216 protein-coding genes, 3 pseudogenes and 1 riboswitch (1 of these 220 cut by a window edge) are annotated in these 230,686 nt (G+C 45.5%); of the genes and pseudogenes, 117 read left to right on the top strand and 102 right to left on the bottom strand.

Going from position 1 to position 230,686, the window contains the following annotated elements; all coding sequences use genetic code 11:
- On the bottom strand, positions 1–301 hold the 5' end (the start) of the coding sequence (locus tag C1S74_RS18310) for a zinc-dependent alcohol dehydrogenase family protein (protein ID WP_045396615.1). 713 nt of this gene lie to the left of the window's left edge; the window shows 301 of its 1,014 coding nt (coding positions 1–301); its start codon is at positions 299–301; its stop codon lies beyond the left edge, outside the window.
- 95 nt (positions 302–396) lie between these two features.
- Positions 397–996: a LysE family translocator gene (locus tag C1S74_RS18305; RefSeq protein WP_045396613.1), complete on the bottom strand. Its 600-nt coding sequence runs from the start codon at positions 994–996 to the stop codon at positions 397–399.
- 121 nt (positions 997–1,117) lie between these two features.
- Between C1S74_RS18305 and C1S74_RS18300 the strand changes: the two genes are divergently transcribed.
- Positions 1,118–1,600: an Lrp/AsnC family transcriptional regulator gene (locus C1S74_RS18300; RefSeq protein WP_045396611.1), complete on the top strand. Its 483-nt coding sequence runs from the start codon at positions 1,118–1,120 to the stop codon at positions 1,598–1,600.
- Positions 1,601–1,641: 41 nt separating this feature from the next.
- On the opposite strand, the gene C1S74_RS18295 is transcribed toward C1S74_RS18300, so the two are convergent.
- Positions 1,642–2,457, bottom strand: coding sequence for an AraC family transcriptional regulator (locus C1S74_RS18295; RefSeq protein ID WP_045396608.1), 816 nt, complete (start codon positions 2,455–2,457; stop codon positions 1,642–1,644).
- 84 nt (positions 2,458–2,541) lie between these two features.
- On the opposite strand from C1S74_RS18295, the gene C1S74_RS18290 reads away from it, so the two are divergent.
- The 4 genes from C1S74_RS18290 (at position 2,542) to C1S74_RS18275 (ending at position 5,155) form a co-directional block, all read left to right on the top strand.
- Positions 2,542–2,784: a hypothetical protein gene (locus C1S74_RS18290; protein WP_045396607.1), complete on the top strand. Its 243-nt coding sequence runs from the start codon at positions 2,542–2,544 to the stop codon at positions 2,782–2,784.
- A gap of 55 nt (positions 2,785–2,839) precedes the next feature.
- The gene (locus tag C1S74_RS18285; protein WP_045396604.1) at positions 2,840–3,532 is read left to right on the top strand and encodes an MOSC domain-containing protein; all 693 of its coding nucleotides are present in this window, start codon (positions 2,840–2,842) and stop codon (positions 3,530–3,532) included.
- 200 nt (positions 3,533–3,732) lie between these two features.
- Complete coding sequence (locus C1S74_RS18280) at positions 3,733–4,239, top strand: GNAT family N-acetyltransferase (RefSeq protein ID WP_045396601.1); 507 nt, start codon at positions 3,733–3,735, stop codon at positions 4,237–4,239.
- Positions 4,240–4,375: 136 nt separating this feature from the next.
- Positions 4,376–5,155: a hypothetical protein gene (locus C1S74_RS18275; protein ID WP_045396600.1), complete on the top strand. Its 780-nt coding sequence runs from the start codon at positions 4,376–4,378 to the stop codon at positions 5,153–5,155.
- 61 nt (positions 5,156–5,216) lie between these two features.
- On the opposite strand, the gene C1S74_RS18270 is transcribed toward C1S74_RS18275, so the two are convergent.
- The 4 genes from C1S74_RS18270 to C1S74_RS18250 form a co-directional block, all read right to left on the bottom strand.
- Positions 5,217–6,455 carry a DEAD/DEAH box helicase gene (locus C1S74_RS18270; RefSeq protein WP_045396597.1) on the bottom strand — a complete coding sequence of 413 codons (1,239 nt, stop codon included), beginning with the start codon at positions 6,453–6,455 and terminating at the stop codon, positions 5,217–5,219.
- Between the two features lie 489 nt (positions 6,456–6,944).
- Positions 6,945–7,505 carry an RNA polymerase sigma factor SigZ gene (sigZ, locus tag C1S74_RS18260; RefSeq protein ID WP_045396595.1) on the bottom strand — a complete coding sequence of 187 codons (561 nt, stop codon included), beginning with the start codon at positions 7,503–7,505 and terminating at the stop codon, positions 6,945–6,947.
- A gap of 87 nt (positions 7,506–7,592) precedes the next feature.
- Complete coding sequence (locus C1S74_RS18255; protein ID WP_045396593.1) at positions 7,593–7,991, bottom strand: rhodanese-like domain-containing protein; 399 nt, start codon at positions 7,989–7,991, stop codon at positions 7,593–7,595.
- Between the two features lie 14 nt (positions 7,992–8,005).
- A complete protein-coding gene (locus tag C1S74_RS18250; protein WP_045396591.1) occupies positions 8,006–9,190 on the bottom strand; it encodes a MalY/PatB family protein in 1,185 nt (394 codons plus the stop codon).
- Between the two features lie 215 nt (positions 9,191–9,405).
- Between C1S74_RS18250 and C1S74_RS27000 the strand changes: the two genes are divergently transcribed.
- The gene (locus C1S74_RS27000) at positions 9,406–9,540 is read left to right on the top strand and encodes a hypothetical protein (protein WP_269422838.1); all 135 of its coding nucleotides are present in this window, start codon (positions 9,406–9,408) and stop codon (positions 9,538–9,540) included.
- Between the two features lie 433 nt (positions 9,541–9,973).
- Here C1S74_RS27000 and C1S74_RS18245 read toward each other — a convergent pair whose 3' ends face one another.
- Together C1S74_RS18245 and C1S74_RS18240 are read right to left on the bottom strand one after the other, a co-directional pair.
- A complete protein-coding gene (locus tag C1S74_RS18245; protein ID WP_045396590.1) occupies positions 9,974–14,419 on the bottom strand; it encodes an Ig-like domain-containing protein in 4,446 nt (1,481 codons plus the stop codon).
- Between the two features lie 265 nt (positions 14,420–14,684).
- Positions 14,685–15,686 (bottom strand): arginine deiminase-related protein, encoded by a 1,002-nt coding sequence (locus C1S74_RS18240; RefSeq protein ID WP_045396588.1) that lies wholly within the window; start codon positions 15,684–15,686, stop codon positions 14,685–14,687.
- Between the two features lie 405 nt (positions 15,687–16,091).
- Between C1S74_RS18240 and C1S74_RS18235 the strand changes: the two genes are divergently transcribed.
- Both C1S74_RS18235 and C1S74_RS18230 read left to right on the top strand, forming a co-directional pair.
- Positions 16,092–17,930: an ABC transporter ATP-binding protein gene (locus C1S74_RS18235; RefSeq protein WP_045396587.1), complete on the top strand. Its 1,839-nt coding sequence runs from the start codon at positions 16,092–16,094 to the stop codon at positions 17,928–17,930.
- Between the two features lie 646 nt (positions 17,931–18,576).
- On the top strand, positions 18,577–19,284 hold the full coding sequence (locus tag C1S74_RS18230; RefSeq protein WP_045396585.1) for a DUF445 family protein: 708 nt from the start codon (positions 18,577–18,579) through the stop codon (positions 19,282–19,284).
- Between the two features lie 69 nt (positions 19,285–19,353).
- Here C1S74_RS18230 and C1S74_RS18225 read toward each other — a convergent pair whose 3' ends face one another.
- Positions 19,354–19,830 carry an Lrp/AsnC family transcriptional regulator gene (locus C1S74_RS18225; protein ID WP_045396583.1) on the bottom strand — a complete coding sequence of 159 codons (477 nt, stop codon included), beginning with the start codon at positions 19,828–19,830 and terminating at the stop codon, positions 19,354–19,356.
- Between the two features lie 322 nt (positions 19,831–20,152).
- Between C1S74_RS18225 and C1S74_RS18220 the strand changes: the two genes are divergently transcribed.
- Positions 20,153–20,320 (top strand): hypothetical protein, encoded by a 168-nt coding sequence (locus C1S74_RS18220; RefSeq protein ID WP_005428989.1) that lies wholly within the window; start codon positions 20,153–20,155, stop codon positions 20,318–20,320.
- Positions 20,321–20,327: 7 nt separating this feature from the next.
- Here C1S74_RS18220 and C1S74_RS18215 read toward each other — a convergent pair whose 3' ends face one another.
- Positions 20,328–20,576, bottom strand: coding sequence for a hypothetical protein (locus C1S74_RS18215; protein ID WP_038871541.1), 249 nt, complete (start codon positions 20,574–20,576; stop codon positions 20,328–20,330).
- A gap of 448 nt (positions 20,577–21,024) precedes the next feature.
- Between C1S74_RS18215 and C1S74_RS27135 the strand changes: the two are divergent.
- The 4 genes and pseudogenes from C1S74_RS27135 (at position 21,025) to C1S74_RS18195 (ending at position 22,970) form a co-directional block, all read left to right on the top strand.
- Positions 21,025–21,595: pseudogene (locus C1S74_RS27135) on the top strand (histidine phosphatase family protein).
- A gap of 40 nt (positions 21,596–21,635) precedes the next feature.
- Complete coding sequence (locus C1S74_RS18205; protein WP_045396581.1) at positions 21,636–22,160, top strand: GNAT family N-acetyltransferase; 525 nt, start codon at positions 21,636–21,638, stop codon at positions 22,158–22,160.
- Positions 22,161–22,336: 176 nt separating this feature from the next.
- A complete protein-coding gene (locus tag C1S74_RS18200) occupies positions 22,337–22,699 on the top strand; it encodes a hypothetical protein (RefSeq protein WP_045396579.1) in 363 nt (120 codons plus the stop codon).
- Between the two features lie 76 nt (positions 22,700–22,775).
- A complete protein-coding gene (locus C1S74_RS18195; RefSeq protein WP_052437279.1) occupies positions 22,776–22,970 on the top strand; it encodes a hypothetical protein in 195 nt (64 codons plus the stop codon).
- A 46-nt stretch (positions 22,971–23,016) separates the two neighbouring features.
- Here C1S74_RS18195 and C1S74_RS18190 read toward each other — a convergent pair whose 3' ends face one another.
- Positions 23,017–23,256 carry an RNA recognition motif domain-containing protein gene (locus tag C1S74_RS18190; RefSeq protein WP_045396576.1) on the bottom strand — a complete coding sequence of 80 codons (240 nt, stop codon included), beginning with the start codon at positions 23,254–23,256 and terminating at the stop codon, positions 23,017–23,019.
- Between the two features lie 148 nt (positions 23,257–23,404).
- Between C1S74_RS18190 and C1S74_RS18185 the strand changes: the two genes are divergently transcribed.
- Both C1S74_RS18185 and C1S74_RS27085 read left to right on the top strand, forming a co-directional pair.
- Positions 23,405–23,935, top strand: a complete 531-nt coding sequence (locus C1S74_RS18185; protein ID WP_045396574.1) for a GNAT family N-acetyltransferase — start codon at positions 23,405–23,407, stop codon at positions 23,933–23,935.
- 825 nt (positions 23,936–24,760) lie between these two features.
- Complete coding sequence (locus C1S74_RS27085) at positions 24,761–24,958, top strand: ComEA family DNA-binding protein (protein ID WP_308621770.1); 198 nt, start codon at positions 24,761–24,763, stop codon at positions 24,956–24,958.
- A gap of 76 nt (positions 24,959–25,034) precedes the next feature.
- Here C1S74_RS27085 and putP read toward each other — a convergent pair whose 3' ends face one another.
- The 4 genes from putP to C1S74_RS18155 all read right to left on the bottom strand — a co-directional run bounded on the left by putP (position 25,035) and on the right by C1S74_RS18155 (position 31,739).
- Complete coding sequence (gene putP, locus C1S74_RS18170; protein ID WP_038871553.1) at positions 25,035–26,528, bottom strand: sodium/proline symporter PutP; 1,494 nt, start codon at positions 26,526–26,528, stop codon at positions 25,035–25,037.
- 136 nt (positions 26,529–26,664) lie between these two features.
- Positions 26,665–27,372 (bottom strand): 1-pyrroline-5-carboxylate dehydrogenase, encoded by a 708-nt coding sequence (locus tag C1S74_RS18165; protein ID WP_045396568.1) that lies wholly within the window; start codon positions 27,370–27,372, stop codon positions 26,665–26,667.
- A gap of 11 nt (positions 27,373–27,383) precedes the next feature.
- Positions 27,384–30,515: a bifunctional proline dehydrogenase/L-glutamate gamma-semialdehyde dehydrogenase PutA gene (putA, locus tag C1S74_RS18160; RefSeq protein WP_045396566.1), complete on the bottom strand. Its 3,132-nt coding sequence runs from the start codon at positions 30,513–30,515 to the stop codon at positions 27,384–27,386.
- 414 nt (positions 30,516–30,929) lie between these two features.
- Positions 30,930–31,739 carry an AraC family transcriptional regulator gene (locus tag C1S74_RS18155; protein WP_045396564.1) on the bottom strand — a complete coding sequence of 270 codons (810 nt, stop codon included), beginning with the start codon at positions 31,737–31,739 and terminating at the stop codon, positions 30,930–30,932.
- Between the two features lie 1,044 nt (positions 31,740–32,783).
- Here C1S74_RS18155 and C1S74_RS18150 point away from each other — a divergent pair.
- Entirely contained in the window at positions 32,784–33,503 is a 720-nt protein-coding gene (locus C1S74_RS18150; protein WP_082038990.1) for a helix-turn-helix transcriptional regulator, read from the top strand.
- A gap of 70 nt (positions 33,504–33,573) precedes the next feature.
- Here C1S74_RS18150 and pdxH read toward each other — a convergent pair whose 3' ends face one another.
- Positions 33,574–34,209, bottom strand: coding sequence for a pyridoxamine 5'-phosphate oxidase (gene pdxH / locus C1S74_RS18145; RefSeq protein WP_045396560.1), 636 nt, complete (start codon positions 34,207–34,209; stop codon positions 33,574–33,576).
- Positions 34,210–34,676: 467 nt separating this feature from the next.
- On the opposite strand from pdxH, the gene C1S74_RS18140 reads away from it, so the two are divergent.
- The gene (locus C1S74_RS18140) at positions 34,677–35,354 is read left to right on the top strand and encodes a response regulator transcription factor (protein WP_045396558.1); all 678 of its coding nucleotides are present in this window, start codon (positions 34,677–34,679) and stop codon (positions 35,352–35,354) included.
- Between the two features lie 47 nt (positions 35,355–35,401).
- Here C1S74_RS18140 and C1S74_RS18135 read toward each other — a convergent pair whose 3' ends face one another.
- From C1S74_RS18135 to C1S74_RS18125, 3 genes are read right to left on the bottom strand one after another with little or no spacing between them, the layout of a single operon-like run.
- Positions 35,402–37,708 carry an efflux RND transporter permease subunit gene (locus tag C1S74_RS18135; RefSeq protein ID WP_045396555.1) on the bottom strand — a complete coding sequence of 769 codons (2,307 nt, stop codon included), beginning with the start codon at positions 37,706–37,708 and terminating at the stop codon, positions 35,402–35,404.
- 20 nt (positions 37,709–37,728) lie between these two features.
- Entirely contained in the window at positions 37,729–38,451 is a 723-nt protein-coding gene (locus C1S74_RS18130; RefSeq protein WP_052437278.1) for an ATP/GTP-binding protein, read from the bottom strand.
- Positions 38,448–39,437 carry an AvrD family protein gene (locus C1S74_RS18125; RefSeq protein WP_045396549.1) on the bottom strand — a complete coding sequence of 330 codons (990 nt, stop codon included), beginning with the start codon at positions 39,435–39,437 and terminating at the stop codon, positions 38,448–38,450. Before C1S74_RS18125 ends, C1S74_RS18130 begins: the two co-directional genes overlap by 4 nt.
- A gap of 177 nt (positions 39,438–39,614) precedes the next feature.
- Between C1S74_RS18125 and C1S74_RS18120 the strand changes: the two genes are divergently transcribed.
- The 8 genes from C1S74_RS18120 (at position 39,615) to C1S74_RS18085 (ending at position 51,069) form a co-directional block, all read left to right on the top strand.
- A complete protein-coding gene (locus C1S74_RS18120) occupies positions 39,615–40,394 on the top strand; it encodes an outer membrane lipoprotein-sorting protein (RefSeq protein WP_045396547.1) in 780 nt (259 codons plus the stop codon).
- Positions 40,394–41,566, top strand: a complete 1,173-nt coding sequence (locus tag C1S74_RS18115) for a hypothetical protein (protein WP_045396545.1) — start codon at positions 40,394–40,396, stop codon at positions 41,564–41,566. The genes C1S74_RS18120 and C1S74_RS18115 overlap by 1 nt, the downstream gene beginning before the upstream one ends.
- 47 nt (positions 41,567–41,613) lie before the next feature.
- Positions 41,614–43,497 carry a sensor histidine kinase gene (locus C1S74_RS18110; RefSeq protein WP_045396542.1) on the top strand — a complete coding sequence of 628 codons (1,884 nt, stop codon included), beginning with the start codon at positions 41,614–41,616 and terminating at the stop codon, positions 43,495–43,497.
- Entirely contained in the window at positions 43,490–44,716 is a 1,227-nt protein-coding gene (locus C1S74_RS18105) for a sigma-54-dependent transcriptional regulator (RefSeq protein WP_045396540.1), read from the top strand. Before C1S74_RS18110 ends, C1S74_RS18105 begins: the two co-directional genes overlap by 8 nt.
- A 112-nt stretch (positions 44,717–44,828) precedes the next feature.
- Positions 44,829–46,220 (top strand): HlyD family type I secretion periplasmic adaptor subunit, encoded by a 1,392-nt coding sequence (locus C1S74_RS18100; RefSeq protein ID WP_045396537.1) that lies wholly within the window; start codon positions 44,829–44,831, stop codon positions 46,218–46,220.
- Between the two features lie 113 nt (positions 46,221–46,333).
- Positions 46,334–47,017: a transglutaminase-like cysteine peptidase gene (locus C1S74_RS18095; RefSeq protein WP_038871574.1), complete on the top strand. Its 684-nt coding sequence runs from the start codon at positions 46,334–46,336 to the stop codon at positions 47,015–47,017.
- Positions 47,018–47,022: 5 nt separating this feature from the next.
- Positions 47,023–48,936 (top strand): bifunctional diguanylate cyclase/phosphodiesterase, encoded by a 1,914-nt coding sequence (locus C1S74_RS18090; protein ID WP_045397597.1) that lies wholly within the window; start codon positions 47,023–47,025, stop codon positions 48,934–48,936.
- A gap of 18 nt (positions 48,937–48,954) precedes the next feature.
- The gene (locus C1S74_RS18085; protein ID WP_045396534.1) at positions 48,955–51,069 is read left to right on the top strand and encodes a type I secretion system permease/ATPase; all 2,115 of its coding nucleotides are present in this window, start codon (positions 48,955–48,957) and stop codon (positions 51,067–51,069) included.
- Between the two features lie 57 nt (positions 51,070–51,126).
- On the opposite strand, the gene C1S74_RS26445 is transcribed toward C1S74_RS18085, so the two are convergent.
- A complete protein-coding gene (locus tag C1S74_RS26445; RefSeq protein WP_156145309.1) occupies positions 51,127–51,303 on the bottom strand; it encodes a hypothetical protein in 177 nt (58 codons plus the stop codon).
- Between the two features lie 166 nt (positions 51,304–51,469).
- Between C1S74_RS26445 and C1S74_RS18080 the strand changes: the two genes are divergently transcribed.
- A complete protein-coding gene (locus C1S74_RS18080) occupies positions 51,470–52,057 on the top strand; it encodes a mechanosensitive ion channel family protein (RefSeq protein ID WP_038871578.1) in 588 nt (195 codons plus the stop codon).
- A gap of 61 nt (positions 52,058–52,118) precedes the next feature.
- On the opposite strand, the gene C1S74_RS18075 is transcribed toward C1S74_RS18080, so the two are convergent.
- The 3 genes from C1S74_RS18075 to C1S74_RS18060 all read right to left on the bottom strand — a co-directional run bounded on the left by C1S74_RS18075 (position 52,119) and on the right by C1S74_RS18060 (position 60,758).
- Positions 52,119–52,478 carry a hypothetical protein gene (locus C1S74_RS18075; protein WP_156145308.1) on the bottom strand — a complete coding sequence of 120 codons (360 nt, stop codon included), beginning with the start codon at positions 52,476–52,478 and terminating at the stop codon, positions 52,119–52,121.
- 376 nt (positions 52,479–52,854) lie between these two features.
- Positions 52,855–60,363: an RHS repeat-associated core domain-containing protein gene (locus C1S74_RS18065; RefSeq protein WP_231578728.1), complete on the bottom strand. Its 7,509-nt coding sequence runs from the start codon at positions 60,361–60,363 to the stop codon at positions 52,855–52,857.
- Positions 60,364–60,392: 29 nt separating this feature from the next.
- Positions 60,393–60,758 carry a hypothetical protein gene (locus C1S74_RS18060; protein WP_045396525.1) on the bottom strand — a complete coding sequence of 122 codons (366 nt, stop codon included), beginning with the start codon at positions 60,756–60,758 and terminating at the stop codon, positions 60,393–60,395.
- Between the two features lie 951 nt (positions 60,759–61,709).
- Between C1S74_RS18060 and C1S74_RS18055 the strand changes: the two genes are divergently transcribed.
- Positions 61,710–62,039: a hypothetical protein gene (locus C1S74_RS18055; protein WP_156145307.1), complete on the top strand. Its 330-nt coding sequence runs from the start codon at positions 61,710–61,712 to the stop codon at positions 62,037–62,039.
- 40 nt (positions 62,040–62,079) lie between these two features.
- On the opposite strand, the gene C1S74_RS26440 is transcribed toward C1S74_RS18055, so the two are convergent.
- Positions 62,080–62,316 (bottom strand): hypothetical protein, encoded by a 237-nt coding sequence (locus C1S74_RS26440; RefSeq protein WP_156145306.1) that lies wholly within the window; start codon positions 62,314–62,316, stop codon positions 62,080–62,082.
- A gap of 105 nt (positions 62,317–62,421) precedes the next feature.
- Here C1S74_RS26440 and C1S74_RS18050 point away from each other — a divergent pair, with 105 nt between their 5' ends.
- The 9 genes from C1S74_RS18050 (at position 62,422) to C1S74_RS18015 (ending at position 65,705) form a co-directional block, all read left to right on the top strand.
- Complete coding sequence (locus tag C1S74_RS18050; RefSeq protein ID WP_045396517.1) at positions 62,422–62,799, top strand: hypothetical protein; 378 nt, start codon at positions 62,422–62,424, stop codon at positions 62,797–62,799.
- Between the two features lie 3 nt (positions 62,800–62,802).
- Positions 62,803–63,168, top strand: coding sequence for a hypothetical protein (locus C1S74_RS18045; RefSeq protein WP_082038989.1), 366 nt, complete (start codon positions 62,803–62,805; stop codon positions 63,166–63,168).
- A 125-nt stretch (positions 63,169–63,293) separates the two neighbouring features.
- Positions 63,294–63,647 (top strand): hypothetical protein, encoded by a 354-nt coding sequence (locus tag C1S74_RS18040; RefSeq protein WP_045396515.1) that lies wholly within the window; start codon positions 63,294–63,296, stop codon positions 63,645–63,647.
- 36 nt (positions 63,648–63,683) lie between these two features.
- A complete protein-coding gene (locus tag C1S74_RS18035) occupies positions 63,684–64,010 on the top strand; it encodes a hypothetical protein (protein WP_045396512.1) in 327 nt (108 codons plus the stop codon).
- A gap of 22 nt (positions 64,011–64,032) precedes the next feature.
- Positions 64,033–64,371 (top strand): hypothetical protein, encoded by a 339-nt coding sequence (locus C1S74_RS18030; RefSeq protein WP_045396509.1) that lies wholly within the window; start codon positions 64,033–64,035, stop codon positions 64,369–64,371.
- 4 nt (positions 64,372–64,375) lie between these two features.
- Entirely contained in the window at positions 64,376–64,690 is a 315-nt protein-coding gene (locus C1S74_RS18025; protein WP_045396508.1) for a hypothetical protein, read from the top strand.
- 19 nt (positions 64,691–64,709) lie between these two features.
- Positions 64,710–65,024, top strand: a complete 315-nt coding sequence (locus C1S74_RS26435; protein WP_156145305.1) for a hypothetical protein — start codon at positions 64,710–64,712, stop codon at positions 65,022–65,024.
- Between the two features lie 22 nt (positions 65,025–65,046).
- Positions 65,047–65,367 (top strand): hypothetical protein, encoded by a 321-nt coding sequence (locus tag C1S74_RS18020; protein WP_045396505.1) that lies wholly within the window; start codon positions 65,047–65,049, stop codon positions 65,365–65,367.
- Between the two features lie 17 nt (positions 65,368–65,384).
- A complete protein-coding gene (locus C1S74_RS18015; protein ID WP_045396502.1) occupies positions 65,385–65,705 on the top strand; it encodes a hypothetical protein in 321 nt (106 codons plus the stop codon).
- Positions 65,706–65,779: 74 nt separating this feature from the next.
- Here C1S74_RS18015 and C1S74_RS18010 read toward each other — a convergent pair whose 3' ends face one another.
- Both C1S74_RS18010 and C1S74_RS18005 read right to left on the bottom strand, forming a co-directional pair.
- Complete coding sequence (locus C1S74_RS18010) at positions 65,780–66,094, bottom strand: hypothetical protein (protein ID WP_031776286.1); 315 nt, start codon at positions 66,092–66,094, stop codon at positions 65,780–65,782.
- A gap of 13 nt (positions 66,095–66,107) precedes the next feature.
- Entirely contained in the window at positions 66,108–66,425 is a 318-nt protein-coding gene (locus tag C1S74_RS18005; RefSeq protein WP_045397590.1) for a hypothetical protein, read from the bottom strand.
- Between the two features lie 226 nt (positions 66,426–66,651).
- On the opposite strand from C1S74_RS18005, the pseudogene C1S74_RS18000 reads away from it, so the two are divergent.
- Positions 66,652–67,145 (top strand): annotated as a pseudogene (locus C1S74_RS18000) (flavodoxin family protein).
- A gap of 64 nt (positions 67,146–67,209) precedes the next feature.
- Here the strand turns inward: C1S74_RS18000 and C1S74_RS17995 are convergent.
- Complete coding sequence (locus C1S74_RS17995) at positions 67,210–68,835, bottom strand: ABC transporter substrate-binding protein (RefSeq protein ID WP_045396497.1); 1,626 nt, start codon at positions 68,833–68,835, stop codon at positions 67,210–67,212.
- A 187-nt stretch (positions 68,836–69,022) separates the two neighbouring features.
- Here C1S74_RS17995 and mpaA point away from each other — a divergent pair, with 187 nt between their 5' ends.
- Entirely contained in the window at positions 69,023–69,733 is a 711-nt protein-coding gene (gene mpaA, locus C1S74_RS17990) for a murein tripeptide amidase MpaA (RefSeq protein ID WP_082038988.1), read from the top strand.
- A 24-nt stretch (positions 69,734–69,757) separates the two neighbouring features.
- Here mpaA and C1S74_RS17985 read toward each other — a convergent pair whose 3' ends face one another.
- Complete coding sequence (locus tag C1S74_RS17985; RefSeq protein WP_045396494.1) at positions 69,758–70,609, bottom strand: SIS domain-containing protein; 852 nt, start codon at positions 70,607–70,609, stop codon at positions 69,758–69,760.
- Between the two features lie 241 nt (positions 70,610–70,850).
- On the opposite strand from C1S74_RS17985, the gene murQ reads away from it, so the two are divergent.
- The 4 genes from murQ (at position 70,851) to C1S74_RS17965 (ending at position 74,921) form a co-directional block, all read left to right on the top strand.
- Entirely contained in the window at positions 70,851–71,753 is a 903-nt protein-coding gene (gene murQ, locus C1S74_RS17980) for an N-acetylmuramic acid 6-phosphate etherase (RefSeq protein WP_045396492.1), read from the top strand.
- 28 nt (positions 71,754–71,781) lie between these two features.
- Positions 71,782–73,236, top strand: a complete 1,455-nt coding sequence (gene murP / locus C1S74_RS17975; RefSeq protein ID WP_045396489.1) for a PTS N-acetylmuramic acid transporter subunit IIBC — start codon at positions 71,782–71,784, stop codon at positions 73,234–73,236.
- A gap of 152 nt (positions 73,237–73,388) precedes the next feature.
- A complete protein-coding gene (locus C1S74_RS17970) occupies positions 73,389–74,447 on the top strand; it encodes a porin (protein ID WP_039973893.1) in 1,059 nt (352 codons plus the stop codon).
- A gap of 225 nt (positions 74,448–74,672) precedes the next feature.
- Positions 74,673–74,921, top strand: a complete 249-nt coding sequence (locus C1S74_RS17965) for a hypothetical protein (protein ID WP_045396486.1) — start codon at positions 74,673–74,675, stop codon at positions 74,919–74,921.
- Here C1S74_RS17965 and C1S74_RS17960 read toward each other — a convergent pair.
- The gene (locus C1S74_RS17960) at positions 74,918–75,820 is read right to left on the bottom strand and encodes a LysR family transcriptional regulator (protein WP_045396483.1); all 903 of its coding nucleotides are present in this window, start codon (positions 75,818–75,820) and stop codon (positions 74,918–74,920) included. The two genes, C1S74_RS17965 and C1S74_RS17960, sit on opposite strands and share 4 nt — an antisense overlap.
- 92 nt (positions 75,821–75,912) lie before the next feature.
- Between C1S74_RS17960 and C1S74_RS17955 the strand changes: the two genes are divergently transcribed.
- Entirely contained in the window at positions 75,913–76,566 is a 654-nt protein-coding gene (locus C1S74_RS17955) for a CatB-related O-acetyltransferase (RefSeq protein ID WP_045396480.1), read from the top strand.
- A gap of 65 nt (positions 76,567–76,631) precedes the next feature.
- Here C1S74_RS17955 and C1S74_RS17950 read toward each other — a convergent pair whose 3' ends face one another.
- The 4 genes from C1S74_RS17950 to C1S74_RS17935 all read right to left on the bottom strand — a co-directional run bounded on the left by C1S74_RS17950 (position 76,632) and on the right by C1S74_RS17935 (position 83,090).
- Entirely contained in the window at positions 76,632–78,311 is a 1,680-nt protein-coding gene (locus tag C1S74_RS17950) for a DUF342 domain-containing protein (RefSeq protein WP_045396478.1), read from the bottom strand.
- Positions 78,312–78,756: 445 nt separating this feature from the next.
- A complete protein-coding gene (locus C1S74_RS17945) occupies positions 78,757–80,775 on the bottom strand; it encodes a tRNA(Met) cytidine acetyltransferase TmcA (protein ID WP_045396476.1) in 2,019 nt (672 codons plus the stop codon).
- A 115-nt stretch (positions 80,776–80,890) separates the two neighbouring features.
- On the bottom strand, positions 80,891–81,865 hold the full coding sequence (locus tag C1S74_RS17940; protein ID WP_045396473.1) for a ParB/RepB/Spo0J family partition protein: 975 nt from the start codon (positions 81,863–81,865) through the stop codon (positions 80,891–80,893).
- 7 nt (positions 81,866–81,872) lie between these two features.
- The gene (locus C1S74_RS17935) at positions 81,873–83,090 is read right to left on the bottom strand and encodes an AAA family ATPase (RefSeq protein WP_045396471.1); all 1,218 of its coding nucleotides are present in this window, start codon (positions 83,088–83,090) and stop codon (positions 81,873–81,875) included.
- A 1,242-nt stretch (positions 83,091–84,332) separates the two neighbouring features.
- On the opposite strand from C1S74_RS17935, the gene C1S74_RS17930 reads away from it, so the two are divergent.
- Positions 84,333–86,303: a replication initiator protein RctB domain-containing protein gene (locus C1S74_RS17930; RefSeq protein WP_045396468.1), complete on the top strand. Its 1,971-nt coding sequence runs from the start codon at positions 84,333–84,335 to the stop codon at positions 86,301–86,303.
- A 310-nt stretch (positions 86,304–86,613) separates the two neighbouring features.
- On the opposite strand, the gene C1S74_RS17925 is transcribed toward C1S74_RS17930, so the two are convergent.
- Genes C1S74_RS17925 through C1S74_RS17915 form a run of 3 tightly spaced genes read right to left on the bottom strand, consistent with a single transcriptional unit; the run spans position 86,614 to position 88,864 of the window.
- The gene (locus C1S74_RS17925) at positions 86,614–87,081 is read right to left on the bottom strand and encodes a hypothetical protein (protein ID WP_045396466.1); all 468 of its coding nucleotides are present in this window, start codon (positions 87,079–87,081) and stop codon (positions 86,614–86,616) included.
- Complete coding sequence (locus C1S74_RS17920) at positions 87,081–88,013, bottom strand: ATP-binding cassette domain-containing protein (RefSeq protein ID WP_045396463.1); 933 nt, start codon at positions 88,011–88,013, stop codon at positions 87,081–87,083. Before C1S74_RS17920 ends, C1S74_RS17925 begins: the two co-directional genes overlap by 1 nt.
- Positions 88,010–88,864 (bottom strand): ABC transporter ATP-binding protein, encoded by an 855-nt coding sequence (locus tag C1S74_RS17915; RefSeq protein WP_038869895.1) that lies wholly within the window; start codon positions 88,862–88,864, stop codon positions 88,010–88,012. Before C1S74_RS17915 ends, C1S74_RS17920 begins: the two co-directional genes overlap by 4 nt.
- A 361-nt stretch (positions 88,865–89,225) precedes the next feature.
- Between C1S74_RS17915 and C1S74_RS17910 the strand changes: the two genes are divergently transcribed.
- Both C1S74_RS17910 and ribA read left to right on the top strand, forming a co-directional pair.
- The gene (locus tag C1S74_RS17910) at positions 89,226–89,423 is read left to right on the top strand and encodes a hypothetical protein (protein ID WP_038869893.1); all 198 of its coding nucleotides are present in this window, start codon (positions 89,226–89,228) and stop codon (positions 89,421–89,423) included.
- Positions 89,424–89,589: 166 nt separating this feature from the next.
- Complete coding sequence (ribA, locus tag C1S74_RS17905) at positions 89,590–90,648, top strand: GTP cyclohydrolase II (protein ID WP_082038987.1); 1,059 nt, start codon at positions 89,590–89,592, stop codon at positions 90,646–90,648.
- A gap of 77 nt (positions 90,649–90,725) precedes the next feature.
- Here ribA and C1S74_RS17900 read toward each other — a convergent pair whose 3' ends face one another.
- Positions 90,726–91,481 (bottom strand): substrate-binding periplasmic protein, encoded by a 756-nt coding sequence (locus C1S74_RS17900; protein ID WP_032802822.1) that lies wholly within the window; start codon positions 91,479–91,481, stop codon positions 90,726–90,728.
- 68 nt (positions 91,482–91,549) lie between these two features.
- Between C1S74_RS17900 and C1S74_RS17895 the strand changes: the two genes are divergently transcribed.
- The 3 genes from C1S74_RS17895 to C1S74_RS17885 all read left to right on the top strand — a co-directional run bounded on the left by C1S74_RS17895 (position 91,550) and on the right by C1S74_RS17885 (position 94,631).
- On the top strand, positions 91,550–93,478 hold the full coding sequence (locus tag C1S74_RS17895) for an ATP-binding protein (RefSeq protein ID WP_045396461.1): 1,929 nt from the start codon (positions 91,550–91,552) through the stop codon (positions 93,476–93,478).
- Positions 93,479–93,569: 91 nt separating this feature from the next.
- Positions 93,570–93,779 carry a DUF3283 family protein gene (locus tag C1S74_RS17890; protein ID WP_045385762.1) on the top strand — a complete coding sequence of 70 codons (210 nt, stop codon included), beginning with the start codon at positions 93,570–93,572 and terminating at the stop codon, positions 93,777–93,779.
- A gap of 135 nt (positions 93,780–93,914) precedes the next feature.
- Positions 93,915–94,631: a YebC/PmpR family DNA-binding transcriptional regulator gene (locus C1S74_RS17885; RefSeq protein WP_045396458.1), complete on the top strand. Its 717-nt coding sequence runs from the start codon at positions 93,915–93,917 to the stop codon at positions 94,629–94,631.
- A gap of 88 nt (positions 94,632–94,719) precedes the next feature.
- Here C1S74_RS17885 and rodA read toward each other — a convergent pair whose 3' ends face one another.
- The 3 genes from rodA to C1S74_RS17865 all read right to left on the bottom strand — a co-directional run bounded on the left by rodA (position 94,720) and on the right by C1S74_RS17865 (position 98,188).
- Positions 94,720–95,802 (bottom strand): rod shape-determining protein RodA, encoded by a 1,083-nt coding sequence (rodA, locus tag C1S74_RS17880; RefSeq protein ID WP_045396456.1) that lies wholly within the window; start codon positions 95,800–95,802, stop codon positions 94,720–94,722.
- Between the two features lie 315 nt (positions 95,803–96,117).
- Complete coding sequence (locus C1S74_RS17870) at positions 96,118–97,128, bottom strand: DUF2955 domain-containing protein (protein ID WP_045396454.1); 1,011 nt, start codon at positions 97,126–97,128, stop codon at positions 96,118–96,120.
- Between the two features lie 10 nt (positions 97,129–97,138).
- Complete coding sequence (locus C1S74_RS17865; protein ID WP_045396451.1) at positions 97,139–98,188, bottom strand: HlyD family secretion protein; 1,050 nt, start codon at positions 98,186–98,188, stop codon at positions 97,139–97,141.
- Between the two features lie 119 nt (positions 98,189–98,307).
- Here C1S74_RS17865 and C1S74_RS17860 point away from each other — a divergent pair, with 119 nt between their 5' ends.
- From C1S74_RS17860 to C1S74_RS17820, 9 genes are all read left to right on the top strand, one after another.
- Positions 98,308–99,228, top strand: a complete 921-nt coding sequence (locus C1S74_RS17860) for a LysR family transcriptional regulator (RefSeq protein ID WP_010453678.1) — start codon at positions 98,308–98,310, stop codon at positions 99,226–99,228.
- 84 nt (positions 99,229–99,312) lie between these two features.
- Positions 99,313–99,981, top strand: coding sequence for a hypothetical protein (locus C1S74_RS17855; protein WP_045396448.1), 669 nt, complete (start codon positions 99,313–99,315; stop codon positions 99,979–99,981).
- A gap of 9 nt (positions 99,982–99,990) precedes the next feature.
- On the top strand, positions 99,991–100,689 hold the full coding sequence (locus C1S74_RS17850) for an ABC transporter ATP-binding protein (protein ID WP_038883359.1): 699 nt from the start codon (positions 99,991–99,993) through the stop codon (positions 100,687–100,689).
- Positions 100,677–101,945, top strand: a complete 1,269-nt coding sequence (locus tag C1S74_RS17845) for an ABC transporter permease (protein ID WP_045396447.1) — start codon at positions 100,677–100,679, stop codon at positions 101,943–101,945. The genes C1S74_RS17850 and C1S74_RS17845 overlap by 13 nt, the downstream gene beginning before the upstream one ends.
- On the top strand, positions 101,938–102,723 hold the full coding sequence (locus C1S74_RS17840) for an outer membrane lipoprotein-sorting protein (RefSeq protein ID WP_045396444.1): 786 nt from the start codon (positions 101,938–101,940) through the stop codon (positions 102,721–102,723). Before C1S74_RS17845 ends, C1S74_RS17840 begins: the two co-directional genes overlap by 8 nt.
- Positions 102,724–102,768: 45 nt before the next feature.
- Positions 102,769–104,097, top strand: coding sequence for a DUF1302 domain-containing protein (locus tag C1S74_RS17835; RefSeq protein ID WP_045396442.1), 1,329 nt, complete (start codon positions 102,769–102,771; stop codon positions 104,095–104,097).
- A complete protein-coding gene (locus C1S74_RS17830; RefSeq protein WP_045396439.1) occupies positions 104,098–105,120 on the top strand; it encodes a sensor histidine kinase in 1,023 nt (340 codons plus the stop codon). It abuts the gene before it with no gap.
- Between the two features lie 15 nt (positions 105,121–105,135).
- Complete coding sequence (locus C1S74_RS17825; RefSeq protein WP_045396436.1) at positions 105,136–105,927, top strand: LytR/AlgR family response regulator transcription factor; 792 nt, start codon at positions 105,136–105,138, stop codon at positions 105,925–105,927.
- Positions 105,928–105,995: 68 nt separating this feature from the next.
- Positions 105,996–106,646, top strand: coding sequence for a DUF2268 domain-containing putative Zn-dependent protease (locus C1S74_RS17820; RefSeq protein ID WP_045396433.1), 651 nt, complete (start codon positions 105,996–105,998; stop codon positions 106,644–106,646).
- Positions 106,647–106,760: 114 nt separating this feature from the next.
- Here the strand turns inward: C1S74_RS17820 and C1S74_RS17815 are convergent, their stop codons facing one another.
- The 4 genes from C1S74_RS17815 to C1S74_RS17795 form a co-directional block, all read right to left on the bottom strand.
- Positions 106,761–107,255 (bottom strand): peptidylprolyl isomerase, encoded by a 495-nt coding sequence (locus C1S74_RS17815; protein ID WP_045396429.1) that lies wholly within the window; start codon positions 107,253–107,255, stop codon positions 106,761–106,763.
- A gap of 388 nt (positions 107,256–107,643) precedes the next feature.
- Complete coding sequence (locus C1S74_RS17805; protein WP_045396427.1) at positions 107,644–109,305, bottom strand: methyl-accepting chemotaxis protein; 1,662 nt, start codon at positions 109,303–109,305, stop codon at positions 107,644–107,646.
- 175 nt (positions 109,306–109,480) lie between these two features.
- Positions 109,481–109,867: a thiol-disulfide oxidoreductase DCC family protein gene (locus tag C1S74_RS17800; protein ID WP_045396424.1), complete on the bottom strand. Its 387-nt coding sequence runs from the start codon at positions 109,865–109,867 to the stop codon at positions 109,481–109,483.
- Between the two features lie 41 nt (positions 109,868–109,908).
- Positions 109,909–110,682, bottom strand: a complete 774-nt coding sequence (locus C1S74_RS17795; RefSeq protein WP_045397582.1) for a DUF4344 domain-containing metallopeptidase — start codon at positions 110,680–110,682, stop codon at positions 109,909–109,911.
- Positions 110,683–110,897: 215 nt separating this feature from the next.
- Between C1S74_RS17795 and C1S74_RS17790 the strand changes: the two genes are divergently transcribed.
- Positions 110,898–111,530: a CatB-related O-acetyltransferase gene (locus C1S74_RS17790; RefSeq protein WP_045396420.1), complete on the top strand. Its 633-nt coding sequence runs from the start codon at positions 110,898–110,900 to the stop codon at positions 111,528–111,530.
- A gap of 562 nt (positions 111,531–112,092) precedes the next feature.
- The gene (gene gltS / locus C1S74_RS17785; protein WP_038869865.1) at positions 112,093–113,328 is read left to right on the top strand and encodes a sodium/glutamate symporter; all 1,236 of its coding nucleotides are present in this window, start codon (positions 112,093–112,095) and stop codon (positions 113,326–113,328) included.
- Positions 113,329–113,418: 90 nt separating this feature from the next.
- On the opposite strand, the gene C1S74_RS17780 is transcribed toward gltS (C1S74_RS17785), so the two are convergent.
- From C1S74_RS17780 to C1S74_RS17765, 4 genes are all read right to left on the bottom strand, one after another.
- Positions 113,419–113,937, bottom strand: a complete 519-nt coding sequence (locus tag C1S74_RS17780) for an RNA methyltransferase (protein WP_045396417.1) — start codon at positions 113,935–113,937, stop codon at positions 113,419–113,421.
- 204 nt (positions 113,938–114,141) lie between these two features.
- Complete coding sequence (locus C1S74_RS17775; protein ID WP_045396415.1) at positions 114,142–114,972, bottom strand: membrane protein; 831 nt, start codon at positions 114,970–114,972, stop codon at positions 114,142–114,144.
- On the bottom strand, positions 114,972–115,829 hold the full coding sequence (locus C1S74_RS17770; RefSeq protein ID WP_045396413.1) for an ABC transporter ATP-binding protein: 858 nt from the start codon (positions 115,827–115,829) through the stop codon (positions 114,972–114,974). The genes C1S74_RS17775 and C1S74_RS17770 overlap by 1 nt, the downstream gene beginning before the upstream one ends.
- Positions 115,826–116,197, bottom strand: coding sequence for a GntR family transcriptional regulator (locus C1S74_RS17765; protein ID WP_005428840.1), 372 nt, complete (start codon positions 116,195–116,197; stop codon positions 115,826–115,828). Before C1S74_RS17765 ends, C1S74_RS17770 begins: the two co-directional genes overlap by 4 nt.
- Before the next feature lie 436 nt (positions 116,198–116,633).
- Between C1S74_RS17765 and gltS (C1S74_RS17760) the strand changes: the two genes are divergently transcribed.
- Both gltS (C1S74_RS17760) and C1S74_RS17755 read left to right on the top strand, forming a co-directional pair.
- The gene (gene gltS / locus C1S74_RS17760; protein WP_045396411.1) at positions 116,634–117,860 is read left to right on the top strand and encodes a sodium/glutamate symporter; all 1,227 of its coding nucleotides are present in this window, start codon (positions 116,634–116,636) and stop codon (positions 117,858–117,860) included.
- A 149-nt stretch (positions 117,861–118,009) separates the two neighbouring features.
- Positions 118,010–118,876, top strand: a complete 867-nt coding sequence (locus C1S74_RS17755; RefSeq protein ID WP_045396410.1) for a hypothetical protein — start codon at positions 118,010–118,012, stop codon at positions 118,874–118,876.
- A gap of 126 nt (positions 118,877–119,002) precedes the next feature.
- On the opposite strand, the gene nagB is transcribed toward C1S74_RS17755, so the two are convergent.
- A complete protein-coding gene (nagB, locus tag C1S74_RS17745) occupies positions 119,003–119,803 on the bottom strand; it encodes a glucosamine-6-phosphate deaminase (protein WP_038869802.1) in 801 nt (266 codons plus the stop codon).
- A 374-nt stretch (positions 119,804–120,177) separates the two neighbouring features.
- Between nagB and C1S74_RS17740 the strand changes: the two genes are divergently transcribed.
- Positions 120,178–120,429: a DUF3081 domain-containing protein gene (locus C1S74_RS17740; RefSeq protein WP_038880154.1), complete on the top strand. Its 252-nt coding sequence runs from the start codon at positions 120,178–120,180 to the stop codon at positions 120,427–120,429.
- Positions 120,430–120,559: 130 nt separating this feature from the next.
- On the opposite strand, the gene C1S74_RS17735 is transcribed toward C1S74_RS17740, so the two are convergent.
- Positions 120,560–120,913, bottom strand: coding sequence for a MaoP family protein (locus C1S74_RS17735; protein WP_005434702.1), 354 nt, complete (start codon positions 120,911–120,913; stop codon positions 120,560–120,562).
- A gap of 148 nt (positions 120,914–121,061) precedes the next feature.
- On the opposite strand from C1S74_RS17735, the gene C1S74_RS17730 reads away from it, so the two are divergent.
- Complete coding sequence (locus C1S74_RS17730; protein WP_045396407.1) at positions 121,062–121,955, top strand: LysR family transcriptional regulator; 894 nt, start codon at positions 121,062–121,064, stop codon at positions 121,953–121,955.
- A 160-nt stretch (positions 121,956–122,115) separates the two neighbouring features.
- On the opposite strand, the gene C1S74_RS17725 is transcribed toward C1S74_RS17730, so the two are convergent.
- Positions 122,116–122,592, bottom strand: coding sequence for a DoxX family protein (locus C1S74_RS17725; protein ID WP_045396404.1), 477 nt, complete (start codon positions 122,590–122,592; stop codon positions 122,116–122,118).
- A gap of 311 nt (positions 122,593–122,903) precedes the next feature.
- Positions 122,904–123,107: a hypothetical protein gene (locus C1S74_RS17720; RefSeq protein ID WP_045396401.1), complete on the bottom strand. Its 204-nt coding sequence runs from the start codon at positions 123,105–123,107 to the stop codon at positions 122,904–122,906.
- Positions 123,108–123,310: 203 nt separating this feature from the next.
- Here C1S74_RS17720 and C1S74_RS17715 point away from each other — a divergent pair, with 203 nt between their 5' ends.
- From C1S74_RS17715 to C1S74_RS17705, 3 genes are all read left to right on the top strand, one after another.
- A complete protein-coding gene (locus C1S74_RS17715; protein ID WP_045396399.1) occupies positions 123,311–124,678 on the top strand; it encodes a DNA-3-methyladenine glycosylase 2 family protein in 1,368 nt (455 codons plus the stop codon).
- On the top strand, positions 124,675–125,157 hold the full coding sequence (locus C1S74_RS17710) for a methylated-DNA--[protein]-cysteine S-methyltransferase (RefSeq protein WP_045396397.1): 483 nt from the start codon (positions 124,675–124,677) through the stop codon (positions 125,155–125,157). Before C1S74_RS17715 ends, C1S74_RS17710 begins: the two co-directional genes overlap by 4 nt.
- A 99-nt stretch (positions 125,158–125,256) precedes the next feature.
- Positions 125,257–126,078: a hypothetical protein gene (locus C1S74_RS17705; protein WP_045396394.1), complete on the top strand. Its 822-nt coding sequence runs from the start codon at positions 125,257–125,259 to the stop codon at positions 126,076–126,078.
- A 73-nt stretch (positions 126,079–126,151) separates the two neighbouring features.
- Here C1S74_RS17705 and C1S74_RS17700 read toward each other — a convergent pair whose 3' ends face one another.
- Positions 126,152–126,760 (bottom strand): DUF6198 family protein, encoded by a 609-nt coding sequence (locus C1S74_RS17700; RefSeq protein ID WP_045396391.1) that lies wholly within the window; start codon positions 126,758–126,760, stop codon positions 126,152–126,154.
- A gap of 218 nt (positions 126,761–126,978) precedes the next feature.
- On the opposite strand from C1S74_RS17700, the gene C1S74_RS17695 reads away from it, so the two are divergent.
- The gene (locus C1S74_RS17695) at positions 126,979–127,374 is read left to right on the top strand and encodes a GFA family protein (protein ID WP_045396390.1); all 396 of its coding nucleotides are present in this window, start codon (positions 126,979–126,981) and stop codon (positions 127,372–127,374) included.
- 26 nt (positions 127,375–127,400) lie between these two features.
- Here the strand turns inward: C1S74_RS17695 and nhaD are convergent, their stop codons facing one another.
- Together nhaD and C1S74_RS17685 are read right to left on the bottom strand one after the other, a co-directional pair.
- Positions 127,401–128,831, bottom strand: a complete 1,431-nt coding sequence (gene nhaD, locus C1S74_RS17690; protein WP_038869787.1) for a sodium:proton antiporter NhaD — start codon at positions 128,829–128,831, stop codon at positions 127,401–127,403.
- A 420-nt stretch (positions 128,832–129,251) separates the two neighbouring features.
- Complete coding sequence (locus tag C1S74_RS17685) at positions 129,252–130,277, bottom strand: acyltransferase (RefSeq protein ID WP_045396387.1); 1,026 nt, start codon at positions 130,275–130,277, stop codon at positions 129,252–129,254.
- Positions 130,278–130,530: 253 nt separating this feature from the next.
- Here C1S74_RS17685 and C1S74_RS17680 point away from each other — a divergent pair, with 253 nt between their 5' ends.
- Together C1S74_RS17680 and C1S74_RS17675 are read left to right on the top strand one after the other, a co-directional pair.
- The gene (locus C1S74_RS17680; RefSeq protein ID WP_045397580.1) at positions 130,531–131,121 is read left to right on the top strand and encodes a TetR/AcrR family transcriptional regulator; all 591 of its coding nucleotides are present in this window, start codon (positions 130,531–130,533) and stop codon (positions 131,119–131,121) included.
- Between the two features lie 122 nt (positions 131,122–131,243).
- The gene (locus C1S74_RS17675) at positions 131,244–132,098 is read left to right on the top strand and encodes an alpha/beta fold hydrolase (protein WP_045396385.1); all 855 of its coding nucleotides are present in this window, start codon (positions 131,244–131,246) and stop codon (positions 132,096–132,098) included.
- A gap of 116 nt (positions 132,099–132,214) precedes the next feature.
- Here C1S74_RS17675 and C1S74_RS17670 read toward each other — a convergent pair whose 3' ends face one another.
- Both C1S74_RS17670 and C1S74_RS17665 read right to left on the bottom strand, forming a co-directional pair.
- Positions 132,215–134,755: a glycosyl hydrolase family 18 protein gene (locus tag C1S74_RS17670; protein WP_045396383.1), complete on the bottom strand. Its 2,541-nt coding sequence runs from the start codon at positions 134,753–134,755 to the stop codon at positions 132,215–132,217.
- Positions 134,756–135,148: 393 nt separating this feature from the next.
- Entirely contained in the window at positions 135,149–135,652 is a 504-nt protein-coding gene (locus C1S74_RS17665) for a DUF2850 domain-containing protein (RefSeq protein WP_039975230.1), read from the bottom strand.
- A 221-nt stretch (positions 135,653–135,873) separates the two neighbouring features.
- Here C1S74_RS17665 and ppnP point away from each other — a divergent pair, with 221 nt between their 5' ends.
- Both ppnP and C1S74_RS17655 read left to right on the top strand, forming a co-directional pair.
- On the top strand, positions 135,874–136,158 hold the full coding sequence (gene ppnP / locus C1S74_RS17660) for a pyrimidine/purine nucleoside phosphorylase (protein ID WP_005448986.1): 285 nt from the start codon (positions 135,874–135,876) through the stop codon (positions 136,156–136,158).
- A gap of 163 nt (positions 136,159–136,321) precedes the next feature.
- Entirely contained in the window at positions 136,322–136,603 is a 282-nt protein-coding gene (locus C1S74_RS17655) for a hypothetical protein (RefSeq protein ID WP_038880181.1), read from the top strand.
- Between the two features lie 20 nt (positions 136,604–136,623).
- On the opposite strand, the gene C1S74_RS17650 is transcribed toward C1S74_RS17655, so the two are convergent.
- Positions 136,624–137,808 (bottom strand): GGDEF domain-containing protein, encoded by a 1,185-nt coding sequence (locus C1S74_RS17650; RefSeq protein ID WP_045396382.1) that lies wholly within the window; start codon positions 137,806–137,808, stop codon positions 136,624–136,626.
- Positions 137,809–138,255: 447 nt separating this feature from the next.
- Here C1S74_RS17650 and C1S74_RS17645 point away from each other — a divergent pair, with 447 nt between their 5' ends.
- The 9 genes from C1S74_RS17645 to C1S74_RS17605 all read left to right on the top strand — a co-directional run bounded on the left by C1S74_RS17645 (position 138,256) and on the right by C1S74_RS17605 (position 149,451).
- Positions 138,256–139,587, top strand: coding sequence for a carbohydrate porin (locus C1S74_RS17645; protein ID WP_038869775.1), 1,332 nt, complete (start codon positions 138,256–138,258; stop codon positions 139,585–139,587).
- Positions 139,588–140,068: 481 nt separating this feature from the next.
- Positions 140,069–141,073: a LacI family DNA-binding transcriptional regulator gene (locus C1S74_RS17640; protein ID WP_038880186.1), complete on the top strand. Its 1,005-nt coding sequence runs from the start codon at positions 140,069–140,071 to the stop codon at positions 141,071–141,073.
- A gap of 22 nt (positions 141,074–141,095) precedes the next feature.
- Positions 141,096–142,343: an ABC transporter substrate-binding protein gene (locus C1S74_RS17635; RefSeq protein ID WP_038880189.1), complete on the top strand. Its 1,248-nt coding sequence runs from the start codon at positions 141,096–141,098 to the stop codon at positions 142,341–142,343.
- Positions 142,344–142,403: 60 nt separating this feature from the next.
- On the top strand, positions 142,404–143,393 hold the full coding sequence (locus C1S74_RS17630; protein ID WP_038869770.1) for a carbohydrate ABC transporter permease: 990 nt from the start codon (positions 142,404–142,406) through the stop codon (positions 143,391–143,393).
- Position 143,394: 1 nt separating this feature from the next.
- Positions 143,395–144,279: a carbohydrate ABC transporter permease gene (locus C1S74_RS17625; RefSeq protein ID WP_038880193.1), complete on the top strand. Its 885-nt coding sequence runs from the start codon at positions 143,395–143,397 to the stop codon at positions 144,277–144,279.
- Between the two features lie 23 nt (positions 144,280–144,302).
- Positions 144,303–145,652 carry a GH1 family beta-glucosidase gene (locus C1S74_RS17620; protein WP_045396378.1) on the top strand — a complete coding sequence of 450 codons (1,350 nt, stop codon included), beginning with the start codon at positions 144,303–144,305 and terminating at the stop codon, positions 145,650–145,652.
- Positions 145,652–146,746, top strand: coding sequence for an ABC transporter ATP-binding protein (locus C1S74_RS17615; RefSeq protein WP_038869766.1), 1,095 nt, complete (start codon positions 145,652–145,654; stop codon positions 146,744–146,746). Before C1S74_RS17620 ends, C1S74_RS17615 begins: the two co-directional genes overlap by 1 nt.
- Positions 146,747–146,880: 134 nt before the next feature.
- Positions 146,881–147,894 carry a LacI family DNA-binding transcriptional regulator gene (locus C1S74_RS17610; RefSeq protein ID WP_045396375.1) on the top strand — a complete coding sequence of 338 codons (1,014 nt, stop codon included), beginning with the start codon at positions 146,881–146,883 and terminating at the stop codon, positions 147,892–147,894.
- Positions 147,895–148,110: 216 nt separating this feature from the next.
- Positions 148,111–149,451: an MATE family efflux transporter gene (locus C1S74_RS17605; protein ID WP_045396372.1), complete on the top strand. Its 1,341-nt coding sequence runs from the start codon at positions 148,111–148,113 to the stop codon at positions 149,449–149,451.
- 84 nt (positions 149,452–149,535) lie between these two features.
- Here C1S74_RS17605 and C1S74_RS17600 read toward each other — a convergent pair whose 3' ends face one another.
- Positions 149,536–151,215 carry an RluA family pseudouridine synthase gene (locus C1S74_RS17600; protein ID WP_045396369.1) on the bottom strand — a complete coding sequence of 560 codons (1,680 nt, stop codon included), beginning with the start codon at positions 151,213–151,215 and terminating at the stop codon, positions 149,536–149,538.
- A gap of 190 nt (positions 151,216–151,405) precedes the next feature.
- Here C1S74_RS17600 and C1S74_RS17595 point away from each other — a divergent pair, with 190 nt between their 5' ends.
- A complete protein-coding gene (locus C1S74_RS17595) occupies positions 151,406–152,203 on the top strand; it encodes a Cof-type HAD-IIB family hydrolase (protein WP_045396366.1) in 798 nt (265 codons plus the stop codon).
- Positions 152,204–152,290: 87 nt separating this feature from the next.
- Here C1S74_RS17595 and C1S74_RS17590 read toward each other — a convergent pair whose 3' ends face one another.
- The 3 genes from C1S74_RS17590 to C1S74_RS17580 are packed head-to-tail and all read right to left on the bottom strand — an operon-like array spanning position 152,291 to position 154,261.
- Entirely contained in the window at positions 152,291–152,695 is a 405-nt protein-coding gene (locus tag C1S74_RS17590) for a hypothetical protein (protein WP_045396364.1), read from the bottom strand.
- A 10-nt stretch (positions 152,696–152,705) separates the two neighbouring features.
- Positions 152,706–153,797 carry a GGDEF domain-containing protein gene (locus C1S74_RS17585; RefSeq protein WP_045396361.1) on the bottom strand — a complete coding sequence of 364 codons (1,092 nt, stop codon included), beginning with the start codon at positions 153,795–153,797 and terminating at the stop codon, positions 152,706–152,708.
- Entirely contained in the window at positions 153,797–154,261 is a 465-nt protein-coding gene (locus tag C1S74_RS17580) for a putative pterin-binding protein (RefSeq protein ID WP_045396359.1), read from the bottom strand. Before C1S74_RS17580 ends, C1S74_RS17585 begins: the two co-directional genes overlap by 1 nt.
- A gap of 277 nt (positions 154,262–154,538) precedes the next feature.
- On the opposite strand from C1S74_RS17580, the gene C1S74_RS17575 reads away from it, so the two are divergent.
- On the top strand, positions 154,539–154,919 hold the full coding sequence (locus C1S74_RS17575) for a DUF805 domain-containing protein (protein ID WP_045396356.1): 381 nt from the start codon (positions 154,539–154,541) through the stop codon (positions 154,917–154,919).
- Between the two features lie 26 nt (positions 154,920–154,945).
- On the opposite strand, the gene C1S74_RS17570 is transcribed toward C1S74_RS17575, so the two are convergent.
- The 3 genes from C1S74_RS17570 to C1S74_RS17560 form a co-directional block, all read right to left on the bottom strand.
- On the bottom strand, positions 154,946–156,136 hold the full coding sequence (locus tag C1S74_RS17570) for a BamA/TamA family outer membrane protein (RefSeq protein WP_045396354.1): 1,191 nt from the start codon (positions 156,134–156,136) through the stop codon (positions 154,946–154,948).
- A gap of 148 nt (positions 156,137–156,284) precedes the next feature.
- Positions 156,285–157,124: an S-formylglutathione hydrolase gene (gene fghA / locus C1S74_RS17565; RefSeq protein ID WP_045396351.1), complete on the bottom strand. Its 840-nt coding sequence runs from the start codon at positions 157,122–157,124 to the stop codon at positions 156,285–156,287.
- Between the two features lie 201 nt (positions 157,125–157,325).
- Entirely contained in the window at positions 157,326–158,474 is a 1,149-nt protein-coding gene (locus C1S74_RS17560) for an S-(hydroxymethyl)glutathione dehydrogenase/class III alcohol dehydrogenase (RefSeq protein ID WP_045396348.1), read from the bottom strand.
- Positions 158,475–158,788: 314 nt separating this feature from the next.
- Here C1S74_RS17560 and C1S74_RS17555 point away from each other — a divergent pair, with 314 nt between their 5' ends.
- The 4 genes from C1S74_RS17555 (at position 158,789) to C1S74_RS17540 (ending at position 163,574) form a co-directional block, all read left to right on the top strand.
- A complete protein-coding gene (locus C1S74_RS17555) occupies positions 158,789–159,595 on the top strand; it encodes an arylamine N-acetyltransferase family protein (protein WP_045396345.1) in 807 nt (268 codons plus the stop codon).
- Between the two features lie 242 nt (positions 159,596–159,837).
- The gene (locus tag C1S74_RS17550; protein WP_045396343.1) at positions 159,838–161,994 is read left to right on the top strand and encodes a metallophosphoesterase; all 2,157 of its coding nucleotides are present in this window, start codon (positions 159,838–159,840) and stop codon (positions 161,992–161,994) included.
- Between the two features lie 128 nt (positions 161,995–162,122).
- Positions 162,123–162,635 carry a GNAT family N-acetyltransferase gene (locus C1S74_RS17545; RefSeq protein WP_045396341.1) on the top strand — a complete coding sequence of 171 codons (513 nt, stop codon included), beginning with the start codon at positions 162,123–162,125 and terminating at the stop codon, positions 162,633–162,635.
- Positions 162,636–162,704: 69 nt separating this feature from the next.
- Positions 162,705–163,574 (top strand): LysR family transcriptional regulator, encoded by an 870-nt coding sequence (locus C1S74_RS17540; RefSeq protein WP_045396338.1) that lies wholly within the window; start codon positions 162,705–162,707, stop codon positions 163,572–163,574.
- Between the two features lie 77 nt (positions 163,575–163,651).
- Here the strand turns inward: C1S74_RS17540 and C1S74_RS17535 are convergent, their stop codons facing one another.
- From C1S74_RS17535 to C1S74_RS17525, 3 genes are all read right to left on the bottom strand, one after another.
- Positions 163,652–164,425 (bottom strand): siderophore-interacting protein, encoded by a 774-nt coding sequence (locus C1S74_RS17535; RefSeq protein ID WP_045396336.1) that lies wholly within the window; start codon positions 164,423–164,425, stop codon positions 163,652–163,654.
- A gap of 233 nt (positions 164,426–164,658) precedes the next feature.
- Entirely contained in the window at positions 164,659–166,581 is a 1,923-nt protein-coding gene (locus C1S74_RS17530) for a S9 family peptidase (protein ID WP_045396332.1), read from the bottom strand.
- Between the two features lie 268 nt (positions 166,582–166,849).
- On the bottom strand, positions 166,850–167,434 hold the full coding sequence (locus C1S74_RS17525) for a LysE family translocator (protein WP_045396329.1): 585 nt from the start codon (positions 167,432–167,434) through the stop codon (positions 166,850–166,852).
- A gap of 148 nt (positions 167,435–167,582) precedes the next feature.
- On the opposite strand from C1S74_RS17525, the gene C1S74_RS17520 reads away from it, so the two are divergent.
- Together C1S74_RS17520 and C1S74_RS17515 are read left to right on the top strand one after the other, a co-directional pair.
- Positions 167,583–168,023 carry an Lrp/AsnC family transcriptional regulator gene (locus C1S74_RS17520; RefSeq protein WP_045397577.1) on the top strand — a complete coding sequence of 147 codons (441 nt, stop codon included), beginning with the start codon at positions 167,583–167,585 and terminating at the stop codon, positions 168,021–168,023.
- A 215-nt stretch (positions 168,024–168,238) separates the two neighbouring features.
- Entirely contained in the window at positions 168,239–169,417 is a 1,179-nt protein-coding gene (locus tag C1S74_RS17515; protein ID WP_045396325.1) for a lytic polysaccharide monooxygenase, read from the top strand.
- Positions 169,418–169,472: 55 nt separating this feature from the next.
- On the opposite strand, the gene C1S74_RS17510 is transcribed toward C1S74_RS17515, so the two are convergent.
- Both C1S74_RS17510 and C1S74_RS17505 read right to left on the bottom strand, forming a co-directional pair.
- Positions 169,473–170,099 (bottom strand): HAD family hydrolase, encoded by a 627-nt coding sequence (locus C1S74_RS17510; protein WP_045396322.1) that lies wholly within the window; start codon positions 170,097–170,099, stop codon positions 169,473–169,475.
- Between the two features lie 16 nt (positions 170,100–170,115).
- Complete coding sequence (locus C1S74_RS17505; RefSeq protein WP_045396320.1) at positions 170,116–170,445, bottom strand: DMT family transporter; 330 nt, start codon at positions 170,443–170,445, stop codon at positions 170,116–170,118.
- 184 nt (positions 170,446–170,629) lie between these two features.
- Here C1S74_RS17505 and C1S74_RS17500 point away from each other — a divergent pair, with 184 nt between their 5' ends.
- Complete coding sequence (locus C1S74_RS17500; RefSeq protein WP_045396318.1) at positions 170,630–171,376, top strand: hypothetical protein; 747 nt, start codon at positions 170,630–170,632, stop codon at positions 171,374–171,376.
- Positions 171,377–171,581: 205 nt separating this feature from the next.
- Here the strand turns inward: C1S74_RS17500 and C1S74_RS17495 are convergent, their stop codons facing one another.
- Positions 171,582–171,893 (bottom strand): cupin domain-containing protein, encoded by a 312-nt coding sequence (locus C1S74_RS17495; protein WP_045396316.1) that lies wholly within the window; start codon positions 171,891–171,893, stop codon positions 171,582–171,584.
- An 8-nt stretch (positions 171,894–171,901) separates the two neighbouring features.
- Positions 171,902–172,552, bottom strand: a complete 651-nt coding sequence (locus tag C1S74_RS17490) for a Qnr family pentapeptide repeat protein (RefSeq protein ID WP_045396313.1) — start codon at positions 172,550–172,552, stop codon at positions 171,902–171,904.
- A 507-nt stretch (positions 172,553–173,059) separates the two neighbouring features.
- Between C1S74_RS17490 and ompW the strand changes: the two genes are divergently transcribed.
- The 5 genes from ompW (at position 173,060) to C1S74_RS17465 (ending at position 180,568) form a co-directional block, all read left to right on the top strand.
- Positions 173,060–173,704 (top strand): outer membrane protein OmpW, encoded by a 645-nt coding sequence (ompW, locus tag C1S74_RS17485; RefSeq protein ID WP_045396310.1) that lies wholly within the window; start codon positions 173,060–173,062, stop codon positions 173,702–173,704.
- A 430-nt stretch (positions 173,705–174,134) separates the two neighbouring features.
- The gene (locus C1S74_RS17480; RefSeq protein WP_020195112.1) at positions 174,135–175,106 is read left to right on the top strand and encodes a TAXI family TRAP transporter solute-binding subunit; all 972 of its coding nucleotides are present in this window, start codon (positions 174,135–174,137) and stop codon (positions 175,104–175,106) included.
- A gap of 81 nt (positions 175,107–175,187) precedes the next feature.
- The gene (locus C1S74_RS17475; protein ID WP_045396307.1) at positions 175,188–177,788 is read left to right on the top strand and encodes a TRAP transporter permease; all 2,601 of its coding nucleotides are present in this window, start codon (positions 175,188–175,190) and stop codon (positions 177,786–177,788) included.
- Between the two features lie 270 nt (positions 177,789–178,058).
- A complete protein-coding gene (locus C1S74_RS17470) occupies positions 178,059–179,084 on the top strand; it encodes an HlyD family secretion protein (RefSeq protein ID WP_045396304.1) in 1,026 nt (341 codons plus the stop codon).
- Positions 179,081–180,568 carry an MDR family MFS transporter gene (locus C1S74_RS17465; protein WP_005434843.1) on the top strand — a complete coding sequence of 496 codons (1,488 nt, stop codon included), beginning with the start codon at positions 179,081–179,083 and terminating at the stop codon, positions 180,566–180,568. The genes C1S74_RS17470 and C1S74_RS17465 overlap by 4 nt, the downstream gene beginning before the upstream one ends.
- An 86-nt stretch (positions 180,569–180,654) precedes the next feature.
- On the opposite strand, the gene C1S74_RS17460 is transcribed toward C1S74_RS17465, so the two are convergent.
- Positions 180,655–180,900 carry a Rho-binding antiterminator gene (locus C1S74_RS17460; protein WP_045396301.1) on the bottom strand — a complete coding sequence of 82 codons (246 nt, stop codon included), beginning with the start codon at positions 180,898–180,900 and terminating at the stop codon, positions 180,655–180,657.
- A 157-nt stretch (positions 180,901–181,057) separates the two neighbouring features.
- Between C1S74_RS17460 and C1S74_RS17455 the strand changes: the two genes are divergently transcribed.
- The 4 genes from C1S74_RS17455 to C1S74_RS17440 all read left to right on the top strand — a co-directional run bounded on the left by C1S74_RS17455 (position 181,058) and on the right by C1S74_RS17440 (position 187,606).
- Positions 181,058–182,191: an MBL fold metallo-hydrolase gene (locus C1S74_RS17455; protein WP_045396300.1), complete on the top strand. Its 1,134-nt coding sequence runs from the start codon at positions 181,058–181,060 to the stop codon at positions 182,189–182,191.
- A gap of 456 nt (positions 182,192–182,647) precedes the next feature.
- Entirely contained in the window at positions 182,648–183,415 is a 768-nt protein-coding gene (locus tag C1S74_RS17450; RefSeq protein ID WP_045396299.1) for a transcriptional regulator, read from the top strand.
- A gap of 260 nt (positions 183,416–183,675) precedes the next feature.
- Complete coding sequence (ygjK, locus tag C1S74_RS17445; RefSeq protein ID WP_045396297.1) at positions 183,676–186,366, top strand: alpha-glucosidase; 2,691 nt, start codon at positions 183,676–183,678, stop codon at positions 186,364–186,366.
- A gap of 520 nt (positions 186,367–186,886) precedes the next feature.
- Positions 186,887–187,606 (top strand): hypothetical protein, encoded by a 720-nt coding sequence (locus C1S74_RS17440; RefSeq protein WP_045396294.1) that lies wholly within the window; start codon positions 186,887–186,889, stop codon positions 187,604–187,606.
- Between the two features lie 37 nt (positions 187,607–187,643).
- On the opposite strand, the gene C1S74_RS17435 is transcribed toward C1S74_RS17440, so the two are convergent.
- From C1S74_RS17435 to C1S74_RS17425, 3 genes are all read right to left on the bottom strand, one after another.
- Positions 187,644–187,895 (bottom strand): TIGR03643 family protein, encoded by a 252-nt coding sequence (locus C1S74_RS17435; protein WP_045396291.1) that lies wholly within the window; start codon positions 187,893–187,895, stop codon positions 187,644–187,646.
- Between the two features lie 129 nt (positions 187,896–188,024).
- Entirely contained in the window at positions 188,025–188,444 is a 420-nt protein-coding gene (locus C1S74_RS17430; protein WP_045396288.1) for a VOC family protein, read from the bottom strand.
- 39 nt (positions 188,445–188,483) lie between these two features.
- Positions 188,484–189,080 carry a LysE/ArgO family amino acid transporter gene (locus C1S74_RS17425; RefSeq protein ID WP_045396286.1) on the bottom strand — a complete coding sequence of 199 codons (597 nt, stop codon included), beginning with the start codon at positions 189,078–189,080 and terminating at the stop codon, positions 188,484–188,486.
- A gap of 200 nt (positions 189,081–189,280) precedes the next feature.
- Here C1S74_RS17425 and C1S74_RS17420 point away from each other — a divergent pair, with 200 nt between their 5' ends.
- The 5 genes from C1S74_RS17420 (at position 189,281) to C1S74_RS17400 (ending at position 193,396) form a co-directional block, all read left to right on the top strand.
- Positions 189,281–189,742, top strand: a complete 462-nt coding sequence (locus C1S74_RS17420; RefSeq protein WP_045396283.1) for an ecotin family protein — start codon at positions 189,281–189,283, stop codon at positions 189,740–189,742.
- Entirely contained in the window at positions 189,739–190,047 is a 309-nt protein-coding gene (locus C1S74_RS17415) for an MliC family protein (RefSeq protein ID WP_045396279.1), read from the top strand. Before C1S74_RS17420 ends, C1S74_RS17415 begins: the two co-directional genes overlap by 4 nt.
- Before the next feature lie 579 nt (positions 190,048–190,626).
- Positions 190,627–191,031, top strand: coding sequence for a hypothetical protein (locus C1S74_RS17410; protein WP_045396276.1), 405 nt, complete (start codon positions 190,627–190,629; stop codon positions 191,029–191,031).
- 14 nt (positions 191,032–191,045) lie between these two features.
- On the top strand, positions 191,046–192,608 hold the full coding sequence (locus tag C1S74_RS17405; RefSeq protein ID WP_045396273.1) for an NAD(P)-binding protein: 1,563 nt from the start codon (positions 191,046–191,048) through the stop codon (positions 192,606–192,608).
- Positions 192,605–193,396 (top strand): hypothetical protein, encoded by a 792-nt coding sequence (locus tag C1S74_RS17400; RefSeq protein WP_045396270.1) that lies wholly within the window; start codon positions 192,605–192,607, stop codon positions 193,394–193,396. The genes C1S74_RS17405 and C1S74_RS17400 overlap by 4 nt, the downstream gene beginning before the upstream one ends.
- A gap of 287 nt (positions 193,397–193,683) precedes the next feature.
- On the opposite strand, the gene C1S74_RS17395 is transcribed toward C1S74_RS17400, so the two are convergent.
- Positions 193,684–195,177 carry an SNIPE associated domain-containing protein gene (locus C1S74_RS17395; RefSeq protein ID WP_082038985.1) on the bottom strand — a complete coding sequence of 498 codons (1,494 nt, stop codon included), beginning with the start codon at positions 195,175–195,177 and terminating at the stop codon, positions 193,684–193,686.
- A 149-nt stretch (positions 195,178–195,326) separates the two neighbouring features.
- Complete coding sequence (locus tag C1S74_RS17390) at positions 195,327–195,818, bottom strand: VOC family protein (protein WP_042601126.1); 492 nt, start codon at positions 195,816–195,818, stop codon at positions 195,327–195,329.
- A 363-nt stretch (positions 195,819–196,181) separates the two neighbouring features.
- Here C1S74_RS17390 and C1S74_RS17385 point away from each other — a divergent pair, with 363 nt between their 5' ends.
- Positions 196,182–196,628, top strand: a complete 447-nt coding sequence (locus tag C1S74_RS17385; protein ID WP_045396266.1) for a hypothetical protein — start codon at positions 196,182–196,184, stop codon at positions 196,626–196,628.
- Between the two features lie 35 nt (positions 196,629–196,663).
- Here the strand turns inward: C1S74_RS17385 and C1S74_RS17380 are convergent.
- The 5 genes and pseudogenes from C1S74_RS17380 to C1S74_RS17360 all read right to left on the bottom strand — a co-directional run bounded on the left by C1S74_RS17380 (position 196,664) and on the right by C1S74_RS17360 (position 202,232).
- Positions 196,664–197,601, bottom strand: a pseudogene (locus tag C1S74_RS17380) (LysR substrate-binding domain-containing protein).
- A 94-nt stretch (positions 197,602–197,695) separates the two neighbouring features.
- A complete protein-coding gene (locus C1S74_RS17375; RefSeq protein WP_045396264.1) occupies positions 197,696–198,952 on the bottom strand; it encodes a hypothetical protein in 1,257 nt (418 codons plus the stop codon).
- 92 nt (positions 198,953–199,044) lie between these two features.
- Positions 199,045–199,362 (bottom strand): DUF4144 family protein, encoded by a 318-nt coding sequence (locus C1S74_RS17370; protein ID WP_045396262.1) that lies wholly within the window; start codon positions 199,360–199,362, stop codon positions 199,045–199,047.
- 148 nt (positions 199,363–199,510) lie between these two features.
- Complete coding sequence (locus C1S74_RS17365) at positions 199,511–200,047, bottom strand: DUF924 family protein (RefSeq protein ID WP_045396259.1); 537 nt, start codon at positions 200,045–200,047, stop codon at positions 199,511–199,513.
- A 337-nt stretch (positions 200,048–200,384) separates the two neighbouring features.
- Positions 200,385–202,232, bottom strand: coding sequence for a M3 family metallopeptidase (locus C1S74_RS17360; protein ID WP_045396256.1), 1,848 nt, complete (start codon positions 202,230–202,232; stop codon positions 200,385–200,387).
- Positions 202,233–202,474: 242 nt separating this feature from the next.
- Between C1S74_RS17360 and C1S74_RS17355 the strand changes: the two genes are divergently transcribed.
- Positions 202,475–202,846 carry a hypothetical protein gene (locus C1S74_RS17355; protein ID WP_045396253.1) on the top strand — a complete coding sequence of 124 codons (372 nt, stop codon included), beginning with the start codon at positions 202,475–202,477 and terminating at the stop codon, positions 202,844–202,846.
- A 10-nt stretch (positions 202,847–202,856) separates the two neighbouring features.
- Here C1S74_RS17355 and C1S74_RS26990 read toward each other — a convergent pair whose 3' ends face one another.
- Positions 202,857–202,991 (bottom strand): hypothetical protein, encoded by a 135-nt coding sequence (locus tag C1S74_RS26990; protein WP_258075234.1) that lies wholly within the window; start codon positions 202,989–202,991, stop codon positions 202,857–202,859.
- Between the two features lie 131 nt (positions 202,992–203,122).
- Here C1S74_RS26990 and C1S74_RS17350 point away from each other — a divergent pair, with 131 nt between their 5' ends.
- Positions 203,123–204,811, top strand: a complete 1,689-nt coding sequence (locus tag C1S74_RS17350; RefSeq protein ID WP_045396251.1) for an amidohydrolase — start codon at positions 203,123–203,125, stop codon at positions 204,809–204,811.
- 219 nt (positions 204,812–205,030) lie between these two features.
- Positions 205,031–206,164 (top strand): glycerate kinase, encoded by a 1,134-nt coding sequence (locus C1S74_RS17345; RefSeq protein ID WP_045396248.1) that lies wholly within the window; start codon positions 205,031–205,033, stop codon positions 206,162–206,164.
- 102 nt (positions 206,165–206,266) lie between these two features.
- Here the strand turns inward: C1S74_RS17345 and C1S74_RS17340 are convergent, their stop codons facing one another.
- Positions 206,267–207,703 carry an aminotransferase-like domain-containing protein gene (locus C1S74_RS17340; protein ID WP_045396245.1) on the bottom strand — a complete coding sequence of 479 codons (1,437 nt, stop codon included), beginning with the start codon at positions 207,701–207,703 and terminating at the stop codon, positions 206,267–206,269.
- A gap of 94 nt (positions 207,704–207,797) precedes the next feature.
- Between C1S74_RS17340 and C1S74_RS17335 the strand changes: the two genes are divergently transcribed.
- The 4 genes from C1S74_RS17335 (at position 207,798) to C1S74_RS17320 (ending at position 210,328) form a co-directional block, all read left to right on the top strand.
- Positions 207,798–208,715, top strand: a complete 918-nt coding sequence (locus C1S74_RS17335) for a DMT family transporter (RefSeq protein WP_045396242.1) — start codon at positions 207,798–207,800, stop codon at positions 208,713–208,715.
- 62 nt (positions 208,716–208,777) lie between these two features.
- Positions 208,778–209,065, top strand: a complete 288-nt coding sequence (locus C1S74_RS17330) for a hypothetical protein (protein WP_045396239.1) — start codon at positions 208,778–208,780, stop codon at positions 209,063–209,065.
- Between the two features lie 75 nt (positions 209,066–209,140).
- Entirely contained in the window at positions 209,141–209,512 is a 372-nt protein-coding gene (locus C1S74_RS17325) for a c-type cytochrome (RefSeq protein ID WP_045396236.1), read from the top strand.
- 264 nt (positions 209,513–209,776) lie between these two features.
- A complete protein-coding gene (locus tag C1S74_RS17320) occupies positions 209,777–210,328 on the top strand; it encodes a type II secretion system protein (RefSeq protein WP_258075229.1) in 552 nt (183 codons plus the stop codon).
- A gap of 99 nt (positions 210,329–210,427) precedes the next feature.
- Here C1S74_RS17320 and C1S74_RS17315 read toward each other — a convergent pair whose 3' ends face one another.
- The 7 genes from C1S74_RS17315 to C1S74_RS17285 all read right to left on the bottom strand — a co-directional run bounded on the left by C1S74_RS17315 (position 210,428) and on the right by C1S74_RS17285 (position 214,738).
- Positions 210,428–210,856: a MarR family winged helix-turn-helix transcriptional regulator gene (locus tag C1S74_RS17315; RefSeq protein WP_045396230.1), complete on the bottom strand. Its 429-nt coding sequence runs from the start codon at positions 210,854–210,856 to the stop codon at positions 210,428–210,430.
- 208 nt (positions 210,857–211,064) lie between these two features.
- A complete protein-coding gene (locus C1S74_RS17310) occupies positions 211,065–211,520 on the bottom strand; it encodes a GNAT family N-acetyltransferase (RefSeq protein WP_045396228.1) in 456 nt (151 codons plus the stop codon).
- A gap of 74 nt (positions 211,521–211,594) precedes the next feature.
- A complete protein-coding gene (locus C1S74_RS17305) occupies positions 211,595–212,095 on the bottom strand; it encodes a GNAT family N-acetyltransferase (RefSeq protein WP_045396225.1) in 501 nt (166 codons plus the stop codon).
- A 35-nt stretch (positions 212,096–212,130) separates the two neighbouring features.
- Entirely contained in the window at positions 212,131–212,601 is a 471-nt protein-coding gene (locus C1S74_RS17300) for an HAD family hydrolase (protein WP_045396222.1), read from the bottom strand.
- A 412-nt stretch (positions 212,602–213,013) separates the two neighbouring features.
- Positions 213,014–213,478, bottom strand: a complete 465-nt coding sequence (locus C1S74_RS17295; RefSeq protein ID WP_045396220.1) for a GNAT family N-acetyltransferase — start codon at positions 213,476–213,478, stop codon at positions 213,014–213,016.
- Between the two features lie 9 nt (positions 213,479–213,487).
- The gene (locus tag C1S74_RS17290) at positions 213,488–214,219 is read right to left on the bottom strand and encodes an SDR family oxidoreductase (protein ID WP_045396218.1); all 732 of its coding nucleotides are present in this window, start codon (positions 214,217–214,219) and stop codon (positions 213,488–213,490) included.
- Between the two features lie 9 nt (positions 214,220–214,228).
- Complete coding sequence (locus C1S74_RS17285) at positions 214,229–214,738, bottom strand: GNAT family N-acetyltransferase (RefSeq protein ID WP_045396216.1); 510 nt, start codon at positions 214,736–214,738, stop codon at positions 214,229–214,231.
- 269 nt (positions 214,739–215,007) lie between these two features.
- On the opposite strand from C1S74_RS17285, the gene C1S74_RS17280 reads away from it, so the two are divergent.
- Together C1S74_RS17280 and C1S74_RS17275 are read left to right on the top strand one after the other, a co-directional pair.
- A complete protein-coding gene (locus C1S74_RS17280) occupies positions 215,008–216,108 on the top strand; it encodes a NapC/NirT family cytochrome c (protein ID WP_045396213.1) in 1,101 nt (366 codons plus the stop codon).
- 19 nt (positions 216,109–216,127) lie between these two features.
- The gene (locus C1S74_RS17275; protein WP_045396210.1) at positions 216,128–218,581 is read left to right on the top strand and encodes a molybdopterin guanine dinucleotide-containing S/N-oxide reductase; all 2,454 of its coding nucleotides are present in this window, start codon (positions 216,128–216,130) and stop codon (positions 218,579–218,581) included.
- A gap of 79 nt (positions 218,582–218,660) precedes the next feature.
- On the opposite strand, the gene C1S74_RS17270 is transcribed toward C1S74_RS17275, so the two are convergent.
- The 8 genes from C1S74_RS17270 to thiD all read right to left on the bottom strand — a co-directional run bounded on the left by C1S74_RS17270 (position 218,661) and on the right by thiD (position 225,203).
- Positions 218,661–219,386 carry a phosphatase PAP2 family protein gene (locus C1S74_RS17270; RefSeq protein ID WP_045396208.1) on the bottom strand — a complete coding sequence of 242 codons (726 nt, stop codon included), beginning with the start codon at positions 219,384–219,386 and terminating at the stop codon, positions 218,661–218,663.
- A 189-nt stretch (positions 219,387–219,575) separates the two neighbouring features.
- On the bottom strand, positions 219,576–220,190 hold the full coding sequence (gene thiE, locus C1S74_RS17265; protein WP_045396205.1) for a thiamine phosphate synthase: 615 nt from the start codon (positions 220,188–220,190) through the stop codon (positions 219,576–219,578).
- Between the two features lie 62 nt (positions 220,191–220,252).
- Positions 220,253–221,044: a hydroxyethylthiazole kinase gene (gene thiM, locus C1S74_RS17260; protein WP_045396203.1), complete on the bottom strand. Its 792-nt coding sequence runs from the start codon at positions 221,042–221,044 to the stop codon at positions 220,253–220,255.
- Positions 221,045–221,056: 12 nt separating this feature from the next.
- The gene (gene tenA / locus C1S74_RS17255; RefSeq protein WP_045396200.1) at positions 221,057–221,725 is read right to left on the bottom strand and encodes a thiaminase II; all 669 of its coding nucleotides are present in this window, start codon (positions 221,723–221,725) and stop codon (positions 221,057–221,059) included.
- A 54-nt stretch (positions 221,726–221,779) separates the two neighbouring features.
- The gene (locus C1S74_RS17250) at positions 221,780–222,730 is read right to left on the bottom strand and encodes an ABC transporter substrate-binding protein (protein ID WP_086047575.1); all 951 of its coding nucleotides are present in this window, start codon (positions 222,728–222,730) and stop codon (positions 221,780–221,782) included.
- 47 nt (positions 222,731–222,777) lie between these two features.
- The gene (locus tag C1S74_RS17245) at positions 222,778–223,578 is read right to left on the bottom strand and encodes an ABC transporter permease (RefSeq protein WP_045396199.1); all 801 of its coding nucleotides are present in this window, start codon (positions 223,576–223,578) and stop codon (positions 222,778–222,780) included.
- Complete coding sequence (locus C1S74_RS17240) at positions 223,571–224,326, bottom strand: ABC transporter ATP-binding protein (RefSeq protein ID WP_045396196.1); 756 nt, start codon at positions 224,324–224,326, stop codon at positions 223,571–223,573. The genes C1S74_RS17245 and C1S74_RS17240 overlap by 8 nt, the downstream gene beginning before the upstream one ends.
- Entirely contained in the window at positions 224,316–225,203 is an 888-nt protein-coding gene (thiD, locus tag C1S74_RS17235; RefSeq protein WP_045396194.1) for a bifunctional hydroxymethylpyrimidine kinase/phosphomethylpyrimidine kinase, read from the bottom strand. Before thiD ends, C1S74_RS17240 begins: the two co-directional genes overlap by 11 nt.
- A gap of 109 nt (positions 225,204–225,312) precedes the next feature.
- Positions 225,313–225,422: riboswitch (TPP riboswitch) on the bottom strand.
- A 356-nt stretch (positions 225,423–225,778) separates the two neighbouring features.
- On the opposite strand from thiD, the gene C1S74_RS17230 reads away from it, so the two are divergent.
- Together C1S74_RS17230 and C1S74_RS17225 are read left to right on the top strand one after the other, a co-directional pair.
- On the top strand, positions 225,779–227,164 hold the full coding sequence (locus C1S74_RS17230) for a TldD/PmbA family protein (protein WP_005435311.1): 1,386 nt from the start codon (positions 225,779–225,781) through the stop codon (positions 227,162–227,164).
- Positions 227,164–228,507: a TldD/PmbA family protein gene (locus C1S74_RS17225; RefSeq protein WP_045396191.1), complete on the top strand. Its 1,344-nt coding sequence runs from the start codon at positions 227,164–227,166 to the stop codon at positions 228,505–228,507. The genes C1S74_RS17230 and C1S74_RS17225 overlap by 1 nt, the downstream gene beginning before the upstream one ends.
- Positions 228,508–228,861: 354 nt before the next feature.
- On the opposite strand, the gene trmY is transcribed toward C1S74_RS17225, so the two are convergent.
- Complete coding sequence (gene trmY / locus C1S74_RS17220; RefSeq protein WP_045396188.1) at positions 228,862–229,461, bottom strand: tRNA (pseudouridine(54)-N(1))-methyltransferase TrmY; 600 nt, start codon at positions 229,459–229,461, stop codon at positions 228,862–228,864.
- A gap of 158 nt (positions 229,462–229,619) precedes the next feature.
- On the opposite strand from trmY, the gene C1S74_RS17215 reads away from it, so the two are divergent.
- Positions 229,620–230,144: a DUF3087 domain-containing protein gene (locus C1S74_RS17215; RefSeq protein WP_045396185.1), complete on the top strand. Its 525-nt coding sequence runs from the start codon at positions 229,620–229,622 to the stop codon at positions 230,142–230,144.
- The last annotated feature ends 542 nt before the right edge of the window (positions 230,145–230,686 follow it).

The following is a 230,686-nucleotide window of genomic DNA, read 5'->3' as shown; positions in this document are numbered from 1 at the left end:
GCACCTTCTGCCCAATGTGAAATTCGGTTTGATACGGATCGTTTATCTCAACCACACGCCCAACCGCTTCAAAGCCGGGGACTCGCGGCGGTACATGGGTACGACGATACTGCCCTACCCCCTGAATCGACAATCGGTCACTTGGGTTAATATTTGTGGCTTCGATTTGCACTCGCACTTTACCTAAAGCGAGTGGCTCTAGCTCAACATGCTCCAACACTAACGATGCACTTGGCGAACCAAAGCTCAGTTGATTAACGCGAGTGTTTGTCTTGGTCGAGTTGGACTTAGTTAAGCTCATCTTGATACCACTGAATTGCTAGAGAGAATATGGTTCGCCATAGCGAAACCGGTATATAACGTTTTCTCGGCGCGCGCGTCAAATTAGATAGGAGCCTAAACGGGTTGGCTCAGCATAAACACCACCACTAACGCTAGGCTGCTGCCCATGCATCGGTTTACCCACACTACCTTTTGTGGTGACTGAATAAAGCGGTTCAATACGGTGCCAAAGTACGCCCATGCAAACATCCCCAACACACCGGTTCCCACCATCACGCTAATGATGATTACCACCTGAGTTAGGTAATCATTGTTTGGCGAGATAAATTGGGAAAACACCGTCAGCGATGCAACCCAACTTTTCGGATTAAGAATTTGCACCCAAACGCCAGAGAAAAAACCGGACTTTTTCGCATTCGAATCATTGTCAATTTCCATCGTGGCAATCGACCATGCAAGATACAGCAAGTACGCCGCACCAATCCACTTTAGCGCTGTGTACAAATCTGGGTAAAGGGTAAACAAACTGACAAGCCCCACACTTGCACCAATCAACATGATGATCACTCCAACCGCATTGCCCAATACAAATGGCACGGTCGCAGAAAACCCATATCGACTCGAAATACCTAACAGCGCGACGTTACCAGCTCCCGGCGTTAAAGAAATAGAAACGGCAAACAACAAAAATGCCGCCAACAATTGAGCACTCATGCACTCTCTCCCAAAAAGTAATCAACGAATATGGGAAACAGTCTAACGATTTGGGTAGAAAGAAAATTGCTATCTGCGCTACGATAAAAGTCAATTTGAGCAGACTATTTCTAAAACAATTATGAAAAAGAAAGAATCCACCAACTATGAGTTGGATAGTACCGATTTCGCCATTCTTGACCATATTCAGAAAGATGGTCGCATGAGTAATTCCAAGCTCGCAGAGACCGTTAACCTGAGTGAAACGCCCTGCTGGCGACGCTGGAAAAAGATGGAAGAGGAAGGTTACATTGAGGGTTACGCGGCGAAGTTGAACCGCAAAAAGCTCGGCTTTCAAGTCTCTGGTTTTACGCTGGTGACACTAGGCAGTCACGAGGTAGAAAACACCACACCTTTTGAAGACTTCGTAGCTGAAACCGATTGGATCTTAATGTGTCACTGCATTGCAGGTAGCGCGGATTACATGGTGCAAGTGGTGGCGAGAGACTTAGACGAATACTTTGACCATATCAGTGCCATCCGCCGCGTGAAAGGCATTAGTGCTATTCAATCCAACGTCTCCGTTAAGGAAATCAAGAGCACCTTCCAATTGCCGCTAGAGTAGTGTGATGGACGAGACCGATGTTGTGGACAAGATTGTACTCGCTATCCCCGTCGACCATTAACGCGAAACTGCTGTGGGGTGACATCAAAATAGGCTTTAAACGCTTTGATGTAAGAAGAGTCGTTTTGATACCCCACTTGATCGGCAATGCTTTGGATAGAGAGCTCCTCGTCTAGCAAAGAGAGCGAATAAATCAGCCGAATTTGTTGCCGCCAAAGTTGAAACGAGGTGTTGAACTCTTTGGAGAACAGGCGCGACAAAGTTCGCTCGGATGCGCCTACTGTCTCGCCCCACTGTTTGAGTGACCAATCCAATGCTGGCGTATCGGTCAGCGCTTCGAATATCAGCTTTAAGCGCCTGTCTTCTGGCAGCAGTAACTGAAAGGTCTGCACGTTGTCTTTCATGATTTGATCGTGGAGTACGCCTAGCAAGCGCGATACTTCCTCATCACTTACGAACCCTTCGCATTGACGGCGTATTTCCTGTAGCAGCTCGTTCAAGAACGGCGTGAGAATGATGGTTCTAACTTGATGCTCGTACTCAGTACCGAAACTAGGGTTTAGATAGATTCCGACAAATGTCGTATGGCTTAGCGCGATGGATTCATGTTGAATACCCGCAGGCACAAACAGCGCAGAGGTATGGGGCACAAGGTGCTGGTAATGATCGGTTTTGGTTTGCAATAGCCCTTTTATCGGGAAAATGACTTGATGCCACGTGTGTTGGTGCATCGCGTCAATGTACCCTTTCGGCATATCGATGGTCTTAACAAGTGCCGGTGAGTGAGGATTGGCAGCCATCATCTCATTGGAGGTCATGACACCGGAGTGAGAATCGATTTGGCGGGTTGGCATCATTAACTGTCCTTACATCCCTACTCCGACACAAGTTCACTAGGCTATCATGCTCGGCAAAGTGAAAGAAGCAATGAGGTGCGACGTATGCGATATCAAGTTGAAATATCCAAAGAAAACCAACTCTTATTCAAAATCGATATTGATAACATCAACCAAGACAAGTGCGAAGAATCGCTTGAAACCGTGTTGACCAAGTTCCCTAAAACGGAAGGTTATCAACGTCATGTGTTGGTTTCAGATAGCGAAACGCGCTACTTAAAAAGCACAGAAAAGCGCATTGAAGTACTGGCAGCGATTCCGGTATTTAAGTCATTAGGCGAACGCTAGCGTGGTCTTGTCTCACACCGTTTGGCAAATCAGTTTCAGGCGATAAGGAGAGAATATGAAGAAGTTAGGCGTAGTTAACAGCGTATTAGCAGGTAAAACCGTTGCCTTTGCGCATGGTTCGAAAAGTGCGATTAACAAACAGGTTCTGCCGCAGCGTCAGCATGCAACAGAGCTGGGTTTTACCACTGATGAACAAGGCGATCCACGCTTTCATGGTGGGATTCAAAAAGCCCTTCATATTTACCCAAGCGAGCACTATCCAGTTTGGCAGAAAGAGTTAGGCGATAAAGCGATTTTCCAATCAGCTGGGGCGTTCGGTGAAAACCTAAGCTCAAGTGGCGTAACAGAAGCATCCATTTGCTTGAAAGATAAGATCCGCATCGGCTCAACCTTGTTAGAAGTGTCACAAGGGCGTATGCCTTGCTGGAAACTCAACGTTCGCTTCGAGCAAAACGACATGGCAAGAAGACTGCAAGACACGCTTCGAACAGGCTGGTACTTCCGAGTGTTGCAAGAAGGCGATATCGGTGCAGGTGACGAAATTATTCTGTGCGAAAGACCTTACCCAGACTGGTCATTGGCTCGCATCATGGGCGCTGTGTTTACTGGTTGCCTAGATAAAACAGAGCTAAGTCAGCTGGCGGAACTTCCATTGGTTGAATCTTGGGGCAAGCTTGTTGAACGCCGCCTAGAAACCGGTGAAGTCGAAGATTGGGAAATGCGCTTGGTTGGTCCGACTGCAGGTTAATTCCCGTTTTGACTCCCCGATAGATCGAAGCGTATCCCTTCCTATATCAGCCCCACGGCCAAGTCAGTGGGGCTTTTGCTTTTTAGCCGTTCAAAAAAGCAAACCTTTATTTAAGCTTGCTCTACGCACTTAACAAAGGTTAATGAATCCCGCACAAATACTCTTTATGTTGTACCCAAAATAATACAAGGGGAAGCATGATGCTCGAATGGAGAATTAAGAAATTCGCAGACCTGTCTGTTCAAGAGCTTTACGATTTTTTGCAGCAAAGAGTCAATATTTTCATCGTGAACATGAACACGCCATACAGCGATTTGGATGGTAAAGATAACCATCCCGACACCTACCACGTGATGGGATATGATAACGAACGTCTGGTGGCTTATAGTCGCATTATGCCTCCGAAACTCGGATACCCCGTTGACGTTTTACCCTTGCTGAACTCTGATGCCAATGACGTGCGTATTGGTCGCGTTATCGTCGCAGAGGATTACAGAGGGAAAAACATCGGCAACCAATTGATGCAAGTGAGCTTCGATGCCACAAGAAAGATCTACCCGAACGACAGCATTTTTATATCCGCACAAGCACACTTGAAAGACTACTACGGCAAGTTCGGCTTCGATGTTGTCACCGATAGCTACTTGGAGGATGGGTGCACTATGTTAGGTCTTAGACACATTCCGAAAGTTATCGGCTCAACATAAAAACAACATTAACTCGTTGTAAATATTAAAAAATAAAAGCAGACAGAGTTTCAATGTTTGGTATTTAGCATTTGCTCACCTTTGATGGATGGGGCAAAATCAGCGCTCAATAACGGAATATCAAAAGGGAGTAAAAGTGGAAGATTTCTATATCGATCACAAAGGGTTAGCAGCATATTTTGAGATTCAGTGGCTTGATAAACTTCGACAAAATGGCGTGAGCAAGCCGCTAGATAGCCAGTCTAAGTCAGTCCCAGATTGGTTTGTCTCTTCAAGCCACTCGAAAGACGTCGCGCAGTTTGTTATTGAAGCTCTCGGCAGTGAAAACCTTTCTCCTAAGAGCCTTTTAGAAGTGGGGCCAGCTCTCGGAAGAAACTGTTATGAATTGATAACCAACATACCAAGTATCAATTCGGCTACGCTCGTAGAACCTTCTCATCGTTTGTTATCAAACTTAAAACAGCTACTGGTAGATGGGGGAGAGTGTGACTTCCACTATATTAAGAGCTTAAAAGAGCAAAAGCATTTCACATTTGATGCATCGCCAATAGCCAGAGCTTGTGACCATGTGAATTTTTCTCTCATCGAAGCACCTTTTGAAAGTGGCGTGGTAGCTAAGCAGCATGATTTAAGCCTTTGCTTGAACGTACTGGATCAATGTGACTCCCCTAAAACTGTCGTGGAAGCATTAATGGACGCAACGGCTCCTAATGGTGTTTTGGTTTTAGCTTGTACCTATCAGTGGAGCAAAAAACATTTAAAAGATGAGACTGAAGCAGTTGACGATATAAACGATTATTTTGGCAATGGTTGGCTACCACTATCCGAAGCTGAACACGAGTACAAAATCAGATTCAACGAGAGATACTCGCTCCTTTTCTTGTCTCATATCGTCGCCTATAAAAAGATTGGCTAATAGATATAACAAAGCCACGCTTCTCGCATTGAAGCGTGGCTTTTTGTTTATTTGAGCTTGTCTATTTAGCTTTAGGAGCTTGGCGTTTCGGTTTGCCTTGGAACTGCTTAATGCTCTTTTTGGCATGGGTTCGACGGTTGGCTTTTTTATCGCGTGGGGCGCGTTTGCTTTCGCCTGTTGATGGCTTATCCGTTACTGGAAAACCTTCAAGATCTTGCGTTGGCAATTCACGTTGAGTCAGGTTACGAATCGCTGTAAGAGCTTCAGTTTCTCCATGGCAGACCAGTGACATTGCAACACCTTGCTCGCCTGCACGGGCTGTACGTCCAACTCGGTGAACGTAAGTCTCTGCGTGCATTGGCAACTCAAAGTTAATCACTACTGGTAGTTGCTCGATGTGAATACCGCGCGCCAATAGATCGGTGGCAATTAGCACCTGTGTTTGCCCAGATTTAAACTGCACCAGCGCTTCTTCTCGCTCTGCTTGGCTCTTATTACCGTGCAGCGCATTAGTTGCGATACCCGCTTTATTCAGCTTCTTCGCCAAACCATCTGCGTTCTCTTTCGCGCCAATAAATACCAATACCTGAGACCATGTATTTTGCTTGATCAGTTCAATCAACGCCTTGGTTTTGCTGCCTTTGTTGACTAGATACAGCGTTTCGGCAATATCTTGATTGGTGCTGTTTTCTTGATGCGCTGCGACTTGCTTTGGTGCGTGCATGAGCTGCTTGGCTTTGCCCTTCAACTCATCTGAAAACGTTGCTGAGAACATCGCGGTTTGACGCTGGTTTGAAATCTGCCCTGCAATATTTTGCACGTCAGGCCAAAAGCCCATATCCAACAAGCGATCCGCTTCATCCAACACTAGGTAATGGATATTACTCAGCTCCAACCCGTTATTTGCCAGATCAACTAAGCGACCTGTTGTCGCCACAAGAATGTGAGGGTTTGCCGCAAGTGCCTGTAGTTGCTGCTCTTTATCGACACCTCCACACAAACACACCGCGTTGAGACTAATAGCTTGACCAACTTGGTTAATCGCCTCGCTCACTTGTGTCGCTAGTTCGCGTGTTGGTACTAGAATCAGCGCTTTTTGCTCTGGATTTACACTTAGCTTTTCCAACAAAGGCAAACCATACGCAAGGGTTTTACCACTGCCTGTATTTGCCAATGCCAACACATCTTTACCACTGAGTAGTTCAGGAATTGCCAAAGCCTGAATATCGGTTGGCTTCTTGAAGTCTTTTGGCAGTGCATGAATCAGCTCAGAACTCAACGAGAGAGTAGAAAATAGCATTAGCTTAACCTTGTGCTTTTGGTTGAAGAGGCAGTAAAACAGTATAGATGCAGTAAATCGCAGGCGCGGACTTTACCACAATCCAGTAGACGAACAATCCCATTTTAGAAGAGGAAGTCTGCAAACGTCGTTGGTTTTTAATGCCTCAAACAAAATCAGTGATTAGATTGCCGCTTGGTAGGTACCACGAATAGGGTAATCATTTTCTGGGTTACGGATAAATGCCAAGCGACATTCTCTTAAGGCGTACCCAGTTCGATAGTATCGCCACTTCACGTCGCTTGAGATAAAACGGGCGCGACACAGGTTGGAGTGGAGGGCATCGCAGCCCTCACATGTCGCGCCCTAATCAAGAGACCGGAGTTATCGTTGAATGTATTCGTTACATTTGTCAGATTTTATACGAGCAATAACCACAACTTTTAAAAATGTGAATACCGAGCCAAAACTCTGCGCTTTTACATTGTAAATCGAACGGATATTTTAGCTTTATGCCACTTCAGCACTGTACACTTGAGCCATGTGAAGGCACTGCGGTTCTGGTGAGAAATCAACGATACCTCCTCGACCTGCTTCAACATTGCAGTACTCAACTAACAAGGCTTTGAGCTTGACTCGACCGCGCTGAATTCGGCTTTTCGTCGCAGAAAGCGAAAGTCCCAACTGGTCCGCGACCGTTTGTTGAGGCAAACCATCGAGTTCAGACAGAATCATAGCTTGGCGATATTTCTCTGGTAGGCACTCAAACATTGGGCGCAAACAATGCCCCATGGTTTGGAGGTTCTCCAGCTCTATCGGCATTTCCTCTTCAACCTGATTATCTATCAGTTCTTCATAACTTCGGTGCGATCGGTAATGATCCATGATCGCGTTATGGGTGATGCGATATAACCAGCTTTTGATTTTGCTTCGCGCTTCTAACTGATCGATCTTTTGACTCGCTTTGATGTACACCTCTTGCAAAATATCATCTGCCAAATCTGGATCACCGGTCTGTTTGACAATGTAGTTTTTGAGCTGCTCTTTGTGCGCTAACCACTCTGCTAACATGCGCTTGCCTCTAAGGATTAGAAAAGTATATTTCGATAATAATGGAAATATAACTCAAAAAGCAAGCCGCATATCCTATTGCAGAGATCACGAAGCCGCTTCTATCTCACCGTCAGCTTTCACCCACGCGGCAAAGCCACCTTCTAAATTAAACACAGGACCAAGCCCCATCTCAAAGGCTTGTTTTGCTGCATAAAGGGAACGAAGCCCATGAGCACAATAGAAAACATAGGTTTTATCTTGAGCGAAGACTTTGTTATGAGCAGGACATTCAGGATCAATAAGGAATTCCAACATGCCTCTCGGACACGTAAACGCACCAGGAATAACGCCGAGTTTGCGCCTCTCGTCGGCTTCTCGAACGTCAACGAATACGTAATCTTCGTTTTCGAACAAGGCTTTTGCATCCTTAATGGATAGGTCTGCAACGCTCAATCGAGCTTCTTCTGCTAGGGCTTTGATGCCTTTAATAATGGTTTGTGCCATCGTCTTATTCTCTACTACTTAGCCAATACACGTTTATCTAAAGCAGCTTTAAGCAGCTCAAACGAGGTTTTTATTTGCTCTAAAGCACAAGCGAAGTTCATTCGGTAATAATTTTCATCCGGTTCACCAAACCAGGTTCCGGGTGTCAACGCCATTTGCGCTTCTTCCGTTAGTAGTGATTTAAGAGCAGACGCCTCCAATTCTAAGCCAGAAAAATCGAACCAAATCTGGTTAGTACCTTGTGGCAAGAATGCTTTCACTTGAGGCAAGTTGCGCTCAATAAACTCGATAATCCAATTGCGGTTGTTTTGCGTGTAGGCATGAAAACCTTCAAACCATTCTTTACCGTGTTGGTAAGCTGCAATCGTCGCGTAGGTAGTAAACGCATTGCCATGATCGATAGAAAGCGAAGCCGACGCCGCTTTGATTTTGTCGCGGAGTGCTTGGTTATCGCTGTAAATGTAGCCGTTAGATATGCTGTTCAAACCGAAGTTTTTCGCCGGAGAACCAATAATCGTTAGGCTGTTTTCGTAACTCAATGAGGTCATACTGGTAAACGTCGCGTCATCGAAGACAATATCGGCATGTACTTCATCACTGATGATCATCACCTTGTATTTCTGAGCTAAAGTCACCATTCGCTCTAGTTCTGCCTTGGTCCAAACACGCCCCACTGGGTTATGCGGATTACACAGCAAAATCATTTGCACTTCGCCACTCTTTAGCTGAGTTTCAAGAAGCTCAAAGTCCATCACGTAGTGCTCGTTTTCGATCTTCATTGTATTGCCTACAACGGTTCGCCCCGCAGACTCAATCAAACGTCGGAATTGATGATAAACCGGAGTTTGAATCAGCACACCCTCGCCTTCTTTGGTGAACTCACGGATAAGCAGCGCAATAGCACTCAAAACACCCGGTACTTGAACAAAGTTGTCTGAGTTAAGCTCAAGACCATGCAACTCCTTGTTCCAATCAGAAATAGATTGAAAAACCGTCTTGCTATCAAACTCGTACGAGAAGGTTTCACGGCTCACGAGTTGCTGCATGACTTGCGAAATAGGCGATGCAATTGGAAAGCCCATGTCTGCAATCCAATACGGTACGACTTGGTCTGTCCCGTACACTTGGTTGAGCATTTGGCTATCATGTTTAATGAATTTGTCTTTGATATCTGAGCGCGTTGGCTGTGGCTTGAACATGGGATTCTCCGGTCGAAATCTTTTCATACTGATAAGACGACATCGACGAACAAAAGACGCAAATTATTTTCAATTCTTTATTCAAAAGAGTGATTCAAAAACCTTTTATTGCGCTTATTCATAATCTTAGACACGAAAACGCAGAACTTATACTCTGCGTTTTGTTAGATTAGTTTGCTGATTTCACGCTTATTTGGTGTAGAAGGTGCGCTTCAATGCCATTTCTAGACCACGAACGTCGACAAGACCTTTTAGACGGCCAATGGCTGAGTAGCGGCTTAAAAGTCGTCAAGAATATCGAGCCTGAAGTGCTCTCGCTTATCGTACCAATTATTGATGTAAAAGCATGAAGGCTATTAACATCACGATAACACGTTTTTAAATCGTGCATATCTTGTGAAATATAAGTGTCTGTTTCTGCCTCTTTAGCGTTTTGGTATTTGCTTGGAATGAGGATAATTTCTTTGTGATTTGGCTTCTAAAAGTAACTGCAAAATTAGGGCGTGATACAGCCAAGCATCAAGTAAAAAAGCACGTCTCAAACTGCTGCTTTTCTTTTGAAATCAGAGCTCTAACAAGCACATCGAAATATGCGCTTATGACGGTTACGAGGATCACCACAGCCACTGCTGTCATGAGAAGCACGAAACTACACAGGAAAGAGAATTAGTCACTTTAGACTGAGCAAACTCAGAAAAGACGATGTACAAAAATGCCACTCAGATTTGAGTGGCATTTTTATATTGAAACACAGCAAAAACGAGTCGTGCTTTGCTCGATAAACTATGGGCAAATCAACGAAATACTCGCGACTGCATCACTATAGTCATCAACCTTAACTGACACGTTATAACTGTCGCCTTCGGTTGATTTATCGCACGTTACCGACACACCATACGTGCCATCTGAACTATTGAGTTGAGCATCTCCAAATGTTGCAATACCCAATTGATTTATAATACTACTTGCAAAGCGAACGCTAATGTTATGCCCTCCATGCGTAATTACGGAGCCAGAACTATCTCGTAAGGTTACGGTTATATTTGTTGAATCCGTTATCGTGGCCGGCGTCGCACTACTCTGAACAGTATCGACTTGAGTAACAGTGAGCGGTAACGTATTTGTCAATGTTACGCCACCAAGGGTAGCACTGACTTCATAACTTCCTGCGGTAGTAGAAGTCACGGTTGCAGTGTAAGTGCCATCTCCGTTATCCACTGCCGTTCCAAAGCTCAACCCTGTATCAGAAGGGCTCAACTCTAACTCGCCATAACTTCGCGCGTAAGCACTGCCATCGTCTTTCTTTAAGGCAACCGTAATCGTTGCACTATGGTCCCCACCAACACCAAAGACAGAAACATCACTCACTATGCTGGACTGAGAGGCGCTTGGTGCAACCACTTCAAACGTTAGGTTTTGTGTCCCGATCGTCCCTGCATCATAGGTAGCGGTGGCGGTAACTTCTCCAGCAACAGTAGAGCTAATGCTACTTGTATACACGCCATTACCCGCACTCACTAAGTCAGTCTTGCTGGCAGAGCCCAAGGTAATATCAATCTCGGGGCTACCCGAAGCTGGTACAAACGCATTACCCGCATAGTCTTTCAGAGTGATGGTCAGTTGAGCGGTACTACTTCCATCTGCCGCTATGGTGGTGATATCGGCTTGAAGTGTCGACTGTGATAAATCAATCACCGCATCAAAAGTAAGATCTACGGTACCAGTCAACTGGGTACCACCAATGCTCGCACCGACGGTATAGCTACCTGCATTCGTTGTTGTAAGCTCAACAGTGTATGAGCCATCGCCGTTATCTACTTTTGATGATTCCGTTACCCCATTAGGAACAGAGAAGGATATATCCCCCGCCGACGATGTGTAATCAGCACCATTAGTGTCTTTCAACTGAACCGTTACAGTAATTTTTTCACTACCATTAGCATTCGCAGAACCTTTGTCACTACTAAATGTCGCAGCAGCTAAGTTGAGGACAGAAGAGAAGATAATGTCGATTGAATTGCTCAATCTGTCGCCACCTAAAGATGCACCAATAGTAAAGCTTCCTGAAGTCGTACTTGAGTACTTAACCGTATAGCTTCCATCACCGTTATCTGTCGGAGAGATCTGAGTCAACCCTGCAGGTTCATCAAACGACAAGGTACCCGCAGAGCTCGTGTAGTTTTGTCCTTCAGAATCTTTAAGTTGAACCGTCACCGTAATCACTTCGCTACCATCGGCATTCGCAGAGCTTTTATCACGTGTAAACTCGGTGTTGCTGAGAGCAAGGACAGGGTTAAATTCAAAGGTAATAGAATCTACAAATTTACTCCCGTCCAATGACGCTCCAATGGTGTAAGAGCCTGACGTCGAGCTTCTGTATTTCACGGTGTAAGAGCCATCGCCATTATCTTGGCTACCGAACTTGGTTAACCCATTTGGTGTATCGAAAATTAGCGTACCGCCAGAACGGGTGTAATCATTCCCTTCTTTATCTTTCAGCTGCAAGGTCACAGAGATCACCTCAACGCCATCGGCGCTTGCCGAACTCTTATCAACAGAGAAATCAGCACTGTTGGTATCTAAGACTGGAGTAAACTCAATACCTAAGCTACTAGATAAGGCGCTACCTGCAATAGATGCGCTGATATTGAAGGTTTCTGACGCTTGACTGATGAATACCGCGGTATAACTGCCATCCTCATTATCTTGAGAAGAGACCAATTTCAGCCCAGAGTGCTCTACGAAAGTGATGTCACCACCTGACGACGTGTAATCATTTCCATCCGCATCTTTTAGCTGCACGGTCACGGTAATTTGCTCGCTACCATCCGCACTGGCTGACGCTTTATCTCGGCTAAACACTGCATTTGATAAATCAAAGATTGGCACAAATTCTACTGTTGCTGAGCCTCCTAATGCATTGCCATCAATTTGTCCTGATATCACCACTTCTTGCGCTTTTGTTGAGGTCACTTTTGCGCTGTATGTACCATCCCCATTGGAAGTAATCCCAGAGATAACTACCTCTTCGGCGGGCTCAGCACTCAATGTCAGCTCACCTGAATTCGATTCACGAGCCGTACCAAACTCATCGCGTTCCTGAACGGAAATAATGATTTCTGCAACGCCATCAGCCAGAGCTTCTGTATTCTCTGCAAAAACGAACGTTTGAAGGTATTCAATCGGCAATTCAGCAAGACAGTATTCGTTGGAGCTCGGCAACTGAATATCAAAGCTTATTGCGTTATCAACGCTGGTCGTAACGGTTGTGCGTTCACCCCAGTAGTAGCGATTCTCGAAATACGAGTATGCGGAACCGATGTATTCAATCGAGTCCACGGCATCACTCTGTGTGCTGTTTCCGTCAGTGTCCGTTCTCCCCCACAAATAGTGAGAATAGTCTTGGTTGTACATCCAAAAGTAAGCGTCTGGTGCGGCTTTAAAGCGCGTAACGGCCATATCATCATCAGTACAAACCAAACGGGTCTGAACGGCTTGTTCAATCTTGTCACACAGTTGCAGCGACATAAGCGAGATATTAGTCGTGTCTGCTTTAGCGGTAAATTCTACTTGTGCCCAAGTTTGCCCACCGTAGTAATACAGGCGGTATAACCCATCTTCGACTAGATTCGAAAAAGTAATGGTATCCCCGTTCACTTCACCCGAGGTTTCATAGGAATAACCGGAATATAGGTAGTAATAACCTGAGCCGACTGTCTGAGTTTTCGTTTCATCGATTGGGCAAACTAGCGACAACCCCGTTTCCATATCAATGCGAGGAGGATTAACGATATTCAGGTTTACTTTTAATGACTTAGAAGAGTCGCCTGACACACCAAAACAAAAATCATCCAAATTGACACCCTCTGCTCCATCGGCAACCTCGATAACCTCGCCATCCACTTCTACCGAGGCGAGCAAACTATTACCTTGGCTATCGAGCAGATCAAAATTGCCCGCAAACGCAGGCACTCGATTTATGTTCAGTTTTTCTGGGTCGTCACCCCAACCAGAAGGTTTGTAAGCCCAACCACCGCCAGCTTTAGCAAAAGAGAGACGCAATTTTTGATTGTTAGGATCGCCGTTTGCGTCCACAACATCGACATCGAGTTTACAGCGGTCTTGGCCGTACCAATCCAGATTGTAGTAAGAAAGGTGGGTGATTGGTTTCGATACCGTAAAGGTGCCTTCGTTTTCTTGTTCAATAACGGCATCACCTTCGTAACGCCATTTACCCGTAGAGTCGGTATAACTCCAAATAGGGATCGTGCCATCGTCCAACGCCAGAGGGTCACCGGTTTGCGGATTCACCGTGGATTTTGGTACTTCAAACTCCAAAGTTACGCCTTCTCCATCAAACGATGACACTTTGTTACCACCCTCATCGCCAATCTCAATCGCGACAAAGCCAGCAGAAATAAAGGTCACACTATCTGGAGAGGTAATATCACTAGGTAGCTCGCCATCAAAGCCGTCTGGCGATAAACCCCCAGGGAAGAGATACAACGGATTATTCTCATCATCCGCTAACCCTTTGGGATCCGCAGAGAAAAGCATCATCGAGACAGAAACATCCCCAGCCGGAGTAAAAGGTTGTCCGTCTTCACCAATAAATCCAGTACCAGCAGGAATCGACAGCCTAGCGGTCGCGCCATCAAGTATTTTCCCTCCGTCCGTGCTGTCATCTTTGATAACGGTCGCCACATTCACAGAAGAGCTTGTCACGTGGCCATCTAACTCAACGTGTTCTTCAGCAAATGTGGTGGCCTCTTCCGCCTTTTCTGACTTAGGTACGATCTCAATCCAGTAATTATCAGACATGGTGGTTTGGGTAAGATCAAACACTTGAGAGTTAGAGAAAAACCCCTCACCTCTCACAATCACCGTCATCTTAGCCACGCCACCGTTCACATCACTGGCGCTATCGACGTCGAACGTGAATGGCACAATGCCAGATTCAGGCACTACAACGACGTTACTTTGGAATGCACCTCCTTCATGAAAACCAGCTACTTCTCTTCCAAGAACATCCTCGACGCTAACCGAAAATGTCTCATTCTGGTTTTCAACATCAAATACAAACAGCAGTTCAAGATTAGAAATTTCTGTCTCATCAACTCTATTGGAGACATTAAGTGATAAGCTTTGTTGGTGAGAAATTTGAGACGTTAATGACGTAGTTGTTTCAGTGGTAGAGTCATTACAGCCAAAAATAGTAAGTAAAGACATTATTCCTATCAGGCAATACAACCACGCCCTTTTGTACGAGTTGATGATAACCATAACCTAGCCTTTATATTTATATGAAACACAATACATATAAATAGCAGCTAACTAATACACCTGCATGATGTATGGATAAAATCATACTCAGAGCACATTTGGATGAAACGAATGCTTTGGCATTCATTGCCTACTTCCCATCGAGATAAACCTAATAAAAAAGCACCACATCTTTCGACATCGTGCTTTTGGGAGGAAATTCGGTTTTGGTTTACAGCACGGCTTTGCGACTTGGTAAGAACACTTCACCTAGCATGCAGCGTACAGAGCCGCCGCCAATAGATTCGATCGTCGAAACATCAAATGGCAGTAATTTACCGTGTGTTGCCAGTTGGTTTCTCTGTGCTGGTGAAAACGCATCATAGGCGGATTGAGACATCGCAATCACCTTGTCGCCTCGTACGGTTTCCAACTGCAGAATGTTGCCGCAAAACTGGTTCATCTGTTCAAGGGAAATTGAGATGACCTGTTTGTCTTTTGCTAGTGACTTAAGCACAAAACGACGTTCGAACTCCGGGATTACTTCATCACAAATTACGCAGAACTGCTCACCCACCGCCATCATTACGTTGGTATGGTAAATCGGTGCACCTGACGGCAAACGGGTTTGGAAAGAAATCACGCGGTCGTAACCGATACGTTTGGCGTAGTCTTCTAACACTAGTCGGTCACAACGTTGTGAAAGCGCGGCGTACACGGTTTTGTTGAAGTGATCGAACACCATCACGCCTGTGCTCTCTAAGTAGGCTTCTTCATTCAGGTATTCGGTTAGTGAGTCTTGTTGATGAACTTCGCGACCGGCTTGTACTAACGCCGCCACCAGCGCACCTGGACGAACTTCATGCTGACGGTTCTCACACGCCATTGGGAAAGTATACAAAGTGCCTTCTGGGGTCGTGCTGAACCAGTTATTTGGGAACACCGCATCTGGTGTGGTGATGTCAGATTGAGGGTAATCAAACTCTACTACTTGTACGCCTTCTTTACGCAATGTCTCAACCATCGCGGAAAATTCAGCCATGGTGTTATGTGAGACTTCTTCTTGAGTCAGAGAAACTTGGTGTTGAAACTCGTTGTCTTGCGCGGTTTCTTCATTAAAACGAAACTCTTTCGGCGGCACCATCACAACGCAATTTGCGGTATGACGCAGAGCACTTTGCGTGCTTTCTTCTTTTCCATGTGCATTCTGAGGCACTGATTCGTGTAGTAGCATCCAATTCATTCCTTTTGACTAGAATGATGAGATTGTAAAATTATTGTTAACTGTGGTTTTACTGTTTTTAATAATAACTTCATCAGCCAAAAGCAATATTTACTGGAAATATCCATATTAACCAGAATTTTTATTGTCACCTTGCAGGTTTACTGTTTTATGGCGTGTGAATGACATTCTCAAGAATAATGCACTAATGAATTCTTTATAACCAACTAGTTACATTTAAAAAGCAATCGGTTAGACTACTTTTTCGCCTCTCTCACATACGTAATTTGTCTGCTTTTCTGGCTAGCAGACCACAATATGTCTTATCCCATACTCGGTATTAACTGCTTCGTCCAAGGCAGGAAGAATTGATGGATTCAATTGCTGAGATGGTAACTATTAACTTTAGGAAGAGTTATGTTTAAACGATTTGAAGGCTTTACCGAGCCGTTCCCCAAATCACAGCCTGACCAGCCCCCTACTGGGATTTTTGCGTTTTTGCGCCACTACACTCGTGGTTTTGAAAAACCGCTGATCATCATGTCGATCATGTCGACGATTGTCGCGATCGTGGAAGTGTCTCTATTTGGTGCCATGGGGCAGTTGGTTGATTGGCTGTCCACCAGCAATCCAGAAACCTTCTTACAAGACAACAAAAGCGACCTTATTTTTTATGGCTCCTTATTGCTTGTTGTCATGCCTATTTTGGTGGTGGTTTACTCGCTATTGATTCATCAGACTCTGTTGGGTAACTACCCAATGTCGGTGCGTTGGTTAGCACACCGGTATTTGCTCAATCAAAGCTTGAACTTCTATCAAGATGATTTTGCCGGGCGTGTGGCAACTAAGGTGATGCAAACCTCTTTGGCGGTGCGAGAAACCGTAATGAAGACGATGGACGTGTTTGTCTACGTCTTGGTTTACTTCACCAGCATCATCGTTATGTTGGCTGCCGCTGACTGGCGCTTGATGATTCCTATGTTGGTTTGGCTATTGGCATATATCGCGATTCAGATTCATTTTGTACCGAAGCTGAAAGACGTCGCCACCGAGCAAGCGGACGCTCGTTCTACCATGACCGGGCGCATTGTCGACAGTTACACCAACATTCAAACCGTGAAGTTATTCTCCCACAGCAAACGGGAAACCGAGTATGCAAAAGAGGGCATGAAGGGTTTCTTGAATACTGTGTACCGCCAAATGCGCTTAGTTACGGGTTTCGATGTCGCGGTAGAGATCTCCAACTATCTATTGGTGTTCTCGGTTGCTGCGCTATCGATTTACTTGTGGCTTGATAGTGCTATTAGTGTGGGGGCGATTGCGATTGCGATCAGCTTGGCACTGCGGATCAACGGTATGTCGATGTGGATCATGTGGGAAGTCGGTGCCTTGTTTGAAAACTTAGGCACTGTGGTAGATGGTATGAAAACACTGTCTAAACCTATCGACATCAAAGACAAAGACGACGCGAAAGATCTACAAGTGTCTCAAGGTGGTATCCACTTTGACAATGTCAGCTTCCATTATGGAGGGAACAAGGGGGTGATCAGCAACCTCGATCTCAATATCAAACCAGGTGAAAAAGTTGGCTTGGTTGGTCGCTCTGGGGCAGGTAAATCCACCTTAGTGAACTTGTTACTGCGTTTCCACGATGTGGAAGAAGGCAGCATCAAGATTGATGGACAAGAGATCTCGAGTGTAACGCAAGATTCTCTGCGCTCGAAGATTGGCATGGTAACGCAAGACACATCATTGCTGCACCGTTCAATCCGCGACAACATCTTGTATGGCAACCCAAATGCGACCGAGGAAGATTTGATCAAAGCGACCAAACAAGCGCATGCGCACGAGTTTATCGAAACCCTAACCGACCCGTTTGGCAACGTTGGGTACGACGCGCAAGTGGGTGAGCGTGGTGTGAAACTGTCTGGTGGCCAACGTCAACGTATCGCCATTTCGCGAGTGCTACTGAAAGACGCTCCTTTGTTGGTTCTTGATGAAGCGACCTCAGCATTAGATTCAGAAGTTGAAGCGGCAATTCAAGAAAGCCTGAACGAGCTAATGCAAGGTAAAACGGTTATTGCTATTGCACACCGTTTATCGACCATTGCCCAAATGGATCGTCTGATTGTTCTCGATAAAGGCAACATCGTCGAACAAGGTACACACAAAGAGTTGATCGCCAACAACGGTATTTATGCTCAACTTTGGGCACACCAAACCGGCGGTTTTCTTGGGGAAGAAGCAAATAGATAAGCCTCTCTCATAAAACCTCAACCAACAGAAACGGCGCTTAAAGCGCCGTTTTTATACCTTGTATCTATACCTGACAAAATCTTAAAGTCACCACACCAAAAGTGAAATTGATCACATTAAATCCCACATATGAAACAAATTTATGGATGAACATCACATTTTTTTCTGTTAATATAGCGCCCCGTTGCGTAATCGTAAGTAGTGGACACAACGCAGAGTATTGAGCTGGATTCATTTGTTATTTCACTTTTTGAGAAACAGCTATACTCAATTGATAGCTTAGTTATTAATCTAATAATAAGGTAATTGGCTTATGTGTAAATGTGGTTCAATGCAGATCGTACAAGTAAAACAAAGTTGGGCGGATAAGCTATTCGGCTACTCAGAACGCTGGAAATGCCAACTTTGCTGTAAGATCTTCCGCCTCTAAAAAACCAAAAAAAAAGACGCTTAGATTTTCTAAGAAAAAGCAGTGGCCCGACAATGGTTGTCGGGTTTTGTCTTTTTGGCCTTTAGCCAATATTGCGCTTCTTTATCAAGACTCCCCCGATAGACTTATTATTTTCGCGACCTAGCATCTCGGTGTAACTTAGTTATAGAATCATGCCCACTTATTCCTTCTTCAATTCATACATAATCGCTCACTATGAACAAAAGTTTGCTGACTAATATCCTTGCAATCACCTTAATGGGTGCGGGATACAATATTCAAAATGATTACCTTTGGTATGCGGGGTTGTTTGCGTTTTCTGGCGCAATTACCAATTGGCTAGCCATTCACATGCTGTTTGAGAAAGTACCGGGGCTCTATGGCTCAGGTGTCATTCCAGCACGATTCGAAGAATTCAAACTCGCCATCAAAAACTTGATGATGGATCAGTTCTTTACCGAAGCAAACATAGACCGTTTCCTCAACAAAGAAATGGCCGGGGGTGTAAACATCAACCTTCAACCCGTCATCGAGAAAGTGGACTTAAACCCAGCGTTTGACTCACTGGTTGAAGTCATCGAAGGCTCTCAGTTTGGCGGTATGCTTGCCATGTTTGGCGGTGCTGAAGCTCTGCAACCAATGAGACAGCCGTTTGTTGAAAAGATGCAGGAATCGATTGTAGAACTGAGTCAAAGTGACACTATCAAAGAAGCGTTAAAAGAACAGTTAGAATCGCCAGCAATGATGGATGAAATCAAACAAAACATCGAAAGCATTATCGATCAACGCCTGAGCGAACTTACTCCAGCCCTTGTCAAAGAAATCGTGCAGAAGATGATTAAAGAGCACTTAGGCTGGCTTGTCGTTTGGGGCGGTGTTTTTGGTGGTTTAATTGGTGTTATAACCACATGCGTTAGCGCATAGACTATTGCATGAACAAAATACTAAAGGAGCCACTTGGCTCCTTTTTCGTAACTAAAGAAACGGTTTGGTTTAGCTTAGTAGCTCTGGGTTTACACCAAATCCTGTCTTATGTTCCTCAATTACAACTTCACTACGAGTCTGAATCACACCCGGAAGCGTCCCGAGTTTGCTCGACATAAACTCTTGGTAAGCTTTCATGTTTTTCACTCTTACCTTAATCATGGTGTCAAAATCACCAGACAGTGAATAACACTCTTCAATCTCCGGCATCAACTCCACTGCTTTAGCAAATTTTTCAAAAATCGAGAAACTGGTTTGGTCGAGACGAATATGGATAAATACTTGCACATCCAGCCCTAACTTTTCAGCATTAAGCTCGGCATGATAGCCATTTATATAGCCTTCTTTTTCTAATCGCTTCACCCGCTCGGAGCAGGGTGATGTGGTTAGGTTTACCTGTTTTGCCAGTTCTACGACTGGAATTCGACCACGAGAATGCAGCACTCTCAAAATTTGCAAATCAATTCTGTCTAATTGATAACTCATTAACCACATCCCTGTAACAACTTAGGAGTCACCAGATTAATAGTTACTATTCAGTTTGCAAATAGTGATATCAACAACGTGTGAAACCTGTATGTATTTAACGTTTGCTCAGAACAAAAATTCATCAAATATTCAAAAAAAGAAAACATTCATGCATCTAATTTATAAATCAATCAACCAATATTGGCGACTTTATTAATAAGATAATTTTGTTAACAAAAAAATGGAATGATGAACTTTGGAGAGAAAAATATGAGCTTTAAAGAAAAGAAATGAGCCAAATGGTAAGGCAATAATAGGTAAAAATAATGAGGATAAAGCAATGTTAACCCTACAACTCGCGTACAAGCCATTTGGTGTTGGAGAATGGACATACACGACCGTTTCACACGAAGTCGCAAAATCTCTGGCGTCTGAATATGCCTCTTACGGCTGGCCAGTTATGATCGACGGATTGCCGTTTGCTACCGAGAAAGAACTCGCTGCCTAAACGCCGATTACATGATCGCTGATGTCTGTCGCGCTGGATGTTGAACCAATTCACCAATAGCGCGATGGTTACAGCAACGACAATAATATTGAGGCTCCATTTCGTAATAGTGTTCACCTGTTACGAACTTGGCCATCAGTTGTGTAAAACTCACTACCTTGCCACTCAGTGTCGCAATTTGCTCTGGTTCACAACGCTTCATGATCACTTTATGCTGCGTTGATCTTCTACAAGCTGAGCAATAAATATCCGGCATTACATCTCTCCCTGCTTTTTTCCTGTGCTACTGACAATTGACATATTTTGTTCAAAATAATTCCCCAATAAAAAAGCCCCTTTGTTTTTTTGTGTCCCACCTCCAAAAAAAACCTTTTTAGTGAGTAAAATTTGTGACCTTGGTCAGACATCAACTTTTGTACCTAATCTATGAAAAATAACGCTTATGTATGTAATTCTACGAGACATAGCACATAAGTTATTGTTAGCGTTTATTTTTTTACTCAACCCCATTCTCCCCGACCAACATTTCTTAAACAAATACACTTTAATCGGTTCAAATTTAAACAATTTACAGTGTGAATTTGATCCAGAAATATTGGAAAATCATAAAGATAGGAAGAAATTCAATCACCCTTTTGTTTGGGAAACGGATGCCATTCATCAACACGTTTACCAAACGAACAGAACAGACAAGGAAGTCTTAGATGATCCACATTACTTTTGTTCGCCATGGACGCTCACAGGCGGATGATTTATACGTTCACGAAGGACGTTTTGATAGTCCATTGACAGAAGTGGGTATCCAACAAGCAGAGCAAAGAGCAAAACAGTTTGTTGAAGAAGGGTACCAATACGACGCCATCCTAAGCAGTTCCTTACAACGCGCGCCACGTTGCAGAGATATTCTCTGAACACCTTAATGTCAACATGACAACCCACGATGAATTGATGGAGCGCGACAACGGACCATTGCAAGGCTTACCGTTTAACAAATCTGCAAATTCATACCCTAAAGCCGACTTTGTGAACCCTTATCAACCTTGCGTGGTTTCAGCTAATGAAGGGGAAAGCGACGTTGAACTTTATGCCCGAGCGAGCCTTGCACTGCAATCCATAATAAGACGTGGAAGTGGTCGATATTTGGTGGTGTCACATGGCCGCTTTCTCAGCACCATGTTTAATGTCATTTGCGGCAACCAGCCCAGAGCCAACGAGGCTGGTGTGAGATTTGCGTTTGATGATTTAGGCTACGTCGATACCACTTATTCAACCTGAATCTGATGTTTGGGTCATCCGATCCGTGAGGTAAGCCAACATGTCAAAACAACCGATACTCACCACTAACCGATTGATTCTTAGGCCCTTTGATTTCGATGACTGCGAACAAGTGGCTTTATTAGCAGGTGAAAAAGTTATCTCCGATATGACTGCCAATATTCCTCATCCATATGAACTGCCGATGGCAAAAGTGTGGATAGCTACGCATGCACCATTGTTTCAAGAGCATCGAGGAGTCTCATACGCCATAACATTGCGCAGCTCTGGTGAATTGCTTGGCGCAGTAAGCTTACCGCGCATCGAAAAGGGCTACGGCACTTTGGGTTATTGGTTAGGGGTTCCTTATTGGGGAAACGGTTACGCTTTTGAAGCGTCTAAAGCACTGATTGAGTTTGCTCAATCACACTTCGCTCTCTCGGGAATAAGAGTGATGCATTTGGTCGAAAATCAACGTTCTAAATCAGTGATACAAAAACTGAATGTCACTTATGTAGCGAACAAAATACTTGGCATGCAAGGTGCCGAGCGCGAGGTTTGCGTTTACCAAAAGACATTCAAATGAGCAGATTAAACCCGAAGGCGTTCCGCAAACCAAGGTAAAACTTAGAGTAACGTTGAGACGCACCTCTTAGATTTGTGGTCACGCAAACTAAGAAGTACGCATTCCACAATTCGCGACATTATGATGGCCGAGAATCTTGTATAGATACACCCAAAATAACAAACGGAGTTGTTGGCATGGAAAGCCTAGCAAGAACACTCAATCAACATGGATTCCGCAGTCAGGCGCTAGACAGAAAAGTCAAAGTTGAACTGGGAAGTTTCGGTCAGTTCGCATATGTCGTTAAAGATCATCAAAGCGGCCACTATTTGGTTCAAAGCTACCTAACCGTACAAATGGCAACGTTAATATTAATGCTGAGTGTGGGCTTATACGGATTAGTCACCAAGGGCAGTAGCATCAGCGCCATAATCGCCGCCATTTCTATCGGCGGATTATTCAATCTCATCTTAATTGAAGTAAAGGTACAACCACTCAAACGAATCTTGCGTGAACTGTCGAATACGGGGCTGAAGGAGGCAGGGGGTGGTCATTCATGAAACCTCTCAAAACATGCCTAGGAATAGCCCTTACTTACTGATTATCTAACTATTATCCTTATCCTACTTTGCCTACATGACAGACAAGTTAATCGAGTTAGGGTTAGTTTTTCTTGTAGTATTTGCTGTAAAACGACTGTCGAAAAGCTTCGAGTACTGCTTGTTTACTCCCAAAACCATCGATATGGATTCAAACTCTAACACGATTAAGTACCGTCAAGATTCGACGGTTTATTTCCGCGCACCGCTAGATGAGACAACCAAAGCCTGAATTAAAGGCACAAAAAAGCCAGCGGGGATGCTGGCTTCTCTCTGTATTAGTCTTGAGCGACTTTCACGCGGATTTTGCTTTTTGCTACGCTAGATAGGTTTAGCGCTTCAAGAGCAGAAATCGCTTCTGCTTCATCCGGCATGATCACAAAGCCAAAGCCTTTTGACAAACCCGTCTCTTGGTCAAGCACCAACGTACAAAGTTCTACTTTGCCGTACGCTGAGAACAATGCGCGCATATCTTGCTCGGTTGTTTCACGAGCTAAGTTTCTTACTAAAAGTTTCATAGTGAACCTAGTTGGTTTGATAACGGTTCGATTCTCTCAGTTTCTCCCTAGCAAACCAAGTGAATAATGTTAGACACACGACTAGAACATTCTAAGTACATCTGTTTAAATGACTTTTCGTTCATTTTTCACCCAAAGGAGAATTGATATGGAAACGAAACGTCTTAAGCTAATCCCCGCTTGTTTGGAACGTGCAGAAGAAGCACATCAAGCGGTTGTTCGTAGCCAGAAGACACTCGAAGTGTATCTTCCTTGGGTACCACATGTGCTGACACTAGAAGCCATGATTGAAGGAACAGAAAAAGCCATCGCTAACTTTGAAAATTTCGAAGAGGAACTGCGTTACTTCATCATCGAAAAAGAGAGTCATCGCCTGATTGGCGCCATTGGCTTGATGATTCGTGATCAAGAGGTTCCATCGTTTGAAATTGGCTACTGGTTAGATGATGCAGTAGTCGGTCATGGCTACATCTCCGAAGCTGTCCTCGAATTAGAGCGCTACGCCTTTGAAGACCTCGGCGCGAGACGAATTGCCATAACCGCTGATTCGACCAACCTGAAAAGCCGCGCTGTTGCTGAGCGCTGTGGTTATGAATTTGAAGGTGAACTAAGACACGATCGCCTCTCCACTTCAGGAGAGCTCAGTAACACGGTGGTGTATTCTAAAATCCGCCATTAAAAAGTAAGCCTCACGAAGAGGCTTATTAGGGCCTGTTGATCTTTCGTGGTTAAATTTTGTTCGGGTGGGGACGCCTAGTCAAAATCGTTTTAGGTGAGGCAAGAAGTGTGTCGCCTAGTCATTCTAAGCAAATACTCCTTAACAAAGCATAAAACGATTTTTGCGGGAGCGCCTAGCTCGAACCCTTTGGGCTGCGTTTGTTGGTCATTTCTACTGCGTTATCGACTTTTTATGTAGGCTAACTACACATCAAAGCCTCTGCCTTATATAAATACCCAACAATTCGCTGCAAAAATCAGCTCGAAAGGTCAACAGGCCCTAGTGATTTAACGTTTTTACTATACCTCAGAAATTCTATTTCTGATTTCAGAAGCGCCTTTATAACTGCAACCTTGAGACAACAACGAAGAATTCCCTGTCTATACTGATCGGGACATTCATCACAAACAAGGACTGACTATGAAGAAGTGGATTCTGGCGCTACTGATGCTGTGCGTGTTACCAGGTTATACCTATGCCGCCACGACGAGCACCAAAGATGCAATAAAGAAATGTGAAACCAAATACAAAAGCGACAGCAGCAAGAAAGCCGACTGTATTAAAAAGGTGAAAGCCAACGCAAAGAAATCATCATCCACCAGCAGTAAGACAGTAAAAAAAGACGTCAATCAAGTCTGTAAAGATAAATATCCGAACGACAAAACCAAGCAAAATACTTGTCTATCAAACGCGAAAGACAAAGCCAAAAAAACCAAAGATAAGACAGCTTCAAGTTACGACAAGAATAAGTCGAAAACCACCAGTACGGCTTCAACCAAGAAAGACCTGAAAGCTGTGAATGTAAACAGGGCTTCTGCTTCTGAGTTAGCAGCCTCTTTGCCAGGTGTTGGCGAGAAAAAAGCACAAGCCATCATTGACTATCGCAAGAAGAACGGGAAATTTAAAAACGCGAGTGATTTAACCAATGTGCCTGGGCTCGGTGATGCATCTGTAGCTAAGATGAAGCCATACCTTAAGTTCTAGATCACACCGCTTTGTATAAAGTACTGAAGCAAAAAAGCCCGCGATGGTCGCGGGCTTTGCTTTAATTTGAGAAGCGTTAGTCTAATTCAACCAACTTCTTCTGGTACTCTTTGTGTTGCTCTAGTACGTCTTGCGCAGCACCGCCAGTCATTTTGCTCACAACCACGATAGCGATCGTAGAGAAGATGATGCCCGGTACGATTTCGTATACGTCGAACCAACCGCCTGTTAGTTGTTTCCAAACAACGATAGTCACGCCACCGATTAGGATACCTGCTAGTGCGCCGTTGCGGTTCATACCACTCCAATAAAGGCTAAGCACAACTGCCGGGCCAAATGCAGCACCAAAGCCTGCCCAAGCGTAAGATACAAGACCGAGAACAGAGCTATCTGGCGTCATTGCTAGGAATAGCGCGATAAGAGAAATCACGATAACACCTACACGACCAATCATTACCACTTCTTCAGATGTTGCATCTGGTTTAATCACTTGCTTGTAGAAGTCTTCTGCAAGAGCAGATGAAGATACTAGAAGTTGTGAATCCGCAGTACTCATTACCGCCGCAAGAATTGCCGCCAGTAGGATACCTGCAATCACTGGGTGGAATACCGTATTCACCAATAGCATGAAGATTTTCTCACCATCATCCAGTTGCGTACCAGGGTGACCTGTTACCCACACTAGACCAACAAGACCCACAAGCATTGCACCCGCCATAGACAGCGCAGTCCAACCCACAGCGATACGACGCGCTGTTGTTAGGTCTTTGTTTGAACGAGAAGCTTTAAAACGCGCTAGGATATGTGGCTGACCAAAGTAGCCCAGGCCCCAAGCCGCTAGCGAAATGATCGCGATAGCCGATAGAGGTTCACCTTTCACATCGTTCCATAGCGTTAATAGCTCTGGGTTGATGTTGTGCATGTCAGTCGCTAGTTGACCTAGACCGCCGTCCATTACAGCAACAGGCACAATCATCAGTGCCGCCGCCATCAATAGACCTTGCACTAAATCCGTCCAAGATACCGCCAGGAAGCCACCAAATAGCGTGTACGAAACCACACACACGGTGCCGATGATAACGGCAATGCTGTAATCTAAGCCGAATACGGTTTCAAACAGTTTACCCCCTGCAACCAAGCCTGAGCTGGTGTAGAAAAGGAAGAATAAAAGAATGAAGAACGCAGAGATTGTCTGAATCAGTTTCGACTTATCGTTGAAGCGACGCGACAGGAACTCAGGCAGCGTTAGTGAATCGGTTTGAATACTATACGTACGTAGACGCTTCGCATTGATCAACCAGTTTGCCCACGTACCCAGTAGCAGACCACCCGCTAGCCAGAACGCTTCGATACCTGCTGCATACGCATACCCCGGAAGACCCAGCAGCAACCAACCACTCATGTCTGATGCGCCCGCAGAGAGTGCCGCTGGCCATGGACCAAGGCTACGACCACCTAGGAAGTAGTCAGATGAATTGGAAGTCCTCTTATACGCGTAAACGCCAATGGCAACCATAATTAGTAAATACGCCACAAAAGTGGTCGTGATAGCAAAGCTATTTTCTATCATTTGATAGTCCTCGTTATAATTATTTCCTTCCTTGTTTCTTCGGGTATTTTGCCGTCTCAGCAATACACCAGAACAAGAGATACCAACCCGAGTAAGCTCTCAGGCTCTTTTATTCAGATTGGTATCACAAGTCAGGTTAGTGGGAGTCGCTTCCCAACTCGAGTAGAGTCGCGTTACCGCCCACTGCTGTAATATTTATCGTTCGAGTACGCTCGGTAATGAAGCGCAACGACAGATGAGGATCATGAGTCAATGTCGGTGACTCTAAATCCGTTTCAGAAACTAAACCGACGATGGCACCGTCACGCTTAGCCAGTTGTAGGTTAAGCGCATGCTCAACCTGTGAATGCCCAACATAACCAACACTACGTACGTCACTGTCTAACAGCGGGGAAGACGCGTCGTACGCAACCACTTCGATTAAGTTAGATGGGAAGTTTGCTGACGTTACAGCCTGCTTAACCATCTGATTAAGTTCTGTATTGTCACTACAAATCACCACACTGTTGCCTGCAATCAAAGCACAGGTGATCATTGCAAAAGTGCTGTACAGTGCGTTCTCAGTATTCGCTAGGTTGTTTTCACAAACGACCAAAGCCACACCACGCCCCGCCGCGTACAGCTCGTTAGTTTCGCCCGTAGGGCCCACTAACTGATGAGTTTCTGCTAACAGAGCTGACGCTTGTTGCAAGTGGTAAGACACCACTTTGCCAGCCACGCTATGCTGCTCTTCTATCGCAGATTTAAATGCCAGCAAATGCTCACATTTGTAATCAAAATCGGTCAGATTCCACTGCTCCCAAGCAGAGAATGCATCTTTAAAATACGTGATCTGATGAACCATAATGCGACTCCTTACGCCTTCTCTGCTTGAACAAGATGTTGTTTAGTAAAGCGGTATAGGTAGTGAGGACCACCTGCCTTCGGACCCGTACCCGACAAACCCTGGCCACCAAATGGCTGAACGCCAACCACCGCACCAACCTGATCGCGGTTGATGTAGCAGTTACCCACGCGAGCGTGTTTTTCAATCCAACGGTAAGTGGTTTCGTTACGGCTGTGGATGCCCATTGTGAGGCCAAAACCGGTTTGGTTGATTTGCTCAACCACGTTTGGCAACTCAGACGCTTTAAAGCGAACAATGTGCAAGATAGGGCCGAATTGCTCTTCTTTCAGAACATCAATGCCCGAGATTTCGAACGCACTTGGCGACACAAAATCACCGTGCTGGCACGTTTCATCCAATTGCAATTGAGCAACTTTGGTTTGTGTGCTTGTCATGTGCTCTAGGTGAGCAAGGAGTTTATTTTTTGCATTGCTGTCGATAACCGGCCCTACATCCGTTTTGTGTAGGTAAGGAATACCAACATGCAGCTCATTCATTGCACCTTGGATAAGGTTGATGATGCGATCCGCAACGTCTTCTTGAACGAACAGAACGCGCAGAGCAGAACAACGTTGACCTGCAGAAGCGAAAGCGGAACGAATCACGTCACGCACAACTTGTTCTGGCAGTGCGGTACTATCCACAATCATGGCGTTTTGACCGCCAGTTTCAGCGATAAACGGTACTGGCTTCGCGCTCCGCTCGGCAAGCGTTACGTTGATGCGCTGCGCCGTTGCTGTCGAACCAGTAAATGCCACGCCTGCAATCGCATCGTGAGATGTCAGTGCATGACCAATTTCACCACCACGACCTGGCAATAACTGAATCACACCCGCCGGGAAGCCGGCTTCTAGCATCAGTTCAATCGCACGTGCTGCAATCAAACTGGTTTGCTCAGCTGGCTTAGCCACAACTGTGTTACCTGCAACCAATGCCGCGGTGACTTGACCAAGGAAAATCGCCAGAGGGAAGTTCCATGGGCTGATACAAACGAATACGCCTAAACCTTCGCGGCTAGACATGCGCTTCACGCCATCAAAGCCTTCCAACTCAAATGATTGAAGGTTTTGCGCTTGTTTCGCGTAGTAACGACAGAAATCGACCGCTTCACGCACTTCATCAATGCTGTCATGAATCGTCTTACCCGCTTCTTGGTGACAAATCGCCACCAGCTCCGCAAGATTTTCTTCCATCAGATCCGCAAGCTTGTCTAGGCACGCCGCTTTTTGTTCAATAGCGGTGTCTTTCCATTCAGGGAATGCTGCGTCAGCCGCTTCGATTGCAGCGGAAACATGATCAAGGGTAGCGAAAGCTACCTGACCCACTTCGATACGGCGATCATAAGGGGCAGTAATGATCTCTGCGGAGTTTTCCTTGATCATGCTTTCGGCATGTTTTTCGCCGTTGATGATCGGGCCCGCAGTCCACTTCTGGGTTAGGAAGCTTTCAACCTGCGCTTCAAACGGCTTCGCTTCGCTGTCGATATCAACGTTCACACCGTATGAGTTTTTACGCTCAGGGAAGATGCCGGTTGGCATTGGAATTTGACCGTTGTGCAAGGTATCAAAAGAGGTCAACACATCAACAGGGTGGTGCGTCAGCTCTGAAATTGGGCAACGCGCGTCCACTAAACGGTGCACAAACGAACTGTTCGCGCCGTTTTCTAGTAAGCGGCGAACTAAGTAAGGCAGTAGATCCGCATGGCTACCGACTGGCGCGTAAATACGTACTGGCTGACCATAAGTGTCCATTACATGGTTATAAAGCGAATCGCCCATACCATGCAGACGTTGGAATTCGTAATCTTTGTGCTCTGCCATTACAGCAATCGCAGTAACAGTGTGTGCGTTGTGGCTAGCAAACTGCGGGAAGATATTGCCACGAACACCTTCACTCAATAGGAAACGCGCACACGCTAGGTAAGCAACATCCGTCGCTTCTTTGCGCGTGTAAACTGGGTAGTTCTCGTAGCCTGCTTGTTGTGACCACTTAATTTCGCTGTCCCAGTACGCGCCTTTTACGAGACGCAGTGGGATCAGATCGCCCTGCTCTTTCGCTAGACCGTTTAGCCATACGAGTACAGGCAGTGCACGTTTCGAGTAGGCTTGAACCACCAGACCAAACTTGCCCCAACCTTTCACTAGGTCGCTGCGGTACAGTTTTTCAAACAGTTTGAGTGACAGCTCTAAACGATCAGCTTCCTCTGCATCAATCGTAATGGCAACATCCACTTCGATAGCGCGCTTAAGCAGTTGCGTCAGAGTGTCGTAAAGCTCAGTCATCACGCGTTCTTCATTCGCCACTTCGTAACGTGGATGAAGTGCAGAAAGCTTGATAGAAACAGAAGGAGCCGGACTCGTGTCACTGCCATACGTTTCACGACCTACGGCTTCAATCGCCATTAGGTAGTCTTTGAAGTACTTGCTTGCGTCTGCCGTGGTCAGCGCCGCTTCACCCAACATATCGAATGAGTAAGTGAAACCTTTGTCGCGCATTGGGCGACCGTTCTTTTGTGCTTCTTCAATCGTACGACCACGTACAAACTGATGACCCATGATCTTCATTGCCTGATACATGGCTTTACGAATCACAGGTTCAGAGAATTTGTTCACCAGACGGTTTACAGCCTGACTTGGGCTCTGGGTTTCTTGGTCACCAATACCAATCACTTTACCTGTCAGCATCAAACCCCAAGTTGAGGCGTTAACGAATACCGAATCAGAACTCTTAAGGTGAGATTTCCAGTCAGCAACGCTTAACTTGTCTTTAATCAGTGCATCGGCCGTCGCTGAATCCGGAATACGCATCAACGCTTCTGCAAGACACATCAACAAGATGCCTTCTTGAGTATCTAGGCTGTATTCCAACAACAGCGCATCAATCATCTGAATTGACTTCTTATCGGCACGAATGGCTTCGATAAGCTGAGTTGTTTGGGTCGTGATTGCCGACTTTTCTTCCGCTGTCGGCGTTGCTAGTGGCAATAATTGCTCTAGCCATTGAGACTCGTCCACCATGTACAATGGCGAGATCAGTGACCACAACTTATCAAGCGGTTGCTCGATAAATTCCGGTGTTAACACGTTTGTTGCAGTAAACATGCGTTTTCCTCAATCTCTCTCCTCGAAAACCGCTTCGAGGATCATCAATGGCTGGCAGTGTATTTTGAGCCCGAGAAGAATACTTGTCAAAAACTCCGAGCTTTTTGCTAAAAACTCGCTTTTATAACAAAACATCTACATAGTCACACGCAATTAGATAATATATTGTGTTGTAAAAATTAATTTTTGCATGTCATTTACAACAAAAGCAGACAGGTTTTGGGCAATTTTTATTTGAAATAAGAAGGATTTAGATTGTGATTTTGTGAGGAATGGGCAAAACACTGAAAATTTAAAGGGGAATTACGCAAAAAAGTTCGACTTTCCTGTGCAAATGCAGACGTAAAAAAGCCGCGACCAATGCGCGGCGTTCTATCAATAAGCAACCAGACGAACAAAAAGAAAGATATTTTATTAACTCTGTCTCTTATACTGCGAAGGTGACAAACCTTGTAAACGAGTAAAGGTATGCGTGAAAGTACTTTGGCTAGAAAAACCTGTAAATTCGGCTATCTGACCGAGCGTAAGGTGGCCTTGCTCAATCAAATCACGTGCCATGTCGATACGCTTACCAAGTACATACTGATGCGGCGTTATACCCATTTGCTCTTTGAATAAGCTGTGGAACTGGCTCTCACCCAAAAACACACTACCCGCCAACTGCGCAACACTGATTTTATGACTCAAATGCTGCTCGATATAACGATCTATCGCATCCAAATCGAATCGTGAATCTTTCTTTGATGTTTCAAATGCGGAGATATGACGTTGCATCAACGCAATCACAGTGTCGTTACAAGCGCGACTAAGCAGCAAATCATCAGGATGATTACGCATCTCCTGTACCAGCATCTGAATCAGCTTTTGGATTTGACCATCCAGTTGGAAGTAAAGATGAGAGCGCTCTAGATTGTTGATTTTCTGCAGCATCTCGGGGTTATCATTGGCAGGCTTGGGCATATTGAGCACCAAAATGTCTGATTGATGAATCACCCCACCGAAAGCATGATCAGAGGAGGCCGTTACGATGCAACCTTGTCCCGGACCAACTAAATTGCCCTGTCCACGAACTTCAAATTCCGCTTGGCCTTTCAAACCGATCACGATCTGCGTGTAAGCATGATCATGGCAATCCATATAAGACGGAAGCGTGATCAACTCTGCTGGTTTAGGCAGCGTGATCTCTTTATACAGCGGGGCTTTCGGGTTATTTGAATCACTCATTTAAAACAGTCGTCTTTCACGGTCGGCTTACACCTTGGCATCATATACCTTCTCGGTGGGGTTGCAAATCTTCCCCAACTCAATCGCACAAGATCAAACCAGCACGATCAAGGCACTCTACATGATCATAGTTCCGGAACGATGATCATGTAAGAGTAACTTACGGTCAATGTGCAACCAATTTTTTTAACAAAAACGGATAGATAGTCAAAATTACTAAAGTTGAGACGGCTCGACTCAAAAGATCTTTACCGTCGAAATGCGCATCAATGTATACCCAAGTGACTTCAAGATGCAGGATTCAGAGCGTTGCCATTGATTCGAGAGCAAGGAAAACAACGCAGTGTAATAGCCAGCTCTTTCCAAGTTGTTAGACGCAGCAATCGGGGCAATGACACGCTCCCAAAAGGGCGAGTTGACTTGGCTTGTATACTTTGTTGCCGATTCTTGATTTAGAGTAACTAGATCTTTAAATCGCCGCCGCGTCTACAAACCAAGTCATTCTCGCTGAACCTAGCATCTCGAGGTTACTTGGGTATAAATACCATCATGAAAATTACGATCGAAAGCGCATGAATTAACCAGAAAACAGCAACATAGAGGGAATTCCCCCCTTACCAATATACGCTCAATTCAATACATTAGACCTCGAGCTCTAGGATGCATACGACCCTGAACTCACCGGTATCTACTTGATACCTCTAACTTACTTAGCAGACCCTCGCTATGTAATTTAGAACCTCTTCTACACGTCGACAAGATTATATCTTGTGTTGCCAGCCCGTCTTCAGGCTGGCTTTTTTTTGCTTTACGCCAATGAAAACAATGGCATAATCTGATATTATATGGGCCACCTCACCGTATCCTGAGCTTAATCATCACGCTGAGCTAACTTGATCTATCTTCTCTCTTTTCCAGTTTGTCTGGCGCAATTCCTGAAAGCATGATCAAGGAACGATTTCGTAAGAGAAATTTCAGGATAATCGAAGTGAGAACACTGACCTGCAATGAAGCAGGCGATACGTAGCAGTAGTGAGCCCTCTTGTGAATATTCCAGTCAATACCATAGAACAGTCGCTCCTCCGACAGCTACCGGGTTGTTGGGGATGCAAAGATAAAGCGTCAGTATTCCGATATGTGAATCAGGAATACGCAAAATTGATAGGCTACGATTCACCTGAAGCCTGTATTGGAAAGACAGACTTTGAAATGGCGAGCCCAACCATTGAGTGTGCAAAAGAGTTTCAAGAGCAAGATAAGCATGTTATTGAGACTGGCGAGTCACTGAAGATCCTCGATATCCACCCCTATCCTGATGGTCATTGGCGAGCGCATATCTTTACCAAAACGCCTTGGCGAGATGACGATGGCAACATAATTGGCACCATCTTTTATGGGCGTGAACTGACCGACACCGCGGTAATTGAAGTTGGCTACTGGGTTTGTCGAGCCATTGGTGGAAACCCGAGCAAAAAATCAATCTTCCGCTTTTCTAACCTGAAACCCGAGCCTGAAAAGCTGACCTGCCGTGAGCAAGAAACTTTATTCTTATTGCTGTATGGAAAAAAACCGCAATTCATCTCTCAGGTCATGGGCATTTCCACTAAAACAGTAGAAGGTCATGTAGCGCGTTTGCGCACCAAGTTTGAAGCCAACAGCAAGAATGAGTTGATCGACAAAGCGATGGAAGCAGGTTACGGATCCATTGTGCCAAAGACCTTGTTGAAACATCAGTTGTCCGTTGTACTCAATGGAGAACGCTGATTCTTGCTTTCGCAAAAACAAAAACACCGCCGAATTTGGCGGTGTTTCTCTATTCTTTGTGTTCGTGTGATTATGGCGCAAGGCGATCAATGTCCCACGTCCCTTCTTGATTCGAGAACAAAAAACGATCGTGCAAACGGTGCTCACCACCTTGCCAAAACTCAATACTTTGCGGTTTAACGCGGAAGCCCCCCCAGAAGGTCGGCATTGGGATTTCCCCTTTCGCAAACTTCTGTTTCAGTTCGAGGAATTTACCTTCCAACACACCACGAGCCGAAATACGGCTGCTCTGTTTGCTGGCAATAGCCGCAAGTTGGCTATCTTTCGGGCGAGAAGTGAAATACTTCATGTTCTCCATCGGCGTTAACTTTTCAACCACACCGGTGATGTGAACCTGACGCTCAAGCGGATGCCACGGGAAATGTAGGCTGATGTTACTATTGTGCCCAAGCTGCTGCGCTTTACGGCTGCCTAAGTTGGTGTAGAACACAAAGCCATCTTTATCGACACTTTTCAGCAGTACGATACGTTGAAATGGCATGCCATTCTCATCAACCGTGGCAACGGTCATTGCCGTAGGGTCAGTCAAGCCAGCTTCTACCGCTTGCGCTAACCACAGATTAAATTGATCGACAGGATCCGCTTTTAAATCTTTACGACGCAGTCCACCTTTCGTGTACTCACGACGAATATCAGCAAGTTCCATCTTCACTCCTTCACTCGTTTTTTCCGATTGTGCGCTCGATGATACTGAAATACAAGGATTGCACAGAGGGATACCAAAAGACTTAGTACGAGTCGTACACATGGAGTACTACAAACATCCACCATAAGGGGAACGAAGCATATTAATTGGAGGTAGATCTCACTGCAATTAGAGTCATCAGGTTGATGAAAGTTTGTGAAAATACATAATGTGAAGTCATTCCAAAATAATATTGCTCAGAGGCTTACAGCTCAACACAATAAAACACATCAAAGGCCACAAACAAATTAGGCATTACAATTGGTACAACAAGTTTTACCACTCGATTGCCTTACGCTTATCACGGTGACAGCAAAGCCCTTAATCCCATTTTTGAGGTCATTTCGTTATACTAAACAATACACATAATAAAAGTGGCATAACCACACAACCAACAAAAACAACGTTGCTAGGAAATATAATTGCTTATGGACAAGTTAAAACTGTTCGAACTCTCTAACCAATTGAGGTGCGCTGAAAATTCCGACGCCATTCACACATGGTTTGGTGAATTACAGAATGAAATCGATTTTGAGTTCAGTATTCTCGGTTTATTCGGTGATGATTACAGCCCTGATCCCGTTTGTTATGGATTTTCTCCAGACCAATTTGCTAACTGCTTTAGTAAGAAGACCGCAGAAAGCGACCCATTGATCGCAGCCCTACAACAATCGAATCACGGAATCATGGCGTTAATGGATTCTCATACCCACCCAGATTATGGTAAACGCTTACTGCTAGCCGGTTATCACGGAGATAAAAAAGCCATATACCTCACCTCATTTGGTAATCGTCAACCTTCAAGTGAAGAAGTTGATGCACTGTATCTACTCACACCTCATCTATATATGGCATCCGGTTATTTATCCGGCAAGGTAAAAGAAACCAATGCTCTTCCTCCCCCTACCAACGCACTCACTAACCGAGAGTGTGAGTTGCTACCTTGGCTTAAACTTGGAAAAAGTAATTGGGAGATCAGCCGACTATTAAATATCAGTGAACGTACTGTGAAATACCACCTTCAGAACATTTACCAGAAATTGGACGTTCACAATCGTACTCATGCAGTATCGAAAGCGATCGAATTGGGCTGGTATGAAGATTAAAAAAGGCTTAGGAACTAGTCTCCTAAGCCCAAGGTACAACCATTAAGCTAAGCGGTTTGTGGCTTGTGTTGCGCCACTTTAGACGATTTGCCTGTCACCTTTAATAAGGCAGGGATAAGCAATAAATCGAGCACCAGTGCGACAATAATGGTGATTGCGGTCATCAGGCCCATGTCCGCGTTCATCTTAAAGGAACTGCTTGCCAGCACAAAGAAGCCCGCGCTAAGCACGATGGTTGTACCAATAATCGCCACACCCGTTTCTCGAACTGCGGTAACAATCGATTCGTCTTCCGACTTACCTTCTTTACGAGATGTGTGGTAACGGTAAAGCAAGTGAATCGTATCATCGACCACGATACCCAGTGTCATACTTGCGATAACAGAAAGGCTCAAGCCAACCTCACCAATGCTCAGCCCCCACAAACCAAAGGCAATGGAAGCTGGCAAGATGTTTGGCAAGATACTGATCACCCCAAGACGAACGGAACGCAAAATCAAACCAATAAGGAAGGAAATAACCAACAGAGCAGCGGCAGATGCGGTCAACATGCTCACGTTATTGCGATAGCCGATGTGGGCGAACATGATGTCAGCACTGACACCCGGGCTAACACTGCTTTCAGGAAACAAGCCTAATAATTGGCTACGGAGTGTCGATTCCAATGCGATCAAATCGTTGGATGACATCTTCTTCGCTGTCACGATAACGCGCAGCTCTTTTTTATCCAACGCAACTTGGTTACTCAAGTTCAAGCCGTATGGCAATGACATGTCATACAACAACAGAGTTTGCGCAGAAAGTTCTGGATCTGACGTCAAACGATATTCACCTGCTTCGTCGTTATGCAGACTGCTGTTCAAACGCTTCATGACATCCGTGAGAGATTGAATGTGATAAACCCCTTCGGTTTGGCGCGCTTGCTGAACAAACTGATCCAGCTTTTGCAGAAAATCTGGTGACGTAACCAGCTCACCTTGCTCTGGTCGAATTGCATATTGAATACTCGCCACACCTGTCAGGTTGGCGTAAGTAAAGTCGTTAGCCTGACGCACTGCATATGAATCATCAAAATATTCAAATAAGGTGTCATCGATGTCATTACGAACTAGGTTTGCAGCAATCACACCACCACCGAGCACAACCACTGCGATCTTCAATCCAGGTTTCACCATCGACCAACGGGCAATTGCTTCTAGTGGTTTGGCTAATCCTTGGCGCTTTACTACTTTGCTCTTTCGCGCTGGTAACACTGCCAACAGAGCAGGCACGAAGAACAGCGTCAGGAACATCGCTGCGATCACACCCATCGCCGTAATGTTGCCCAAATCGTTAAACGGGGGAGAATCGCTGAAGTTCATCGATAAAAAACCAACCCCGGTGGTTAAGCTAGTCAAAATAATCGGCAGGCGATGCTTTTCCATCGATTGCTGCAGTGCCACCAACTTATCTTCACCTTTGTTTAAAGCGCGTTTGTAGCCTTGCAGATAGTGGATACAATCGGCGACCGCCATGGTTAGAATGATAAGTGGAGCAGAAGCAGACGGAGAAGTAATTGCCATACCAAGCCAGCCCGCAGCACCTAGAGCGATAAATATTGAAGAGATGATAGTTAATGTGACAACGACCGAGCTCCACAAACTACGTAAATAGATGCCCGTACCAATCACAATCAAAAGTAACGCCCCCGGAACCAGACTGCCCATATCACGCTGAGTCGCCTCACCGAATGCGTCGTTTTGCATCACCTGACCCGTGAGATAAAACTGCACATCCGGGTAACGAGCCTGAGTTTCAGCAATCTTGTCTTGCCAGAACTGAGCAATCTCTCGTACTTCTTCGGATTGACCTTCGGTCGTCAAACGTACCAACACATTGATCGCGGTTGAGTTCGCGTCTTGAGCTAAGTAACGATTTACCAGCTCAGGCTGTTTGAGCGCATAAGCTTTTTTCTCTGCAAGCAACTGACCATTGCTGAGTTGGTCTGCATTCACAAAGTCTTCAACGATCAAATCGTCATTTTGTGCATGAGTATATTGGTAGTTACTCAGTGAATCTACGCGGTATGAGTGCGGCGTCTGCCACGCGTACTCTGTTAACTCCATGACCGCTTTCAGAACATGTTCCTGAAAGACATCACCAGATTTTGGTTGCAGAACAACCAGCACACTGTCATTGCTATTGTACTTTTCTTCGATACTTTCAAACGCGATCAAATCTGGGTTATCGTCGCTGAAGAACACTTTATAATCGTTGTTTAAGCCGAGTTTCCCTAAGCCAACAAATGCTAGGGCCATGATGCAGAGCCACCCCACAAGGGCGAGCAAGGCTCTGGGTTTTGTCCATTTTTTCATTATTCGAGACTTCCTTTGAATTAAGCCTGCTGAGTCGCCAACACAGACAGGCGGTGGTTTTCTATTTCTATTGCCTCTGCTTTCACCTTGATCACCGCTTTCTCGATCGCTTCATCTGGCTCCACATACAAAGGCAGTTCGAAATGTTCCGCGATGGTAATCAGTCGACTACGCAAGTCGCCACCAACAGTGATATAGGGGATGTTGAGCTCTTTCACGGTAGAGAGCAGAAGATCATTGGAGAGCTTTCTAAAATTTTCAGACACAGGACGGTGGCCATCTTCAACCAAATCAAACTCAATAGGTAGGTGAACAAACTTGCTATACGTTTTCTTTGCATGACGTTTTGCCACACTACCGAATGCGTCGATATAACCACGATGGGTAGACAAATAAGGCTTACCGATTAGCCTCTTCATGGCGAGAACTAAGTCACTATCATTCGGGTTGATACCCGTTTCCAAGCGTGCGGCCCCATACACCCATTCGTGCAAACAAGACCCATCTGAGAAAAATTGATCACCACATCGTTCTTCGTTAACCACACGTTCACTCAGACGACTCAATCCCAAGTTAAGTAATTCCGCTTGATTACATTGCTCCAAAGTTTTACCTGGCACAGCATCAGGCAGAATTTCACGCATGGTGCGCGCTTGAGTTCGTGGTACCTGAGTCGCGATAGCCAACGCTTCTGTGAGTGTGGTTTTTCCGGTTGAGTAAGTTCCTGAGATGGCAATTTTCACGCTGGCTCTCCTTGTGGTAGTTGATGGCAAAGTTTGGCAGTGAGATTAAATTCTGGATGTCCAGATACCGAACCATTCACCGTAGCAAGTCGCCAAGAAGAGTCTTGCTTTTGTATAAGTGAGTTCTTCATGCTACGAAGTGTAAGGGTATGTTTTCGACGTGGGATGATCGGGTATGGTGTCGTAACAGAAACAGAACGCATCCATAGGTTATGGGTTTCTTTACGATCCAATTTATCCAAGCGATACATTACCAACTGTGAGAGTTGTGCGAAGCACGTTAACCAATCCACCATCATCAATGCGTTGGGGTATTGCCCCATGGCACCAGTAGATGGTTTTCCTGGGCATTGGAACAACAAGTCACTAGAAACCGCGTAAATTGAGTCACAAAAAGTATTGTTCGCGAGATGACAGTGGCGTAAACGGAAATCACTGGTGAAGTATTCATCATCATCAGAAATAGGCGTTGTCGGTTGCATGGAATCCGTGACAGATTCATGGTCGATCACGATTTCAATTTCCATGCTATCGAGCTTGGTTTTGACCCGTGTTAATGTGCCGAACATGCTGTCATTCGACGTTTCCGTATCTAATAACTGTGCGGAAAGGCTTACGGACTCAAGATCTTCTAACGCTTCAGCGCCCGCTTTGATCAACACGTGACGTATCCAAGCTTGCGAAGATTGATGGTTGGACAGTTGATAGTGACGCCTAATAATGCCGTAAGCAACACGGCCCGCAATCAAGAACGCGTCAATCGTGCTCAAATGAGGACGCCGAGATTGTGCTTTCTTTTGTGACCAATCATTGCGATAGGCCACACTCACTAAACCTTGGGCGGCATCTTTGTCATAGTTTATATTGCATTCATATTGTGTGCGCTTATAGCCCTCACCAAAATAGCGCTGGTCTGAAGGCCCCAATATGTCATCAATACTAGTGACCACCTCGTTAATTTCCTTACCTGAAAGATTAAGCTCCATAAAAACAAATACTCCTTGTGCGAATCACATTGGTTGCGGAGTTTTTATGCTACCTCCTGTACTTCTATTTTTATCCTGTCCGAATACCCACTGAAACTGTCCACTCGTACAGGTTCATCTCACAGCTAAACCTTGTAGCTTTCATAATCAAAGTCTTTCTTCTACAAGGAGTTAACTATGAAGATAGTTACTGCAGGATTACTCATGACACTCTCAGCCACGGCCGCCGCTGAGGGTGTCTCTGGGTTCGATATTGCCAATGAGATGATCACACGAGATTCCGGATATGTTTCTTATGCTTCAGACGTAGAAATGTCGATCGTCGCAGCAAATGGCGACACAGTGCATCGTCAGTTGACTATAAAGGGGATGGAGCAAGAGGATGATGGCGATAAGATCATTACCTACTTTCAAGCGCCGCGAGATATTGCAGGAACCGCCCTACTCACTTTTAGCCACGCTATCGAAGCGGATGATCAATGGCTGTTCTTGCCTTCCATTAAACGTGTCAAACGCATCTCGTCTAACAACCGCTCAGGGCCATTTATGGGCAGTGAGTTTGCTTATGAAGACATGAGCTCGTGGGAGCTAGATAAATATCGATATGAACTGTTGGAAGAAAAAACACGGGATGGTCAAACTTATTGGTTGTTAGCGTGCTTCCCACAATATGAAAACTCTGGTTATTCAAAGCTGATCGCTTGGATTGACCAAGACATCTACCAACCGCGAAAAATCGAATACTACGACCGAAAAGGCACGCTGTTTAAGCAACTCACGCTTTCCCAATATGAGCTTCACAACCAGCAATACTGGCGACCTAAGTTGGCTCAAATGGAGAACTTACAAAACCAGCGTTCTTCTTCATTGTCGTGGAAAAACATGACGCTAGGGGTGGATGTCCCGCAAACTCAGTTCGAGCCCAAACAATTACGAAACGCATACAGGCACAACTGATGACAAGAGCACTCACCTTATTACTCACAAGTTTGTCACTCAGTTTCACTCCAACTGTCTTTGCTTATTGGCAAGCAGAAGGTTTTGTCGGTTTGACGGCGGATCTCTACAAAGACGACGCGCAAGCAGGACAATGCTGCGACACGTTAGCTAATCGAGCACTCATTGCTCCTCGTTTTCTGTGGTGGAACGATTCGGGATGGGCAGCAACCTTCAGCCCTTACGTAGAGTATGAGTTTCAATCCGAGGAGGGCTTCATCAACCTCCGAGAAACTAACGTCACTTACGCAGGAGGAAACATTGAATGGCTGCTTGGTTATAGTGTGATTTACTGGGGAGTGACTGAGGTTTACCAACCCGTCAACGTCGTGAATCAATACGATGGGCGCATCGCTTTGGGGTATGAAGAGAAAATGGGACAACCTATGCTTCAAGCGCGCTGGTTGCCTGATTGGGGCGATGTGCAAATGCTGCTGTTGCCTTTCCACCAGCCTCGCCAATTTCGTAAGCCCAATCAACGCCGAACGCTCACTAAGCCAGTGAGCGATGATGTGATCTATTCTGATGGTGAGCATCACCTCGATAGCGCCATTCGCATTGGCTTTTGGCAAGATGCGTTGGATGTGGGCATCAGCGCTTTTTACGGCAACAGTAGAGAGCCCTTGTTGATCGAACGCTCTAATGACTGGCAAGCGTCGTATGCACAAATACTCCAACTAGGAAGTGAGTTGCAATGGACGCAAGATGACATATTGCTCAAATGGGAAGGCACGTATAAATCAGGTGAAGGCAAAGACTACCTTACCCTCGTGACTGGGTTTGAGTATTCGGTATATGGCTTTTCGTTTAGCCAAGGCACGCTCGGTTTAATTGCGGAATACGCTTGGGATAATCGCGATAGTCATGCACCACCAACAATCTACAACAACGATGTTTTTCTTGGGGTGCGCTGGCAAGCTAATGATATCCAAGATACTGAGTTTTTGTTGTCCGGATTATTCGACTTAGAGCAAACCTCCCCAATTTACAAACTTACAGCGTCTGGACGCGTGAATGAACATTGGAAATGGGTTGCAGAGGGCTACTACCTTTCCTCCATGTCCAGTTGCGAACCCATTACCTACCTAGAAAACGACACCTACCTTTCTATCGGCGCGGAATACTACTTCTAAAACACAGTTCGATTTCACGTTGGCGCAGCGGCTCACAACATTGTTATATGCCTTTTGATAACATAGCGTTAAAAACAAGTGAGCCAGTCGTGAATCTACTTAACCCCAAAGCACTGCGCCGTTTTTTGCTGGTCTTGCTCGCCATCGGTATGGTCGGGCTGATATTGACTCATAAGTACGCAACCCAGCATCAACATGAACAATGGCAGAGAAAACTTCAAACCCAAGCAACACAAGTTGCTCAAGAGATCGATTACGAACTGGCGAAGTTTGAGCAAATCCCAAACTTACTCAGCCATGATCCAAGATTGCTCGACGCTGTAAAAATCGGAAAACCGTCTGATGCACTTAACCGTTTGTTAGCGGAATGGCTCACACAAAGCTTGGCCGATACCATCTATGTCCACGACAAAACTGGCTTAGTAATCGCATCAAGTAATTACCAGCAAGACGACAGTTTTGTGGGCTCTAACTTTGCCTTTCGCCCTTATTTTCAGAACGCGCTCAATGGCGAGAAAGCCCAATACGTGGGGTTAGGCGTTCGCTCTAATAAGCGTGGCTATTTCTTCTCGTCTCCTCTTTGGGTTGATAACAAAGTCGCGGGAGTGATTACGGTTAAAGTAAACTTGGAACAACTTGAGCAAAGGTTGGTTCAAGACGATGGGGATATACTCGTGACTGGCGTACATGACGTCGTGTTTATGAGTAATCTACCTGACTGGCGCTATCGCGCGTTATTTCCTCTGTCAGAAATAGCAAAACAAGAGCTCAGTCAAACCCAGCAATACGGTCACGCTCTGCCTAAATATCTTGGCGAATTGACCGGACAAAGCGGCGCGTCACAGTTCGAAGATAACCAACTTCTACTCTCACCAAACTATCTAGCGTACGCAACGCAACTATTTGCAAAAGGCTTTCGCGTTGTGGCTTTGATCAGCCAACAAGAAGTGTTGACCGCCGTACTCCAAGCGGATGTCGTGTACCTACTTTTGTATACCTTGGTCGGTTTAATTGCATTGGCGTGGTTTCAAATGTTAGTCAACAAAGCGCGTCTTGCGAATATGAACACCGACTTGGAAGAAAAGGTAACGGAAAGAACTTTGGTCCTCAGCCAAGCCAACCACAAATTGCAGCAAACCGTGCATCAATATGAGAAGAGTCAGCAAGAACTCAAGCAAACTCAACAAGAGTTGACTCAAGCCGCCAAACTCGCACTGCTTGGGGAGCTGTCCGCCAGCATCAATCACGAAATTAACCAGCCGCTTGCCGCGCTGCGAACCTACACCGAAAACTCACAACGTTTGATGGCAAAGGAGCGTTACCCTATGGTGGCAAGCAATTTGGATAAGATGCTGTCACTCAACGACACGATTGCCGAAGTCATTGCTCGTTTAAAAGTCTTTACACGCAAAACCGACAGCAACCAACACAGCGAAGTCGCCATCCTGCATGATGCTGTACACAACGCCACGCGAATTTTGAGTAACAAGCTGATCAAGCAAGGCGTAACATTAAAAGTGCCAACTATCGAATATAACGTGAGGTTAGCGATTCACAGCGTTGAGCTTGAGCAAGTGCTGATTAACCTCTTTCATAATGCGGCGCAAGCCATGGATAGCTACTGCATTGATCCACAAATTTCGATTGCCGTGCAATGCGAAGAAACTCACTGCGATATTTTAGTTTCCGACAACGGCCCAGGCATGTCCGAGAGTGCCTTAGCAAAAGTCTTCGACCCATTCTTCACTACCAAGCCCGAGGGATTGGGCTTGGGGTTAACCATTTCAAAACGTATTTTAGAGAGCTACCAAGGTGCTTTGAGCGCTTACCAACATTTAGACGCTCAAACACAAAAAGTAAACGGTATGACTTTTGTTATCACGGTTCCATTAGCTACAACACCTTCCTTAGGGGAAAACACCTATGCATAACCCCGTTTTCTTTGTCGATGATGAACCGCACATTCGTGATGCTGTGTCACAGGCATTATTGATTGAAGGTATCGAGGTAACCTGTTTCCCCAATGCGGTCGAAGCATTACGCATTATCGACCCAAACACGCCAGCCTTGATCATTACCGATATCCACATGCCAGTAATGAATGGTTTGGAGTTTATGCGCATGCTGCTAAGCAAAAACAATCACTTTCAATTTATTGTCTTAACTGGTCATGGTGATGTAAAAACGGCGGTAGAGGCGATGAAAAGTGGTGCGTATGATTTTCTCGAAAAACCGTTCTCGACAGAACAATTGTTGAAGTCACTGAATAACGCCAGTGACAAACTGACGCTATTGCAAGAAAACGTCTGGCTGAAAAAAGAGCTCGATATGCAAACGCACGTCGGTCCTAAAATGATTGGTCATAGCCAAGCGATGGTCGATATTCGCCGAACGTTGATCAGCGCCTCACTCTACCAGCCACTGATATTTTTTGGTGAAGATGGCACAGGCAGAAGACTTGCTGCACAATTCGCCCACGATATTCATGCCAAGCCGGAAAGTGAATTAATTGTAGCCTCCGGTGAAGACTTGTATGAACTCTCACTCGACGCATTAGACAAAGCCATACATCATCTTACAGACGGTAAAAGTCATTGTAGTTTGTACTTACACAGTGCAGAGCACATCTCGATTCAGCAATGGCAATACTTGTTTGATCATTCCAAATTACAACGTGTGTTCGGCGCAGCAAATACAGTAGCGCAAGGAATCGAGACATTGGCTAAGTTGATTCGCATGCCGAGCTTGGATGAGCGCAAAGAAGACATCGGCCCACTGTACAAGCATTTTGTTCGTCATGCCGCTAGCCGTTATCAGTTGCAACCACCACAAATCAGTTTGGAAGAAGTGAAACGAATGACGGAACTGGCGTGGCCAGAAAACATCAAACAATTGAGACAGTTCGCTGAATTACGCGCCCTCAAACCGGATGCGTTTCGCATGGAAGATTGGAGCAGTGAAAAAAGCATTGAGATTCAAAGCATGACTCAACGCACAGAACACTTTGAATATTGCTTGTTGTTCGATGCACTACAACGACATAGAGGCAGACTCAAAGAGGTTCAACTAGAATTACAAGTGTCGCGAAAAACCTTATACGACAAACTAAAACGACATCAGTTGGATAAAACCAAGTTCAAGGCACTGTAAAAGAGGGAACATCTGACCCTTTCACACATTTTTATTAACCGAGCATGCTGACATGGTCGGTTAATAATAATAAGATCAAAAAGATATACGTCTTTATATAACAAGGAATGTGATGAGCCGAGACAACTACAACAAGCTAAGCAACGACGAGTTGGATTTTGTTGACGATAAAACCGCTGCTTTGCTTCTTAACACACCAAGTAGTGCCCGCCTTATGCTGTGGGTTATGGTGTTGTTTTTTGTTGCTGCTATTGGCTGGGCATCTTGGGCGCAAATCGACAAGGTGACGGTTGGTCAAGGCAAAGTCATTCCTTCTTCTCAAATCCAAGTGGTACAAAACCTTGAAGGTGGCTTGGTCAAAGAGATATTAGTAAAAGAAGGCCAACAAGTAGAGAAAGGCCAACAACTATTGTTGATTGACGACACTCGATTCCGCTCTGACTTTCGTGAACGTGAACAACAAGTTGCCAACTTAACGGCTTCGGTATTGCAACTTTCTGCCTCCATCAGCAGTGTGGAAGTAAATCGCGATTTTGAAAACAAAGACTGGGAACAAAGCGTCTTATTGGATTACGGAAAACTAACCTTCCCTCCAATACTTGAAGAGAACCAACCTCGTCTAACCCAACGTCAAAAAGCCGAATACCGCGAAGATCTCGATAACTTACGTAACCAACTGTCAGTTATCGATCAGCAAGTGAAGCAGAAGCAACAAGACTTAGTTGAGATTCAAGCTCGAGTGAGTAACTTGCGCCAAAGCTACCGATTCGCGAAGAAAGAACTAGACATCACCAAGCCACTTGCTGACGAAGGTGTAGTACCACGCATTGAGCTACTAAAACTTCAACGCCAAGTGAATGACACGCGCCGTGAGATGACGTCTAGTGAGCTGAAAATTCCAGTGCTTCGTTCGGCGATCCGAGAATCCATGCTAAATCGTATTGATGTGGCATTGAAATTCCGTTCTGAACAACAAGAAAAGCTCAACAGTACACAAGACCAACTGTCTGCGCTTGTAGAATCCGCCGTGGGTCTAGAAGACCGAGTGAATCGTACCGTGGTGGTTTCTCCGGTGACAGGCACCATCAAGACTTTAAATGTGAATACCGTTGGTGGTGTAATTCAGCCGGGCATGGACATTGTTGAAATCGTTCCAACCGAAGATACTTTATTGGTAGAAGCTAAGATCGCCCCGAAAGATATTGCTTTCTTGCGCCCAGACTTACACGCCATCGTTAAATTTACTGCGTATGATTTCACTAAATATGGTGGGTTAGAAGGCGAACTAGAACACATCAGTGCGGATACCACCCAAGATGAAGAAGGTAATAGCTTCTACATTGTTCGAGTCCGTACCGACAAAACCAATTTTGGACAAGATGCTGACTTGCCAATCATTCCCGGAATGACGGCATCGGTCGATATCATCACAGGAAAACGAACCGTTTTGGAATACTTGCTTAAACCAATTTTGAGCGCCAAAACCAACGCACTGAAGGAGTAAGTATCTGCAAGGTACAAATAATGTGTTCTTAAGTGACGACAAGTGGTTAAATAAAAAGCACTTTTCTCACCCACGAACGCATTTCAAAGGTACACTTGTGATGTGAGTCGAATATGCCACCCAAATTGAAGCGTAAAGTTACATTATTAATCAGCATCAGTTGTTTTTCGTTCCAAATTGGGGCGCTCAACAGCAAGGAACAGCGATGGGTCGATACGGTCACTTCAGTTTATGGTGAGCGAGCAGGAATGCGCGTGAAAACATGGCGGGAAAACATCGACTTTTTTAAAACACTGGAGACTCATGAGAAGCTTGCAGGCGTTAACGACTTTTTCAACCAACTTTACTTCGTTGACGACATCAAACTTTGGGGAAAGAAAGACTACTGGGCAACACCGCTCGAATTTTTGGGCAGTAATGCGGGCGATTGTGAAGATTTCACCATTGCTAAGTACTTCTCACTGCTGGAGCTAGGCATACCCGATTCTAAGATGCGCTTGATCTATGTTAAAGCCATCGAACTGGATCAATTCCACATGGTATTGGCTTACTACCCGACCCCAAGCTCTGAGCCGCTCATTCTCGACAATATCAACCCAGACATTGTTCGAGCCTCCAAACGTAGCGACTTGCTACCGATTTACAGTTTTAATGGTTCAAACCTATGGCTAATGAAGTCTTCTGCTGGCACTGGAGAGTTAGCAGGAAAAGCCTCACGTTTGAGTCTTTGGAATGACTTACGCTCGCGCGAACGTAAGTTGCAGTTAAAGAAACCTAAAATTAACTATGACGAGTGAAAAACATGACCCTATATAAGAAGCTTGTAGTGGGAATGGTTACGGTCTTTTTACTTTTGATGGCATCAGTATTCGTAATCCAGTTCAACACTACTCGAGACAGCTTAGAGCAGCAGCAACGTTCAGAGGTCAACAACACCATTAACACCGTTGGTTTAGCATTGGCACCGTATCTAAAAGATAAAGATAAGGTGGCAGTCGAGTCCGTGATTAATGCGTTGTTTGACGGCAGTACTTATTCTGTCGTACGTCTCACCGCGTTAGATTCGGATTACCAGATCGTGCGCTCGTACCCAGTAAAGCCAAGCCATGTCCCGCAGTGGTTTATCGACCTGAATCTATTTAAAGCGATTCACGACAAGCGTGTGGTTACCAGTGGCTGGATGCAACTGGCTGAGGTGGAAATCATCAGCCATCCTGGCGCGGCATACGAACAGCTATGGCAAGGGTTTATTCGCCTACTGACGGCATTTGGCGTGATCTTCCTAGCGGGTTTAGTCGCGATTTCTTACATCCTACGTCGCTCACTCAAACCTTTAGCAGCCATCGTGAAGAAAATGCACGAAATCGCCAACAACCAATTTGGTGACCCGCTTGCTCGTCCAAAGACCAAAGACCTCATTGCAGTCGTAGACGGTATCAATATGATGTCGGCTCAGATTGAACTGTCATTCAAAGAACAAGCGAAAGAAGCGCAGCGTCTGCGTGCACAAGCTTACCTAGATCCGATCTCCAAACTAGGTAACCGCTCGTTCTACATCAACCAAGTTGACCAATGGTTGGCAGAACAAACGCAAGGGGGTATCGCGCTACTCCATGCAGAGTACATTGGTGACATCTACGAAACGAAAGACTACCAACGCGCTGATGCCCACGTGAAAGAGTTGTCTCAACGTCTTAAAAACACCATCGATGTACCAGGAGCAACCATTGCTCGTCTATCAAGCGACGAATTCGGTCTGTTATTCCCACACATGGATGAAAGTGAACTGCGCATCCTAGCGGATAGCATCGTCAACTGTGTGAATGGTCTGAACACAGATCCAACCGGCCTTGCTAAACCAAAAGCTTCGCTCGGCGTGGCACACAGTAAAGATCAGAAAACACGCTCAGAAGTGCTTTCCATGGTGGATAACGCACTATCGAAAGCAAAAGCGCAACCAGACAGAGCTTACGGCTTCGTGGGTGGTGAAAACTCTTCTAACCTAATGGGTAAGCAGCAATGGAAAGCGCTGGTTGAAGAAGCGATTCACGGTGATTGGATTAAATTCCGTTTTCAATCTGCGAAAAACACATGGGGCAAGGTATTCCACAACGAGGTGTTCTCTAGTATCGAAAAAGATGGCGAGACCTTCCGTGCCAACCAATACCTGTTTGCTTTAGAGCAGCTTGATGCCACCAACATCTTCGACCAATACGTCATTGAGTCGATGATTAAAATGCTAGAAAGCGGTGAGTTGAACGAACCCGTTGCCATCAACATTGCACAAAGCAGCTTGTCGCAACCTTCGTTCATTCGTTGGACCACCAGCATGCTAGAGAAACACTCGAAAGTTGCGCCAATGCTGCACTTTGAGGTTCCAGAAGCGTGTTTCATCGACCATCCACACCATACGGCACTACTGTGTAATGCCATTCGTCAGTCAGGCGCAGAATTCGGTGTTGACAACTATGGTCGTAACTTCCAGTCACTTGAGTACATTCAGGAGTTCCGCCCGAATTACGTAAAACTGGATTACCTGTTCACGCACAACTTGCATGACGAAAAACAGAAATTCACGCTGACTTCGATCTCGCGAACCGCTCACAACTTGGGTATCACGACGATTGCATCACGTGTAGAAACGCAGATTCAGTTGGACTTCCTCACCGAGCACTTCGTCGAGGTCTTCCAAGGTTTCATCGTCGACAAGGAATAAAGAAAAGGTATACCAAGGATGAAAGACCCTTTACTGAACTCGCTGATTTACGTTAGCCGTTATTACGGTTTAGCCAACTCTCCGGAAGCGCTAATTAATGGGCTTCCACTCTCTGAGGGTAAGCTCACACCGTTTCTGCTACCGAGAGCGGCGGAAAGGGCCGGATTGGTTGCCAAGGAAAACCGTGCAGAATTAGACAAAATCTCTAGCCTAATTCTGCCGGCTATCTTACTTCTTAAAGGTGGTGATTCTTGCGTCCTCAATAGTATTAATTTGGAGACACAAGAAGCAGAGATCACCACCCTAGAAAGCGGTTTGGTGCCTATCTCCATCCCTCTAGAAGAACTACTTGCGCAGTACACTGGTCGCTACTTTTTAGTTAAAAAACAATTTCGATATGATGAGCGCTCTCCCGAAGTGCTCAAAACCAAAGAAGGTCACTGGTTTTGGTCAACCTTGTGGCAATCGAAACGCATCTACCGCGATGTGCTTATCGCTTCTATCCTCATCAATATCTTCGCTATTGCTGCACCAATGTTCACTCGCTTGGTGTACGACAAGGTAGTACCAAACCTCGCGTTTGAAACTTTGTGGGTGCTTGCAAGCGGTATCTTCGTGGTGTTCTTGTTTGATTTCTTGCTCAAATCACTGCGTAACTACTTTATTGATGTTGCGGGTAAGAAATCCGACATCCTGATTTCTTCAAAGCTGTTCAGCAAAGTGATGGGCATCCGAATGGAGTCCAAACCACCTTCAGTGGGTGCGTTTGCTCGCCACTTACAAGAGTTCGAATCGATTCGTGAATTCTTCACCTCTGCAACCGTGAGTGCTCTGATCGACTTACCTTTCGCGATTTTGTTCCTAGTCATCATCTGGCTGATGGCGGGCGATCTGGTTTACGTGCCAATGATTGGTGTGGTGATTCTGATGATTCACTCGGCGTTGATTCAAGGTCCACTGCGCCGCTCAATTGAAGAAGGTTCTCGCCTTGCTTCACAAAAGTACGCCAACTTGATTGAGAGCTTATCTGGCTTAGAAACGGTGAAAATGCTAAGTGCACAAAGCCAATTCCAATACCGTTGGGAAGAGGCGGTGGCGCACATGGCAAACTGGAACATTAAGAGCCGTCGTATTACCGACAGCATTCAAAATGCAGCGGGCTTTGTTCAACAAAGTAGTAACGTCGGCATGATCATTCTGGGTGTTTATCTCATCTCAAACGGCGATTTGACGATGGGTGGCTTGATTGCAGCAACCATGCTAAGTGGTCGTGCAATTGGTCCAATGGTTCAGCTTTCATTGTTGTCTACACGCTACAACCAAGCGAAGTCTTCGATGACCATCATTAATCAAGTGATGGAAATGCCAGACGAGCAAGAAGAAGGTAAACGCTACATTCACCGTCCTATCGTTCAAGGTAAGATTGAGATTGACCGAGTGACCTTCCATTACCCAGATGCGCCAGTGGCATCGATTCGTGATTTAAGCCTAACGATTAATCCAGGTGAAAAAGTCGCAATCATCGGCCGTATTGGTTCGGGTAAAACCACACTAGAACGCCTGATAATGGGTCTGTACAAGCCGACAGAAGGTCACGTGCGTATTGATGACACAGACATCGAACAGCTTCACCATGTGGACGTACGACGCAATATTGGCTGTGTACCGCAAGATTCGAATCTGTTCTTCGGTTCTATTCGCGACAATATTACCCTAGGTCGTCCGCTCACCGATGACCGCGACGTATTAGACGCCGCAAACCGTGCAGGTGTCACCGCCTTTACTCAATCAGATCCAGCGGGTCTAGAGCGTCAAGTGGGCGAAGGTGGCGGCATGTTATCTGGTGGTCAACGTCAAGCTGTGACAATTGCACGCGCGTTCTTGGGGCGTCCTCCCGTGCTCTTAATGGATGAACCAACCAGTGCAATGGATAACCGTTCAGAAATGCACATCAAACATCAGTTAGCACAGCTAAAACCGAGCGAAACGCTGATTTTGATTACTCACAAAACTTCAATGCTCGATATTGTTGATCGCGTAATAGTGATGGAAAAAGGCAGCGTGATTGCTGATGGTCCGAAAGCGCAAGTACTGAACGACTTGAAGCAAGGTAAAGTTCGCGCCGTCAGCTAGTGCTAAACCGCACAAAATGAAAATCAAAGCCCCGTTGAACCCAGTGTTTCGCGGGGCTTATTTATTGATAGTCAGTAATCCAAAGTATCCAAACTCTTCGAGAAATATCCAAAGTAATACAAAGCCAACAATAGCCACTAATCCCATGATTGCCCTTTCATCTTCTTCCATCGCATCCCTACCATTTTCCATAACGATCGTAAGCTCCGTTTCTAGATTAGCAGCAGCCAACACACCAGATATCAGAGTTCGTCTCTTCTCAATTCGGAACTGAGATATAGCTCAACATTTGTTCAAAACAAATCTCATGCGGAAGCGAAATTTATAATTACTTGAGAGACAAAATCGGCTATAACACGCGCCTTCTTAATATTCTCGAGTTGAAGAAATGAATCATTGGATGCATCTAGAGCAAATCAGCCAGTATTTCACGGCTGGCTCTATTGGCTATAAAGTGTTGATGGGCGTCATCATTCTGATTGCTTATCGTGTACTGAAGAAAATCGCTAACCGTGCCATTCTGAATTTAGCAGAATCCAAAGGGGTTAAAAAAGCGCGCCTGAGCTTTATACAGCGTTGCTTCAACGTCGCGTTTTTGTTCGTGTTTGTGTCGATTTTCGCGATCGTTACTGGTATTGGCTATGGCGATGTGTCGCTGTTCCTATCATCGATTTTCGCAGTATTAGGTGTGGCTTTCATCGCGCAATGGTCGATTCTTAGTAACATTACAGCAAGCTTTCTGATTTTCTTTGTCTTCCCATACCGTGTCGGTGACCGAATTAAAGTGGTAGATAAAGACGAAGACATCAGTGGTGAGATTCAGGAAATCCGCATGTTCCATGTGTTGATTAAGCACGACAATGGCAACCTAATCACTTACCCAAACAACTTGATGCTACAAAAAGCGGTCTTAAAACTGGCAAAAGAAAAAGCCAAGCCTGAGGAGCCAAAAACCACCTCACGCATTTATACCCGCAGAAAGAAATAACCCACTAAAAAGCCGATGTATCTACATCGGCTTTTTGTTTGTGATGAAAGGTTATCTGTCTTTAGGGTGCCTGTTTAATTTTGATTCGTCTTAAAACAGGCCAACCTTCAAAACACTTGTCATCATAAATATGAACATCTACTTTTGCTTTGGTAGTTTGTGCAGCTAAAGCAATCGACATGACATGACTAACGACACTGTTCGCGGGCACAACTGCAATAGTTTTCTTCGCGTTTTTATTATTAGGACAATCTGCAGGGTTGGGAATATCCTTTGACGACTCGAAAAACATCCCATCATGTCCATATCCTCCCATTACAGAAATCACTTCTATGTCATTGAGAGAGACGTATCCAGCAACTGAAGATAGCGGAAAGCAACACATCAATAGGTAGCTTAAAACTCTTGTATTCCTTGTCATATTCATTTCCAATAATAGTTTAAAAAACCAAAAGTAAAGAGAAGGCTTTGAGTTAAAAACATTAACACTTTTCACTATGTTTTTTATTAACAACTCAACAAACACCTACAGTCTTAGCTTCAATGTTGAGCACCAAAACTTTAAGCTTAACCATCAATAATCTCGATATTCAAAAGCTCCGCATTATTTGACAAGATAGAAAATAATAGAACTGACATAGAAAAAAGTAAGAAGGTCATCAACAAATTTCTCACAAACTTTCGATAATCGCGAAATAGATAGTAAACAGTTTTTATTGCACCAAAGATACACAGAAAAACCAAAATCATATTAAGAATAACTAATAAAACACTAACAATTGTCATCATATTAAAGCCTAACAAACAAATCCCGAACACCCGGAGCTATATAGTTTTACACCATCTTGTCCAACTGAAAGAACTTCAGTAGTAGATCTCCCAACAGAACTACCGACTCCAGCCCGTATTCCTACAGAACCATACCCCTTTCCAGAATCACTAATACCCATACTTGTACCAAATGCTCCAAATGAAAGATCCCCCCCGCTTGAGTTACCAGAGAAATCGTTAAAGTTTCCGCCGTGTCGGCCTAGATCAACATTTAGAAACTTTAGAGAACCTTTCCAAACATCTCCAGAGGTACCAGGAATAGACGCACCACCGAGAGCAGATTTTGTTAAAAAGATACCATACTCGTGCTTCGCCGAATTCAATTTCAATAAACCTATGTGCAATCCAATATCTGCTCCTCCGGTGTCTCCACCAAAAAACTCAATGACAGACGATGGAACATTTAGCCCTATTTGCAAAAATGACGTCGATTCATCGTTTAACCCAAGATTGTCCGCTAAATTTGAATCAATTAATTCAGAACCGCCCCCTCCCGCAACCTGATCATTCAACATCCTAGAAAATGCAGCGCTTACCGCACCATTCTTGAATTTACCTCCGGTTAGGACTGAAACGGTGCCTCCAATAGCTGCACTCATTGCAGCATTATATATTTGGTTATTTAATTCTACACTACTGAGCGCATCCATTGCTCCTCCAAGTGGGCTTAAGCTGATTCCTTGCATCACAGCAGCCGAAATAAAACCATCCCCAAAGGAACCACCTTGCATCACAGATGACATACCACCAGCCATTCCGTGAGCGACCATTTTACCCGCAGCTTCATATGCGCCGGAAGGAATAAAATTGTGAAGTGTGGCAAACATAGCACCCGACATTCCTCCAATCAGAGCGGACTTAAATGATCTTCCGGTTATAGCCCCAGACACAGCTCCGGCAGCAAAACCCGTAACAACAAGTTGCCCTGCAGTTAAGCTAGCGATAGCGGTTACTTCAAAAACAATTGCGGCAGCATAAGGGGCAACAACTGCAACTGCTACGGCAGCAAGCATACGCCAATTCTTCTTAAGAAATTTGCCAACCTTTTTGAACGCTCGTTTTATCTCTTTAAAAATCTTCTTAAAGAAATGACCAGAAGGGTCCGTATATTTCATCGGGTTATTCTGAACGTAACTATAACGGTTGAACGACTGACTATTGCTAGGGGCTTGAATAAAGCTATCAGCACTAATAAAACGCCCCAACGTCGCGTCATACATACGAGCATTCATATGAATAAGTCCGATTTCATCGACTTGCTCATGCCCGGTATAGCCACGATTTACCATTGGATCTTGTTCTAGATAGTTCGCTTCTTTATCCCACTCAAAATAACGCTCTTTACCCCAAGCATCGTAATTCTTGCGATCGACGACATTGCCCCATAGATCGGTGATCAGATCGTTTGAACCTAGAGCGTCACTATGTAAGTAGCGAACTTGACGGTCAAATGAAGCCGTTTGTCCGGAGGCGTTAGACTTTTTACGATCAATATTGACGGCAACCAGTTTGCCACCACCACTAATGAATTGTTTATGTTCAACCTCACCATTCGATCTTTCGATACGCTCATAAGCTTTACCGAGATACCACGTTTTATCGCCATCTTGATTCTGCTTGAAATATCGCTGACGATTATTGTCGTAGCTAAAGCTTACCCATTGGCTGCCTCTTGTTATCTTGCTTGGCTTATTGAAACCAGTCCAAGTAAAGGCTCGGTTGTCTCCCGAGAGCATATTGCCATTGGCATCATAGGTGTACTGCTTGTTTCCTGCTTTAGTTACAGCGTGAACATGGTCGGGATCATCATATTTGTAATGTCCGACATCTGATTTGTAATCAATGTTACCTGCGCTGTTATAGCTAACAGAATAAGTCTTGTAGAACTGAGCATTTTGACGGTGCTTCCCACTTAAACCATTGATAACATTAGATTCAAGACGATCAAGGTTATCGTAATCGTAGTATTCATCGATATTGTTGATTAAATCTGTACGACGTTTAACGTTATCCATTCGGTCGTACACATAATGCAGAGCGCGTATAGATTTCGTGCCATCTTGGGTGGTTATATTGAGAAGTTGCCCCGTACCTTCATGGTAGTCATAAAGGTTAGCCAACCCATTCCCGTATAACTCAGCTCGTACTCGACCTTCAGCATCTAGTCCGTTGAGGGTCCAGTAGTAAATACGACCTTTGTTCAGGTGCTCGCTCTCTAACCCCTCTAGTGCCTCAGACTCTAGCTTGCTATCCGCAGACATGGTTTGATAACGAGTCGCTATCAATTCTGTCTGCTTGGCCAGAGAAACAAGTTGCTGCGCTGCGGAAACATAATTGCTCGCTTTTTGGTGCAAGTCATTGCGCACATATTCAAGACGTTGAATTTCTGCAGCTAAATTGTGTAGGCGATTAAATTGCTGCCTAATCTCGCTGTCATACAATGGATGGTCTCGGCCAACAGGAACCTCAGTAATACCCGCTTGACCAGAGCCATCAAAATCACCATAGAAAACCGTCGTGTTACTTGGCGTCAACGACGATTCAATCGCTCGCCATTCATCAAGGCTTACTTTCGAAATTGAGTTACCTTCCAGTTTTAGATGGAAAGCAGGAGGCGCGTAAAGCGGGATCGCTATATCCTGTGCGATAAGGACAAAGTTGTCAGGAACTTGCAGGTATTGCGCTCCATTGGCAGCAGCAAATACATCAAGCGCCTTACCATAAACATGCTCGTAGATCTCACTCGTACCGCCAGCAACGTGCTGAATTTTATCACGTAAGATCTCATACTCAGCAACCCTAGCGTCATAGACATTGACTTGCTTAATTAACTCGTTCGCTTTAGACAGATACGAACGTGATTTCGACATAGCTTCATTGATCAGAGGCTGAATCACTTGTCGGTATTCAGCGTCACTAAATGTCAATTTAACTTGAGACTTGTCTCCCCAAACTCCAGTATTTATCCCAGTCTTAGAGTCGTAATCGTAGTGCAAACTAAATTGGTTAGGGCGTATTTCCTTCTCTAACTGGCCTAAGTTGTTGTACTCAAAACTACGAGAAAACGTATGTGAGGCGGTAATCACTTGCTCAGTGTCAACTTGGCCTAACGATGTATAAGTAAGGTTTTTGGTATAACCCAGTTTAGTTTCCCTTAAAAGGGCGCCCTTCCATAAATGTTTACCATACGTATCGTAGATCCAACTCGATGTTTCTACTTCAGTCTTCTTTTTACCGCTAACCTCAGTAATAGTTTGAGTCGCTCTGGATGTCATACGACCAAGAACATCGTAATCCATGGTGGTCGTTTGACCTTTGGCATCCGTTTGGGAAATTAACTCACCAAAGCCATTATGCTTGTAGGTCCAATTTCCTAGATCAGGATCGTCGGTATAGTACTTGTTGCCAAGTTTATCGTAGCGATTGACGATCGCCGCACCATCCGCTCCCGTCGCCGTTAACAATTTCCCGATAGGAGAGTAAGTTTTTTCAACCGTCGCCCCCTCGGGCTGAGCAACCTTGATCTCCCATCCCATCGCATTACTGTAAGTGGTCTTTGAACGAGTTAAAGCGTCGGTTTCTGTTACAGTTAATGGCCCGTATGAGAACTTAATCCATGAAGGTTTCTCTCCTGCTGGACCGGGCTCTGAGATCGATTGAACTCTGCCTAGTTTGTCGTAATGAGTGATTGAATACTGCGGAGTTTCCCCGACGAAATAAGGCCTTGTGACTTTATAGAGTTGCCCTTTTGAATTGTAAAAAGAGTCTTTAATAACCCACTTATTGTTAAGACCGAGAGAAGCTTTCCTGACTTCTCGTTCAAGCACATCCAAGTAAGTGATACTGGTACCAAGCCCATCAGTTTGTGTAACAACACAATACACAGCCTGCGATGGTACTGTGCCACTAGCTCTACATTGAGAATCAGAGGTTGGGTAGTACTTGGTGTATGTATTGTTAAATCCATTCTGGCTCTTAGTGCGTGTTTGAACTGTTCTTCCAAATCCATCAACAAACACCCGAGACTCAAGACCATTTATATCGAACGCTGTTGTAGAACCAGTTAAACGGTTTGTGTTGGAGCGAGTAGCAAAACCTTTGGCGTTGGTAGAAACAACTTCTACATTTAGGCCGTTATAGTTGATAACAGAACTTCCTGAGCGAGTTTCTGTACCTTTTTTATCACCTGCCCATGCACTAATACTTGTCGTCTCAACTTCACCTTCCGAATTAAGCGCATAATTCTTGGTGACGGAAAGCTTGTCCCCAGGTTCGATAATTTCTTTCGTTAAATAACCCGTGGATGTATCGTAACCAAATTTTGAAGTGCGTTTTTCTTGGTCACCATTCGGCGCGATGTGGGTGACAGTTGATTGGCTGAGTCGACCTAATATCCAAGAGGTTGGGTTGTTACTGTAAATGCTCTCTGTTCGCTGAGTGAACGTCTCCTCTTTTTGAGTTACAGGATTCTTTGCTGTCGTTTTTATTTCTAGCAGACCAACGTTACCATACTCATCGAGTCTACCTTGAGTAGTCTCAACTGTAGAAAGTAAACGGCCATTAAGATCGTAACTGCTTGACGTTTCTTTAGTTTGATAAACCGTGAGACGCTTTTTACTCAACTGTGCATAATTGGCGAGATCGAGAGAACCATCATGATTGGAATCATTAACATACCACTTTGAGGACGAGTGACTTAAGTGTGGTAGGATATGAGCGACTTGACTTTGGCTAAGCTTGACCAATTTCGCATCATATATTGTGTATGAACCATCGATGACTTCTGATGATGACTTGTCTTCCAAAACATAAACATCATTAGAAGGTAAAAAAATTGGCACTAATATCTCACCCGCAATTGGGACAAATGTATCAGGAACTTTTAAGTACGTTTTCCCTTGGTAGCTATATTGCTCATAGTAACCAAACTCATTATTGGGTAAGTAAGCACCACCTTGAGCAGCTTCAACGCGAATGATTTGCCCGCTCTTGCCCGAATTTTTATGAGCATATTCGGTCTTCGAGTAATTCAACAAAGTCCCAGATTCAGAGAAATTCCAATTCAATCCATTGGTTGAGAGAGTAGGTAAGATAAATTCTTTAGCCTCAGAGACCGATTGGGTATAAGGGAAGTCAGTACGGTATATTACCTCACGCCCCTTGATATGAAGATCATCAGCTCCAAACTGCGCTTGTTTGATCCAAGCAAAACCACTGTGTCCTTCTCCTTGGAGATGAAAACGCCCCGGACCGTAACGAAATTGCGTATGAACTTTTCCGCCAATCCCGTCGTCGGCAGACAATGTTGAGACGACAGGAGCATTCGGGTTTGATGGTACATAAGGATAAGTTAGCTTTGTCGGCCATGTTGCGGATCCCACATCCTGATGGCGTGCGTACTCAACACTAGATTTAAAACCTAAACCGTTGGTTACAGACTTAAGTCTCGGCTGTGCTGTGGTCCGCTGATCGAACTCGTCACATTGCAAGAAGCTCCCACTTCCGGAGGATGCTCCTACTTGTCGACAATAATCGAGATAACCATTTTGATTGAAGTCCAATATCCAAAAGCGGTGATTCGTTGTATCACTTCCGGAAAAGAATGAGAGGTTGTTCTCAGCAAAAATGTTCGTACAACGGAGAGCTTTCGACGACTTGCTCATACGGCAATAATCTGAACGACCATCTTGGTTGAGGTCTAACCACCAACGACGATTCTCCACTCCCCAATTACCGTTCCAATCACCATCAATATCCCCTTCAAGGTTAATATCATTATCAAACTTGTTAATATGACCTAACGACCCTAAAGAGCACGTCAGATTGCTACCGTTACCAGAAGATTTTCCTGTTGCCCTACAATAATCATCTGCGCCATCACCATTGACATCCACCCACCATCGACGATCGGAAAAGCCTAAATCATTCAAGGCTAGTTTTTGATTTTTAGCGATTATCCTACCTGCATTGAATCGAGTACAGGTTAGCTCTGCATCTTTTCCTGTTTTGGTCGCAGAGCAAAGATCTTGGAAACCGTTCCCATCAATATCAGCCCACCAAGTTTCTTCCGATTTCCCCCATGTAATATCAGTAATAGTATGAGTATTCGTAAAAGTGTTTAATCCGTTATTTTCACTACAGATCAACTCGTTCTTAGTTCCTCTCCGACAGAAGTCTGGACGACCATTTCCAGTAAAGTCGAACGCCCAAGTCCAATCTTTACCCATACCAGAATTGGTGATTGGGATTGAGTATTTCTCAATATCTCCACTCGGAAGAAACTCAGAACAATGTATCTTATCTTCAAACAACCCGCATAGGCTAGGAACTCCATTACCGTTGAAGTCTACCCATTGCTTCCACTTATCCATAAAAAGAACAGGATGTAACGCATAAGTGACGTCTGAACTACTCTTTGACTTTACATCAAATTGGCAGATTAAATTTTTAACGAAAATGTTTGATGAATATCGAGGTCTGCAATAATCTTGTTTTTGATCAGCATTTACATCAAAAAACCATTCAGTTTCACCGTCGGTTGCTCCTCCCCAGTGATTAATGCTCTTTTCAAATTGAAAATTTTCTGGTTTATTTTGGTACCATTCAAATGTAGTTTCTGGCAAACATTTTCCAGCACTATGACAATAACTAATACCTAGAATCTGTTGAGCTAAGACAGAATTACTGTCATCTTGAGAGACTCCTCGACGCCTTAGTTCATAGTAGTTTTTCAATTGATTATTAGCTTTTATTTCTATCTTGCTTAATTGCTTATTTCCCTTTCTTACTACTCCATTAACTTTATTAAAATATGTTTGTGTGGTATCTCTGGACTGCACTTTATCTGCTTCAATATAGACAAAGACAATATTAAAGATATCGTAGGTGATATTTTGAATCTGGCCTATCGTATTGTAGTGGTAATTGATTGGATTTTTTCCGGTTCTATCATCAACTCTCGTTAATAACCATGTAGCGTTATCGAGCTTTTTTCCGAATGTAAGAATATCGCCGGCTTTTGTATAAGCGGTAAATGAACTGTCGGCTAACGATGCGTCTTTACGCAGTACAACCTTGGAGTAATCTTCCATATAAGGTCGATAAACTGAACCTTTTTTGGCGTTTGCTCCTTCTGTAACAATCAGGCGACTACCATCTAAACAGAAATTATCGAGCTCATCGTATTGAACAGCTAGAACCTGACTGTCTATGGTTTTCTGAGAGCCGCAGCGTGAAATTGTTGGCATTCCTGTAAGCGAAAATCCGGAACCAATTACACCACTAGGTGTCCCACCACTAGAATAAACGAGAGAAAGTTGTGGAGTATTTCCACCGCGACCTTTAGGAACAGAAATTGGAAGCTGATATTGTGCCGTACCTGACTGAACAACAAGTTCACCTGGTAATGTTCCAATTTCTACGGCTTGAATTGAAAAAGCAAAAACGCTAAGGAACAGCATCGACAAACGAGACATTTTACTTTCCTTTTTAAATATAATCTGGATTATTTTTCTAGTTGTTCAATTTCGTTATAAAGGCGGGCGATACTTGCCTCTAATTCTGGACTAGAAAGTCGCTCAGAATCGGAAGAAACCAGAGGTAATTCGTCATTCCAAAGTGCTTTTCGAAGCTGTTTAACACTCACTTGTGAGTTCAGCTTATCAACCGAAAAGTCATCTTCATAAGCAGGCTCAAATAAAGACTCATCAGCTAGCATTTGAGCGTCTAATTTCCGTTGTTTGCTTTCGTCCTTCCAAAGATAAATATTCAGAGTCACGATCGCTATAACTAATAACAAAGTTAATAACAAGGCTCGTTTTATAAAACTCTTTCTTTCAGCTTCACGTATGCCTTCGTTAATAATTTCCAAGGCTTTTCCTCCTAATTCCCAGCACTAGGCAACCATGAACGACACACTTCAATACCGATAGTGATGGTTCAAGGCTGTAATACTTCCAACACGACATTTGCAGCTAAAATAGAGATAAAAGCGTCTTACTCACTGCTATTGATATGAAACGCTGTATATCTCGCAAACTGGCTTACTACTGCCTGTTTTGATGTCGTGCCATGTAAAACGATTGGAGTTTTAGCTTGATAAGCAGCAACTAACATACTGAGCATACTCTCGTCAATTGAGCTAGAGAGGAGCCCTCGAGCTCAGATGCAATAACAGGAAAACTAGTACTTAAAGTACAAACAAATATTAAAACTGAAGCTCGAAAAGGCATAACTATCCTGAACTTATAACAACTTGCGTTTATAACATGAGCCCTAAAGCTCCAACATCCACGCTCAGTCATTGACCACAAAAACAATTGCAAATCATAATTAACCAAAAGGTTACATTTCAATATACATTCACAAAAAACATGAACAACATTGAATAACTTTATGAATATCAAATCCATTTTATATAAGTTAGTCACATTTTTGATATTTGACTTTTTGCTTAGAAACAAAGTGCCTGTACGCTTGCGCCTTGATAACAAGTTAAGTTTGGCCAACGAAATGAAAACTAGACCTTATTTTGTCTCAGTCTTCTAGCCGTACTGGTAACGGTAATTTCGCTAGGTTTGCGAGCAGAGGTTTCTACTGGTTTGGTAACCAAAATGGAATATGGCCCTATTTACAGAGGACTAGTGTTTGTCGATATAGATATAGAAGGGGAAACGGATACAAAATGTGCAACTAACCGAAACATTATCGGGTAAACACATTTGTACCTTCGACACGACTATTGAGGATCTTCGTTGGATGCAAAGTAAATAAAACTTCCAGAAAGTAAAAATTAATCCCAACTCACCTTAGGAGAACTATTTTGAAACGAATTGTTTTAATCACTATGATTATCCCCCTGCTCTTTTCAAGCTTTGCTTTCTCTTCAAGTAAAGAGGCCAGTGGAAAAGTTAAGTTATCAGCATCTAGTGGCTACATAATCGTTCAATTACTGGGTGGAAGCGAAAATAGCTGTTCAAATAGATATTACTTTAAGCCAGATACAGACTATAACCGAGCACTTCTTTCAATGCTTCTCTCTTCACAGATGTCTGGGAAATCAGTTTGGGTAAATGGTAGTGGGGAATACCAGTCAGATTATCCATTCAATAAAGCGTACAAACTTGAAAATATGACTATATATGTGAACTAAGGGTTACTATGAGAACTATCGCTATTTTACTTGCTATATTTTATTCTGCATTTTCGTACTCTAGCTCTTCAATCCACTGCAAAGGAGATATTAATAACACTTGGGTAGACTCTAGCGGACTATTACTTATATCAGCAACTTGGGCAACTAAACCAATTGGATTATGTAAGGTTTCGACGAAACATAACAACATAGAACCGGACACTTGTAAAACATGGGTTTCCATTGCTCTATCGGCATTAACAAGCAAGAAGCCAACGACGATACAATACTTCAACGTGACTTCTTGCAGTGAAGTTTTGGGTTACTCTAGTTCCCAGCAACCTAATTATCTAATGATAAGAAATGAATAACTAATACCTCCTCACACAAGGATAGTGAAATGAAGAAAGTACTCTCGCTATTATCAATAATATGCGCAATATCCTTCCCAGCCTTGGCTGCAAAGCCTACTTGTTCACCAAATTACAATGGATACTGTAGTTACACTGGAACGGTAAACCGGATCTATATTAATAGTGTAAATCTCATTTTAATTTATTTTGATAAGCCAATTAACCTCTCAGAACCATCCAAAGCTGGTTTATCAATTACAGAAACAAGTGCAGCAATATATAGAGTTAATGATAACCCTGAGTTTGCTCGCTTGTTCTACTCAACAGCATTAGCGGCACAGGCATCCAAAAGAAAAGTAACAATTCAAATGCGTGACACGCTCAATGGTTATTTGAAGTTTGATCGTATTTGGCTAGCAGAATAGATTATGAAAAATAAATTATTAATGTTCCTTGTTTTACTTTTTCCAACAACGGTTACCGCTGGATCTTTGATTTGTTCAGGAAAAGTAGATCAAGTCGCTTACCATGGAAACAATAGATTAATGGTAAAACTGAGCTCCATGAATACACCAGTTTTCTTTTGTAATCCCGGCTCCGACTGGAAAGTATCTGGTGAGCCAAACCGTGTAATGAGCCCAGACACCTGCAAAGCTGTCTTTTCAATTTTTCTAAGCGCTCGCTCTACAGGGGAAACAATAAACCGTGTGCATTTTGATGGTGACAATGTACCAGAAAGTTGCAGTTCGTTTGAATCATGGCAAGAGATATTTATTCGATATGTCAATTATTAGTCGAAGCATCAGATACCGGCATAACCGTTTCATATTCTAACTCCGGAGGCTGTGAGCCTTGGGGTTCAAGTCCAAACGTATATAGAAAAATCGTCAGAATGACTAAATAAAAAATAGGTACGACTATGAATAAATTAATCGCTTTATGCTTAATACTATTATCATTTAGTGTTCATGCGTCTAGATATACATGTTCAGGAAAGGTAATTGGAGTTAGCATTGATGCAAAATCAGGAGATGTTTTGGTTGAAAGAATCGGTCCTTTATCTTGGCCTCGATTATGTAAAGTTGACAATGAGCACGACAATATTAGCGCAGAAGCATGTCGCACGGTTTACTCAACATTGTTAACTGCACAAACAACAAATAAAGAGGTGACACTTTGGTTTAACGATTCTAAAGATTGCTCTGAGTCAAGTCATCAACCATGGAAATGGTTAACTGGTTGGTATTTTGGTCCAAAGCTGGAAATTGATTAGAAGTTTATTTTCTCAAGTCATATAGCGGTAGGTTCAATGCGATTACTTATCTTAATTACATCTTTTATTATTAGCTTCTCTGCCTTTTCAAGTAATCAAGTGGGAAAAGTCACACATATTTTAGTGCGTGATGATGGCCTCCATTGGTTCTATATTGAAGGAGAAAGAACTGATAAGCCACAGTGTGCTAAGAACAATTACTGGATGATAAAAGACGAGCACAGTGTGTACGGTAAATCTCAATTCAGCTTATTGTTATCTGCGTACATGTCTGATTCAAAAGTAGTTATCACAGGAAAGTCCTCATGTGAAAGATGGGGAGATGGTGAAACCATCGGGACAGTTCAATTGACGAAAAAGTAATTTATGCTTTTGGGGAGTTTATATGAAAAGAATATTACTAATATGTGTCTGTTTATTGCCAGCCATCGTGCATGCAAGATATACAGCGAACTTTCAGGGTAAAGTAACAAGTGTACTTACCTACCCTGGCAGCACATTAATTTTAATAAGAGTAGAAGGAATGCCAACCAGTCATCAAAAATGTACTAATTTTGACCTAATGGCAATTGATCCTGCTATTTCATCTGAATCCCGCCAACTAGTAATGTCTAGATTATTAACAGCATACTCGATGAAGGAGGTGGTTAATATTGGTTATGATAAAGATAGTAACTCAGACCCATGTGTTGGTGAACGTTTAAGAGTTCATCGTGTAGGTTAGAATAATGAATAAGTACATCATATTATTTTTATTATTTTTTACTGCATCAGCAACGGCTGGGAAAGATGTTCTTGAAAGTAAAATAGATTATATTTATCAGCTTGATAGTGACTCAACTGTTTTTGAATTTAAATCTACTGTCAAGAACCAATGTGGGAGTAATTTATATCGAGTAAAAAGCCCAAATGAAGCTGTTGCAAATAGAAAGTTCTCACTTGTTTTAGCTGCTTTTACAACTGATAAAAACTTGGCATTCCATGATACCGAGTCATGTGAAGGACTAAGATCTATTGTAGCCTGGGTAAGGATCACTAAATAATAATCAACTGAGAGTTAAAATGAAAAGTAAACATATTATTTTATTTTTTTCAATCTTGTTATCTAGCAATACAACTCTAGCGAAGCGTTATTGGCCCACTGAAACATTGACAGACTGGAATCTTTACTTAAACAACAATGTCGCTTATATTTCTTCTCCCCAGTTTGCAAAGCATTGTTCATACTCTAGAGGACAGATCAACTTAGATGGTACTGAATTTAATAAAGCTCAATATTCTTACGCTTTATCAGCTAAATCTAGAGGAAAAAGTTTGAGATATGTTATAGATAGTGAACATTCAACTTGTATAATAACAGGACTTAGTGAAGTTTAATTCTCTAGAAAGAGAGATAAAAATGAAAAATATATTATTATTACTATTATTTTCGCTGTCATTTTGCTCACACGCGAATACATCAAAACAAATTATTAGTAAGATACAGGTAGAAAGTGGACATGTTTATATTTTTAGCTCCAAGTTTGCTAACACAAAAAACTGTGAACGTTCAGGCCTTGTGAAATTGGACAAGGACTTACCCGGCTTTAAAGAGATGTACAGCATGGCTTTGACTGCTTTTACCACTAAAACTCCTATAGGTTTTTGGGTTTTAAATTGCGGGCTTAGCCCTTGGAGAGTTACAGTACCAATTGCTTATGCCAGCTACCTGTCTGAATAATTCTAAAGGAACTAAACATGTTACGGATCATCATCTTATCCATCTCGCTGGCCACATTTTCTACTTTTGCTTCCGATATTACAGTATTTGGGAAAATAAAGTGGATAAACAACTGGCAAGGCCATTCAGGCTTCTTGGTTGCTCTAGAGAATATGACTGCCACAAAAGGAATATGTAAGCGTAATGACCAATATATACTTCCTCAAAATCATCAATTCGCTAAGGAAAACTTTTCTATGCTACTATCTTCGAGAATAGCTGATAAGCCCGTTACTTTAGTAATCCGCTCTGGTGAATGTTTAGAGGGATTCCCAAAAATAGCTCACATCCGTATTTAAATCCTTTAGAGGAGAGCTAGATTTAGCTCTCTTCCAGCTATACCTCACGTACTCCACAATAACGGCTTTAACAACTAATCTAAGTAAACTCCAATGATACTCCCTTGAGCATTACTACCATTCACACAACCATCATATCGCACTGAGACTGTTTTTTCTGCCAACTGAGCAGCCAAAAGCACTGAGAAAATAGCATCATACTTGGGATGATTGGGACTCAAGTGATACCTAGAACCAGAACATCCATGCGCTTTAAGATCCACAAAAGTATTACCTGTGAAGTCATACACATGAAGATTTCTTGGAACGACTTTAGATACAACCTCAATATCAGCAATAGCTTTTGCAGATATAAGTAAAAGAGTAATTGAAAGTAATATTTTTCTCATAGCATCTTCTCATTCAATTAGCAGGATCGAACTGATTGACAATGCAGTACCCAACGCCATTATGCCTGCCTGATGTATATACTGTTCCCGATTTTTTATTTGCAGCCCACACAGCTAAAACGACTGACGACATCGCTGTATATTCTTGTTTTATCAACATCCAGCCATAAGGAGTCCCTTCACAGTTTTCAGGTACCCCTGTATCCAGCATAATTAATATTCCATCTTGGACAGCTGTTAGATTTTTTATCTTGCCACTCAAATAATTGGGCCCTGAAGCTGCGAACGCAGGTAATGTAAAAATACACAGCAATAAAATAATTTTTCTCAAACTAAGCCTCTCAATATGCATAAATTGGTCATCAGTAATGATAACTAATCACTAATAAGGATAAAAACACCACTAACTAATAATGTGAAAGAATGTCATTCATAGCACTGAAATCAATCAGTAAACATTTAGTTCACTCATTTCAAACCTTCTCTTGACCTTAATCAAGCTTGAGGTTTTAGCCTTATTCGCACAGCTAAACATCAACAATGAAAAAGGAACCATTGTGTCCAAAATTGCGATTATTTATTTCTCTAAAACCGACGTTACTGGTCAGCTTGCTCGCGCGATTGCCGCAGGCGTTGAACAACAAGGGATTGAGCAGCAAGGTGAATATGAAATCCTCTCTCACCGAATTGAAGGCAGTGAGATTATTGAGGGACGTTTTGTGAACCCTAACCTAATGGATGAACTTGCTGAGTGCGATGCGATTATCTTTGACTCACCGACCTATATGGGCGGCGTAGCAGCGCAGTTTAAAGCATTTGCAGATGCAAGCAGTGAATCTTGGTATTACCAAAAATGGGCGGGCAAAATCGCGGCTGGCTTTACCAGTGGTGGGGCAATGAATGGCGATCAGTCAATGACGTTGCAGTATCTACAAACGCTCGCTAGTCAGCATGGCATGATGTGGGTCAGTTGCATGCCTCAGATGTTGCAACGGCGGAGTATCTTGGCAAACGAATCGCCATGCTCATAAACAAGCTCTCCACTCGCTAGCAATAAAAAGAAGCCCCGTAAGATACAATCTTCGGGGCTTCTTATTTATCGCTTGTTTTGAGCGCTACTTCTTAATGTAGAGGTCTTTCGAGTAGATACGACCCTCTACGTTGTTCTTGGCAAAACCGCCAACCGTAGGGCGAACCAAACGCGCTTGCATGTAGTAGTAAATCGGTGCGATTGGCATATCTGCCGCCAACAATTGCTCGGCTTGATCATAGAAATCTTGACGCGCTTTCTCATCGGTTGCGGCCAATGCACTGTTCATCGCGTTGTCGTAGGCTTCACTGCTGTAACGCGCAAAGTTACCTGATGAACCTGAGCGCAGTAGACTCAAGAAGGTGGATGCTTCGTTGTAATCTCCGCACCACGAGGCACGCATCACATCGAAATCCCCTTGCTTGCGAGCAACGAGATAAGACTTCCACTCTTGGTTTTCTAATTCGACCTTCGCACCTAAGTTCTTCTTCAACATGGAGGCAATGGCCACTGCTATGGCCTTGTTCGATTCACTGGTGTTGTACAGCAATTTGAAATCCAGAGACTTACCATCACCGTATCCCGCTTCTTTCAGCAATTCACGCGCCTTTTCATCACGCTGTTTTTGCGTCCATGTGCTGTATTCTGGCTGAGTCGCATCAAAGCCAGCCGTGTACTGGTGTGCGAACGTATAAGCAGGCAGATTACCTACTTGCGTGACACCATTCGTGATCACATCACGCATCATCGAATAAGACACGGCTTTTCGAACTCGTACATCATCGAACGGAGGGCGCGTAGTATTAAACGCGTAGTAGTAAGTACAAAGTAGCGGAACCGCGGTATACGCTTGCTCGTAATCCTTCTTCAGCTTTTGCGCCATGTGGGTTGGTACATCCGAGGTGATGTCCACTTCGCCCACCGCATAACGATTAATTGATGCGTTTTGGTTCTCAAACGGAATGTATGTCACTTCAGTGAGATGAGTATCCGCGCTATCCCAGTAATTTGGGTTCTTTTTCAGTTCAATGCGTTCATTCACCACCCATTTATCCAGAACAAATGCACCGTTGCCAACAAACTGCTGTGGGTCACTCCACGGCTTTTCGCTGTTCTCAACCGTTGCTTTGTGTACCGGCATCATCGAAGTGTGGCCTGTCATTGCGACAAAGTACGGCACCTTGCTATCAAGTTCGAAGCGTAGAGTATGTTTATCGACGGCGGTGATACCAAGAGCATCCAGTGGCTTTTTACCTTCTGCTACGTCGGCGATGTTTTTGATCTTAGTGAGTTTGAGATACCAAACATTGGGAGAAGCAGTTTTCGGATCCACCGCACGACGCAGTGAATAGACAAAATCATTCGCTGTTACAGGATCGCCGTTCGACCATTTGGCGTCTTTACGCAGCTGGAACACAAAGGTTTGGTTGTCTTCGGTTTGCCAAGATTCCGCAACACCAGGAACGATATTGCCATCGCGGTCTTGAATGACTAATCCCTCAAACAAATCACGAATTACGTGCATCTCTGGCAAGCCTTCAGCTTTTGCTGGGTCTAGCGTCGCCGCTTCTGCATCATTTGCTCGTACTAAATGTTGTTCTGGTGCGAGTTGCACACCATCAGGTAAAGAATCAGCTAAAGCTGAAGCGGATAAAAATGGGGTCAATAAAGAGGAAACCAGCAACGCTGTTGAATGCTTTTTAAAATCCATATCGTTTTTCGTTCTCCTAACACGTCTTTTGAAGCAAGTACCACAATTCATCATACAAGCATTGACGAACTTTAAGTGTTCAGTTTATATCCGAGTAATCTCAAGATGCTAAGTTCAACGGCTGTAACATGAGTTATATATAGCTTGAGTGATGAATAGATACTACTCGAACAATCAGGAGATTACGGTGAGTCTAATTCCAAGAACGGAAAGAGCGGCATTTTTAATTACGCCAACATCATATGGAAGATCGGTACTAGGTGCGCCGTTGTTGTACTTCCCAGCACAAGTAGAAAATGACTCGCGAGGCCTTATTCTCGCTGGGACACACGGTGACGAGACAGCCTCAATCGCCGGATTGTCGTGCGCGTTAAGAAGCTTGCCAACGGAGTGTCTGAAGCACGATGTAATTTTATCGATGAACCCAGACGCAAACCAACTGGGGACGCGAGCCAACGCCAATCAAGTCGATCTAAACCGTGCGTTTCCTACGCAGAATTGGACAGAGCACGGCACAGTCTATCGCTGGAGCTCACATACACCTGTTCGAGACGTGAAAGTAAAAACAGGCAGCAAAGAACAGCTAGAGCCAGAAGTTGAAGCACTAATTAGTTTGATTGAGCTGCGCAGACCAAAATTTGTGGTCTCGTTTCATGAACCATTAGCGTTTGTCGACGACCCTGCTCATTCTAATTTGGCCAAATGGCTCGGCAAGCAATTCAATCTACCTATCGTTGACGATGTTGATTACGAAACGCCAGGGTCTTTCGGAACGTGGTGTAATGAACGCCAGTTGCCTTGTATTACGGTGGAATTGCCCCCGATCTCGGCGGATCTGACGATTGAAGAACACTTAGATGCGTTTATTGCGCTGCTGCAACACGATCCTGCTATTTAAACATCCGGATCTTTTTAGAGGCTATCAAGTAAGGATCTGCTTGATATCGGTACTGATGTCACTGATCAACTGACGTGCGCTTTCGTCTCTTTGTTGTACCAAAATAATGAACAACAGATCCGTAATCACGTTTTGTGCTGTGCGCGAAGCAATGGAAGAGCTGCGATGCTCTGTTTCATTGGCGATGGTATCAAACGTGATATCGGCAACGTCTCTCAAGCGGCTTCTCCCCGGAGCTGACAAAGCAATCACCTTTGCTCCCTGCTCTTTCGCCGCTTCCGCAGCCACCAGAATCTCTTTTCGTTCTCCTGAAAAAGAAATCGCGATCTGCACATCCTCTGAAGAAAGCGTACGCGCAACTGCAATTTGTACGTGACTGTCTTGTTCTGATAGCGCGGTAATCCCAAGCTTAAGCAGCTTAAAACTCAAATCTTTTGCCGTAAGCGCAGAGCCGCCAATGCCCACCACTTGCACACGGCGCGCTTCACTTAACCACTTCACCGCTTGATGACACGCCTCATAAGAGAGCGCATTGGTCGTTTGAAACATAGCGTCGGTTTTCGCTTTAACCAGTTTTTGCGAAATCACCGCAATCGGGTCATCCGCCAAAATGTCACTGTGCAGCGGCGTGGATTGCATTGCTTGCTTACGACCAATCTCTTCGTTCAACGCCAATTTGAACTCACTATAGCCTTTATAACCAATTCTCTGGGTGAATTTAACGATGCTCGACTGGCTAACTTGCACTTGTTCAGCAAGCTCTTGACTGGTCAATTGCGCGGATTTCTCTGCATTTTCGACAATCCAATCGCCAACCAGACGACCACTTTGAGAGAGTTGTGTACGTCTTGCGACGATTTTATTGATAACGGACACGACAAAATTCCAAAAACTTTAAATAAATTATTCCAAAACAGAAATAATCGCACTTTTCTTTAACTGACTGATTAGTTTAACAACCATTGTATCTTAGCAGGATATCGCGTCAGTATTTCCAGCCATTATTCCAAACTTTCACTGAACAAAGAATAACCTCAAGTGTGATTTTTATCACCTAAACTGAATATTTTATTCCATAGAATCGCCCTCAGATTGAACATTTACAAGAGTACAGAACATGAAAATTGATTTAAGCCGATTGGTGACAGAAAGCCGCAATCCTGCGAGTGCTGAGATCGATACCCTTTCTACCATCGAGATGCTGCAAGTCATCAACCAAGAGGATCAGAAAGTCGCTATAGCAGTACAAGCAGTATTGCCACAAATCGCGCAAACCGTCGATGCAATTACCCAAGCGTTCGCCAATGGTGGCCGTCTGATTTACATGGGCGCAGGTACATCTGGCCGCCTTGGTATTCTTGATGCGAGTGAATGTCCTCCAACCTATGGCACACACCCAGATATGGTTATCGGTTTAATTGCTGGTGGTCATCAAGCGATTTTGAAAGCGGTAGAAAACGCAGAAGACAACGCTCAAATGGGCCAAGACGATTTAAAGACGCTGAATCTGACTCAGCATGATGTTGTGGTTGGCATCGCCGCCAGCGGCCGTACGCCTTATGTTTTAGGTGGTTTGGAGTACGCAAAATCTGTAGGAGCTACAACGGCATCAATCGCTTGTAACCCAGCATGCGCAATGGCAGAAGCCGCAGACATAGCGATTCTTCCGGTAGTGGGTGCAGAAGTAGTAACTGGCTCTTCACGCATGAAAGCGGGCACAGCACAAAAACTGGTGCTGAACATGCTGACTTCCGGCGCAATGATTCGCAGCGGTAAAGTGTTTGGTAATTTAATGGTGGATGTAGAAGCAACCAACGCCAAGTTGATTCAACGTCAAACCAACATCGTAGTTGAAGCAACCGGCGCAACAAAAGAAGAAGCAGAAAAAGCCCTTGAAGCGTGTGAGCGTCACTGTAAGACCGCGATTTTAATGATTCTGGCTGATTTGGATGCTGAGCATGCCAAGTCTCGCCTCGCCGAGCACAACGGTTTTATTCGTGCAGCACTAAATAATAACTAAATAGCCCTAGTCCTGAAGGATAGTCCCTATGGCCAAAATTACCTCAAACACAGTATCGCAATTGCTTGCCGCAGTGGGTGGCAGTAACAACGTAAGTAAATGCGGTAACTGTATGACGCGTTTGCGTTTATCTCTCACGAATAACAGCTTGGCGGACCAATCCGTCATTAAACAAATTCCCGGCGTAATGGGTGTGGTAGAAAGCGACGAGCAATTCCAGATCATTCTTGGTCCCGGTAAAGCTCAACAAGCTGCCGATATGATGAACGAGTTGATCGACAGCTTAATCTCTGGTGACAGCGAAGAGCCTGATGCACCACAACAGGATCTTTCTGCTGTCGCTGCAGAGCAGAAAAAACAGATGAAGAGTAAGCAAACCAGTGCGGTTCAACGTTTTCTGAGTAAGTTTGCCACCATCTTTACCCCGCTGATTCCCGGCTTTATCGCTGCGGGTTTGCTACTCGGTTTTGCCACGTTATTGGAACAAATCTTCGTGCTCGACCAAACGCCAAGCCAGTTTATGTTGGATTTGATTGCCTACATGAAAGTCTTTGGCAAAGGTCTGTTCGCTTTCTTAAGCATTCTAATTGGCTACAACGCTCAGCAAGCTTTCGGTGGCTCAGGCGTCAATGGTGCCATACTCGCTTCCCTATTTGTGTTGGGTTACAACCCCGATGCAACGTCAGGCATTTATTCAGGAATGAATGAGTTCTTCGGTTTTGCGATTGATCCTCGTGGCAACATTATTGGCGTTTTGATGGCAGCGATCGTTGGTGCTCAGGTCGAGAAAAAAGTGCGTCAGTATATGCCTGACGATCTGGACATGATCTTAACTTCTGTTGTGACTCTTTTGATCATGGGTGCAGTGACGTTTTTGATCATCATGCCAATCGGTGGTGAGCTATTCAAAGGCATGTCTTGGTTGTTCCTAAACTTGAATGACAACCCGATAGGCGCAGCGATTCTGGCAGGTTTGTTCTTAATTTCCGTGGTATTTGGTATCCACCAAGGTTTCGTCCCTGTGTATTTTGCACTGATGGAAACACAAGGGTTTAACTCGCTATTCCCTATCCTCGCGATGGCAGGTGGTGGTCAAGTGGGGGCATCAATGGCGCTGTACTTCAAAGCGAAGAAAGATGCTCTGTTACGAACACAAGTAAAAGGGGCCATTATTCCGGGTTTACTTGGCATCGGTGAACCACTGATTTACGGCGTGACGCTACCTCGCGTTAAACCGTTCGTAACGGCTTGTATTGGTGGTGCTTCGGGTGGTTTCTTTATCGGTTTAGTCTCTTACCTTGGTTTACCTGTTGGCCTTAATACCGTATTCGGTCCATCTGGTATCGTTGCAATCCCTCTGATGACCTCGGCTAGCGGCATCTTTGCCGGCATGATGGTGTTCATTGGTGGCCTACTTATCTCTTACATCGTTGGCTTCCTAGCTACCTACTTCTTTGGCTGCAAAGACGTTGATTTAAGCTAAATCATTCTAACCCCTATAGGAATGGACTAGCTCGCGTCCTTGAGCTTTCAAGGGCGCACCCTCTCTCTACTTCTCACGACATTGATTTTATTCCGTTATTCGGAAGGGGCTTTGTCGTGCTTAAAAACAATAGAAACGAAAAGGTCGTTCACATGAAAAAGCACATTTTAACTCTACTTCTCCCTACTTTAATGGCATCGAACGCAGCGATGGCCGCTCAACTTTATCAAGCAGAAGACGGTTCAGTTTTAAACCTTTACTCACGTCTTGGTTTTAACGTCACCAATAAGAATGACGAGCATGGCGACACAAACGGCGAGTTTGATGGTCGTATTGGTTTAAATGGCTCACAAACTATCAACGAACATGCCTCTGTGATTGGCCAAGCGCAATACCAAGTAGGCGCAGCAGAATACGCCAACCAAGTGAACGACAAGCCCTCTCTGACAGCGCGTTACGTTTGGGCAGGTATAGATGCGCAAGATTACGGTCGAATCACTGGGGGTCGTGTTGCATCAGGATTGATCATGTTTACCGACATTGGTGATGTGTTCGCGTCATCAGACGTATCTATGGCGCGCCAAGCAAATAAAGTTGATAAAACCGCAACACAAGTTTTCCGTCAAGACGGTACGCTGCAATACCAGAACCGCATTGGCAACTTTGATGCATCTGTGGCTTACATCCTAGGTAACAACACGTCTGAATTAGATTACGGCTACAACGCCGCATTACGCTACACCCTAGAAATGGGCGATTTGGGTACATTAGCCCCAGTAGTCGCAATGCAAAAAAGTAAAGGCGATGCACGTGAAAACAACGATACCGATTACACCTTTTGGGGTGCGGGTACACGCTATTACTTGGGTGATCTGATGCTAGGTGCGCTTTACTCAGAAGATGAGTTAGAAGGCTACTTCTCTGAAACCAGCACCGATAAAGTCATGGAGCTGACAGCAGTTTACAGTGTAAATGATAAATGGGCGCTCCGTGCGGGTTACCGCTCTCTGGAAAACAGCGATGGTGACGAGCTTGAACTGAAAGACACGACAGTTGAAGTGCAATACAAACTGACCCCTCGCTCTTCTATCTACACCAGTTACGTTGACCGTAATGGCTCTCGCGGTTACGACAACGCACAAGAAGTCTCGTTTGGTGGTGCTCATGCAGATGAAAGCTACTACCACTTCGGGCTACGTTACGAGCTGTAAATGTCCATACTCTCGTCTTAGTTAGCTAAAAGATTTCCTCCCCGATATTTTTTTGCCTTTAAAATATCGGGGAGTGAAATCCTTTCTCTTTTCAATAACTACACTGTATATAAATGCGCAAGTAGGCATTAGTATCGATTATCGTTCATAACTTGCTTACTTTTTACTCACCAAGCACAGTACTCTTTAATGCGATTCAATGTCACAAAACGAAATGAGAGACTTATGCCTGTAAAATTCTGCTCACTCTGCAACAAGCCCACCGAACATAAACGCGTGATGAAGCGCAATGACGCTACACTGGAAAACTTCAACGGTAAAACCGCGCGCTTGATGGTGTTGGTTTCACGCTGTTTTACCGGAAACCCCTATCACGAGTTAACACCACAGTTTTACTGCCGTACCTGTAATCAACACTTCCAAGGCACAGAAGACATTACAGAGCTTCATTCTCAGGAAAATCTGACGCTCTAAGATGATTGCTGTTTAAAGTGCTCAATAAACACGCGTGTACGCTTTGGTAAATGCTCACGCTTAGGGTAAAGAATGTAGAGCAGTAAGATCGCATCTGTCTGCCAATCAGGAAGCAGAGGCACAAGTTGCGTTCGCTCTTCACAATTAAGTTTCTCCAAGGCAAATTCATCTAGCATCGCCACACCACATCCCGCTAACGTTGCTTCAAGCATGGATTGTACAAGGTTAAAACTGAGTACACTTTGCAAAACTACTGACACTTCCTGTTTGGTTTGCAAATGATGAAAGCGCCATGTATCAAGGTTTAACACTTCATTGCGATACACAATATGGTCAAGCTGATAAAGATCTTCCGGCGTAGCTATGCGTGGTTTGTTAGACAAGTACGCTTTATGTGCGAACGGTTTACAGTGTAAAGAGCGCAGATGGTGACCGATATAACCCTCGGGTGGATTGTTCGTGAAGAAAAACGACACATCAAAGCCAGACTCAATAAGATCCAAAGGCGTTTCTGAAAAGATCACTTCGAACGTCACTTCAGGATATAACTGGCGAAACTCGATCAATGCTCGGTTCAATAACACGGCACCAAATGACGCCGATGCCGCGATGCGCAAATGCCCAGCTACTCGGTCACTTTCCATCACTTGTTCGTTAATCTGCTCCGCTCCTTCCATTAAACCCTTTACTTGCTGATAAAAGCGCAGCCCATCGTAAGTATGATTAAATTGCCTTGTTGTACGTTGAATCAACTGTACTAACAGAATCTCTTCCAACTGCTTCAATTGGCGGCTCGCGTGCGCGTTTGAGCAACGCAATTTTTTCGCCGCACCAGCAATACTCTTCTCTTCACATAGAGCGATGTACATCGGCACGTAGCTTAGCCACTTTATTTCCATATGGTAATCATGAATCTCTAAAAACAATCTACTGGAAATAATAGAAAGACTCTACACTGCATACAACTTAAAATTTGAATGGAGAATCACGAATGAAGGCATTCGATACTTGGTTAAAAGGGCAAGTGATTAAAGACCATGTCACTAACCCGAATATCGAGGTGGGAGATTACAGTTATTACTCGGGGTTTTATCACGGTAAAACATTTGAAGATCAATCAGTTCGTTATTTGATGGGCGACAGCGTTACCCAACAAGAGTGGCAAGATGGTGCTTATGGCGAAGTGGACAAACTGCTCATTGGCAAGTTCTGTTCAATCGCTTCTGGCGCTACCTTTATGATGGCTGGCAATCAAGGCCACCGTGTAGATTGGATTTCTACCTTTCCATTTTCTCCAGAAGAGTTTGGAGAAGATGTACAAAGCGGCTTTGAGCGCGCAGGTAATACCGTAGTAGGGAATGACGTATGGATTGGCAGCGAAGCGATGATCATGCCGGGCGTGAAGATTGGAGATGGTGCCGTGATTGGTGCGCGATCGGTCATCACTAAAGATGTTCCGCCCTACTCGATTGTTGTTGGTCACAATCATATTGTTCGCCAACGTTTCGATGACGAGTGTATCGCTATGCTGTTAGAGGTCAGGTGGTGGGATTGGCCCATTAACCAGATTAAACAAGCAATGAAGATCATGTGCAGCAGTGATATACGTGCACTTGGTACTTACTACCACGAACACATTGCCTAACGTTTAAAAACAAAAGCCGGTGTACCTCTCAATACACGGGCTTTTCAATTCTTTCAATTAAAGAGTTAGATCGCGACGACGTCTTCTTCCTCTAAATTCGCCGCCACTTTGATTTCGTATTGGTTAAAGCTAAACACACAGCCACCATGAGTACGTTTGGTTGTCACTTGTTCGTCCCCAAACTGCACTGTAACGCGAGTAAATACGCGATCTTTGGCTTCGACGATATTCTCTTCCAACGAGACCTCAAACTCGTGCTCAGTCTGTTCTAGCTTCTGTTTAACCTCTTCAAGACGAGCATTGTTTTGCGCTTTCATTACTTCGATTTGAGCTTGCTCTTCATCGGTACGCTCTGCTTTGGGGCGCTTCTTAAATTCAAGTTCCTTCCGAATTACATCCATCGTACCTTCTTGGGCCGATTTGTATTCTTCTTTTAAGCTGGCAATGCGTTCTCTGTATAAGGCGTAACGGGCAAACGCCTCGACTTTCGTTGCAGTATCGCCTTCTACCCCAAGTTGCGAACAAACTACCTTACTTCCTACTTTCGCATCACCACCACTTAAAGTGCCGTTTTTACCGCTAGCATCGAGTACCGTCAGGTTGCGTCCACACTCAATGTCGTTATTCATGCTGTGTACAGCCAGCTCTATATCCTCTCCTGACTGCAATTCACAATACTGGGCGTAACTGGCACGAATCGATGTTTTGGTTCGAACGTGGCAGCTTTTCGGCTGACCATCACTCACGGTGTGGCCAATAATGCCTTTCGCGACCTGAATGTCGCCCTCAGCTTGAACGTCCGCGGATTCAATAAACCCGCCAACGGTAATAGAGCCGGTCGCTTTTACGATCATACCTGATTCAATGTTACCGCCGATGATGACATTGCCTTTAAACTTCACATGTCCTGTGTTCACACCCACACTGTTTAAACACAGAGCGCTATCGACTTCGATTGTTTTATCTTTGATGAGTGGCGTACCAGATACAGAAGCGAGCAGAAGGTTAGGGTCGGCTTTGCTGATTTCTGTCCCCTTACCCGGTTTTATAGGACTGTCTTTACCGGCTTGAGGAGGAATCACTCGCCCTTGGACAGTAAAACCTGGAACGCCCTTGGTAGCAGGTGTTCGACGCATGACCTCATCACCCACGTCCACGGCAATGGTTTCACCTAAGTTTCGTAAATCAATTTTGTCGCTAGTGGTTTGGCCTTCTTTCGGTTTGAGGATACGTTTGGTGATGTCTTTAACGAGAGGCGTAAAGATGGCGTCTTTACCTTTGACTGGTTGTTTACCAACGGCGACTGGTTGAGTGAAGGTTTCTCCGGGTTTGAGTTGATTGCTGACGACCATGATTTTTTTAAGCGCCAACTTATTGATGCCTTTCGATACTCTCGCATGAGCAAGTGCTTGAACGATTTCAGGGCCACGCAAACCACGGCCACCATAAGCACCTACAATCTTCATGCTCGCGAGCATGTCGTTGTTCGACAGTTCAACTTCTACCAGAGCATTCTTAATCTGCGCAACGACAATACCTTCGTATGCCTCTGATTTACGCTCACGAGTACAGTTAATGAATCGAACCACTTCAGCTTCATCAACAAATGTCTGACAGGCATTCATTGCTTGAAGCTGCTCAGGTAACTCCTTCTGATTTAGCTCACCTCCGAGTTCAATATCTCCCGGTAGGCGAGCTAAAATCCTCGTTTTGTCTTCCGACCATTCAAGGCATATCTTCCACATAACCAATCCATCTACTACCCATCACCCAATTCAGTCTAACCAAATTCATTTTCTGAACAAACCTCTCACTTCTCAGAATCAGGCTCACATCACTAAAGGAAGCCCCGCTTTTTCTAAGGTTGAGGTAGACAGACACAGAATTTCTAAATCACGTTAGGATTCATTTTTGGGCGGAACTGTCCCTGCATAACCAAAGCATCACGATCTTTATTCGAATATATGGGAAAGCCTCCTCAATGAACAATCTAACTTTAATAACAATTTATTATTTAGCTCACTTTACACATAGGTTACTACACACGACTTGCGTTTACAGTGTAAATTGAGATTGGCTTTACATCTCAACCGAAAACCTTGGTTAAGGTGGCAAACAAAAAAGAGAGGATTTACAGTGTAAACCCTCCCCTCTTCTTAACAACTTTACAGTGTAAATTGCTTGCTCTGTTTACAATGTAAATTTAGCGAACAAAACTTGTAGCTCGTTTCTTATCTGCGCTTCAACTTGCTTACGCCCCGGTAAGCCGTATTGCTTAGCGCACTCACTCCAGTCTTTGTTTAAGAATAATTTGCTAATCATCAAATCAGACACATCAGCCAAACCACATCGTAGTAACCATTGCTGAATCCAAACAGAGACAGATTCAAAGTTGTTTCCACCTTGAGCGTAACACTCGACTAAAGTGCGTTTCGTCAAATGGGGTTGGCAAGTGGATACAGAGCCTGGCAGCAGTGCTCGAATCAAACTTGGTTCCAACTTAGGATACGTAGACGCCGCACTCAATGGCAACAGTTCTTCGAATAACGACTTAGCTTCGTAAATCCAAGCTTGTTGTGGGCCACACTGACGAACCATTAACAACGAGTAACACCCACTAGCTGCATCTCGCATACTTCCAAGACGAATGGATTCGAAACCAGAACGTTGCCAGAACGCAATCAGTTCTTCTGTCGCACCAAAGCTGGTGGACAAATAAGAGATATGAGGCGGGATAGTTTGTTCCAACTGCTTTAGCATTTGTTGGCCAATGCCTTGCCCTTGCAAGTCTGGATGAACCGCAATTCGCATGACTCTCAAAGTAGAAAGCGCACCCACTTCAGAATAACCAAGTTGATTGATGATAGTCACTGGCGCCAGATGCCCTTTCGGACGACGTTTCCCAATCTGAATATCTTTAACGAGATTCGAATCGAGGTTACCCTCCTCCACCGTTAACATCACCCCGACGACTTCATTCTTATTCTGAGCTACGTAGATCTGGCAATGTTCATCTTGCAGAAGATGCAGCAAATCATTTGGCGAGGTTTGATAATGCGCATTCACGAGTAACGCGAAGCACGTTTTCAATACGGAAAGATTAGAAATCAACTCTGATTTACGGAGGTTGATTAATGAAATATCGCCAAGCTCGACAGGCTGACTCGGTGTAAGTTCTGAATCCAGTAAAAATGCTTGGTACAACCAAGATTCCAAGTTGTCATTTACTGCCCATCGAATAGGTTGTTGAAGATGGCAAAGCTTCATTCCGGGTCTTTGCTTTTGTAGCCAATCAACAAACTTAAGCGTAAAGCCACGACCACAACCTTCATAGCCATGAATGGTGGTTGAGAAAACGAGACGATGATATTGCTCAGTAATCTGCTTAAGCATAGGAACTGGGACCGCTGCGGCTTCGTCAACCAACAATAAATCGCACTCAGGTAAAGTAGAGAGTAATTCATCCGGTGCTATAAACTGAATATAACCCTTCCCAACTTCCAATCTATCTTTCTTAACTCGTTGCGCGGTTGATAGCATTCTCAGCGCATGCTGATAAACAGGTTCAACCGCTTTGATGCTTGGCGCTGTGACGAGAATTCGTAATGACTTTTGCGATAGAAGCTGCGCGCATGCAATGCCTAACGCACTGGTTTTTCCTCGACCACGATCGGCGGTTAATACTAAAGGACGTTTACGATGCCCTGTCACCACTTTTTCGATAAAAGAAACCGCTTCAGTTTGCTCGCTATACTGATGCGCTTTTTCCGCTTGGATGAAATCTGGCAATGGAGGTAATGGCAAATTCTCCTCAATCACGGTGAGTTGTTGCCATTGCGTTTGCAACCACAATTCGGCTTCATCCGCATCTTGTTTTTTATTGGCAACCACAATCAATAATCCACCGCCGACGAGCGCGCCAAGAGCCGAAGTAAAACTGTTGGCGTCAAACTCTTTTCTCGCGTCAAACAGAAGCACGTCACACTCACGGCCGAGCAACATATTGCCTTGTTTTGCATTTACGCAGTGGGTATTTTCTAGTTGCCAATCCCCTACACAGAACCAAGTTTGATTGTGTTGCTTCTGATGGAAGTCGGTAATCAAGGCGTTTTGCCAATCGGCATCACCATAAATCACCACGCCATTGCGTTGAAAGGCTTTGGAAGATTGGAGCTGAAGCTGAGAAAGGAATTCAGATTGTGCGAGCATTACGTATATCCGAGCATTAAACTGACGCCATGTTATCACATCTCGATTCATGGAGACTTTGCCAAATTGCAAACATAAAAAAACCGCCCGAAGGCGGTTACAAACAAGAAGCGTTTTACTTCATTTTACTCTCAACGAAAGCAAGAATTTCTTCCATCAAGCTATCGTCAACTTTCTTCAAGTTAAGAGCAAGGTTGTTACCTTTACGGCTGTAGCTTGCACGACCTTTAACTAAATCGACTTTTTCTGCTTTCTTAGCTGGCTTCGCAGGCGCTAATTCTGCAATCCAGCTTTCGATGCTTTCTGTGACTTCTTTAGTAAGACGAGCCACACCTTGAGCTGTACTGCGCTGCCACAAATAACCTTCCGACGTACGACACTTATCCAACAAGTTTTGTTGTTGTTCGCCGTTCAACGTCGAGAACTGCTTATGCAGCTTAACAATCGTTGGACGACCTAAATCACCAACATTCGGATAAGCTTGCAGAAGTTCAAGTGGAAGTGCAGCGGCTTTTAATGCACCACTCACCAATGCTTCACTGCACTGGAAAATTTTCGCTAATGCTTTTTGGTCTTCCGCTTCGCCACTTTCAAGCTTCGCCTGCATCTCTTTACCTTTTTCGTATAGAGACAGCGGCTTGTGCGCGTTTGCAACATCAGAAAGGAATTTCGCGTGGTCCGTGTTGATGCCGTCACCAACGTAAACCAAGAAATCCTGCCCCGCTAAGATACAAGACATACGACGACGGCTACCGTCTAATACTTCAATCTTGCCATCTTCAGTGCGACGACCAACCGCTGGATATTGTTGACCACGTTCTTTCAACGTCACCAACACATCCGATAAAGCGTGTTCGTTTAGGAAAGATTGCTCGCGAGCGTTCTCTGCAAATACGCTTGTGTCAGTCGCCACTTTATCCGCAGGAATGCGCACCAATTCAAATTGAACAGTATTCTCACCTGCGACAGCAAGTTCGATAGTTTGTGCTTTGTCTTTTGCCGCCGTTTGCGCTTCTTGAGGTGTCGCAACACGACGCTTATTGGTTTTACCAAATAATTTCGCGTTTAATTCAGACGTTTTCAATGCCATTTATCCATTACCCCTGATTCAATGACGGCCAGTTAGAGTGCAGTACGCGCTCTAGTTCTAGTGCACTCTTATGTACCGCATCTTGTGCAGTAGCGAGCGTTTTCTTACCACCTTCGAAGTCGCCAACGGTCAAATCAAACACAGTGCTGTAGGTGTCAGCACAGGTTTCGAATGCACGGCTACGAGGAATAGTGGCCATCATAACTTGGTCACCTAGAAGATAGTTCATTTCAGTTAGAACAGAAACTTGCTTCTTGTTGTCGTCTTCGAACATGGTTGGCATCAGACGAACAAACTCAAGACCGTTCCAGTCTTCCGGAAACATCTCGTACACAGTTGGTAGATGTTGGAAGAAGTTTACTGTCGAAGCCCAGTCAAGACGTTTAGCCGCACAAGGGATCAGCAACGCATTCGACGCGTACATTGCGTTCCATACAAGTGGGTCTACGTGTGGGCCGGTATCAATCATAATCACGTCGAAATCATTCGCGATCTTATCAATCAACTGCTCTTTCAACAGACGAACGATGTCTAGCGATGGGTCTTCAGATAGTGTTTGCCATGCTTCGGCGTTAAACATTGCATCTTCTGGGAATGCTGAAATCGACTTCAAGTTCGGGTATTGCGTCGGTAGCAGTACGTTCTTATGTAGGAATTCTCGATCGATTTCCACACCATCAGGTACGTTACCCAGCATGATATCAACCGCAGAGTAAATGTTGTCATGTTCTGCCACACTGATTTGTGGATTTAAGAACAAACGTAATGAGCCTTGAGGGTCAAGGTCAATCAGACAAATGCGGTAACGATTATCTAAGTTTAGTGCTAGGCATGCAGCCAAATGAACCGCAGTCATTGATTTACCCGTACCACCCTTTTGGTTCTGTACGTTGATAATCCACGGTTTATTTTCTGAATTCTTTTTACGCTCATGGAATTTTGGCACTTCTGCCGCGTCCATTAGCATGTGCGCTTCATCTAAAGTGATTGAATAATGGTTAGCATTATTCTTAGTAAATTGATGGCCTTCTGCCTCCATTTTACCAATAGCTTCATCCAGCTTACGACGAGTTAAACCAGAGCGGGTTTCCATCATCGCTTTAGACATTGGTGGGAAGTAATTGTCACTTCGCTCTTCCAAAACAATCTCAATACGGTCAGCTTGAACCTGCTGCGTCAGTTCCGCTAACTCCTGGAGATTTTCAATCGTTTTTTCTCTTTTCATGCCAAATTCCGTTGGAAGGATATCTGATTTTAATTGTACAGCACTAGCATTCTAAAACAACAAAAAGGTGAACAAACATTTTGAATAACCATCACATAAAAAACACTCACAAACGCCACTTTTATGATTCTCCCATTAAAACATCACAAAATTTAATCAAATACTTGCCAATAAAGAGATGCAAACTCGATGAAATTAAAAATGTTACATCGTCACGTATTTACAATGTAAATCTAGCATTTATCTCGGAACGATTATAAAACAGCACTAAATTACGGGCAGTGTGAGATCAATCAGGTATTCGAGTGTTTATTTCGCTTTAAGTCAAAAGAGTTCTTCCCAACTAACCCTTGATCATGCGTCCAGTGTTATTTTTTATAGGGAATGAGGTTTCTACTGGAAGAATGATCAAGGACTGTACATGATCATTCTTCCGAGGTAAGCATCAAAACTGAAAGCATGATCAAGGAAACCATGCTTCTATTTACATATCGGGTTAATTTTTCAATCAGATCAATTTATCGGAAAAATGATCAAGAACGTTTTTAACACGGAAGCATGTATTTTTCCCTCTAATTTACGGATGAATGCAGATAGACCGGGGGATAGCGAGAAAACAAGAACAAAAAACACGGAACGATGAAACAGAGCACAATACAAATGTAATCTAGGTAATCATGATCATGCTTCCGTCTATTTCTCCGCAAGTCTTTTCGTGTGTCAGCATTCAAACAAAATGACCGAGTTTTCACCAATTGAATAAATTCCGTCCGATATTGAGAACAGAACGATGAAAAAGCTCCCTCTTGATCATCGATCCGGAGTTAAAATAAAGACAAACAAGTAATAACTCACGCAGAGTCGTCCAAGGTTACTTCAGGGTTCTGTGGATAAGTTGTATAAACATCATGATCATCGTTTCATGACTATTTTGATCATCTTTTCAGGAACTTAATGATCATGTTTACGGAGAGTTATGATCATGCTTTCTGACTTTCGATGATCATAGTTTCGATAGTCACATGATCATAGTTCCGAAGTGGACATTAAAAATACTCCTATTAAACAGAAACTTACGTCGCTAAAAATGTCCAGATCATTAGATCATATAATCAATTAAGATCAGATTAATCAAAAAGATCAGTTATTTAAAAAACAAAGATTTTTTCTTTATTTATGATCTGTTTTTCTTTATTCTTCGGAACCATAGCGAAACTACGGCTAGTGTGATCTGGATCTAAAATGACGGCTGATGAAAAAATTCTGATTAAAGCGCCAAGAAGCCATAAGGATGGACACCTTTTTGAGGTACACGAATCTTCTGCAGATTGGGTAGAACAATACCAACATTTCAAAGGGGTAACCAAAAGCATCTTAGAGCTGCTTAATCTCATTTCACTACGTGGATTCAGTAGCAAAGATGGACTGGTCTCAACAACAGAAATTGTCGAAGCAACTGATGGTCAACTGACACGAGCCGCATTACAGCAACGTTTACGAGCTGCGGTAAATATTGGTTTATTTACGCAAACACCTGTACGCTTTGAAGAAGGCCTTGCTGGTAAAACCATGCTGCATAAGTTCGTCAACCCGAGTCAGCTGATTTCAGCTTTAGGTGCCACCAGTCTAGTGACAGAAAAAGTCCGTCAAAGTGAGAAGCAAAAGCGTTCCAAAGCGTTAGCACAAACACAAGTGAACAAACGCCTGCTCAATGAGCACGGTCTCAACACGCCCCCAATGATGAAAGATGAAGCGGATCAATTTATCGTTTCACCAACCAATTGGGCGGGGATTATTGACCAAGCACTGGCGCCACCTCGCACTCGCAAAAGCTACCAAAAATCTATGGTGTCGATCTCTGGCACCAAAGCCGTGATTGAAACGCGATCTTCCAAAAACATCATGACGGTTGATGATCTGATGACCCTGTTTGCGTTGTTTACGCTCACTGTACAATACCATGATCATCACAAAGATCAGTACCATATGGATGCGGCGCATGTACCGAACAAAACGCCATTATACATCACGGATATCCTGTCCTTACGTGGCAAGAAAGACAGTGGACCTGCTCGTGATTCTATTCGTGACAGTATTGATCGTATCGAATTTACCGATTTCCAATTGCATGAGCTGACAGGCCGTTGGTTGAGTGAAAACATGCCAGAAGGTTTTAAGAGTGATCGTTTCAGATTTATTGCTCGGACCATCACCGCGTCGGAAGAAGCGCCCACCGAAGGACTGGATGGCGAGATCCGCATCAAACCAAATCTTTACATTTTGGTGTGGGAGCCTTCGTTCTACGAAGAGCTGCTAACCCGCGATTACTTCTTCCTGTTCCCGCCAGAAACTCTGAAGCAACATACTTTGGTGTTTCAGATGTACTCGTTCTTCCGTACCCGTATGGTGCGTAAACACACTGATTGCATGTTGCTGAGTGAGCTGAACCAAAAACTCGCGCGCAACATTGAATGGCGTCGATTCTCGATGGATCTGATCCGTGAGTTAAAACGCTTGTCAGATGGCAAAGGGACCGACGATCTTTTTGTGGTCAACCTTTGGGGGTACCACCTAACGATCGAAACGATGATCGAGAACGGCAAGGTGATAGATTACCAAATTGACATCAAATGTGATGTGGAAGAGGTGTTGCGCTACTCTCGAGCTCGTACAACCAACGCTGGTAAGCGCAACATGGCACCTACGCTGCCAAACCCACTTCGCAATGAGATGGTGACAAGGCAGCAGCTAGACGAGCTCTCAGGCATCATAGACGGCGAATTTGAGCCTATTCAGCGTAAAGCGCCATCCCCTCGCGGTAATTTAGGTCGCCGAGTGAAGCAGAAAAAGCACTTGGTTGAGATCAACGCTGACGAGATCACCATTACTCTATCCAAATATACCTCTCCAGAGGCTCTAGAACGCAGTATAACGGCTTTATCGGCAATGACAGGGCACTCGTATGCCTCAATCAAAGAAGAGTGTTCTGACTTCATTGAAAAGCTTGATTGGCTAAGAGTCGGAGATGCGCCACTGTCATACGAGACATTAAGCAAGACGGTGGAGCTGTTTAACAACCAAAATGATGTAAAACATTTGACCATTGAACGTTTGATTGCTGGTTTGGCTGTTCGTCGAAAGGTATGTCGTCAGATTTTTGATGGACACATGGACGAGATGGTATTCAGAGCACTTGATGAAATGGCTATTTAACATGTATATGGTCGATGCTTTTCAAGCAATAAGCATGACCAATTGATTCAGAATGTAACAATGAATTGCACTGATGGAAATCAGACTTAACTCTTACAAATCACTGACATTGATGATCGGATGGCGGACTAAGATTTATCCCGAATAGACAACCTTTTGTCCTTTCTGATGATTAATAGATTGGCTCATATTGTTACATTCATTCTGAATAGACTTCGCGAGTTTCTCCTCAAGAAACTCGCTTTTTTTTATCTAAAATTCCTCTCAAAACCTAATTTGTAGTCATCAACTCCTTGATCATTCTTCCGAATTAATGACGTAAGCCTTGATCATGTTTCCTTGATTCATTCCAATTCAACGATCGCATTAACGCTACATGCAACTCTATCAAGCTGTTCGCTTGTTGTTGCCACTCGCTTTGATCTTGCTGTTGATTGCAAAATTCCAACGCTAATACCGTTAAATGTTGTAAGCGTTTTAAGCTCCAATCTTTAATCAGAATGTCTGTCATTGGTTGACATGCAGCTTGTTCGAGCTTGGCACACGTGTATTGTAAGATCTGATAGGCTTTTTGATGGTTTTGATACCTGGCATATTGAAATACTCTTAAGCAGCCATCGAGCCAACAAGCGATAGCTTTGCTCTGCTCGTCAGTCAATTCAGGACCAAATACCGATTCCGGTGCCTGATATAAGATCGCTTCCAATCTTTCAACTTGATCATGCTTCCGGTTTTCGTACCAATCCGAAATAAGATCTTGCCAAGTATTCAAGTCCATTAAGCTGCCTTAGTCCGTTGTTTTACAAAGTGGTTTGGTCCAATTTGATCAAAGTCTTCTACCACAATACTGCTGCGGTTTCGGATCTCATCTGCATCTACTGAATAGTTTGGTTCACTTTCCACGAGGTTGCCAAATGGCAGATCAGGATCTGGTACCGCAGAGATCAATAGCTTAGTGTATGGATGCTGCGGATTTTTCAAGATCGCTTGTGTGTCACCCCATTCAACGATCTGACCCTTATACATCACGGCGGTTTCTTCGGCGATGTAATGGGCGGTTGCCAGATCGTGGGTGATGTACAAGAAACCGATGCCCAAGTCTTGTTTCATGCGCTGCATCAGGTTTAACACGCCCAGACGAATTGAAACGTCCAACATTGATGTTGGTTCATCGGCAAGAATGATTTGGGAGCCTACTGCCAATGCGCGCGCCAAGTTAACGCGCTGACGTTGTCCACCACTCAGTTCATGTGGGAACTTATTTAATGTTTCTTCTGGTAGTTCCACGAGCTCCAAGAGTTCGAGCAGTTTGTTCGGGATCTCTTTGTCGTTTTTAACTTGCTTATGAATCTTAAGCGGGCGAGTCAGGTGATGACGAATCGTGTGGGTTGGGTTCAAAGAGCCAAATGGGTCCTGGAACACCATTTGTACCTTACTGCGATAGTCCTGAATTTCTGCGCGAGCGGTAATATCGTTGATGTTTTTTCCATTAAAAAGGATTTCACCATCGCTGGCCGGATACACCTTGGTAATTAATCGTGCGCAGGTACTCTTGCCGCAACCAGATTCGCCTACCAGCGCGAGAGTTTTGCCTGCATAAAGGTCAAAGCTCACACCTTGAAGCGCACGGAAGGTTTCTTCTTTCGCGAAACCACCACCGACTTTAAATTCTTTGATCACGTTTTTCATTTGGATGATTGGTTCGCTCATGATAACGCTCCTTCAGTGGCCGACTCTTTATGCACGTCGTGGATATTCGGGAATGAAGCCCATAGTTTTTGAGTGTAAGAATGCTGAGGGTTATTGCGAATTTCGTATGAACTGTTTACTTCGACAATCTTACCGTGACGCATGATGGCTATGCGGTCGCACAACTGGCTCATGAGTGCCAAATCGTGAGTGATAAACAGCACAGAGAAACCGAACTCATCACGCAGTTGATAGATTTGCTGCAAGATTTCACGCTGTACCACGACATCAAGCGCTGTGGTTGGCTCATCCATGATGATCATCTTTGGGTTGAGAGAAAGGGCGATGGCAATCACCAAACGTTGGCGCATGCCTCCGGAGAACTGGTGTGGGTACTCGCCAAGTCGATCGCGGGGAATGTTGACCAAGTCGAGCAACTTTTCTGCGCGGTCCTTGGCTTGTTCATTGGTCATGCCTTTGTGATGGCGCAGTACGTCGGCAAATTGCTCCTGAATGGTTAATACTGGATTGAGGGAGTTCATGGCACTTTGGAACACCATCGCAATCTCGCTCCAACGCAGTGTGTTTAACTCACTGTCGGATAGACTCAGAATATCTTTGCCTTCAAATAGAATTTGGCCTCCTGAGATAAACGCTGGCGGCTTGTGTAAACGGTTGATAGAAAAAGCAATGGTACTTTTACCACAGCCAGACTCACCAGCGAGGCCAAATATCTCGCCTTTGCCAATATCGAAGCTTACCGATTTCACTGCGTTAAAGTCGCCGTGATCGGTGATGTAGTCCACACATAAGTCTCGGATCTGGATGACCGGATCAGAGTGGTATGCCTGAATCAGGTTTATGTCACTCATAAAAATACCTTACCAATACAAAAGATAATTATTATCATTATCAGGTGTGTGAGTTTTACGAAAGACAGAACCGTCTAATAAGTGAAGTGACTCGAAAGTTGAGTGTAATAAAAAGAATTTTTTCGGTTATAGAAGTGTGAAGAATCACGGGAAAAATGAGAGCTGGATCAGCTAACTTTTCGTAGGGGGAATTCTTCAAATTTAATCGCTAAAACTGTGGTTTGCAAAAGTTAAATGATGATTCTATTAACGAGTTGATGAAAGGTCGGGAGGGGTCACATTTCCCCACTGTTTTTCTTACCTCTGCATTGGGGGTTTGCTATAGATTACCCATCGAAAACATGGTGTGTTCGGAGGAAATATGTCCATTAATTCTATCGACCATGAAGAGATGAGCAACATCGCTCACAAATGGGAACTCCCAGAAGAAGAATCCGTTGTGAGACCTGAGAAAATCGTGAAGTCAGCAGAAGCAAGAAGACGCATTGAAGCACTTCGTGAAATCCGTGAAAGCGGTTTGAGCATCGAAGAAGCAAGGGAACTTGGCTTGATTCACTAATTCTCGCACTACGGTAATACCAATCATGGGGTAGTCATAAGACTGCCCTTTTCATTTTTGTTTTACAACCAATTGTTTGACTTTCTCCTACAGCGTTACTAAAGATTATATCAATAGCAATATGCTTTTTGTTGACTATTAAAACAGCAACGTCAGGAGTACGATTATGGTTGATCAGATCCTTTTCTATGAGCCCGATGAATCTCACGGCTTTCTTTCTAATTTCTGTCATGCTCCGATTCAAGTCTCAGCTCAATCTTGGCCCACCAGCGAACACTACTACCAAGCCCAAAAGTTCAACGACCTCAAACTACAAAGTAAAATCCAATCAGCGAAGACGCCAGATGAAGCTTTCGCCCTCAGTCGTCAATATCAGCACTTCGTGCGTGAAGACTGGGATGACGACAAACTCTCTGTGATGGCGTTTGTTGTGCGTGAGAAGTTTTTGCAAAACCCCCAATTAGCCAAGCAACTGATGAAAACGGGTAATGCCTGTCTAACAGAGCACTCACACAAAGATGGTTTTTGGGGAGATGGGGGAGATGGCTCTGGTCAAAATCATTTAGGGGAGATTCTGATGAACGTGCGTGCTGAATTAAAACATATCGAGCCCAGCAGCTTGGTGAGATTTATTGATAAAGCCAAGCTGCCAACCCAATGGGGCACGTTTATCATGCATGGTTTTATCGAGAACGCGACGGGAAAAGAGCATCTGGCTTTGGTGTATGGTGACCCTGCAAACAGTAAAGCGCCGCTGATTCGTCTGCATTCAGAATGTTTAACCGGTGATGCCTTGTTTAGTACTCGTTGTGATTGTGGTTTCCAGCTTAACCGTGCATTACAAAATATTGTCGAAGAAGGTTGTGGCGTGCTGCTCTATTTGCGCCAAGAGGGCAGGGGAATTGGCTTAATCAATAAGATTCGTGCGTATCACTTACAAGATGAAGGCGCAGACACTGTCGAAGCCAATGAGCGCCTGGGCTTTGCTGCTGATATGCGTGATTACGCGTTTTGTAAGGGGATGCTAGACCACCTGAATATTGATCAAGTACGTTTGATGACCAACAACCCACGCAAGCTTGCAGCACTGAAGAAGGTGGACATCAACGTGGTTGAGCGGGTGCCACTACAAGAAGGCAATAATCCAAATAACCAACACTACTTACAAACTAAAGCCAATAAGCTTGGTCACATGTTCGACCCCAAATTTGTCGAACAAGATTAGTTGCTGAAACGAGATAAAAATGAAACCGCCAGCTTCGACAAGCTGGCGGTTTTTCATGGTTGGTTAGGTATGAGCGGTTAGATGTATTTTTTGATGATGTTGTCGATTTGCCCAGAACTTTTGAGCTCCGCTAGGCGCTTATTGATGAAGCTCTGCACTTTCGGATTCATCTCCGGAGAGAAAGCCAGATAGATGGAGTAATCTGGAATGACTGAGCTGAAAGATTGAATCTGGAAGTCTCCCATTGGCAGCTCTAAACGTTTGATGTTGTACACCACACGCGACTCCATCTCGACAAAGGCGGTATCACCAGGAGTGCGTTGCAGAACGCGGTAAGCGGCGTCGTAGTCTTTCACGCGCATTTCATTGACCGTGCCGTTTTCAAAAAAGGGACTTAAGTTCGGATAATCAAAGCCAAGCAACAGTACGATAGAGCGACCTTGCATGTGCTGCATATCGCTAAATTTAAATGGCGCTTTACTGCTCGACACCAGTACGTGTTTTACAGTGTAAATAGGTTGTTCAGAGAGGTTTTCCGATTGCACCTTGCCCCAATTCGGGCTGCCATAAGTGACCCAATTCTCCTCGCCGCCTGCTTCAAGTACTGAAATCATGCGCTTAAATGGGTAAGTGTGGTATTTCACCTCATAATCGGATTCGGCAAAGATAGCGCTGACGATGTCAGTCACAATTCCGGAATGTTGTTCACCTTGTTGTTCTATTTGGAATGGTCGAGCTTGCTCTGAGATAACGTAGTAGTTCACTTCGCTCGCCATGGTGTGTGCGCTTAAGGCCATAAAACTAAAGCCTAATGTACGTAAGAGTCCTTTCATCCTAACCTCGATTATTGTCGTGACGTGACTATATTTATAGTAGCGCATGTTTAAGGGAGCGATTTCATATGGAGACAAAAGAGCGAGCTCAACGTCGGTTTAGTATCGGCAACCAGCTGATGCTGGCGATTTTTGCGTTGAGTTTAATCTTTACCGTGATCATTTCTTCCATCAGTTTGTATCGTGACTTCAACGATGATCTCGCTCGCTTGGATAAAGAACTGGAACAGGTGAAAACCAGCTACCTTTCCAGTTTTTCCGCCAGCCTGTGGGTGGAAGATAGAGAATTGCTGCACACCCAAGCTGAAGGAGCGATGCGCTTACCCTCAGTGGATTACCTAAGAATCGCGACTCCGGATGAAGTGATCTTCGAATTAGGTTCGGCCCTGACGGAAGATCGGATCGAGCGTCAATGGCCTTTGCAATACGACATGGGCACAAAAACCTTTGATCTTGCCGAAGTGACGGTGCAATCGGATCTCAGCCCGATCTATCAAGGATTATGGCAAACCTTCTTTTTTCTTGTGATCGCGGAAGCGATCAAGATCTTCTTGCTCATCATCGGCGTTCTTTGGGTGACGTTTCGTTTAATGGTCAAGCCACTTCAATTGCTCTCAGGTGCGGTGAGTGATTTCAGTGGCGGCCATGTACCGAGTAAAGTGCAGCTTCCCAAGCGTTGGTTTTTTGATGAAGTGAGTTTATTAGAACGCAAATACAACCGAAGCGTTGAGCGTGTCAGTGAGCACCAACTGGAAATCGAAGAAGCACGTGACAAAGCCGAAGTGGCAAATCGTAAGAAGAGTGAATTTCTTGCCACCATGAGCCATGAAATTCGTACGCCGATGAATGGAATCATTGGAGTGGCATCATTACTCGGTGATACTAAGTTAGATGATCAGCAGCACGAATATGTCGAGATCATCAACAGTTCATCCGGCTCACTAATGGTGATCATCGACGATATTCTTGATTTCTCCAAGATTGAAGCGGGTAAGATCGAACTCGAAGCGGCGACCTACAATCTGCTGCAGTTGCTTAATGAAGTAGGCAGCTTGCACACAGTAAAAGCGCAGCAAAAACATTTACAGTTGGTGTGCGATATTGATCCGCAACTGCCGTCTGAGGTGGAAGGGGATGTTGGCCGACTGAAGCAAGTCTTGAGTAACTTACTCAGCAATGCCGTGAAATTTACAGAACGAGGCCACGTGAAACTGATGGTTTCCCTCGTGAGCAAAGAAGATAAGCTTGCACAAGTGCACTTTCGAGTCGTGGACTCTGGGATCGGTATCGCCAAAGAAAACCAGCAAGCGGTGTTTGAGAAGTTTCAGCAAGCAGATGGGAGCACCACACGTAAATATGGCGGCACTGGATTAGGGTTAGCCATTTGTGCGAAGTTAGTTGAAGTTATGGGAGGGCAAATTCGCCTCACGAGTGAGCCCGGACTTGGCAGCTGTTTTGAGTTCACCATTCCTTTGATTGTCGTCAGTGACAAGCCTATCTCTCCGAGCACGTCCAACATTCCCAATATTCTCGATTTTCCGAATGGAGAAAGTAAAACGCAGAGCGTGCCCTCCTCACCAAGAGGTGAAAGTAAACCTTGGATATTAGTGGTCGAAGATACGGCAGTGAATCAGAAAGTTGTACGCATCATGTTGGAAAAATTGGGTATGCAAGTCAGTGTGGCTGAGCACGGTGAAGAAGCGTTAGAACTGTGCCAAGCAAACCATTTTGACCTCATTCTCATGGACTGTCAGATGCCCGTTATGGATGGCTTTATTGCCACAGAAAATATTAGACAGATGAGCGAGTGGGGCAAACAAGTGCCAATCATTGCTCTGAGTGCGAATGTTATCAAAGAAGACCAAAAACGTTGTTTTGATGTCGGAATGAATGAATTTGTCTCTAAGCCTGTGACGAAGGAGCGGTTGCAGCAAATTTTTGAGCAGCACTTACCACAAGAGCTGCAAACTCGGGATAAACCTAAAGAAGCAACTTGAAATTGATCAAGATAAGCGCGTTTCTATTCTTAAATGGTAATTCTGTATGTTATAGTGCGCGGCTAGTATTTAAAGTACCTTGAGGCTGTGAATGTCGTTCAATCTATCCTTGTTGCCGCCTGACGAGAAAAATAAAATCGAACTTGATAAACAAGCGTCGTTTTTAGTTTGGAAACTCAAAGAGGCCAAATCTGGTCCTGAGGCGATAGAAGAACAATTGTCTAAGATTAACGACGCTGACGAAAAAGTGTTTTTTCAACAGGCAGTCGATAAGTACAAACGAGTAATGGGTGTCGCGTAAAGCGAATCGTGGCGGTAAATGAAATTACCGCGGCGGAAGAGGTGACCTCCCCATTCCTTTGCAGGGCGAAATGGAAAAAGTTTCGCTTTTTGCTAAAATCCTTCGCATTAAATTTGAATTTAGAGAGACATCCCGATGGGAAGAAGTTTTGAAGTGCGCAAAGCCTCTATGGCGAAAACTGCAGGCGCAAAAATTAAAGTTTATTCCAAATACGGTAAAGAAATTTACATGTGCGCGAAAAACGGTGGCGGTGATCCAGACATGAACTTGTCTTTGAAGCACCTGATCAGTAAAGCGAAAAAAGACCAAGTACCTGCACACGTTATCGATAAAGCTATCGATAAAGCGAACGGCGGTGGCGGTGAAGATTACGCACCAGCACGTTACGAAGGTTTTGGCCCTGGCGGCACAAGTGTGATTGTTGACTGTCTAACAGACAACGGTAACCGTACTTTCCAAGACGTTCGCCAATGTTTCGTTAAAACAGGCGCGAAGATCGGTGTTGAAGGTTCAGTTTCTCACATGTTCGATCACCAAGCAGTATTCCAGTTCAAAGGCGAAGATGATGAAGTCATTCTTGAAACGCTAATGATGGACGACGTTGATGTTACTGACGTTGAACTAGAAGACGGCGTGATCACTGTATTTGCTCCTCATACAGAGTTCTTCAAAACGAAAACTGCACTTAACGCAGCATTCCCAGATCTCGTGATCGACGTTGAAGAAATCACATTCGTTCCGCAAACTCACACGCCAGTAGCGGGTGAAGATGCAGAGAAATTCCAGAAGTTCCTAGACCTTCTAGATGACTGTGACGACGTTCAACAGGTATACCACAACGGCGAACTGTAATTCGATTCTCCAGTTGTAAAAAAGGCTTCCCGAGGGAAGCCTTTTTTGATCGTCGTTGTGATGTTTGTAATTACATCGCTTTGATTGCTTAGGTATTACGATACTTGGAGTAACACAGCGACATGATTACGCCAAAACAGATACCTTGAGTCAGCATTGCCGTACCACCGTAACTAAAGAACGGCAGTGGGCTCCCCATTACTGGCAACAAGCCACTGACCATGCCTGTGTTGATGAAGGCGTAAAGGAAGAAGCTCATCGCCAATGCGCCGCTTACTAAGCGACTGAAGAAGTGCTCAGATTGGCACGCCAGCAGCATCACTCGCGCCGTAATGAACAAATACAACGCTAACAACACCACACAACCAATAAAGCCCCATTCTTCTGCGTAGGTCGAGAAGATAAAGTCAGTATGGCTTTCTGGAATAAAACCTAGCGTACCTTGAGTGGCATTCATCCAGCCTTTGCCTTTCATGCCGCCAGAACCAATCGCAATCAATGATTGGATGATTTGGTAGCCCGAACCCAATGGATCCGACTCAGGGTGCAAGAACTGCGTTACACGGCTTTTTTGATACGCTTCCATCACAAAGAACCAAAGAATTGGCGCCAGCGTCAGAATGCTCACCAAAAATCCGCCAATTATCTTCCAACTCATGCCAGCAAAGAACAGCACAAACAACGCGTAAATCACGGTGAAGATAGCGCCGTCCAAGTCTGGTTGTAAGGCTATCAATCCTGCAGGGACCAAGGTGATTAGCAAACAGAAAGCAATTTTGCGAACGTCAGGTCGGCCACCTTCTAGATGCAGCATCCACGCGATCATGATGGGGATTGAAAGCTTGATAAGTTCCGAAGGCTGGAAGCGAAAGAAGCCGATATCGAGCCAACGCTGCGAGCCATTGGTGCTATCGCCAAATAGGGCAACGGCCGCCAAGAGCGAAACCGCAACCAGATACAAATAAGGCGCTGAACGTTGATAGCTGGACGCAGGAATCGACGACATGACCAAAATACACACCAGCGTCAAACCGCATCGAGCGAGGTGCTTAAATAGCATAGCTTCATTGAATCCACTGGCACTCCAGAGAGTGAGCGAACTCAATAGCATGATCGGAATGATCGCCATCAGCAGTGGCAAATCAATCCTAGGGAAGAAACGCTTGTTCATCTTCTACAACCTAAAAACGCCCCAACGCGGGGCGAAAACAACCAGAACTCTGCGAGCTCAAACTATTCCGATGCTAAGAATCCAATTTGGAAATAACAGACACCACGCAAAGGTGTGCAAGAGAGGAGTGTGCGACGCCGCCTGTTATGGGTAAGCTGACTTGGAAAGTCGTGGGATGGATAAATACACCAGGCTGAGGTTTTGCGCTACATTTTTTATAAGATTGAAATGGAAATTGGTACAGACAGCGCAATGAAATAAGCAAATTTGGAAAGGAATCGCCTTAAGTATTGAGCACTTAAGGCGATGGCACGATTAGGCTTGGGCTTTTTCTGGTTTGTGCGTGAAATGGTACAGCGCCCAAAGCACAAACAAAGTCACGGTGAGCTCCCAAGCTCGGAGGAAGGTGCTTTCCAAGCCCAGTTCATTGCTGGTCATGTACAGCTGAATCGGCAACATGGTCGCCAATAACGCATCGGCATGGACGTCTTTGGCTGGGCCTTTCGCTTTTGCCATTGATGCGGTGATCATAAAAGCAAGCAGACCCAATACGATGGTGTAGTAACCGAACGTGGACTGATGCCCAGCCATCAACAAGGTGAACACTACAGCTAATGCACAGCCGCCCACCTGAGTTTGAAAACGGCGGTCAACCACGTCGATAAAGCTTTTGTGTGTGGTTTGTGTTGCGGCGGCAATCACAGGCACCAAACAAAACGTTGCTGAGATGATGTCGACAATCATTAAGAACGCCACACCAAGACCAATCAACGCGAGTGAAATCGCTCGGTTCTCGAACGTAACAGGCTCTTCTTCAAATGCTGGAGGCTTGCCGCCACGTTCAACAGGGAACAGAGTCACCATGGCTTTTGCGACGACCATAGTAATCAGCATCGATAGCAGGATTTCATGAATGCGCATTGGCATGTCCATGGTGGTGTGCTGAGCAAACACCACAATCAGAATCCAGTTGAAGGTTGGCATGAGCATCTGACCTTTCTTCGGCGGCGTGGTTGCTCTGCGGCGCATAAAATCGAAGAAGAACAAGCTAATGGTCCACACCACAAACGGATGTTGTGAAAACACTTCGGTCACCACCAACGCTGCACTTGCTGCTAATAGCGTAGGTAGCAAGGTGCGAAGCAGACCAAGCCAAGAATAGTCTTTGTTCTTGGTCATGATGATGGTTGGGTACAGCGCTAGATAAACCGGAGAATCAAGATTCAGCAGTTTGCCCAGCACCATACAAATTGTCACAGTAAGGGCGACACGCAGTGCTTCATTGCGCTCAGAACGACTTTGAAACAGGCTTTCGAAGGTCCACATGGTTCACCTCCTAGTAGATGTAGCGGAACATCGCTACCAAGTGAATCCAAGCCGAGCCGATGATATCCATGATTGGATTGCCGCTTTCAACGATCACACTCGCTCGTGAACCAGAAATCATCGAAGGATCTAGCTCGTTAACTGTAATGCGAGTACGCACTTTCTGTTGCTCACGGATCCAACGAGTATCATTGATCACGCTAGAAAGCTGTCCATTAGCATTGTTGGTATCGTAAATCGCACGCTCTTGGCTGCTGACTTCACCAGTAAATACTTTGCCCGGTAGCGCATCGAAGGACACCAACACTTCGCGACCATTAGTTAGCTTATCAATGCCTTTTTCGTTGAAGTCTGCACTGATCCACGCATGAGCTTCGTCCACCAGGAGCAACGAAGCTGTGCCTTGTGTGATGTAGCTGCCTGATTGCAGTTGCAAGTTCGTTACTACGCCTTCAGTTTGCGCCACGATTTGGGTATGGCTTAAATCCAGCTCTGCACTGGCAAGCTTTGCTTCTGCCAACTCGATAGCTGCCGTACGGTCTTGAGTAGAAAGCTCTGCTTCAATACGCTTCACTTCTGCGTTCGCTGCTTCCACCGCACTGCTGGCGACTTGTGTATTAGTGATCGCGTCATCAAGTTCTTGCTCGGTTGCCAGCCCTTTGTTGCGTAGTTTCTGGTTACGCGTCAGTTTTTGCTTTGCGTTGTGGTATTCGAACTCGCGTTGGCTTTGGGTTTGTTTCGCTGCTGCCAATTGTTGCCATTTCGCGGAATCTGATTCACGTGCTTGGCGCAGTTCGGCTTTGGCTTGTGCCACTTTCAATTGGTAGCTGCTGGCATCGATAGCAAACAGTGGCTGACCTTTTTCAACCAATTCACCGTTATTCACCATCACATCCGTAATCACGCCAGATACCTCCGGCGCAATGGTTGCGACATTACGATGCAGTGTCGCTTGGGTGGTGAAAGGGGAAACATTGTCTGAGGTGACTAAAAAAGCGGAGAACAAAGCTGCCGCTGAAAAAACAGTGTATATCGCGTATTTATAAAAATTTTCTTTCACGTCTGTACCTAGTATTCATTCGTTATTACGCGCCGCGTTCACGGCATATTCGGGTCTCTTTTCTACGCGGGCTAGGTTATACTCATCTAAAATTGGAAAAAATAACCAATGGAAGAAGTATGAATTCCATATTTGGAAACGTTGATGATCTGTACCTGTTTTGCTCAGTGGTTGAGCAAGGCTCTCTGCTCGCTGCAGCGAAAAAGCTCGAACTGCCGGTCTCTACTATGTCTCGTCGTTTATCGGCGCTGGAAGCGCGTCTAGGGCTGAGATTACTGGAGAAGAAGGGACGTGAGTTGGTGGCAACCGAGACAGGCTTACAGGCGTTTGATCAACTCAGCAGTGCGATGGCGCAGATTGAATCCGGCATCTTGCAGCTCAACCAGCAAAGCCAACAAGTCGAAGGGCGAATTCGATTGGTGATGCCAAGCCGCTTCTACAATGATTTGGTCGACAAGGTGGTTGAGGACTACATCAAAACCTACCCCAAAGTGACCATTGATCTGCTTCTTAGCCAAGTGAATTCGATTCCAGAAACCGACCGCGATCTGGTGGTGACATTCGAATTGGACGGGTTAGATGACATGATCGCTCGTCCGTTGTTTAAAGCGGAGCACGCCTTTTTTGTTAGCCCAGAGTACTTAGCGCAAGCGGGTGGTAGCATTGAAAGCTTGGAAGATTTAGCCAAGCAAGATTGGGTCGCCAGTACGCACACCACGCAAGTGCCTATCTACCAACAAGACAAGCTTGTGGACATGCTCAACTGCAAGCCGCGCTTAGTGGTCAATGACATAACTGCAGTGATCAAAGCGGTGGAAAACGGCTTGGGGATCGCCTCGATTCCCATTCGTCATGTGAAGCCAGAGCTGAATCTGGTGCAGGTCGCGCAGTCCTACAGTCGCGGGGATCGTCAAGCCTATTTGGTTTATCGTCAACGCAACTACCAGCCTAAGGCTCTCAGCTTAATGATTGAGGCGATATTGCAGGCTGCCGAAACGCAAAACCATTCATCCTCTCTCAATACCATTCACTCCGCATAACTGCCATTGGTCGCATGCAAAAGCAGCGTGCGATCTTCTCCCTTAACCTGAAACCATCAAATCACGTTCAACTAAGGACAGTACATGATGGTTTCTCAATCTCGCTCAATCAAAGTTCTTAAACTGGCAAGTACGTTTATCGCCGCATTTGCACTCAGCAGCAATTTGGCTCTGGCTAACCCAAGCGAGCGCACACTCAGTCAATTCAACCAAGCAGCGCAAGGTGACTCTGGCTTAGTTGATACCGTTTACGGCGAATTATCCAAACAATTCGAAGAGCAAGGCGCAACACCAGTGACCTTGGTGTATTTAGGCAGTGCTGAAACGTTGCAAGGTCGTGAGGCGTTTATGCCTTGGAACAAGATGAAGTTCACCGAGCGCGGTCTTGCCACTATCCAAAAAGGCTTGGATTTAATGGCGAATCAGCCATTACCACTGCAAGAACAACAACGCTTACAAGGCTTGCCGGAATACCAATTAGCCACCGCCATGGCAGCCACCACCTTTACCTCTCTGCCAAACATGTTCAATCACTTTGAGCGTGGCTACGAGCTGTACCTTTCTCTGCTCGATGAACCGAGTTTTAGCCAGCAACCTTTTGTAGCAACGTCTTGGATTTATCGCTACGCCATTGAAGCGGCACTGCGCGCTGAGGATGTTCAACAAGCCAAAACATGGTTAGCGCAAATGGAGCAGTTGGGTGACAGCAATTTAGAAACGCAAACCGCGAAAGCGCTGCTAGCGAAATATTAGGGAGGCGTCATGATCGTTTTTAATCAACTTAGTCGCGATTACGCCCTTGGCAGCCAAACCGTGCGTGCATTGCGAGACGTGTCTGGTGAAGTATTTGCCGGCGAAATGGTGGCATTGTGTGGACCGTCGGGCTCAGGCAAAAGCACCTTACTTAACGTGCTTGGCATGCTGGATACTCAATACCAAGGTCAGGTGACATTTGCAGGCAGCCCATACCCAACCGGACAAATGCAAGCTGCGAAAATGCGTCGTGAAAAGCTTGGCTTTGTATTTCAAAAATTCAATCTTGTGCCCGTGATGACGGCGTTAGAGAACGTGGCTTATCCGCTGCACCTCAACGGCTTTTCAAAAGCAGAACAAACTGAGTTCGCTACACAAATGCTAGAGCACGTTGGCTTAGGCGAGTTTATTCATCACATGCCAGACAACCTATCAGGCGGTCAGCAGCAGCGTGTGGCAATTGCGCGCGCTTTAGTGCACAAACCGGCGTTGGTGATTGCTGATGAGCCAACCGCAAGTCTTGATAGCCAAACTGCCAACAAGGTCATCGACATTATGAAAGGGCTCGGACACGAGCTTGGCACCACTTTTATCGTCGCCACGCACGACCCTCGTATGGCATCCCGCTGTGACCGCACCATTGAGTTGGTGGACGGCAAAATCACCCAAACGCACGCAAGTGTGGAGGAGGTTTCATGGGCAAGCTAATTCCTGTTTCGGTTCGCCTTGCTTGGTTGAATCTGCAACGCAATCGCCGTCGCAGTTTATTGTCGATGCTGATCATCGCCATTGCCGTGTTTGCCTTAACCAGTGCGGGCGGTTTTGGTCTGTACACCTATGACAGTTTGAAAGAATCGACAGCGCGTGACACGGGGCATCTGACGTTAACCACGCCGGGTTACTTCGCCAAAGAAGAAGAGATGCCGCTGAGTAATGGGTTAACTCATGCGGACGACATCACCAAGCAATTGATTGGGTTGAATGAAGTGCGAGGTGTGCAGCCACGAGTTGAGTTCAGCGGTTTGATTTCCAACGGCAACAAGTCATCGATCTTTATCGGCATTGGCGTGAACGAACGAGAATTCGATATGAAAGGCCCGTTTTTGGATGTGCGTGAAGGGCAAACACTGTCCAACATTCATGCATCGCGTTATGACCCTGCAGAGCCAGAGGTGATGCTCGGCGTTGATTTGGCGAACAACCTAAGCGTGCACGTTGGCGATTGGATTACCTTGCTGGCGACCACTACCGATGGCGCATTGAATGCGTATGACTTCAAAGTACGTGGCATCTATTCAACCGGCGTGCCTGAGCTTGATAAACGCCAGCTTTACGTGCACATCAACAGCGCGCAATCGCTGCTCGGTTCAGACAAAGTCAGCGCGTTATCGGTCTTCCTGTTCGATACCCGTTTAACTAACCAAGTCGAGCAACAAGTGGCTTCGGTGCTGAGTAAGCAAAAGCAGAACGTTGGTGACCAAGATATTGAGATTACGCCTTGGCAAGAGCGTGCGTTCTTCTATCTCAAAGTGAAAGATTTGTACGACCGTATCTTCGGCATCATGGGCGCAGTGATGGCGCTGGTAGTCTTCGTCGCGCTGTTCAACACCATGACCATGTCGGTGACTGAACGTACACGTGAAATTGGCACCTTGTCGGCTCTTGGTAGCTACCCTCGCGAAATTATTGCTGGGTTCTTGCGCGAAGCAGGGTTACTTGCGGTGATTGGCAGCTTAATCGGCGCTTTGTTCACTGCATTAGTCACCATTTTACTGATGGTCGTGGATGTGCAAATGCCGCCACCGCCAGGACGCACAGAAGGTTACCCATTGACGATTTACTTCTCTTGGGAGCTGGTGGCTGTCGCAGGATTCGCAGTATTGATGATTTGTTTGGTTGCGGCGTTTTTCTCGGCGCGCAAAGGGGTGAACAAGCCAATTACGGAGGCACTGATTTATGTTTAATTTCAAATCACTATTACCAATTGCACTGCTGACGGTAAGCGGCGTTGCAAGCATGAATGCCAGTGCGAATGAAACAGCGCTAGATGCACAGCAAGTTGCGCAATTGATTGAAAAAGCCGACAGCTACCGTTTGCAAGATGATTCTTCCAAAGTGGTGTCTCTGGTGCGCTTATATCAAGACCAAGAGTTAGATAAAACTCGCCTTTACCACGTGTACACGCGCCCAAATCGTGAATCGCTGGTGGTGTTCAAATCGGCGGTTGAAGCTGGGCAAAAGATGTTGATGATGGGCGACAACTATTGGCTACAAATGCCGAAGAGCCGCCGTCCGATTCGCATTACGCCAATGCAGAAGCTGCTTGGTGAAGCGTCTATCGGCGACATCTCAACCCTGACGTGGAGCCAAGATTATCAAGGTGAATGGAAAGCGACAGAAACCGTTTCGGTGAACGGAGAAAGTGTCGCGGCTTATCATCTTGCTCTAACCGCGAAGACCAAAGGGGCGAGCTATCAGAAGATCGACTTGTGGTTGTCTGAGCAAGATGCGTTTCCAATCAAAGCTGATCTTTACTTGCGCTCTGGCAAACTCGCCAAGCAAGCGCAATACGGACGTGCAAGTGACAACGGTGAAGACTACGTCAGTGAGATGACCTTGCTTGATAGCATTCAGCCGAGCAAAAAGACCGTTATTGAGTACCAAGAAATCGTGCCTTGGCAACTGGATAACAAGTTCTACAACCCAAGCTATTTGCCTAAAGCCAATACGACTCAGCTTTAGCGTGAATTCCGTAAATAGAACCAAGAAGACGAGCAAGGAAGTCACATGAAATCGCACCAGCCTAACCTTAACAAAAGCACCAGTTTGTTGATTGCTGCCTCATTGTGTGTGGGCGCGTCAGCCCCTGCTTTTGCCAATGATGAGCTGAGTTTTGAGTGGGATTGGGCTGTCAGTTACGAAACGGCCAAGCAGCGTGACAGCGCATTTGTACAAGAGCAGGGCAGTTCTCGTGATTCACTTAATGCACTCTTGGATGTGCAGGTGAATTATCAGAACTTCAGTGGTTTGTTCGCTCTGTATAGCCAAGGTTTGTACCTCAATCAACAAGGAAAGAGTGATTGGTGGAGTGAAGCTGATAACCAATTGCTGATTAGAGAGCTGGCTTGGCTAGGGGAGTGGCAAGTCGGTGACACCACTCTTGATGTCAGTTTGGGTAAGTTGCGCGTGGATTGGGGCGTGGGTTATGGCTACCGACCTTTGGATCTGTTTAAGCCTTATCGACAAAATCCTGTTGGCTTAGTCGCAGAAGAGGGCGCGGGCGTGTTTTCACTTTCACACTATGATATGGCTGGTGAGTGGACGGTGATTGCGACGGATTCAAGCTGGGGGCAACAAGACCAAAGTGCACTGGATCAAGCCGCAGAGCAGCAAGGTGTTGGTATTCGTCGTTATGCGCTGGTGGGTGACACCGAGTATCAACTTATTGGTTATTACGATGATGTGCGCCGAGGTTTACTCGGAGCCAGTGCCATAGCGGTGTGGGATGAATCCATCGCCATGCACGGTTCCATGCTGTGGCAAAAGCAAAGTGTCGGCTATCAGTTTCAGCAGGATGATCTTTACCGACCCGTTTCGGTTGAGGAGCAGGGCAGTGCATTCCAAGCCTTAATTGGATTGAACTGGGCAAACCAAGCCGGACACAACATGATTGCTGAATATTGGTACGACAGTCGAGCATGGTCGAAAAGCGAATGGCAACAAGCAATAGAGCGTGGCGAGTTTCTCTCTGAGATCCCTGATCCGAATGTATCTCTACTTGCGACAAGCTACGCCCAAGGGTTTCAGCATGCCAATATCGTTCAGCATAACGTAATGCTGCACTGGAGTTGGGATGTGGAAGCGTGGGCTGCATGGAACGGGAAAGCGGATATGGGCTGGCTAAGTGATGTAACCCCTACGTTGGATGTGATGCTGTCGCCACAAGATGGTGGTGTGATTGTCACGCAGTGGCTTAACTACCAATGGATTGATACTGGCGATCAAAGTGTAGAAGTGGAAGTTGCCGCACGCTTTTTAACCGGAGACGACCAATCTGCTTACGCACAAATCAATGATAAGCATATGATTGTATTTAACATCAAAGGGAAATTCTAAATGTGTTCAGCAAAATCAGTGGTGAAAAGTGGATGGCCGCGTAGCTTATTAGTGACCACGGCATTTTGTCTCTTTATCGCAGCAATGACGCTCTCTGTTTGGGGCGGTCCATTCTACATTCATGTGGCGGTTAGCTTTGGATTTGGCTATTCGGCTATCTTCTTCTCATGGCTTGTCGACCGCCTGTTTCCTACCATTCCTCGTTTGGCGGAGGTGGCTATCTCGCTGACGGCATGCCTATTGTTTGGTGTGGTGAACGCCCAGCTTTGGCTTGGGGAATACTTCGGTATCTCAAGTATGCTGTCGGTTGGTCTCATGGGATTGTTATTCAGTGCCATGTGCTTTTTCTATTTCTACTCACGCGAGCAACATGCGATCGCTCAAAGAGAGTTAGAGGCCATCAAACGCGAGAAAGCAGAGCAAGATCGTGCGCTGTTGCTGAGTCAGCTTAAGCAGATGCAAAGCCAGATTGAACCGCATTTCCTATTCAATACCTTGGCGAATATCAGCGCGCTCATGTCGCAAGATGTTGACAAAGCCAAGCTGATGTTAGAACAGTTAACCGCGCTGCTGCGAGCAACGCTCAAAAGCTCACGTGAAGAGCACACCACCATAGACAATGAAACGGCGTTACTTGAGGCTTACTTAGGCATCCAACAAACTCGTTTGGGTGATCGACTCAGTTACAAGATTGAGGTGGAAGAGGGACTAGGCAGAACCGAGTTACCGCCGATGATGCTCCAACCTTTAATCGAAAACGCCATCATCCATGGTATTGAACCGAAGCGAGAAGGCGGCCAAGTCAGTTTGCTCATTAAGCGCGAACAACAGAACTTGAAGATTGAAGTCAGAGACACGGGTGTTGGCTTGAATCACGTTAGTGGGCACATGGGGTCTGGCGTCGGTTTAAGTAATCTCAAGCAGCGAGTTGAAGCTTTGTTCGCAGGGCAAGGAGAGGTTTCTATCAGTGAGTCTGCTCAGGGTGGCGTTTGTGTTCGCTTGCGCTGGCCAATGGAATCGTAATCAAGGAAGAAAGGAATGAATACAGGGTTTACTGCCATTATTGCTGATGATGAACCGTTATTGAGGCGTCATCTTGATAAAAGCTTAGCTGAAGTGTGGCCTGAGCTAGAGGTAATTGCCAAAGTAGCAGATGGTGAACAAGCGTTGCAAGCCATTGAGCACAACCAACCTGACATTGCGTTTCTCGATATTCGTATGCCAGTTTTGGATGGCATGACATTAGCGCAAAAACTCAATCAACTCGCCAATCCACCTTTGATTGTGTTTGTCACCGCGTACGATGATTACGCCATCAAAGCTTTTGAGCAAAATGCCGCCGATTATTTGCTTAAGCCTATCTCGGATGAGCGCCTCCTGACGACGTGTGAAAGAGTGAAAGCACGCCTTGCTAAGCGAGAACAAGAAAGCAGCAATGTGCAGATGAGCAGCCTGTTAGAACAGTTACAACAATTATCCGCGCCACAAACTCCGCAATATCTTCAGTGGATCAAAGCGACGCAAGGGGAAGATATTCATCTGATCGCCACGTCTGATGTGTTGTATTTCAAAGCGGAAGAAAAATACGTTTCTGTGTATGCCCAGCAAGGACAACGCAAAGTGCAGGAGTATTTGATTCGCACCTCGTTGAAAGAGTTGATAGGGCAACTTAACCCAGAACAGTTCTGGCAAGTGCACCGCTCAAGCGTGGTGCAAGTGTGCAAGATTAACAAAGTAAACAAAGACTTTGCTGGCAGAATGTTTGTTCACGTTGGAGAAAGTAAGCTCCCTGTGAGCCGTGCATCTCAAAGTTTGTTCAAAGGGATGTAATCGCTAGAACTGCTCACTCTTTACACTGTAAACTCGCTGCTCTTAACCCACATTATCAAGGAAGATAAATGAGTTATCGCGTAACCCTGTTAAATGCGACGGGAGAGTTGTCTCCAATCTCTGAGTATTTGCATCAGAAACTTGATGATCTGAGCTCACAACTTTCTAGTTACTTTGATTTAAGTAACATCGATTTAAGTAACGTTGACCTGACCGTTAGCCCGTTTGATCGCAATGACGTACCTCAGACGGGGATTGGTGGCTATTGCTTAAGTGCCTATCGTGTAGAGATTCTGCTTGATACTCAACGTGCGGATATTAAAAACATTATTGAGAAAGAACTAGCTGCGGTGTTAGCGCATGAGTTGCATCACCTGTTCCGTATGCGAGCGGGAGAGAATGGCGTTGCACTTGGTGATGTGCTGATTATGGAAGGGTTAGCTTGTCATTTCGAACGTAAGGTGAATGGAGGCATCACTCCGAGCTTGTTTGAGAAAATCAAAGATCAAGATTGGCGCCCTTTCTATGCTGAGATGAAAGACAAGTTGACCAGCTTAGATTACAACTTCGACGCTTACTTTCTTGGCAGCGATGAAAGCCGCTGGCCGAAATACATGGGGTATTGGGTTGGGTACAACCTTGTTGCGGAATATCTGGCTGATTTTCAGGGCTCTGAGCTTGACTTAGTCGGAGCGAAAGCCGAGCTTTTCTATCAATAACTCCGTTACAAGCCAAACTAGTAGGCTGAGTCATAAAAAAAAGCGCCTAAGTCATATGACGTTAGGCGCTTTTATCGTTTTATAGCGACGATTTCTCCGAAGAGGCGAATGTGCTTATTCGCTGATCGTCACTTTCTCAATAATGATTGGATCGCATGGCACATCATTGTGACCAAGTTTAGAGGTCGTTTTCACTTTCGCGATGCGGTTTACGACATCCATACCCGCGGTCACTTTACCAAACACTGCGTAGCCCCAACCTAGATTGGTGGTTGCGGTGTGGTCTAGGAAATCATTGTCTTCCAAGTTAATGAAGAACTGTGCCGTTGCAGAGTGCGGAGCATCGGTACGCGCCATTGCGATAGTGCCAACAAGGTTCTTTAGACCACGGTTTGCTTCATTCGCGATCGGGGCACGCGTTGGCTTTTCTGCCATATCTTCTGTGTGACCGCCACCTTGGATCATAAAGCCGTCGATAACGCGGTGGAAAATGGTGCCGTTGTAGAAGCCATCTTCACAGTATTTTTTGAAGTTCTTTGAGCTAACTGGCGCTCGTTCTAGGTTCAGTTCAATTTCGATGTCACCGAAATTGGTGGTCATATTAATCATCTTGTTTTGCCCTTGTGGGTGCTAAGTTGGCGGCATTATAACTAGGGTCTGTTGACCTTTCGAGCTGATTTTTGCAGCGAATTGTTGGGTGTTTATACAAGGCAGAGGCTTTGCTGTGTAGCTAGCCTACATGAGAAGTCGATAACGCAGTAGAAAGAGCCAACAAATGCTGCCCAAAGGGTTCGGCTAAAATCGTTTTATGCTTTGTTAAGGAGTATTTGCTTAGAGTGACTAGGCGACATACTCCTTGCCTCGCCTAAAACGATTTTATCTCGAACAAAATTTAACCACGAAAGATCAACAGACCCTAAGATGTCTGAGGATAGCAGAAATAAAAACAGCGACGTTTTGGCGTCGCTGTTTGCATGGTGATTGGGTGAGGAAAGCTTTAAACCGTAAAGCGACCGACCAAGTCGTACAGCTCGTTAGCTTTGTGGTTGAGGTTGCCACTGCCTGCGCGGTTTTGGTTGGCAAGGTGCGCCGATTGGCTGCTTTGTTGAGAGATCACTTCAATGCGTTGTGAAATCTCCTGTCCAACTTGGCTCTGCTCTTCGGTTGCCGTTGCGATCAGCGTGTTCATGTCCATGATGTTAGCAATTGCGGCTTGGATTTCTTGCAGAGCGGCAGAGGCTGCTCGTGCTTCTTCAACCGTTGCTTCACCGCGCGCTTGGCTTGAGCCCATGGCTCTCACTGCCGCATCCGAACCAGACTTCAATTGCTCAATCATTTGGTGAATTTCACCTGTGCTGTCTTGAGTACGGCTCGCCAGTTTACGAACCTCATCGGCAACGACTGCGAAGCCGCGACCTTGTTCGCCTGCACGGGCTGCTTCAATGGCTGCGTTCAGTGCCAATAGGTTGGTTTGCTCGGCGATGTCTTGAATCACTTCTAACGAAGAAGAAATGTTTTGTACATCGCTCTCTAAACGAGAAATCACCGTGCTGGCTTCCGACACTTCTAAAGCAAGCGCTTCGACAGAGTTCGCTGCGGAATCAACAATGTGTTTCGCTTGCTGTGAGTTATCATCGGCGTCTTTAGCTGATTGCGCAGCTTGGTTAGCGTTGCTGGAAATCTCGTGCGCCGTTGCTGTCATCTCGGTCATTGCTGCAGCGACTTGTTCGGTCTCTTCACGCTGACCAGAAGCCAATTCGTCCACTTGCGATGCTCGCTGTGACATGTCGTTGGTCTCTGAAACCACTTCTTGTCCTAAGTGGCTAACGCTCTTGATGATGCCTTGCAGGCTTTCAACAAAGATATTGAAGTTTCGGCTCAGCTGGGTGAACTCCGGCACACTCGATTCTTCCATGCGCGCGGTTAAGTCTGCATCGCCTTGCGCAAAAGAGTGAATTGAAGCGTCAAACTGCTCAATAGGCTTCATAATACTGCGGTTAACAAACACAGCGAAGATCGCGACGATCGCCGCAATCGAGACACAGAACAGAGCAATTGCAGTCAGTGTGGTGTTGAGAGCTTGATGCGCTTCTTCTTCCATGTTTGCCACAATGGCGTCGATATCGTCAGTGTAGAAACCCGTTCCCAACATTAAATCCCATTCAGGAATAAAGACCGAGTAGCTCAGTTTTGGTAGCGCTTCGCTCTGACCGAGTTTCGGGAAGTAATAAGTCGTGAACTCGCCAGTTTTGGCGTTTTTGAGCAAATCCTGAATCAGGTAATTGCCTTTCTTGTCCTGCAAGTTGTAGAAGTTTTCCCCGATGCCTTTGGTGTTTTTACCCACCACGACACGCACGCCTTTTGAGTCGTAGCCAAAGATGTAACCGGACTGACCAAACTCCAGCTGTTTCAAAATAGGCAGTGCTTCTTCAAGTGGGGCATTCTGAGCGAGTAGTGGCTCGACAGCGGAACGCGCCATTTGGACGTAGTTTTTGAGCTCAGCTTTTTTCATCTCCATCATTTGACTTCGAGTCTGCTCAATCTCGTGTTCGTTATAGGCAGTGGTTTGTAGGTAGGTGAACCACATCATGCCTATTGCCATGGTTAGAATAGGAATTATTGAAAGGATATATAGTCGTTTTCTGATCGTCAGATTCATAGAGACGTCCTTCTCTCGGCGCAGCGTTACAAGTGACAAGCTGAGTAAGCCTGCCTGATAAAATTATTAATACTTATTGTTGTAATGCTTAGAGATTAACCGAGTTAATCAATCAGAAGTACTGGAAGTTTATAAATTTAGACTAAGGTCGTAGCATTTTTAAGCGGGATCACAATTAACGTGAACACGAACCGTTATTGCAGCGAGAAGTGCCCGTTAACCAGTAGGAGACGCGGTAGCGGTTTTTGGCAAATTTGAGGTAAAGCCAGTAGGCAACAGGTTTGATAATGCGCCAACGCAGTGGTGCATACAACCAACCGCGACCGACCAGTTGCCATGCACTATGAGTCACGTCCAACCCAAGCAGAAGTTCTCCCTTCTCGTTGAGGGCGTGCAAAATGGTGTTGGCTTGCTCAGGATCGATCTGTGGATAATCGGTGAACGCCTCGCTGTAGATGTCGACGGTTTTGATCTGCTGCTTGGCATCGCGTTGTTTTAGTGCATTCATCTCTTTGGCGCACAAGGGACAAGTACCATCGTAAAATACGGTCAGTTTGGTCATGATTGAACTCATTATTGGCTGTTCTTATCCCTTTTACGCGATTATTTTTCTTTTAGTTCATTGTCTTGCAAGTAATGTAGCCAATTATCGCGGATGTTGCCGTAATTGAATTGGCAGAACTCTTTGCGATCGCGTAAGTAGTCTTTTTCTACTTCATCAAGCAAGGCTTTGTATTGCTCAGGATCGCTTCCGTATACCAGACACAGGGTAGAGAAGTAACGCTGAAGATCGAAACTGTGCTCATCGATGTACTCGCCAAAATCGTAGTAGTCCGGCCTGTCGTCGGATTCGAATGCGAACATGTCCGCAGCACTGATCGCCACATCGGCACCATCATCAACGTAGTCAATCAGCAAAATGGTGGCGAAGTTATCGACCGCATCCTCTTCTTTGCCAAGTACAGGAATGTTTTGATCGGCAATGTAAGCGTGTCCGGCTTCATGTAACAAGGTATGCAGCAAAGTATCGAGTGCGCCTGTTTTCGGTGTTTTACCGTAACGTTCTTGGTACTTGTTGTTGGTGAAGTAGTTAAAGGATTCCAGATAAAAGGTGTAGGGAATATGGATGGTGTGGGTTTCTGGATCGTAAAGTGGACCGTCTTCGCCACCGTAGGTTAGTGTTAGTGGGTTATCAAACGGGAAATAATCATCAGAAAGCTGGACAAAGATGTCGTTCACTTCACTGCTTTCAATCACCTGCGCCGCAAAGAGGTCATTGGCAGTTTCCGTTGGAAGATATTCTATTTTAACGCTATCGCTTGCCGATGCAGTGGTAGCAAGCAATAACAGCGAAGCAAAGGCTGAGTAACTTTTCATTTTCGTAATCTTGTTATTTGTTTGGTTTGCTTGAAAATTATACATGGTTTTTATAGGGTGCACGCTGAACCCTGCATGTCGAGGATACTTAGGTATATGAACAATCCATTATTACTGCAGCCCCGCATCCAATAGGCGTCGTTGACTGAGAACGCAGCAACAACGCCACGAGAAATCGTTCCGTGGCATCCATTTACTCGACTGAGGCAATTGCCATGAAAAAACATTGGTCCAAATTTCAATACCTGCACCAAGTGGTGCAAAACCAAAACATCCACATCAAAGGTACACACAGTTATTACAGCGATTGTTGGGACAACGGCTTTGAAGATTCGGTCGTGCGTTATCTGCATGGCGATGAAATCAGTAAAGCGTGGCAGCCGAGGTGGGAAGTCGATCAGCTCTATATTGGTGATTACGTTTGTATCGCGGCTGAAGCGGTCATTTTGATGGGCGGCAACCATAATCACAAAACGGATTGGTTCTGTCTGTATCCGTTTCTTGATGACATTGAGCAATCTTACCAAGGCAAAGGCGATACCGTGATTGGTGACGCGGCTTGGATTGGTATGCGCGCGATGATCATGCCTGGTGTCAAAATTGGGGAAGGTGCAGTGATCGCGGCAAACAGTGTGGTTACTAGAGATATCCCGCCTTATACCGTGGTGGCAGGATCGCCCGCAAAACCCATCAAGCTTCGCTTTGAGCAAGACACCATCGATAAGCTGCTCGCGCTGCAAATTTACACGTGGGATGAAGATAAGTTTGAGGCGCTTCGCTCTTTCGTCTGTAACAATGATATAGAGCAGTTAATCATTGCAGAAGAAAAGTATAAAAGTGGCGAATAGCACTGAAATGAGGAAAATTTTCAGCGATATGTTATAATCTCGCTCCGTTGTAACGAGAACACTTGTTGCAAGCTTGAGAATTTCCTTGGATTCGGCTCGTTTTAATCATCATGAGTCAGAGTTATTGAACTACGATAGGATACAAGCAAACCAAGATGTTAGAGCGCCACCACGGCGCTCTATTCGTTATAACGGGAAGGAACTTTGCCCAATAGTGAGGATGACTTTCTGTTTAAGTAAGGGAGCTCGATAGCGGTTCAGAAAGTCTCTCTCGGACAATACTCACAACACTATGTCCATCCACATCAAGCAGTCATTTTTGCTTTGAATGTGAACCGGATAAGAAGGAGCTTAATCGGCTCCTTTTACATTTTAGGGCTTGCGAATAGCGCATAAATCAGAACATCGCTTAACGACCGTCCCTTAAACTAGCCTAAGGCGCATTTAACACAACCTTTTGAGTATTTTCGAAAAAATATAGCGAGAAAATTTGCTATTGAGCGAAGGTTAAACTAACACTCAATCATTACGGAGGATGAAGAGAACAATAATAAGAGGCGATATGAATCATTTGATATCTGTAGGTGCACTGGAGTCCTTTTTGGTTGCGATCAGTGTGCTTTTTTTGGGGCATTTCATTAATGCTAAACTACCGATCTTAAAGAAATTCAACATACCTGAGCCAATTGTAGGGGGCTTGATAGTCGCCTGCGCCATTACTGCTCTTCATTTCAACGGTATCGATCTGGAATTCGATTTGCCGTTGCAGAACACATTTATGCTGATGTTCTTTGCTACTGTTGGTTTAGCAGCAAACTACACTCAGTTGATGAAAGGGGGCGCGAAGGTCTTTATCTTCTTAGCGGTCGCGTCGTTCTACATCATCATACAAAACGGTGTCGGTGTTTCATTAGCGGCGGCATTGGGTTTAGATCCGCTGATGGGGCTTATCGCGGGTTCGATTACTCTTTCAGGTGGCCACGGCACAGGTGCTGCATGGTCACAAACGTTCCAAGACGTGTATGGATTAAATAACGTGTTGGAAATCGCGATGGCGTCAGCAACATTCGGTTTGATCATCGGTGGTATCATCGGTAGCCCGGTAGCACAGCGCTTGATCGAAAAGAACAAGATCGAATCTGAGTATGGTCCTGGGGGCAGAGATGCCAAAACCCACGAAAAATTCCCAGAATTGGTGACGTACAACGAGTACGAAGAAGACAAAGTAACCGCGAAAAAAGTGGTTGAGAAACTGTTCTTCCTATTGATCTGTGTAACAGGTGCGAAGTACGTAGAACAATGGGTGAGCACTTACGACATTCAATGGTTGATGATTCCAGACTTCGTTTACGCGTTGTTCATTGGTGTGATCATCACTAACTTCTTGGAAGTGACTAAAGTTCGTAAGTTAGATACAGAAACGGTCGATATGCTTGGTACGGTATCGTTGTCTCTGTTCTTGGCAATGGCATTGATGAGCCTGAAACTGTGGAACATTTTCGACCTAGCGATCCCATTCTTGGTGATTCTGGGCGTGCAGTCGGTGATTCTGGCTATCTTCACCTACTACGTAACGTTCAAGGTGATGGGTAGTAACTATGATGCAGCGGTTATCTCTGGTGGTCACTGTGGTTTTGGTTTGGGGGCAACCCCAACAGCGGTAATGAACATGGGTTCTATCGTTAACCGCTTTGGTCCGTCGCCACAAGCTTTCATGGTTGTGCCGATTGTTGGTGCCTTCTTCATCGACATCGTTAACTTGATCATTCTGCAAGGCTACATCTCGTTCCTTGGCTAGATAGATTAAGACGCTAAATAAAACAGAAGGTCACAGTGTTGCTGTGACCTTTTTTGTATCTGGTGTTCGCCAACGACGAGCTTCGTCTGTCTATACGCAAGCTTTCATTTTCAAGCGGTTTTTGTTGTCTCGATTAGCAAGGACTTGCTGGTGGTCATCAATCGTCCCCAGTGTTTTCGCCATGCGATCGTAAAGCACAACGTTCACCGTCGCGGCTAGGTTCATACAACCGTGAGTCGGTACGTACACCACATGATGCGCCTTATCGACCACCTCTTGCGGCAGTGAGCCGTCCTCTGGTCCAAACACATAAATCGCTTTCTCTGGGTGAGTGAAGTGCGGCAGTGCTGTTGCGCCGACCACTAACTCAACACAAACAATTTTCACATCGTCGGCAACATTAGCGGTGAGGTCTTCCACCTCCACTAATTGAATGCGTTCTTGTGAGTTCTGGGTGTCGGTCTGGAATTTTACTGCGCGGCTGTAGCGTGTGCCGTTGTAACGAACTTGCGCAGCGTCGTAGCAGCCTGCGGCTCGTAATACAGCGCCAACGTTGGTTGGACTCTTTGGGTTGTACAGTCCAATAATGGCTGTTGGCTTGGTGGTCATGGTTGGTGTTCTGCTTTTCAAAAATTCTAGATGACAGCGCTGGGCGCATTAAGCGGGGGATTATGAACTTAACCACGCAGAAGCGCTATTGCTATAGGCTGATTATTTTTGAGTTGAAGCAAACAGAGTGAAGATTGATGGTGCCGAAAATGAAAAAAGCGAGGACAGTACCTCGCTTTTGATGTGCGGTTTCGCTTGTGCTTGTTAGTTCACGGTGCGGCTGAACTTGATGCTAGCCGTCCAAGCAAGCACACCGATGAAAGCGTAAATACCGACATTCAACCAACCTGCATCTGGAATCGCGCTGAACGGGTTTGGTGCAAGAATCGCGTGCAGTGGTAGATAGAAAATCGCAGAGAAGAAATCATCCAGACCATAGAAGTTGAACATCGCAATCGGCATCCAGCGCAGTGCGTAAATACCAATCAAGATCACCAACAGGGGTGAGTTCACTTTCTGAGAGATTGCCATTGCTGTCAGTGCGAGCGGCAATAACAACACGCCAGCCACCACCATTCGAAGCAAGAATTCAATCCAGTTCAGCAGCACGAAGCCCAATGATGCTTGGCGATACAATAACGCCAGCTGGTGGTCGGTTGAAACATTCAACATCCACAGCATAAAGCCGGAAGCGAAAACCAATACCGAACACACCAATGGAATCACCAATAAACCAAACGTCAGCTTCACCAGATGGGTTTTCACGTCACTGACAGGCATACTGCGCCAAAACATGATACTGCCCTCTGAGCGCTCTTTACGCAGCGTTCTTGGGAAATATTGAGTGCCAAGCAGGATAGACAACAAACCAATGCCACCTGTGATCAGCATGTTGACGTCATCACCTAGCTCTTTGTGGATGTCACTGACATCACCGCCAAAGCTCATTTGGAAGAACATATTGTGTTGCAGTGTCGAGCTACTCATTAAGCTGACAAACAGCAGCACGCCACAGGCAAACATAAATAACGGCACGCGTGTAACCAACGGGTTCTCTAGCCATTCTTTACGCAACATCGCGACAATCGATTTCATTATGCTGCCTCCTTCTGCAATGCCAAGAACAGATCCGCAAGCTTGACGCCATACACATTACCCAGACCTGCAACTTGTTCTGCGTATTGTGACGACAGCAACCATTTAGTCGTGCCTAAGCCTTTTTGCGATGACAGTGGTTTCAGCGCTTCGATTTGTGCGCGATGCTCATCACTGGCATCAAGAATGAAGTAATCCTCGCTGATGCTGTCCATTGAGGTTTGCAGGACAGGTCGACCGTGTTTAAGGATCAGCACGTCCGTCAGTAGGTGTTCGATTTCCGATACTTCATGGCTCGCAATGATCAGCACACGCTCGCCATCGTGGAACCATTCCAGCAAATGACGGTAGAAGGTATCGCGATAAACCAAATCCAAACCAAGCGTTGGCTCGTCTAGAATCAGAATCTGCGTATTGGTCGCGATGACGACTGCCAAGTGCAATTGCACCTTCATGCCTTTCGAGAGGGATTTGATGCGCGCACGCGGCTTGATGTCGGTTTGGCGAAGCATGGCATCGGCTTTGCTGCGATTAAAACCTGGATGTACGCCCTCGGTGTAATCGAGCAGCTGAGCAACCGTCATCCAGTTTGGCAACACGTTCACATCCGAGATGTAAGACAAGCTCTGCATGATTTTGTCGCGTTGCATGATTGGCTCAAAGCCGTTGATGCGAATGGTGCCCTGATATTCGTGTGCACCGAGTAGGGCGTTAATGAGAGTCGATTTACCCGCACCGTTATGACCTAGCAAGCCAAGTACTTGGCCCGCTTGTAGATCAAAGCTCACGTCATGCAGCGCTTCACCCTGCTGACGATATTGCTTGGAGACGTGTTTTACACTGACTAATGCGCTCATTGGTCACCTTCAATATGTGTTTGGATTTGTTGGATAAATTCATCAAGAGACATATCCAGACGTTGTAGTGTGTCGGCGATCTGCGGAATTTGTTGTTCAAGGAAACGTGCTTTTTCATCAGCAAGCAGCTGTTTTTTTGCACCTTGGGCGACAAACATGCCTTGCCCACGTTTCTTCTCAACCAATCCTTCATCAACCAATAACTGATAGCCCTTCATGACCGTCAGGTGGTTGATCTTCATATCCGCAGAGACACTGCGTACCGAAGGCAAAGCTTCGCCCTCTTGCCAGATACCTTGCAATATTTGCTGGGTGATCTGGTCAGCCAACTGACGGAAAATCGGTTGGCGATCATGCCAATGCGTCATGATTGGTTTCCTTGGCTGAGTTGGTGTTATATATATGTATAACACCTAGGCGCCGGGATAGAAAGCGACAATCTTCATGCGCTGTTTTCTCAATCACTTTTGTCGATGAAAATTCGCCAAAGTTTGCACCAGAGTTTCACGCAAAATTTGCACGCAATCGCATACGTTTTTGCCCTTAAAAACTCGGCACTTCTCATAAGTTGAGAAGGGCGAAAAAAACGAGAAAATTGCGCCACAAACCTTGGTGAAAAAGTATGTTTTTTCATTGAGTGAGAATTGGGTAAATATCCGAGCTATTGCTTTCTTATTTAATGAGAATTGAAAGAGTTTCCATCCTAGAAAACCACACGTTCAGTAGGCACTCTGACCTGCCTAAATACCGCTCAACCTGCGAGTTGTTGCTCAAAGGATGAGAAAAAGGAGGCAAAGAGGTTTTATGAATCAGGTCATTTCTGTCGGTCCACAAGAGTCGTTTCTCGTCGCTATTTGTGTGTTGTTCTTGGGACAATTCGTTAACGCTAAATTACCGATCTTAAAGAAATTCAATATTCCCGAGCCAATCGTTGGTGGTTTGATTGTCGCTTGTGCGATCACCGCGATGCATTTCAATGGCGTGGATTTAGTTTTCGATTTACCGCTGCAAAACACTTTCATGTTGATGTTCTTCGCTACCGTTGGCTTAGCAGCGAACTACACCCAGTTGATTAAAGGTGGCGCTAAGGTGTTTATCTTCTTAGCCGTGGCATCGGTGTACATTCTTATCCAAAACGCGGTCGGTGTCTCTTTGGCAACGGCGCTCGGCTTAGACCCGCTAATGGGCTTGATTGCAGGTTCGATTACGCTGTCTGGCGGTCACGGTACGGGCGCAGCATGGTCACAAACCTTCCAAGACATGTATGACTTGCACAACGTACTAGAAGTCGCAATGGCATCTGCCACCTTTGGTTTGGTGATTGGTGGCATCATCGGCAGCCCTGTGGCGCAGCGTTTAATAGATAAGCACAACCTTGAATCTGAATACGGACGCACCAACCAGACTCATGAGCGTTTTCCTGAATTGGTGACCTACAACGAGCACGAAGAAGACCGCGTAACCGCGAAGAAAGTGGTCGAGAGCTTGTCGATCATTCTGCTGTGTGTCACTGGTGCTGGCTACTTAGAAGGTTGGGTGAGCAGCTTTGGCATCAAATGGTTGATGATTCCAGACTTCGTTTACGCGCTGTTTATCGGTGTCGTGATCACCAACATCATGGAAGTGACCAAAGTACGCAAAGTGGATGTTGAGACGGTCGATATTCTTGGTACGGTTTCTCTGTCTCTGTTCCTAGCGATGGCGCTAATGAGCCTAAAACTGTGGAACATTTTCGACTTAGCAATCCCGTTCCTCATCATTCTGGCGGTGCAATCGGTGATTTTGGCGGTTTTCGCTTACTACGTGACGTTCCGCGTGATGGGCAGCAACTACGATGCAGCGGTTATCGCAAGTGGTCACTGTGGCTTTGGTCTGGGCGCAACCCCAACCGCAGTGATGAACATGGGCTCTATCGTTAACCGCTTCGGTCCATCACCACAAGCTTTCATGGTGGTGCCTATCGTTGGTGCGTTCTTTATCGACATCGTCAACCTAGTGATTCTGCAAGGCTGTATTTCATTTATTAAGTAACCAGCCTCGCTCCACAAAACAAAAGCCAGTCCTGAGGGACAGGCTTTTTTATCAGCATATTCGATCTATTCTTACTTCAAGCAATGAAATCAATGCGTTAATATCCAAGTCATCACCTTACTTTCAAACAGTAGCAGGAGGCATGAATCGTGTCTGAAAAAATATCGACGTCGGCACTGGCAAAAATGCGTCAGATAGAAGCCAAGCTGCTGTTTGCCGATCTCAAACGCGCTGGCTACATCGTTCGCCAAGACGAGAAATGGATTTTGACCGAAGAGGGCGCCAAGTTTGGCGGTGAGTATGTCGATCACCCTAAATTTGGGCAGTTCATTGTTTGGCCGACCAACTTGCACATCGAGCTTGCCGCAACGTCTGGCAAAACCTACAGCGCAACCCTGTTGGGTGAGAAACTTAAGCTCAATGCCAAGCGTATGAACCAGCTGTTAAGTGAATTAGGCTGGATCAGCAAATCCGAAGAAGGATGGAGCTTAACCGAAGCCGGAATCCGCGCTGGAGGTCAGCAGAGAACCGATAAAGAGTCGCAGAATACCTTTGTGGTGTGGCACGACGTAGTACTGCGTCACAAGCGCCTCAAGCAGTCTGTGATTGAGTTCTTAGGGCAAGATGTCGAGTCCCACTCGACAGATAAGTCGCTTTCCAATTTCCGTCAGAAGTTTGAAGCCAAGCACCGCACTTTAGACGGGCATTATGTTCGTTCTAAAGGAGAACTGCTGATCGATAACTGGCTGTATTTGGCTGGTGTGGTGCACGCTTACGAGCGCCAACTGCCGATTGAACAAGACGTGACAAGCGATTTCTACCTACCGGGTGGCAAAGTCTATTTGCAGTTTTGGGGCAGTGACACTGGCGAGATGTTAGAGGCGGAGCGAGAGAAGATTCGTGCGGTGTATGAGCAGCATAACTTCAACCTCATTGAGGTCGAGCCGAGCGAATTAGATAAACTTGATGAGGTATTGCCAAAACGTCTGCGTCAGTTTGGTATTCAAGCTTATTAAACGCCTCGCTAGCGGTTCTTTAAATTCCTAAATCTTCAAACCTTTCAGTCTTTAAAAACGAAAAAACCCGTGATGACTCACGGGTTTTGTGTATTCAGCGTTTATCTTTGGTTGTTATCCGAAGGATTAGAAACCTTTGATGTTTTCCGCTTCTAGCTCAGAGAAGTACTTAACTGTCTTCACTTTAAGCTCTTGTTGTGAAGGCTCATCACAAACGATTACTGCTTTAGGGTGTAGTTGAAGTGCAGAAACCGTCCATAGGTGGTTTACGCTGCCTTCTACTGCTGCTTGTAGAGCAAGTGCTTTGTTGTGACCAGTTACTAGGATCATCACTTCTTGAGCGTCTAGTAGCGTACCAACACCGATAGTTAGTGCGTATTTAGGAACTTGGTTGATGTCGCCATCGAAGAAACGAGAGTTCGCGATACGAGTGTCTTCAGTTAGTGTCTTGATGCGAGTGCGAGAAGACAGAGAAGATGCTGGCTCGTTGAATGCGATGTGACCGTCGTTACCTACGCCGCCCATGAATAGGTTGATCTTGCCGTAAGACTTGATTTTGTCTTCGTAGCGTTGGCATTCCGCTTCGTGATCTTCCGCGTTACCGTTAAGAAGGTTGATGTTCGCTTCTTGGATGTTTACGTGGTTGAAGAAGTTGGTGTACATGAATGAACGGTATGATTCTGGGTGATCCGCAGGGATGCCGATGTATTCGTCCATGTTGAAAGTTACAACGTGTTCGAAGCTCACTTCACCAGCTTGGTAAAGTTCGATCAATGCTTTGTAAGTTGCTAGAGGAGTGCCACCTGTAGGTAGACCCAGAACGAACGGACGCTCAGCAGTTGGTTTGAAGTCGTTGATGCGCTTAGCGATGTGTGCTGCTGCCCACTTGCCTACTTGTGCTGCTTGAGCTAACGGGATAAGTCTCATTTTGTGCCCCTAGTTATTGGAATTTAAGATGTTCTGAAACATTAATTCGCATTATAAAATAAGTAATGTTGAACTGCTATTGTTTTAGGTCAAAAATTTGCTTTTTCTTTAACCAATGTTGCTTTTCTGGGCGATTTTTACGTTTGCTTCGAGTTGAATCTATGCAAAGCCGTGAAGCAAGCCTAGTTGATTAGCATGTAAAATTTATGACTGAAATTAAGTTTTTTGGCTGAACGAGCGAGCCGAATTGAATGGAGTTGCGTAGGAGAAAGGGAAGAAAAATGGCGAAGTTATGATCTCACGCAATCTATGGTGTGGCACGGCGTTTCTTCCTTATCCATACTTTAAGTGTGTTTATTGCTGAGGGAATCGCAATGAAAAACGAATTAGACGCAACCAAAGTGCTCCAAGCATACGAATGTGTGATGAACAACGGCACGCCTACTGAGTTTGGCAAGATGTATGAAGGGATAGAGGCCTATTCTGATTACGATGGCTATAACGTGTTTCTGAGAGGCAATGGTGTGGAGCTTACGGTGGGGTTCCACAACACCTATCATTTGGAATATGACCAAGAGCATCTGAAAGACAGCTTCTTGAAGAAGGTCGCTATGTTGGCGAAGTGAATGGTCGCCAGAAAATGAAAAAGCCCTTAGGCATGTCACCTTAGGGCTTTTGAAAAAGAAAAAGTTTTTGCAACACCACAGAATGAAATACTCTGAGGATTAACCAAGCATTAAGGCTTGGCAGAGTCGGTTAATCGTCTTCTGCTAGGCTCTCTTCTGCGTAGTCATCTGACGCCTCTGGTTTGTTACGACCATTTAGCGTGTGGAAGCGTTTGCGACCACGAGCTAATTGTGTGTATTTTAACCAAGTGCGCTCGATTTTAGTTTTCGCTTTGCCTGGGTTTTCCAGAACTTTTACGAAGTGTTTCTCTTCGCTGTTCTCAGGTGTCAACTCGCCTGACTCTAGGCCAAGCATAGTATCCCCATAAATTGTTAGGATTTCCTCTTCCGAAAGAGTAAAATCGCCAGACTTTGCAAAGCCGCGTGGGAATTTTACGTTGTCGTAAAAACGTTTTTTGCCATGACGAAATTCAGTGTCAGACATATCAACAGCCTCTGTAACCGTTATTGATGAATGTGATGAATTACGGCGAAAATTAGGCGCAAAGCTAACAAAAGAAAAACAAAACTTTTTTGTCGTCAAAATTTTAATTAGTTGTTAATCTGGTTTTATATTGACCAGGAGATGGTTTATGGATGTAAAGGTCTTTCGAACATTTTTAGAGCTGGCAAAGGTTCGTCACTTCGGACGAGCTGCTGAGAACTTGTATATTACGCAAGCAGCGGTGAGCGCACGCATCAAACAATTGGAAAGTTATTTCGATACGCAGTTGTTTATTCGTGATCGAAATAACATAAAGTTGACCTCCGCAGGTGAGCGTTTAATAGGCTATGCAGAGGTGATGGTGACCACTTTGCAGCAAGCCAAACTCGAATTATCCCTCGAAGATGGTAAAGCATTGCAGCTCACCATGGGTGGTACGCCAAACATTTGGGATGCTTATCTGCAAAACTGTTTGAGTGTGGTGACAGACTCATTTGGTGGTTACGGCTTTATGGCAGAAGTCATGGGTCGTGAAATGCTAAGCCGCAGTTTGCTAGAACGAACGCTGGATATGGCGTTTGCTTTCGACCAAATCAAAGCGGATGAGCTGAACTGTAAGAAAGTTGCTGACGTGGTACTTGTGTTGGTTTCAACCAAGCCAGATTCGTTAGAAACGGTATTTGAGCAGAAATACGTTTACGTAGATTGGGGCACGCGCTTTGCGTCTGAGCATGCAGAACGTCACCCTAAAATCCCTGCGCCCTACTTACGTACTTCGACGGCACGTATCGCTTTAGACTTCGTTTTGGAGAAGGGCGGCAGTGCGTATCTACCAGCTTCTTTGGTAGAACCGTTCATTGCGAGTGGGCAGCTTCACAAGGTGTCTGGCGTAGAAGATTGGTACCGTCCTATCTATCTGAGCTACCGCAAAGCTAGCACGTCTGTAGAAGCGATTAAGCAAGTGGAAGAAATCGTGAAAGAGATTGATCCGCTAACGGCTTACAGTTTGCAGCAAATTGCCGACATTCCTGCAGACGAGTAATTTCTTCTTTTGCGATCGAGTGCAAATTTAAACGAAAACCCCTTGGTGTGATGCCACGGGGTTTTTTGTTTTCAGTTCTAGCAAATCGATAGGGCTTTATAAAACTATCCCATGATTGAACCGAGAGTTATGGCAGAGCGAGGGTATGTCAAATCCTGTTTTACGCGAGCTTTTGATGCAGAGCTTCATCCAAAGCAACTCTACCAGCGCCAGAGAAAGCCAGTGAAACGCTTGCTGCTAGCAGTGCTAAACCAAACTCATAGCCGTTATTCGACATAAATAAACCGTTCTCGAAGTGTACTGAGAAAATTGCGATAACCATGGTAAACGCCAGTACAACTGAAGCAGGTCGAGTCAAAAGGCCAAGTAGGATGAACAAACCACCGAAGAATTCTGTGCTGCCTGCTAAAAATGCCATCAGCATGCCAGGGCCTAAACCAATCGATGCCATCCATTGACCCGTACCTAAACCAATCGATGCCATCCATTGACCCGTACCTTCAAGACCGTAACCGCCAAACCAACCAAAAAGTTTTTGCGCACCATGCGCCATAAAGATGATGCCAACTGGAATGCGAAGGGCGAGTGCGCTATAACCTGCATTTGAAGTCGTGATTTTGTGTAGCAGTGCTTTCATGATTTTATCCTTCCTCGGAAATTCTACTGATTTGGAGTGGTCGCTCCTTTGTTGTTAAAGCCAGTGTAGGTTGGGCGTGCAGAAGAAAAAATCGGAACTATTTGATGTTCTCGTTCGAGAAATTTGATGGAACGATTTTTTCTTTACTAATACAGTGCTTTATGTTGGATGGAGTACCCGTATTTTGGTCGGTAATGTGGCGTCTTTGATTATGAAAAGCGCAAAATTTTGAATAATGTTCCGAGCAAAAAAAAAGAGCACAGGGGTCTGTGCTCTTTTGCATTCACGATTAACAAGGGAGAAAGGAGTGTTTAAAGATTCATTAAGCTTTCAAGCGAGTCCTCTACGCTGTGGTAGTGGAAAGTGCGAATATTCACACCGTCCGACGCATTGATTTGAATTTCTGAGATCTCGTTATCAGAGTCGCGCTCAATAATCCCTATGGAGTGCTCAACTGATTTACTAGTAATAACTTTGTGATTTCTAAGTACAATCACGCACGTGTGTAAGTCCATGCCAATTCCCTTTAGCCGACGTTGTTGTGTTGTTCTGATTTAACTTTAGTGCACAAATTTACTAATGCCAAAATTTCTCAATATTGAGTTCCGAAAATGGCTAATTTAAAGTAACTCTCCGTTCTACAATGAAGTTATACCGTTTGAGTGATGATTTTATTTTCGGCTCATTGAACTCCCAATGCGAAAGCAAGGACAGCATTATGCTTATCCATCCTCACACATCGTTGACCTTCGAGCAGTGTCAGAAAGCGCGTATGGCACGAGACAGCCGTTTCGATGGTCGTTTCTACATTGCAGTCAAAACTACTGGGATTTTCTGTCGGCCAATTTGCCCTGCGAATTTGCCGAAAGAGGAAAATGTTGAGTATTTCACGGACAAGACGCAAGCACTGAAAGCCGGATATCGTCCTTGCCTACGCTGTCGTCCAGACAGTGCGCCAGGATCATGGGCGTGGAAAGGGGTTGAAACCACCTTTCAGCGAGCGATCAAAATGATCGATCGTGGTGAATTACATCATCAATCATTGGCGGATCTCTCTGATCGACTTGGGATCTCGGATCGTTACTTGCGTATGTTGTTCGAGCAATATTTGGGGATGTCACCTAAGCAATATGCGCAGTATCAGCAGTTGATGTTTGCCAAGCAGCTCTTGCATTCGAGTTCGATGTCAGTCACTGAAGTTGGCTTTGCTGCGGGCTTTAACAGCACTCGACGATTCAACGATGCGTTTCAAAAGATCCTCCAACTGACGCCTTCTCAAGTGCGCAGAAAGGAATTTGATGGCGTAGGGACGAATCGAATAGTGCTCCCTTATCGGGGCGCGTTGAACTGGCAACACATGCTCGATTTTTATCGTCTGCGTGCGATTGAGGGGATGGAGCAAGTTACGCAAAACACCTACCAGCGCAATGTTGTGCTGGATGATTGCCATGCACGATTCAAGGCTACTCAAGGGGAGGGCTACCTTGAGATAGAGTTTGATATTGAAGAGGTTACTAAGTTGCAAAACCTTGTGTCTGGCGTGCGTCGAATGTTCGATCTCGATGCGGATATTTGCACCGTCGAGCAGCATCTGGAATACATTGCGCCGGGATTGGTGAAAACCCACGGGATTCGCATTCCGGGTGTCTGGAGTGCGTGGGAAGCCGGTGTCCGTGCCGTGTTGGGTCAACAAGTGTCGGTCAAAGCCGCAATTGGGCAACTTAACTTGTTAGTGGAAACACTCAGCAGCGATCAGCAAGCGCGTCACTTTCCGACACCAGAAGCAATTGCGAACGCCGATGTCAGCTTTTTGCGCATGCCGCAAAGTCGTAAAGACACACTGGTGCGATTTGCTCAGTACATGCAGCAGAACCAAGAATCCGATCCGCAACAATGGCTGGAATTGAAAGGCATTGGTCCGTGGACGGTGAGCTATGCGCAACTGCGTGGTCAATCTCAGCCGGATTGCTTTTTAGACAAAGACTTGGTGGTGAAGAAAGCCATGCCAAGCTATCCGTCATTGAGTGCTCATACTGCGTCGCCTTGGGGCAGTTACGCGACTTTTCATTTATGGAATCAATTATGAAATCACTATATACGGTAATGCCAAGTCCGTTAGGCGCAGTGACCATTCAAGCCAACGATGAAGGCTTATTAGGGGTTTGGTTTGAAACTTGTACCACCAAACCGGACGATTTGGGTCAACGTGATGATCAGCACATCGTACTCAGCCAAGCCGTTACCCAATTAGAAGAGTACTTCGCCGGGCTGCGTAACGAATTTGACTTGCCACTTGCGGCGACAGGTACTGATTTTCAAACTCAAGTTTGGCATGCGCTGACGACCATTCCTTATGGTGAAACATGGAGTTATCAAGATTTGGCGGATGCCATCGGCAATCCGAAGGCGGTACGAGCGGTGGGGCTGGCGAACGGTAAGAATCCAATTTCGATTGTGGTGCCATGCCATCGTGTGATTGGTAAAAGTGGCAAGCTCACTGGTTATGCGGGCGGGGTAGAGCGCAAACAGCGCTTATTGGCCTTGGAGAAGGGTACACCACTTTAAGTGAGACTATTCTCAGAATCTGGCAAGGTTTACCTTATCTGCCTAAATCTTGTGTAGGGTTGTAAGCAATCCAGAGCAATGAAAAAGGATAATAAGGATATGTCTTTTAATACGGATTTTGATGCATTCATAAACCAAAGTTGGCAGCAGCATGAAGCGCAGCCACAGCAAATATACACCCAATTAGAACAAGCGCTCGGTGAGGCAGAAGACACTAACCATGTTGAGCGCATCTTACCCTTGATGCTGCACACTTCCATTGGTCATCTGCACGACCCGAAGCAGTTTCTCACCAGTTTAGATAAGCTCGAAAATGGCGTAGCGAATCAGTTTTTGGCAAGTCAGAGGACCAAAGCCGTCGCGCAGTATTTTGTGGACCAAACGACGGACTATATCGTTGACTTGGAAGATGTCGATCAGCGCCGCGTGTTTGCTCAGATTGCCAATGAGCTATCTGCGATGAACGAGCTAGAGCAAGCTAGCACATGGTTAGCAAAAGCAGCCAACGGGATAGATTCAGACCAAGCTGCCGAGCCGTTAGCACGTTCAATTGCCATTACGGGTAACAACCTTGCCTGCCAATATGAAGAGCTTGAAACGCGCTCTGAAGCACAGGTAGAGCGAATGCTAGAGGCTGCAACATTGGCGCTTGAGAATTGGAAGGTTGCTGGTGGTTGGATGCAAGAAGAGCGCGCAGAATATCGTTTAGCCATGAGCCTACTTAAAGCAGGAAACCCACTCCAAGCCAAAGTGCACGCTGATCGCTGTGAGGCAATCTGTCGACAAAATGGAGAAGATGCTTTTGAGCTCTTCTACGCGCATGATTTATTGATGCTGGTGCATTATCACTTAAGCCAACAAAACAAGCTCAAGCTGGCTGAAGGGGACCAACAATACTGTGAGAATTCGCCTCTAGTGTAGTCTTATGTTGCGGACAAAGAAAAGCCCCGAGAACTTGTCTCGGGGCTTTGGTTTTTGTCATGCAGTTAGAAGATTATGCCGATTGCGGCGTTGGCTGATAACGCCCTGGTTTGTGGTTCATTGCCAAGATTAAGTTGGTTGCCACCGCGCCAAGTATAGACAGGGCGATCAAATGAATATCGACGATAAACAGCGACATCACCACGATGGTGCAGTCGAGCGCCATTTGAACTTTGCCTGCACGAACACCAAAGCGTTCCTGAAGGTAAAGTGCCAAGATGTTGAAACCGCCTAAGCTCATCTTGTGGCGGAAAATTACCAGCATTCCCATACCAATCAAGCCACCACCGAGGAGGGCGGCGTAAACGGGTTCAATACGAGAAATTTCAATCACATGGTGCAGGTGGTCTACCGCAAAGGACACGATCGAAACCGCAATAAAAGTGTTGATGGTAAAACGCCAACCCATGCGCATCACAGACAAAATGTAGAAAGGCAGGTTCAGTGCAAAGAAGATCTGACCAAAGCTAAAATCACTCACTTTAGTGAGGAAGATAGCAAGGCCAGCAGTACCACCTGTCAGCAGTCCCACTTTGCTAAAAAAGATAACCCCAAGTGACACTAACGCACTACCGAGCGTCAGAGCCAATAGGTTCTCTCTAAGGCTATGATCTTTATCCATAAAAAATATTTCCTTGGTTTTAAAACCGTACTAGCTGTCAGTGCACAACCAAAACGGATGCGGTTGGCAAAACGCCAACCAAATAGTGATAAATCGCTGAATAAAATGTCGTGAAAAGTGATTGATGTCGAGTTTTTGACCTAGATTGCGCGGATGTTAACTGTTTAACAGACTTTACACATTAAGCTAGATGAACACTGAAGCAACAAGGAAAAGTCATGATTAAACAAGTGGGTAGTACCACAATTCAGCCTTTGCATAAGCTCTCTTGTCATTGCGGAAAAGTACAAATCGAACTGTCATTACCAAATGGAATCGAGAAGCCTAGACGTTGTGATTGTTCTATGTGCCGACGTCGTGGCGCGATTGTGGCATCAGTACCTTTGAATGGGATTCGCATCATCCAAGGTGAGGAGGCACTCAAGCTGTATCAGTTTAATACCAACACGGCTAGCCATTTCTTCTGTGGTGAATGCGGTATCTACACGCATCATCAGCGCCGTTCTGACCCGAGCGAATACGGTTATAACGTTGGTTGCCTAGAAGGTGTAAATCCTTATGAGCTGGGAGATATTGAGGTGATGGATGGCGTGAACCACCCATCAGACCGGTAATAATATTCAATATTGATGAAGGTAGGTTAAGTGAACAAACTGCCATTCATCCAAAGGTGCGCCGCAATACTTGCGGCATAACCTAGCGCAATCACTGGTGCCCATTTTAAATGGCCAAAGAAGGTGTATTGTCCCCTTGCTGCTCCCATTAATGCAACGCCAGCCGCTGAACCAATCGAAAGCAAGCTACCACCCACGCCTGCAGTCAGCGTTACTAACAGCCAGTTCCCCATCGACATGGTTGGCTCCATCGTTAACACAGCAAACATCACTGGAATGTTATCCACGATAGCAGAGAGAATCCCCACCATGACGTTAGCCCAGATTGGGCTCCATTCGGTGTACATCACGTTGGAAACTAACCCAAGATAACCGAGCAAACTCAAACCGCCAACACACATGACGACACCATAGAAGAACAGTAAAGTATCCCACTCCGCACGTGATACACGGTGGAATACATCAAACGGCACCACTGAACCTAAACGCTTTAAGGCATAATCATCGCCATTGGCAATCGCTTCGGCCGCTTTTTTGGCAAGTGAATGTTTTAGTGTTCGACGCAGGAAATAACCGAAAAACTGCAGGTACGCCAAGCCCATCATCATTCCGATTACTGGCGGGAAGTGCAGTACCGCGTGGAAAGATACCGCCGTCGCGATAGTGAGGATAAACAAGCCTACAATTCGTCTTGCTCCACGTTTCAATTCAATATGTTCATGGACCGTATCTGGCTTAGTGTTTGGTACAAACAACGACATGATGAACGCAGGAATGACGTAGTTGATCAATGACGGGACAAACAACGGCATAAATTCAGCAAAACTGACGTGTCCTGCCTGCCAAACCATCAGGGTCGTTATATCACCAAATGGACTGAATGCGCCGCCAGCGTTCGCCGCAATGACGATGTTAATACAGGCAAGGTTCACAAACCTTGGATTATCGCCAGAAACTTTCATCACCACCGCACACATTAACAGGGCCGTGGTTAAGTTATCCGCGATAGGTGAAATGACAAATGCCAAGCCACCTGTAAGCCAAAATAGCTGTTTGAAATCGAAACCTTTACCGACCATCCATGCTTGCAGAGCATCAAACAGCCTCCGCTCTTCCATTGCATTGATGTAAGTCATCGCTACCAGTAGGAACAGTAAAAGTTCGGCGTATTCCAGGAGGTTGTGTTCCAGTGCGGCTTTAGCGACGTCAGCTTGGTTGTGTTGGGCAAAGGTGTACCCAATCAAAATCCAGATTAATCCCGCGGCGAGCAGTACTGGTTTGGATTTTCGCATATGCAGGTATTCTTCCAGCATCACCAGAATGTAAGCAATGGTGAAGAGAATCAGTGCGGCATAGCCGACGGCAGAATTGACGAGGTTGAGGTCACTGGTGGACGCTGCAAAACTGGGGCTTGAAAAGAGTAAGCAGCAGAAAGCGACAATTGGATAGATTGACATAGACATTTCTCCTTGTCTGACTGGAGAAATTTTAGCCACAAATTAATAAGTTAAGTGTGAGAAAGCTCGAATTAACGGTAGGAGTTTTGAATTGATGTAGCTTGCGCCACTACTTTCTGAGTGACGCAATACTTGCAGCGCCAAATAGGAATACTGCAGCGTATAAACCGTAAGTTAGCCAATGGCTAATTTCTAAAAAAGGAACGAGTCCTTGACCTGCCCACATACAGCCTCCGTTTAATGAGCATTTTGTTGATGTCGAATAAATCTAAAGTAAATGAACAATGTTTTTTGTGAGTGAAAGCAAATTACGTAGCATTAGAAGTGATAATGTTGGCGAGTGAGAGAGAGCTCTCATTTTTGAGAGGCTTGCTTTAACCCCAAAGTGTTAGAGCAAGCCATACATAGTGCTGAATGGATTTAGCGCAGCAATAGTTTTTTCAGTGGAGTGGCTTCGATGCCTTTCACAAGCAGCAGAGTGACCACAATCGTTGCTGGATAAATAAAGGCGTCTTTAGCTAGGTTTTCTAGCCCCCACATACCTGCGATGTTCATCATGATGATGATCACCAATAGGTGGCTCACGTAGATGCCTAGAATGCTCGGTGACCATTTAAATACCCATGGCATATTGCCGAAGTTTGGGTGAGCAAGAAGCCACATGAATACACCCAACGACCAAATTACGGTACCAAACAAGAAGTCGTGTGAGTTAAATGCGATTTCATAATTCATAAGGTAATAGGCTTCGCCAAAATGTAGTGCCATACCGATCAGAATTAAGCGAATGGTGTTATTACGAGACCATTGCCACTGATGTTGTCTTGCTAAGTAACCAAGCACCACCAGTAAAGTACTGAAGAACGGCCCATTACGAGTAAAGAAGGGCGTTGGCAGTTCAGTGAGTGTGACGTAGCTGCCTGCAAACACACCGTAGACGTAAAGTAATAACGCCGCAGGAAGCAACAGTTGTACCATGCTAATGCGAACCAGCAACGCAATAATAGCCACGGCGATGACAAGTGCAGGAATGAACCACAAATGCACCAAGCCACCTTCTAAGAGCGAGTTCACTGGGTTCGACATCAGGTAACCCCAATAACCCTGTCGCTCGACGAGGTAACCTGCTTCTGCAACTACTTGCCAGCGAAACGGCATTAACAGACAAATCAGACTCCAAATCAGCCATATTTTGAGCAGAGGCTTGGCGTAGTTTTTCAGTGTCTCAACGGGATTTGTGCTGAGTTTAGGCTGGATTAGATATCCGGAGATGAGAAAAAACAGTGGTACAGCAAAGCGAGCCAATTGGTTAAGCATGTACCCAACCCAAGGTACTTCATCCCATTGCCAATACGTGAGAGCCATCTGACAGTGAAGCCCAATGATCGCAAACATTGCGATGATGCGGGCAAATTCTAAACTGGCAATTTTCTTTGTTGTTGCCATAAGTGCTTACCTAAAAAAGTTAAAAATCGCTGCGAAATTAGCAGTTAACGATTCAGTTCTCGCGGTAAAAAATCAACTCATGTGCAATTGACGGCGACCAGTTTGCGAAATTCAGACCCATCTCTAATTTCTAAAATCAAGATTCATTACTTCTTTCAATGTATTGAGATCAAGGCTGTGTCTGATCATGATGGTTGGTTTGACCAGTAAACTTAACATTGCAAAAAAGGACGGTCGTGCTAAAAATGCAGTCATGAAAAAAGGAAAAGTAACCAAAGAACTTATTCTGCAACGTGCATTCCAACTGGCGAGCGAAAATGGATTGGAAAGTCTTACCATTGGTGAGTTAGCGAAGCAGTGCGGGATGTCGAAAAGTGGTTTGTTTGCCCACTTTAACTCGAAGTTAAATCTTCAGCTGTCGGTATTGGAACACGCCAATCTAGTATTTGCTGAGCGCGTGATTGCGCCTGCACGTGAGTTAGGTGATAGCAATATTGAACGTAAAGTACGTGGCTTACTAGACACTTGGATGACGTGGAACCACTCTTTTCAAGGCAGTTGCATGTTCCTTGATGCCTGGAACGACACCGCAGAAGAAGGTTGTGCATTGCAAGCGGCATTGCGTAAGTCGATTGATACTTGGTTGAATTATCTCGAAATTCAGATCAAGAAAGGCAAAGAAAACCAAGAGTTTGTTGTGGATTTAGACACGCGACAAGCGACCTTTGATTTATACGGACATTACTTAAGTGCACACGTGTTTTATTCAATCAAAGGGGAAGAAGAGAGCCAGAGACTGTTTTGGCAAGGCATCGATAACTTGTTTACTCGATGGAAGCGCTAGCCCCGCGGTAACGGGCATAGTAAGAGATTCATAAGAAAGAGCGACACAGAGCGCTCTTTCTTATCCGCTTAAAAAGCACGACCGTTCTATTTTGTGCAAAGCTGATAGCTAAGGAAACGATCATGAGTGAGAAAATTTACTTCAATACTTCGCAGAAATTCAGTGTTAAGCGCAGTCTGATCAACATCAGTACGCGTTTACATCACACGCTAGCGCCCTCACACGCAAAAAAGACCGCGCGTAAATTGCTGCTTACTCCTGCGCGTACTCAGCCAAAAAACGCTGAGCCACAGGGACTGATCAAAAGTGAAATCCAAGGTCATGCCGGGGCAATTAAAATCTATCAGCTTGGAAGCGGTCCGGTATGGATTCTTACTCACGGTTGGTCTGGAACTGCCAGTCAGTTCTACCCGTTGATGGAGCACATTGCGGCATCTGGTTACACTGCGCTGGCTTATGATCATCCAGCGCATGGTGAGAGTGATGGACAATATGGGCATATCCCAGCGTTTGTTCGTGGCTTAGAGGAAGTGTTGGATTCTGTAGAAGACGTAGCAGGTTTAGTTGGGCACAGTATGGGCACTGCGTCGGCGCTGGAATGTCGCCATAGTAAACTAGAGAACAAACCTCTATTGTTGATTGCTCCGGTTCTGAATTATGTAGAAAACCTGTTTGGTAGCATTGCACGCTCAGGATACTCCATGAAGTTATTCAAAGCGGTGGTGTCTGAGGTTGAGGACCAGTTTGGCTATCCACTGCAGTCGATTGACCCAGAAAAGCGTCTAGCAGAGCGCGAAGCAAAAACCATCATTGTTCATGATGAGCAAGACAAGTTCACTAAGCACAGTGTCTCTGCGCAAGCAGCGAGTGAGATGGTACGGGTAGAATTAGTGACGACTCAAGGCCAAGGTCACGGTCGCGTGATGAAGTGTGAAGAGGTGTTCCAGAGTTTCGACCGTTTAATTGAAGCTAGCTGATTATTGAAAAGCACTTAATAGATTCTGTTAGAACAACAAAGGACAGCCGAAGCTGTCCTTTTTATTATTACAATATTCAGAGCGATTAGTGTTGAATCACAACACCTTAGCTGTGTTTAGTTACAGTTAGCTGGGCCAACTTCTTTCCAAACACCCCATTCGCCAGACTTACTAGGATCTTGTCCTTGTGTCCACCACTTCGCTTCCCAAGTTTTACCTGTGTAAGTCACTTGGTCACCGCCAGTGTAAACAGCTGTTGCATCCCATGCGTTAGTACAAGTGCCACCACCTGTGCTGTGCTTAGATACAACAACGGTTGCACTTGCTGAAGATGCTGCTTGGCCGTCGCTTACGCTTACTGTGAAGCTTAGGCTAGTGTCTTGCGGGTATTCTGCTGCTGTGAACGTTACTTTTGCACCGTTAACCGTTGCGTTTAGACCTTGAGGTAGCGTCCAATCGAACGTTAGCGTGTCGTTGTCTGCATCGCTTGAAGCCGAAGCGTCAATCACAACTACGTCACCTGCGTTTGCTGTTGCTGGCGCAGAAACCTGTGCAACTGGCGCAGTGTTTGGTGGATCAATCACGCCAGCAGGCTTAACCGTTACCACAACAAGATCAGAAGCGCTTGCGCCGTCATTGTCTGTCACGGTTAGCTTGAACGTTAGCTGTTCTTCTGCAGTCACTTCTGCTGCATCAAAGCTTGCTGTCGCTGTATTTGCGCCAGATAGAGCCACTGCTGTACCTGATACTTGCTCCCAAGCGTAGCTTGCGATTGTGCCATCAGAGTCTGTTGAGTTGCTGCCATCAAGCACAACACTTGCAGGGCCTGTTACTGCTTGGTCCGTACCTGCTGCTGCTGCTGGTTTACGGTTTGGTGGAACAACCACGCCACCCGCCATACCTTCGTGCATTGCATTTAGGATGTCGCCATTATCTGCATCAATTTCCCAAGAGAACAGACCTGCAAGACCTAACGATTTTGCGTAGTTGCCTTTCGCTAATATAGAACGGTGATCATCAAATGTGATTAGCTCACCTGTTGAACGGTTCCACACCCATGGTGCTTCTGCTTGCGCATCGTAGCCGTATTCAAAGCCGTTGATACCAGTATTGTTTGCACCAAGCATGAATGACTTAATGCCTTTGTAGTCAATGACGCCATCTTCCCAAACACCTTGAGCTGTGCTGCCTTTCAGTTTACCTGTAGCAGTACCTGTCATTGGATCATTTGGATCGGTTAGCGTATCCGGTGTTACACCTTCCCAACCACGGCCATACATTGCTGTACCTAGAACCAGTTTGTTCGCAGGAACGCCTTGCGCTAGTAGTAGTTGGATGCCGTTGTCAGCCGTGTAAGCTGGGCCTTTGTACGGTTCGCCGTTTTCATCAACGCCGCTGCCGTCACACTGACCAGGACGCATAAATGAACCACAGTAAAGTGCTGTTTGGTGACCAGGAACGTTGTTCCAACCGCCGTAGAAGTCGTATGTCATCGCGAAGATGTAGTCCATGTACTGAACTGCGTCTGCGTAATCAACGTCTTCAATTTTGTCGTAACCCACACCGATTGCTGAAGTTAGCTCGTAGGTACGGCCAGTTTCGGCTTCTAGCTCATCTAGCATTGCACGCAGCTCACGCATCAATGCGATGTATGCTGGGCCGTCGTTTACTGGGTCGCCCTTATCAGCTGCAGCGCCGCCGCCACCTGGGAATTCCCAGTCGATGTCCACACCGTCGTAGAACTTCCACGTTTTCAGGAACTTCTTAACTGACGCGACAAACGTGTCACGGTTGGCTTTATCAACGAAATCGAAGAATGGGTCAGACAGTGTCCAACCACCGATAGATGGGATGATTTTTAGATCAGGGTTACGTTGTTTCAATGCCATTAGCATGGCGTAGTTACCCTTGATCGGCGTGCTGTATTCGTGACCTGCTTGCGCGAAGCTCTTTTGGTACGCTGCCCATGGGTCATGGATAACCACTTCGTAGTCGTTCACACCGCGACACGCTGTTTGCAGTGCGTTGAAGCTGTTACCGCCAACCGATTTCACAGATTCGTTTGGACCACAAATTGGAATGAAGCCGTAAAGGATGTGCGTTAGGTTGTCGACTGGCATGTTGTCGACAGTGTAATCACGGCCGTAGATGCCCCATTCAACAAAGTACGTACCCATCACGACACTAGGGTCTGTGTTGTAGGTTTTGTTGTTCGGGTCAACATTCATGGTTAGCGGCGGTAAGTGAGAACCGTCTGTATCCGCAATCGTAATCTCTACTGGTGCGCTTTTCGCACAGCCTGTTGCGTCACACGCTTCGATTTCCATTTGGTACAAACCACCTTGGCCGTATTCAAACGACGCAGTAGTTTGGCTACCAGTGATAGGGCCTGTTGCGACTTGAACACCATCAAAGTAGATGTTGTAAGTGTCACCAGAAGTACCACTCCACTGGTTAAATTTCACGTTGATCTTAGCTAGCTCATGGTACTTAACCATGTCGTTGTAGCCAGATGTGGTTTCCATTGCCAGTTCAATTTTAGAAAATTGCAGGTTATTAGAACCATACATGTCGATACTTGGTGCTGTTGGAGCCGCATTTGCAGCGCCAGAAAGAGCTAGGGCAACCCCAGCGGCACATAGGTTAAATCGAATCATAACTTCTCTCTCAATCCTTGATTTTATGTTCATTCACGAACACAAGCTGCTCTTGCGACAGAAAAGACAACCGATTCACACACTGTGCAAAAGCATCACATTCAGCATTTCAGAAACTTTTTTTTTTTCAAAAAAAAATAAATCAAGATTCGACTCTGTTACACAAATCTCACTACAAGAAACATTGTTTTGCATAGAAAATACAATATTGAGCCAATAATTTATAAATATTTTGCATGCGTTTAATTAATTATCTACTCAGTCTGGCGGTGTTATTTTGCGAGTGAAATTAAATTTTTGTTATGTAACAGAGCAAGTTACGTTAGAAATTGCCAATAACGGCCCTGTTGAATTTGGGGAAAGATACGTATGATTGAGGGGCAGATAACAAGATTACTTGCGATTGAAGTGCTCGCTCAATGCAGCTCGGCGTTTGGACGCGGCACCAATTTCTGAACCTTGTACGGTGTGCTCGAATCCTTTAAGCACAAAACGTTGGTCAGGTAGCTTTGGTTCTACGCGACGTATTTGGGGAGAGAGGTGAGAACCAGACAGTTGGTAGGCTGTTTTACCTAGTCCGGTGTTTAGGGTGACAACTTTGCCATCGAACTCAAACTGGGTAGCGACGAGGCGATGGTTGCGAAAGACCCCGTCGGGCGTAAAGGAAAGTTGTTCGGTCTGATAAGGCGGCGCACCAATTTCAATCCATTCGCCATACACTTTATCTGGGTCGATATAGTCGAGATAAGAAGCGTAAAGTTGGTAGCCGAGAAAGCTCAACAGCGCGCAGCCAAACGTCGCAAATCCTCCTTTGATGATTCTGAACTGATGACGAGCCCAAAATGAAGGTTGCGGTTCTGGTTTCTTCTGGCGTTTTCGGCGCGGTGTGGTCGTCATGATCCCTGCTTGTTTTCCTTTTTTAATATGGTGAGAAGCTTACGCTGCAAAAACAAACAATCTCGCCTTTGCGACACCTAAACTATGATCTGATGTCCACTTTTACATTCCGAAACACAGTTATTGAGTATTCGATAGCTCAAAAAAGGTCAATTTAGAGACTTGAGTCGTAAACCGAAACAGGGTAAAAAAGAGCTGATTTTTGATAAGGAAACCAAAGAATGAGTATTAAGGAAAACAGTTATTTTGCTGGTGGCGTAAAGTCACTGGGTTTTAGCCAACAAGGACAGGATGTCAGTGTCGGTGTGATGTTGCCAGGTGAATACACGTTTGGTACCCAAGCTCCTGAACGTATGAGTGTCGTCAAAGGTGCACTGATCGTAAAGAAAGCTGGAGAGGTTGATTGGGTGACTTACAACAGCGGTGAGTTTTTTGAAGTCGAAGGTAACTCATCATTTGAGCTTCAAGTTAAAGACGCAACGGCTTACCTATGTGAGTACTTATAAGCACAGAGCCATCTCTGACAAGTGATTGAAGACTGAATTATATAGAAGCTACCTGCGGGTGGCTTTTTTTATGCATGTCATTCAGATGCAACGGTTTTTGGCAATATAGCGTTAATTATGTATATACTTAAAATAGGTGCACTCATCGACCAAGGAGGATGAGATGGCAGTACAACCTAAACACACCGATCTTCCTCCTCGCTATGAGGCAACGGATTTTACCAATGAGCAACGTCACCGCTTTACTAAGGTGGCTAACGCGGCTCAAAAACGACGTGCTTTCTATAAGCGAGCGATTGAGAAAAGCCTTGTCGGCAAAATGAAAGAGCGAGCGCTCAAGCCTGTTCTTGTCCCACGAGATGATAAACCAAGCAAAATCGGCCAAGTGATCTGGCTTGTCACGTTTTTACTTGTTGGCTTATGGGCCATGTATATGTACGCCTAACTTAGGCTCTGCGGTTCGGTTTATAAGCTGGCGTCACGCTGCAATGAAGTGATATTACCCATTCCGCCAACCAACGAGTGTCGTTGATTACGCAACTCTTCTGCATGTGAGCAATGTTCGTAATACGCATACTGGTTTTTGCCAGTGTGCTTCGCAGCGTACATAGCTTTGTCTGCGCAACGAGTCAGTTCAGATAAATCTGTTGCGTCTTGGCCGTAAATGGCCGCTCCTACACTCATGGTTAACTCATTGATGTTGTCGTCCGTCTGATAGCCTTTTTGGAAGAGGTTGACGATACGATCCAAAATATTGTCTAGGTCTTTCTTACCGCTCACATCGTAAAGCATCAACACAAATTCATCACCAGCGAAGCGAGCAATCGAGTAGTCATGCTTGTCCGTTTTTCTGTCTTTATTACGAATGTTGTTTTTTAAGCGAGTCGCAAAGTGCTTTAACACACGGTCGCCGACATCGTGGCCGTAGTTGTCGTTTATGTGCTTGAAGTTATCGATATCTAAAAAGACTAAAGCCGTGACACTTTTGGTCTCAACTTGTTCCAACTCTTCTAACTTGGCACGTGCCCAAGTCTCGAAGCTCCAGCGGTTAGCTAATCCTGTTAATTGGTCGAGGTAAGCCAGTTCTTCGATGCCTTCGCGATACAGGGTTTGAATGTAGTTCACGACTTTAGAGTAATAGTAAGAAAAGGTATGACAAACAAAGCAGATCGCCACCAGCGTAAACATAAATCGGCGCTCGGTCATGTCACTGGCGGTGGGTACACTCTCTAAAAAGGTTAAACCGAAAAAGATGATGAGGGAGTACGTCACGCTAAACAGCAGACCGACTTTGAATTCGTTAATCAAGATAATGGCAGCCACAATCGGGTAGAGCCAAAGCAGTCGACCTGAAGGGGCGTCGTTATAAAGCAGTAGCAACAGTCCATCAAACATCAATACGCCCGTGAGTAACAGATCGGCGTATTGGTGGTGACCACGGACTTTGATCAGATAACTGATGGTTAAACATGCCAGCGCGCATAAACCGATGAGTAAACTGAGCCCCCAATTCCCTTCAAGATAGTGCAGGACCGAGCCATAGGTTAGAAATGCAGTGGCGATGCTAGAACAGAGAAAAACGATCTTCTTCTTTCTTGTCGATCGGATATCCGCCATTTCCTCTAGGCGTGCTCCGGCCAATTTCGACATTGTATATCCCTACTTTAGACTTACTTAGTGCCTATTCTAGGTCGTAATTAAGTAGTGCATGGAATAGCAAAGCCCTTATTTGTGATATGAAGCATGTTTGCTATTTGTGTGAGTTGTTGAATTTGTAAGAAATTTACGAGCTGTGAAAACTTTCAAGATTATGAAACTTTTCATTATCTCATAAATGAATTGCGCTTATTTTGCACAAATTAACGTGATAGAAATTAAACAATCCTGTGAAATGAAAGCGATTTCAAAATGTAAAATCTAATAAGCGTTATTTTAACCATATGATTTTAAAGGCTAAGAGTTACCTTGAGTTTCATGCGTTGTTTCATGTCATTTTGAACGCTATTGCCATGTGAAGCGGTAGCGGCTTTTCAAACGTTTCATTCCTTAAGATCCCTATTGAAATAATTACACTTACAAAAAACTTAGGGAAATCACATGAAAAACTTAAAGGTTTTACCTCTCGCTCTTGCAGTGGCCGCTTCGCTTGCTTCTCTCTCTACTTTTGCTGCCGATTCTGATGTAGAAGCTTTGGAAAAACGCATTCAAGAACTGGAGAATCGCATCGATCCTAATTATGTTGATGATCAACAACCGGCCGTACTGACTCCGGATATTGAGATTCCTTATGGCGTTGTCTTCTCCGGCTATGCTCGCTACGGCGCACATTATCAAGCGGGCGATCAGAAATACGTGATGGTTGATGGTTCATTTAATGGGTCATCAGCAATTGGTCGATTAGGTAACGAAGGCAACGGCGGTGAATTCCAGTTAGCGAAAGCGTTCAAGAACGACAGCGGTGCGATTTGGGATGTGGTTGTGATGTTCGATCACTGGGGCGATGAAGTGAACCTGAAAAAGGCTTACGCAGGGGTAACGAATGTTTTCGAAAGCCAGCCGAATGCTTACATTTGGGCGGGTCGTGATTTCCATCAGCGTCCACAACAAGGCATCAATGACTACTTCTGGATGATGCATGATGGTCAAGGTGGTGGTATCAATAACCTTGAGCTTGGCTCTGTGAAACTGGATTTCGGTGTGGTTGCAGCGGTAGAAAATTGTAGCCCAGAAATTGTCGACCCAGGTTCGAACCCTTCTATCTCATGTACGGGTGGTGCAGGAACGGGTGACAGCGGCGCATACGCTTTCACTTCTAAATTGCATGGTATCGACATGGGTTTTGCAGATCTAGAGTTGTACGCAAACTACGGCTTTGATTCCGAAGCGATTGATAGCTCTGAGCACATAGACGCGTACCAATTAGGTGCGGTGATTTCTCGTGCACACGATAGTGGTTCAAACCGTTTAGTATTGCGTTATTCAGACAATGCCGATAACGGCGTATTCTGGAAAACAGAAGACCTCACTACGATTTATGCAAGTTTCGAAGGTAATGCCGATCTCGGTGAAAAAGCCGCGATTGAGTACCTATTGGCTTACCACGATTATTCCGTTGATGGTTCAAGTGCGGTGGAAGATGAGCGCACCAACTACAGTGCTATCGTACGTCCGATGTACTTTTGGAACGATGCACACTCTACGTGGTTAGAAGCAGGCTACCAGATGGTCGACTACGCACGTGCTGACGATGACAACACAGGTTGGAAAGTCACCCTATCACAAAACATCTCGTTTGATTGGGGCGCTGGTGCTCGACCAATGCTGCGCTTCTACGCAACAGTCGGTGAGGTGGACAACAAAGCGACAGGCATCAACGATCCTAAGCAAGATACGGTTAGCCTAGGTGCGATGTGGGAAGCTTGGTGGTAAGCCTAGCATAGTTAATTACTGTCCATGTAACAGTGGTAGGCACTGAAGGCAGATTTATTAGGTCTCTACCACTGATTTATTTCTTAACTCTCTCTATTTAGTCATGGCGTTCATTGCAGCCAGTGAACACCATACTGTCCATTCTTAACCCTATTTTGAGTCGCTTATGCGGCTCTTTTTTTGTTTCTAATTTGCTGTGTTTCTTTATTCAATCAAGTTTAAAAAGTTGTGAAATCAATGCCTTTAAAGGTTTCCATTTGAATGTGAAATGACCATTTCATGAAACAGTTTCATGAAATGAAAGCAAACTGCCACGCGCCTCATTCTTTCAAACATTGCCCGAATTTAAAGGGATTTCGGTGTGATTTCTCTCACGATAACACCTCAGTGAATCCGAAATACTAGCTGCCATGAAAGCGGTTTCGAGGAGCTTATCTCGAAGCAAGATTGAATCTTGAGGTTCAAGTGGAAGAGGTTTCTTGTGGCGACGATTAAAGATGTATCTGAATACGCTGGTGTTTCTCAGGCTACGGTTTCTCGTGTGATCAACGGCACCAGCCGAGTGAGTCATGATAAAAAGCTGAAAGTCGAAAAAGCGATTCAAACACTTGGCTATCGTCCTAATTCTATTGCGCAGGCATTGGCATCAAGCCGCACGGGCAGCATTGGCATCATAGTGCCGGAGCTTGGTGGCCCATTTTACTCTGGCATCTTACACAGCATGGAAGAGCGTCTACGTCGTTTTGGCTACCACGTGATTGTTACTGCGGGTTCTAACTCAGAACAAAGTCAGCGTGAATCGGTGGAGTTTCTTCTTGGTCGACGCGTTGATGCCATGATTTTGCACGCACAAAACCTAACAGATGATTATTTAATCGATCTTAAAGAAAAGGGTATGCCGGTGGTGTTAGTTAACCGCTTCATCCCTGAAATGGCACAAAGCTGTATTGAGATCGACAACGAATTTGGTGGCCAGTTGGCGACCGAATACTTGTTGCGTATGGGGCATCGCAACATAGCGTGTATCACCGGCCCTCTGGACAAGTCCGATGCACGGGGGCGTCTACAAGGTTACCGCAAGGCTCTTGAAGAAGCGGGAATTGAGTATGACGAAGCATTGGTCTCAGAGGCCGGTTTTACCGAAGAGTCTGGGGAAAGCGCAATGCGCAAGTTGTTGAAGCGCGATTGTCATTTTACTGCCGTATTTGCTTGTAATGATCACATGGCCTTTGGTGCTTATGAAGTGCTTAAAGCCCATGGCGTTGATGTTCCTGAGCAAGTATCTCTGGTTGGATTTGATGACATTTTGTTTGCGCGCTACCTCACGCCAGCCCTTACCACAGTTAACTTCCCTATTGAGCAAATGAGTGCTGAAGCTGTCCAGCTCGTGATTCAAATCCTCAATAAAAACAAACGAGATGTGAACTTCAAATTATCACCGGCCTTAGTGCCAAGAAGTTCGGTCAAGGAACTGCATACCCTATAAAACGATAATTAAGGACAACAACATGAAACTGAAAACTTTGACGCTTGCGATGACCGCTGCATTGGGTGTGGCTGCGACGGTAAACGCAGCTGATGAATCCAAAATTCGCTTTGATGGCTTCCCAGATTTCGACAGCAGTTTGAAAGTGCTGCTACCGGATTTCGAGAAAGAAACAGGGATTAAGGTTGATTACCTGATGAATAACCACGGTGATCACCATACAAAGCTAACAACCAACCTAGCAACGGGCTCTGGTGCGGGTGATGTGATTGTTGTTGATGTAGAAAAAATAGGCCCATTTGTGGCATCGGGTGGTTTGGTTAACCTGTCTGAAAAATACGGCGCTGACAAATACGCAGAGAGCTTCGCACCTTATGCATGGGCGCAAGGTAAAGGCGCAGACGGTGATGTGTACGGTATGCCTGTCGACCTTGGTCCGGGTGTGATGTACTACCGCACTGACATTTTCGAAAAAGCGGGTATTGATATCAACGAAGCGATCAAAGATTGGGATTCTTACATTGCAGCAGGTGAAAAACTTAAACAACAGAATGTTCAATTGATTGCCTCTGCAGCAGATGTGGCGCAAGCGATCATCTTCACCACAGTACCTGAGGGGGAGGGTCTTTACTTTGATAAAGACGGCAACCCAGTAGTGACGTCAGAGCGCTTTGTTCACGCTTTTGAAGTAGCAAAAGAGATCCGTGATAAAGGCTTGGACGGTCGCATTCTTGCGTGGTCAAACGAATGGTACGAAGGTTTCCGTAACGGCACATTTGCAACACAGCTTTCTGGTGCTTGGCTACTTGGTCACCTAAACAACTGGATTGCGCCAGAAACAGCCGGCAGCTGGGGCGTATCTAACCTTCCTGATGGTATTTACGGAAGCTGGGGTGGCTCATTCCTTTCTATTCCTACGCAATCTAAGCACCAAGATGACGCTTGGAAGCTGATCGAATACATGACAACTAAGCGTGAGATTCAACTTAAACACTTCGACACTATTGCAGCATTCCCTGCAAACACCACAACTTACGACGACCCTATGTTTGAAGAGAAAATTGAATTCTTAGGTGGTCAGCAGGCGCGCTTACTGTTTGCTGAAGTGGCACAAAACATCAAACCAGTGGCACCAGCGAAAGGCGACCACGTTGCTCGCTCTATCATCTTAGAAAATGCACTGATGGAAGTGTTGGATGAAGGCAAAGACATTGAAACGGCATTGAAAGATGCAGAGCGCATGATCAAGCGCCGTACTCGCAACATGTAAGCAATTTGCTATTTGGTAAGCAAGGAGGGCACCACGCCCTCCTGATGAGAGGTCGTTACTATGAATCAGGCAGCGAGCAAGGTTATGGAAACATCAGAGCGTGAGAGTATTTTTTCTCGTCTAAATTTGAAAGCGCTTACACCGTATGGATTCCTACTGCCGTTTTTGATTATTTTTTCCGTGTTTGGGATTTTCCCGTTACTGTTTTCTATTTTTCTTTCCTTCCATGAGTGGAACCCTGTTGAAGGTTTGGGGGCGATGGATTATGTGGGTTTTGAGAATTACCACATTGCACTGACCGACCCGTGGCTTTGGCGTTCATTAAAGAACACACTCTGGCTAGCTGTGACTTCTGGTGTCGCGCAACACTTGGTGGCATTGCCTGTTGCGTACATCTTGGTGTCGCTAGGAGACCGCTTCCGTCATTGGTTGACGTCGGCTTACTTCTTGCCGTTCATCACTTCAACGGTGGCTGCGTCGCTCATCTTCTTTAACATGTATTCGCCAAACTCAGGGATCATCAACCAAAGCTTGATGGCGTTGGCAGATAGCACGCTGTTCGGCTGGGCATTCTCTTGGGTGAACGACTTCCAACCAATCCGTTGGTTAGATGACGCCACTATGGTTAAACCTTCTATCGCCATCATGGTGTTCTGGAAGTACACCGGTTTCAACATTGTGCTTTACACCACTGGCTTGATGACGATTCCTAAAGACATCCTAGAAGCGGCACGCATGGACGGTGCAAACGCATGGCGTCGTTTCTGGAGCATTTCACTGCCAATGATTCGCCCATTCATCTTCTTTGCGGTCACCATGACCATCATCGGTAACTTGCAGTTGTTCGAAGAACCTTTTGTCCTAACGCGTGGTACGGGTGGTACAGGCCAATCAGGTTTAACCATCTCTATGTACCTCTACAAAGTGGGCTGGGAATGGTTAGAGATGGGGACTGCATCAGCGATTTCATGGTTACTGTTTACCTTGATTGCAGGCTGTACGGCGATTCAATTCTTCTTCTTCGGTAAGAAAGGTCTAGGGGAGCAATAAGATGACTACAACTACCTTACCTGCGGCGCAGCGTTGGCGTCCAAGCGATCGCAGCATCGAGATCTTTACCAAGATATTAATGGTGATGCTCGGCACTGTGTTGGTGGTGTCTGCCATCATGACCGTATTCCCGTTCATTTGGTCGGCGTTGCTATCGACGCGTGACCGCACTGAAATCTTCGGCACAGGCATCAGCTTTGCCATTGGTGACAGCCTCGCGGTGAACTACGCAAAGCTACTGGAAATCATGCCTTTCTGGCAGGCGATGTTTAACTCCATCTACATCGCGTTCCTAGGTACCACGATTTCACTGCTGTTTTGTAGCATGGGCGGTTACGCCTTTGCGGTGTACAAGTTCAAGGGCAAAAACTTGCTGTTTGGCATGCTGGTCGGGTCGATGATGATTCCACCGGTACTGAGCTTGATTCCGTACTTCATGATCGTGAAATTTCTTGGCTTGCTCGATAACCATCTTGCCGTTTGGTTACCGTTCACGACCACACCATTTGGTATTTTCTTGATGCGCCAACACGTGGTGGCATCGATTCCGAAAGAGCTGTTAGAAGCGGCGAAGCTCGATGGCGCGGGTGAATTTAGAACTTACTGGAGCGTGGTATTGCCACTGATGAAACCGGCGCTCGCAACCCTAGCAATCGTGCAGTTTGTCTTCTTCTGGAACATGTTCATGCAGCCACTTGTGGTACTGACAACGCCAGAAAACTACGTGATTACGCAGGCACTGCGAAGTGTGCAGGGCATTCCGAATACGCCGTGGGGAGCGGTGATGCTCGGAACCACCATCTCCATTTTACCGTTAGTGATTACTTACTTATTTGCCTCAAAACAGATGATCAGCGGCTTGACCTCTGGTGCCGTCAAGGGCTAAGCGAAACAAAAGGTTTTATAACAATGAATAAATTCCAACTACCACAAGATTCAAAATTACGTAGCCCAGAGTTCTTATTTGGTGTCGCAACCTCTTCTTATCAGATTGAGGGCGGTGCACAACTGGGTGGGCGTACGCCTTCAATTTGGGACACCTTTTGCGATAAGCCAGGAGCTGTCGATAATGCAGACAATGGTGACGTGGCGTGTGACCATTTCCATCTGTGGAAGCAAGATATTGAAATGATTCAAGGGTTAGGCGTGGGTGCATACCGCCTTTCAATGGCGTGGCCTCGCATCATTCCTGAAGATGGCAAGGTGAATGAAGAAGGCTTGAAGTTCTATGAGCAAATCATCGATGAGTGTCATGCTCGTGGTTTGAAAGTATTCGTGACTCTATACCACTGGGATCTACCGCAATACCTTGAAGACAAAGGCGGCTGGCTAAACCGAGAAACGGCTTACAAGTTTGAGCAATACGCAAAAGTAGTCAGTGCTTACTTCGGCGACAAGATTAATTCATACGCAACATTAAACGAACCGTTCTGCTCTGCTTACTTAGGTTACCGCTGGGGTGAACATGCTCCAGGTCTTAAGGGTGAACGTGAAGGCTTCTTGTCTGCGCACCACTTGATGTTGGCCCATGGTCTTGCTATTCCACACATGCGTAAGAACGCACCCAATGCGATGCACGGCTGTGTATTTAATGCGACGCCAGCTTACCCATACAGCGACGCAGACATTGGTGCGGCAGAATACAGTGATGCAGAAGGCTACCATTGGTTTATGGATCCAGTACTAAAGGGGGAATACCCTCAACTCGTGTTGGATCGTCAGGCGCATAACCTACCTATGATTCTGGAAGGTGACCTCGATATTATCCAAACCGACTTGGACTTTATTGGCATTAACTTCTATACCCGTTGTGTGGTGCGTTACAACGAGCACGGTGACATTGAAACGGTGCCTCAACCGGAGCAAGAGCACACATTCATTGGTTGGGAAATTCACCCACAAGCGCTGACAGATTTGCTCCTGCGTTTGAATGACCGTTACCCGAACCTGCCACCACTTTACATCACTGAAAACGGCGCAGCAGGCGATGACCACTGCATTGACGGCGAAGTGAATGATGAGCAGCGCGTGCGTTATTTCCAACAGCACTTAGAAGCGCTAGATGCAGCTATTAAGGCCGGTGTGAATGTGGATGGCTACTTCGCTTGGAGCCTAATGGACAACTTCGAGTGGGCTTACGGTTATAAGCAGCGCTTTGGCATTGTCCACGTGGATTACCAAACGCAAAAGCGCACCTTAAAAGCGAGCGCAATTGCTTATCGCAACATGCTGTTGGCTCGAGCTGAGGAGAATCAGTAATGGCAAAAGTCGAATTCAAAAACATCAAGAAATCCTACGATGATGTTGAGGTAGTGAAACACTTCGACTTCACGGTTCAAGATGGCGAGTTTGTGGTTTTTCTCGGCCCTTCGGGCTGTGGTAAGTCGACTACACTGCGTATGCTTGCGGGTTTGGAAAGCATCACTGGCGGTGAGATTTACGTCGGTGACAAGTTGATGAACAAGGTCGATGCCAAAGACCGTGACCTTGCGATGGTGTTTCAAAGTTATGCACTGTACCCACATATGACGGTTTACGAGAACATCGCTTTTGCCCTCAAGCTAAAAGGGATGCCAAAAGACCAAATCGATGTCGAAGTACGCAAAGCCGCGAAAATGCTTGAGCTTGACGCGTTATTAGAACGTAAGCCAAAAGAGCTGTCTGGTGGTCAACGTCAACGCGTTGCAATGGGCCGTGCAATGGTACGTACGCCAAAAGTATTCCTATTTGATGAGCCGCTATCGAACCTAGATGCCAAGTTACGTGGCGTCATGCGTGAAGAGATCAAACACCTTCACCGTGAACTGAAGACCACTACCATCTACGTGACACATGATCAGATTGAAGCCATGACATTGGCGGATCGCATCGTGATTCTAAAAGATGGTTATGTGGCTCAGGTCGGCACACCAACAGAAGTGTTCCAACGCCCGGCAAACAAATTTGTGGCTCAGTTTATTGGTAACCCATCAATGAACATGTTGGACGCGAAATTGGTGGGGGAAGAAGGTAACTGGGAAGTGGAATTAGGCGAGGTTCGTATTCCGTTGCCAGAACGTTTTAAAGCGCATGCGTCTAAGAACTTAGCCTTGCACTTTGGTGTTCGTCCAACAGATATCCATCTGCGTGCAGAACAGGTCGACCACGACCGCGTGTTGCCGTTCCCAGTCAAAATCAAAGACAAGGAGCTATTGGGCGCGAGTATCTTGCTGAAAACAGAAATCGCAGGTCAGCCTCTTATGGTTGAAACACAAGCGGCAGAAGTGGATGTGGATACGCTGACTCTGTACTTGGATTTGGATGCGATTCACCTATTTGATGCATTGAGTGAAAACTCGCTCGCGACATTCTAAACCTCCGATATGAAAGCCAGTGCGCGCTTGCGTACTGGCGACTTATCTAGTTCTCATTTCCCTTATCAAAACGTTGTCGCGCCCCCCGTCGCAACTTATATTTTTATTATTAGCTTGCTGGGAAAATTCCTACAATGAAAAAAAATAAAAAAGCGGCATCCATTTATGATGTGGCAAAGTTGGCGGGGGTTTCCCCGAGTACCGTTTCACGTTTCCTCAATCGCACGACGTATGTCTCTGACGATAAAAGCCAAAACATAGAAAAAGCGATCAAGTCACTGGGTTATAAGCCAAATTATCAAATGGGTCAGGGCACCAATACGCGTTCCATGACCATTGGTGTACTTATCCAACATCCAGAGAGCCCACACACCAGCCGTATCCTCAACGATATGGAGAAAGTGCTTAATGCACAGGGCTACTCTTTGGTGATTGCCACAGGGCATTGGCAGCGTTCACTGGAATCTCATGCTTTGGAGTATTTGGCAAAGAGTAATGTGGACGGAGTGATCATCGTGACGGGCAGTCTAACGGAAGAGCAGATTTTGGATTATGCCCAACGAATTCCGGTGGTTGCCGTTGGGTATGATGTGATTGGCGATAAGGTTCGATCGATAAATATAGATAATGTGTTGGGCGGATACATGGCTACCTTGCATTTAATGCAGCAAGGGCACGTGAATATTGCCCATATCAAAGGACTTTTGAATCAACCGGATGCCGTAGCTCGTTTTGTTGGCTACAAGAACGCTCTGCAAGAAGCTGGAATTAAAGTGCTTCCAAAATTGACCAAGCAAGGCGATTTCAGTAGTGAAACGGGCTACGATAAAACCGTTGAGTTGATTGAATCGAAAGTGCATTTCTCGGCGCTCTTTGCCGCCAATGACCAAACGGCCTATGGGGCGATAAAGGCATTGCATGATCATGGTATTCGTGTGCCAGAAGATGTGTCCGTCATTGGTTTTGATGACTTGCCAACTTCGCAATATTTCACCCCAGCACTTACCACAATGCGTCAGCCAATTGAAGAAGTTGGAGCGGTTTGTGCCGAGTCCATTCTCAATTTGTTGAGTGGTGATAGGCATGAGGTTCGTCTGCCGCCGATCGAGCTGATCGTTCGCCAATCGACGGTGTCTAAATTTCGTTAATTGAGTTGGAGTAAGTCTCTAACCCATTAGAAATTATTTTGCGAAACTCGTGAAATATTGCTGTATTTGTGACCAAAGTCCGTCTAAAATTCGCGCCTGAATTTTGTTGGTTAAATACACAATCACCAAAAATAGCCAAATCTTGAGAAATCTAATTTTTGAACTGCCTCACAGTTTTCTGTGGGGCAGTTTTTAGTTGTAGGAAAGGTCCAACACATGCCTAAAAGCCAGAATATCAACCAACGTATGTCCATCGTGGCATTGGCTTGGCCGATACTTGTCGAAATTTTGCTACGGACGGCTTTAGGAACCAGTGACGTATTCATGTTGAGTGGTTACTCAGACAAAGCCGTGTCTGCGGTCGGTGTTATCACTCAATTAACGTTTTTCTTGATCATCGTATCCACCTTTGTCAGCAGTGGCACGGGCATTTTGATTGCGCAATATAACGGTGCAGGACGTGAAAGAGAGTCGGTTGATGTCGGTGTTGCCAGCGTTGCGTTATCGGTCGTTGTTGGTGCGTTCTTAAGTGTGCTTGCCGTGATTGGTGCGGTGTTCTTCTTGCCGTATTACGGGTTAGAAGCGCAAGTTGAACAGTATGCGCGCGAGTACTTACTGATCAGCGGGGCGATGACGTTCAACGTCACCATCGGTATCGTCTTCACCACGATTTTGCGTAGCCACGGTTATTCACGCTCGCCAATGGTCGTTAACCTAATTTCTGGTGTGTTCAACATCATTGGTAACTACATTGCGCTCTATCAGCCGTTTGGTTTGCCTGTGTATGGCGTTGAAGGTGTTGCAGTGGCGACAGTAGTGAGCCAAGTCATTGGTACGTTATTGCTGGGGGTGATTTTGAAACGCAGCAGCATCGAACTGCCAATGTCCAAGGTAAAACAAGTGCCGAAAGACGTGTTCAAGAAGATCCTAAAAATCGGTGGCATGAACGCGGGCGAAGTGCTGTCTTACAACATGGCGCAGATCTGTATCGTGTACTTTGTGGTGCAAATGGGGACGTCATCACTTGCAGCGTTTACCTATGCACAAAACATCGCGCGTTTCTCGTTCGCGTTTGCGCTGGCGATTGGTCAGGCGGCACAGATCCAGACGGGTTACTACATTGGTAAAGGTTGGGTAACCAGTATTTTGAAGCGCGTGCAGATCTACTTCTTGGTCGGGTTTGCTGCATCAACGGCGGCAACGTGTTTGATTTACTTGTTCCACGAAGAGATTTTGAGTGTGTTTACCGATCAGCCTGAAATCTTAGCCTTGGCAGGCGCATTGGTAATGGGTTCCATCGTGCTAGAAGCTGGCCGTGTGTTTAACCTCATCTTCATCTCGGCACTGAAAGGCGCTGGTGACATCAAATTCCCTGTGCAAATGGGTATTTTAAGCATGTGGGGCTTAGGTGTGGTGTTTTCTTACCTCTTCGGTATTCACTTAGGCTACGGCGTCATTGGTGCTTGGATGGCGATTGCTCTGGATGAATGGGTACGGGGTATCATCATGGCAAGACGTTGGCGCTCACAAGTGTGGACTAAGTTTAAGGTAAGTTAACCTTATCTCTTACTCGCTCTAAACGTAAAAAAGGCACTGAAATTCAGTGCCTTTTTGCGATCTATTCTTCATGTATAAGTCGTTTTAAAACTCACACTCTGCTTGGAAATACATACGCTCTTTACTGTAAGGATGGTCTAACTCCAGCATCTCCGCGTGCAAATGTAGACGGTTGGCTTTTTCGCCGTATAAGCCGTCGCCAACCATTGCCATGTTCAATCCCATGTGATGTGCGCTGTGTACGCGCAGTTGGTGGGTTCGCCCTGTTTTCGGGTACATGTATACCTTGCTTCGCCCGTCTTTTACTTCAATCAGCTGCCAGTAAGTTTCCGCTGGCTTACCGTGTTCAAAGCACACAAGTTGTCTTGGACGGTCGTCTGGGTCTCCGCGCATCGGTAAATGAACGTCACCCTCAGGCTCGGTTAACACGCCTTCTAACAGCGCCATATAACGCTTTTGCACGCCACGTGTGATGAATTGCTTTTGCAGGCTCTTGTTTGCACGTTTGGTCAACGCAAACACGAGAATCCCCGATGTCGCCATATCTAGACGATGAATCACAAATGGACCTTCCACATCAGGGAACATCGCTTGTAGACGCGTATACGCTGAGTCTTTGATGGTCTTACCCGGAACAGAAAGTAACCCTGATGGCTTGTTAACGACGACCATAGCTTCGTCTTGGAACAGGATTTCCAGCTCTTTATCTTCTGCCCAGTTCTCTGCTAATGGGTTTGGCTCTACATCCAAGCCTTGCAGCATATGCCCCAAGATGGGGTGGCATTTGCTGTTGCAAGATGGGTAGAACTGTTTGTGCTGGCGCACTTCCGACTTTGGCGATACCCCCCACCAAAACTCTGCTAATGCTAGTGGTTGGTAGCTATGTTTGTATGCGAACTGAAGTAGTTTCGGCGCCGCACACTCACCAGCACCCGCAGGTGGCACTGGGTTGGTGGTATTCGCAAAAATATCCACCAAGTCACGCTTCGCACCTCGACGATCGAGAAAACGATATTGCTTATGTAGCTTGTGTTGCAGAGCATTCGACAAGTCTTTGCGCTGCTCTTTGAGTTCGGTCAGTTTATGTTCAAGTTCAGCGAGGCGCACTTCTTTAACTGCAAGCTTCTCGTCCCAAGCTTGCTTGAGATACTTGAGGACATTTTTCTCTGCCACACTCTGTTTGCCCAAATCATCCAGTAGCGCTTTTAAGTCTTCTGGATTCAGCGTTTGCTCGCCTTGTTGACGCTGCTGTTTGCGATCTGCTCGGCCTGCAATCATGACTTGGCGTTGGGCATTTTCTTCTTGCTGATAAGCGTCGCGGTCGGCTTGAATTTCTGCTTTCAGTTGTGCTAGTTCTGGTTTGGCAGTGAAGGCTTTGTATTGTGCATTCGCCGTGTTGATTGCATCTGTTTCGCCACGGAAAAAGCCTTCTTCCGTCAGCATATCAAACACAGGGGGAACAAAACCTGGAAGCAAGTTTTGATCGGCAATCTTGCCTGAGAAAGCACTAAAATAACCAAGCTCACCTTGCGGGTTACGCACTAGCAAAACACCGAACATCTTGCCACGTCCACTTTGCTCATCCTCAAGACCAAAATCGTGTTCGAAGTCAGTTTGTGTTGTGAGGTGCTGCTGTAATTGCTCGGCAGCCAACACACACAATGGGTGAGGTGTGTAGTAGAACGGAAACGTAAACTGCGCTGGCAATTCGTAGCCAGAAATGTCCGCAGTAAATCGAGTAAAGTATTGTTCAGGCGAGTGCATGTGTTGAGAGTCCGCGCTAGAGAAAATCGAGCGAAGATTGTACCTGTTTTGTGTGGGATTGCTATCTTGAACTCAGAGGTGATTTCAGCTTGAGATTCATCCAATATCCTGTACCTTACCAAGACTATTTTTTGCAGCTTGCTTTCATTCGCTGAGTGACTGGCGCTGCTTTATTTTTGAGTTTGAGTTCATGTCACAAGCTAGCATCAAATTTATCGCCACCGATATGGATGGCACCTTGCTTGACCAATATGGTCGCCTAGACCCTGAGTTCTTTGATCTGTTTTTGCAGTTGGAGGAAAAGGGCATTTTGTTCTCTGCGGCATCCGGTCGTCAGTACTACAGTCTGCGTGATACCTTTGCCCCTATCCAAGATCGTATGATTTACGTAGCGGAAAATGGTACCTTGGTGATGTACCAAGACAAAGAACTGTATAGTTGCACCATTCCAAAATCAGAAATTGATGCAATTATCCAAGCGGCGAGGGAGGTTGAAGGTACGCACCTTGTCTTGTGTGGTAAGCGTTCGGCTTACATTGAAACCAAAGATCCTAAAGCATTGGAAGAGTTCCAGAAGTACTATCATCGTTGCGAGTACGCGCCTGACTTATTGGCGGTAGAGGACGAATTTATCAAGGTGGCAATTTGTCATTTTGATGGCTCTGAAGAGTTGGTGTACCCGACCATGAAAGCGAAGTTTGATGATACGCATCAAGTTGTGGTGAGCGCGAAGATTTGGTTGGATGTCATGAACGCAGAAGCGTCAAAAGGCGCGGCGATCAAACACCTTCAAGACACCATGGGGTTTGGCCCAGAAGAGACCATGACGTTTGGTGATTACTTAAATGATCTAGAGATGCTGCAAGTGAGTGAACACTCCTACGCGATGGAAAACGCCCACGAAGCGGTGAAAAAAATCGCGCGTTTCTCTGCACCAAGCAATCGAGACTCTGGCGTAATGAAAGTGATCAAAGAGAAAGTGCTTTAATCTCTGTCTAGCGAGTTTCGAACATTAAAAAGCCCCGCTACTTAATGAGCGGGGCTTTTGTTTATTTGAAGCTTAGTGTGAATATGCTTAACGGACGTAATTAGCCGTTGCGCTAACAAGCCAGTGTTGTAACTTGCCATCTGGATTCTTCACCCACAGATCATTGTGGTAACGATAAATGCGACCATTGATGGTTAGCGCGAGAGTATTTTCGCCAGTCTGTTCCATGCGAATAAACTGATCTGAGGTCACCAAAAACGGCTCCATATCTTCGGTGCTTTCGTCTTTGTAAACGACAAAGTAACCGAACATGTTGCTGGCATCTGGGTCCGTCGAATGGATACGATGCCCAACCAGTGTGTAGTTGTCGTTGAGCGCTTCTTCGAGGGTTTGCGCCCCCATGGTCTCATGGGATGGGATAAATACCCAAGCTAGCACACCTATTGCGATCACCAGCAGTGATAGAATCGCTCGCATGAATTTTTTCATCATGGTTATCCGTTTAACGTTGGAATTTCATTTTGTACATGCGCTTATCCGCTAAATTGATTAGGAAGTCAATGTTGTCAGCGTCTCGTGGATAGCTAGCGACACCCAAACTGGTTGATAGTGAACTGGCTTGGTCAGACGCGAGAATCGGTTTTTCAAACACCACATTGATATGATGAGTGACTTCATCTATTTTCTTTTGTTCAATGGAATTGACGATCACGGCAAACTCATCGCCACCCATGCGATACACGGTAAAGTCGTCTAATGCCATTTGGTTCAGGCGCTCTGCAATCTCGATAAGCGCAATGTCACCGGCCTGATGACCCATGGTGTCATTAATGTTCTTAAAGCCATTTAAATCGAGCAGGAGCAACGAAAATGGGGTATCGGTTTCTTCTTTGCGGTGCAAATCAATAAACAGTGCGCTGCGGTTAGCAAGATTCGTCAGTGGGTCGCTTAATGCCAATTCTTTGTGGAACTTAGACTCGCGCTTGTAGAAGTACGTCATTAAAGCCACGGTCAGAACGAAAATACCCAGCAAGATGTATTGTGCTTGCAGCAAGTTGTACGCACGCTCTTGTTGCTGTCTATAGAGTGGGCTGGCCACTCGGAAGTTTTGAGTGACGTAATCAATCATCTCCATATATAGGTTTTGAGTTGCGCGATAAAACTGGTTGGCGGCGATGCTACTGCCTGTTTTGGCTTCGACTAAAATAGGCTCAAGTTGTTGGAATTTATCGAATAAAGCCACGAAGTACACCCGCACTTCCTCGCGGGAGAGGAAAGAGTCGGCTTCTTGGTTGTTGATCAGCAGATCGAAACGGCTCCATGCCAGTTCATATTGCAACTCAGTTCCGTCGATGTTTATCACGCTTTCATTCAAACGACGCGCCTCACCAACCAATTCGGATAGCTCTTTGGATAAATGGAACAAGAACCAAGTGGCTTGATTTTGTTGGTCAGAATAGGTTTTGGCCAGCGCGCGGGTTTCTTGCAGCAAAACGATGTTTGCAATCAGTAACGTCGATGCAAATATCAGTAGGAGTAGCTTACTCTTGGTTGAAAATGGCCCCTGTTTCGGGGTTTTGGGGTTTGCCTTCATTATTGTTCTTCTTTCGCACTTATCCTGTTGATCTGCCACACCATTTGAGAGTGGTACTGAGCGTTATCAAGCTCTGGGTATTCACTCATTGAATAAATTAGCCAGTACGGACCTTTGTTTCTGATTTTGATGTAATTATGGTTTTGTTTGTACGCCACAATAGGCTGGTAGCGAAGAATATCTTCGCGAGATAGATCAGAGTGGTAGTCGTTGAGTGCACGGACTTCAACATTTTGAGGAATGTCACCAAACGCATGTTGTAAGAGCGTACTCAGCTTAACGCCGTCAAACTCAGTAGGGGCTTCTAGCCAAGGTAACTCGGTGATGTAGGTAGTTTGCGGCAGTGACTCGAGGTCTTTTAGTGCCACAACGACATTGGATTTTTCAGGACTGCTAAACTGTATCGTGTTTGCAAAAAGTGCTGGTGCAAACAAAAGCAAAGCGAGTGCTAATGTTTTTCTCATCTTGTGCCCTTTGAATTTATTGCCCTCATTCCGGCTGTACCGCGTTATTGCGCCGATACACTGAAACTTCGGTTATTTATTAATAATAGAGCCAACTTGATGAATTTATATAATATCTTATGGGTGAAAAGTAACCGTTGGTTGAATATACGTCAAGGTTAATGACAAAGTTAAAAATACAACGATTGGATGACCATATCATTTAGCTTATTTTATGTGCAGTTTGCTTCACGTTGTCTAACTTTCGCGACACTTTCATCTAATTAGGAGAGACGATATGTTTGATTGGTACTACAGGGTTATTCTTAATTACACCAACTTTAGTGGTAGAGCGAGACGCCAAGAGTATTGGTACTTTACTTTGGTAAATGTGTTGGTCAATTTGGTGATGGGCATCATCGACCGGGTGATTGGTAACTTGATGCAAATCGATAATTTTGGCTTCTTCGGTGTGATTTATGCGCTTTTTATCATGATACCGTCGATAGCGGTGACCGTGCGTCGTTTGCATGATTCAGGACGCACAGGTTGGTGGGCATTGATCGCCTTTGTGCCAATCATCGGTATTTTGGTGTTGTTGTACTTCTTGATTCAAGACAGTGAAGAAGGTGCAAATCAATACGGTGAAAACCCGAAGCTTCAGTCTTTTCGTAAGTAGTCGTTTTCAAGTTTCAGCTAGTGGGCTTAAATGCCTGAGCCCACTTGGAAATACACTGCGCTGTCTTCGTCACTAAAAGCAAAGTCCATACCCGCTTGAAGCCCATAACGACGTGCGATGAGATAACGAAATCCGACGCCATAGGCATACTCGGCATCGTTTTCAGATAGAGACTCATTTGTTGATGCATAGCCAAAGCCACCAAATACGTTGGTGGACCAACGCGTGTTCCACTGATAAGTAAGTTGTGATTCTACCGATAACGTCTCATCACCTTGATAGCGATTCCTCGCCACGCCACGCAGCTCGATATCTGGGTAAGAGGCTGGTGGTAGAAAGCGTTCATCGGTGTAGAGCGCCTTGTATTGCCCGCGTAGTGCCAGCGACCAATCGTCCGCCAGTTCCCAGTAGTTTATCCCTTCTATATCCAGCTGTTCGTATTCGTAATCACTGCCAAACGCGTCGTTGTACCAAAGGTATTCGGCTTTGTAGTTGTAGCCTTGGGTTGGACTAAAGAAGTTGTTTCGGCTGTCCCATTCCAGTGTCAGACCCAATCCAGAGGTGGTGGGTGAGGTATTAGTCAGGGTTTGCAACAGCTTATCTGCAACAGGGGAGTTGGTGATTTTCTGGTCGGTGACGAAATAGAGCTGTTTCACACCGATAAACAGTGGGGCATCAATAATGCGGTATTGAAGATGGTTGAGCATGCCCCCGCCAGTAATCTCGAAATCCAACCCCTGCCCGTTGAATACGCCGTCTAATCCCGGCAGCGTGGATTGTGGGTAGAAGGTCATATTGAAGTCGCCATAACCGACGCCACCAAGGTAACGAACGGTATCTTGTGCCCAAGTTCGACGGTGACCAATAAAGCCCATCCAAGTGCCATTTTCGGTGGCAAAACCACCCACCGCGGTAATGGCAGGCGTCAGTAATTGAGCTCCGCCATCGAGTGAGGTTTCTGCGAGTTTGCGTCTTTCTTCACGTTGTTCATCGGATTCATGTAAGAACACGCCAGTAAAGCCCAAGCCATAACCTACGGCAGGCTCGGTGATCACTATAGGGACAGGTAGAAAACCGTAGGCGTTTTCAGCAAGGTATTCGCCCATATCCAATTGCCCATCTATGGGATCGAAAAAGCTTATCGCCTCGGCAATAGGAGAGATCGCTAACAACCCGAAGCAAGTCGAGGTTAGCAGGACTGACGTTGGTTTTTTCATAGCACCTAAGTTGTAATTGAATAATGTTCAATTGACAATTTAGTAGGCAAATCGAGTAAAAGCAATTGCGCTTGATGCTAGAGCTTTGGGTGTTTTAGGAAATGACAAAGCCACCTAATAAATAGGTGGCTTTGTATCGAGGGTGATATCATGCAAATAAGTACTTCGCGTGGAAGTTCAAGTGATCGGCAATAAAGCTCGAGATAAAGAAGTAGCTGTGGTCGTAACCCGGCTGCATACGCAGTTCTACATCAGACTCGTGGGCTTTTGCTGCCGCTAGTAACGCGTCAGGCTTTAACTGCTCAGCAAGGAAGTTATCGGCATCGCCTTGGTCTACCAAGATTGGCAAAGGCGATTTTGCTTGCTTAAGCAACTCGCTTGCGTCGTACTGTTTCCAGCTTTCGATATCAGTGCCTAGGTAAGCGGTAAACGCTTTCTGACCCCAAGGGCATTGCATTGGATTACTGATAGGGCTGAAGGCTGAAATCGAGCGGTATTGGTTCGCGTTTTTCAAACCAATCGTGATCGCACCGTGACCACCCATGCTGTGACCCGAAATCGACTTTACGTCAGAAACCGGGAAGTTGCTTTCAATGATTGCCGGCAGCTCTTTGGTGATGTAATCGTACATATGGTAATGACGTGACCACGGCTCTTGCGTTGCGTTTAGGTAGAAGCCTGCGCCTTTACCTAGGTCGTAATTTTCGTCATCTGCTACGTCGTCACCACGAGGGCTCGTATCTGGTGCCACAATCGCGATCCCCAACTCTGCTGCCATTTGAAATGCACCGGCTTTCTGCATGAAATTCTCGTCGGTACAAGTCAGGCCAGATAACCAGTAAACCACTGGAACTGGGTTTGATTTTGTTGCATTAGGTGGCAAGAAAATCGCAAAGCGCATGTTGCAATTGAGTGTGCGAGATTCGTGCGTGTACTGTTTATGCCAACCACCGAATACTTTGGCTTGGCTTAGGCTTTCAATGGTCATGGATAATCTCTCGATAAAACAATGTTTATTTAAAACAGTGAGTATTTAAAACCAGAATTTTTAACGGCGGACAAGACCGTTAAAGACAGCGGATGGCTCTCTTCCCCCGAACGAAAACGTGTCCAAGAGAGAAGAGAACCAATTTTAAGTACTTTCAATTCAATTAAGTACTATTCACATTCCGTGAGTCGTTATCTTGGATTACTTATCCATGTGAAGAACAGTACGGATAGATTCACCTTTGTGCATCAATTCGAACGCTTCGTTCACGTCTTGTAGACCCATAGTGTGAGTGATGAACTCTTGTAGACCGAATTCGCCCGCCATGTAACGGTTTACGATTTCTGGAAGCTCAGAGCGGCCTTTAACGCCACCGAATGCGCTACCACGCCATACACGACCCGTTACTAGTTGGAATGGACGAGTTGAGATCTCTTGACCTGCGCCAGCAACACCGATGATTACCGATTCGCCCCAGCCTTTGTGACAGCACTCAAGCGCTTGACGCATCACATTTACATTACCAATACACTCGAAAGAGTACTCAACACCACCGTCGGTCATCTCAACGATAACGTCTTGGATTGGCTTGTCGAATTTAGTTGGGTTGATGCAGTCAGTCGCACCAAGCTGTTTTGCTAGTTCGAATTTGCTTTCGTTGATGTCTACACCGATGATGCGATTCGCACCTGCCATGCGAGCACCAATGATTGCAGAAAGACCGATACCGCCTAGGCCAAATACTGCAACGTTGTCGCCTTTTTCAACTTTAGCTGTGTTTAGTACTGCACCCATGCCTGTTGTTACACCACAGCCTAGAAGGCAAACTTCTTCAAGTGGTGCTTCTTTGTTTACTTTCGCTAGTGAGATTTCTGGAAGTACTGTGTACTCAGAGAAAGTAGAACAACCCATGTAATGGAAAATAGGTTCGCCGTTGATAGAGAAGCGGCTTGTACCGTCTGGCATTAGACCTTTACCTTGCGTTTCACGAACTGCCTGACATAGGTTAGTTTTGCCAGATTTACAGAACTTACACTCACCACATTCAGCTGTGTAAAGTGGGATAACGTGGTCGCCAACTTCAACGCTTGTTACGCCTTCGCCAACCATTTCAACGATACCGCCACCTTCGTGACCAAGGATTGAAGGGAAGATACCTTCTGGATCGTCACCTGATAGTGTGAATGCGTCAGTGTGACAAACACCAGTTGCTACGATGCGTACTAGCACTTCACCAGCTTTTGGAAGTTGTACATCAACTTCTTCCATTTTAAGTGGCTCGCCAGCAGCCCATGCAACCATTGCTTTTGATTTAATGTGAGTTTGACCAGGTTTGATTTCAAGCGACATTGGATGTTTCCTTTATATTCTCAGTATATGGAGTGACGTCATAAGCGTAGTTGAGGTTTGTTCACTGCGCTGCGTCGTTTTGTTGGTGCCCATTTTAGGTGTTTCACGAAAAATGATAATCCGGTTAAATTGAAAATGATTTTTACGTATACGTAATAATCAACAAAAAGGCGCAATGATTTATGCGAGCGAAACAGGGTAAGTTGGAGAAAAACAAAGTAAGCACAAGAAAATTCGTTTTGGGTTTTGACCTCAAGCGTAGTTGAGGCTTTATTGTGTCGGCCATTGCGAAGAAACATCGATTTAGGATCAGAATGAACAACACAGATTTACAGGCTTACTTAAACAAGATTGGCGTAACGCAGCAATTGGACGTCAGCGTTGATACGCTCTTTGCGCTGCATAATGCGCAGCATCGTCGTTTGCCATTTGAGAACTTTGATATCGCATTGGGTAAAGGCATTTCGACGTCTGAACAAGACATCATCGACAAATTGGTTTACCACGAGCGCGGTGGTTACTGTTTTGAATTGAACGGTCTGCTGCTAAGAGTGCTACAACAGGTTGGCTTTGAAGCAAGACCACTTTTAGGCCGCGTACACTTATCTGGCACTCCTTCGGGCAGAACGCATCAGTTCACTTTGGTGACGCTTGGAGATGAAAAGTGGATTGTCGATGCAGGTTTTGGTTCTAATACGCCAAGATCGCCATTACCATTTGTACTCAACCAAGCTATTCATACCGACATACAAACGTTCCGCTTTGTTGAAGACGAGCGCGTTGGATATATGCTTCAAGTTCAATCTTATGATGATGAAAGCCAGTGGCTTGATATGTACAGCATGGACTTTGAACACGTGTTTGATGGCGATATTGTTTGCGGTAACCATTTTGCTTCCACCTCGCCAAGTTCACGCTTTACTTCCAGTAGGGTTGCAACACTGGTGATCGACTCTGGTGTCATCACACTCGCGAATTACACGTTAAAGTATCGAGAAAACGACAAAGCGGTCGTGATAGACCTCGCCGAAGGCCCCGAGTATCTATCAGCATTAAAAGAGCATTTTGGTATTGAGCTTGATGCCGAGTATCAAGACTTAAAACCACTGCCTCAGCTATAATGATTCTGAATGACTTAGCCATTGGTGTTTGGCTGGAAATATAGTGAATATCAATGGTTGTAAACTGGTCTACTCCACACTGTTTATTGGTTTAAGTTATTGATTAAAAAGAGTGTGAAGGAGTATCACAAATTCCATCTAGTTGCGATAAGTTGTAAGAAAGTCGCAACTTAATTGTCATTTTTCCCGCCTAAGCTCCCCGCCCGATTTCAAATTATTACTCTTTTATCGGGATGCGAAAAATGCAACGCAATACATTGACCGTACTTTCAGCTCTGATTACCGCCACATTGGTCGGTTGTAATTCAGACTCTTCAAGTATTGACACTCCAGAACTCGAAGCGCCAGTCCAAGTGGCGTTCATGCCAGACATCCACTTCCACGATGTGTATGGTGATTTCCAAGACGGATCTTTCCAAGGTTTGTACACCAACGCCAGCGGCAAATATGCGACGATTCGTACCATGCAATCGCAGATGGAATCGACGCGTTTGTTTAACGAAAACTACTTCGCGATGATCGCAGCATTGGACGATGTGGTTGAGCGTGGCATCAAGTACGTTGCGTTGCCAGGGGATTTTAGCGATGACGGCCAGCCTGTGCACATGCGTGGGTTAGTGAAAATCTTTGATCATTACCGCGAGACTTACGGTCTAGAATTCTTTGCTGCACCGGGCAACCATGATCCCAATAAACCTTTTACCGTGGCGGCGGGCAAATCTGATTACCTTGGTGAGGACGGCAAGAAACAACGCATCTTTAGCCGTGGTAAGGATGAGTGTGTCGATTACGAAGGCGAGTGGGGCATTATTCCCGGTGAAGGTGACCACTTAGACACCATCTGTACGGAAGAGGTGCAAGAGTGGGGCTACAAAGAGATCATGGATATCTTAGGGACGCACGGTTTTTATCCTCAAGAAGATTATTTGTATTTCGAAACGCCTTACAGCAGCGATGAAGCTCGAAACGACTATTCTTATGAACTTGCAACCGAAGAAGCGACTTACGATAAGCGTATGTTCGAGATTTGCCACCAAGGGACGGGCGGTGAGTACAAACAAGACGGCTACACCAACTGTGCGGTGGTGCCAGATACCAGCTACTTGGTAGAGCCAGTGAAAGGTCTGTGGTTATTGGCTATCGACGCGAACGTTTATAAACCCAAAGACACCTTGGCAGAAGGTTCAGTCAGCGGCGATGACTTCGATGGTTCCAGTAGCGCGGGTTACAACATGATGCTGACCCACAAACTGCACGTGATTGAATGGATCAGTGAGGTCGTAAAGGCGGCAAAAGAGCAGAACAAAACGCTGGTCTCATTCAGCCATTTTCCTATGACGGATTTTTATAATGGCGCATCCGAAGAGATTGAAGACTTGTTCGGTGAAGGCAGTCATCAGTTATCGCGTGAGCCAAATGACGACACCAGCAAAGCGCTAGCCGCTACGGGGTTGAGCATTCACGTTGGTGGTCACATGCATTTTAACGACACGGGTAAGAAGAGCTATATGATCGATGGCGTTCAACACACGCTATTCAACATTCAAGCGCCTTCTTTAGCGGGTTACATTCCAGCTTATAAGCTATTGAACATCCGTCCTGATCATCAAATCGAAGTGGAAACCGTCGTGATCGACAAAGTGGCAGGCTACAACGAGTTATTCGAGCATTATGCGAGAGAGCACGAACATCTCACAGAGCAAGCTGGCGATGACGAAACAGCAAAAGCAAACATTTGGAATAAAGAGATTCTAGAAGCTGAAAGCTATTATGCTCTGACCGATTGGCACATTCGTGAGCTGACGCGTTTACGCTTCCTGCCAAGTGATTGGCCACTAGAAATGCGTGAAATGCTCCTGCATATGGATGGCGATGACATGTTGATTATGTCTCAGCTTTCAACGCAGTTTACCGTGTGTCAGTTAGCAAAAGAGCTGGGGTACGACATCGTTAATTGTAATGAAAACGCCGTCGTGGACTACGAGCAGTTCCAAAAAGATTGGCAGACTGCAACGCAGCAAGCTCAAGCGATTGCTCAACAAGGAGGGTTTAACCTTGAGGAGTTTGCCGCGTGGAATGGTGAAGAGCTGGCAACTGACTTCTATCGCTTACGTAATGCCGACGAATTGGCTTTCCGAGACATTGAAGAAGCGCAACTGCTGCAATACGAGCTATTAAGTCGTGAACTTTCAGAATTTGCAGGAACGGTAGATTCTGAACTTGGTGACTTAGGTGAGTACTCGGTTGGTGAAGTATTCCGCTCCCGCTTTGGTAGCCTGTTTGTGATTCTAGAGAAGTTCGCAACCGGACAAGCCAGCGACCACTTCTTGATTGATACTGGGCAGCAAACACTGACGGATCTAAAAGGCGAAGTGAAGCGCGATATTCTCAAGAACTGATTTTGCTCTCACACGAAAAGAAAAATGGAAAGCGCAGCTCAGTCTGCGCTTTCTTTATTTGCGCTATACCTCAGTAAGTCACTTGCCAAAAGTTTACTTTTAATCATGAGGAATAGATGAGGTAAATCATGCGCTTTGAATACTTACTCGATGATGATGTGACCCAAGAGCTTGACGCAAAGCTTCGACGTTTGCTCTCTATTTGCTTCACTAAGGAGCAAGACCAACTCTTTCAAACTCAAAGATATTTCAAGGAAATCCCCCGCCACCGATATCTCATTTGGGATGGGGAACGGCTCGCAGCTCATATTGCCGTGCATGAAAAACAGGTGATGATTGACGACCAGTCTTTTCCAATTAGTGGCATCGCCGAAGTGTGTGTCCAACCTGAGTATCGTGGTAAAGGGTTAGTGAAAATATTGCTCAAAGCGATTCACCAAGATGCACTGGAAAGAGGAGACGCATTCTCTGTGTTGTTTGGGCGAACCCATATTTACAAGTCCAGTGGATACCTGCCTACCGACAATTTGAAGATGGAAGTAAAACCGAGCAAGTGGATCAGTACAGAAGACACCATGGTGCTGTCACTCAACATCATTTGGCCACAACAAGTGGTGCATTTAGTCGGCTATCCTTTTTAAACAGGTTTTCTCTGCATTTCAGTTTGTGTGAGAATACGCAATAAATAGAATTCCACAGGAACCACAACCATGGCGAATTGGGAAGGCGTGAGCGAGTTTGTCGCGGTTGCAGAAACTAACAGCTTCACTGGCGCAGCCAACAAGTTGAAAACGTCGGTCGCGCAAATCAGCCGTCGCGTCTCTGCACTTGAAGAACGTCTAGCCGTTAAACTGTTGCACCGAACCACGCGAAAAGTCTCGCTTTCAGAAGCGGGGCAACTCTACTATCAACAATGTAAGCACCTTGTCGAAGGTCTAGAGTTAGCAGAATTGGCAGTAACGCAAATGCAGGCAGAACCCAAAGGTTTGCTCAAAGTCACTGCGCCCGTGACCTACGGTGAAATGAACCTAGCGCCTTTGCTACATCAGTTTATTGAGAAATACCCGCAGGTGAATTTGGATTTAAACCTGACCAACCAAAAGTTAGATTTGATTGAGCAAGGCGTTGACGTCGCAATTCGTTTGGGGCGTTTACAAGACTCAAGCTTAATTGCCAAGCGTTTATCGTCTCGTCAGCTTTACGTGTGTGCTAGCCCTGCGTATCTGGATCGCTCAGGTGAGCCGCATACGTTGTCTGAGCTCAGTCACCACCAATGTTTGGTCGGCACTGCCGATTACTGGCATTTTAAAGAGCAAAAACGTGAGAAGTCTCTGCGTGTTTCTGGTCGAATTAAGTGTAACAGTGGTTTTGCGTTAGTCGATGCGGCGAAACGTGGCTTAGGCTTAGTGCAACTGCCAGACTATTATGTACAAGAAGCCTTGGATAACGGTGAGCTGGTGGAAGTATTAACCGACTACCGAGATGACCGCGAAGGTATTTGGGCGCTCTATCCACAAAACCGAAACCTGTCGCCAAAAGTGCGCTTACTGATTGATTTCTTGGCTGAGAACATGAGTTGAGCGACACAGAGTATATCAGTTGAATAAGCCAAGTTAGCTATAAGCTACTTGGCTTATATTTTTATAGTGAGTAGGAATTATTGCTCGTTTAGTTCCGCATCTTCGCGCTTGATTACCTTGTGGCCATCTTCTGATACGCCTTGTTTCCAGTAACTGCTGAGGTAAAGGTTTTCCCGCTCCACTTCTTTTTCGTTACGGAAGTATTGACGTAGCGCACGCATCGAGTCGAACTCACAAGCACTCCAAACAGCTGCATCACCTGTTTTCCACTCTAGAGCGCGAACTTTATCTTCGAGTGATTGTTCGGTGACCCAATGGATTTCCATACCTGCTGGCGCTTCTAGCGGCTGAATATCCGCTTCAGAAATCACGCTGATCACGGCGTAGCCTTTTGCTTCTTCTGGTAGCGTGCGGATTTTCGCCGACAGAGCAGGCAATGCCGTCATGTCTGCTGCCATAAAGAACCAGTCGGCTTCAGCATTCAGGTTCGAGATGCTACCTGGACCTGCAATGTTTATGGTGTCGCCTTCTTTCGCTGACATAGCCCAGCGCGCTGCAAAGCCGCACTGTAGATCTTTAGTGATATGACGGACAAAGTCGACTTCAATCGTGCAGGCTTGTGGATCAAAGCGACGAATGGTGTAAGTACGCATGACAGGACGGTTTTCTTCTGAGAAGCCTTGAATGTCCGTGCCACCAACTTCATTGAACAACAGCTTGATGTAGCTGCCTTCGCAATCTTGTGGGAAGTCGCCTAGCGCCTCACCTTGCAGGGTAATGCGCTGCATGTTGGGTGTCACGGTTTGTGTGTTGATGACAACGAGGCTTTTTGGTTGTGGTTTCTTTTTCATTTTAATTCACATTTCACTACGTTTGATAACTATTCTCTTTCTCATCTAAGATTAACAGCATCTCAATAAGGCAGATAGTGTCTTTATCTAAATTTACACTCTGATCTGAGAATCGGCGATTTAATTTCGGTACTCCTCGCTCAAATGAACACTTCGTCGTCCCGCTTTATAAGATAGTAGTGGGAGAATAAAAAAGGGCACCGAAGTGCCCTTGAGAGAAGAATGGAGCTTGTTTACTGCGCTTGCTCTAACAAATGTGTTTTCAGGAATCGATCCATCGCTTGGTAACCATCGAGACGGTTTTCTAGTGAACGGAAGCCGTGACCTTCGTTTTCCTTCACGATGTACTCCACTTCAACGCCGCGATCGCGTAGTGCATTAACGATTTGGTCAGATTCACTCTTCACCACTCGTGGGTCTTTCGCGCCTTGTAGAACTAACAGTGGTGCTTTGATTTGGTCTACGTGGAACACTGGTGAGTAGGCTTTCATCATCTTCGCGTCTTCTGGATCTTCTGGGTTACCTACTTGCTCATGCAGCATGGCTAGGAAGGGTGCCCAGTATGGCGGGATAGAATCCATGAAGGTGAACAGGTTTGACACACCAACGTAGTCGATACCACATTTATATAGGTCTGGCGTGAAGGTCACACCGGCCAACGTCGCGTAACCGCCGTAAGATGCGCCGTAGATACACACTTCGCCATCCTGTGCGTAACCTTGGTCAATCGCCCATTTCACGCCATCAGTGATGTCATCTTGCATCGACTGACCCCATTGCTTGAACGATTTTTCCCAAAATTCACGACCATAACCGGTTGAACCACGGAAGTTCATTTGCAGTACCGCAATGCCACGGTTAGCGAACAGTTGAACTTCTGGTTGGAAGCCCCAATAATCACGCGCCCAAGGACCACCATGTGGCAGCACGAGTAGCGGTAAATCTTTTGCTTCACGACCTTTTGGTAGAGTTAAGTAACCATGAATGGTCTCACCATCACGAGCGGTGTAAGTGATTGGCGTCATCTTCGCCATGTCTTCTGGTTTATGCCAAGGTGCGTTTGCCGCCAATTTCTCAAGCTGGTCAGCATCACGATCGTAGTAGTAATAATTTGGACGGTCAGTGTCGCTGTAGGTCACGACAATCATTTTTCTCTCGTCGCGAGTAGCATTGTTTACCGAGATTTCGACTCCTGGCAATTTCTCTTGCAGACGCTCAAAAGTCTCTTCATACCCTTTATCAAGGAAATGATACTGACGCTTATCTGTGACATAAGAGATGGTCGTTAGCTTATTGAGCGCATTGGAGTAACTAGCGTTGGTTACATCGACTTCTGGGTGAGAGAAGATTTCACGCACTTCTTTATTTGCCTTCACATCGTATTCGATGATGGCCGATTTATCGCGTGTGATACGAGAAGCAACGTACAGGTTCTTGTTATCTGGCGTAAACGAGATAGGCGAGAAGCTTTCTTTAAAAGTCAGATTCTTCAATGGACGAAATTCTTCCTCCACCGTATCACGATAGAGAACCGCTGTGTTTACGCCATCAGAGGTTGAAATGAATCGAATGTTGCCATCATGATCGGTGCCCCAGTCGCGGACGTTACCAGGGTTTTGGGCAACCAGCGTGTTCTTGCCGGTTTTCAAGTTATGACGATAAACATCAAACACTTGCGGATTCCGCTCGTTGGTCGAGAGAAGAATGTCATCTGGTTGACTTTCCAACGTATCGATCACGTACGCTACTACGCCTGATGTCGGTGTAATGGTTTTCTCTTCACCAGTTTTTACATTGACCGTGACGAGGTAAAAGTTTTCATCCCCACCGGTATCACGTGAATAAATGATGGTGTCATCCCCAACCCAGTAGTAATAAGCGATGTCGCGACCGGTAATCGAGGTAATGCGCTTGACATTTTCTGGCTCGCCAACGGGATGGACAAACACATTTTTACGGTCTTGCCATGGTTTCATCATTGAAATGTAATCGCCAGCTGGAGAGATTTGGTAGCTAGAGACTTCGGCATTTCGGAAGAAATAATCAACCGGATATTCTGGTGGAATCAATTCAACGGTAGTGGTGGTAGAGGTTTGGCTACAACCCGAGATGAGTAAGCCAAAAGCGGTAGCAAGAATGAGCTTGCGAATACGCATTGTATAACGCTCCTTGTGTGACGGACCTGTCAGCATCGTGCTTGTCGGTCAGAGTGAATGGATTGTCGCTGCTAAAAAGGCAGCGGCAAAGCAGTGAAAGGGGAACCTATATTGGTATCACTTATCGTTGAGGCTTTTAATGTTCTTATCACTGCTGTTGCTACTATGGCCCAGTCCACCCGTGGAAGTGGCGATTATTTGTACTTACCGAACAAAGGACTAGCCAAAACTTGGCATAAGTCACACTTATCTTTCATGGTTTTATCATTTATATCATTGGGATAGTCGACAAAAGCAGAAGCGCCGCCATGCCATAGTTGAAGCCTTTCACACGTTTAGAAGTCGTCAACCAACGTTGAAGTTGGATGCCTGCCGCCGTCCAAAAAGTCACAGATGGTAAGTTTGCCAAACAAAAAATGCCTGCGATAAAAGCTAACTCAAGCCAAGAACCTCCATTGCTATATACCGTGATAGCCGTGAGTGCCATTGACCACCCTTTTGGGTTTACCCATTGAAATGCCACTGCGCCTAGAAAGCTCATTGGACGATAATCATCTTTCACTTCCGCTTTGTTGCTGGTGGCAATTTTATAGGTGAGATACAACAAGTACGCGAGGCTCAATACTTTAAGAATGCTGTGCGTTATCGGGTAAGCGTGGAACAAACTCATCAAACCAATGCCAACGAGAATCAACATTGCGCCAAAGCCAAAGGTAATGCCCAACATATGAGGAATCGTGCGTTTAAAACCGACGTTCGCGCCGGACGTCATTAGCATGATGTTGTTTGGTCCCGGAGTGAAGGTCGAGACAAACGCAAACAGTGCGAGTGCACCAAGTTGAGAGTATTCCATAGTATGTTCCTGCAAATGTGTTTACCCACGAAGTGATGGGTAGAGAATGACGTTTTCTGACCGGTCAGCAACAATGATAGGTAGAACCGTCATCAATTTTGTGCTTTTATTTGATGAAAGTGCGCCGAACAAACAACAAAAGAGCATCATGGATAGATTTGACGAAAGAATATTGCAAGCGTTGAAATCAGACGGAAGAATCTCCAACGTGGAGCTGTCTGAACGTGTGGGGTTATCACCGTCTGCGACTTTACGTCGTGTGCAAGATTTGGAACGAAAAGGCGTGATTAAAGGTTATCGCGCGGTATTGGATAACCAACAAATGGGTGTCGGCTTTGTCGCTTATGTGTCGATAGGTTTAGCATCCCACTCAAAGCAGGCGCAACTCGGTTTTGAAGATCACGTCCGTTTTGTGGATGAGGTGGTGGAGTGCCATAATATCACTGGCGCGAACGAATATTTGCTACGAGTGGAGACTCAAGATCTGGCGTCTTATAAAGCTTTTCATGCAGATGTTCTAGGGGAGTGCGAACACGTCAAAGCGATCACGACCATGGTGGTGATGGACACACCAAAAGATGAACGATAGCTCGTATAGAGAACATTGTTTTGTGGCACATCAATTTGAAGTGACTCGAAAGAGTCAGTCGAGTATGAGTAAAGTCCACATAAAATGCTGGAAAGCAGTCTGCAATCTGACAATTCCAGTATTTATTCTCACCTTCTAAATAATCTCATCCTGCTAGTTTTTCTACGTCGCTGCCCGGTTCGAGTGCAGTGGATCTGAAAATTTAAGGATGAATGATGAAATCATACGTAACCCTTCCTCTTGCAAGCTTGGGCGCCGTTGCGGCTTTAAGCTCTTTTAATGTCAGTGCTCATGGCTGGGTCGAGTTTCCAAGTGCACGTCAAAATACTTGTTATTTAGATGGCGGCTTTTGGACCAATGAAATCCCAAACCAAGCTTGTCAGGCCGCTTATGACGAGTCGGGCGCATATCCCTTCGTACAACGTAGTGAGATCGCCGCAAACGTGCCGAACTACCGCGATATGGCGCATGTGAAAGCGATTGTTCGTGACGGCGAGCTTTGTTCTGCGGGTGATGCCGCGAAGAAAGGTTTGAATATCCCATCTCCAAATTGGCAACGTACTAACGTGACGCCAGATGCAAACAATCAAATCGAATTGGTGTTCTTTGGTAAAGCACCACATAACCCGTCTTACTGGGAGTTCTACCTTTCTAAGCCAACATATGATGATACGCAGCCACTGACCTGGGACGATTTAGACCTTATCGATACTGCTGGTGATGTGTATGTGGATGCAGAAAAACGCTACCGCATGCAGGTAACCTTCCCTGCCGATCGTTCGGGCGATGCGATTCTTTATACCCGTTGGCAGCGCATTGATGTTGCAGGTGAAGGCTTCTACAACTGTAGTGACATAACGTTGAACGGCAATGGTACAACACCTCCTACCGACCCGGTAGACCCAACAGATCCGGCAAACAACCTGACAGCTCTGGGTTACTTTGTCCCACAAGGGTTTGGTCCGGTAGAGTCAGGCGACACGGTACGATTCCGCACGTTTAATGCAACGGGTACCGAGATCGTCGATCTGTCACTACCAATCAGTGCAAACAACACCACAACGTGGGCTGCGGAGTTAGCTGATCAGTTTAACTCGCAGCAAACGGGCGATTGGTACGTGGGTATTTGGCACGAAGCAATGAACCACTACATGTTCGATACCAACAACATCTACGCAAACCAAGTGTTGGCTCCGAACGCTAACTTTAGCTACGCGTTGTCATTGATTAAAGGTGATACCACACCGCCGGTAGAGCCGACCAACCTTTGGAGTAAAGATGCGGTGTACAACCAAGGTGACGTCGTGACGCACAACGGCCGTGAATGGACAGCGCAGTGGTGGACGCGTGGTGAGGAGCCTGGAACTACAGGTGAATGGGGTGTTTGGCGTTAAGCTTCATTCTTTCCAAATACGCAAAACCCTTCTCAATTGAGAAGGGTTTCTTGTTTTAATTCAGGCCGTTTTCGCTTTGCCAAGGTTGCCAGTTCATCATCGCATGATCGGCTAACTTGAGCATCGGAATGTCTTCGTGGGTATCGCCGTAAGCATAAATTGTTTTGTACTGGCTGAAGTCGAAAGCACGTTGCACACGCTCGACCTTTCTTTCCAAACTGCAATCGCCACTCAGGTAGAGACCATTAATGCGTTTGCTGTCGCCAATTATTTCGCTACAAAGCAATTGGTAACCTTGGGTTTCACAGCAAGGGCTTAAGTAGGCATTAAGTGAAGCCGAGACAACGACAATGGTGTCTCCTCGCGCTTGGTGCCATTCCAGTTTCGCTTGCGCTTCTGGGCGAATGTGTTTTGTAATCACCTCTTTTGCAAACTGGGATCCTAACGCTTCGACCTCTTGCGTTCTCCTTCCTGCAAAGGCGATAAAACTGGCGATAGGACGCATTCGCTTTGCAGGAATAACTCCTGCTTTGTAGAGCGCATAAAACGGCATGATCACCACATTACCGAGCCACTTACGAGGGCCAGAAACTGCATAGTGGAGGAATGCACTAAACATGTCCTCATCCGTGATGGTGCCGTCAAAATCAAACAGTGCGAGAGAGGTTTTTTTATCTGACAATCCGCTGCCTTATGGTTTAATGTGCGTGTCCGTGAGACAAGTTTATCACCATCACGCCCGCTGCGATAAGTGCCATGCCAATCCAAAGGCTGGTGTCCATGTGTTGGCGGTAAACCAGTTGCGAGATTAAGGTCACCGATACAATCGCTAAACCTGCCCAAAGCGCGTGAACAATGCCAACTGGCATGCCGCCTTTCATCGCTTGCGCCAAACAGAAAAATGCAGCCAAGTGACCAACTAAGACAAGGGTTGCAGGTAGTGGTTTGCTAAAGCCATCAGTGGCTTTGAGTGCAACGTGTGAAAGGGCTTCGGCGCCCACACCTAAAAGTAAGAAAAACCAGCTCATTATTGTCGTTCGTCATCGGTTGTTGAGTGCGCTTAGTATATTGATGACAAATAAAATAATAATCCCATAAAAGATTAAATAACTTTTACCTAATTGTAATAATAAGCACATCTTACATACGCTTACATCAACTCGTTGCCGCAATCGTTACACTGCCGCCGTCTTTGAAAAGGAGCGTGTACAGATGCATAAAGCGATAGTGAGTATTGCGGTGATGTTTGCACTGAGTGGCTGTGGTGGCGAGGGAATGACGACAGACTCTGTGTCTAAGTTGAAAGATCCTAGAGCGAACTATGAGGTGGACGGTATTGATCTGCTGCATCGTTCGATTACCGACACCATCAGCGATGACTTACTGGGCTTTGAGGCCGAGAACTTGTCTCGCAAAGTGACTTACACGCTCGATCGACTCTCATTAAACATTTTGCGTGATTTTAATGTGAGTACCCTCGAGGAGTTGGAAGCACTGGTCCCGAATGTTGGTGACAACAAAACCTCTCTGATTTTTGAGTTTCACTTGATGCGACTGACACCTGAAATGGTGATGGTCAGCTCATCAAACGAGATTGAACACCTCTTTTATGAAGCGGACATCATCGAAACCCGTTTTGGTATCTCAACCTATAAATTCACCGAAGCACCAACGCGTGTTGACATGGTGGTGTATCCAGAAGGCATTGCCATTGAGGCATTCAACCAAGGTTATCAAGCTGAATATGATGCAAGCAAAGGCACGTACAAGGTGCGTTTGCAGTACGATGATAACGGCAAAAAAAGCCAATATGATGAGTTGATTGTGGACTTGAACAGTGATCAAGTTCGACTGGAGAAAGGCACAACGACGATGGAAGGGCTAGAAGTCAAAGACAGCGTCGAGCAAAGCCATCGATTCGAATACAACCGCAAGCAAAACACACTCTCTATCCAATAGCACGTTATCGAACATTTTATCTTATGAACATTGAAGTGATGGCTAGGTTCATTTCTGAGTAACGGTTGGGAGACTGGCTCGGAGTCATGACTTCAATTTCTTTTGCGCCTCACCTAGACCCTTTATTGCGCACATGGGGAAAGTTAGGGTTTCTTTCCCCCGTTTTTCTTTACCTGCTCGTCGGAATAGCAAGAAAGTCGAAAATCTAGCGGTAGAAAACCGCCAACCAAATCGTCTCTTGTTCTGGGGCTGTCCAACTGACGCGATGCTTTGTATGCGCCGGAATGTTGATATGGTCACCGGCTTCTAAACGTTTTACAGAACCATCTTCATAAGTCAGTTCGCCTGCGCCTTGCAGTACCAATACCCACTCATGTTCTTCTTGATCGTACCATTCGCCCTCTGGCATGGTTTGCCCTTTTGAGACGATACGCTCGATGCGCAGCTGTTTATGTGTGAGTAAATCTTCGAACACTTCTTCACTCAGATCACTGGGTAGGTCTTTAAACAGATTCATAATGCTTCCTAAATAACGATCAATCCAAATGGTGCGAGCAGTTGTTCTTGCTGCCAGTCGCAGATCTTAACACCGTATAAAGATACGCGGCGAATGTCCAAGCCTTCTAAATCGACGTGGGTAAGATCGCTCTCTTCTATATTAAAGCTGCCCCATTGTTCTTGACTGAATTCTCCTCTCGATAAGTCAGAGCCTTTAAAGCTCGCGCCCATCAAATTGGCGCCGTTCCATCGGTTTTCAAACAGGTCGCATTTCTCTAGCAGTGCGCGCTCAAAATTGGTGTAAGCCAAGTTGCAGCCCGTGATGTAGGCGATACAAAAGAACACAGTATTGCTGACGCGATTAGCGAAGTTGGCACTTTGAAAGTTTGCACCCTTCAAATCGCATTTGCGCAGTTCGATGCCGACGCAATCCGCGCCATTGAACTGAGACATAGCCAACATGCAGTTGCTAAAGCTGGCATCTTTGAGTTTGGCATAACGGAAACTGCAGCCTTCTATGTCGCTCGGCTGGATAAAACGGCAATCAATAAACTTTGCATCACTCAGATCGGCGTGGTCGAAATTGCACTGATAAAAGCGGCAGTTTTCAAAGGTGGTGTTTTGCAAATCGTGATGAGAAAAGTCCTCATGCTCGAAGGTTTGGTCGGTCTTAATCATGTCTTTTTATCTTTTCTTGTTCGGTTAGGAGCAGGTTAACACCCTAAATAACTGATTTTCCAGAAATATAACTCCTTGTGTTTCAGTGGTTTACACAGGCCGAAAATCGCCCAATTTAAGCGGTCAAACTGGCGTTTTGAAGTGGGTGTTTTTTGAAAATAATCCGAGCATATCGAGAAAAAAGTTTTGTTAAGTACAGAGGCTCACAGAGGAAGTGGAATGAGAACTGCGAGGTACTTTTCTCACACGCACAGTTTGCATTACAGGGTTGTGTCCTATTTGCATAATTTGTTGATCAATTTGGCGTTTTTGTATACGTGAAAGCTATATTTTTCACAAATTGATTTCCATCAAAATAGTAGGGTTTCTATATGCTAGATTGCGCGCAGCTCAAGAAAATAGTGATACTCGCGTGCTTCAAGGTTTTGGATTCATTAAGGAACTGCCCGAAAGGGAAGAGCGCAGCTGAGTACAAAAAGAAACAAAGCCCTACAAAAGGAAATAACAATGAAAAAAACAATCTGCAGTTTAGCAGTGGTTGCTGCGTTAGTGTCTCCAAGTGTTTTCGCTCACAGTGAAGGTGACTTCATTGTACGTGTTGGTGCGGCATCCGTTGTACCAAATGACAGCAGTGACAAAATCTTAGGTTCTCAAGAAGAGCTTAAAGTGGATTCCAACACGCAGCTGGGCTTGACGTTCGGTTATATGTTTACCGACAACATCAGTTTAGAAGTTCTGGCTGCAACACCATTTGGCCATGATATTTCAACAGACCTACTTGGCCTTGGTGACATCGGCGAGACCAAACACCTACCACCAACAGTTATGGTTCAGTACTACTTTGGTGACTCACAAAGCAAATTCCGCCCATACGTGGGTGCGGGTCTAAACTACACCATCTTCTTTGATGAAGGCTTTAATGGTACGGGTAAAGGCGCGGGACTTTCTGATCTGAAATTGGATGATTCATTCGGTCTAGCTGCAAACGTTGGTGTGGACTACATGATCAACGATAAATGGTTCCTAAACGCATCGGCGTGGTACGCAAACATTGAAACTGAAGCGACCTACAAAGCGGGTGGCGTAAAACAAAAAACTGACGTGAAGATCAACCCTTGGGTATTCATGATCAGCGGCGGTTACAAATTCTAAGAAAAAGCAGTAGCAAAAGAACAATAAGATTATTGGCATGACTTTTAGGGGCAGTTGCGGGGATTGCCCCTCTTTTTTATTTCATTTTCTTCTTCTATTCATCTCTCCTTTCTCTTCCTATTTCTATGAATTTTCTATTTGTAAACGCATCGATTAAAAAATGAATTTTCTGTTAATTCTCGATTGCTGAGAAAAGCGAAAATTTACCATAGCTAGGTTTGGAAATTGTTCTGATAAATTCGATTGCAAGTGTTCGGTTAATTATTGATCGAATGCCGAAATAAAAATTACAAAATGAAGCTAAGGATTAGCTGACTAAGGAAAATCGCTCGTGAAGCGTGGAATTTTTACACGAGTATTTTTCGGTTTTGCTGTCTTTAGCTGAGAAAAATATCTTTATTTTTCAATCGGTAGACAGGAAGAACTAAAAATGAAAGGAACCACACTCATTGCAGTATTTGCTTCGGCAGTTTCACTGTTCTCATACAGTGAGAAAATAAGTGCGGCAGAGAAATTTATTACTATCGGCACGGGCGGTCAAACTGGCGTTTATTACGTGGCAGGTCAATCGATTTGTCGTTTCGTAAACCGTGGTGCAGCAGACCACAGTATTAAATGTAATGCACCAGCCAGTGGTGGTGGCGTGGCAAACGTCAATGGTTTGCGCAGTGGCGAATACAACTTCGGCATCATGCAGTCAGATCACCAATACAAAGCCCTAGAAGGTGTGGCTCCTTTCCAAAATAACCAACCAATGACGGACATTCGTGCCGTTTTCTCACTACAAAGTGAAGTGTTCACAATTCTTGCGCGTAAAGACGCGGGCATCACCAATTTCGACGATTTGAAAGGCAAGCGCGTCAACATTGGTAACCCTGGTTCTGGTCAACGCGATACGTTTGAGCAAGTGATGCAAGCAAAAGGCTGGTCGCAAGATGTGTTCAGCTTGGTGTCAGATCTGAAACCAGCAGAACAAGCTTCTGCAATGAGCGACAACAACATCGATGCAATGAGCTACTTTGTTGGTCACCCAAATGGCGCGATTCAAGAAGCCTCAACTACAACGGATGCGGTGCTAGTACCAGTGACTGGTCCTGAAATCGACAAGTTACTTGCTGAGCGTGCGTACTTCACCAAAGCAACCATTCCGGGCGGAATGTACCGTGGCAACCCGAACGATACGCAATCTATCGGCGGTAAAGCGGTGCTCTCAACCACAGCAGAGACCGATCCTGAGTTGGTGTACCAACTGACGAAATCTGTGTTCGACAACCTAGACCGCTTCAAGCGTTTGCATCCAGCATTTAAAGACTTGAAAGAATCAGAAATGATTGAAGTGGGTTTGTCTGCACCACTGCATGAAGGTGCGGTGCGCTACTACAAAGAGCGCGGCTGGTTGTAAGTAACTCTTAGAACCTTCAATTTTTAGCAAGCGCTGTGATGGATTCGCAGCGCTTGCTTCTCTGTTGTTTGTGAGAAAATTATGGATAAGACGATCTCCACGTCCCATGCTGATACGCATCCGAGTGAGCTGTCGGCAGAAGAACTGATTGCCCAAGATGTGGGTGCTCGCCTGCCAACCGGAATCATGGAAAAGCTGATTGCGGGTTTGGCGTTACTTTGGTCTCTGTTTCAACTTTGGATAGCGTCTCCGCTGCCGTTTATTGTTGGCTTCGGTGTGATGAACGACACCGAAACGCGCGCCATTCACCTTGGCTTTGCCTTGTTGCTTGCCTTCCTTGTCTTCCCTGCTTTTAAGCGCTCTCCGCGCGATCGTGTTCCTGCCTTCGACATCATGTTGGGTTTGATTGCTTGCGCGTCTTCGCTTTACTTGTTTGTTATGTACGAAGCACTAGCACAACGTCCGGGCAGCTTAACCACTGAAGACTTTATTACCGCATTGATTGGCTTACCTCTGCTTTTAGAAGCGGCGCGCCGAGTGTTAGGCCCAGCATTGCCAGTGATTGCGTTGGTGTTTATCGGCTACAGCTTGGCAGGCCCATACATGCCGGGTTTGTTGTCCCATCGTGGCGTGCAGTTGGACGCGCTGGCTAACCACCAGTGGATCACCACAGAAGGTGTGTTTGGTATTGCACTTGGCGTATCGACCAGCTTTGTATTCTTGTTTGTTCTGTTTGGCGCGTTATTGGAACGCGCTGGAGCAGGGCACTACTTCATTCAATTAGCATTTAGCATGTTGGGGCACTTGCGTGGTGGTCCTGCAAAAGCGGCCGTCGTTGCCTCGGGCTTAACCGGTTTGATTTCGGGCTCGTCGATTGCCAACGTAGTGACCACGGGTACGTTCACTATTCCTATGATGCGCAAGGTTGGTTTCTCTCCAGAGAAAGCTGGTGCAGTGGAAGTGGCGTCATCGGTGAATGGGCAAATCATGCCTCCTGTTATGGGCGCCGCGGCATTTTTGATGGTGGAATACGTCGGCATTCCTTATGTTGAGATCATCAAACACGCCTTCTTACCTGCCGCTATTTCTTACATTGCCCTGCTTTATATTGTTCATTTAGAAGCGCTCAAGTTGGGCATGCAGCCAATTGATGCCGCACGTTCAAAACCTTGGCTAGCAAGACTCACGGGTTTTGCATTTGGTGCGGCGTTGATTTCTGGATTGTCGATGGCGGTCTACTACGGCTTAGGATGGTTGAAGCCAGTATTGGGTGACTTTGTCCTGCCGGGGATGGCATTGATTCTTGCGGTGGTGTACTTGGCGCTGCTAAAAGTGGCTGCAAGCAATGAGCCGCTACCAGAAGAAGATCCAGATGCCCCGCTAGAACAACTACCAAATACTCGCGCAGTCTTGTTGTCTGGCTTGCACTACCTCCTGCCCGTGGTGGTCTTGGTGTGGTGTTTGATGGTCGAGCGTTTGTCTCCAGGGTTGTCTGCTTTTTGGGGCAGCGTGATTCTGGTGGTGATCGTTTTGACTCAGCGTCCTCTGCTGACTTGGATGCGTAAAGATGGCAAGCACGATTACGGCAACTTCAAAGACGGTTGTATTGATTTGCGTGAAGGCTTGATTGCTGGTGCGCGTAACATGATCGGTATTGGTATCGCGACCGCCACCGCTGGCGTTATCGTTGGTGCCGTATCGCAAACCGGTGTCGGCTTAGTGCTGGCTGACTTGGTTGAGATCCTGTCGATGGGCAACTTGCTACTCATGCTGATGCTTACGGCGGTATTGAGCTTGATTCTAGGTATGGGCTTACCAACCACGGCGAACTACATCGTGGTATCAAGTTTGCTAGCACCTGTTATCGTCACGCTGGGTCAACAACACGGTTTGATTGTGCCGTTAATTGCGGTGCACTTGTTTGTGTTTTACTTCGGCATCATGGCGGATGTAACGCCGCCAGTGGGTCTGGCTTCGTTTGCTGCGGCGGCGGTGTCGAAAGGCGATCCAATCAAGACGGGCTTAACCGCGTTTTACTACAGTCTAAGAACCGCAGCTTTGCCGTTCCTATTTATCTTCAATACGGATTTGTTGTTGATTGATGTCGATTGGGCGCACGGCATTGCCATCTTTGTTATCTCTACTATCGCGATGTTGATATTCGCAGCGGCGACGCAAGGTTGGTTCCTGACTCGTAACCGTTGGTACGAAGGCGTTCTGCTTTTGCTGGTGGCCTTTACTCTGTTCCGTCCGGGATTCTGGATCGACATGGTGGTGGACCCGTACCAATCGAGTAATCCTGCCCAGTTGGCACAAACGCTTGAGCCGCTAGAAGAGGGCAGTGTGCTTAGAATGCGCATCAGCGGTGAAGATGCGGTCGGTAAGATGCGAGAATTCTCGGTGCTGTTGTCGGTTCCTGAAGGGGAAACTGGACAAGATAAGCTGGACGCATTGGGTATCGCTACTTATCAGCAAGGTGAACAAACCCTGATTGATATCGTTAGTTTTGCTAGCCCAGCAGAGGCGGCAGGATTGCAGTTCGACCAACAAATTGTCGATGTGCGTGTGCCTGTTGAGCGTTATCGCAAAGAGTGGATGTGGATTCCGGCAATGTTGCTGTTTGGTGTTGTGATTTGGCTACAACGTCGAAGAGTAACAGCGCAACTTGCTACAGCACATTGATAGTTAAAGATAAATAACCATAAATCCCCGTTAGAGCTGAGACTAACGGGGCTTTTTTCTGTCTGGAATATTCGCCAATGTGATTGCCTAAGTCGCGGATTGATTCGCGTCTTCTATACTTTATGCAAACCCAGTTTGTGAATACCTTTGCGCATCAATTGAACAATTTAGCAACGCTCAAAATTGGATCTTAACCTTGCAGATCATTTTATTGTTCGATTGCGGAAAATTCCTACACTGATCACATAATTGAACACTTGGACAATATAAATGAGCGACGATATCGCGAAGAAATCCTCTTCGAAATCCAAACTGACCAAAATCCTTTTCCTTCTCGTTTGTGCTATCGGCTTCGGTGCGATGTTCTGGTCTTGGCAATATTCTGATGGTCACCCAAGTACCGAAGATGCATACGTAAGAGCAAAAATCCTGTCTGTCGCTCCTCAGGTTCAAGGCCAAGTCATCTCAGTAGAAGCCAAAGATTTCCAAGTGGTGAACAAAGGTGATCTGTTATTAAAGATTGATTCTCGCCCTTATCTGCTCGCGGTCAAACAAGCGAAAGCGGCTTACCAATTGGCGGTTCAACAGCATGATGTGGCCGATAAACAGGTCACAGAAGCGGTCGCTGGTTTAGATGCTGCACGCTCGAACCTGACCGAAGCGCAGTTGGAGTACAAACGTACTGACTCGTTAGTGAAACGCAAATTAGCGTCTGACCAAGATTTGGATACTGCGAAGAACAAACTCGCTAATGCTCAAGCAAGCCTAGAACAAGCGCGTGCAACGGTTGAAAAAGCGATCGCAAATCGCGGTGAAGAAGGCGCAGAAGCCGCGGTTGTTCAACAAGCGGCGGCGCAACTTGCACAAGCTGAATTGAACCTTAGCTACACCGACATTACTTCTCCTGTCGATGGTATCGCGGGTGAAATCAACACACATACTGGTTCTGTTGTGGGAGTTGGCCAAACTCTGTTCCCTGTGATTGTAAAAGACAGCTACTGGGTACGCGCAAACTTTAAAGAAACTGACCTAACGCACATCAAAGCAGGCATGCACGCTGAAGTCGTGATCGACATGTACCCAGACGTAGTTTGGGATGCGAAAGTGGAAGAACTGTCGCCAGCAAGTGGTACCTCTTTCTCTTTGATGCCACCAGAAAACGCAACCGGTAACTGGGTGAAAATCAAACAACGTTTCCCTGTGCGTTTGACGCTTGAAGTACCTGAAGGTGCGCCACAATTACGTGTGGGTGCAAGTTCTGAAGTGACTGTTGATCTGAAAAGTAACGCACAATGAGTAACGAGATTACGGCCGACAAACGGGGAATAGCCACCGTCGCCGTGATGCTTTCGGCCATCATGGTGTTGATAGATATGACCGTTGCTAACGTGTCGCTTTCACACATGATGGGCGCGCTAGGCGCAACGGCAGACCAAATCACATGGGTGCTAACTGGCTATAGCATGGCTGAGGCGATCTTCATCCCGATGACCAGTTTCTGGGTATCGCGATTTGGTGAGCGCAAAGTCATGTTGGTGGCGGTCATCGGCTTTGTGATTGCCAGTGCTTTCTGTGGACAAGCGGGTTCACTCGAAGAGATGGTGGTGTTCCGTATTATCCAAGGTGCATTTGGTGCTTCAGTCATCCCATTGGCACAATCGACACTGGTTCAGATTTACCCTTCCGAGCAAAAAGGCAAGGCGATGGCGATCTTCTCCATCGGTATCTTGCTTGGTCCTATCTTAGGCCCAGTAGTGGGCGGTGTGATTACTGACAACATCAACTGGCGTTGGATCTTCTACGTCAACTTGCCATTTGGCTTGGTGTGTACTGCGCTGATTTATCGCTACATCCACATCAGCAACAAATCCAAACCGAACTTCGACTGGTGGATCATTGGTTATATGGCCCTCGGGGTCGGTGCGTTGCAGTTCGTGCTCGACAAAGGTAACGACGAAGACTGGTTCAACTCCCGCATTATCCAAACCGCAGTGCTGCTGGCGATCATGGGCTTAATCATGTGGATCTACCGCAGTTGGAAGACCAAGAGCCCTATCGCGCCTCTGTGGCTCCTCAAGGACAAAAACCTCATGGTCTCGTCCTTAATGATGGCGGTCGTGTCGATGGCCATGTTCGGCTTGACCACTCAACAACCGATGTTGCTCGAAAGCTTATTGAACTACCCAGTATCCACTACGGGTATGTTAATGGCACCACGGGGGCTGGCATCTGCCTGTATGCTGATATTGGTGATTGTGATTAACCCGCAATTCGATCCAAGGTTGAAGATTGTCTTTGGCCTAACCTGTATCGGTATTGGTAGCTACCTCATGACCTTGTACTCCATGGAAATCGATACCTTCTGGATCGTGATGCCAAGTATGATTCAAGGTATGGGCTTAGGCTTGACCTTCTCGACCCTATCGACACTGGCGTACATGACATTGCCAAAAGAGCAGTCGGTGGCAGGGGCGAGTATTTTTAACTTGTTCCGCACCATTGGTAGCTCGTTTGGTATCTCCATTGCGACTACGTACCAATACCGCGACAGCCAACAGCAATGGCACGCTTTGGGAGAAGGCTTTAACCCTTATAACCCAGTGTTGCATGACTGGGCTGCGAAACAGGGGTTATCGATCACCGATCCTGCGGCATTGGAGCAATATCAGAACATGCTCCATCAGCAATCGCAAATGGTGGCCTTTGTGCACACCTTCCAGTTGGTTGGGGTGATGTTCGTTATCATGATGCCGATGCTGATCTTTATCCGTTCAAGGTAAACCTCTAAAGCCAAACAAAAGCGCCCTTAACTCAGCCAGTTAAGGGCGCTTTTTTGTATCTGACATTTGTATCGGTTTTCGAGCAGTTAACCGAAGGTCACTTCACTGAAATGCGGGTTGTCTTTGAGTGCTTTCATCGCGATTAACTGCTCGGTTGGAAAGGGAGTTCGTTCGCCGTTTCTCTCCAAAAACAAGCACTCTTGGCGTTCCATGTCGTAACCTGTATCGAACGCCTTACCTTGGTGCTTCTCACCGTTCTTCAACGTAATTTCAACGGACAACTTAAACATACAGGCGATTTCAATAAAATCGTATTGGCTGCAGGTCACCATAACTTTTCTCCTTCTCTCTTCCTTATCAAGACCGATAAAGGACAGAAATACTTCTCTGAAACCTAATCTTCATCTTACGCCCTATTTTGGTCATGAAAAAGACATACAAGCAGGCTTAACTAAAACCATAGTTTAGTGAACAAGACGTAGATAGGACATGTCTGAAACGACACTTAAAAACACGTACTTGGCTCGTGAGCGCGCAACGCAATCACTGATTACTCCTCACACTTACTACGCGCAGTTGGCGCATCGCATCAACCACTCACCTCAATTTGAATATGGACGCGTCAAAGACAAGATGCCAAACGTGCCAAGCCCTCAGTCTTTTTGGCAAGTGTGTTGGGCCTACATGGGCGGACGTTCGCCGCTCAGTCCTGATAACCAATTGCCGCATTCACCAATAGAACTGACGCAATTCGAGCAACGTCAACAAGCGATGCGTGTGACATGGTTAGGTCATTCGACGTTATTTATTGAAGTAGATGGAATACGTATTCTCACTGACCCTGTATTCGACTACGCGTCGCCGTTGATTGCGAAGGCATGGTTTGAGCGCAATATCCCCAATACAGCCGTACGGGATAGCTTGCCGATTCCTGATATCATCGTGATCTCTCATGATCATTACGATCACCTCGAAGCGTCGACCATACGTTACTATTCTGATAAATCCGTAACATTTTACGTGCCACTCGGTGTCGGTAAGCATCTGATTCGTTGGGGCGTTCGACCTGATAACGTGGTGGAATTTGATTGGTGGGATAGCGTTCATTACGCCAACGTTGAGTTGATTTGCACGCCAGCCAATCACAACTCAGGGCGCACTTATCTGGATAAGAATTCTACCTTATGGGCATCTTGGGTTGTAAAAGGGAAGCAAGAGACGCTCTATTTCAGCGGAGACAGTGCGTACGATAGCCATTTTGCACAAATCGCTCAGCGTTGCGGTCCGATTGATCTCGCCTGTTTGGAAGTCGCGGCAGATGTGAAAGGCAACCAAGGTTATCCGGTTGAGAACTGGGGACACATGCAAGCGCATCACACCGTACGAGCATTCAAAGATCTGCAAGCGAAGAAGTTGCTACCTGTACACTGGGCAACGTATGAGTTGTTTACGCACAAATGGGATGAACCCATTGAGGACTTGATTGAACATTGCCAAGCCGATCATATTGAACTTATTACTCCGATGGCGGGAGAGAGTTTTTATGTGGCAAAAGAATATAAAAATAAACCTTGGTGGCAGGCCAATAAATTATGTGAGCAAGCTAGAAAAATACGGGTATAATATGACGGCGCTTCAATAATACCTCGGTTAATTTAACTAACTTTCTTGCTCCTTATAACAAGCTTTTTACTGGTCACTAACTCGATGAAATACCAGTCACTCGCGAATATTCTGTGATCTCAAGCGAGACTAAATTTTTAAGTACAGTTTTTTGATACTTCCCACCTAAGAAATTAATCTCTCGGTAGAAAACTTTTACTAAAAATCTAAGTGAACTTAATTTTACGCATCAAAACAATTATACTCGTCGCCATACTGATAAGGCTTAAAATAAATGGTCAAAGTGTGAACGCAATGAGTAAAACTTGATCAGTTAACAATAAGTAAAAGTCTCATCATTGAAATCGATTTAATTGATAAAGAATGCTGGTAATAATTGGAACCAGTATCACAAGAGTAGGATTCTCTTGAATATATCATCAGGGATGCTGAAGAAATTAAAACAGGCATTGTTAGATGAATAATTCTGCAACGTATTTACTTGCTGCTCTACGAGAAAAAATTAAAGAGAAAGGGATTTGTTATTCCGATCTCTCTGCTGGAATGGGGATTCCTCTATCAACCATTAAGAGACAGTTACACAATACGTCTTTAGGGTTGGACAAAATACTCTCGTATGCCACTCATTTAGATACTGACTTAGTCGAATTGTCCATGCGTGGTAAACAGCTGCAACAAGAAAACGAGCAATTTATCACCGACATTAACAGTGAAATATTTCACCAGTATCCGTACCTATTTGATTTCTTGTATTTATTACGTCGGAAGGAATGGTCTCCGCAAGATATTGCGAGTAAATACCAATTGACCCATACCTCGATCACCCTTTATTTCCGCGCATTGGAAATGATGGATTACATCGAGCTAAAAGGTGATGACCAATACCGCTTTAAAGACCAAGGTCGCTTTATTTTCGAAGAAGGCTCCAAGCTCGATACTTTGTTTGCTAAGCGCTTTCGAGATGAAGTGTTTAGCCATGATGTGCGACCACCGATTTGCATGGGACGCATTGCTATCACTGAAGAGCAGGAAGAGAAACTGGCGAATGAGGTGTACAACAAACTGATAGAGTTTGATGTGCAAAACAAGAGCGGAGAAGGCAGTAAGCGACTGAGAAACGTCTTAATGACTTACACGCCGGGCAATCAGATATTCCTTTCGGATACGATTCTGAATATTGACGGTGAATTATTAAAAGCCATCTCGATGGCGAATGAAAAATAGTGACTATTTAATCACAAAATAAAGAATTTATATTAAGTGGGTGTGTTTGATAATGAATGCATCAAAGACCCACTATTATCCAAAATTAATGACCTGTTATTTAAATAGGTCAAACGAAGAAGAGACAAATTAACCGATCTCTTCTCAAATCCAAAAGTGAAATAAATAAGGCTGAATCTTCATCATCGAAACTCGGCAGGGCACGTCTCGACCTTTTTTCGCCTGATCAGGACCAAAAGCCAATAAATGAGGGATATAACATGCACTTTAAGACTTCTTTATGTGCGATTGCTGTCGGGGTTGCTCTAACACTTAGTGGATGCAACAGTAGTGATAATGACTCGAATGTGGAAGCGCCACTGAAAGCGGCTGAATTCCACAACACCATTGACCGTGCAGGTGTGCCAGTGGCACTGCGCGATCTTCATGGTGGTCACCTTCGCTACATTCCTATGTTCGATAACGGTTCTTGGCATGGCCACACGCTAGACACTCAAGGTGGTGAAATCACCCTAGGTGGTACAGCGTTGCTAACTGAAGAATACGTGTCATTCATGGCTGCACGTTTCGACCGTCTAACACTGATGGTTGACGGTGAAGCGATGCCGCTTGAGCTAACAGACGCTTACTCGCAGCCAGGCGCGCTGATTCAAGAGTACACAGGCGATAACGGCATCACTGCCGAACTTGAAATGCGCTTTGTTACCGACCGTACGTCTCTTGTTAAAACCACCATCAAGAACCCGAACAAGCTGGCTCTTCAAGGCGAATGGGACGGTGAGTTGATGCAAGATTACCGCGCTGACGATGGTGAGCTATACAAAAACAGCGACAGCACAGTGCGCAGTGTTGAAGATGCATACCCTACTTACTCGCGTGAAATCGCAGCGACAGAAAACGGCGTAGAAGTGTCTTTTGGTGCGGTTCGCGCCTCTTGGTCTTTACTGACTTCAGGCGATTCTAAGTTTGAAGTAACACGCTCTATCAAGCCAGAAACGTCTACCATCGATGATGATAAGAAAGGCTTTGTCCAAACGGCTGAGCTTGGTAATGGCGAAGAAATCACGCTATACACGGCTTACACGCACGTGCAAAACACGGAAGAGCAAGCGTCTGAGTTTGCGAAGTTAGACGACGTGATGGCCGATCCGAAAGGCTACATGCACGATTCAGCAATGCGTTGGGAAGAGTACCTAGAAAACGGTCTAACCAACGATGCTGCTTCAAAAGAGCATGAATTCGTTGCAGTAAAAGCGATGGAAACACTGAGCGCGAACTGGCGTGGTGCAGCAGGTGCCATTGACCACGACACAGTAACACCATCAGTAACTGCGCCTTACTTCTCTGGCAACATGACTTGGCCGTGGGATACGTGGAAACAAGCGTACGCAATGGCTCACTTCAACCCAGATGTGGCGATGGAAAACATTCGTACTGTATTCCAATATCAAGTTCAGTCTGACGATCCTGTTCGCCCTTGGGACGAAGGTTACTTGCTTGACGTAGTCACTTACAACTTACCGGCAGAACGTTGGGAAGGCATGTCTGCGGAATACAAAAAAGTGTTCCCACTGGCGACAGACGGTTTGAACTGGAACGAACGTAACACCAAACCATCTCTAGCTGCATGGGCAGTATGGGAAGTGTACACCGCGCTGAAGGACGAGCATAACCGTCCGGAAGAAGCGAAGCAGTGGCTAGAAGAGATGTATCCGAAGTTGGTGGCATTCCACGATTGGTGGCTACGTGCTCGCGATACAAACAAAAACGGCATCCCTGAATACGGTGCAGCAAAAGACCCAATTCACACTGTATTTGAAGATGATGTGAATGATGGTTCTTGGGGAGCAGATGCGTCTGTAGACGACATGAAGTTCCAGTACAAAGACGAAGCGAATGGCGACAAGTGGATCAAAGAGACTGGCATCGAGAAATACAACCAGTTGCTAACGTCCGGTGATTACACCGCGATGAGCATCCCTGCAAAAGTAGCTGCGGGTTGGGAATCTGGTCGTGATAACGCGGGTGTATTTGGCTTTATCGACACCATCGACAACCTACAAGGTATGTCTGAACTGCCGACACAAGACGAAGCTAAAGTGATCGACCAAATGGGTCGTTACGCACACAATACCAACGGATTCGACAACACCTACGACATGGTCATGGGTGAAGATGGCTCAGTGGTGACTTACCGTGATGATTCGCCAGAGAACATGGACAAACTGGCTCTAGCGAAGAAAGACTGGGAAGTGAAGTTCAACGAGAACACCAACGACGCGAACAAGTTGTCTGGCTACTCGCTGATGCAAGAATCGGTAGACCAAGCTTCTTACTGGTACTCAGACAACCTGTTCCTATCGCAAATTGCAGAAGTGCTAGGCAAAGCAGATAAAGCGGCAGAGTTCGCAGCGAAAGCCGCTGACACCAAAGAGTACATCAACCGTTGTATGTACGACGACACAACGGGCTTCTACTACGACATCGAAGTGGTACCAAATGGCCTTAGCAACCAGTGTGCGGGTCCAATGTTGGTGAAACGTGGCATGGGTCCAGAGGGTTGGTCTCCACTGTTTAACAACGCAGCGACGCAAGAACACGCGGACAAAGTGGTGAAAAACATGCTTGATACCAGCAAGTTCAACTCACCGAAGATCCCATTGGGTACGGCATCAATGGACAACCCTGCTTACGGTCCAGACATTTACTGGCGTGGTCGTGTGTGGCTAGATCAGTTCTACTTCGGCGTTCGTGGTATGGACAACTACGGTTACGGCGTAGAAGCGCGCCAAATGGTTGATAAGCTGTTCCAAAACGCACAAGGTTTAACAGAAACCACCCCAATTCAGGAAAACTACAACCCTGAAACGGGCGCGGTACAAGGCGCGAACAACTTCTCTTGGAGTGCGGCGCACCTTTACATGTTGTACAACGGTTTCGTGGGCAAATAACACCTGTTGGTTAGTCACTAATACGTTAAGCGTTGCAGATGACCCCCTATCATCTGCAACCGCTTAATCCTCTTCAAATTAGGCTCAATAAGATCAAACCGGACAGTGAAAGCGCTCCGGTTTTTATAGAGTTAAAATACTATTTTCCTGGCATTTTATAAAAGTTGTATGCAAGAAAAACGGTGCTACAAAACCATTTTTCTTTAAAAAACTGCGGCTTATCTACCCGCACTTCATTCTGTCCATTTGCAATAGGTAACATTTACAAAATGATCATTTAACTATTTTGTAACAAATTGTATGATGCAAAAGTCAATGAGGCGGTTAAGTATTCATACGAAAGTATTAAGAGTTGTCCTAACCTCGCGCTGTTCAGCCGCTCCGAGCCGAAATTATTCTCAAACTCGACTTTGCCGTCTGGATCTGCCTCATTCAAAGGAGAGTATTGATAAATACTTCACTTTCTACGTTGTCAGTATGACGTGTTGCGGAGCAACACCATCAAGGAAGGTGACATGACATGAACTGTTTACAGACCAGCCTGTATAACTTGCTAGAGGATAATAACTTTGTGCCCTCTAAAGAGTACAAAGCCTCGATTGCAAGCTACCTGCATTCCGATTCTTCACTCACACCTAAAGCAATGGGTGAGCTCACTGGCGAAATATTCCAGAGCAAACAAACAACGGCTTACTATCTGTTGCACAATGCCATTAATGAAGAAGAGGGGGCAGAGCGACTTAAGATGATCGCCACTCGTTACGCGCAAGGTGAGATGAAGCAACAAATCATGCACCACTGCCAAAACGACAGAAACCACTCTGCTATGTACGCCAGTTTAATCCCACTGACGGGCTATCAAACCGAGGTGTATCAGGAGGAGAGTTTGAGCGACTTCAGTAATGTGAGCAACTTTTATGACGACATTAAAATCCACCTTTTCCGAGCTCATTCTGTCGAACTTCGTTCTTGGTGTTTACTGGTTTCTCAACTGAACTTTATCGATCAATCGGATATCCCCTATTTAAAAGAGATGCGGCCGACCATTCAGCAGATATTGGATGATGAAGTTAAGCAGGTTTCCTACACTGCGCAGCACGTCAGCCAGTGGTTGGAAGAAGATCCATCACTGTGCCAAGCCTTCACGCAATGCATGAACCACACCTACCGAGAAACGTGGGATTACCTCGCCTCTATGGCGGAATTCATGCGAGACAGTGCGCCTTACTTTATGGTTTAAGCGCATAGCGTTTGCAATTTAAAGCTCTATGAGGGGTTCAACGTTGTTTGTACTGCGTTGGGCAATAGCCTCTGTTCACGTCTGGTGAACGCAGTTTAAAGTGCTTGGTGTTGCGCCCAGATACACGTTGTCGCCAAAGCTTGAAACTGCGAGGTTTGAGGTGGCGACGCATCAAGCTGATAACGCCATTTTCGTTCAGACCGAATTGATGCTCAATCGCTTCAAACGGGGTTCGGTCTTCCCATGCCATTTCTATGATTCTGGATAGTGCGTCGTCGCTGAGGGTCATGGTGTGTTCCTAATCAGGGTTGCCTATTTAAGCTTAGGAACACACATACGTAATCTACGGCGAAACGGTTTAATTGGAAGCCGCTTTTAACCGATAAAATGAGGAAATAAAGTTAGGAATAGCAACGAGTTATTTCTGTGGTTTAAGCTCGACCACATTGCCTTCTGGATCTTCTAAATACACAGAGCGACCAAAGCCCTGTGCGCCATATCGCTCGGCGAATCCTTCAACGTGGACGTCATGTTGGCGAAGGTATTCGAGTAATTCAAACTCCTCAAAAGGGGCAATTTGCAGACAGAAATGGTCGACATTACGACCGTCTTGGCTTGGCGATTTGCCGCCCAGTTTACCGAGTTCGCTATCGACCGTAACCAAATCAATGATTGCTGTGCCAGCACGCAGTTGAGTTAAGCCTAAATCTGGTAATTCACGTTCAATAGGGCATCCCAATAGATCTCGATAGAAACGCAACATCGCGTCGAGATTATCCGTTCTCAGTACTACGTGGTCGATGGCTTTAATTTCAATTGGGTGGCTGTGGTGTGCCATGATGCGTTCCTCTTTCAAGCATTGAGAAAAGTATACGCGCTAAACCAGTAAACTGATCGCCAGTGCGAGCATGACAAAGCCAATGATGAACTCCAGAACCTGCCAAGAACGGGCATGCTTAAAAATAGGAATCAGTAATTTAGCGCCATAGCCCAGACTGAAAAAGAACACGAAGGAAGCCGACACTGCCCCCACTGCAAATTGCCATTTATATGGCTCATATTGAGTGGAGATCGACCCCAATAACACAACGGTATCAAGGTAAACGTGTGGGTTCAACCAAGTGAACGCCAAGCAAATCAGTGCGGTTTGCCATGCGCTTTTCGACGCGTCTCCTTCCGGATTCATCACGTGTTTTTGTGTGAATGCTGAGCGCAAACTACTGATGCCATACCAAGTTAGGAACGCCGCACCTGCATAACGTGCAATGGTTTCAATCAAAGGAAACTGTTTGACCAGGTAGCCAAAACCCGCCACACCAAGAGAAATCAAAATCGCGTCCGATAGTGCACAAATAAAGCACACCATAAATACATGATGTTGTTTAATGCTTTGCTTCAGTACAAAAGCGTTTTGCGCACCAATGGCAAGAATCAGCGATATGCCCAGCGTAAAGCCGGCGAGATAGGTGGTCATTCTCTCTTCCTTGGGCTGTGACCAAATAGGATTTCGAACCATAACTTTGTCAAAGAGAGTGTGCAAGGGACAAGTTGCTAGAATTGCTTGATGAGGCAGAGTCGTAATTGTGAGAGCAGCCTTCAATTTGCATTGCACTTTTACCATAAACCGGTGAACCCGATTACAATACGCACATCCATATCAAAAAGGAAAAAACGATGAAAGCAGTTTGGTTAGCCGCAGGTGCAATCGCATTGAGCGGGTGTTCGACAATGAACACCGCAAATGATGTTTCTCGCCCATCGGCAGAGATGTTTCCTGAAATGAAGAACATGACAAAGCATGTTTTCTATGTAGATCCAGCGAGTAATGAAGCAGATAAGCGTGTAGAACTTGTGGTTGGCAAAATGATGGAAACGGACTGTAACCGTGTTTCTCTGGGTGGCGCTGTGACTGAACATACATTGGAAGGTTGGGGTTACACATACTACCAAGTTGACTCTTCTGCGGCTGGTGGTATCTCAACGCTAATGGCATGTCCTGAAGACATGGAGAAGGTAGAGACATTCGTGCAAATGCCCACTCGAGACTTATACCGTTACAACAGTAAGCTACCTGTTGTTGTTTACGCGCCAGCAGACTTGGACGTAGATATCCGCGTTTGGGCACCTGAAGAATGATTGCTCGCCATACTAAAATCGCGCTGGCATTCGGTGGTTTGCTCGCACTAGGCGGCTGCGTTTCAACAGTGCCGCAGTACAAGTACCAATGTCATGATGGTCATCAATTCGCAGCCAGCTTTGAGCAGGAAAAAGCATTAATCATTGTTGATAACGGAAGAGAAATCGAACTACAACAAGTTCGTTCCGCTTCTGGCGCGAAATACTTATCTGACGACGATATGCTGGTACTGCACACAAAAGGCGACGAAGCGATTTTGATCGTTAACGAAATATCACAAAGTGCATGCCACATTGTGAAGTAATCGTCTAACTCAAAAGGCTTGGATGAAACCAAGTCTTTTTTGTTTTCAAGCTTTGAACGTTTTTTCGGTCAATAACTGTTTTGTTCCTCTTTTGGGGTAAATCCGCCTCGTACTAGTCGGCCCATATAACTCACTTTTGGCCACTTCTAAAATTACGCCGAAAGTTTAGGTCAAGCTACCTTATCGTAAGTTCAGGTGAGAGATTGGCCCGTTTTATAAAATTTTAATATTCAATGTGTTACTAAGTAAGGTTTTCGATTTATTATTTGGGTATTTTATAATTTAAAGTTGATGTAATTAGTTGTGTTTATCTATCTTTTCGTTTGATGTGTGAAAGGCTTCCCCATGTCAAAGAATCTTTCTCCTTTTTTCTTAGCCTACCTAGTTATCACCTTAATATCCTTTTTGTATTTTTAACTAATTGATAATTATTGTTTTTCATTTCTTATTGGTGTTTGCCCGCTATGGCGTATTTCCTACAAAATTAAAATCCTTAAGCCAATAGTTGTAAGTTCGAAGTTGATATACATTCTCGTTTGGGAACATTCCCGCTATAAATATAAAAATGGAGAAATTATAATGAAAAACGTTCTTGGCTTCGTGACCCTTCTTGCTGCTTCTTTTGTTCACGCTGAAGACGCTATTTCTTTCCCAACCCAACAAGCTGCAGGCGGAAATGACGCGATTGTCTTTCCTACCGTTCAGCATCCAATTGTGTTGGTTGGTGGGTACGAAGTAGACAATGGTATTTTGCGTTCTCGAACTTACGATTGTGGGATTAATATCAGTGACTTAAACCTCTCGGCTCAACTCGTGTGGGAAGGGGCGACACCTAAAGTGATGATCGTTGGTGATGATCTGATTATGTGTCGTTCACTCGCGAATAGCCCGTTTGAGCTCGACATCAGTTCAGTGTTGAATCAACTTCCGAACCACGATCTATATCGTTTGGAAATCGCGAATCATGTCAATTTTCGTCGATAATTCGAGGAGAGAACATGACTTTTCACTCTTTGAATAAAGGGGAGGAGGAGGCCTGTGCTTGCACAGGCTCTTCGCGCCCAAAAGTTGCCATTTTTGGTGCTGGCATTTCTGGCTTAGCAGTGGCCCATAACTGTGTAAAACAAGGCTTTGATGTTTCTGTTTACGACAAAGAGCTTTATACCGGGGGAAAGTGTATCGGAACGGTAGATGAAGGGGGTAGGGTTCATGAACTCACTCATCGGCAGTTTTTCGCAAAAAACCATAACTTGATTAACTTCCTTAAAGAGATCCCCTCGGGGTCAGGCTCCTGTTTAGGCTCGCTTTATCCTCAGAATATTGTTCAATTTTCTTGGGCACAAAGTAACAAGACCATACAGTTTCAACGCGGCTATTTTACTCGCTTAGAAAAGCTATGGGATGATGCAAAGTCAGCCTACTCCATGCGTTATGCGCAAGTCCCTTTAAAGGATACTTTCTGGTTTAAGCAACGATTGCAGAAACCATATTCTACAGAAGAATTACTCGGTGTTTCCGTCAGGGATTTTTTCTCCTATGACTCTCGACCGCAGCTTGCTGCTTTCCTTCGTTCTGTTTTGTTAGGTTGGATTGGAGCGACCGATGAGACACCGGCATTGGCGATTTTAGACCTGCTTAATAATAAAGATGGTGAGTTGCATAACTCGGCGCCAGACGCATACAGCTTGGGAATGAGCAAACCTATTAGCGACGCACTTATTAACCCGTTGACTCACCATCTACAAAAGCAGGGCGTTCAGTTTCATTTAGGCTCTAAAGCGAAAGCCATTTATCCCAACAAAGCGCGAACTCGAATTGATGGTGTGCGACTGCATGATGAGCATACCGTTCTCGCTGATTATTACGTATTTGCACTCCCAGCTCATGTCACCAAATCCTTACTCACAGAGACCAGTTCCGCATTAAGTTATGATTACGTGTTGAGTCATGGCTTTCAGTTTTACTTTTCTCGCCTCCCTGCCGAACTGAAAAACAGAACGGTTGGCTTAGTTCTTGATTCTCCTTGGGGGTTGAGTTATCACGTGACCACGAGAAGTACGCCTCGAGGAGAGATGACATGTTTGTCGGTGACGGCGACTGAACTTGATAATGCACTCGGTCCCCTTTACCAGAAACCGATGTTGTTATGCACTGAAGAACAGGTAAAAGATGAATTGTTGTTCCAACTTTTCGGGCAATTAGACTTACTAGAACACGCAGCCTACCAAGGTTTTAGGGTCGGTCTTGGTGCGAAAATGGTGACGCCTCAAGAGCTGGAAACGTTGTATTCCGATTGCTTTCATGGCGATATTGTTATCAATGAACGTGGGCAGCCCCGCCATTGGGTTCTGCAACACGCGTTAACTCAACCAACCGCTCAGAATGTGCTCACTACTACAGTGAAAAACTTTTCTAACGTCTTCTTAAGCGGTGAGTATTTATCTGATCCCCGCCAAACTTGGCGAGTTCCGGTTACGTTGGAGCGATGTATTGAAACCGCCAATTTATGTGCAGCGGATTTGGCAGAGCGCGCCCACTCTGAATGTGAGGAGCGTCGATGAAATCACTAGTCTATTCACCCTTATCATCGGGGCTGTTTCTGATACTTTGTTTGGTGTACAGCAGTGGTTTTTATCTGCTAGTGCAAAGTTCGATTTGGCTCGCGTTAGCATTGACTGTGTTGTTACCTGTGGTGTTCTGGCCGTTAACGCAACCGGTCGAAAATTCAGGAGAGATAAAGCGAATCCTCTGTTTAGAAACTGGTTTTAACGTGTTGTGTTTTTTAGCGCTGAGCCAATGGATCAGCATCGAACATGTCGATAAGGGTTTGGTCGTATTTTTCGTCCTCCAGTCAGCTGGGTTTTTATTGGTGCAGTTGAAAAAGCGGGCTTATTTGTCGATGTTTATATCGATGGTACTGGCTGCGGCGATCGCCTACTGGGTACATTCAGGGATGCAAACCACACTGCAAGGAGAGGGGAGGATCGTCTTATTTGGAGAGCCTGTGCCTTGGCAATTAAAAGTGATTTACGGTTTGTGGCTGGCGCAATTACTGCTTGTCGAATATCGCTCTGTGTTACCAAAACTGACGTTGGCTATCTGCCACATTGCTTCTTTTGTTATTGCGATTGGTGCGGAGGATTTCTTCCACGCCCGCATCGTGACAGCCAGTCACCTTCTTTTCCTCAGCCTGTGTTTTAACTTAAAGAGTTTAGATTGGGGCGGAAGTGAATTCGCAATATCGAATCGATTGAGCCGTTTCATTCAATTGCCAATCGTTAGAGAGCCATTTTCTGAGTTTTTACTTGGCGTTGTTGCTATCACTTATCTTGGGATTTTTCTGATGTAGTGCTCTTGGGGTTATGTGTTTCTCACTAGCAACCCCCTCCAACTCCCCCTTGTATTGACATGGTTTGCTCAGCATTTGCATTTCTTGTCCAAGGGGGAGGGCTGTCCTTTGGTGCATTATCCTATTTCGTTCCAAGCTTTTGGTGTCATTTCGACGAGCCTAGGCTACATCAAGAATCTCGTTTTAACACGCTCCGACAGTTCCTCCCCTTTGCTCTCGATGTATTTTGATCGCCGAAGCTGAGACCAAGGGGAGGTTAGGTGGGGTTGATGTTATAGAGTGCTTACTTAAATAGCATCGGCGAAACTTGGTAAGTTATTTGCGCTTTCTGCTTCTTCTGAAGCACCGTGCTCCTTCATTTGTTCCTGTTTCTTCATTGCTTGAGTTTCATAATACTCTTGAGCAACGGCAGTCTTTACGAACTCTATCTCATGGTTTGAGAAGGACTGCGCAGCTTCATGTATTTCGTTGAGTGTGACATTGAAGAACTCTTTTCGTCTGTTAATCATGTTTAATCGGCGAGAATCGAAGACTTCATGTAGCTTCTTCTCTAATGTCGGAGCATCATCAGTATGAATCATTGCGTGTACATCAAACGTGAATGGAACAGAAGCATCCCCGAGTTCTTTGACGCGATCCATTGGTTCAAGTCGACGTGTCATACCGATTTTATATATGTCTTCGCCAAAAGAGCCGATATTTGAAATAACGTAAACATGCCCTTGTTTTGTCTGCTCTGCCATTGATTGAGCACGTTGGTGCTTGAGCTCTGCTTCCTTCAGGTTGGCTTGTAGTTCTGCTATCTGTTGTTCAAGCTCTAGCTTTAGCTCGTCACTGGCTTGCTCTAGTTCTTTTCTCGCGGTATCGAGAGCTTTTTGAAAGCGCTTTTCTTCCTTTATAGCTTCTGCTTCAGCTTTTTTAATTTCGGCTTCAACCTTAGCCTCTTCTCGCATTTGTGCCTTTATCTCTGCTTGTTCAACTTTCTCTTGTTGTTTTTTCTCGCGATATTCATAGGTCAGTTGAAGTTCTTTGAGCTTTTCTTTTAAGTACTTGTCTGTGATGGAAATGGCATTCGGCTCGTTAAGTTGGTTGATTGCAGTAAAAGCCTTTCTAATACGCTCTTGCATTTTGACGACGTTCTTCCATGTACAGTTAGCAATTGCTGCTTCACATTCGTTGTTAAAGGCTCTAGCAGTAAGTCGAATGCTCTTGTCCGTCATCTTCTTGCCTTCAGAACGTGAACCGTCGACGGTCCATTCTCGATAGCAAAAAATAGCACCGCTAGATGATTTTTCTCTCATCAAAGCTTTTTGTCGGTCTTTGCACTTTTTGATTTCTTCTTTAAATTTCTCTGAGGCATCGAAGTCAAATTTTGGTTCATAGAAGCCAAGTTCTATTAGTTCAATATCATCTCTAAAAACAGCAATTTGCTTCGTTAAAGCGTCATACGTAAGCTTCTTGTTTCTATAGTCGGTTCTCAATTCTTCTATTTTCACTTCAGCATCACGCTGCTCAATCAAGACTAAGTCTTTTTGGCGCTCTATAGACTTTTTATCGGCTTCAAGAGCATCTTTGATTTTTGCACATTCAGCCTCGGTATCGAAAACATCTGAAAAGCGTTCTTTGTATTGTCCAATAGTGTCTTCTGCTTTCAGCAATTGGTTTTTGTTATCTTCTAATTGTCTGCTCAGTTTTGTGGCTCTCTTTACTAGTAGAATACCGATGAGAAGAAATAATCCTAGAGCACCCAGAAGTATGTGAACTTGTGAAAAGTTGTCCAATGTTTAAGCCTCAATGTATTAATGATAAATAGGAAAAACCAATAATATATTGGGTTGTCATTCTGTATATCGATTGAGATCATAAGAGATGAGTTTAATAAAAAAAGGGTTGGCACTAGGCCAACCCTTTCTGATTCTTAAGCATTCAATTATTCGTAATCAGACGCGTAAGTTTCTTCGTAAGTGTGTGAGTAAAGCTCGAATAGGTTACCAAACGGGTCTTCCATGTAGATCATTTGAGCTTGTTTGTTGTCGTCTTCTGGGTGGTAGCGCATGATGTCCATGCGAGCTTTACCGCCAAACTCTTCAATACGTTTGATAGTTTGTGGGAACTGCTCTTTCGCTACTTGTAGACAGAAGTGGAAGATGCCTAGGCGAGAGAAGTCTACTTCGTGACGCTCTTGACGCTCTTTCATTTCAAATAGCTCAACGCCGATGCCGTCAGATGTCACTAGGTGAGCGATATTGAAGCCTTTGAAGCCTTCACCGAATACGGCGATACACATACGACCGATTGCTGATTCGCGCTCTTCGATAACTTTTGTGTTGTTCATTACGATGCGAAGACCAAGCGCTTTAGTGTAGAACTCTACTGCTTTGTCCATATCGCCAACCATGATGCCTACGTGATTCATTTTCATAATTCTGCTCCAAAAAACTGTGATGTTTAATTCGTGTTTCGTTTCGATGGAGGTGAGTATATGGAGAAATTTTGATTACATGAAATTATCAATAATTTTTAAGATAATAATTTTTTGTTATTAAATGGCAGAGAGAAGGGTAAACAAGCGTATCCTGCATGCTTATTAAATGGCTATCTTATAAATTTCTTTGTGTTTTGGGTTGTTTTATATCGATCGTGAATGGTTTGGTGAGGTAAAATTCTGGCCGAAGTTACTGCTAGTTATCTGTTTTTATTGATATTAACTAGTTGTGTTTTAACGTTGGTAGTTAGGGTTTTAGGCGAGCCTTTAATCTGAGCTCACATAAAAAGGAATAATAATTTGTACATTTGGAAAACATCAAAGCTGTCTGAGGAACTAAAAGACAACAAAGTGCCAGACAGTGATTGGATTAAATACGCTTTAATATTCTTAATCTTTTATACGGTGACACCGTACTTGATGTTCTTGGCGCCGTATGTAAGCAATGAAGTTATGATAACCGAGGCTATTGGTATCTTAGTCGTGTCAATTTTGGGTGTAGTTGTCACGTATAGAACGAATAATAGAGATGGTAAAACCTACATTCTTCGCTCTATCGCTTTATCTATCCCTTTGTCGTTTAGGTTTGTCGCTTTATCTGTGCTTGTTGGGATGGCTATCGTCTCTCTCGACTTTGGCGCTCAACATTATTTTATTGTTGAATTACTTTCGACATTCTCTGTTATCGCTTTGCAAGCACTCTACTTTTGGCGTTTGAATGTTCATTTAAAGTACATCAACTCATAGCTTTGTACTTTCTACTTTGATTAAAGGCTTTGTGATTAGGCATAAGACTGACTGACGATGAGCTCTCTTAGCCATTTATGGCTTGGGTCATTGTCGAGTTGCTTGTTCCAAAGTAGAAAGAACCCACCTGGTTCCATTTTTATTGGGAGCGGTTTGATCACAATGTCCGATTTACCTTCGAACTCGCGGATGCTTTTGTAAGGGTAAGTCAGTATCAAGTCGCTCTTCTCACACAGTTTCACCGCGCTGGAAATGTCGGACATGTTGACGGCGTTGTCGATGCGCAAGCGTTGAGTGTCGAGCACCTCATGTAATAGCCAGCTAGACACACCGCCAGTGATGACTTGGATATGGCGGTACTTCAGGAATGCGTCGAGATTCCATTCTTCCTCTAATGCTGGGTGTCCTTTTCTCAAGATACACGCCGAGGTGTCACGCATCAGTTCCGCGTAATTTAGAGTGTCAGGGATGGTATCGACATGGGTTTTAGAACGATCATCAAACTCAAAGATACCCACACCAAAATCGATCTCTCTTCTCTGTAATCGAGTAATGCTGCTGTTACTCCAATCTGCACTTTTGATGGTTATCTTTGGCGCACTAGACAACGCTTGAGGCAGAAAACGTGGGTAAATCGTGGAGTAGGCGGTTTCAATAAGATCGATACTGAAAACGCGAGTCGAGCATTCTGGGTCAAATTCTTCTGGTTCACGAAGCTGATCAATTTGCATCAGGATTTGTTGCAGCTTGCTTTCTAATGCCAGCGCTTTTGGGGTCGGCAATAAACCTTTGGATTCTCGCTCGAATAAGGGTCATCAAACTCTTGGCGCAATTTAGTAAGCTGTTTACTGACGGCCGATTGAGATAAGAACAGTTTCTCTGCGGTTCTGCTCACGCTGCGTTCTTGAAGTAAAACGTACAGACAAATCAGCAGGTTCATATCATTTTTGATTAAGTGGGATAGATTTATCATGATATTCCTATCATTCAACTTACAAATTGAAGGGTATGAATAGAAACTATATCACTTAATTGAATTGAGCCAGAAATAGTGACTCGTTGCCTACTTAAACAATCAAACTGTTGAGGTATCGGCTAAGCTCTGCCCGAATCTCTAGCTCTGCTTCTGACAGGTATTTGGGTGTGTGTGCATCAACCTCGGCAATGTTTTGTTCGCGAACTTGATGGGTATCGCCGATGGCGTTAAATACGCTGCGCAGCAAGTTCATGGAGTGTGACATCAAAGCTTCGCTTTCTTGTTGTGAGAGTAAAGGCTCTGCATCAAAACCAAGCGCGTAGAGGATATCGTTAAAGTGCATCGCATAACCTGAGCCAAAGACATCAAATGTGGTGCTCTTGATGCCATCGGGGCTTCTCTCCCACAGATAGGGAGGATGCTTGAGTGTGCCAAAACCAATCGCAATGACGCGCTCTGGATAGTGCAGTTCTAATCTTCTGTCCCAGATATCACCGGCTTTTCCTGCCTCAATCACTATCTCAATATTGCCTTCGGTCGACGTGAGTTCGCCTTCGACATAGAGATGAGTTTCAGCGCCCTGTGTGTACTCCAATTGCGACTCGTTAATACGTTCGGCACGGACGTGTTTTAGTTCAACCTGTGAGTCTTCTAAGCCGAATTTATGCAGGTAGCGAACTAGCCCAGCAATCGCGTGGATGCCCATATCAAAGCCATAACCTCCGCCGCCGCTGGTGGCTAAGTTAAGTAGCTTTCTGGTGTTGAGTAACTCAATTCGGTTTTCAAAACGGAAGTCTTGGATTGCTTCATGACTGTCGATGGGGTTGTCGGCAGCAATCGCGATGATCTTGCGCGGGGCAGAATCAGGTAGTGCGATAGATGAATCAGTGAAGAGCGCTTCCAATGAAGGAGAAACCAAAGCGGTATCGATAAAGTAAAATTGCGCTCCGCGACGTTTTAGTTCGGGGATGACTTGGTTAAAGCCTTTGTTGATTTCAGCCAAGGAGAAGGACGGTTTCTCAACCACAAACAACAGGTTTTGAATGTCGAGCGCGCCACTGACTTGCTCAATGATGGAGAGATGTGTGCCTGCAGGTGTTAGAACGAAGACAGCAGCAACTTGAGATTGCCTATGAGCTTGTAAAAACGCATCAAGATCTGCGTAGCGAGCGGAATAAGGGAATTGAAACTGTGAAGCTAATTTTGACTCGCATGGTTCGTGAACGGCTGGGTCAATGGCGACCACATCAAAGCGAGAACTTAAGGTGTGCAGAAGGTTCTCATACAAACCGACCACAGACGACTTAGCGTTCCCCAATCCACCAAATACCAATACGATGTTGTTCATTACTTCCCCTTTCGTTAAGCACACCCAACAACAGGCTAGCAAAAATTGGGGGAGGGATAATGATGTATAGCAGCAAACTGAGTTTTACAGCCTCATTCAACCAACGCTGCAATCGCTTGCTGGACAGACAAAAATTGGATTTTGATGATGCAACGTTGTGCCTTGCTGAACTCGTGTTTTTGAATCAGCTCTGTCACTTGCTGCACGTTCAATGTCTGTGGCAAAAGGCTTAATTCCACTGTGCTGTTAGCGCCCGCTTGTAATGCATAGCAATGACCTTGCGTATCAATCACCATGTCATCTTGACCCCAAATCAACGCTTGGCATTCGGCATTTAACTGCTCTGGCGAATCTAAATACACCAGTTCGTCGTCGCCATCGAGTTTGAGCAAACAAGGCCATGTGATCATTGCGTTACCTTAATATTTAGAGTGGGTCATTTGAAGTCGTGCACTAGCTAAATAAGCTGCGTAAGGCAAGTACGATACACAAAGCCTTAAAAGAGCAAAAGGCTTTGTGCATTTTAGGGTGGCCTGCTATGCACAGAACTATGTACGCCTAGAAACTAGAACCCGGCTGCTGTAAGAATTCCACTTCTTCTGCGGTGCTATCGCGGCCTAAAATCGCATTGCGGTGTGGGTAGCGACCGAAGCGATCAATGATCACTTTATGCTTTAGTTCGAACTCGTGGTTCGATTCTCTACCCAGTGCTTTGAACAGCTTCTCTGCCTCTTCATGAATCCGCTTAGACTCACTGTGCATAAATGGCATGTACAAGAAGCTGCGTTCAACGTCCGTCAATTCTTGGTCCAATCCTAAACGAATCGTCTCTTGTGCCAAGGCAAGTGCGAGAGCATCTTGAGCGAACGCTTTTGGCGTATTGCGGTAAACGTTGCGAGAGAATTGGTCGAGCACGATGATCTCTGCCAGACGGCCTTGCGCTGTGTCTCGCCAGCCAAACAACTCAGATTGAGCGGCTTGTTCTAAGGTGGTGAGAAAGCGAGTTTCGATTTGTTTATCGACGTAGGCATTACTCACAAACCAGTCTTTTGGTTCCAGTTCTTCAAACCAGAAAGTCAGGATATCTTGGTACATGGTTGCTTCCCTGATAGAAAAAGAGCTAGGAGTATATACCCAAGTGACTTCAAGATGCAGGATTCAGAGCGTTGTCATTGATTCGAGAATAAGGAAAACAACGCAGTGTAATAGCCACCTCTTTCCAAGTTGTTTGACGCAGCAATCGGGTCAATGACACGCTCCCAAAGGGCACTCTTTGCAAATAGTAAGGGTCTTGGCTTGTATACTTTGTTGCCGATTCTTGATTTAGGCCCACTAAACCTTTAAATCGCCGCCGCGTCTACAAACCAAGTCATTCTCGCTGAACCTAGCATCTCGAGGTTACTTGGGTATCCCCCCCAGCGCTTGGTTTCGCTTATCGACCGTAAGTCTCTTGGATGTAGCGCTCAAACTGATCGCACATCTGCTCGTCTGAGACCGAGTTGCTTGCAAGCTCTTTGCTGCCATCGACCACTTTGATGCTGGCATTTAAAGACGCCACTGGGGCACGTTCACGAGTTTGCAGCGAGGCAATTTTCTTCTGTTGTACGTCCCATGCTTGTTCTGGCGATAGGTTACACACGTCTGCCAGATACTTAGCGTTAAAGCCTTCACCTGTTAGGCTAACGATAGTCTCGTTGTGCGATAGGTGGTTACCCGCATGCCAGTAATGTTTCGCCAGTAGCGGACCAATCTCTGGGTTGTCAGTTAGGTAGCCAAACTTGTCGAGGAAGTAAGCTCGAGTCTGGTAAACCGCCATGTGCGCTAGCAAGTAACCGTGGTAGGCACACGCTGCTTCATCAGACAGAAGGTGTGGAATTGCCATCAATGGGCGTGGGCTGCACTCCAAACCAAGGATTTGCTTTTCACAATCGCGCGCGAGCTTAGTGATGCGCTCTGGCGTCAGTTCTTCATCGCTTAATTGGTAAAGCGCACGTTCAAAATACGGCACGACCAAAATGCTACGCTCTTCGTACGCTTTGAATGGCTGGCGACTGTTGATCATCGCTTGGATGATCTCATCCGGTACTGGATTACCTTCTGCGTCCAACGCGTATTGTTTTAGCCAATCGGCATCGGTCAACAGGCTGTCACAGAACATGGATTGTGTTTCTGCATATGCCATGGAAGTTGGTGCGAACTCTTGAGAGAAACACGGCGCGTTCATCTTCACGTTAGCGAAGTGCGCAGCGTGACCACCTTCGTGGAATAGAGTATTGATGCCATCGTAGCCGCTACCAACTTGGTCTGGTTTCGCGTTACTGGTGAAGTTCACCTGCGCCGCAACCCATTCGCCTTGGTTGTAGAACGATGGGATAGGACCATGGCAGAAACCGTTCGGGTATTTGCCTTTGCGGTCAAGCAGGTCTAGCGTCAGTTCTGCGCCTGAGTATTCGATGTTTAGGCGACCGAATGATGCTACCCAGCGACGCAGCGATTTTGAGAACGGTACGTACGGGTCAAGGTCACGCATGACATCACCCGCGAACGAGTACACAAAGTTGTAGCCAGTCAGTGCGCTTTGACCTTTCTGCTCAGCAAGATTTGCCAAGCTGCTTAGGTGCGCATCGCGCGTGCGTTGTTCAAAGTCATCCAAGATGCTGAACAGTTGCTCTGAGCTCATCTTTTCCGTCTTCTTCACTGAGTAGTCAAAGAAGGTTTCGTAGCCCAAAGAACGTGCGAATTGATTACGCAGTTTGATCAGCTCAATAAAGCCGTTTTGCAGCAACCATTGCTCAAGGTCGAGCAGCGTTTGATGTGCTGATTGACGCACTTCTTCGTGATTATTGGCGCGGATGGTCGACGACAATACTGGCAAAGAGCCCTCGGTTTGTTCACCGTTTTCATTGGTAAACGTCAGGACGTGATTTTGCTTTTTCTCGAACAACTCGGCTTCAAATGCAATCAGAGCATTCTTTTGTGCTTGAGCTTGTTCGCCTTCAATCGCATGCGATTCAAACGTTGCCAACCAGCCTTGCAGACCAATTTGCGTTTGCTGTTTCTCTTGTGGATCAGCGATTGCTTCAGCTGCTTCAAGTTGCGCTTTGATGGCTGAGATTTGTTCGGCGTTGCTTAAGAAATTTGTCCAAGCGGTTTGTGCTTTTGTCGAACCATCGTGGTCGTCGCTGATGCCCATGTAGGTTTCCCAAAAGAAGTCTTCTTTGGTGCGATGGATAGTGAGGTAACGTTGGTTGAGGTCGTTTAGGTATTCCGTTGCAGTCATTTTGATCCTTCAAATGTTTGCTTTATTGAGGTTTTTATCGTCATTGATTATGGCACGCATGAGTAGCAGAAAGGAATGCGAAATCCATTTGCCATGTTTATGGCTTGTAAACAGGAATTTACCGCACTTTTTACATGTGCAGACGTCAGTCACAAAATTTTTCCGTTTTTGATTAGTAATGGCCGTTCTCTATTTATAAAATTCGGTCTTTCGCAGTGGTGCTGAAAGTAAGGAAAACAATAATGAAAACAAGAATCGTAGCTCTAACAATGGGGCTAACCTTGGTGGGATGTTCAGCAACAACACCAACCAATGACCAAGTCTTTAATATCGAGGAAAACTGCGCCGTCATTATGAGTGAAGGAGTGACGCCAGAAGAACGTTGGAGCGCCTACAACAAGCTTATCGAAAGCTACGGCGACCATTATGTGTCCAACAAGAGCCGCTTGGAATTGGCTCGATGGAACTCATTTCGTCAAAAACTGATTCGCGATGAGAGTCATCAGTTGCTAAAAGAATTTATTGAAGTAAGCGACTGGGGCTGCGCAAATGGCAATTACCTAGAAGAGATGTACTTATTTGTGAAGGAAACACAAGTGAGCAAATCAGAGTAAGACCTGCTCCTTACTCATCTTCATCTGATTCTTGAGGCTGATTAATCTCTTTACCACACCCTAAACATTGGTTAGAGAGGTCGGTCGGCATCATCATGATCAAACCACAATGAGGACATAAATCGCCTTGGTCGTATCGTCGCATTGTTCACTCTTTGATTATACGGCCTTCCATTCTGTAATATTGAACCAACCCCACAGAAATTACGACACCGACAGCAAAAAAAAACCAATTTGCATATACTCAATGTGTTAGCGAATACAACGGAAGGTGTCATGTTAACTCCTCATAGATTGATTCTTGGCGCTGCGTTGTTGTCTGCGTTTAGCGCTTGGGCGAATGCTGCTGAGCAAACCGTAGACGTGGTGTACATCAATGCTGGCATTTATGGTCATCCAAAAGCAGACGCTGTCGCCGTGCATGACGGACGGATTGCTTTTGTTGGCGATAAAGCCAAGGCACAAACATGGGTTGGTGATGGCACGGAAGTGGTGGATTTGAGTGATACCTACTTGTTGCCGGGCTTTGTCGATAACCATAATCATGTGTTTGAGGCGGCTTCCGAAGCAGGCGGTACGTGCTTGTTGCAAGCTGGCACCTTGTTGGATGAGCAAATCCCACAACTGCAAGACTGTAAAGAGTTTGTCCAAGATGGCGAATGGTTGATGGGTTACGGTTTTACGCTTGATGCAACCTTGTCAGAAGAAAACCAGCGCACTCCTCTCGAAGTGATCGATGAGGTTTTTCCTGATACGCCTGTGGTGTTAATGGAGCAAACCTCTCACTCGATGTGGGTTAGCTCGGCTGCGCTGAAAGCGGCGAACATTGATAAAAGCACGTCCGATCCTCAAGGTGGTCGCATTCTCAAAGATCCGGATACAGGCGAGTTGAATGGCATCTTGCTAGATAACGCCGGTGATTTAGTGATGGAACTGGCTTGGAACAGCATGAGTGCGCAATTTGCGGTGAGTTACCAAGGCTTGTTGACCGGATTAGAAGAAGCGGCGCTCTATGGCATCACTACGATTGGTGATGGGCGAATGTACTGGAAGCGAGGTTGGTATGAAGTGTGGAAAGAGAGCGAAAAGCGGGGTGATCTGACCGCTCGCGTCTCTTTGCGACCATGGATCTATCCGACTGACAGCATGAACTCTCAACTGTCGTATTTGAAAGGCATTCAGTCCGACGACACCTCTCGCTTGTTACTGGTAAACCAAGTCAAAATGTACAACGATGGCATCTTCATCAATGGTACCGCCAAAACCCTTGCACCTTATCTTGATACTTACCTGCCTGATTCACCGTATGGGTTGAATTACATCTCGCCACAAGCAATGTCTGAATGGCTAAACAAGCTCGATAAACTTGGTTATAGCGCGCACATTCATGCTATCGGTGACGGTGGTATTCGTGAATCACTCGATGCGATTGAGAAGGTGCGCAGTCAGGGCAATCAGCGACGTTACACTTTGACTCATGTGGAACTGGTGAACAGCAAAGACGTGCCAAGGTTCGCCAAGTTAGGTGTTACGGCAGACTTTCAAGTCGGCTCAGACTATGTGGCGTATCACGATCACCAATGGGCGGAAGCCTTCTTAGGGGCTAAGCGAGCCAGAGCATTGATGAACCTGCGTACGCTTTACGATACCAAGGCTAACGTTACACTAAGCAGTGATTGGAATGTGCATGATTTGAATCCTCTCCTAGGTATCTCCAACAGTTTGCTAATGGGGGATACAGGGTTGCCAAATGTGGAAGCGGCGATTGATGCTTATACGATTCATCCTGCTTACAGCTTGGGCTTAGAAAAGGAAATTGGCTCAATCGATATCGGGAAATCGGCGGATTTTGCGGTGTTGGACCAAGACATCACCCAATTGAAAGCGGAAGAAATAGCCCAAGCTCGAATATTGATGACGGTGCTGCGCGGGGAAGTCGTTTACGAACAATTGGATGATGAATAAGCCGAGTGATGACTTACTCGGTTATAGGTATAAGCAGTGATAGTGCACTTTATTGGTTAGTAACCATAAATAGCATAATGTAAATAGGGAGGTATAACACTTTGGCGTAGATTCCTTTTCAATATCATGGCGATAGAAGACAAAGTGTGATTTATTGACGCCTCAATCGGCGAGATTTTAGGAAAGGTAATGGGAGCTTAGTGCTTTCAGGAGAATGAAATGAAAGTTGTGATTGCCCCAGATTCGTTTAAAGAGAGTTTGACCGCCAAACAAGTAAGTGACGCGATCAAGACCGGTTTGTCTCGTGTTTGGCAAGACGCAGAATTTGTGACTGTGCCTGTTGCCGACGGTGGCGAAGGGACGGTTCAATCTTTGATTGATGCGACTGAGGGTGAGCAGGTTTTCGTGACGGTAAAAGGCCCACTCGGCAATGATGTCGAGGCGTTTTACGGCATTCTAGGTGATGGCGAAACGGCTGTGATTGAAATGGCAGAGGCTAGCGGCCTGCACCGTGTGCCAAGTGAACAACGTGACGCGAAAAACACCAGCAGCTTTGGTACCGGTCAGCTGATTCTGAATGCGCTTGATCGTGGTATTCAGCGATTGATCATTGGCTTGGGTGGCAGCGCTACTAATGACGGCGGTGTGGGCATGTTGGCTGCGTTGGGCGTTAAATTCCTAGACAGAGCTGGCAACGAAATTACGCCAAATGGCGGCGGCTTAATTGAACTAGCAAGCATCGATGTGTCTGGTCTTGATTCTCGCTTAGCTGATTGCGAAGTGCTGGTGGCATGCGATGTTGATAACCCATTATGTGGCGAGGAAGGCGCGTCGGCGATTTTTGGCCCACAGAAAGGCGCGACTTCGGCGGATGTTGAGTTGTTAGATTCTGCTCTAAGCAAATACGGAGAGCTGACAGAGCAAGTGACAGGCAAGCATGTGTTGACTCAAAAAGGCGCAGGTGCAGCAGGTGGTATGGGCGCGGCATTGCTCGGTTACCTATCAGCACGCCTTAAGCCGGGCATTGAAATTGTGCTGGACACTGTGAAGCTAGCAGAGCACGTTGCAGACGCTGATATCGTGTTTACCGGTGAAGGTCGTATCGACCATCAAACCGTACATGGTAAGACACCAATGGGGGTTGCCAAAGTTGCGAAGCAGTTTGATTTGCCAGTTGTCGCACTTGCGGGTTGTAAGGGTGATAACTTCCAAGCGGTGTACGAGTGCGGCATTGATGCTGTGTTCGTGTGTGTTCCGTGCGCAATGAGCTTGCCAGAAGCATTGAAAGAAGCCGATGTGAATCTCGCGAACTTGGCCGAAAACGTCGCGAGACTATGGCAGTTGCCTCGATAGTTTTTCCTTTGTCTAGGCTTTTCGAATAACCAAGTATTCTAAATAACAGAGCCTCCCAATTGTGGAGGTTCTGTTGTATTTGTGAGTGTGTATTTTGGGGTGTTACTTAGCGTGTTGAGCAATCAGCTTAGCGAGCGTTTCCATTGCTGGTAGCCAGTGTTTCTCTGCTCCAAAGTTAGCTACGCTGAGACGAATGCAGTTTTGGTACTGTCCCTGAGTGCCAAATACCGAGCCGGGCAGAATACTGATTTTGTGTTCGTTACAGGCTTGATAAAGCGCATAGCTGTCAGTCTTTGGTGGCAAGCGTAGCCAAAGTAAGAATGAACCTTGTACTGCATTGATTTGGTAACGGTTTTTCAGTTCAAAATGCGCATCTAAACATTGGTGTAGCATCTGCAAATATCGTCGAACGTTAGCTTGGTAGATTCGGCACATACGCGCGGTATGTGTTCGGTATTTTCCTGAGGTTAGAAAGGTTGCTACCGCCGATTGCATCAAGTTCAAGCTGCCCATGTTTTCACACAACAGATATTGCTCAACTTGAGCGCGATAACGCCCCACCAGCATCCAGCCAATTCGAAGTCGTGAGTCGAGTGTTTTCGAAAGTGAATTAACGTAAATGACGCGCTGCTTCTCGTCCAGTTTACGCAAGCTCGGTAGTGTTTTGTCATAACTCAATGCGCCAAACACGTCATCTTCGATGATGGGAATATCTCCGGAGACGGCGAGCAGCTGTTTACGCCTTTCGGGCGGCATCATTGAGCCTGTTGGATTGGTGAAGTTTGGTGTGACAATAATGACTTTGATCTCCCACGTCGCCATGGCTTTTTCTAGTGCGTCTGGATCCATACCATCACGAGGACAACTAGGGACCTCGACCACTTGCAAACCGAGGGATTCTAGTATCAGTAAGTTACCGAAATAGCACGGCGATTCGACCGCAACAATGTCCCCTGTATTCGTTGTTGCTCGGAGAGCAAGGCTGATCGCTTGCTGTGCGCCATGAGTAACCAGAAGGTCTTCCACGTTCGCCGGCGTTCCCAGATCTTGAGTGATCTTAGCTAGTTGTTTGATCAACAAGTCATCGCCTGGAGGCAATTGATAATGGCTGGATATATGGCTTTGTTGGCGGCTATGACGGCCAATTTCGGCATACAAACTTTTGATCGCAGGCGCATCTATATTTGGGTGTGCAGAGCCAGTTGGCAGCAACTCTTGGTATTCAGGATGAGTCAGGATGGCCTTACAGATTGAGAGCAAATCGACGCGTGTAGGGTGAGAGATTTTGGCGTCAGGTTGCTGTGTGATTTTGACTCGATACCCCGATTTTGGCACTGAATAAACCATGCTTTGTGCTTCCAATTCTTGATATGCACGAATCACGGTATTCTTGCTCACCCCAAGCTCGACACTTAATTGTCGAATGGAAGGTAGCTTATCATTCGTTTGGTACACGCCATTAAAGATCGCTTGTTTGAGATGCTTCTCCACCACTAAGTATTTATTTGTATCTAGGCTACTGGTTAAATCTGTACCCATAAAAACACTTCCATCTGTCACTTTGTGAAAACACTGTACCTTACTAAATTAACCGTATCTAAAATCAAAACACAAGTGAGAGTGAGGGAAAATCATGTTGATCAGAGCCATCCCTTTTGTTTTCGTTGTTCTTTGGGCTTCTGGATTTGTCGGTGCACGATTTGGTTTGCAATACGCTGAGCCCGCGACGTTACTGTCGATTCGTATGGGATTTAACGTGTTGCTGTTTTTGGTCATTGTGGCGTTTTTACGTCGCCGAATTCCAACGGGAAAAGACTTTTGGCACAGCTGCGTTGTTGGCGTCTTGATTCACGGCTTTTATCTCGGTGGTACCTATTTTGCCATTAGCTTAGGTATGCCTGCGGGGTTGAGTTCGTTGTTAGTGGGGATTCAACCTATTTTGACTGCTGTGCTGCTTGTCGTGTTTGCCTCAGAGCGATTTAAGTCTTCTCAATGGTTTGGATTGTTGTTTGGCTTTGTTGGCATCGCCATGGTGCTGATGGGCAACATGGAATGGCAATCTGACCAGCATAAGACGTTAGCGATTATGGTGTGTTTATCGTCTTTGTTAGGCATTACGTTAGGGACTTTGTATCAGAAAAAGTACTGCCAACAAGTGGATATGGTCGGCGGTGCAGCGGTGCAGTATTTGGCGGCATTAGCGATGTTTTTACCTATCGCCATGCAGTTTGAAACCATGCAGGTACAGTGGACAACCGAGTTCATTTTGACCCTAGTGTGGTTGGTTGTCGTGTTGTCTTGCGTGGCGATTCTATTGTTGTTGTACATGGTGAAAAATGGCGCAGCATCGAGTGTGGCGTCTGTGTTTTACCTTGTGCCACCAACTACGGCTATTCAAGCTTGGTTGGTTTTTGGAGAGTCGTTCGATTGGATGGGCATTGTTGGTTTTGTTCTCGCAGCAACGGCGGTGTATTTGGTGGCAAAGAAGCCTGATTTACCAATGTTTAAATCAAAGGTTGCAAAGCAAAAGCGCAAAATATACCTAAATTAGGTAGGGACATTAGCGTGCCAGAGAGTACAATCCGGCTCCTTACATGTTTGTGGAGCCGGATGATGACCGTCAAGCCAGATCGAATGAGTGCGATGCGCAATATCATTGAACAAGTTAAAGCAGAATTGCCTCTTTATGAGTCGGAAACTTTTGTTTGTGGCCCCGAGGGGAAATGCATCGGTTGTCCTAAAAAACTATTAGAAATGGTAGATTCTGAGCTGAGCTATTGGGAATCTGCAATGGATCGCGGTATCACGCCTCAATTCGATGAAATCCGCCGCTTTGGGAAAATGTGTACCAGTGTACGCCGAGGCTTAATCCGCAATAACGTGCCGTTGCTCAACGCCTAATCAACACTTTTTCGACATCCCCCTCGTTACCTTGTCGTCTTTATTGATTTGATTAAATGAAGACAAGGGGCTCCCATGCGCAAATTCTTTTTCTCTGCTGCTTTGTTATTACTTGCTTCCGGTTCTGGTTTTGCGGGTTACAAATGGTTCACTGACAACCAATATGGCGAAGCCGATGTTGTTGCAGGTAAGCAGTATTTTGAATCCTACTGTATCTCTTGTCATGGCGATAAAGGGCATGGTGATGGATTGGTGGCTAGGGCGACGAACATCAAACCCGACAATATCTTTGATGAATTGACTAACCCATTCGGGACAAAAGTGGAGTTGATTGGGACGGTATTGGAGGGGGAGAGCAGCAAAACGGGTGCCATGCCACCATTCAAATCTGTGCTGAGTGAAAATCAAGTAAACGACATTTTTGAATACATCAAAAGTATTAACTAGGGGTGAATCTTATTTTAGAAACAGTCGCTTATTCGCTTTTGGTGTGCTTCAAGGTTTTGAATTCAGTCGAATTTTTACGCCGCTTAAGTCGCCTGTTTCAGTGCAATTTGGCGGTGACTCTCAAGTTCTCGATTCCCTGGTTTTTTCTCATCATTTGCGCGTTTCTCTGCGTAATTTCAGCGATATATTAGCTCCGCTCTCACACGGAAGTGGGGGTGAACTTACCGCTCTATATGTTCCGACCCATGCGCTGAGATAGAAAAAGTGAAATCAAAAGGATTTACGTTAATGGAGATTACCATTGTGCTTGCCACGTTGGGGTCCATTGCACTCGCGGCGCTACCCATTCTGCTGGATATACACCGCCAAGCTTACGCTTCCATGCTGCACAGTTCTCAATCTTCACTTGGAACCGCACTCAAGTTTTTCCATGCTAAAGTCGTGATTGATGATGCGGAAGAAAGTCGTCACATCACGTACGTGGACCGCAAAGTAAAAATGCTTAGTGGGATGCCAGAAGCGAGTGCAGACAGTATTCGAGCGTTGTTAGAAATTGGTTTGCCAGTCAAAGGAAACTCTCAGATTGATACACCATGCACAGGAAGTGATTTTTGCATTATGGGTCAGCAATACCCAAACAGTGCCCACTTTGTTGAGATCCCTAAATATCAATTTGCGGATCAGTCTGGCTTAGACCGCGTTGTATACATCTGGCCGCAAGGCTATACCTTGACGGAGGAAGCGTGTTATTTCTATTACGTGAATCAGGTTTCGACAGAGTCGATTGTCCGAGGGCATGTTACTGACGGCTGCTAAAGACCAAAACACTCGTTGAGACGTTAGAAAAACACAAAGCCCCAAGCGTAGGACTTGGGGCTTTGTCTATTCTTTGACTCGGCATCATCTAATTAAGTGCTAAATCTCGGCGACCAACTTTTTTAACAGGCGAAGCATCTCTTTTTGTTCTGCTGAATCAAGCGGGCTCATCAGTTCCTTATTTACCGCAAGAGGGATCGGCAGTAGCGTTTCTTTCAGGCGTCGTCCTTCTTCTGTTAGGTAGATACGAAAAGAACGGCGACTGTTAGGATCAGGCTGGCGTTCAACCAAACCAAGCTTTTCTAGCTTGTCTAAAGTGCGAGTCGTTGTTGAGTTCTCTACTTTCGACTTCTCTGCGATGTCGCGTTGCGTGACGCCTTCCTCTTCCCACAAGCACATCATGGTTGGCCAAAGCGCGACGGTTAAGCCATGCTTCTTCAGCTCGGTTTCAAATCGTTTCGCTGCATCGTTGGCAACCACATTGATCATCCAGCCGAAGCTTTCTTGTCTATCAAACTGTTCGCTCATTTTCTTTCTCTAATGATAAAGCAACGATTGCTATGGTAACCAATGTCGCAGCAACTAGCACGCTCAACGCACGGCTTTGCGGCGCGAGATAAACATTTTTTTGTGCATCAGAGTCGCTTTTGCTCGTGATCTGTTTTTAAGTTTGTCGATCATTACTTGGATCAAGCGGAGCATAGAGAACTACCTCCTACTGTCTGTTTGAGGAGAGCTATAACTCTAGGTACAGACGCAACATGTCTTTGTGTTGAATGCCATTTTCCCAAATTGGGTCTGGGTAGTGGAGTAGGAAGTGATTTTTTTCTACCCCTTCTACCCTAAAGCCCAAGCGTTGATAGTAAGTCAGTTGGTAGCCAAATGTTCCTGTACCAAGCACCAACTTTTCGTATGATTGCGCTTTCAACTCTTCAATGACAGTGCGCAATAAATGCGTGCCAATCCCTCGCTTTTGGTGCTCGGGAGCAACGGATACATTCATGATTTCTGCTTGATTGGATGAGCCAGATAATGGCAGTGCGACACAAGCTCCAATGATCTGCTTTCCTTCTAGCGCGACAAATCCCAGCGATTCTTCTAGATAATGCTTAACATTATCTTGGTCTGGATCGGCTTCTAACAATAATGCCATTGGAATTTTGGTCGGTGCTAAAGCTTGGTATTCAATCATCATTGGCTCAAGTTAAATTAATCAATTTATTAAGTATAGCGAACGGTTAGACTAAAAATAATTTTCTAATCACGCTATGATCGCTTCAGCACCATTTTTTGGCTCATCAGGTGCTTACCATTGGGCAGCAATACTTCACCAAGTTCGCCGCGATGCTCGAAGCCAAATTGTTCATACAGTGTAATGGCAGGAAGGTTGTTCTTATAAACATTAAGCACAATGGTGTCGTAGCCATATTGCCAGCCGTGCTGAATCGCAAGCGTGAGCAGTTGTTTGCCTAATCCTTTACCTCGATACTTGCGATCAATATGAATCCCCAAAATTCCTGTTTTAGCGAATTCCCCCCCTTCATAGCCACACATTTCTGCAGGAAAGACTTCAACGCTGCCTACTACGTGTTTGTCGTTCAATGCGATAAATTGAGGAATGGATTCTTTTTCTACCCGTGTGAGCACTTCCGTTAGCATTTCTCGGCCTGGGGCAGGGGAGCGTAAATATTCTCCTTCTTCATAGACGCGATTCCATAGTGCGATGAAGTGGTCAATATCGTTTACGGTGATGGGTCTAATTTGCATTCATCTTCCTTGATTAGTGCATAACGTATCGTTGATTATGAGTCAGTCAATTGAGACAAACAGTGGATTTGATGGGGAATAGGTTGATTGGGTGCAGGCACACCTTGAGCATTGAACCAGATGACGTTTAATCCTGCTTCCAATGCGGGGTAAATGTCTTTCTCTGGTACATCGCCCACCATGGTGAGTTGGTTTGGTTCAACGTTTAATTGTTCTGCGACTGCGAGATAGAAGTCGGGTTGGTTCTTTGCAATACCAAGGTTGGCAAAACAGAAATAACCGGAGATATATTGGTCGAGCTCGACCCGCTGAAAGGCTTCTTGCACATCTTCCATGGCAGAATCCGATGCACTGGTGGCAATATAAATGGGGTGATGCTGCGAGAGTGTCGCTAGGGTTTCTCTTGCATGTGGAATGGTTTCCACGTGTTCCCAATCGCACATTTTTCCTTGTGCGTGAGGAAAATCGACCATCAAGGTGTTTCCCCAATCGAAAAGATAAATCATGTTCGAATCTCCATTATACCCAAGTAACCTCGAGATGCTTGGTTCAGCGAGAATGACTTGGTTTGTAGACGCGGCGGCGATTTAAAGGTTTAGTGGGTCTAAATCAAGAATCGACAACAAAGTATACAAGCCAAGCCCCTTACTATTTGCAAAGAGTGCCCTTCGGGAGCGTGTACTTGACCCGATTGCTGCGTCAAACAACTTGGAAAGAGCTGGCTATTCCGCTTCGTTGTTTTCCTTGCTTACTTTCGGTAAACAGAGAATCAATGACAACGCTCTGAATCCTGCATCTTGAAGTCACTTGGGTATATCCGTACATCATATCGTCTTTTCGAAAAGGGAAGAAAAGCAAGAAAGATAAATGCGATTCACGTTAGCTTTAACAGTGAAATTCGCTCAAATGTCGTGATCGTTACAAACATTTCATCATCAGGCGTGAATTGGTGGCAAAGCCGAGTTTGTCGTAAAACTGTTGTGCGGCTTGGTTGAATTCCATGACTTCTAATCGGATCTGAACGGCTCCAAATGCGCGGGCCCACTGCTCAACTTCGGTCATAAGTAAACGGCCTATGCCTTTTGTTTTTTGGTTTTCATCCACGACGATGGTACCTATTCGGCAAATCGGGTCTTTGATGAGGAAGCTGATGGTTTCGTTTTGAGTGATGTGCGCGGTAATAAAACCAAGAACCTGTTGGCCTTCTTCTGCTATCAGAATCAATCGTTTTTCATCGGCTAATGCATTAGCGAGAAACGTTTTGTCCTCTTCTGAAGGCGCGACAAAGGATTGTGGTGCGTTGATGTAGTGAAGCGCACTTATTTGGTTATTTAATTCAAAGAGTGATTCTAAATCATTGGGTGTTGCTTGTCTTACTCTCATTGTTCTTCCTTAATTTCCACCGGCAAGATCGATAAACGATCCCGTGACATAAGAGGCTTCATCACTCAGTAACCAAGCGATGGCGTTAGCGACCTCTTCGACCGTCCCACCTCGCTTGAGCGGGATTTTTGAGCGAAGTCTTTCGACGCGATCTGGTTCGCCGCCGTCAGCATGAATATCGGTATAGATGCAACCGGGACGAACACCGTTAACACGAATATTTTGTTCGGCCAGCTCCAAAGATAACCCTTTGGTGAGTGAGTCCATGGCTCCTTTTGATGCGGCGTAATCGACGTACTCGAAGGGGGCGCCAGAACGCGAGGCAGCAGAAGACACATTCACGATGGCGTTGCCAGATTCAAATCGCTTTGCAGCTTCACGGCAGCATAAAAAACAGCTCGTCACGTTGGCATTCATGACGTTTTGAAAACGTTCAAGGCTCATGTCGGCAAGGCGAGATTGAGTGAATAAGATGCCCACGTTATTGACTAAATGCGTGATTTTTCCGAGCGCTTGTTCTGTTTGTTCAAAGAGCGCTATTACTTGTTGCTCATGAGAAACATCGGCTTGGATAGCAATGGCTTTACCACCACTACCTTTGATCTCTGCAACAACTTGATTTGCGGCATCGCTGTGGCTGAGGTAGTTTACGCATACTGCATAACCGTGTCTGGCCAATAGCTTTGCGGTTGCTGCACCTATGCCTCGGCTTGCGCCAGTAATGATGACTACTTTCTGCAAAATACGTCCTTATTTTTGTCGTGAATAGATTTTATCGGCGTACTTTTTACCACCGATTTCATACGCTTCTGGGATCACTTGTTCGAGAGTGAATCCGCATTTTTCTAACACCCGTTCAGAACCAATATTCCCTTCCGTTACGGTGGCGGAGAAGTGCGAAATTTGATGTTCGTTTTGCGCCCAACCTAGAACGGCAGTCAGAGACTCTGTGCCGTATTGCTGACCATAGAATTCAGGCAGCAATAAATACCCAACTTCGGCTTTACCGTCTTGCAGCACAAACCCTGTAACACCAATGGGTTGGGCACTTTTCTTTTCATAAATCACCAAGCACAACCAATGATCACTTTGTGGTGTCCATATTGGTAGTCGAGATTCAAAGTTTTGCTCAAGTTCAGCCTCCGAGGGAGGGTCAAAACAAAGGGCGATAATTTGTGGGTCAGTGCAAAGTCGCTGGTAAAGAGACCAATGTTCATGAGTGATTGGCGCAAGAGAGAGTCTTGTTGTCGTTAACTGCATCAGTGAGCTTCCTTATTGCGCGGACTTTCAACAGTTTGTCATTCATTCTGTAGCGTAATCAAGTCATTGCATTTATTTGAATTATTTGTCGAGTGAATGATAAGTGAGAAAAATAAAATTCTGACAATATCGCTGTGTGAATGAAAGTTGCAGAATTTCATTCGCAAGGCATAAGTTGTAATACGCTTATGATGTGGATCAATAACTCGTACTACTAAAGAGGTAAATTACGATGATAAATTACTAAATGTGAGAGTTTGTTTCTAATTATGTCGATTAAAAAAAGATATGTCGCTTTACTGGTCGCTGCCGGTGTTGGTGTTGGTGTAGGTTGGTTAACATTGGGCGGTTCTGCTGCTGTTATGCATTACACGTCCGATACTGAGTTTTGTGTCTCTTGCCACTCTATGGAAATGCCTTATAAGGAGTATCAAGGCTCAGTTCACTTTAGTAATGCCAAAGGTATTCGCGCAGAATGTTCAGACTGTCATATCCCTCAAGAACCAATGGATTACTTGATCACCAAAATCCGTGCTTCGAAAGACATTTACCATGAGTTCGTTACTGGCAAGATTGATACGTCAGAAAAATACGAAGCACACCGTAAAGAAATGGCTGAAACAGTATGGGAGCAATTCCGAGAGAATGATTCCGCTACATGTCGTTCTTGTCATGATTTCGATGCAATGGAGCAGTACGAGCAATCTCGTGATGCTGCCAAAATGCATGAGTATGCGAAAGCGAACGATCAAACCTGTATCGACTGCCATAAGGGTGTTGCGCACTTCGCTCCTGAAGCTCAGTTAGACAGCAAAGCTTTTGATGCTTTGATGGCGTTCACTAAACAAACGACGGCAGATGCAAAAGTAGTTTATCCAGTAACGGCTATCTCTATGGGGGATTACGGTACGCTGAATCCAACTGCAAAACTAGAGGTTGTGAAAGCGAATGGTGACGACCGCACTGTAACTCTAAACGCATTTCAGATGAAAGGCGCGGAACAAGTGCTTTACATGGGTGAAGGTCAACGTGCAATCGTTGCGACATTAGCAGAACAAGGTCAGAATGCGCTTAAAACAGGCGAATACGAAGCAGACGTATACGGTAACGAATGGCGTTCAGTAGCGCTAACTGGTGACATCGACTCCCCTGTAGTGGATACACTTAAACCAGTATGGTCTTATGCCGAAGAACTAGACAACGTTTACTGCGCTACCTGTCACGCAAAAATCCCTGGTGAACACTTCACCGTTAACGCATGGGGTCCAGTTGCGAAAGGTATGGGTGCTCGTACAGATATCTCTCCTGAGAACTTAGAGCTACTTACTAAATACTTCCAAAACCACGCGAAAGACGTTGTTGGTCACTAAGCATTAAAAGGGTAAAACAATGACAGAAATTACACGTCGCGGATTTTTAAAAGGCACAGGCATGGCTGCAGGTGCTATGGCGTTTACTTCATTATCACCAATGTCAGTGGCGGCATCGAATGAGCGTGGTAAAGGCGTATTAACTGCGGGTCGTATGGGACCAATGCTGTGTGAAGTGAAAGATGGCAAACTGATTTCGACTACCAATGCTGTTCCACAAACGGTCTTCAACAGTCTACAAACAACAGGGCCAGACCAAGTTCATACTAAAGCTCGTATCAAATGCCCAATGGTACGTAAGGGTTTTCTAGCAAATCCATCTGCACCTGAAGGTGTTCGTGGTGGTGATGAGTTTGTGCGTGTATCTTGGGAAGAGGCTTACAAGCTGCTTCATGAACAACATATGCGTATTCGCGCCAATAACACGCCTGACGCTATTTTTGCTGGCTCTTACGGCTGGCGTTCAAGTGGTGTTTTACACAAAGCGCAAACATTGTTGCAACGTTATATGGGCATGGCTGGTGGCTATTCTGGTCACATGGGTGACTACTCAACAGGTGCTGCTCAAGTCATCATGCCTCACGTAGTGGGTTCTATCGAAGTTTATGAACAGCAAACTACTTACCCAATGGTGTTAGAGCATAGTGATGTCGTTGTACTTTGGGGGCTGAACCCAATGAACACGCTAAAAATTGCTTGGAGCTCAACAGACTGCTCTGGTTTAGAATTTTTCCATCAATTGAAAAAGTCGGGCAAGACAGTTATTGCTATCGACCCTATGCGTTCTGAAACGATCGAGTTCTTTGGCGATAACGCTCAGTGGATTGCACCTCACCCAATGACTGACGTAGCGATGCTAATGGGTATTGCGCATACACTTGTGAAACAAGGTAAGCACGATAAAGCATTTATCGAGAAGTACACTACGGGCTATGACGTTTTCGAAGCTTATCTGATGGGTAAAGAAGACGGCGTAGAAAAGTCGGCAGAATGGGCATCTAAGATCTGTGGCGTGCCAGCAAAACAGTTAGAGCTATTGGCTGATATCTTCAGTAAAAACCGCACTATGTTAATGGCGGGCTGGGGTATTCAGCGTCAGCAGTTTGGTGAGCAACGCCACTGGATGATCGTGACGTTGGCAGCAATGCTTGGTCAGATCGGTCTACCAGGCGGTGGTTTTGGTTTCTCTTACCATTACTCAAATGGTGGTAACCCTTCGCGTGATGCTGGCGTACTTCCAGCGATGTCAGCTTCGTTAGGGGCTGTAGCCGGTAGTGATGAGCGTGGCTGGTCTGCGACGGGTAAAGTGATGAACTCATTCCCTGTTGCGCGTATTGTTGAAGCTTTGGAAAACCCAGGTCAAGTGTACAAACACAACGGTCATGAGCGTGTGTTCCCTGATATCAAGATGATTTGGTGGGCCGGCGGCGGCAACTTTACTCACCACCAAGATACAAACCGTCTGATCAAAGCTTGGCAAAAACCAGAATTGGTCGTTATCTCGGAAATTTACTGGACCGCTGCGGCGAAACATGCGGATATCGTACTGCCTATTACCACGTCGTTTGAACGCAATGACTTAACGATGACTGGCGACTACAGTAACCAACACTTAGTACCAATGAAACAGGTTATTGAACCTCAAGGTGAAGCGCGTAACGACTTCGATGTATTTGCGGATATGGCAGAGTTGCTTGCTCCGGGTGGTCGCGAAGTTTACACCGAAGGCAAAACTGAAATGGAATGGCTGTATCAATTCTACAAAGCAGCACAACAAGGTGGTCGAGCACAACGCATCGCAATGCCAAACTTCAGTAAGTTCTGGGAAGATAACCAACTGATCGAAATGAAATGGAATGAGAAGAACGCACAATTTGTTCGTTACGCTGATTTCCGTGAAAATCCGATTATGAACCCATTAGGTACGCCAAGTGGTAAGATTGAGATCTTCTCTAAGACAATCGAAGGCTACCAGCTTGAAGACTGTCCTCCACACCCAACTTGGATGGAGCCAACGGAGTACACTGGCAACGCAAAACAAGATGAACTTCAGCTAATGACAGCGCACGCGGCGCATCGTCTACACAGCCAGTTCAACTATGCGAAGATTCGTGAAGAGTACGCGATTGCAGACCGTGAGCCGATTTCTATCCACCCAGAAGATGCGAAAGCGCGTGGCATTAAGACAGGTGACTTGGTCCGTGCTTACAATGGTCGTGGTCAAGTGTTGGTAGGCGCTTTGGTTACTGACGGCATCAAGCAAGGTTCTGTTTGTATTCACGAAGGTGGCTGGCCAGATCTAGATAAGAAAACGGGGATTTGTAAAAACGGTGGTTGTAACGTCCTAACACTTGACATCCCAACCTCGCGCCTTGCGAACGGCTGTGCTGCAAACTCTGCATTAGTGCGTATCGAGAAGTACGAAGGTCCAGTGTTAGAATTAACGGCATTCACACCGCCTAAGAACGCTTAATATTGGTTTAAACCGAACGCTAAATACCAAAGAAGCCAGTAATTTGCTGGCTTCTTTTTTTATCTATTTTTTAAGACTTTTACTTGGTCGCTAAGGCAACGAAAGGCGCTTTTTGGGTAATTTGAAATGTGGGTAGCAACGTAAATACCACAGCGACAAACACCACTGAACCAATCAAATCTTCAATACGATGCATGCCAAGCCACAAACGGCTGTACGCTACGCCCATTGCCCATACCCACAAAGTTGCAGCAGAGAGATAGCACTTATTCTGCAAAAACAACCCACCGAAGAAGGCTAAGCAGATAGAAACGAAAATCGTATGACCGGATGGGAAAGAGTAATCCTTTTCACCTTGCCAGTGACGAGTACGCCATTCACTGACTTTTTCTGAAATCTCTCCAATCACACTCGCTTGTTGAGCTGTCTCTAACTGATAAAACGCTTCTGGATGTTCAATCAGTTGTTCTGCGGCAAGCAGTTCTGTGTATGGACGTGGGCTTTCTGTCATCAGCTTTAACCCTGTTTTGCTGGCAAAACCAATCACCAACAGCAAGCCCAGCATGGAGAGTTTTTGCATCCATTCTGTGTTAGTTGGCTTAAATCGGTACAGCGATAACGCCAACAAAGTTAGGGTAATCAAAAAGCCTTTGCTGCCCGCTGAGTCTGTTAGCAGAGTAAAGATAATGCCTGTGCCATCAGAAACGTGAGAAGTGAGATCGTGATATGAGGCAAACAGTGAGATCGTGACGATACCAAGGATGAACAAGGCGAGCATCATCAAACCGTATTTTTTAGTTTTCATGAAAAGTCATACAGCAGTCGAAAATAGGCGGCTATCTTACGACAATCGATGTGAAAAACTTATCAACGCTCTGTCAATTCGAGCGTGAAAGTGACATTGCAGGTCTTCGTTGTGAAAGGAGGGGCTGTTGAAAGTATTAAGAGGCAAACGCGCTCATCCATAAGCGCTTTGTTCTTGGAGTGAACAAGGTTAGCTCATCAACCCTAATAAATATTCCGATGCCGCTTTGGGATCTTCTGCGTGGCAAATTGCTGAAACCAAAGCCAAGCCGTGGACACCAGTGGCGCTGAGCTGCGGAATGTTATTTTCGTTAATGCCGCCAATGGCAACAATCGGCAGTGAAGTCGTCTCTAACGCCATCTTCAAACCATCAATACCCCAATGTTTTTTGGTGTTGGTTTTGGTCGGCGTCGCGAAGATTGCGCTCAAACCGATGTAATCAATCGGCAGAGAGTCTGCTTCTCCAAGCTGCTCTTCATTTTCGATAGATAAGCCGAGAATTTTGTTTGGTCCAATCAACTCACGAGCGATAGTTGCGGGCATGTCTGATTGCCCGAGATGGACACCATCAGCATCGACAGCCAGTGCGACATCAACGCGGTCATTGATGATCAAAGGCACATCGGTATCTTTAAGGATGTCTTTAACGGCTTGAGCACGTTCGATAAACGCACGCACATCGCCGTGTTTTTCGCGGACTTGTACCATGGTTACGCCACCTTCCACGGCTTTTCTCACAACACGCTTTAGTGTTGCTAAATCTTGTTGGTCATCGGTGACCAAATATAAACGATAGGCGTTCATTTTATTTCCTTTGGGCCTCTCATCCAGATGCAGTGAGAGGCTGGTATTTGATGGAGAAAAACTTAGCTCACTTGCAGTTTTAGATGCTTTGCCAGCGTTTCTTCATCCAACTGGTAAAGCTCATCTAACAGGTTCATTTGCAGACTGCCTGGACCACGAGCTTGTTCCGCTGCAATCCCGCCAACAATGCCCAGTACCGCCGCTGCAGCAAGTCCGGTGTTATCACCAACAGCAGCAAAAGCGCCCGTCAGTGCCGTTAGCGTACAACCCATTCCGGTTACGTATGGCATCATCTCGTGACCGTTGTTTAGTTGCACGGTTTGCTCTTTCGTGACGATGTAATCAGTCTCGCCAGAAATCACCACGCTTGCACCGTACTCTGCGACTAAGAAGTTGGCTGCCCCAAGTGCTGTGTCACTGCTGTCTAACGCATCGACGCCTTTGCTTTGTGCTTGCTCGCCAGCGAGTGCAATGATTTCTGAGGCGTTACCACGGATGATGAGTTTGTCTGCAAGGCGTGCGATTTCACGTGATGTCTCGGTACGTAGCGAACTTGCTCCGCAACCAACGGGATCGAGCACAACGATTTTGCCATTGGCATTGGCTTGCTCTACGGCATAGCTCATACGCGGCGTCCAAACGCTGTCTAGGGTACCGATGTTTATAACCAGCGAGCCGGCGAACGACATCATCTCTGCCATTTCCTGCTTGGAGTGCGCCATGATTGGAGAAGCACCGATAGCCAATAGGGCGTTTGCCGTGTTATTCATCACCACGTAGTTAGTGATGTTGACGACTAATGGCTTTTGCTGGCGTACGGCGGTTAATGCTTGGGTGATTTGTTCAATTAACATGAGACTCTCCGATTAATCTTGCTGAGCGTTCAGACCTTGTTGCCAGAATGCTACTTCCATACGCGTTGCGGTTTTGAATACCTGAATCAGGTTTTGACCGCGCTGGCTATTGATATCGATTTCCGCCAATAACTGATTAAAGTGCTCTGCACCTTTTGCGACACCTGATTGAAACTCCTCACCACCGTAGAGGTTGATCCAGCTTGCGTATGGATTGCCTTCGATTACCGTGCTCTCATCTTCAATCAGCATCTTACCGATTACGGCATAACCGATAGAGCATGGCGCTAGTGCCGCGTATAGATCAACAAGATCGCCGGTCATGCCAGCATCTAATACGTAACGGGTATAAGCTACCGTACCGAAATCTTCTGGCTCGTTTTCTAAGTCGGATTCTGTCAGTCCCCATTGCTCGCAGTAAGTCACGTGGTGGGCGATTTCAGAATCTAGCAATGCATGTACGCTTGGTAGGGCACGGCGCATGTCATCCAAAGTACGTGCTTTGTAGATCGCTAATGCGTAAGCTCGTGCGTACTGTTTTAGGAAAAGAAAATCCTGCTTTAGATAGTGCAGAAAACAAGGTTGAGCCAGAGTGCCTTTCGCCAATTGCTGCACGAAAGCATGCTCGGTGTATTCTTGCCAATCTTGTTGGCAAGCGTCGATCAAATCTTGGTATTTCATTATGGGTATCTCGTTATCAAAAGACCCTAGGCTTAGCTCCTAAGATCAGTAGAATTAGTCAAAGTTCGGTACGTAATCTTTCGCTTTTGGCAGTGTTTCGATGATTTTTTGTGAATACATGAATTCGGCATAGTCATCGTAGCGTTTCAGATCTACTGCAGATGGACGAAGAGCGAAACGAGTTAGCGTGTCGTTCCAAGCGCGTTGGTTAAGCTCGTTGTTGAGGGTGTCTGGTGAATAAGCCACAAACTCTTTCCATGACTCTTTTGGATGGTTAACGATGTAAGTGGTCGCTTGCTCTAGTGCTTTGTTGAATGCCTTGATGGCTTCTTTGTCGTAGGTTTTTGCATTGGCTACGAAGACTAACTCGTCATACGCTGGCACGCCGTGTTCTTCAGGGAAAAAGGCCTTAGCTTTATAACCTTCTAGTGCAAGTTGGTTGGTTTCGAAGTTACGTAGACCGCCCCAAATCGCATCCACTTTGCCAGACGCAAGAGACGAAGACAGCGCCCAACCTACGTTGATGATTTGTACGTCAGAAAACTTCACGTTCTCTTGTGCAAGCATAGTGCCGATTGTTGCTTCTTCGTTGCCCGCGATAGCAATACCGATCTTCTTACCTTTCAAGTCACCAAGGTTTTCATTCTTACCGTTATCCAACACCATCAGCGTGTTGAGTGGCGTAGCAATCAAAGTCGCAGAGCGGATTAGTGGCAAACCAGCCGCGACATCGATGGTCAGGCTTGGTTGGTAAGAAATCGCCATGTCGACTTTACCCGCCGCGACCAACTTAGGTGGTGTGCTTGGATCTGCAGGCTCTTGAATGTTGACCTTCAAGCCTTGTTCTTTGAAGTAACCGCGTTCTTTGGCAATCACGATAGGGCCATGGTTTGGGTTGACGAACCAATCCAACATCAGCGTCATCTCTTTTTCAGCAGCAAGCACGTTGGTTGATACCACTGAAGCGAGTAGAGCAGCAGCGCTCATAAGTTTGTTTTTATTCACGGGGTTCTTCCTTTTCTTTCCCTATTTCCTTTGGTTATTTTCTGCAATTACTTGCTTTCCCAAGGGATGGCTTTTTTCAATAATTTATCGGTGATGAAGTAGAGTGAGATAGACAGCACGGCGAGGATAAACAGCGTCGCAAACATCTCATCAATGATCATGCGAGCGTTGGCTTGGAGCATCAGATACCCCAAGCCTTCACTTGAACCTACCCACTCACCGACCACTGCTCCAATTGGCGCAATAACGACGGCAACACGAATACCTGAGGCTAAAGTTGGTAGGGCGGCTGGCAATTGAATATGACGAAGTAACTGCCATTTAGACGCGCCCATGGTCTTGGCAAGGTCGAGGTAACCTGTTGGTGTATTGCGCAAACCGTCGTAGCAACATGTCGTGACGGGGAAAAAGATGATGATCGCCGCCATGACGACTTTCGATGCAATGCCGTAACCGAGCCAAAGCATGAGTACTGGCGCGATAGCGAACACAGGGATCGCTTGGCTAGCAATCAGAATTGGCAGTAACCAACGCTTCAGCGGTTCGAACATCAGCATTTGCAATGCGAACAGCAAACCCATCGATAATCCAAGCGCCAAGCCAAGTAGAATCTCTTGCGCGGTAACCCAAGTATGTTTGAGCAGGACATCGTAACGAGTGACCAATCTATCCAGCACTTCAATTGGTGAAGGTAAGATGAAGCTTGGCATGTCGAATACCACAACAACCAACTGCCACAATCCCAAGATCACCGCTGTGCTAATGACCAAGCGCAGAGCCGGATGGGTCACGCGTTCTTTTTTACTAATACGTGCCGAAACGGAGTTGTACTGAGTCATATCACTCATAGTCTTTCTCCAATTGATCCAAAATCGCCTGTTGTAGTGCCGCGCACCCTCCATCGAGAACTCGCGGCGGCTTGGAGTCTGGAACGACCAAGTGCTGAGCTTGCGCAGGCGTGCCTTGCAACACATAGAGTTGGTGAGCTAATCGCACCGCTTCTTGTGGGTCGTGGGTAATCAGAACAACCGTCTTATCTTTCAGTAATTCGGCAGACAAGGTTTGCAACTTATGGCGAGTAACCGCATCCAACGCAGAGAAAGGCTCATCCATCAGAACTAGAGGCTTGTCTTGCATCAGAGTGCGAGCAAGGGCAACACGTTGTCTCATGCCGCCAGAGAGCTGAGCTGGCTTAGCATCCGCGTAATCTGTGAGTCCCACTTGGTTGAGTAAAGTCAGTGCACGTTGTTTATCTTGTTCTGGTGCTTGGTCTTGAGAAAATCGAGAACTGAGGCAGACGTTGTCTAACACATTTAGCCATGGTAGCAACAAGTCTTGTTGTGCCATGTAGGCAATACGTTCGTGTAGGGCGATGCCATCCGTGGTGGTTAATTCACCATGCCATTCGACTTTGTCGTCTAACAACCCCGCGAGATAACGAAGGATCGTCGTTTTTCCGCAACCACTGCGGCCAAGTAACACAGTCCATTGATTAGCAGGGATAGTCATACTCAACCCTGCTAATGTTGGTGTTTGGCTGTCTTTGTATTGCAGACTTGCTTCGGTAAGCTGAATGCCGAGTGCATTAGCGCACATCTTTACTTTTCCCAAAATTAGGACCTGCAAAAAAATGGTTCACAGGGCCGTGACCTTTACCGACATCCAATTCATCAGCGTGTGCGATAGCTTGGCTGATGTACTGCTTACCTAGGTGCACCGCTTTGTGCAGGTTGTTGCCTTGGCCAAGGTAAGACGCGATAGCAGAAGACAGCGTGCAGCCTGTGCCATGGGTGTTTTTGGTTGGAAAGCGTTTAGCGCTGATTAACTCGGCGCTATCTTGCATGATCAGCAGATCGTTGCTGTTTTCGTCTTTTTCTAAGTGGCCGCCTTTTAACAGCACCGCTTTTGCACCGAGCGCGCGTAGATCAGCAATCATATCGTTCATTTCAGATTCTGATTGAGGCACTGGCTTACCCGTCAATGCTGCGCCTTCGGGTAGGTTAGGGGTAATGATGTCTGCGAGCGGAATCAATTCTTCTTTTAAAGTGCTGATTGCCGACTGTTCCAGTAATAGATCGCCGCTGGTGGCCACCATTACAGGGTCAATCACGAGGTGTTTTGGCTGGTATTGTTTAATTTTGTTGGCAACAACCTTGATGATGTTGGAGTCGGCCAGCATGCCCACTTTGACTGCAACGATGTTGAGGTCGGTAAATACCGCATCGAGTTGGCTCTCTACATGGTCGAGAGGAATGGGAAAAATCGCAGAAACGCCTTGGGTATTTTGCGAAGTAATCGCCGTGATTACCGAGCAAGCAAAACTGCCGGTTGCGGACATCGCTTTGATGTCGGCTTGAATGCCTGCGCCGCCGCCACTATCAGAACCTGCAATCGTCAACACAATCGGTGTGTCTATTGAAGTTGCTGCTTGTGGCTGTGTTGATGGTTTTTCTTGGCTTGACTGCTGCGCCATGGTCGCTCCTATTACAGACGTATAGGAACTGACTTGGCCATCGCAAGGGAAGATCGGTGATCGGATCCGTTGAGACTAGCTGTACTAATAGAGACTCAAGCAGGCTAGTGGCAAAGTGATGATAGTTCCCTACGTCAGTGCTAACTGAATCAGGTTCAACGGGTCTCGATTTCGATCTCAGCCGACGCATTCAATGCATGGGCCCCCCGACTATTTCGTCAAGATAATAGCAGTTCACTCAGTTACGGTGCACGTGTTTTTTCCGGCCAAGAGGGGGCAATCGATTAAATATGAGACTTGAGAGCGGTAACGAGAGAACAGAATTTAGCGTAAATAACGTGCTGCATTGAAACTGGCAGTTCAAGACACTATCTAATAGTGAGATGTCGACATAATACGTAACGAATCGTTCTTTGATTTAGCAAGGATTAGCATAAAACAAGGTTAAAAAAGTGTTAATATTTAACGCGTTGCCAATATGCTTTTGAGTCATCCAATTTAGGTTGTGACTGTTATAAACAGAGTCTAACTCAAAGGTGGGGAAGGCTAGGACGATCAACGAGCAAGGAGATTTCATGCTTAATTCTGTAACAGCGAAAGCGGTGATCGATCATGCCCTCTTTTTAGGGGCTGATTTCGCTGAGCTATTCGTTGAACACCATCAAACCAACACTGTCCAGATCGCATCTGGTGAGGTGGATAAGGTGAACTCGGGTATCGATTTTGGTATCGGTATTCGTCTCTTCTTCGGTCATAAAGTGCTTTACGGTTACACCAACAGCACCGATGAAGCCGAACTTAAACGCGTAACCTCACTACTTGCTGCAAAAGATAAGCGTGAGCAAATCGCGTCAGCAGGTTCTCTCAATCTGAACCGCTACCCAATTCAACATGGTTGTCGTATGCCACTTGGCAAAGACGCTAACCTAGATTCTAAAATCGCTTTCCTATTGCAAGTTGACCAAGCTGCACGTGCAGAGAGTGAACATATCAGCCAGTTCATTGGCAGTGTGCTTCAGCGTGAACAGCAAGTGTCTATCTTCAATTCAGAAGGTCTACACGTTGACGATACTCGTCACTACATCCGAGTTGCTGGTAATACTGTCGCTCAAAAAGGTAATGAGCAGTCTTCTGGTATGGAAGGTCCTGGCGCTCTTGCTGGTTGGGAGTTCAGTGAACAGCTGGATGCGAAAGAGCTAGGTCAAACTATCGCGCAGCAAGCGTTAGTAAAACTTGGTGCGGATGCGTGTCCATCGGGTGAAATGCCAGTGGTAATTGGTAACGGCTTTGGCGGTGTTATCTTCCATGAAGCATGTGGTCACTTGCTAGAAACCACTTCGGTTGCGAAGAAAGCGTCAGTATTCCACGACAAGATGGGCGAAATGGTTGCTCACACCGCAGTGAATGCAGTCGATGATGGCACCATGACCAATGAATGGGGCTCGATTCATGTTGATGACGAAGGTATGAAGACTCAGCGCACCCAATTGATCAAAGACGGTAAGCTAACCAGCTTTATGGTCGATAAAATGGGTGGCATGAAGACAGGTTATGAGCCTACGGGTTCTGGTCGTCGTCAAAACTACAAGTTCGCACCAACCTCGCGTATGCGTAACACCTTTATCGAAGAAGGCGAGCATTCACTTGATGACATGCTGGCTGGCATCGAACGCGGTATCTATGCGAAGAAGATGGGCGGCGGCTCGGTTCAGCCGGGTACGGGTGAGTTCAACTTTGCCGTTCGTGAAGCTTACCTCATTGAAAATGGCAAAATCACCAAACCTCTGAAAACAGCAACGCTGATCAGCACGGGTCCAAAAGTGTTGAAAGAAATCAGCATGGTCGGCAAAGACATGGCGCTTGCGCCGGGCATGTGTGGTTCCGTGAGTGGTTCAGTACCAACAACAGTCGGTCAGCCAACGCTGAAAGTAGATAACATTCTGGTAGGAGGCGGTAACTAATGAGCCAAGAACAACAACTTCTTAATGCGGTTGATTACGTCCTATCAGAAGCAAAACGCCAAGGTGCAGAAGCGGACGTCATTGTAAACCGTAACAGTAGCTTTTCTCTGAAAGCGAACCAAGGAAAGCTGGATGAGTACAAAGTAAGCTCAAGCCAAGTTCTGGGCGTTCGTGTTGTGAAAGATGCGCGCGTTGCAACAAGCTATTCTGAGTCGTTAGAGCAACCAAGCTTAGATTTGATGCTGACCAACGCACTGCAAAGCGCTCGCTTTTCCAAGCAAGATGAACATCAGACTATTAGTTGCGTGAACAGCCAAATCGCGACTGATGTTGCCGAAATTTCACAAGAAGATACCACTTCTGTTGACGAAAAAATCGAACTGTCTCTCGCACTTGAGCAAGGCGTAGTAGCTCTGCCTCACGCTTCTAGCGCACCTTACAATGGTTACAGCGATGGCGAAACACAACTGATCATTGCCAATACTCAAGGCACATTGTGTCAACACTTCGAGCGCTCGTTCACTTGTTACGCGTATACCTTGTTTGAAAAAGACGGCAAACAGTCAATGGCGGGTAGAATGTCGCTTGGTCGTCGTTTTGATGAGTTGAATCCAGCTTACTGTATAGAAGGTGGCTACAACCTTGCTCGCGATCTTCTTGAAGGCGCTCCGGTTGCGACAGGTAACTACCCTGCTATCTTCCACATCAATGCGCTAGCAAGTTTATTCGGTGCTTTCGGCAGTGCTTTCTCTGGTGTAAGCGCGATGAAAGGCATTACGCCACTAGGTGACAAGCTTGGTCAACGTGTTGCGAGTGATTTGATTACCTTTACTGATACGGCTTACATGCCAAATGGTATGGCAATCGCGAGTTTTGATAGTGAAGGCTTTGCTACTCAAGACAATGCGATGATTGCTAATGGTGAGTTGAAAACCTTGCTACACAACAGCCAGACCGCAAGTTACTTGGGCGCAGTCTCGACAGCAAGTGCCGCTCGCGGTGCAAAATCGAGCCTAGACGTATCAGCGAATCACAAAGTGATTGCGACAGGCAACAGCAGTGCTTCAGAAGTAAAAGCGGGTGAGTACCTAGAGTTAGTCGAACTTCAAGGAGTCCATTCTGGGGCGGATGCAGTGAGTGGTGATTTCTCGTTTGGTGCGAGTGGCTTCTTGTGCCGTGATGGAGAGCGCCTTCAACCAGTACGTGGTATTACAGTAGCGGGTAACTTCTACAAGATGCTGCAAGAAGTTGAGGCTGTGGGTGATACTCAGCTAATTAACGATAGCCGAACTTTCTTCTCGCCTGACGTTCGCTTTGCTCGTTTGAGCATTGGTGGTAAATAACCCCAGCATTCCTATAGAAACAAAAAGAGGACTCAATGGAGTCCTCTTTTTTATATACCCAAGTGACTTCAAGATGCAGGATTCAGAGCGTTGTCACTGATTCCCTATTTACCGAAAGCAAGCAAGGAAAACAACGCAGTGTAATAGCAAGCTCTTTCCAAGTTGTTTGACGATGAAATTGCGTCAGTGACACGCTCCCAAAGGGCGATTTGCCTTGGTTCGTATGCTTCGTTAACAATTTTTGATTTAGAACCACTAGATCTTCAAATTGTTGCCTCGCCTTCAAACTAAGTCATTCTCGCTGAACCTAGCACCTTGAGGTTACTTGGGTATAGAATGGTTAACTCGCGAGAATTAAAATTCGCGGATGTCCAACTCATTGTGGATCAATACCACACACTGAGAAGCGAAAAGCATCTTAGGACCTAAGCTGATCTTCTCTGTGCCAAGGCGCTTTAAGCTATTAAAAGACTTCTTCGGCATCGGAATATGGTCAGTTAGCAAGAAACATGGGTTTCCACCGATTTCTGCATTACGAACAAATTCGCCTTTTTTGTCCAACATATATAGTTGGTGATCTTCTGCCAGTTCTTGCACTAGGCGTTCAAAGCTGACGGTACGAACGGTGATACCAGGTTCGACTTCACGAAGCTGCTCTTTACCCATACCAACCGAAGCGTCTAAAGCGCGAGCCACTGCTGCAATCAAGGTTGACTCATGAAAGCCGCCAATGTTGGTGATGTCGTTGGAGCGAATAGTAATGGTGCGTGAGAAGTCTTTTGTGCTTTCTAAAACCAAGTGCACAACCACGTCTTCACGGTGTGATTGAGCAACGAACATAGTGTTCATCATGGTATGAGCAAGAATCTCTGTATGCGCTTCATTACCAACACCTTCTAACAATGCTTTGCTGGTGGTTGGTGCCGCGCGAGCTCGTAAAACAAAAGAGCGCATGAATTTAGCCTCTATATAGGAAGAGTGAATGCGCGGAAGTATATACCCAAGCAGGGAAGGGATGCGAGTTTAATAGCAAATGTGAACTTACTTACAAAGCTTCGATTGTCGTGCGGAGTGTGCTGGTTAGAATAGAGGCAACCTGTTAGGAGCGGTATATGGAAATCAAAAAAATAAACAAACAAGTCTATAGAAAGAAAGTCAACCTAGTGATTGGTGGCTTTGTTGCCTTGCTTGCTATCTCTTCTCTTGCTTTTAGTACGCTATTAATCGTCTTATTCGGTAATACAGATGTACTACCTGAACAATCGACGGGGAACTTTCATTGGAACTTAATTGGTGTTGTGCTCGCTTTAGCCACTTCACTGTCTTTGTTGAACCAATTCAAAACACGCCCTTATATGGAAGAAGTGTTGTATGTCTGGAGACTCAAGCAGCTGCACAACAAGATCTTTCGCAAACTGAAAAGCGTTAAAGCCGCTTCTGCTGAGCACGATGTAAAAGCGCTTACGATACTTAAGTTCTACTATACGACCCAAAGTCAGGTGTTTGAGCTAGACAACAACACATTAACGATGAGCAGTGTAAATAAAGAATTAGAGGCAATTGAGCAAATCGAAGCGGAGCAATCATTGGGTCTTGATATCACGAGCTTTGAAGAGTCTTGGATAGACACATATTGATTGCCTATTTGCTACTTGAAGTTAACAACTAAGTACTAAAAATAAGCGTTTGAGTGAGATTTCGTCACTCGACGCTTTTTTTTAAGTTTTTTTCTAAAAAAGGGTTGCCAAGAAAAATCATCTCCCTATAATGCGCCTCCGTTGTCAGGGCAAAGCGGAAACGCAAAAGCGGTTGGCAATGAGGCGAAAGAAAAGCTTCTAAAAATTAATTTTAAAAAGTGTTTGACACTAAGAATTAATTCCTTAGAATACGCCTCCGCTTCGATAGCAAAGCTTACGAAGCAAGCTCTTTAACAATATAGACCTATCAATCTGTGTGGGCACTCGTTGATGATAATCCAATTAGATACCTCGGTATCAAATTAGGTTTCAATGAACTGAGTGACCAATCAAGACTTCTTTTGGCAACATTAGGGGACTTGGCACAGTCAATTCATTATCGTTCTGTTGGAACGATAATAGCTTTAAAATTACTTCTTACTTTCGAGTAAGGATGAGTTTTGAAGTCAGTATTCGTTGAGCCGAACAAAATCTTAAATTGA

The organism is Vibrio hyugaensis (assembly GCF_002906655.1).
Lineage (GTDB): Bacteria > Pseudomonadota > Gammaproteobacteria > Enterobacterales > Vibrionaceae > Vibrio > Vibrio hyugaensis.
Note: the sequence above shows the minus strand (reverse complement) of the source record. Positions and strands in the feature narration are given on the sequence as shown.

Bases quoted from the DNA above. Each gene is read 5' to 3' on its own strand.
- C1S74_RS18305 (WP_045396613.1), bottom strand. From the start codon at position 996: ATGAGTGCTCAATTGTTGGCGGCATTTTTGTTGTTTGCCGTTTCTATT.
- C1S74_RS18300 (WP_045396611.1), top strand. From the start codon at position 1,118: ATGAAAAAGAAAGAATCCACCAACTATGAGTTGGATAGTACCGATTTC.
- C1S74_RS18295 (WP_045396608.1), bottom strand. From the start codon at position 2,457: ATGATGCCAACCCGCCAAATCGATTCTCACTCCGGTGTCATGACCTCC.
- C1S74_RS18290 (WP_045396607.1), top strand. From the start codon at position 2,542: ATGCGATATCAAGTTGAAATATCCAAAGAAAACCAACTCTTATTCAAA.
- C1S74_RS18285 (WP_045396604.1), top strand. From the start codon at position 2,840: ATGAAGAAGTTAGGCGTAGTTAACAGCGTATTAGCAGGTAAAACCGTT.
- C1S74_RS18280 (WP_045396601.1), top strand. From the start codon at position 3,733: ATGCTCGAATGGAGAATTAAGAAATTCGCAGACCTGTCTGTTCAAGAG.
- C1S74_RS18270 (WP_045396597.1), bottom strand. From the start codon at position 6,455: ATGCTATTTTCTACTCTCTCGTTGAGTTCTGAGCTGATTCATGCACTG.
- sigZ (WP_045396595.1), bottom strand. From the start codon at position 7,505: ATGTTAGCAGAGTGGTTAGCGCACAAAGAGCAGCTCAAAAACTACATT.
- C1S74_RS18255 (WP_045396593.1), bottom strand. From the start codon at position 7,991: ATGGCACAAACCATTATTAAAGGCATCAAAGCCCTAGCAGAAGAAGCT.
- C1S74_RS18250 (WP_045396591.1), bottom strand. From the start codon at position 9,190: ATGTTCAAGCCACAGCCAACGCGCTCAGATATCAAAGACAAATTCATT.
- C1S74_RS27000 (WP_269422838.1), top strand. From the start codon at position 9,406: ATGCCATTTCTAGACCACGAACGTCGACAAGACCTTTTAGACGGCCAA.
- C1S74_RS18245 (WP_045396590.1), bottom strand. From the start codon at position 14,419: ATGTCTTTACTTACTATTTTTGGCTGTAATGACTCTACCACTGAAACA.
- C1S74_RS18240 (WP_045396588.1), bottom strand. From the start codon at position 15,686: ATGCTACTACACGAATCAGTGCCTCAGAATGCACATGGAAAAGAAGAA.
- C1S74_RS18235 (WP_045396587.1), top strand. From the start codon at position 16,092: ATGTTTAAACGATTTGAAGGCTTTACCGAGCCGTTCCCCAAATCACAG.
- C1S74_RS18230 (WP_045396585.1), top strand. From the start codon at position 18,577: ATGAACAAAAGTTTGCTGACTAATATCCTTGCAATCACCTTAATGGGT.
- C1S74_RS18225 (WP_045396583.1), bottom strand. From the start codon at position 19,830: ATGAGTTATCAATTAGACAGAATTGATTTGCAAATTTTGAGAGTGCTG.
- C1S74_RS18220 (WP_005428989.1), top strand. From the start codon at position 20,153: ATGTTAACCCTACAACTCGCGTACAAGCCATTTGGTGTTGGAGAATGG.
- C1S74_RS18215 (WP_038871541.1), bottom strand. From the start codon at position 20,576: ATGCCGGATATTTATTGCTCAGCTTGTAGAAGATCAACGCAGCATAAA.
- C1S74_RS18205 (WP_045396581.1), top strand. From the start codon at position 21,636: ATGTCAAAACAACCGATACTCACCACTAACCGATTGATTCTTAGGCCC.
- C1S74_RS18200 (WP_045396579.1), top strand. From the start codon at position 22,337: ATGGAAAGCCTAGCAAGAACACTCAATCAACATGGATTCCGCAGTCAG.
- C1S74_RS18195 (WP_052437279.1), top strand. From the start codon at position 22,776: ATGACAGACAAGTTAATCGAGTTAGGGTTAGTTTTTCTTGTAGTATTT.
- C1S74_RS18190 (WP_045396576.1), bottom strand. From the start codon at position 23,256: ATGAAACTTTTAGTAAGAAACTTAGCTCGTGAAACAACCGAGCAAGAT.
- C1S74_RS18185 (WP_045396574.1), top strand. From the start codon at position 23,405: ATGGAAACGAAACGTCTTAAGCTAATCCCCGCTTGTTTGGAACGTGCA.
- putP (WP_038871553.1), bottom strand. From the start codon at position 26,528: ATGATAGAAAATAGCTTTGCTATCACGACCACTTTTGTGGCGTATTTA.
- C1S74_RS18165 (WP_045396568.1), bottom strand. From the start codon at position 27,372: ATGGTTCATCAGATCACGTATTTTAAAGATGCATTCTCTGCTTGGGAG.
- putA (WP_045396566.1), bottom strand. From the start codon at position 30,515: ATGTTTACTGCAACAAACGTGTTAACACCGGAATTTATCGAGCAACCG.
- C1S74_RS18155 (WP_045396564.1), bottom strand. From the start codon at position 31,739: ATGAGTGATTCAAATAACCCGAAAGCCCCGCTGTATAAAGAGATCACG.
- pdxH (WP_045396560.1), bottom strand. From the start codon at position 34,209: ATGGAACTTGCTGATATTCGTCGTGAGTACACGAAAGGTGGACTGCGT.
- C1S74_RS18140 (WP_045396558.1), top strand. From the start codon at position 34,677: ATGGACAAGTTAAAACTGTTCGAACTCTCTAACCAATTGAGGTGCGCT.
- C1S74_RS18135 (WP_045396555.1), bottom strand. From the start codon at position 37,708: ATGAAAAAATGGACAAAACCCAGAGCCTTGCTCGCCCTTGTGGGGTGG.
- C1S74_RS18125 (WP_045396549.1), bottom strand. From the start codon at position 39,437: ATGGAGCTTAATCTTTCAGGTAAGGAAATTAACGAGGTGGTCACTAGT.
- C1S74_RS18120 (WP_045396547.1), top strand. From the start codon at position 39,615: ATGAAGATAGTTACTGCAGGATTACTCATGACACTCTCAGCCACGGCC.
- C1S74_RS18115 (WP_045396545.1), top strand. From the start codon at position 40,394: ATGACAAGAGCACTCACCTTATTACTCACAAGTTTGTCACTCAGTTTC.
- C1S74_RS18110 (WP_045396542.1), top strand. From the start codon at position 41,614: ATGCCTTTTGATAACATAGCGTTAAAAACAAGTGAGCCAGTCGTGAAT.
- C1S74_RS18105 (WP_045396540.1), top strand. From the start codon at position 43,490: ATGCATAACCCCGTTTTCTTTGTCGATGATGAACCGCACATTCGTGAT.
- C1S74_RS18100 (WP_045396537.1), top strand. From the start codon at position 44,829: ATGAGCCGAGACAACTACAACAAGCTAAGCAACGACGAGTTGGATTTT.
- C1S74_RS18095 (WP_038871574.1), top strand. From the start codon at position 46,334: ATGCCACCCAAATTGAAGCGTAAAGTTACATTATTAATCAGCATCAGT.
- C1S74_RS18090 (WP_045397597.1), top strand. From the start codon at position 47,023: ATGACCCTATATAAGAAGCTTGTAGTGGGAATGGTTACGGTCTTTTTA.
- C1S74_RS18085 (WP_045396534.1), top strand. From the start codon at position 48,955: ATGAAAGACCCTTTACTGAACTCGCTGATTTACGTTAGCCGTTATTAC.
- C1S74_RS18080 (WP_038871578.1), top strand. From the start codon at position 51,470: ATGCATCTAGAGCAAATCAGCCAGTATTTCACGGCTGGCTCTATTGGC.
- C1S74_RS18075 (WP_156145308.1), bottom strand. From the start codon at position 52,478: ATGACAAGGAATACAAGAGTTTTAAGCTACCTATTGATGTGTTGCTTT.
- C1S74_RS18065 (WP_231578728.1), bottom strand. From the start codon at position 60,363: ATGTCTCGTTTGTCGATGCTGTTCCTTAGCGTTTTTGCTTTTTCAATT.
- C1S74_RS18050 (WP_045396517.1), top strand. From the start codon at position 62,422: ATGAAGAAAGTACTCTCGCTATTATCAATAATATGCGCAATATCCTTC.
- C1S74_RS18045 (WP_082038989.1), top strand. From the start codon at position 62,803: ATGAAAAATAAATTATTAATGTTCCTTGTTTTACTTTTTCCAACAACG.
- C1S74_RS18040 (WP_045396515.1), top strand. From the start codon at position 63,294: ATGAATAAATTAATCGCTTTATGCTTAATACTATTATCATTTAGTGTT.
- C1S74_RS18035 (WP_045396512.1), top strand. From the start codon at position 63,684: ATGCGATTACTTATCTTAATTACATCTTTTATTATTAGCTTCTCTGCC.
- C1S74_RS18030 (WP_045396509.1), top strand. From the start codon at position 64,033: ATGAAAAGAATATTACTAATATGTGTCTGTTTATTGCCAGCCATCGTG.
- C1S74_RS18025 (WP_045396508.1), top strand. From the start codon at position 64,376: ATGAATAAGTACATCATATTATTTTTATTATTTTTTACTGCATCAGCA.
- C1S74_RS26435 (WP_156145305.1), top strand. From the start codon at position 64,710: ATGAAAAGTAAACATATTATTTTATTTTTTTCAATCTTGTTATCTAGC.
- C1S74_RS18020 (WP_045396505.1), top strand. From the start codon at position 65,047: ATGAAAAATATATTATTATTACTATTATTTTCGCTGTCATTTTGCTCA.
- C1S74_RS18015 (WP_045396502.1), top strand. From the start codon at position 65,385: ATGTTACGGATCATCATCTTATCCATCTCGCTGGCCACATTTTCTACT.
- C1S74_RS18010 (WP_031776286.1), bottom strand. From the start codon at position 66,094: ATGAGAAAAATATTACTTTCAATTACTCTTTTACTTATATCTGCAAAA.
- C1S74_RS17995 (WP_045396497.1), bottom strand. From the start codon at position 68,835: ATGGATTTTAAAAAGCATTCAACAGCGTTGCTGGTTTCCTCTTTATTG.
- murQ (WP_045396492.1), top strand. From the start codon at position 70,851: ATGAAAATTGATTTAAGCCGATTGGTGACAGAAAGCCGCAATCCTGCG.
- murP (WP_045396489.1), top strand. From the start codon at position 71,782: ATGGCCAAAATTACCTCAAACACAGTATCGCAATTGCTTGCCGCAGTG.
- C1S74_RS17970 (WP_039973893.1), top strand. From the start codon at position 73,389: ATGAAAAAGCACATTTTAACTCTACTTCTCCCTACTTTAATGGCATCG.
- C1S74_RS17965 (WP_045396486.1), top strand. From the start codon at position 74,673: ATGCCTGTAAAATTCTGCTCACTCTGCAACAAGCCCACCGAACATAAA.
- C1S74_RS17960 (WP_045396483.1), bottom strand. From the start codon at position 75,820: ATGGAAATAAAGTGGCTAAGCTACGTGCCGATGTACATCGCTCTATGT.
- C1S74_RS17955 (WP_045396480.1), top strand. From the start codon at position 75,913: ATGAAGGCATTCGATACTTGGTTAAAAGGGCAAGTGATTAAAGACCAT.
- C1S74_RS17950 (WP_045396478.1), bottom strand. From the start codon at position 78,311: ATGTGGAAGATATGCCTTGAATGGTCGGAAGACAAAACGAGGATTTTA.
- C1S74_RS17945 (WP_045396476.1), bottom strand. From the start codon at position 80,775: ATGCTCGCACAATCTGAATTCCTTTCTCAGCTTCAGCTCCAATCTTCC.
- C1S74_RS17940 (WP_045396473.1), bottom strand. From the start codon at position 81,865: ATGGCATTGAAAACGTCTGAATTAAACGCGAAATTATTTGGTAAAACC.
- C1S74_RS17935 (WP_045396471.1), bottom strand. From the start codon at position 83,090: ATGAAAAGAGAAAAAACGATTGAAAATCTCCAGGAGTTAGCGGAACTG.
- C1S74_RS17930 (WP_045396468.1), top strand. From the start codon at position 84,333: ATGACGGCTGATGAAAAAATTCTGATTAAAGCGCCAAGAAGCCATAAG.
- C1S74_RS17925 (WP_045396466.1), bottom strand. From the start codon at position 87,081: ATGGACTTGAATACTTGGCAAGATCTTATTTCGGATTGGTACGAAAAC.
- C1S74_RS17920 (WP_045396463.1), bottom strand. From the start codon at position 88,013: ATGAGCGAACCAATCATCCAAATGAAAAACGTGATCAAAGAATTTAAA.
- C1S74_RS17915 (WP_038869895.1), bottom strand. From the start codon at position 88,864: ATGAGTGACATAAACCTGATTCAGGCATACCACTCTGATCCGGTCATC.
- C1S74_RS17910 (WP_038869893.1), top strand. From the start codon at position 89,226: ATGTCCATTAATTCTATCGACCATGAAGAGATGAGCAACATCGCTCAC.
- ribA (WP_082038987.1), top strand. From the start codon at position 89,590: ATGGTTGATCAGATCCTTTTCTATGAGCCCGATGAATCTCACGGCTTT.
- C1S74_RS17900 (WP_032802822.1), bottom strand. From the start codon at position 91,481: ATGAAAGGACTCTTACGTACATTAGGCTTTAGTTTTATGGCCTTAAGC.
- C1S74_RS17895 (WP_045396461.1), top strand. From the start codon at position 91,550: ATGGAGACAAAAGAGCGAGCTCAACGTCGGTTTAGTATCGGCAACCAG.
- C1S74_RS17890 (WP_045385762.1), top strand. From the start codon at position 93,570: ATGTCGTTCAATCTATCCTTGTTGCCGCCTGACGAGAAAAATAAAATC.
- C1S74_RS17885 (WP_045396458.1), top strand. From the start codon at position 93,915: ATGGGAAGAAGTTTTGAAGTGCGCAAAGCCTCTATGGCGAAAACTGCA.
- rodA (WP_045396456.1), bottom strand. From the start codon at position 95,802: ATGAACAAGCGTTTCTTCCCTAGGATTGATTTGCCACTGCTGATGGCG.
- C1S74_RS17870 (WP_045396454.1), bottom strand. From the start codon at position 97,128: ATGTGGACCTTCGAAAGCCTGTTTCAAAGTCGTTCTGAGCGCAATGAA.
- C1S74_RS17860 (WP_010453678.1), top strand. From the start codon at position 98,308: ATGAATTCCATATTTGGAAACGTTGATGATCTGTACCTGTTTTGCTCA.
- C1S74_RS17855 (WP_045396448.1), top strand. From the start codon at position 99,313: ATGATGGTTTCTCAATCTCGCTCAATCAAAGTTCTTAAACTGGCAAGT.
- C1S74_RS17850 (WP_038883359.1), top strand. From the start codon at position 99,991: ATGATCGTTTTTAATCAACTTAGTCGCGATTACGCCCTTGGCAGCCAA.
- C1S74_RS17845 (WP_045396447.1), top strand. From the start codon at position 100,677: ATGGGCAAGCTAATTCCTGTTTCGGTTCGCCTTGCTTGGTTGAATCTG.
- C1S74_RS17840 (WP_045396444.1), top strand. From the start codon at position 101,938: ATGTTTAATTTCAAATCACTATTACCAATTGCACTGCTGACGGTAAGC.
- C1S74_RS17835 (WP_045396442.1), top strand. From the start codon at position 102,769: ATGAAATCGCACCAGCCTAACCTTAACAAAAGCACCAGTTTGTTGATT.
- C1S74_RS17830 (WP_045396439.1), top strand. From the start codon at position 104,098: ATGTGTTCAGCAAAATCAGTGGTGAAAAGTGGATGGCCGCGTAGCTTA.
- C1S74_RS17825 (WP_045396436.1), top strand. From the start codon at position 105,136: ATGAATACAGGGTTTACTGCCATTATTGCTGATGATGAACCGTTATTG.
- C1S74_RS17820 (WP_045396433.1), top strand. From the start codon at position 105,996: ATGAGTTATCGCGTAACCCTGTTAAATGCGACGGGAGAGTTGTCTCCA.
- C1S74_RS17815 (WP_045396429.1), bottom strand. From the start codon at position 107,255: ATGATTAATATGACCACCAATTTCGGTGACATCGAAATTGAACTGAAC.
- C1S74_RS17805 (WP_045396427.1), bottom strand. From the start codon at position 109,305: ATGAATCTGACGATCAGAAAACGACTATATATCCTTTCAATAATTCCT.
- C1S74_RS17800 (WP_045396424.1), bottom strand. From the start codon at position 109,867: ATGACCAAACTGACCGTATTTTACGATGGTACTTGTCCCTTGTGCGCC.
- C1S74_RS17795 (WP_045397582.1), bottom strand. From the start codon at position 110,682: ATGAAAAGTTACTCAGCCTTTGCTTCGCTGTTATTGCTTGCTACCACT.
- C1S74_RS17790 (WP_045396420.1), top strand. From the start codon at position 110,898: ATGAAAAAACATTGGTCCAAATTTCAATACCTGCACCAAGTGGTGCAA.
- gltS (WP_038869865.1), top strand. From the start codon at position 112,093: ATGAATCATTTGATATCTGTAGGTGCACTGGAGTCCTTTTTGGTTGCG.
- C1S74_RS17780 (WP_045396417.1), bottom strand. From the start codon at position 113,937: ATGACCACCAAGCCAACAGCCATTATTGGACTGTACAACCCAAAGAGT.
- C1S74_RS17775 (WP_045396415.1), bottom strand. From the start codon at position 114,972: ATGAAATCGATTGTCGCGATGTTGCGTAAAGAATGGCTAGAGAACCCG.
- C1S74_RS17770 (WP_045396413.1), bottom strand. From the start codon at position 115,829: ATGAGCGCATTAGTCAGTGTAAAACACGTCTCCAAGCAATATCGTCAG.
- C1S74_RS17765 (WP_005428840.1), bottom strand. From the start codon at position 116,197: ATGACGCATTGGCATGATCGCCAACCGATTTTCCGTCAGTTGGCTGAC.
- gltS (WP_045396411.1), top strand. From the start codon at position 116,634: ATGAATCAGGTCATTTCTGTCGGTCCACAAGAGTCGTTTCTCGTCGCT.
- nagB (WP_038869802.1), bottom strand. From the start codon at position 119,803: ATGAGACTTATCCCGTTAGCTCAAGCAGCACAAGTAGGCAAGTGGGCA.
- C1S74_RS17740 (WP_038880154.1), top strand. From the start codon at position 120,178: ATGAAAAACGAATTAGACGCAACCAAAGTGCTCCAAGCATACGAATGT.
- C1S74_RS17735 (WP_005434702.1), bottom strand. From the start codon at position 120,913: ATGTCTGACACTGAATTTCGTCATGGCAAAAAACGTTTTTACGACAAC.
- C1S74_RS17730 (WP_045396407.1), top strand. From the start codon at position 121,062: ATGGATGTAAAGGTCTTTCGAACATTTTTAGAGCTGGCAAAGGTTCGT.
- C1S74_RS17725 (WP_045396404.1), bottom strand. From the start codon at position 122,592: ATGAAAGCACTGCTACACAAAATCACGACTTCAAATGCAGGTTATAGC.
- C1S74_RS17720 (WP_045396401.1), bottom strand. From the start codon at position 123,107: ATGGACTTACACACGTGCGTGATTGTACTTAGAAATCACAAAGTTATT.
- C1S74_RS17715 (WP_045396399.1), top strand. From the start codon at position 123,311: ATGCTTATCCATCCTCACACATCGTTGACCTTCGAGCAGTGTCAGAAA.
- C1S74_RS17710 (WP_045396397.1), top strand. From the start codon at position 124,675: ATGAAATCACTATATACGGTAATGCCAAGTCCGTTAGGCGCAGTGACC.
- C1S74_RS17705 (WP_045396394.1), top strand. From the start codon at position 125,257: ATGTCTTTTAATACGGATTTTGATGCATTCATAAACCAAAGTTGGCAG.
- C1S74_RS17700 (WP_045396391.1), bottom strand. From the start codon at position 126,760: ATGGATAAAGATCATAGCCTTAGAGAGAACCTATTGGCTCTGACGCTC.
- C1S74_RS17695 (WP_045396390.1), top strand. From the start codon at position 126,979: ATGATTAAACAAGTGGGTAGTACCACAATTCAGCCTTTGCATAAGCTC.
- nhaD (WP_038869787.1), bottom strand. From the start codon at position 128,831: ATGTCAATCTATCCAATTGTCGCTTTCTGCTGCTTACTCTTTTCAAGC.
- C1S74_RS17685 (WP_045396387.1), bottom strand. From the start codon at position 130,277: ATGGCAACAACAAAGAAAATTGCCAGTTTAGAATTTGCCCGCATCATC.
- C1S74_RS17680 (WP_045397580.1), top strand. From the start codon at position 130,531: ATGAAAAAAGGAAAAGTAACCAAAGAACTTATTCTGCAACGTGCATTC.
- C1S74_RS17675 (WP_045396385.1), top strand. From the start codon at position 131,244: ATGAGTGAGAAAATTTACTTCAATACTTCGCAGAAATTCAGTGTTAAG.
- C1S74_RS17670 (WP_045396383.1), bottom strand. From the start codon at position 134,755: ATGATTCGATTTAACCTATGTGCCGCTGGGGTTGCCCTAGCTCTTTCT.
- C1S74_RS17665 (WP_039975230.1), bottom strand. From the start codon at position 135,652: ATGACGACCACACCGCGCCGAAAACGCCAGAAGAAACCAGAACCGCAA.
- ppnP (WP_005448986.1), top strand. From the start codon at position 135,874: ATGAGTATTAAGGAAAACAGTTATTTTGCTGGTGGCGTAAAGTCACTG.
- C1S74_RS17655 (WP_038880181.1), top strand. From the start codon at position 136,322: ATGGCAGTACAACCTAAACACACCGATCTTCCTCCTCGCTATGAGGCA.
- C1S74_RS17650 (WP_045396382.1), bottom strand. From the start codon at position 137,808: ATGTCGAAATTGGCCGGAGCACGCCTAGAGGAAATGGCGGATATCCGA.
- C1S74_RS17645 (WP_038869775.1), top strand. From the start codon at position 138,256: ATGAAAAACTTAAAGGTTTTACCTCTCGCTCTTGCAGTGGCCGCTTCG.
- C1S74_RS17635 (WP_038880189.1), top strand. From the start codon at position 141,096: ATGAAACTGAAAACTTTGACGCTTGCGATGACCGCTGCATTGGGTGTG.
- C1S74_RS17630 (WP_038869770.1), top strand. From the start codon at position 142,404: ATGAATCAGGCAGCGAGCAAGGTTATGGAAACATCAGAGCGTGAGAGT.
- C1S74_RS17625 (WP_038880193.1), top strand. From the start codon at position 143,395: ATGACTACAACTACCTTACCTGCGGCGCAGCGTTGGCGTCCAAGCGAT.
- C1S74_RS17620 (WP_045396378.1), top strand. From the start codon at position 144,303: ATGAATAAATTCCAACTACCACAAGATTCAAAATTACGTAGCCCAGAG.
- C1S74_RS17615 (WP_038869766.1), top strand. From the start codon at position 145,652: ATGGCAAAAGTCGAATTCAAAAACATCAAGAAATCCTACGATGATGTT.
- C1S74_RS17610 (WP_045396375.1), top strand. From the start codon at position 146,881: ATGAAAAAAAATAAAAAAGCGGCATCCATTTATGATGTGGCAAAGTTG.
- C1S74_RS17605 (WP_045396372.1), top strand. From the start codon at position 148,111: ATGCCTAAAAGCCAGAATATCAACCAACGTATGTCCATCGTGGCATTG.
- C1S74_RS17600 (WP_045396369.1), bottom strand. From the start codon at position 151,215: ATGCACTCGCCTGAACAATACTTTACTCGATTTACTGCGGACATTTCT.
- C1S74_RS17595 (WP_045396366.1), top strand. From the start codon at position 151,406: ATGTCACAAGCTAGCATCAAATTTATCGCCACCGATATGGATGGCACC.
- C1S74_RS17590 (WP_045396364.1), bottom strand. From the start codon at position 152,695: ATGATGAAAAAATTCATGCGAGCGATTCTATCACTGCTGGTGATCGCA.
- C1S74_RS17585 (WP_045396361.1), bottom strand. From the start codon at position 153,797: ATGAAGGCAAACCCCAAAACCCCGAAACAGGGGCCATTTTCAACCAAG.
- C1S74_RS17580 (WP_045396359.1), bottom strand. From the start codon at position 154,261: ATGAGAAAAACATTAGCACTCGCTTTGCTTTTGTTTGCACCAGCACTT.
- C1S74_RS17575 (WP_045396356.1), top strand. From the start codon at position 154,539: ATGTTTGATTGGTACTACAGGGTTATTCTTAATTACACCAACTTTAGT.
- C1S74_RS17570 (WP_045396354.1), bottom strand. From the start codon at position 156,136: ATGAAAAAACCAACGTCAGTCCTGCTAACCTCGACTTGCTTCGGGTTG.
- fghA (WP_045396351.1), bottom strand. From the start codon at position 157,124: ATGACCATTGAAAGCCTAAGCCAAGCCAAAGTATTCGGTGGTTGGCAT.
- C1S74_RS17560 (WP_045396348.1), bottom strand. From the start codon at position 158,474: ATGTCGCTTGAAATCAAACCTGGTCAAACTCACATTAAATCAAAAGCA.
- C1S74_RS17555 (WP_045396345.1), top strand. From the start codon at position 158,789: ATGAACAACACAGATTTACAGGCTTACTTAAACAAGATTGGCGTAACG.
- C1S74_RS17550 (WP_045396343.1), top strand. From the start codon at position 159,838: ATGCAACGCAATACATTGACCGTACTTTCAGCTCTGATTACCGCCACA.
- C1S74_RS17545 (WP_045396341.1), top strand. From the start codon at position 162,123: ATGCGCTTTGAATACTTACTCGATGATGATGTGACCCAAGAGCTTGAC.
- C1S74_RS17540 (WP_045396338.1), top strand. From the start codon at position 162,705: ATGGCGAATTGGGAAGGCGTGAGCGAGTTTGTCGCGGTTGCAGAAACT.
- C1S74_RS17535 (WP_045396336.1), bottom strand. From the start codon at position 164,425: ATGAAAAAGAAACCACAACCAAAAAGCCTCGTTGTCATCAACACACAA.
- C1S74_RS17530 (WP_045396332.1), bottom strand. From the start codon at position 166,581: ATGCGTATTCGCAAGCTCATTCTTGCTACCGCTTTTGGCTTACTCATC.
- C1S74_RS17525 (WP_045396329.1), bottom strand. From the start codon at position 167,434: ATGGAATACTCTCAACTTGGTGCACTCGCACTGTTTGCGTTTGTCTCG.
- C1S74_RS17520 (WP_045397577.1), top strand. From the start codon at position 167,583: ATGGATAGATTTGACGAAAGAATATTGCAAGCGTTGAAATCAGACGGA.
- C1S74_RS17515 (WP_045396325.1), top strand. From the start codon at position 168,239: ATGAAATCATACGTAACCCTTCCTCTTGCAAGCTTGGGCGCCGTTGCG.
- C1S74_RS17505 (WP_045396320.1), bottom strand. From the start codon at position 170,445: ATGAGCTGGTTTTTCTTACTTTTAGGTGTGGGCGCCGAAGCCCTTTCA.
- C1S74_RS17500 (WP_045396318.1), top strand. From the start codon at position 170,630: ATGCATAAAGCGATAGTGAGTATTGCGGTGATGTTTGCACTGAGTGGC.
- C1S74_RS17495 (WP_045396316.1), bottom strand. From the start codon at position 171,893: ATGAATCTGTTTAAAGACCTACCCAGTGATCTGAGTGAAGAAGTGTTC.
- C1S74_RS17490 (WP_045396313.1), bottom strand. From the start codon at position 172,552: ATGATTAAGACCGACCAAACCTTCGAGCATGAGGACTTTTCTCATCAC.
- ompW (WP_045396310.1), top strand. From the start codon at position 173,060: ATGAAAAAAACAATCTGCAGTTTAGCAGTGGTTGCTGCGTTAGTGTCT.
- C1S74_RS17480 (WP_020195112.1), top strand. From the start codon at position 174,135: ATGAAAGGAACCACACTCATTGCAGTATTTGCTTCGGCAGTTTCACTG.
- C1S74_RS17475 (WP_045396307.1), top strand. From the start codon at position 175,188: ATGGATAAGACGATCTCCACGTCCCATGCTGATACGCATCCGAGTGAG.
- C1S74_RS17470 (WP_045396304.1), top strand. From the start codon at position 178,059: ATGAGCGACGATATCGCGAAGAAATCCTCTTCGAAATCCAAACTGACC.
- C1S74_RS17465 (WP_005434843.1), top strand. From the start codon at position 179,081: ATGAGTAACGAGATTACGGCCGACAAACGGGGAATAGCCACCGTCGCC.
- C1S74_RS17460 (WP_045396301.1), bottom strand. From the start codon at position 180,900: ATGGTGACCTGCAGCCAATACGATTTTATTGAAATCGCCTGTATGTTT.
- C1S74_RS17455 (WP_045396300.1), top strand. From the start codon at position 181,058: ATGTCTGAAACGACACTTAAAAACACGTACTTGGCTCGTGAGCGCGCA.
- C1S74_RS17450 (WP_045396299.1), top strand. From the start codon at position 182,648: ATGAATAATTCTGCAACGTATTTACTTGCTGCTCTACGAGAAAAAATT.
- ygjK (WP_045396297.1), top strand. From the start codon at position 183,676: ATGCACTTTAAGACTTCTTTATGTGCGATTGCTGTCGGGGTTGCTCTA.
- C1S74_RS17440 (WP_045396294.1), top strand. From the start codon at position 186,887: ATGAACTGTTTACAGACCAGCCTGTATAACTTGCTAGAGGATAATAAC.
- C1S74_RS17435 (WP_045396291.1), bottom strand. From the start codon at position 187,895: ATGACCCTCAGCGACGACGCACTATCCAGAATCATAGAAATGGCATGG.
- C1S74_RS17430 (WP_045396288.1), bottom strand. From the start codon at position 188,444: ATGGCACACCACAGCCACCCAATTGAAATTAAAGCCATCGACCACGTA.
- C1S74_RS17425 (WP_045396286.1), bottom strand. From the start codon at position 189,080: ATGACCACCTATCTCGCCGGCTTTACGCTGGGCATATCGCTGATTCTT.
- C1S74_RS17420 (WP_045396283.1), top strand. From the start codon at position 189,281: ATGAAAGCAGTTTGGTTAGCCGCAGGTGCAATCGCATTGAGCGGGTGT.
- C1S74_RS17415 (WP_045396279.1), top strand. From the start codon at position 189,739: ATGATTGCTCGCCATACTAAAATCGCGCTGGCATTCGGTGGTTTGCTC.
- C1S74_RS17410 (WP_045396276.1), top strand. From the start codon at position 190,627: ATGAAAAACGTTCTTGGCTTCGTGACCCTTCTTGCTGCTTCTTTTGTT.
- C1S74_RS17405 (WP_045396273.1), top strand. From the start codon at position 191,046: ATGACTTTTCACTCTTTGAATAAAGGGGAGGAGGAGGCCTGTGCTTGC.
- C1S74_RS17400 (WP_045396270.1), top strand. From the start codon at position 192,605: ATGAAATCACTAGTCTATTCACCCTTATCATCGGGGCTGTTTCTGATA.
- C1S74_RS17390 (WP_042601126.1), bottom strand. From the start codon at position 195,818: ATGAAAATGAATCACGTAGGCATCATGGTTGGCGATATGGACAAAGCA.
- C1S74_RS17375 (WP_045396264.1), bottom strand. From the start codon at position 198,952: ATGAACAACATCGTATTGGTATTTGGTGGATTGGGGAACGCTAAGTCG.
- C1S74_RS17370 (WP_045396262.1), bottom strand. From the start codon at position 199,362: ATGATCACATGGCCTTGTTTGCTCAAACTCGATGGCGACGACGAACTG.
- C1S74_RS17365 (WP_045396259.1), bottom strand. From the start codon at position 200,047: ATGTACCAAGATATCCTGACTTTCTGGTTTGAAGAACTGGAACCAAAA.
- C1S74_RS17360 (WP_045396256.1), bottom strand. From the start codon at position 202,232: ATGACTGCAACGGAATACCTAAACGACCTCAACCAACGTTACCTCACT.
- C1S74_RS17355 (WP_045396253.1), top strand. From the start codon at position 202,475: ATGAAAACAAGAATCGTAGCTCTAACAATGGGGCTAACCTTGGTGGGA.
- C1S74_RS26990 (WP_258075234.1), bottom strand. From the start codon at position 202,991: ATGCGACGATACGACCAAGGCGATTTATGTCCTCATTGTGGTTTGATC.
- C1S74_RS17350 (WP_045396251.1), top strand. From the start codon at position 203,123: ATGTTAACTCCTCATAGATTGATTCTTGGCGCTGCGTTGTTGTCTGCG.
- C1S74_RS17345 (WP_045396248.1), top strand. From the start codon at position 205,031: ATGAAAGTTGTGATTGCCCCAGATTCGTTTAAAGAGAGTTTGACCGCC.
- C1S74_RS17340 (WP_045396245.1), bottom strand. From the start codon at position 207,703: ATGGGTACAGATTTAACCAGTAGCCTAGATACAAATAAATACTTAGTG.
- C1S74_RS17335 (WP_045396242.1), top strand. From the start codon at position 207,798: ATGTTGATCAGAGCCATCCCTTTTGTTTTCGTTGTTCTTTGGGCTTCT.
- C1S74_RS17330 (WP_045396239.1), top strand. From the start codon at position 208,778: ATGACCGTCAAGCCAGATCGAATGAGTGCGATGCGCAATATCATTGAA.
- C1S74_RS17325 (WP_045396236.1), top strand. From the start codon at position 209,141: ATGCGCAAATTCTTTTTCTCTGCTGCTTTGTTATTACTTGCTTCCGGT.
- C1S74_RS17315 (WP_045396230.1), bottom strand. From the start codon at position 210,856: ATGAGCGAACAGTTTGATAGACAAGAAAGCTTCGGCTGGATGATCAAT.
- C1S74_RS17310 (WP_045396228.1), bottom strand. From the start codon at position 211,520: ATGATTGAATACCAAGCTTTAGCACCGACCAAAATTCCAATGGCATTA.
- C1S74_RS17305 (WP_045396225.1), bottom strand. From the start codon at position 212,095: ATGCAAATTAGACCCATCACCGTAAACGATATTGACCACTTCATCGCA.
- C1S74_RS17300 (WP_045396222.1), bottom strand. From the start codon at position 212,601: ATGATTTATCTTTTCGATTGGGGAAACACCTTGATGGTCGATTTTCCT.
- C1S74_RS17295 (WP_045396220.1), bottom strand. From the start codon at position 213,478: ATGAGAGTAAGACAAGCAACACCCAATGATTTAGAATCACTCTTTGAA.
- C1S74_RS17285 (WP_045396216.1), bottom strand. From the start codon at position 214,738: ATGCAGTTAACGACAACAAGACTCTCTCTTGCGCCAATCACTCATGAA.
- C1S74_RS17280 (WP_045396213.1), top strand. From the start codon at position 215,008: ATGTCGATTAAAAAAAGATATGTCGCTTTACTGGTCGCTGCCGGTGTT.
- C1S74_RS17275 (WP_045396210.1), top strand. From the start codon at position 216,128: ATGACAGAAATTACACGTCGCGGATTTTTAAAAGGCACAGGCATGGCT.
- C1S74_RS17270 (WP_045396208.1), bottom strand. From the start codon at position 219,386: ATGAAAACTAAAAAATACGGTTTGATGATGCTCGCCTTGTTCATCCTT.
- thiE (WP_045396205.1), bottom strand. From the start codon at position 220,190: ATGAACGCCTATCGTTTATATTTGGTCACCGATGACCAACAAGATTTA.
- thiM (WP_045396203.1), bottom strand. From the start codon at position 221,044: ATGTTAATTGAACAAATCACCCAAGCATTAACCGCCGTACGCCAGCAA.
- tenA (WP_045396200.1), bottom strand. From the start codon at position 221,725: ATGAAATACCAAGATTTGATCGACGCTTGCCAACAAGATTGGCAAGAA.
- C1S74_RS17245 (WP_045396199.1), bottom strand. From the start codon at position 223,578: ATGAGTGATATGACTCAGTACAACTCCGTTTCGGCACGTATTAGTAAA.
- C1S74_RS17240 (WP_045396196.1), bottom strand. From the start codon at position 224,326: ATGTGCGCTAATGCACTCGGCATTCAGCTTACCGAAGCAAGTCTGCAA.
- thiD (WP_045396194.1), bottom strand. From the start codon at position 225,203: ATGGCGCAGCAGTCAAGCCAAGAAAAACCATCAACACAGCCACAAGCA.
- C1S74_RS17230 (WP_005435311.1), top strand. From the start codon at position 225,779: ATGCTTAATTCTGTAACAGCGAAAGCGGTGATCGATCATGCCCTCTTT.
- C1S74_RS17225 (WP_045396191.1), top strand. From the start codon at position 227,164: ATGAGCCAAGAACAACAACTTCTTAATGCGGTTGATTACGTCCTATCA.
- trmY (WP_045396188.1), bottom strand. From the start codon at position 229,461: ATGCGCTCTTTTGTTTTACGAGCTCGCGCGGCACCAACCACCAGCAAA.
- C1S74_RS17215 (WP_045396185.1), top strand. From the start codon at position 229,620: ATGGAAATCAAAAAAATAAACAAACAAGTCTATAGAAAGAAAGTCAAC.